Raw genomic sequence first — 227,634 nt, 5'->3', positions numbered from 1 at the left:
CGGCTACCTGCGGTCGTTGTCGCAGGTGAGCGTCCCGGCGTGGCCCTCGTAGGCAGTGCGCTGACCTCTGCTCGCACACCCTTTCACTAGTTATATAGTGAAAGGGTGTTAGCATCGTTCGCATGGGACGGTCGAGAGGAGCAGGTGGATGACGCACCAGCAGGCGCCGGTGCTGGCGGAGGGGCTGGGGAAGCGGTACTCGCGGGGCTGGGCGTTGCGGGACTGTTCGCTGGAGATTCCGCCGGGGCGGGTGGTGGCGCTCGTCGGGCCGAATGGCGCGGGCAAGAGCACGCTGATGGGCATGGTCACCGGACTGGTTCGACCGACCGCCGGCCGGATCGCGGTGTTCGGCGAGGTGCCGAGTGGGCGGGGCATGCACTCCTGCGTGGCCTTCCTGACCCAGCAGAAGCCGCTGTACCCGCAGTTCACCGTGGCCGAGACGCTGCGGCTGGGCAGGCACGCCAACCCCGGCTGGGACCAGGCCTACGCCGAGGAGCTGGTGGCGCGGGCCGCGGTGCCGCTGGCGGCCAAGGTGGGCACGCTCTCCGGTGGGCAGCGGACCAGGGTCGCGCTGGCCTTGGCGCTGGGGAAACGGCCGCGGTTGCTGATGCTCGACGAGCCGTTGGCCGATCTTGACCCACTCGCGCGGCAGGCCGTGTTGCAGACCTTGCTGGCGGAGTGCCGGGCGCAGGAGATCACCGTGTTGCTGTCCTCGCACGTGCTCGCGGAGCTGGAAGGGGTGTGCGACCACCTGGTGCTGCTGATCGCGGGCCAGGTCCGGGTCGCGGGGGATGTCGCCCAGCTGGTGCACGAGCACGCGTTGCTGGTCGGGCCGCCTGGGCAGCCCTGCCCGGTGCCGCAGGGGGCGATCATCGACAGTCAGGTGGTCAACGGGGTGCAGCTGGTGCTGGTGCCCGCGCACGCCGCGCGGCCTGCGCCGGGCTGGCAGCTGCACCGGCCGCGACTCGGTCAACTCGCGCTGTCCTACATGCGCGGCAGTGGTCTGGCGGTGGCGGCATGACCTGGATCGTGTGGCGTCAGCAGCGGCTCGCGCTGATCAGTCTCGCCGTCGCGCTGGTCCTCGGCGTGGCCGCGGTGTTGTTGCTACGGGCGGGAATGACCGCGGACCTGGCCGCCAAGGGCATCGCCGGGTGTGTGCCGGACGGGATCAAACCGGGCACGGCCTGCTCCAGCACGGCGGTCGCCGAGTTCCAGGACACCTGGTTCGATCGGATGAAGATCGCGCAGATGCTGGTGCTGGCGTTGCCCGCGCTGGTCGGGGTGTTCATCGGGGCTCCGCTGTTCGCGCGGGAGTTCGAGCAGGGCACGCACGTGCTCGCCTTCACCCAGTCGGTGAGCCGGATCCGCTGGATGGCGAGCAAGTTCCTGGTCACCGCGGTGCCCGCGCTGGTGGTGCTGCTCGCGTTGCAGTTCCTGGTCGGCGGCTGGCTGGCGGCCGCTGGCAACCTGGGGCCGTTGAAGACCGGGCCGTTCGCGGTCACCACCTTCGGCGCCAGCGGGGTTTCCCCGTTCGCCTACACGCTTTTCGCCTACACCCTTGGCATGTTCCTGGGCGCGTTGTCCCGGCGCACGCTGATGGCCATGACGCTCACCCTCGGGGTGTTCGTGGTCTTCCGGTACCTGCTCATCAGCCTGCGGCAGTTCCTGCTCGCGCCCAAGCGGATCGTCTCCGACGACCCGACCAGCTCGGCGGTGCCCACCGGTGACCGTTCGCTGGTGCTGGACAGCGGCCACCTGGACGCGGCCGGGAACGTGCTGCCCAACAGCTGGTCCCGGATCAGCTCCTGCGGCGCCCGCGGCAACGAGGTCATGCCGACCGACCTGATCACCTGCTACCGCGAGCACGGGCTGGTGAGGTCCTACGCGGACCTCATCCCGGTCGACGCGGCGACCTCGCTGCACCTGGTCGAGGCGTCGATCTTCGTCGGGCTCGCGGTGCTGTTCACGCTGGGCTCGATCTGGGCGGTCCGGCGGCAGGTGTGAGGTGAAGGTGCAGTGCCAGGGACCGGTGGACACCTATGCTGAACGGCGTGATCGAGTTTCGCATCGATCGGCACTCCGGGGTGGCCACCTACCTCCAGATCGCTGCGCAGGTCAAACAGGCGATGCGGATGGGACTGCTGGGACCTGGCGACCAGCTGCCGACGGCCAGGGAGGTGGTGGCGGCCACCACGGTCAACCCCAACACCGTGCTCAAGGCCTACCGCGAACTCGAACACGAGGGACTGGTGGCAGGCCGCCGCGGCATGGGCACCTTCGTCACCGCCTCCCTGGTCACCGACGCGGCCAGACTCGGCGCCCCGCTGCGCCAGGACCTCGAGCACTGGATGGGCCGGGCGGTCACCGAGGGGCTCGTGGTGGAAGAGGTCGACGCGATCTACACCGACGTGCGGGCCACGCACTATCCGGCCTGACCCGCTCGCTCGCCGGTCCTGATGAGGTTGGTGGACAATGCCGGGCATGAACGCCCCCGCGCTGCCGCGTCCGGACGCGAGCCCGGTCCGGGTGACGGGCGTGGCCAAGCAGTTCGGCCGCACGATGGCGTTGCGCGACTGCGACTTCGCGCTGCCGCCGGGCAGCGTGACCGCTCTGGTGGGGCCGAACGGCGCCGGCAAGAGCACGCTGCTGTCGCTGATCGCCGGACTGGCCAGGCCGAGCAGCGGGGAGATCCACGTGCACGGGGCGCCGGTGCGCGGCCGGATGCACCCGGACGTCTCGCTGCTGACCCAGCGCCGTCCGCTCTACGACGGTTTCACCGTGCGCGAGATGATGCGGGCGGGCGCGTCGCTGAACAGCCGCTGGTCGGCGCAGCGGGCCGAGGAGGTGCTCGACCTGCTGGCCGGGGTGGACCGGGAGGCGAAGGTGGGCACGCTGTCCGTCGGCGCGCGCACCCAGGTCGCGATCGCGCTGGCGCTGGGCCGGTTGCCCAGGGTGCTGCTGCTCGACGAGCCGCTCTCCGACCTGGACCCGCTGGCCCGGGACGAGACGTTGCGGATCGTGCTCACCGAGGTCGCCGAACGCGGCACCACGGTGCTGCTGTCCTCGCACCTGCTCACCGACCTGGGTGATGTCTGCGACCACCTGCTGCTGCTCGACGAGGGCCGGGTGCAGCTGGCCGGGGACATCGGCGACACCCTGGCCGAGCACCAGGTGCTGGTCGGACCGGCCGGGTCCGCCGCCGACATCACCGGCACCGTCATCGACTCCTCCGGCACCGAGCGGCAGCGGACCGTGCTGGTCCGCGGTGGCGCCGCGCCCGAGGGCTGGCTGGCCGAGCGGCCCGACCTGGAATCGCTGGTGATGGGCTACCTGCGGGCCTCGCGGACCCGCAGGCAGGCCGTCAGCTCGCCACGTCCAGGTCGCTGACCAGCGCCGACCTGCCGCCGAGACAGCGGGCCCGCAGTTTCCGCCTGGCCCGGAACAACCGGGTGCGCACCGTGCCCACCTGGGTCGAGGTGGCCTCGGCGATCTCGGTCGCGGTCAGGTCCGCCCAGGCCACCATCAGCAGCACCTCGCGTTCCTCGGGTCGCAGTCCGGCCAGCGTCCCGGCCAGGTCGGTGGCCAGCGACTGGGCGTCCACCACCGCCGCGGTGTGCTCGTCGACCTGCTCGGTCACCGACCGCCGCCCGTGCTCCCTGGCCCAGGCCCGCAGCCTGCGGCCCTCCGCGCGGGTGTGCCTGCGCAGCAGGTTGACCGCGATGCCGAACAGCCAGGCCCGCGCGCTCGCCCGTGCCGGCTCGAAGCTGTCCCTGCGTTCCCACGCGGTCAGGAAGGTCTCCGACACCAGGTCGTCGGCGACCTGGGAGTCCACCCGGCAGCACAGGTATCGGTGCAGCTCACGGGCGTGGCGGTGGTAGAGCCGGGCCCAGGTGTCCCGGTCAAGCGGGCTGGTCACTTCGGCTCCGCCGGGTGCCCGACCGGTTCGGGCGCCGTGACCGCCTTGGCCTCACGGCGGCGGCCCAGCGCGATCATCGGGCGCTCCACCCAGCGGTAGCAGAGGTCGGCGATGCCGATCGCGACCAGCGACACCGGCACCGCGAGCAGCAGGCCGGACGCGCCGGGCGCGAGTCCCACCACGATGCCGTGCGCGATCGACTGGACCAGGTAGATCGAGTACGAGCGCTCGCCGAGGTAGACCATCACCTTGGTGGAGAGCACGCGCTGCGGCAGGCCGGGGCCGAGCAGCGCCGGCATCAGCAACGCGGCGGCCAAGGCGTAGAAGGGCACCACCGCGACGAAGCCGGGGATGTCGAACACGGCCTTGTCCAGCAGGTCGGACAGGGTGGACACGGACAGGTGCGCGCCGACGAACAGCAGGCACACCGCGCCCGCGATCCAGGGCCTGGTCAGCGGCTTGACCATGGCGTAACCACGCGGGTTGTGCATGATCATCGCGAGCAGGCAGCCGATCAGCACGGTGAAGTAGTGCACCGACCAGCCCTTGGGGTCGGCGGCCACGGTGAACGGGATGACGGCCAGCGAGAGCGTCATCAGACCGGCGGTGACCAGCGGACGAGCCCGCGGCAGCAGGGTGAAGGCCAGCAGCGGCCAGAGCAGGTAGAACTTCTGCTCGATGCCCAGCGACCAGGAGTGCCCGTACGGTCCGCCGAGGCCGAACTCGTTGAAGAACACCAGGTAGAGCCCGAAGTCCCGGCCCAGCGGGTTCGAGCTGAACTGCCCGGCGATCAGCAGGCCGGCCGCGGTCAGGAACAGCACCACGAAGTACACCGGCAGGATCCGGAACGCGCGGCGGCGATAGAAGCTCGGCAGGTTGATCCGCCCGGTGCGGGAGTGCTCGCGCAGCAACAGGGTCGTGATCAGGAAGCCGGAGAGCACGAAGAACACCTGCACGCCGAGCCAGCCCTGCAACAGACCGGGGCCGTCGTTGTGGAAGAACACGACGAGCAGCGCGGCGATGGCGCGCACCCCGTCCAGGGCGGGGAACCGCTTCAGCGCGAGGAACTCCCCGTGGCTCATCGGCGCGTTACGAGTGGTGCTCATGGACACTAGTTGCCGATGGACCCCCCGACGTTCCTATGAGGACAGTCACACCGCCGGAGTGGGAACGCGGTCCCGGCCTGCGGCGAAGAGTGTCCATGCCGAACCTGAAGGCGCTGGTCAAACAGGCCGTCGCAGCCGGACCCCCGTCGCCGACCCAAGCCGCCACCGGTCTGACCCCCCGGTGGGAACTCGCCCGCCGCGTGGTGTGGGGACTGTGGTGGCTGATGCTGATCGGCCTGCCGCTGGCCTTCATGAGCCGGTATTTCCTGGACCTCGAGGTCTACCGCAACGGCGGACTCGCGTGGTGGCAAGGAATTCCGCTCTACATCGACTTCCCCGGCCCGCTGCCGGGACCGCGGCTGCCGTTCACCTATCCGCCGATCGCCGCGGTGCTGTTCAGCGTGTTCGCCGCGTTGCCGGGCTGGCTGATGAACACCCTGGTGCTCGCCACCAGCTTCCTGGCGATGACCGCGGTCTGCGTGCTGGTGGCCGGGAAACTGTTCCAGCGCAAGGAAATCGCCTGGACGGTCGGCGCGGGCGCCGCGGTGCTGGCGATCGGCATGGAGCCGGTGATCTCCACCCTCGCCTTCGGCCAGATCAACATCATGCTGATGGCACTGGTGGTCGTCGACTGCTTCGCCGTGCGCGATCCGCGCTGGCGCGGGGTGCTGGTGGGCCTGGCCGCCGCGATCAAACTGACCCCCGCGGTGTTCGTGCTGTACTTCCTGGTGCGCAAGGACTGGCGCGCCGCGGCGAACGCGGTCGGCGCCTTCGTGGTGCTCGCGATGATCGGATTCCTCGCCGCGCCAACGGATTCCACCGAGTACTGGTTCCGCGCGCTCATCGACCCGACCCGCATCGGCGGCCTGGCCTACGCCCCGAACCAGTCCCTGCGCGGCCTGCTGCACCGGCTCAACCCCGGCCCGGAGGCGATTTCCCTGCTGTGGCTGGGACTTGCCGCACTGGTGATGCTGCTCGCGGTCATCGTGGCGCTGCGGGCCAGGGACGAGGTGATCGCGTTGCTGGCCATCGCCGCCGGCGCGCTGCTCGCCTCCCCGGTGTCCTGGTCCCACCACTGGGTCTGGTGCGTGCCCGCCTTCCTGGTCGCCGCCGCCCGCGCCAGGGTCTGGCAGCACTGGGCGCTGCTGCTCAGCGTGCTCGCCCTGTACTGCGCGCAGTTGTTCGCCCTGGTGCCCAGCTCCGAGGACCGCGAACTGCGCTGGACGCTCTGGCAGCACCTCCCCGGCAACGCCTACGTCTGGATCACCCTGGTCGCACTGGTGGTGCTCGCGATCCGGCCTGCCCGGAGCCGTCTGGTCAGTCGATAGCAGGTGCCCGGCCCGCCGCCGGCAGGGTGGCGGGCCGGACACCCGGTGGGCTAACTGCCTGCCGCGTCGAAGATCGCGCTGACCAGTGAGGTCGCGCCGGTGGTGTCCTGGGACAGCTCCCAGTTCATGATGCCGCCGGCGTTGGTCTTGGCCCACTGGGTCTTGCGCTTGATGGTGGGGATGCCGTTGTAGCACTGCTGCGCGCCACTGGCCTGGATGCAGTCCTTCTGCGCGTTGGCCGCGTTCATGGCCACGATCTGGGCGTAGGTCAGGTAGTTCGGCCTGCTGTAGAAGGGCACGCCCAGCACGGCCTTGCTCGCGGGCAGGCCGCGGGCCTTCCAGCCGTTGAGCGAGTCGATCGACCACTGGTAGTTGGCGTGCGGGCTGCCGCCGTCGTAGGCCATGATGTTGAGGAAGTCGACCACGCCGAACACCGCGGGCTGCACGCCGTTGGCGGTGCTGCCGCCGGAGACCACGGCCGCGGTGAGCAGCTTGCCCTTGGGCTTGAGCGCGCCGCTGAGCTGCTGCATCAGCGCGGTGAAGTTGTTGCCGGAGGCACCGGGATCCGGGTACTCCCAGTCAATGTCGACCCCGTCCAGGTTGTACTGGTTGATCACGTTGACCACCGCGTTGACGAAGGCGGTCCTGGTGCCCGCGCTGCGCGCCAGCGCCTCGAAGGCCGAGTCGTTGCCGTTGTTCCAGCCGCCGATCGCCAGCGACACCTTGACGCCGTTGTTGTGCCCCTGGGTCACCAGCGAGCGCAGCTTGTTCGGGTCCGGGATGGCCTGCAGGGTCCCGTTCGCGTTGGGCAGCGCGAAGGCGTAGTTGATGTGGGTGAGCTTGCGGTACTGGATGGTGTTCACGTTGCCGGACCAGGACGGCATGTAGCCCACGCTGCGGAAACCGGGCGGCAGTGCCTGCACCGCGGTCGGTTCCACCGCTGCCTTCTCCACCGGGGCCGCGCTGCTCGGCGCGGCGAGTCCCATGGTGATCGCGGCCGCCGCCGTGACCAAGGCGATTCCCGTTGTGGCCCAACGAGAGCGAACCATACGCGAACGAATGGCAATCGATTGCATAGCGATATATCCCTTTCAGGGCAGGGGCTGAACGGGTGCTGCGGCGCGCGTACGAAGCCAGGCCGCGGCGGCAGGGGGCGGCAGCGACGTCGGACGCGTGACCGGAAACCGGTTTCCGCTACTGGGCGGAACCGGTGGTTATGGTGAGGTTGTATTGGCCAGAGCGCACACCAGTGACGGTGTCTTCACAGACACATCCCTCCTGGCAGCGGGCGAGGGTCAGCCTACTGCATGACTTGAATCAAGTCACGGCAAAAGCGCGATGGGTCCAGACCAAAGTGGTCTGGACCGGTGGGGCGGGTGGCGGCCCGCCCGCGCTCAGGTGGTGATCAGCTTGTCCGGATCGGCCACCGGGTACTCGAGCTGGAGGTTCTTGTACTCGTCCTCGATGCCGGAGTTGTGGATCTGGATCGCCAGCGGTCCGACCCTGGCCGCCTTCTTGTCCTTGAACGCCAGCACCTCGGTGGCCTTGCACCTGGTGGCCCCGTCCGGCAGCGGGCAGCAGGCCATCCGCGCGATCCCGGTGGCCTGGTTGCCCACGATCTCGCACTGGGTCCACTTCTTCACGTCCCACTTGGGGTGGGGGTACTTGGTGAAGAACTCCTTGCCGCTGTTGTTGTGCCCCGGCCGGTAGTCCCAGTGACCGCCGTTGGGCGGCTGGAACTGGATGGCGCCCAGTCCGTTGATCGGCTGGGTGACGCCCCAGATCAGCACCGAGGGCGCGTGGTTGCCCTTGACCTGGCGCAGGTGGAACAGCCAGCGGAAGGTGCCTGCCTGCTGCTTGTTGTAGTACAGCCAGCCCCTGGACTTGCCGGTGCTGTGGATCGCCCCGTCCTTGACCAGGTACTCACCCGGTTTGGATGCGGTCCAGCCGTCGAGGGTTTTCCCGTCGAACATGGGCTTGAGCACCGGGTCGGCTGCCGCCGGCGTGGCGAAAGCCGTGCCCAGCAACACGATCCCGGCCAGCAGTGTCCATAGTGGACGACGAAGCATGGTGACCATCCTTCCCGCAACGAAAACGTTTTCATTGGGGCGGTGGAACCGAGGCTACGAGCGTGCCGAGGACAGCGTCAACCCGCGTCATCCGTTCGGTCGCGGGCGATATGCCCGGCCGCGCGGGGCGACCGGGCATATCGGGCGAATCAGCTACCGCAGGCGGTGGTCAGCTTGGCGAGCTGGTCGGTCTTGGTCTTGAGCCAGGTGGCCAGCGCCTCCGGGCCGAAGTCCTTCAGCGTCACCGAGTTCATCGTCTTGGCCATGTCGTCGATGGCGGTCTTGAGCGTGGTGTCGCCGGCCTTGGCGGCCAGCGCCTCCAGCTCCTTGGCCTTCTTCTGGCTCTCTTCGAGGGCCTTCTGCGGGTCCGCGGCGTTCGGGGTGAAGCCGGCCAGCTTCAGCGCGTCGATGCACAGCGTGGCCTTGTTGGCCGCGTCGCCCACCTTGTTCGCGGTGTCGGTCGCCTGCTGGAGCGCGCCGCAGCCGGCAAGGCCGCCGAACAGGCCCAGGGTCAGCAGAACGGTGGCCACTGGACGAGCTGCGCGCATGCCGTATCTCCGATCATCGAGTGTCTGTTAAGTCCGACTCTACCGGTGCGCGGATCCCGGGGTCGGGGCTTGACTGAAGATCATCTGCCCAGTCCGCGCCAGAACTCCGCCTGGTGCCCGGCGGCCAGGTCGACCGGCCCGATGCCGTCACGACTCGGGGCCAGGGCCTGGACCAGGTCGGTTGCCGGGGTGGACGGTGCCCAGCGGGGGCGGCCGGGGCCGTTGGGATCGCCGGTGCGGGCGAACCGGGTCCAGTAGTCGATCATCGTGTTGGCCAGTTCCCGCTGATCAGGGCGGAGTCGGGTGCCGGTGAAGTACTCGGCGGCGAACAGGTAGTTAAGTTCGGCGGCGTGGAAGGCCCCGGTCCGGTAGCTCAGCGGGGCGACGGTGCTCACCCAGGGCGCCTCGGTGTCGGCGAACTCGTAGGCGTAGGTCGGCACGTGCCGGGCCAGCGCGCGGTGGGTGGTCGCGGCGGCGCGGGCCCAGTAGGCGTCGGTGAGCACCGCGGTCATCGCCTCGGACGGACTGCCGTAGCCGGTCAGCGGGTACTCGGCGGCGATCCTGGCCGCGTCCGACTGGCCGAAGATCGCGGTCAGTTCGGCTGGGTAACTCGCCGCGGACACCGGTGGCAGGCCGAGCAGTTCGCGGGCCAGGAAGGTGGCGTGCTCGTCCCGGGTGGTGCCGTGCATGACCGGGACCCGGTTGAACCGGCCTGCGGCCAGCGCCGCCACCGGATCCAGCGGCAGGATCGGATCGCCGGTGACCGGGCCGAGTTCGTGCCCGGCCTTGGCCAGCAGTTCCGCCGCGGGTTTGGCGTGCAGGCAGGTGGCGGCGGTGGCGGGCTCGGTGCAGCCGAGCCGGGTGGCGAAGGCGGTCGCGTCCGCCTCGGCCCTGGCCTTCGGGCGGGGCAGCCAGGTGCCGGAGGTGGGCCAGGAGGTCATCGCACACGGTCCACTTTGGACGATCGCGCGGTGGAACAACCCGGCCGAGCGGGGCGAGAACAGGTGCGCGCAGGCGCTCACCCCACCGGCGGACTCGCCGAAAACCGTGACGTTGCCGGGGTTCCCGCCGAACGCGGCGGCGTTGCGGCGCACCCAGTGCAGTGCGGCCTGCTGGTCCTGGATGCCCAGGTTGCCCGCGTCCAGCGCCGGATGGGCCAGGAAACCGAACACGCCGAGGCGGTAGTTGAGCGTCACCACCACCACGTCGGCGCGGGCGGCCAGCGCGGCCGGGTCGTACTTGCTGCCGGCCCCGTTGCGGAAACCGCCGCCGTGCAACCACACCAGCACCGGCAGCGGCCGGGTGCCGCGGACCTTCGGCGTGGTCACGTTGAGGTACAGGCAATCCTCGGCCGTCCTGGCCTGCTCGCCGAGGATGCCCCGGTTCTGCGCGCACTCCGGGCCGGGGCGGCGGGCGTCCCGGATCCCGCGCCAGCGCGGTGCCGGCCGCGGCGAGCCCCAGCGCAGCTCGCCGACCGGCGGCGTCGCGTACGGGATGCCCTGGAACGAACGGTGATCCGTGGCCACCGTCCCCAGCACCGGGCCGGTGTCGGTCAACGCCAACGCCGCCGGGCTCGCCGAAGCGACCCCCGTCAGCACACCGGCGCCGAGCACGGCCGCCAGCAGCACCCTGAGCACTCCTGATTTCCCTGTCACCGCGCCAACTCTGGCCCGGCCGGGCCGGGCGCACAGGGAACGCAGCACCCGGATCGGGGGTAGGGCCCGCCCTACCTGACCGGGAACAGGTCGCGGTAGAAGGAGTTCGACCGGAAGCCGTCGTCGTGGTGGGTGGAGGTCCAGGACAGCGGGAAGGTGCCGGTGCGGGCGCGCAGTTCGCCGTCCAGCCGGTAGTCCGGGTGCACGCCGTCGTTGCTGATGGTGGTGGTGAAGGTGATCGACAGCCGGTCGCCGCGGTGCACCGGCAGGCCGCCCGCCGAGAGCGGGGCGTAGACCGGGAGCCAGTTGCAGTGCTGGGACAGTGAGTCGATCGGCTTGTCCGCCGCGGCCACCCACAGCCGCACGCCGAGGGCGAACCCGTGCAGCGTGCCGCGCCGGGTGATCACCAGCTCGCGGTCCTGGGTGCCCTCCGGGGCCAGGTAACCGCCGTAGTCCAGCGGTTCCACCTCGGCCACCCCGGAAAGGTGCGCGCGGCGGCGCAGTTCCGGGATGCAGGCGCGCACGTCGAAGGGTCTGCCCACCGAGCTGAACACGTGTTCCAGGTAGGGTAGGGCCAGTTCGGCGAAGCCGGGGCTGCCGCCGGGCGCGGCGTGGTCGAGGTCCAGCGCGACGATCGTGGTGGTGCTGCGGTGCGGGATGAACACCCCGCCCGGCCGCACCAGCCGGATCCCGGCATCGCGCAGCACCGCGCCAGCGCCCTCCGCGCCACCCAGGTTGCCGATGATCTCCGAGACGCAGACGTCGGCGCGTTCGGGCAGGTCGATGGTGGTGGAAAGGCCCTCCAGCACGGTGACCCGGTCGGCGAACCCGGCTCGTGCCACCGCCTCGCGGGCCTGCCGGGCCGCCTCGGGCAGCACCTCGACCGCCCACACGTGCCTGGCGCCGGCCCTGGCCGCGGTCAGCGCCCAGACCGCCTCCTGACCGGTGCCGATGTCCAGCACGGTGCGGCCGGGCGCGTGCCTGCCGATGGCCGCGGTGTAGCAGTCGTTGCGCACCCGGTCGTTGAGCATGAAGTGGTAGAGCCGGTCGTCGTAGACCGGGTACTCGCCGAGGGAGGGCACCAGCAGCACGGGCGCCTGGCCGCCGGGTTCGCGGGTGCGCACCAGCACCCGGCGGTCCGGCGCGGCGACCTGGGCGATGAAAGAACCGGACAACGGAATTCCCTCCCGAGAGACGGCGGTCATCCCGCGGTGGTCCAGCGCAGCGGCAGGCTTTCCACGCTGAGCTGGACGAAGGCCCGTTCCCGCACCGGGAAACCGGCCGGGATGCGGTAGTCCGGAATGCGCCGGTGCCATTCCTCCAGCGCCACCTTCAGCTCCAGCCGGGCCAGGTGCGCGCCGACGCAGCGGTGAATTCCCCAGCCGAAGGTGAGGTGCCGGTTCGGACTGCGGTCCAGCAGCACCTCCTCGGCCCGGTCGAATTCCCGTGGATCCCGGTTGGCCGCGCCGGAGAGCAGCAGCACCAGATCGCCCGCGCGCATCGGGCAGCCGGCCAGTTCGACGTCCTCGGTCACCCGGCGGCCGTCCAGGATGATGTCGTAGTAGCGCAGCAGTTCCTCCACCGCGCTGGGGATGATCTCCGGCTCGCGCACCACGCGCTCCCGGTCGGCCGGGTTGGTCGCCAGGTGCCAGAACGCGTAGGACAGGTGCGCGGAGATGGTGTCCAGCCCGGCGATGAACAGCACGAACAGCAGGTTCGTCAGCTCCTCGCGCTTGGCCTCGCGACCGTCGATCCGCCAGGTCAGCATCCGGCTGACCAGATCATCGCCCGGCTCGGCCACCCGGCTGTCGACCAGCCGCCCGAAGTAGGCGCGCACCTGCTCGCGCACCTCGTCCAGGTCCTGCTCGGCCTCCTCAGGGCGCAGCACCGCCTCCTCCCAGGCCAGGAAGCGGTCCAGCTCGGTCTGCGGCAGGTCGAGCATGGTCAGGAACACCGCGACCGGCAGCCGCTGGGCGAACTCGGCGACGAAGTCGCAGGAGCCCTTGGCCAGCAGTCCGTCGATCAACTCGGTGACGTGGCCGCGTACCACCGGCTCCAGCGCGCGGGCCCTGGCCGGGGAGAACTCGCTCATCAGCGGTTTCCGCCAGGCGGTGTGCACCGGCGGGTCGAGCTGCATGGGGATGGCCGGATCGACCGGGTCCGGGTCGAGCAGGGACAGGCCGCTGTTGGCGAAGGCGGTGGGATTGCCGAACAGCTCGCGCAACGGTTCCATCCGGCTGACCACCCAGAAGCCGCCGTCCGCGGTGCTGCGGAAGCCGGGACACTCCTCGCGGACGGCGTCGTGCACCGCACGGTAGTGCCCGATGCGCCGCGTGCCCTGCAGATAGCGGAAGTGCTTCTCCGGAACCCCAGCCTCGCCCGGCATGGCTTTTCCTCTTCTCGCGTCGAATACCCCTCGTGCTGCTCAGGAATACCCGTACACATAACCGGAAACCTACGCCGGATAAACGATGGTGATGCACTGGAGGACAGCCTCCAGTGCCTGTTGTGGAATTCCTCTGGGTGCTGCTCGGAAATTCCGCGGCAATCGGAGCACTAAGCCCCGGCGATCTCCTCCGGCGGCACCGCCGAGAGCGTTTCCAGCGCCGCGAGGAACGCGGCCCGCTCCGCCGAGGGCAACCGGGCCAGCACCCGCTCCTCCTTGGCCTGGATCTCGGCCTGTGCCGCCCGTCGCAACGCGGTCCCCCGCTCGGTGATCGACACCAGCCGCACCCGCCGATCCGCCGGATCAGCCCGCCGCTCGATCAACCCCTGCTGCTGCAACCCATCTAGGACCCCGATGATCCGCGTCTTGTCCGCCCCGATGGCCTGCGCCAGCGCCGCCTGCGTCCGCACCGGCCCCTCATCCAGCGCGGTCAGCACCGAATAAGCCCACATTGACACCCCGTGCGCCCGCAACACCGGCAGCTCGGCCGCGACCAGCCCCCGCACCAGCGGCCCGATCATGGCCGCGAGATCGCGACGGCGCCCGGTCATGGGGGCAGCTTACTGACCTTGACGAGATCGTATGCGCGTGCACATCATATGCACATGCTTACGACTGACCTACGGCAACTGAACCGACGAGCGGTACTGGACAGCATCACCGCGGTAGACCGGATCAAACCCACCGACCTGGGCCGCCCAACCCCCTGCGCGGACTGGACGGTCGAGGACCTGCTGGCCCACATGACGGTGCAACACCACGGCTTCGCCGCCGCGGCCGAGGGTGACGGCGCCAACCCGGCGGTGTGGGAGGTGCGACCACTCGGCGCGGACCCGGTGGCGGAGTACCGGGAAGCGGCGGACCGGGTACTCGCGGCGTTCGCGGCGCCGGGGGCACTGGAGCGGGATTTCGCACTGGCCGAGTTCGGGGTGACGGTGCCGGGGTGGCGGGCGGTGGGGTTTCACCTGATCGATTACGTGGTGCACGGGTGGGATGTGGCTCGGGCGCTGGGGGATTCGTATCGGTTGGCGCCGGAGTTGGTGGAGGTCGCGTTGGGGATCGCGTTGGCGGTGCCGGATGACGAGAGCCGGGGGCAGCCGGGGGCGCCGTTCGGGCCGGGGGTGCCGGGGGAGGGGGTGGGGCTGGATCGGATTCTGCTGGCGCTGGGGCGTTCGCCGCACTGGCCGGCCTGATTTTTCTTGGGCAGACGATGGTGGGCTGGTAGCCTGCTTTGTTTGTGGAGGACTGGGACGAAATTCATGGGTTCGGGTCGCCGGGCGAGTACGCCCGATTCCTGCTGTGGATTGCCGAAGCAGTGGCGGAAGGTGCGCTTCGCGAGATCCCGGTGGGATCCAGGTATTCCGAATACTGTGAGGAGCGCTGGTATCGCGCTGTTTCCGGGCAGGCGTGGAGGGTTGTCGGCCCGGATTTTCCCTTTACCGGAGCATTCTTGAAGGTTGAGTAGCTGGTTGGTCAGGGGGCGGCGTGGGGAATCGGTTTCCGGTCGAGGTCGAGCGGTTGTTGCTGGTCGCGGGATGGAGTCCGGGTCGCGCGGTTGAGGCGGACCCATGTCTGGCGGCTTGGCGTTCGCTGGGGCTTGATGCCGAGGCTGGGCCGGTGGACTTCGTGCGTGAGTTCGATGGGCTGTTCGTGCGTCATCCGCCATATATCGATGCTGCTGGCGTGCGGCACTGGGATCACACGCGATTTGATGTTGCCGGATCGGTTCAGGGCATCTCACCGCTGATGCATCGCGAGTATTCTGGTCTGGCCGGTATGGATCTTTATCCGGTGGGGGAGAATCGATGGCACGCGACATTGCTGGCCGGTGCCGATGGCGGGCTGTTCTGTGGGGTCGACAACTATCTGCTCGGCTACTTCGGCAGGTTGGACGCGGTGGTGGCGGAGATTTGCCGCGGAGTGCGTCCAGTTCTGGTAGGAGAGTGGGAGCTGGGTTCGGACTGACGCGGTGTCAAGGTGCAACTCTGGTGGCGGTCAAAGTGGCAGGCGTTCAGGGTGAGACCAAGTGGAGACCTTGGCATTTCTGCTGAATTCTCGGATTCGGACATTCAAGAGGTGGCCGAGGGCTTCAGCCCGAAGCCCAGGACAGGTGAGGTTTCATGACGCTGGGCGAACTGGTGGAGTCCATCCGGGAATGCGACGAGGACTCCACCATCTTCGTGGCCGACGTCCCCGTGCTCGAGCCGTCAACCCCGGCCGTGCTGGTGCCCGAAGAGCGCGAGGACGAGGCGCCCGAGGGGATGCGGTACTTCCTGGAGGTGTTCATCGCCTGGGAGGTACTCGTGGTCTGGTCCGCCAATCGCGGTGGCGCTGAGCCGGACAGCGCACAGAAATTCGAGGCAGTGGTCTGGTACGCGGAGAATGACGCCTACCTGCCGGAGAACTGACGTAACCGACCCCGCTCAGGGTCGTTCCGGAAGGTTCTCGCGCTCGGATCTGGTCGCTGAAAGTGATTTTCCCGTTTGGACTGAGACTGCTGGATGAGGGTCCGATATTGCTAGGCGCCAGGGGCTTCAGCCTCAGTGGTCGAACCTGACTTCTGTTGGGGTACAACAGCTTTGGCGCCCCGTTGCCTCGGGCCGCCACGGACAGCCGGGCGAGAGCACCGGGGCGATCGCCTCCCGATGACAGGGACGGCCGCTGAATCACCGGTCCGAGCTGGTCAGACGGTCGGCCTGTCGTCGCGCTGCGTAGTTACCCTGTTCGGCCTATCGCAACTTCGCAAACCAGCTGCCTATAGTTCGCCCCGCGGTTTCTGGCCGCGCGTCTGGGGGGCGCTGCCACGTTCTGGTCTGTAAGGACCACGTGGTTCTTTAGGGGGAGTTGGTTTGAGGTTCGGCGCTGAGCGCTGCCTTGTGCAGCGCGTGATTCGTGCTGCCGTCATCACGACGGCGGCCGCGGTTGCACTGTCCACAGTGGTCATACCGGCCGTTGCCGCACCCGCGGCGCCTGCCAGGGAGACCGGGTCCGAATCCGCGGCACGTGCCGCGGCGAAACAGCAGAACAAGCCGGTCCCGGTCGCGTCCAAGACCACCGAGACCGGCCAGGTCGTGGCCAATCCGGATGGCAGCTTCACGCTCACCGAGCACGTCCAGCCGGTCCGGGTCCGCCGCGGCGACCAGTGGGCCCCGATCGACCTGACCCTGCGCAAGCGCGCCGACGGCCTGGTCGAACCGGCCGCGTCACCAGTGGATCTGCGGTTGTCCGGTGGGGGCGCGCAGAAGCTGGCGGTGCTGGGCCGGGACGGCCGGGAGGTCGGCCTCGGTTGGGAGGGTGCGCTGCCCACCCCGGTGCTCACGGGCGCGACCGCGACCTATGCCGAGGTCTACCCCGGCGCTGACCTGGTCGTAAGGGCCACGCTCACCGGGTTCAGCCAGTTGCTGGTGGTCAAGAACGCCGAAGCGGCGAAGAACCCCAAGGTGCGCAAGGTCGTCTTCGACTCACACACGAAGAACGTCACCCTCGGCCTGGTGCCGCCGCCAGCCGGTGGGCGCAGCGCCCCGGCCGTCGGCAACGGCACTGACCTGCAGGCCGTCGACGCCGAGGGCAAGGTCGTGTTCACCGGCGAGGCGTCCCGGATGTGGGACTCCACCGGCCCCGGCAGCCATGCCGACCGGTTGAACGGGCCTGGTGAGGGCGGCCGGGAGGCGGCCATGGGCGTGGAGCTGGCCGGGGCCAGGCTCGCCGTGGTGCCGGACGCCGCGTTCCTCACCGCCGCCGACACCAGGTATCCGGTCTACATCGACCCGGACTACCAGTGGACGGGCCGGAAGAACCACCACGCGGTCGTGCAAAGCGAGTGGCCGACCGAACGCAACTACGACAAGACCGGCGGCGACCTGAACGACCTCAAGGCCGGCTACGCCAGGGAGCGTGGCGTCTGGATGGTCTCCCGGTCGTTCGCGGAGCTGGACATCGTCCGCGTGCACGGCACCACCATCCACTGGGCCGAACTCAAGACCACGGTCGTGCATTCGGCCGCCTGCAACAACCTGCCGACCCAGGTGTGGGTGACCGGTGGCATCGATCCCGGCACGACCTGGAAGCACCAGCCCAACTGGAACCGGCGGCTGGGGGACATCAGGCAGCAGAACAACGCGACGTACTGCCGCACCGACGGTCAGGCCAAGGTCGATGCCGGTGACGTTGTGCGGCAAGGAGTCGCCGAAGGCTGGCGGAACGTGACCTTCGGGTTCCGCGCGGACAACGAGGGCAACAAGGACCACTGGCGGCGCTTCGACCTCAACCCCCGCCTGGAGATCGGCTACAACACCCCGCCGAACCCGCCGACCGAGCTGAGCATGGAGGTCGGGCAGATCCCCTGCGTCCGTGGGCCGAACCGGCCGATGGTGTTCACCAAGACCCCGCGGCTGCGGGCCCGGCTGTCCGACCCGGACTCCGGTGCGTTGCTGGACGCCGGTTTCCGCGTGCTGAAGGGCACTCCGGAGCAGCACACCTGGGACGGCAACGAGACCAGGGTCGACAAGATCCCCTCAGGTGAGTTCGCCGAGGTCAAGGTGCCCGAGGGCGTGATCACCGACGGGCAGGTCTACACCTGGCACCTCTGGGCAGGCGATTACGAGGCGTCGGCCTGGTCGGAGATGTGCGAGTTCACGGTCGACTTCCAGGACCCGGGCATCCCGGCGGTCTCCTCGACGGACTATCCGGCGGGCAAGGCATCCGGTGGCGCCGGGCAGACCGGCCGGTTCCAGATCATGGCCAACGGCACCAACGACGTAGAGCACTACCTGTACTCCTTCACTGACGAGGAGAGCGACGATCCGAAGAACCGGGTCAACGCCAACGGCATCGGCGGGGACGCGGTGGTGCACTGGACGCCCGCGCTGGAACGCCCGCAGACGATGTACGTCCGCTCGGTCGACCGCTCCAGCAGGCGCTCGCCGATCCACCGGTACCAGTTCATCGTCAAGCCGCACGACGTGGCCACCGCGGGGCTCCAGGCACACTGGAAACTGGACACCGACCTGAGCGACTCTTCCGGCAACAACCGTTCGCTCGCACCGGAAGGCGCTCCCGCGCAACGGGCCGAGGGCTATCGTGGCCGGGCCAGTCAGTTCGACGGCGTTGACGACCGGATGCTGCACCGGGGGCCGGTGCTGGACACCTCCAGGAGCTTCTCCGTCTCGGCCTGGGTCAAGCTGGACCGGGACAACAACTGGGCCACCGTGGTCAGTCAGGAGAGCACCGACCCCAGCCACAAGGTCAGCTCGTTCTTCCTGCAGTACGCCGACGGGCCGGACCGCTGGGCCTTCGCCATGCCCAACAAGAGCGATCCCTCCGGCGGCACCGCGCGAGCGCTGTCCACCGCACCGCCGAAACTGGGCATGTGGACCCACCTGGTCGGCGTGTACGACGCCGCAGGCGGGAAACTCTCCTTGTACGTCAACGGTATTCGCCAACAGGAGGCCGCGGTCACCGGCTGGTCCGGCGCGGGCGACCTGGTGATCGGCGCGGCCAGGTGGGACGGCGGGCTCGTCGACTACTTCCCCGGCACGGTGGACGACATCCGGGTCTACAACCGGGTGCTGGTGCCGGCCGAGGCCGCGTTCCTGACCAACCAGCCCATCTCCCGGGCGCACTACGTGCTCCAGGAGGGCAACGGCACCACCACACGGGACGCGGTGACCGGCCGGGACGCGCAGTTCCACGGCGGGGTCAGCTGGTCGGCGGAGGAGTACACCGCGGTCCGGCTCAACGGCGAGCCCGGTCCCAACGGCGGTCACCTGGTCGGGCCCCGGCCAGGCTTCCGGACCGACCAGTCCTTCACGGTCTCCGCCTGGGTCAGGGCGGAGTCCCTCGACAATCGGGCGCACACCGCGGTCAGCATCGGCGACCCCAAGTACTCGCCGTTCCTGTTGCAGTACCGGCCGGAGCAGGGCAAGTGGGGATTCCTGCTCTCCTGCTCGGACCGGGAGCCCTGCGGGCGGACGGTGCTGTCCAGTGAACCGGCCAGGGCCGGGGAGTGGGTGCACCTGACCGGTGTCTACGACGCGGTCGCCGGTGAGGCGCGGATCTACGTGGACGGCCTGTTCGCCGGCCGGGAGCAGAACGTCAGCGGCTGGAACAACTCCGGCGACCTGCTGATCGGCCGGGCGCAGTGGGGCGAGCAGGCCACGGACTACTTCAAGGGCGCGGTGGACGACGTGAAGGTCTTCGCCGGTGTGCCCAGCGACGCCGAGATCCTGCAACTGAAGAACCGTTCCTGATCATGGTGAATCGGCCTCAGGGCCGAGCTGAGGAGGGGGCAGTCATGAGGGTCCGAACATTCTGGCGCGCCGTGGCGCTGGTCGCGGGGGTGAGCCTGGCCGTGACACCGGCCTCGGCCATCGCCGCGCCGGCCGCCGCGGCGGTCACCAGACCTGAGCCGCAGAAGGAACGCTCGGTTCCGGGCGGGCCGGTGCCGGTCCAGCCTGCGCCGGTCAGCGAGACCGACACCAGGGCGATCAGTGCACCGCCACAGGTCTCCTGGCCTGCCAAGGGGACCGCGGACGTCGAGTTGCCCGCCGGGCGGGCAACGCCACAGGGGAATGCTCAACCGTCCACTGTGGACTATCGCAAGGCCGGGGACCTGCCGGTCGCGATCGGTGTCCTGCCCGCGCAGGCATCAGCCCGTTCGGCGCCCGCTGATCCGGGCAAGGTCCGGGTGGAGGTCCTCGACCGCGCGGAGGCGGTCAAGGCCGGTGTTCCCGGCGTGCTGCTGAAGGTCACCGACGCCGGTGGCACCGCGGGCCGCGACCTGTCGGTCCGGCTCGACTACCGCGGGTTCGCCGAGGCATACGGCGGCAACTACGGTTCCCGGCTGCGCCTGGTGCAGTACCCGGAATGCGTGCTGAGCACGCCGGAGCGGGCCGAGTGCCGGAGCGGGACCCCGCTCCGCGGCGACAACCACGCCAAGGACCGGTCGCTGACCGGCGCGGTCACCCTCGCCGAGCCCTCCTCGCCCGGCCGGGCCGCGGTCGGCACGAACGCCGTGCTGGCCGCCGAACCGGGTGCGGGCAGCAACGGAGGTTCTTACCAGGCAACGGATCTGGCCGCCTCGGCGAGCTGGCAGGCCGGCGGTTCCAGTGGTGACTTCAGCTACTCGATCCCGGTCAAGGTGCCGCCGTCGCTGGGCGGGCCCGCGCCGAGCGTCGGGCTGTCCTACTCCTCCGGCTCCGCGGACGGGCGGACCAGTGCCACCAACAACCAGGCGTCCATGGTCGGTGACGGCTGGGACCTCAGCGCGGGTGGCTATGTCGAGCGCAAGTACCGGTCCTGCACCGAGGACCAGTACAAGAACGGCGACAAGAACAAGAAGGGCAACCAGGGCGAGCGCCGGACCGGCGACCAGTGCTACGACACGGACAACGCGACCCTGATGCTCGGCGGCACCTCCTCAGAGCTGGTCTGGGACGCGCCCAACAGGCGCTGGCGCTCGAAGAAGGACGACGGCGCCTACATCGAGTTGCTCAAGGGCGCCGACAACGGTGACAACGACGGTGAGCACTGGAAGGTCACCTCGACCGACGGCACCCAGTACTTCCTGGGGCGCAACAAGCTTCCTGGCTGGGACGGCGCCAAGCGGCACCCCACGACCAACTCGGCGTGGACGGTGCCGGTCTTCGGTAACCACAGCGATGAGCCCTGTTACAAGCCCGAGTACGCCGCGGCCTGGTGCCAGCAGGCGTGGCGGTGGAACCTCGATCAGGTCATCGACCCCAAGGGCAACATCACCGTCTACTACTACAACTACGAGGAGAACCACTACGGCCGCAACGCCACGCCAGAGGCAGGCACGTTCTACGTGCGTGCCGGGCACATCGACCGCATCGAGTACGGCCTGCGCGAGGACAACGCCTACGCGGCGGCGCCGTCGAAGGTGCGGTTCGAGACGGCCGAGCGCTGCCTGCCCTCCGGCGCGATCACCTGCGCGCCGGGACAGCTGAACAAGGACACCGCGAAGTCCTGGCCGGACGTGCCGTTCGACCAGATCTGCGCGCCGAACACCAGGTGTGAGAGCCAGCTCTCCCCGGTCTTCTTCACCCGCAAGCGGTTGACCAAGGTGGTCACCGAGGTGCTGCGTGAGGTGCCGAACGCCCAGCCTCGGCACTTCGAGGTCGACTCCTGGAGTCTGCGGCACATCTTCCCCGACTCAGGCGATGCCCTCTCGCCCGTGCTGTGGCTGGCCGGCGCCACCCGCTCCGGGCACGTCGGCGGCACCGCGTCCCTGCCGGAGATCACCTTCGGCGGGACCTCCATGCCGAACCGGGTGGGCACCATCGACCGGCTCACCTCGGTCACCCGGTACCGGCTCACCGGAATCCGCGGTGAGGGCGGCGGGAACACCACGGTCAAGTACGCCGAGCCCGAGTGCAAGAAGGGCGATCCACTGCCCGCGCCCGAGGCGAACACGCTGCGCTGCTACCCGACGTGGTGGAGTCCGGAGGGCGCGCCGGAACCGCTGCTGGACTGGTTCCACAAGTACGTGGTGACCAGCGTGCACGAGGGCGACAACGTCGGCGGCTCCACCCTCCTGAGTACCGAGTACCAGTACCCGGACAAGGGCGGCGCCTGGCACTTCGACGACAACGACTTCGGCAAACCGGAGCACCGGACCTACTCCGCCTGGCGCGGGTACCAGAACGTCCGCGTGATCAAGGGGGCCGCCGGCACGGTCCAGTCGATGAACGACACCGTCTACCTGCGCGGGATGGACGAGGATCGCCTGCCAGGTGGCCGGAAACGGGACGTCTGGGTCACCCCGGGCAAGGGCAAGGCGGTCGAGGATCACGAGGCCCTGCAAGGGTTCGTGCTGGAGACGTTGGAGCACAACGGCGGCAAGGTCGTCTCGGCCTCGGTCAACCAGCCCTGGCTGAAAGGACCCACCGCGACCAGCGGTGACGACCGGTCCTTCCTGGTGCAGACCGCGGAGGTGCACGGCCGCGCCCTGATCGCCGGGGACAAGTGGCGGGAAACCCTGGTCCGCAAGACCTTCGACGAGGAGTTCGGCACCCCGCTGACCGTCGATGACGCGGGTGACCTCGCCGTCACCGGTGACGAGAAGTGCACGCAGAACACCTATCTGCGCAACCGGGACCGCTGGCTGCTGACCTACTCCGCGCGGGTCCTGACCGTGGCGCTGCCCTGTGCGGCGGCGCCGGGCAAGGACAGCGACCGGATCAGCGATGTCCGTTCCGCCTACGACTATCAGGAGGCGGGGAAGGCGCCTACCGGCCGTGGCGAGGTGACGAAGGTCGAGCGCTGGAACGGCACCGGCTACCAGACGGTGAGCGAGAGCAGGTTCGACCCGTACGGCCGCACCGTCGAGACCACCGACGTGGACAAGAAGAAGAGTTCCACCGCCTACAGCCCGGCGGGCGGCCTGCCGGTCCGGACGATCACCTCCACCAACCAGTTGCAGCACACCTCGGTCAAGACCCTGGAACCGGCGTGGGCGATCCCAGTGGCCGAGACCGGGCCGAACGGGGAACGCGCCGACCTGGCCTACGACCCACTCGGCCGGATGCTGAAGGTGTGGCCGCCGAGCAAGCCGAAGGTCAACGAGGCGACCCCGGCGAGTACCGAGTACAGCTACGAGTACCGCCCAGACAAGCCAACCGCGGTCACCACGAAGTCGTTGCAGGAGAAGGGCGGCCACACGATCTCGGTCGCGCTCTACGACGGCTTGCTGCGGCCACGGCAGACGCAGACGCCCAGCGCCAGCGGTGGCCGGGTGCTCAGCGACACCTGGTATGACTCCCGCGGTCTGGCCTGGAAGACCAACGGCGCCTACTACAACCAGGATTCGGGTCCGACCACCGAACTGCTCGGGGTGAAGGACACTGAGGTACCGAACCAGAGCGTCACCCACTACGACGGCATGGCCCGGCCGCTGGAGGTGATCCAGCTCAAGGGCACCCGGCAGGACCAGGTGGAGCAGCGGCGCACCAGCAGCCGCTACGAGGGCGACCGCACGCACGTGCTGCCGCCGACCGGCGACACGGTCACCTCGGTGATCAGCAACGCCCAGGGACAGGTAGTCGAGCGCCGCCAGTACCACGGCCAGATCCCGGACGGGCCCTTCGACGCCACGACCTACAGCTACACCAAGGCCGGTCAGCTGGAGACGGTCAAGGACCCGATGGGCAACACCTGGCGCTACGAGTACGACGCGCTGGGCCGCAAGTTCAAGGACCACGACCCGGACAAGGGCACGACCACCTACGCCTTCAACGACACCGACCAGCTGACCTCGACCACGGACTCCCGCGGCCGGACGGTGGCCTACTCCTACGACGTGCTCGGCCGCAAGGACGGCATGTACGAGGGGGCAGTCGGCGGGAAGAAGCTGGCTGAGTGGACCTTCGACACCCTGAAGAAGGGGCTGCCGACCGCGTCCACCCGGTTCGTCGACGGTCAGGCGTACACGTCCAAGGTGGACTGGTACGACGGCGCGAACCGGCCGACCAAGACCTCGGTGGTCGTCCCCGCGCGGGAGGGCGGTCTGGCGGGCACCTACACCTTCAGCGCGAAGTACTCGCCCAACACCGGTCAGCTCGAACAGAGTTCGATGCCCGCGGCGGGCGGCCTGCCCGCGGAGACGATCGCGCACGACTACAACACGCTCGGCATGCCGACCAAGACCTTCGGCATCGAGACCTATGCCGATGAGCACAAGTACTCGCCCTACGGCGAGACCATGGGGCTCACCTACGGCTCCGGCGGCAAACGGGTCTGGACAGACAATTTCTACGAGGAGGGCAGCCGGCGGGCCGAGCGGACGTCCATCACCAGCGGTTCGGCCGAGACCGCCAGGGTGGCCGACCGGAACTACCGCTACGACAAGGCCGGCAACATCACCCGCATCGCGGACACGCCCGAGGGCGGCCCGCAGGACGTGCAGTGCTTCCGGTACGACTACCTGCGCCGGATGACCACCGCGTTCACCCCGTCCACCGGCGACTGCCAGGTTCCGTTGGAGCAGAAGAACATCGGTGGTGCGGCTCCGTACTGGTACGACTTCACCTTCGACAAGATCGGCAACCGCAAGACCGAGGTGAAGCACGCTCCGCAGGGTGACACCACCCGCACCTACCATTACCCGGCGCCAGGAGCGGGCGCGAGCCAGCCGCACACCGTCCGCTCCGTGGAGCAGGCGGGGCCAGGCGGGACGCGCAAGGACGAGTTCGGCTACGACGCCACCGGCAACACCACCACCCGCAAGGTCGCGGGTTCCACCCAGACCCTGGACTGGGACGTCGAGGGCAAGCTGAGCACGGTCACCGAGGCCGACGGCAAGAAGTCGCAGTACGTCTACGACGCCAGCGGTGGCAGGTTGCTGCGGAAGGAGAACGGCCGCACCACGCTGTACCTGCCGGGTATGGAGCTGACCATGCCGGACGGCGGTCAGCCGACCGCCAAGCGGTACTACGCCCACGGCGGTGCGACCGTGGCCGTCCGAGGTTCGGTCTCCGGGCTGAACATGACCTTCGGCGATCACCAGGGCTCACCGACGACGTCCATCAACGCCGCGACCGGCGCGGTGGACCGCCGCTACCAGGACCCGTTCGGCCAGACCCGGGCACCACTGGCCGACTCCTGGCCGGATGACAAGGGCTTCGTCGGCGGCGTCAACGACAGCAGCGGCCTGACCCACATCGGCGCCCGCCAGTACGACGGCGCGACCGGCCGCTTCATCTCAGCCGACCCGATCATGGACCTGGCCGACCCCCAGCAGATCAACGGCTACTCCTATTCCAACGGCAACCCGATCACCTTCTCTGACTCGACCGGCTTGGCCATGGACTGCCGGCCGACCTGTCTCTACGAGGGCGAGAACTTCAACCGCGTGACCCCGCCTGGTTGGAGCCGCGAGCAGCGAGTGCGGGATGAGAACGCACGTATTGCTCGAGTGAAGGTCAAGACGGACGAGAAGAATGCCAAGAATGCTCGGCAGGAGAAGGCCAGGAACCAGGCTGGAGTCAGTCAGGAGGAATACGAGGAGGCCAAGCGTCTCGCCGCCAAGCGTGTCATCGACATTGTCCTGGATGCGGCCGGCGAGATCCTGAAGGACATCACCGGCCTGAACGACATGGAAGACTGTTTCGTCAAGGGCGACTTCTGGGGCTGTGCGTCCCTGGCGTCGAACCTGATCCCCGCGGCGAAACTGTTCACCGGTCTGGCGAAGCTCTATGACGGGATCAGACGGGCGATCAGCGCGGTCAGCACCTATTTCGAGAAGATCGGGCCGGCGAAGGCGTTGCTGGCCAAGGTCGACAAGGTCGCCGATGATCTGAAGACCGATGGCGGGTCGTGTCCGATCCGGAGTTTTGTGCCGGGGACGCGGGTGTTGCTGGCTGATGGGTCGAGCAAACCGATTGAAGAGATACGGATAGGCGATCGTGTGCAGGCGGCTGATCCGGAGACGGGTGAGTCGGGGGCTCGGGCGGTTGTCGGCACGGTGACCAATGAGAGTGTCAAGCGGTTGGTGACTGTCACTGTTGACACTGATGGTGATCGTGGTGAGGCGACCGGGTCGGTTGTGGCCACCGACAATCACCCGTTCTGGGTGGACAGCCAGCGACGCTGGGTTTATGCCCGTAATCTTGCAGCTGGCGATCAGGTGCTGGATGCTGCCGGGGCGCAGGTTTCCGTGGTGGCGACAAGTGAGCGCGTCGCGGTGCAGCGCGTATATAACCTGGCCATCGACGATATTCATACCTACTTCGTCTTGGCTGGTTCGACTGCAACTTTGACCCACAACTGTCCTGAGGGGGACAGTAGTGAGCCGAAAGAGTATGGCCCTTACAGTCGTGAAGAGTCCAGATCGCAACCTCCCGAGGTTGCTGACATGCAGGTTGACTCTGGAGAGCTTTGGGGGCGTCCGTACATGAATGGCGTGGGAAAGCCAGTCGTTCAAGCGTATAATCGCCCCTTGCCGGAGGGTGTGCGTGGAATTGAGTTCTACACTACGGTAAGGCCGAACTTTAAGGCCTCGCCCGCCCCTGAGGTTCGGTGGTATGCGGGAGATGAAGGTGTGATCTTTGATGATGATTTTGCTAAGATTCCAGCGCGAATTACTAAAAACACTCAGACGGGGCGAACGTAGGTGGCTATGCGAATAGTGCCGGGTGGGTCAGATTTGCCTGAGGTCGAGCTGTATCCGGTTGCTACTCTTTGTTGGGATCCGGATGAGTTGGTCAAGGTCTTGGGTATTGACCTTGTCTTTGTGGACGTGGATACGGGTCTGGATGATGCTAAGATGGCCTCCATTGTGCTGCCTTCTGGGACAGTGGTTGTCCTGCTTAAGCACGAGAGGAGTCGAGTTCGTGGTACCCAGCTGCATGCGGACTCGAAGATTTTGGCTCGGGTCGTGCTAGACGAGTTCCTTGCGGAATCCGGAATTGATCGACACAAGGTCACCTGGGTCCGTGAGGATGAGTGAATTTGCGTTGAGATAAGAGTTGGTCGCGATCGGTGTGGGACACGGACTGCCGTGTCCCACACCGATCAGCCGTTCAGAGCGTCTTCTCCAGGCGGGTGGCCAGGAGTTTGATGAAGCGGGATGGGTCGGGCAGGTCGCCGCCCTCGGCCAGCAGCGCCATGCTGTAGAGGAGTTCCGCGGTTTCCGGCAGGGACTCGTCTTCCGGGCGTTCGGTGTGTGCCGTGCGCAGGCCGGTGACCAGCGGGTGGTCCGGGTTCAGCTCCAGGATGCGCTTGATGGGCGGGAGGGGCTGGCCCATTGCCCGGTACATCTTTTCCAGGTTCGGCGTGAGGTCGTAGGTGTCGCCGACGATGCACGCGGGGCTGGTGGTGAGGCGGGTGCTGAGGCGGACTTCCTTGACGGTGGCTTCCAGGGTGGTGGTGAGCCAGGTCAGGAGGGGTTCGTAGTCTTTCTGCTGGATTTCCCTGGCGGCTTCGGTGGCCTTCTTCTCTTCCTCGGTGTCGAGGTCCACCTGGCCCTTGGCGATGGACTGGAACTGCTTCTCGTCGAAGTCGGTGACCGAGTCCACCCACATCTCGTCGATGGGGTCGGTGAGGATCAGGACCTCGTAGCCCTTGGCGGCCAGCGCTTCCATGTGCGGGGAGTTCTCGATGGCCTGGCGGGATTCGCCGGTCAGGTAGTAGATGTGCTGCTGGCCGTCCTTCATCCGGGCCACGTACTCGCGCAGGCTGGTCTGCTTGTCCGCGTCGTGGGTGGAGTCGAAGGCGCAGATCTCCAGGATGGCGTTGCGGTTGTCCGGGTCGGAGAGCAGGCCCTCCTTGACCGCCTTGCCGAATTCGGACCAGAAGGTGGTGTAGGACTCCGGCTTGTCCGACTGGAGGGACTTGACCGTCGCCAGGATCTTCTTGACCAGGCGCTTGCGGATCAGCTGGATCTGGCGGTCCTGCTGGAGGATTTCCCGGGAGACGTTGAGCGAGAGGTCGGCCGCGTCCACCACGCCCTTGATGAAGCGCAGGTATTCCGGGACCAGTTCCTCGCAGTCGTCCATGATGAACACGCGCTTGACGTAGAGCTGCACGCCGCGCTTGCGCTCGCGCATGAACAAATCCATCGGCGCGCGGGACGGGATGAACAGCAGCGCCTGGTACTCGAAGGTGCCCTCGGCGTTGAGCCGCACCGTCTCCAGCGGGCCGGACCAGTCGTGGCTGACGTGCTTGTAGAACTCGGCGTACTCCTCCTCGGTGACCTCGCTCTGGCTCCTGGCCCAGAGCGCCTTCATCGAGTTGACCGTTTCCAGCTCCGGCTTGGCCGCCGGTTCTGCCTCGGCTTCGCCCTCGGCCGCTTCGACGGGCTCGGGGGTGGACAGCGGGGCCATCCGGATCGGCCAGGTGAGGAAGTCGGAGTAGCGCTTGACGATCTCGCGGACCTTGGCCGGGCTGGTGTAGTCGAAGAGGTTGTCCTCGGCGTCCTCCGGCTTGAGGTGCAGGGTGACCGACGTGCCCTGGGGCGCGTCCTCGGCAGGGCCGATGGTGTAGGTGCCCTCGCCCGCTGACTCCCAGCGCACGCCCTCGGTCTCGCCTGCCTTCCTGGTGACCAGGGTGACCTGGTCGGCGACCATGAAGCTGGCGTAGAAGCCGACGCCGAACTGGCCGATCAGGTCCTGGGAGGCGGCCGCGTCCTGGCTCTCCTTGAGCTTGCGCAGGAACTCCGCGGTGCCGGACTTGGCGATGGTGCCGATGAGGGTGACGACCTCCTCCCGGCTCATGCCGATCCCGTTGTCCCGCACGGTCAGCGTGCGCGCCGCCGGGTCGGTCTCGATCTCGATGTGCAGATCGCCGGTGTCGGCGTCCAGGTCCTTGTCGCGATAGGTCGCCAGCCGCAGCTTGTCCAGTGCGTCTGAGGCGTTGGACACCAGTTCGCGCAGGAAGGTGTCCTTGTTCGAGTAGATCGAATGAATCATCAACTGCAGGAGCTGACGAGCCTCGGACTGGAACTCGAGCGTTTCGGTCGGGGTGGTCACGTGCTTCCTTCCGAGAATTCACTACCGGTTGCCGCGACCGTGAATTCTAGAGGCTGACCTGACCCGGGGTGGACGGGTTGCCCAGGAGCGCGTGGCACGGTGGCCGGGTGGCCACCGTGCCACGGCGGGCTAGGCGGTGCGGGACAGCTCGCGGTTGCGGCGCAGCCGGGTGCGCCTGGGCCGCTGGCGGAGCTGGGCTGGGGCCGCGGCGACCAGCTCGCGGTAGATCGACTCGAACCGGCCGATGGTGTTCCCGATGGCGTGTTTGGCGATCATGGACTGGCTGGCGTGACCCATGCTGGCCAGCATCTGCGGGTTGCTCAGCGTCTGCGTCAGCCGGGCGGCCAGCACGTGGGCGTTGCCGGGCGGGAACAGCCAGCCGTTGTGCCCAGGGGTGACCAGGTGCGGCAGCGCCATCGCGTCCGCGGCGATCACCGGCTTGCCCGCGGCCATCGCCTCCATGGTGACCAGGCTCTGCAACTCGGCGATGCCGGGCATGCAGAACAGGTCGCAGCGGGCGTAGGCGGCGAGCAGTTCGGCGTCGCTGAGGTGGCCGTGGAAGGTGACCCGGTCCCGCACGCCGAGGCGGTCGGCCAGCTCCTCAAGGCCGGTGCGGCAGCTGCCGTCGCCGACGATCTCCGCGCGCACGTCCAGCTCGGACGGCAGCTTGGCCAGGGCCTGGAGCAGTTCGTCGACCCGCTTCTCCTCGTCCAGCCTGCCGACGAAGAGCACGGTGCGGCCAGGGGACTTCGCGGACGTGGCGGCCGTGCGGTACTTCTCGATGTCGATGCCGCAGGAGATGGCCAGTGCCTCCCGGCCGAGTTTGTTGGCCTGCAACAACTCCACCGCGCGCGGGGTGGGCGCGGTGACCACCTGGGCCCGGCCGAACACCGACACCAGGTCCCGCCAGGCCAGCCGGGCGCTGGTCGAGCGCAGCCAGCCGGGCATCTTGACCAGCGCGAACAGGTTCTCCGGCATGAAGTGGTTGGTGGCGACCAGCGGGATGCCCAGCGCGGGCGCGGCCTTGGCCAGCGCGCGGCCGACCACGAAGTGCGCCTGCACGTGCACCACGTCCGGCTGCAGTTCGCGCAGCAGCTCGGTGGCGGTCCGGTTCGCCTGCCAGGGCACCGAGAAGCGGAACTTCTGGTAGAAGGGCCAGCGGTAGGAACGCACCTGGTGCACGGTGATCCCGTCCAGCGCGTGCGACCCGGCGAGCAGCTCCACCGAGGGGTCAGGGGCCGGGCAGAGCACGTGCACGTCGTGGCCCGCGGCGGCCAGTCCACTGGCCAGGCGGTGGGCGAAGTTGGCCGCGCCGTTGACATCCGGCGGGAAGGTGTCCGCGCCGATGACGATGCGGAGTGCGCGCTGACTGGTCATGGTGCCGTCCTGTTCTGGGCTGACCAGGCAGGCTTGCACTGGTCCATGGCGGGGAGGTGAAGATCCTGCGGCCGCTGGAAGGCGAGCAGGGTGACGCCGGCCAACGCGATGGCGGCGCAGGCGAGTTCGGCCACGGCCACCCACGGCGGGGTGCCCGCGGCCTCGCCGAGCAGGCCGACGCCCATCGCGACGGCGACCAGCGGATCAAGCACGGTCAGGCAGGCCACCACGTGGTGCGGGCGGCCGCTGGCGTAGGCCTGCTGCACGCACCAGCCGCCGCCGAGCAGCGCCAGGCCGATCCCGGCCACCGCGAGCAGCGAGATGCCCTGGCCTGCCTGGAACTGGTGCGCGGTCAGCCGGACCAGCACCGAGACCACCCCGTAGGCCACCCCGCCGCCGGCGCCGAGGGCGAGGCAGCGCAGGTTGCCGCGGCTGAGCGAGCCGAGGATGGCCAGCGCGGTCACCGCGAGCGTGCCGAGCAGCAGCACGTCGGTGAGCGCGCCGGGCGGTGGCGAGCCCGCCGCGCTGCCCGCGGCGAAGGCGACGAAGCCGCCCATGCCGAGGGTGGCGGTGAGCACCGGCGCGAGCAGCGTGCCGGTGACCCGGCGCCCGGTCTGCCGCGCGTCCAGCACCGCGGCCAGGACCAGGGCCAGCACGCCGACCGGCTGGACCACGATCAGCGGTCCGATGGCCACCGCGATGGCGTGCAGCACGGTCCCGGCGCCGAGCAGGGCCAGGCCGAACAGCCAGCGCGGATCCCGGACCAGCCGCCACAGCGTGGCCAGCCGCAGCCGCACACCGTCGCCGGTGGCGTGCACGGCGGCGTGCTGGACGCGGGCGGCCCCGGCGTAACAGCAGGCGCCGACCACCGCGAGCAGCACGGCCAGTCCGGTCAGATCGATCACTCCGCCAACACTGGTCGGCCGCACGGTCGCGACCATCCGGGAAAGCCCCCGGGACAACCCTTAGCTGTCCCCTAATCAAGTCAGGGACCTGCGGAAATCGGTCAGGATTGGGGGGTTACCACCCTTGTCGCGAGCACCGGGACCGAGCTGGGTTTGAGGAACGCGCGGGTGACCTCGCGGACCCGGGCGCCCGGCGCCAGGGCGAGGTCCCAGTGCCGGTACACCGCGGCCACCGTCAGCGCCATCTCGGTCCAGGCGAAGTTGTCGCCGACGCAGTGGTGCGCGCCGCCGCCGAAGGGGAAGAACCGGGTGCGCCGCCACAGTTTGGCGTCCGGGTGCAGCCAGCGGTCCGGGTCGAAGCGCAGTGGATCGGGGTAGAGCGCCGGATCCCGGTGCAGGGTGGGCGGGACCACCAGCACCTCGGTGCCGGCCGGCAGGTCGGCGCCACCGAGCCGGACCGGTTCCACACTGGTGCGCATGAGCAGCCAGACCGGGGTGTGCAGGCGCAGTGTCTCGGTGATCACTCTGTCTACATAGGACAGTTCGGGCAGGTCCCATGGTCCGGCCTGGCGGTCGCCGAGCACCCTGGTCAGCTCGGCGCGCACCCGGTCCGCGATCGCGGGGTGGGCGGCGAGTTCGTAGCCCAGCCAGGACAACGCGGTCGCGGTGGTCTCGGTGCCGGCCATCAGCAGGTTCAGCACCTGCGCGCGGATCTCCTCATCGGGCACGGGTTCGCCGGTGACCAGCATGGACAGCAGGTCGCCGTGGTCGATGCCGGAGGCCCGGTAGTCGTCGATGGCCTTGTCCACGATGGAGGTCAGCCGGAGCAGGGCCTCGTCGAAGCGGCGGTTGGCCGGGGTGGGCAGGTGCTCCAGGAACTCCGGCAGCAGCGCCCGGCTGGTCACCCCGTTGAGCACCGGGGCCAGCGAGCGGTGGATCTCGGCCACCGCGGCCTGGCTGAAATCGGTGTGGAACAACGACTTCGCGGTGACGTTGAGGGTCAGCTCGGCCATCTGCTCGTCCAGCCGGAACCGCCTGCCCTCGGGCCAGGCCGCGGTGATCCGCTCGATCTCGGCCCGCATGATGGCGGCGTAGCCGGTGATCCGGGCACGGTGGAAGGCAGGCTGCACGATCCGCCGCTGTTCGAGGTGCTCCGGGTTGTCCGCGGTGGCCAGGCCGTTGCCGAGCAACTGCCTGGCCTTGCGGAAGACCTTGCCGCGCTGGAACTTCGCCGCGTCGGTCACCAGCACCTGCCGGATCAGCTCCGGCGCGTTGACCAGGTAGACCGGGCGGGCGCCGAGGTGGAAGGCCACCAGCTCGCCCTGCCGTCGCAGGCTTTGCAGGAACTGCAACGGATCCCGGCTCATCGCCGGGAGGTGGCCCAGCACCGGGAGCCTGCCCGGTGCGATCGGGATGGACGGCAGGACGGCGCTCATGGTGGCCTCCACTGACGTGCCTAGGGCGTGTCTTCACAGCCACGCAAGCGATAGCCGCGCCGAGGCGGCCCCTGGTGGCACGGCCGGACCGCCCGAATACGCCCGGTATGAGGGCGGCCCGGCCGCGCCACCAGGAACCACCTCGATCACGACTCTCGCCCACGCGACTGTGAAGACGCGCCCTAGGGTTTGCGGGCCACCGCCGCGAGCAGTGAGGCGTGCGCCGGCAGGTCGGTGACCAGCCGCAACGGGGTGTTCGGGCGCCACTGCGAGGTGAAGACCAGGCCGGGGTCGACCAGGTCCAGCCCGTCGAACAGACCCGCGATCCAGTCCCGGGATCGGGCCGCCCCGGCGGCGGTGGTGGACCGGGACAGCTCGACCAGTTGACGGACCTCCGCCGAGCCCTCGGCGCCGTCGTCGGTGATGTGCGAGACGACCAGGTAGCTGCCGGAGGGGACCGCGTCCAGGTACTTGCGCACCAGGGCGGCGGCCTCGTCGGCGTCGAGCACGTAGTGCAGTGAGGAAGCCATGATCACGGCCACCGGCTCGGCGAAGTCGAGCAGGCCGCGGGTGACCGGGCTGGCCAGCACGTCCTCGGCGGCGCGCATGTCCGCGCCGAGGATGCCCGCGCCCGGCACCGTGGCCAGGATCAACTCGCTGTGCGCGACCGCGACCTGTTCCTGCTCCACGTAGACCACCCGGGACTCCGGATCGATCTCCACGGCCATCTCGTGCACGCTCTTGGAGGTCGGCATGCCCGAGCCGAGGTCGAGGAACTGGCTGACCCCGGCCTCGGCGCAGTACCGGACCGCGCGGCCGAGGAAGGTGCGGTTGTAGCGGGCGAGGTCCCGGACCCAGGGCATCCGCGCCACGGCCGCGTTGGCCATCTCGCGATCAGCCTGGAAGTTCCACGCCCCGCCGAGCAGGTAGTCGTAGACCCGGGCCGGGCTGGCGCGGTCCACGTCGATGTCAGGTGGTACCCAGCTGGTCTGGGTGCTCACAAGCACGCACATCCCATCGTGTGGTGACAGTGCGGCCCGGCCGGATGCGGGGCCGAAGCAGTCACTGTGCTGGCAGAGGAAGGGAAGACGGTAGGGGTATCGCCCGGAAAGCGGCCGGAGGTTAACCGGATCGGGTCATTAGGTAGCGGCTTGTTACGCAGAGGGTTGTAGTATGCACGCTCTGTTGACCGTCCCCTTCGGGAAGAGGAAACACCGTGCGACCCCTCCGGGTTCTTGGCACCGCACTGTTCACCGCCCTCACCCTGCTGACCAGCCCGTTGACCGCCGTTGCCGCGGACGCCCAGGTGCGTTGCGCCGAGGTCGAGGTGCCGGTCTCCTTCGGACTGGGCCTGCTGCGTGAGACCGTGCACGGCACACATTGCGCGCCGGTGGGCGCCACCCCCGATGCGGTGCAGTTGCTGGTGCACGGCGGCACCTACAACCGGCACTACTGGAACCTGCCCTTCGCCCAGGGCCGCTACTCCTACCAGCGGGACATGGCCCGCGCCGGGCACGCCACCTTCGCCATCGACGCGCTCGGCAGCGGGGACAGCTCGAAACCGTTGAGCGCCTTGATCACCGGCACCGCGCAGGCCGGGATCGTGCACCAGATCGTGGGCAAGCTGCGGGCCGGCGCGGTCGGCGGCGTCAAGTACCGGCGGGTGGTGCTGGTCGGGCACTCCATGGGCTCGGGCATCGTGCTGCTGGCCGCCGCGCTGCACCACAGCGGGGACGGCGTGGTGTTCACCGGCATGACGCACTCGATGGACCTGCTGGCGCTGGCCGGGGTCTTCGTCAAGGGCATCACACCCTCGGTGCTGGACCCGGTGCTCGGCGGCCGGGGCCTCGACCCCGGGTACCTCACCACCTGGCCGGGCACCCGCGGTGTCTTCCACGAGGGCGGCGCGGTGGAGCCGGGTGTGGTGGCCGCCGACGACGCCACCAAGGACCAGGTGGCCGCGACCGTGGTGGCCGACCTGCTGCCGTTCGGCTTCATCCTGCCGGTGTCCCAGGGCATCAAGGTGCCGGTGCTGATCGCCAACGGGGACAAGGACAACCTGTTCTGCGCCTTCTCCTGCAAGGACGAGCCGACCCTGCTGGCCAGCGAGCGGCCGTACTTCAGCCAGGAGGCGAAGCTGGCCGTGCACCTGGTGCCTGGGGCCGGGCACTCCGTGGCGCTTGGCAAGGGCGCTGCACTGCACCGGGATGCGATCCGCGGCTGGCTGCGGTCCACCTTCCCGGGCTGAGCGGGTCCCGGTGACCCTGCCCATGCCGGAGAGCGGGCGGCCCGTCGGGGCCGTGCCGCTCTCCCCGGCCGAGCGCGCCAAGGCGCGGGCCCGGCTGGCCCGCCGGTGGGCCGGGCAGATCAGCACCACCGAGTACGTGCCGCTGGAGCCGGAGGAGTTCCAGCGCAGCCTGGACGCCATGCTGGACGCGCTGGTCAGCGCGGCCCGCGCGGAGCCGTTCCAGGCCCAGCAGGCCGCCGCGCACGGCGCCGGGCTGGTCGAGGCGGGCTGCACCGGTCCGGCGGCGTTGCAGCACACCATGGACGTGCTGGGCAAGGGACTGCTGGAGCTGCCCGAGCTGGCCGGTTCGCCGCACAACCCGGCCAGGGTGGTGCAGTTGCTCGGCGCGCTGGCGGCCGGGTACAGCGAGGCGGTGCGGCTGCGCACGTTGTCCCAGCAGGACACCATGCTCAAGGCGCTGCGGGTGACCCTGCAGGACCGGAGCCGGGAGCTGACCCTGGCCAACGCCCGGTTCGAGCACCTGCTGGCCGGCACCAGCAGCGGGGTCGCGGTCACCGACGCCGACGGCCGCATCCTGGTGGTCAACGACGCGCTGGCCAAGATCCTGGGGCTGGCCGAGCACGAACTGCCGCCGGGGTCGCTGTTCGAGCTGAGCCACCCGGAGGACGTGGCCGCGCTGCGCAACGCCTACCGCTCGCTGCTGGAGGGCCGCAGCACCCGCACCCGCAACGAGCACCGGCTGGTGCGCGCCGACGGCGAGCGGATCTGGGCGGTGCTCTGCCTGGCCGCGGTGCGGCCGGGTGAGCCGGGCAGCCAGGTGGTCGCGGTGCTGGAGGACAGTTCGGAGCTGAAGTTGTTGCAGGGCCAGATGAATCGGCAGGCCTTGCACGACCGGCTGACCCAGCTGCCGAACCGGCAGTACTTCGGCAGCAACCTGGAACGGGTGCTGCGGCACGCCGACCCGGCGGCCGGGATCACCCTGTACCACCTGGACCTGGACGGGTTCTCGCTGATCACGCACGGGCTGGGCAGGCAGATCGGCGATCTGGTGCTGGACACGGTGGCCCGGCGGCTCAAGAACGTGGTGGCGCGGGAACAGGCGATGGTGGCCCGCTTCGGCGCGGACGAGTTCGCGGTGCTGGTGCAGAACGGGCCGGGCACCCCGGATGTGGTGCGGATGATCGAGCGGATCACCGCGGCACTGGCCGAACCGCTCTACGTCGGCGAGTCCGGGCTGGCCACCACGGCCTGCCTCGGTGTGGTGGACCGGCCCTCGCGGGACCTCTCCGCCGAGCAGCTGCTGGAGGCCGCCGAGTTGGCGCTGGCCAGGGCCAAGCGCAACGGCTGCGCGCAGTGGGCGCTGTTCGACCCGTTCCAGGACGCCAGGGACCGGGAGCGGGCCGGCCTGGCCGCCGCGCTGCCGGGGGCCTGGGAGACCGGTCAGCTGGCCGTCGCCTACCAGCCGCTGTCCACAATGGACGGATCAAGGGTGCTGGGCGTGGACGCGCTGCTGCACTGGGACCACCCGCGGCGCGGCCCGGTGCGGCACGAGCTGTGCGCGGACCTGGCCGAGCAGACCGGCCTGATCATGACCCTGGGCGTGGCGGTGCTGCGCCGGGCCTGCGCGCAGGTCCAGCAGTGGCGGGAACAGGGCCATGACGTGCCGCTGCACATCGCGCTGACCGCCAACCAGTCCGCCGACCCGGACCTGGTCCGCCACGTCCGGTCCATTGTGGACAGCACAGGGATGCCGCCGGACCAGCTCTGGCTGGGCATGCCCGCGCCCGCGCTGCTCAACCCGGCCACCGAGGCCGCGGAGAACCTGCGGCTGCTGGCCGCGGCGGGGGTGCGCACCGAGCTGCTGGAGTTCAGTGCCACCGCCGCCGACCTGACCTGCCTGGAGGACCTGCCGCTGAGCGCGGTCCGGGTGGCCAGGGCGCTGGTGGACCGGCAGGCGCACCGAACCGGCCCGGACTCGCTGGTGGCCAGGGGACTGCGCGAGTTGCTGCGGCTGGTCAGGGCGGCCGGGGTGACCGTGTTCGTCACCGGCGTCGAGCACGAGGCCCAGGCCGCCTGGTGGCAGTCGGTCGGGGTGGACGCGGCCCGCGGCGGGCATTTCGCGCCCGCGGGGCCGCCGGAGCGGATCCTGGACCTGCTGGACCCGCGGGGCTAGGCCCCGTCCGGATGAATCACCGGTCACCCTCCGCAGTGCTCAGGCGTGCAGATCACGCTCGGATTCCTGGATCTTCAGTCCGGGCGCGCGGAACGGCACACTGTCCGGCGTGGCACCGCATGAACTGACCGCGGCCGGCTGGCCCGCCCTGGACGTCCCCGCCGCCCGCCGGGTGGCCGAGGACGTGGCCGCGCGGCACGGCGTCGGCGTGCGGGAGGTCTTCCGCTACACCTACGCCGGGCGTGGCGCGCCGGTCGCCGTCTTCGACGTGGCGGGCCGGGACTTCGCGCTGGTCCCCGGCGGCCCGGTGCCACTGGGCTTCGACGAGCGCGGCTGGACGCCGAGCGAGGAGGAGATGGCCTCCTTCCTCGGCGATGAGGACGCGCTGTCCCCCGCCGCCGAACCAGTGCGCAGCACCCCGTACGAACCGGAGTTCGCCGACGCCGACCTCACCGAGATCCGCGCCCGCCTGGCCCGCCGCACCACCCGCCCGAGAGTGGTCGAGCTGCCACCCCTGCTGGTCGCGGTCGAGGCGGTCGCCGCCGGTTCCCGCGGCCACGCCGAGGTGGCGGCCGAACTCGCCGCCCTCGGCCAGCGCTTACCAGCCGCCGACGAGTGGGAACACGCCGCCGCCTGCGGCGCCCGCTCCCTGTTCCCCTGGGGCGACCGCTTCCCCAGCAGCGCCAACACCGTCGACCCCAGCGTGCCCAACCTCTTCGGCCTCCGCATAGCCCACCACCCCGACGAACCAGAACTGACCACCGACCCCACCCTCACCCTGGGCGCCTGCGCCCCAGGCGAAGGCCCCTGGTTCGAGGCCCGCCTGGCCCACGCCCCCGCCTTCCGAGGCGCCCCCGCAGGCAACCGCCCCCTCTTCATCCGAGCCGTCCTCCCCATCTAGCCCCCCAGCTCCGGCGTGTTGGCCGAACTTGTACGCCATGTTGGCCGGTTTGGTACGCCACGTTGGCCGTTGTGGGACGGTGTGTTGGCCGTTGCAGGCGGGGGAGGCGGTGGCCGTTGGGGTGGGTGGGCGGAGCCCGAAGCGGGGAGCGGGGATGGGGAACCGTAAGAGCACTGCTCGCTGCTCTTGATCTTCGCTCTTGTCCCACAACAGCCAACACGCCGTACAACAACGGCCAACACACCGTACGACAACGGCCAACACGCCGATCGGGGAGAGCTAGTCCAGGTCAGCCGCGTACTCGCTGAGGGCGATTCGGTTGGGCAGGCCGGTTTTGGTGATCAGGTTGGAGACGTGCCGTTCCACCGTGCGTGGCGACAGATGCAGCCGCTCCGCGATTTCTCGGTTGCCCAGGCGGCCGACCAGCAGTCGCAGTACCTCGAACTCGCGTACGGTCACCCCGACTGAGCGCAGGCCGGGTGGGATGCCGCCCGCACCCTCGCGGTGCTGGGAGACCCGCACGCCTGCCTTGCGCAACAACGCCCGGCAGGCACCGGCGACCGAGGACCCCTCCAGCCGGTGGAAGTAACTCTCCGCCGTACGCAGCCAGTCCACCGGCTCGCCCCAGCCCGCGCGCAACGCCTCCTCGCCGACCAGCCGCAGCCCCAGGTGCCTGCTCATCTCATACGGCTGCCCGACCCGCAGCGCCTCGAAGACCGCCTCGGCCGCCTCCTCCCCGCGACCCTCCCGGCCCAGCAGCACCGCCCTGGCGAAGCAGGCGAACTGGCGGTCCCAGCGCAGGCCGCCCGCCGGGTTGGCGGCGAGTTCCTCGTAGGCGGCGCGGCCGGTCTGGCCGCACAGCACGGTGAGCAGCAGGTGCAGGCCGTGCCTGCCGGAGAGGTGGAAGACCGAACTCTCGCCGTCCTCGCCGTCCAGGGCGCGGGCGAGTTCGACCAGCGCGCGCGGGCGATCCTCCTCCAGCAGCGCGCAGAAGCTGCCTGCCAGACCGTGGATGCGGGGGGCGTGCAGGGCCGGGTCGCCGTGCCAGGCGCGGAACTCGGCCAGGGCCTCGTCCAGTTCGCGGCGGCGGCCCTGGTGGCCGGCCAGCACCGCGCGCAGCAGCAGCACGTACTGGGTGGTTTCCAGGAGTTTCAGCCGGGTGGTGGCCGGCAGGACGCCGTCGATGAGGGTGCGGGCGGTGTCGAACTCGCCGCGCAGGATGGAGTGCAGCGCGATGCTCGCCTCGGCCTGGTAGCGGGCGGTGATCGCACCCGCGGCCGAGGCCAGTTCGCGGGTGTGTTCCAGGCGGTCCAGGGCACCCGTGCGCAGGGCGTCGTCGTTGCCGAGGCGGATCAGCGCGTGGATCTCCCAGATCGGCAGCTGATGCCGGACCGCGACCGAGCGGGCCCGTTCCAGGCAGGCGGTGGCCTCCTCCGGGTCGCGATGCCGGGTGATCGCGCCGAGTAGCTGCCAGGCCTGGCAGGCCACCACCGGCAGCGGCACCGTCTCGGCCACCTCGGCGGCCTGCCGGGCCAGGCGTTCGGCGGTGGCCAGCTGGCTGGGGCCGGGGATGTCCAGGGCCAGGTGCGCGGCGACCACGTCGATCGGCGCGGTGTCCTCGGCGGCCGGGTCCGGGCCGAGCAGCGCGCGGGCCGCCTCGACCTGCACGATCCCGTCCGCGGACCGGCCCGCCACCGCGGCGGCCCAGCCCAGCCGGGTGTGCAGGTGCGCGCGACGGCGCGGGTCCAGGCCGCCGACCTGGTCCAGGATGGCCACCGAGTCCAGCGCGCGTTCCACCTCGCCCGCCTCGGCCAAGGCGTGCACGAGCAGCTCCAGTGCGTTGGCCCGGCTGGCGGCCTCGTCGTGCCGGAGCAGTTCCCACGCCTGGTCCAGCAGGGCGACCGCGGAGCCTGCCGCGCCCTGGGCCAGCGCGCGCTTGCCGACCTCGGTGTAGAGCCGGCCGGCCGCGCCGTGCTGACCGGCCGCGCGGCGCAGGGTGGCGGCCACCTGGCACCAGGCGTCGGGCAGGCCGGGATGGACCTGCTCGACCGCGTCGGCCAGCGTGGCGGCCAGTTCGGCCCTGGCCGACTTGTCGATCTGGGCCAGCACCGCCTCCCGGCTGAGCTGGTGGTGGAAGGCGTACCAGTCCGCGGTGGTCTCATCCGGCGCGACCAGCTGGGCGGCCAGGTCGCCGTGCAGCAGGCTGAGCAGTTCCCGGTCGGACAGGCCGGTGACCCGCTGCACCACGGTGAGCGGGAAGCGCTGGCCGAGCACGGCGGCCACCGTGAGCAGGTCGCGGGCCTGCGGGCTGAGCGCCTCGACCCGCTGGGCCAGCGCCCTGGAGACGGTGGTGGGCAGGGTGGCTGGCAGTTCCTCGGCGATGCTGACCACGCCGCCGGTGGCGGTGATCAGGCCGCCCTCGGCCATGCTGGCCACCAGCTCCTCGATCATGAACGGGTTGCCGCCGCTGCCCGCCCACAGCAGGTCGGTGACGGCGGGCGGCACCGCGGCCACGTCCAGGCAGGAGGCGGCCAGCGCGGCGAGTCCGGCCCGGTCCAGCTGGTTCAGCTCGATCAGCACGCACTGACCGCGCTGGGCGGCGGCGCGGGCGATCCGCAGCGCCGCGCACGGCTCGTCCCTGATCGCGCCGAGCAGCAGGGTGGGCTGCAGGTCCAGGTTGTCGATCAGGTACTCCAGCACGGCGAGCGTCTCCGCGTCGGCGTGCTGCAGGTCGTCCAGGGCCAGCAGGCAACCGCGGTCCCGGCCGACCAGCCCGGTCAGCCGCAGCACCGCCTCGGCCAGGATGACCAGTGAATCGCCCTCCCGGCTGCCGCCGTCGCCCCAGCCGGGCAGCAGGCGGCCGAGCACCGGGCCGTACGGGCCCAGCGCGGCCGGTTGCACGTCCTCGGAGCGCAGCAGCGAGAGCAGCGCCTCGGTGAGCGGCCGGAACGGGGCCATCGGGTCGATCGCGCTGGCCCGTCCGCGCATCAGGCTCATCCCGGCGGAGTAGGCCGATTCGGCTATCGCGGCGGCCAGCCGGGACTTGCCCATGCCGCTCTCGCCCACCAGGAAGACAGCGCCGCCGCGTCCGGCGCGGGCCGCTGCAAGAACGGCCATCACGGCCTGTAGCTCGGTGTCCCGACCGATCAGGATCGACGAACGGTGCCGCACTCAGCGGACATTAGCCGCTGCCGAAAGGCCAGTCAGGTCCCGTGACCCGACTGGCCGTTCGGCTGCCCGCTTGGGCAGTGCTGGGATCAGAGGGTCACCGGCGGGCAGCAGGTGGTGATCCCGGCCGCGGTGCTCTCGTCCACCGGCGCGCCCGCGGCGCTGCCGAAGAAGCCGACGGCGAGCAGACCGACCGGCAGCGCGAGCCGGGTCAGCGCGACCGCGCGGGCGCCGAAGTTCAGTTCGGGCAGCAGCCGCAGGGCGCCGACCGGCTCGGTGAAGTCGTGCAGCTCGGGGGTCTGGATGTGCTTCGACAAGGGAGTTTCTCCTGTCATCGGGGTATCCACTGGGGGTCGGATCAGCTTTGGAGCAACAGGACCGATGGGACCTGTTCGGGGCAGGCGAGGCGGAGCAGGCCGTAGCCGATCCCGGCGAGCCCGTTGAACAGGCCGGGGGTGGGCACACCGGCTGGTGCGCCGCAGGTGGGACCGAGCCGGTGCAGGGCGTCGAGCAGCTGTCCGGCGCGGCGTCGGCGGGCGGCCTGGGGGCCGTCCAGCACGGTCAAGGTCTCCTGCACGCCCAGCTCGCCGTGGCAGAGGCTGAGATCGCGCAGGACGGGGTGGTCGGCGAGGTCGCCGAGGTCGCCGGTGGCCAGTGCGAGCCCGGCGGCGCCCGCGCACCAGCCGGGCCCCGCGGCCGAGGACCGGCGCGTGGCCTCGGCCGCGAGGTCAGGACGCCGGCCGTCCTGGGCGAGTGCCCAGGCCAGTCCGGCGAAACCGTTGGCGAACCCGCCGGGCAGCGCCAGGTCCTGGTCCAGGCAGTGCGCCAGGTGCGCGGCGCAGCCCTCGGCCAGGGCCCGCGCGGCGGGCAGTCCGGTGATCGTGTGCACGGCGCGCATCGCGGTCAGGCAGCCCGCGGTGCCGGTCGCCCAGCTCGGGTCGGCGCCCGCGGTGGCGGCGGCCCCGGCCAGTCCGACCGCGGTCTCCGCGCCGGCGCGCAGGGTGTCCTCGGCCAGCAGCACGGAGAGCCGGGCCAGGCCGTAGGCGATGCCGCCGAGGCCCTGGGTGCCGCCGCAGCCGACCGCGTCCCGCAGCCGGGGCGAGCGCTCCAGCGCGGCGAGCAGTCCGGGCACCCCGCGCAGGGCGCGGCGGGCGGTGTCGGCGTAGCGGGTCACGCCGGTGGCCTCGGCGAGCTGGGCCAGGAACAGCGCCACCCCGATGTGCCCGGTGGCCAGGCCGGCGCCCATGGGCAGCATCAGCCACTGCCGGTCGTCCACGAGTTCCAGGCCGAGCCAGTTGACCCGGTCGCCGCCGGGGATGCCGCGGGCCACGATCTGGTCGGCCACCGCGGAGGCGGCGGCGAGCAGCCGGTCCGGTTCGGCGGCGCTGCCGGTGCGCGGGCCGGGCAGCGGGGTCGCGTCCTGGTGATCACCGGCGGGCTGCCGGGTGGCCAGCGCGGCGGAGATGATCCACTCCTGGTCCTGCCGGTCCACCTCGCCGAAGCGGTCGATCGCGGCCAGCGCGGCGGCCAGTCCGGTCCGGCCCAGCGGCACGCCGAGCGGTTTGCCCGCCGCGGTGCGGATCTCGCCGCCGCCGGGGGCGCTGGTGAACAGCGGCACGTCCCCGGCCCACAGGTCGGTCAGCTCGTGCGGCAGCAGCTGGGCCAGCACCGGGTGCGACCGGCCGGACCACAGCACGGACAGCGCCCGGTCCCGGTCCAGGGCGTCGCGCAGCACGCCGGGATGGGTGGTCTCGTCCAGCAGGGTGGAGTAGGTCCAGGTGGGGCGGGTGACCACGCGCAGCGGCAGGTCGGCCGCGGACTCCGCCAGCGCGGCCAGCTCGTCCCCGTGCGCGCTGATCACGTCGTAGACCAGCCGGAACCCCTCCAGCAGCGCGGTCTCGTGCTCGCCGGGGTCGATCGCGCGACCGTCCAGCACCGGCCGGTTGCGGGCGCCGTCGAAGGTCTTGGCGGCCCGGATCAGGCGCATCGAGTCGGTGCCCGGTTCGGCCCAGTCCACCACGCTGCCAGGGGCGGTGCGGCCGCCGTCGCCGCCGAGCCCGGACATGTCCAGCGCGCCCTGTTCGCCGACCACGATCAGCGGCAGCAACGCGGTCCGGTGCACCGAGGCGGTGAGCGCGTCCGCGGCCGGGTCGCCGGTGCCGGGCGCGCCGGTGAGGTCGGGGTGGAACAGCGTCTCCAGGTCGACCAGCACCGGGGTGCCGCCGTCGGCGATCAGGTTCTCGCAGTGGATGTCGGTGGCCTGCACCGCGTGCAACAGGGCCAGCAGCGCGCCCTGCCTGCGGTAGAACTCGGCCGCCTCGGCCTGGCTGTGCACCGGCGCGCCGGGCAGGTAGGCGGACCAGCCGTAGCCGTCCTTGGCGATGGTGGGCACGGCACGCAGGCCAAGGCCGGGCAGGTGGCTCTCGGTCCAGTCCAGCAGGCGGCCGAGCAGCAGGTGCGCGCCCAGGTCCCTCGGCTTGTAGACCAGTTGCCGCCGGTCGGCGAAGCGCAGCAGGGTGGCCGAGCGCCCGCCGCGGTGCGGATCGCCCTTGCCCGCCTCGATCTCCACCAGCGGACCGGGGTCGGTGCCCTGGAAGAGGGTGGCGACCAGCTCGGCGTGGTCGGCGCTGAGCCGGGCGAGCAGCTCCACGGTGGCCTCGGCGGCGTTCGTACTGGTCTGGGCGAGCAGCCGGGCCAGCACCGGGTAGTCGGTGATCAGCTCGGCCAGGCCGGTGGCGTCGGTGAGCTGGTGGGCGAAATCGGTGAACCGGGCCCGGCCGTCCGCGCCGTGCAGCCGCCCGGCGGTGCGGCGGCGGTGCAGCTCGCCGACCAGGGTGCGGGCCGCGATGGCGAGCAGGCGGCGGGACAGCGTGCGGCTGAAGCTGTCCGCGATCCCGGTCAGGTCCAGGGCGCTGGTGGACAGCGTGGCGGCGCCGGCGGCCACCTGGTCCGCGGCGTCGAGCACGAACGGCCGCAGCGGCCGGGCCAGCGCGTCCCGCCAGTCCAGGCCCTCGGCCGAGGAGCCGGTGAGGGTGGCCGAGATCCGCACCGCGGTCTCGGCGGTCGCCGCCCAGTCCGGCTTGCGGATCCGCGCGGCCAGTTCGGCGGCGGGCTCGGTGCGCAGTGCCTGGGCCGCGTCCATGGTGAGGTTCAGTTCGGCCAGCCGGAGGGTGAACGCGGCATCGAGTCCGTCCTGGTCCCAGTGCCGCGGCCGGTTGCCGGGGCCCGCCGGCACGCCGTGCTCGGCCCGCTCGTGCAGGGCGAGGGCGGGCGCCCACCAGCTCGGGTCCAGGAGGACCTCGGGGCGGGTGTGGCGGGTGGCGTCGGGCACAGCGGACACGCTGCCACCCCATCACCACGTAGTCATGGGTAGGAAGCACGCACATTTCCGCCGACCTGGGTAGGTCAGGTACCTGACCAGCGCGATGTCACCTTCCTGCCGCCCGCACCCACCCCCGCCGGGCCGCCGCCACCCCCGCCTCGAACCGGCTGGCCGCCTCCAGCCGCGCCATCAACGCCGCCACCCGCCGCCGCAACTGCCGAACCGAGAACCCGACCACCCTGGCCGCCGCCTCATCGGTGATCCCGGAGGCCAGCAGTTCGAGGACTCGCCGGTCGACCTCGCTGAGCGGCTCGCCGGGCAGCACGTCGGCGGCGGTGGGCTGGTAGCGGGCGATGAGTTCGGGGAGTTCGGCCCGGGTGTCCCCGGCGCGGCGGTGCCGGCGGAGCAGGTCCTGTTCGACCCGGCCGATGAGTTCGGCCAGGGCGGTGGCGGGGTTGAGCGGGGTCAGGCCGCAGGGGGTGTCCGGGTCGGGGCGGAGGACGCCGAGGTCCAGCAGGGCGTCCAGGACCGGCCCGAGCGGGGTGTTGGCCAGCCAGGAGAGGTGGTCGGTGCTGGCGTCGGGGTTGTCCAGGAGGGCGCGGTAGACGGCTTCGGCCGCCGCGCTGAAACCGAGGTCCCGCAAGGGCATCGCGCTCACTCCGTCCGGGTGGGGGTGGATTGAGCGTGCGCGGTGGGGCGGGGGTGGCGCATGCGTGGCGGGCACGCATCTTCCCTGGTGCGCACACTGGCTGACGTGATCGACGTCGAGCGGACCAGGGACTGGCGGACCCTCGTGGTGAACGGCACTGAGCCGGGGCAGGGGGGCCGCACGGATTCGAGGACCATGCGGGCGGCGATCGGGGTGGTCTTCCGCGTGCTGCGCGAGCAGCCCGGTGACTGGGCGTGGACGGCCGAGCTGTTCTGAGCCCGGCCCACCAGTGTCCACAGTGGACACCCGGACGATTCCGGTTGCGGCGCGCAACGTTGTCCAAAATCGGTCACCGGCTCACACCTCCGATGACTCCGGAACTACGCGAGCGGGTGTCGGATACTCGCGCCTCATGGTGGTGACGCCGGGCTGCCACTACTTTGGTACCGGACTCACCGGCTGGAGGGGTGAATGAGCGGAAACGGCGTCGGGGCCGATGGCCGCTGGCTGGGCGTGGGCTCGGCCGCGGGGCCGGATGCCGCCATCGCGGCATTCCGGGCCGCCTCGGGTGCGCTCAACGGCGAGGATGCCCGGCTGTTGCTGGTCTTCGCCTCCGTGGCCTACGACCCGGCGCAGGTGGCCGAGGGGCTGGCCATGGCCGCTCCTGGGGTGCCGGTGATCGGGTGTTCGTCCAGGGGGGAGATCAGTCCCAGTGGCTCGCGGGGCGGGTCCATCGTGGCGATCGCCTTGGGTGGGCCGGGTTTCTCGGTGACCACCGCGGTCGCCGAGGGGGTGGCCGGGCGGCAGCGGGTGGCCGGGGCCGAGGTGGCCGCGGCGGCCGAGGATGCCTCGGGACTGCCCAACAAGGTGATGTTGCTGCTCACCGACAGCCTGGTGCGCGAGCAGGAGTCGATCCTGCGTGGTTGTTACGGCGTGCTCGGCGCCGGTGTGCCGATGGTCGGTGGCGCGGCGGCCGAGCAACGGGACACCCGCCGGGGACTCGTCGCCAGCACCTTCCTCTTCCACGACGGCAAGGTGCACACCGACGCGGTGGTGGCGGCCACCATCGCCTCGGCCGGGCCGTTGTCGGTCTCGGTCAAGCACGGCTGGCGCAAGTTCGGCGACCCGATGATCGTCACCAGCACCGGGGACGGCAGGGTGTACACGCTCGACGACCGCCCGGCCATGGACGTCTACCTGGACCGGCTGGGCGCACCACCGGAGGCCTACATCGACGCGACCGAGTTCACCCGGTTCGCGCTGCCCCGCCCGCTGGGTGTGCAGCGGCGCAGCGGGGTGCAGCCGCGCAACCTGGCCACCGGCTTCGACCTGGCCGGGCGGACCATCAGCGGTGGCAGCGCGATCGACCACGGCTGCCTGACCTGGGCGATGTGCGGGGACGAGCAGTCCATCCTGGCCGCGGCCGACGAGGCATGCGCGGAGGCCATCGACGGGCTGGGCGGCACGGAACCGTTGGGGCTGCTCACCTTCAGCTGCAGCGCCTTGCTGCCGGTGCTCGGTCAGGACGGCACCCGCCGGGAGAACGAGACCTTCGCCGGGCGCTGCGCGGGCAAGCCCTTCGGTGGGTTCCACACCTCGGGCGAGATCGCGCGGGTGCGCGGGATCGACGGGTTCCACAACCAGACTCTCGCGGTGCTGGCGCTCGGCTGATGGCGGATTCCCTCGAGGCCCTGCACGGCCAGCAGCTACTGGAACTGCTGGCCGTCGTCTCCGCCTACCCCGACGAGGACTCGGCGGTGCACGGCGCGGTGGAACGGGCCGCCCAGGCCCTGGAGGCCGAGGTGGCCGCGGTGGTCTTCGGCAGCGAGGTGACCGCCTGCATCGGCTTCCCGGCCGGGGCGGTGCCGGTGGCCGACCTGCTGGAGGTGACCAGGCAGGAGCGGGCGCACCTGGAGGTGCCTGGCCTCGGCCGCACGCACGCGGTGTCCACCGGCTGGGGTGGCAGTCACCCCGGGCACCTGGTGCTGGCCCGCTGGGCGGAGGAGTTCTCGGTCGAGGAACGCCACCTCATGCGCGGCATGGCCCGGCTGCTGGAACTGACCCTGACCATGCTGCGCACGCTGCAGGCCGAGCACGCCATGCGCGAGCGCAGCGAACGGCAGGCCGCGGAGAACGCCGAACTGGTGGCCACCCTGCGCCAGCGGCAACGGCTGATGGAGCACCTGTTCGAGGTGCAGCGGGCCATCTCCCGCCGTCGCCCGCTGCCGCAGATCCTGGACATGATCACCAACGCGGCCGCTGACCTGCTCGGCGCGGGCATTGTCGGGCTGTGGCTGCGGGATTCGGCCGAGCCGGACGAACTGCGGCTGGCCGCCAGTGTCGGCCTGCGCCCTGACCAGCAGGAACAGCGCTCCGGGGTGCGGCTGGTGGAGACCGGGGCGGCCGGCGAGGCGGTGCTGGTGGAGGACGTGGTGGTGCGGTACGGGCGGCTGCCGGAGGCCGCGCTGCTGCACCGGCTGACCAACGGGCGGCTGCGCGCGGCGATGGCCGCCCCGGTCTATGACAGCGGGGAGGTGGCCGGCAGCCTGCTGATCGGCTCCGGCCAGGCCACCCGCCGCTACGCCAGCGCCGACGTGCAGATGCTGCGCTCCTTCGCCGAGCACGTCAGCCTGGCTCTCACCGACGCCAACACGGTCGAGCAGATGCGCAGGGCCTTCCACGACTCGCTGACCGGACTGGCCAGCCGCGGCCTGTTCCTGGACCAGCTCTCCCAGCTGCTCACCCAGGCCACCCCGCTGACCGCCGGGCCGGACCGGGTGGCGGTGCTGTTCGTGGACCTGGACCGGTTCAAGGCGGTCAACGACACCCTGGGCCACGCGGCCGGCGACAACCTGTTGATCTGCACCGCGGACCGGCTCAAGGCCCAGCTGCGCAGCTCCGATGTGGCCGCCCGGCTGGGCGGGGACGAGTTCGCGGTGCTGCTCACCGGGGTGGAGAACACCGAGGACGCGGTGCTGGTGGCGCAACGGATCCTGCACGCGCTGGCCGAGCCGATGCTCATCGCCGGGCGGCAGCTGCGGGTCAACGCCAGCATCGGCATCGCGCTCAGCCCGCGCGGCACCGCCGATGCCGCCGACCTGATGCGGCGCGCGGATGTGGCCATGTACCAGGCGAAGCGGGCCGGGCGCGGCCGGTACGAGGTGTTCTCCGACGGCATGCTGATCACCGGTGCGGAGGATCTGCCCGATCGGACGGGCTGATCGGCGGTAGGGCTTTGCCCACCTTGAAATGCACGGCCTGACGCCATCGGATCCCGGCCGCGCGCTGCCTAACGTCTCCCTTGACCGAGTAGGCAAGGCATGGGGGAGACGATGACGGACATCCTGACGGCGCAACGGGAACCGGCCGGGACGCGGTGGTGGCGACGGCCATGGGTGGCCCCGCTGTTCCTGCTGGTGGCGGTGTTCCTGGCGTTCTCCCTGCCGCGCTACCTGACCTTCGACCCGGCCCAGTCCCGGGTGCCCGCGCCCGGTGGCGCGAGCTGGCACTACCCGCTGCTGGTGGCGCACGTGCTGCTCGCCTCGATCGCGATGATCACCGGCAGCCTGCAGGTGTGGCCGTGGTTCCGGCAGCGGTATCCGTTGGCGCACAAGTACCTTGGCCGGGTCTACGTCTTCGTCGGGGTGCTCCCGGCGGGCATCAGCGGCTTCATCGTCGGCGCGAACAGCCCGTTCGGGCCGATCAACCAGGTGAGCAACGTGATCCTGGCGGTGCTGTGGCTGGGCTTCACCGCCGCCGCGGTGCACGCGGCCCGGCAGCGCCGCTTCGGCGAGCACCGCAAGTGGATGATCCGCAGCTTCGCGCTGACCATGTCGATCATCACCAACCGGTTGTGGGGCATCCCGGTCGGGCTGTGGCTGGAACCGCAGCTGGAGACCACCTTCGGCGGCAGCGTGGTCGCGCTCAGCCAGGCGGTCTCCGGTCTGACCGCCTGGCTTGGCTGGACGGTGACCCTGCTGGCCGCCGAATGGTGGTTGCAGCGCAGGAAGAAGCGCTCAGTAGGGCCGCGGCAGGCCCCGGCTGTCGCAGTCGCCTAGCGACTCCAGCGGCCGCCGGGCGAGCAGCTCCCTGGCACTCGACCTGGCCGCGTTCCAGTCCCGCCAGCTCGGGTCGGCGGTCAGGTTGCGGCTGATCGGCCCGAGCACGCAGCTGCGCATGGGTTCGGGCAGCCGGTCCAGTACCGGCACCGCGTCGGCCGACATCTCCGCCAGGTACCACGCGTCCAGCCGGGACACCTTGGCCATGTTCCCTTCCGCCACAATGTGTTCCGGGTTCGCCACCGAGAGTCCGAAAAGGACGGTCAGCGCGGAGGTGACCATGATCCGGGGCACCCAGGACCCGCGCAGCCGGACCCCGGCGGCCAGCACCACCAGGTAGACGAAGCCGATCCACAGCTCGCAGGTCAGCACCAGCAGGCGCAGCACGGTGGCGCCGTAGACCTCCTGGTAGGTCAGGATCCGGCTGATCGAGGAGGCCACGATCACCAGGGTCAGCACGGACAGCGCGCCGAGCAGCACCCGCAGCCACAGCCGCTGTGCCACGGTGTCCTTCGGCGCCCACCGGGTGGCCAGGCCGATCACCGCGAGGGTGAGCACGCTGACCGCGCTGAGCTGCCAGAACCCGCCGCGGGCGTGCTCGGCGTAGGTCAGTCCGGCGGTCTGCCGCACGTACTGGTCGCCGCCGAACAACGCCGCCAGCTGCACCGTGACGAACCCGCCGAAGAGCAGTACCAGCACCCCCACCGGCAGTGCCCACTCCAGCAGCGCGATCGTGCGCGGCGAGCGCTCGGCCGCCTTGGGCGCGCCCTTGACCGCCACCAGGCAGGCCCCCGCGGTGCCGAACAGCAGCACCCAGAACACGAATCCGCCGCGCACGATGGCCGGACCGTCCACAGTGGGCAGTGCCACGGAGATCAGCGCGGCGAAGGAGGCGTCCGCCCCGGCGAACAACGCGCCGAAGACCAGCAGCAGCAGCACCGAGACGACCACCGACACCAGCATCCGCCCCCTGCTGCCGCGCACCCGCAGCGCGGCGGCCCCTCGGATCACCCAGTCCAGCCGCACCAGCGCGGTGATCGGCACCGAGAACGCCCCCGCGAACAGGCTGAAGAACGACTTCCCGCCGCCGGCCGCCAGTGACCCGGCCACCCCCGCGCCGAGCACGCACAACACGAACAGCCATGGCGCGTCCCGCACCGCCCCGATCGCCAGCAACCCGATCGCCAGCGACCCCCAGCCCACCCGCAATACCCGTTCCCCTGCCGACAGCTCGACCTCGCCGTCCCGCCGCGCGACCAGCCACACGGCCACCGCCAGCACCAGCCCGACCAGCCCCCAGCCGATCCCCGGCCGGTCCAACGGCAACGCGAACGCTCCGAACAGCCCCACCCCGACCGCCGCCAGCACCACCGCCCCCGGCGCGTACGGCCGCGGCGGCACCGCCGCGAACACCGGCGCCGCCGCGGCCACCACCCCCGTCGCGAGTGTTGGCCGTTCTGGTACACCGTCTTGGCCGTTGCCGGACGCCGACTCGGCCTCCGCGGGCTCAGCCGGGGCGTCCTCCTCGGCCGGGACGTCCGGATCCGTTGTGCCCGCGGCGGTTTCCGGTTCCGCAGTGGCTTCCGGTTCCTGGGCGCCCTTGGCGGCCTGGTCCCACCCGTCGTGTGCTTTCCCGTTCATCCCTCATCCTCAAGGCAGCAGCCATCGGCCCGACCACATCCGTGGCCCGGCAAGTGCGAAAACCCAGTCAGTCAGCCAAGTTCGGCAACGTCACCCGGATCCGGCAGCCCCCGGTCTCCGGTCCGGTCGCGGAAATCGTCCCGCCGTGCAGATCCACCACCCAGCGCGCGATGGCCAGGCCCAGCCCGGTCCCGCCACCGCCGGCCCGTTCCCCCCTGGTGAACCGCTCGAACACCCGGTCCCGCTCGGCAGGCGGGATACCCGGCCCCTCATCGCGGACCTCCAGCACCACCGATTCCGGCCCGGCGCTGGCACTGATCCACACCCGTCCGCCGGGCGGACCGTGCCGGGCCGCGTTGTCCAGCAGGTTCACCAGCACCTGGTGCAGCCTGCCCTGGTCGGCCAGCACCACGGCCGCCGGCGGGTCCACCGCCATGGTGAACCGCACCCCGCGCCCGGCCACCGCGGTCATCACCTCGGTCTCGGCCACCGCCTGGGCCAGCATCGGCGCCAGCGCGCAGTGCTCCTTGTCCAGGGTGAGCGCCCCCGCGTCGATCCGGGACAGGTCCAGCAGTTCGGTGACCAGCAGGCCGAGGCGTTCGGTCTGCGCCAGCGCGGTGTGCATGGTGGCCGAGTCGGGCTGGGTGACCCCGTCCACCACGTTCTCCAGCACCGCGCGCAACGCGGTGATCGGCGTGCGCAGCTCGTGCGAGACGTTCGCGATCAGGTCCCGGCGCTGCTGATCGGCGGCGCCCAGGTCCGCGGCCATCTGGTTGAACGCGGTGGCGAGCTGGCCCACCTCGTCCTTGGAGGTGGCCCGCACCCGCTTGCGGTAGTCCCCGGCGGCCATGCCGATCGCGGCCGAGGTCATGTCCCGCAACGGTTTGGTCATCCCGTGCGCGATCAGCTGGGAGGCCAGCAGCGCGCCGAGCAGCGCGGTGAAGGTGGTGCGCGGCGGGATCCAGCCGATCTGCCACCAGAAGAAGGCCATCGCCACCGTCACCGACCCGATGACCAGCAGGCCCAGCTTGAGCTTGATGGAGCGCACCGGGTCCAGTGGTCTGGGCAGCACGTCCCAGACCGCGTTCGCCCACCGCCGCAGCTTTCTCACGGCGTCTCCAGCGCGTAGCCGATACCGTGCACGGTGCGGATCACATCGCTGCCGAGCTTGCGCCGCAACGCTTTCACGTGACTGTCCACGGTGCGGGTGGCCGCCGGTCCGGCGAAGCCCCACACCTCGGCGAGCAGTTGCTCGCGGGGCAGCACCGCACGCGGCCGCTCGGCCAGCCTGGTCAGCAGCTCGAACTCGGTCGGGGTGAGGTGGACCTCGGTCCCGGCCCGGTGCACCCGCCGTTCCACCGGGTCGATCTCGAGGTCCCCCACCCGCAGCGTCACCCCGGCGGTGCGGGCCTGCGCGGCCCGTTCCACCCGCCGGAGCAGCGCGTGCACCCGGGCGGCCAGCTCCCGGATGGAGAACGGTTTGGTCAGGTAGTCATCCGCGCCGACGGCCAGCCCGACCAGCAGGTCGGTCTCGTCGTCCCGCGCGGTGAGCATCAGCACCGGCACCGCGCGCCTGGCCTGGATCCGCCTGCACACCTCCAGCCCGTCGAAGCCGGGCAGCATGATGTCCAGCACCACCAGGTCCGGGTCCAGCTCGGCGGCCTTGGCCACCGCGGCCGGCCCGTCGTGCGCCAGCTCCACCGCGAAGCCCTCGGCCCGCAGCCGGACCGCGATGGAGCTGGCGATGGTCAACTCGTCCTCGACCACCAGCACCCGGTGCGTTTCCCCTGCCATGGCGCTGACCCTAGGCGGCGGCCATGGAGAGGGGGCGGAGAGAGTGTGAAGATACTGTGCAGGCTACGATCGGTTGCGAGCCGGTCACTCCCCGCTGCCGTACGGGCGGGTGATGATCTCCAGCACGTGCCCGTCCGGCCCGAGGAAGTACACCCCGCGCCCGCCGTCGTTGGTGTTGATCTCATTCGGCCGGGTCTGCGTCGGGTCGGCCCAGTGGTCCAGGCCGCGCTCGGTGATCCGGCCGTAGATCTCGTCGAACTCGGTCTCGCTGATCATGAACGCGTAGTGGTTGGGAACAGGGGTGCCCTCGACGTCCAGGTAGTCGAGCGTGACCTGATTGGACAGTTCCACCGCCAGGAAAGGCCCGAACGGCACGGCGTCCGGCAGTCCGAGCAGCCCGGTGAGGAACTCCGCCGCGACCTTCTTGTCGGTGGCGTGGACGATGGTGTGGTTCAGTTCGATTGCCATACAACGAAGTTAGAATCTCCACCTAACTGGAGGTCAACGCCACATCCGCGATCGCCACCCGGACGGCGGAGACGAAGTCCCAGAAGACCTGCGTGGTGGTGTACCGGCGTTCCGGCCGGGTGTTGGTGCCGAACATGGCATCCCGCAGGCCGGTGGTGAGTTCGAGCTGGCCGCCGCCACCGCTGAGCGTGCGGTTGGCGATGTTCTCCGGATCCCGCCCGGACAGCGTCGGGTGGCCCACCCCGTCCACGGCCTGGAAACCGGCCGCCGCCAACCGGTTCAGCAGTGCCTGCCGGAGCGGGTCGTCCCGCCCGCCGACCAGCACCGCCCGCGCCCCGGCAGGCAGGCCGAGCTGGGCGGGGGAGCAGCCGTGCACGCCCAGCGCCCGCCGCGCGCCACCGGCCAGCGCCCGCGCCACCGGATCGTCGCAGTGCGCGGAGGTCACGTGCAGTTCGCTGTTGTCGGCGGGGCGGATGCCCTCGAACATCCACAGGTCATACCGCGGCCCGTCCGCCGGCGTGGGTTCCAGGGTGCCGGGGTGGTAGCCGCCGATGGCGTGGCACAGCTCGGAGGTGCCGCCCTCGATCCCGCCGCCGTGCGGGGCCAGGATCGCGGTGTCCGGGAACGGAAACCGCTGCCGCAGGTCGTCGTCGAAGCGTTCCGGCCTGCGGTACCGGCGGGCGTAGTCGATGCCCTCCACCAGATCAGGGTCGGCGTAGAGCGCGGTGTTGGACGGGTACTTGTCCGCCGCCGGCGCGGGCCGGGCGGCCAGGACCGGGATCGCGGTCGCGGCCGCCAGGCTGAGGAAGGTTCTCCTGCTCGCGGTGCTCATACCGGCCATTCTGCGTCAGCGAGCTAGGGTCGGCCGGGTGACGAACACGCCGCCGCCTGATGAGACCGACTCCGGGGTGCCCGAGTGGGCGAAGGTCATCCCCGGCCTCGACCCCGCCGTGGAGGGCGTGGTCGACCGGCTGCACCTGGCCAGCCGCTACCTGGAACGACTGGCCGCGGAATGCGCCGCGCCGCAGGGGCTCAGCTCGGCCGACTACGAGATCCTGGCCCGGCTGTACTGGGTCGGCCCGCCGCATCAGCTCACCCCGACCCAGCTCGCCGCCGGCACGCTCAGCCCGGCCACCACGATCACCAGCCGCCTGGAACGCCTGCAGAAGGCCGGGCTGATCATCCGCTCGGTCAGCGGAAACGACCGCCGCTCCACCCCGGCCGAGCTGACCGCGGAAGGCCAGCGGATCTTCCTTTCCGTGGTCACCGAACAGGCCCGACGGGAGCGGGAGGCGATCAGCCCGCTGGGCCCGACCGAACTGGCCGAGCTGGAGCACCTGCTGCGGAGGCTGATGTTCGTGCTGGAACAGAGCCTCGGCCCGGCGCCCCGCCGCGCGCGCCTGGCTGAGGAAGCTGCCCCGCGGCGGAAGTAGTCACTCGCACGAGTTGCGCCATTTGGCCGATACTACGAAATCGTAGTAACTCGTAGCGTTGCCCTCGTTCGCGGTGGCCACCGGCGAGCACGACGTCATACCCGTTGTCCCGCCGGACATTCCGCTTGTGAGGTGCCAGTCATGTCCCGAGTTCACGCTGTGCTGCGCCGGTTCACCGTCGCCCTGCTCGCCTTCGCCGCCGCCGGTTCGCTGGCCGTCGGCCTGGCCCCCTCGGCCGCCGCCGGACCGCACTACCCGTGGCAGGACCCTGGCCGGGCCAGGGCGTTCACCGAGGCCGCGGTCACCCAGCACGGGCTGTCCTACTGCTGGGGCGGCGGCAACGAGAACGGCCCCACCTTCGGCACCCCCGACTCCAGGTGCAACAACAGCACCGGCGCCGGTTTCGACTGCTCCGGCCTGGTGCACCACGCGCTGGCCAAGGCAGGCCGCAACCCGGGCGACCACAACGCCGACTTCTACGGCAAGAACCTCGGCACGATCGTCAACGACGGCAGCCGCAAGCCTGGTGACCTGCTCTTCTACGACTGGGGCAACGACGGCCAGTACGACCACGTGATGATCTACCTTGGCCTCAACCGGGACAACAACAAGATCGAGATCATCGAGGCCAACGGCGATCGCGGCCTGACCGCGGCCACCGGGCACCGGGTGCGCTTCTTCGGGCTGACCGCCCCGCACCGGGTCCGCCGGATCGCGTTCTGATCCGCGCCTGCTCCTGCCCCCGGCTCACACCGCCGGGGGCAGCGCCGGTTCGAACAGCCACTTGCGGAACAACCCGTCCAGCGGGTGCGCGCAGTGCCGCTGGGCCAGCGCGATGAAGTCCGCGGTGCGCACCGAGCCGTGCCGGTGGGTGGCGGTCCATTCCTTGAGCAGCTTGAAGAACGCCGGATCGCCGATGTGCCGCCGCAGCGTGTGCAGGGTCAGCGCGCCCCGGTCGTACACCTGGTCGTCGAACATCCGGGCCGGGCCGGGATCACCGATCACCAGGTCCTGTGGCAGTCCGGCCAGCTTGCGCATGAACCGTTGCGCCGGCACGGATGCGGGCACCCCGTCGGCGAACTCGAACCACAGCCATTCCGCGTAGCAGGCGAAACCCTCGTGCAGCCAGATGTCCCGCCAGTCGGCCAGGGTGAGGCTGTTGCCGAACCACTGGTGCGCCAGCTCGTGCGCCACCAGGCGTTCGTGCCCGCGTCGGCCGTCCAGATGGTTGCGGCCGAACACGGACAGGCCCTGCGCCTCGATCGGCACGTCCAGCTCGTCGTCGGCGACCACCACCGCGTATTCCTCGAACGGGTAAGGGCCGAACAGCTCCTGGAACACCCGCAGCATCTCCGGCTGACGCGCGAAGTCGTGCCGGAACAACGATTCCAGCGCCGCGGGCACCCCGGCGGGCTGGTGCACCGGCCCTGGCAGCTCCAGGATCTCGTACCGTCCGATTTGGACGGTGGCGAGGTAGCTGGGCATCGGCGCGGACTGGTGGTGCACCCAGGTGGCGCTGCCGCCGTGCTCCTTGACCGAGCGCAGCCTGCCGTTGGCGAAGACGGTGTACTCGCTGGGCGCGGTCACCGCGATCCGGTAGGTGGCCTTGGATCCGGGGCGGTCATCGCACGGGAACCAGCTCGGCGCGCCGGTGGGCTGGCTGGCCACGATGGCGCCGTCGGTGAGCTGGTCCCAGCCGATCTCGCCGAACGCGCTGCGCACCGGATGCGGCGGACCGGCGTAGCGGACCTCCACGGTGAACTCCGCGCCAGGGGCCAGCGGCCTGGCCGGGCGCAGCCGGAGCTTGCCGTTGGCGTGCGACCACTTGGCCGGCCGCTTGCCGTCCACGAGCACCCGGTCCACCCGGAACCGGCCGAAGTCCAGCACGATCGACGGCAGCGCCTGCTCGGCGACCGCGATCACGCTGGCCCGGCCGGTCAGCCGGTGCGAGTTGGGGCGGTAGTCCAGGTCCAGGTCGTAGTGCCGGACCCGGTACCCCTCGTTGCCGTGGTGGGGGAAGTAGGGCTGGTGGTTCACCCTCGGCGGGATCCTTCCGGCTGCCAGGCGGCGATCGGGTTGCCCAGCCAGCGGGTGTCGGCCGGGACGGTCTCGCCGCGCATCACCAGCGAGCCGGGTCCGACGGTGGCGCCCGCGCCGACGGTGGCCCCGGGCAGCACGATGCCGTGCGGGCCCATGGTCGAACCGGCGGCCAGGGTGACCACGTCCATCCGCATGATCCGGTCGTGGAACAGGTGTGTCTGCACCACGCAGCCGCGGTTCACACTGGCGCCGGCGCCCAGGCTGACCAGGTCGGCCTCGGGCAGCCAGTAGGTCTCGCACCAGACGCCCTTGCCCACGCTGGCGCCCAGCGAGCGCAGCCACAGGTTCATCAGCGGGGTGCCGCCGACCGCACCGGCCAGCCAGGGCACCGCGAGCACCTCGACGAAGGTGTCGGCCAGCTCGTTACGCCACACGAAGGAACTCCACAGCGGGTGCTCCACCGCGCGGAACCGCCCGACCAGCACCCACTTCGCGGCACTGGAGACCACACAGGCCAGCACCCCGGCCCCGAACAGCACCAGGCCGCTGACCAGCAGCGCCATCCCGAAGCCCGCCTGCGCGGCGACGACCTCGAAGGCGGCCAGGGTGAGCACGGCCAGCGCGACGGTGGCCATCACCGGGATCACCCGGCACAGCTCGACCAGCGCGCGGGCCAGCACCAGGCGGCGCGGCGGGGCGAAGGTACGGCCCTCATCGCGCTTCTCGGTGTTGCGCGGCAGTTTGATCGGCGGCATGCCCAGGTAGGAGCTGCCCGCCTTGGCCCGCTTCGGCGCCGCGGAGAGCACGCCGACCAGGCCGCGGTTGGGCACCGAACGGCCAGGCGCGGTCATCCCGGAGTTGCCGAGGAAGGCGCGTTTGCCGATGCGCACCTCGTCGATGCGCAGCCAGCCGCCGCCGAGTTCGTAGGAGCCGACCATGGTGTCATCGGCCAGGAACGCGCCATCGGCCACCGTGGTCAGCGAGGGCAGTGCGAGCACGGTGGACGCCTCCACACGGCGGCCCACCTTCATGCCCAGCATCCGCAGCCAGACCGGGGTGAACAGGCTGGCGTAGAAGGGGAACAACGCGGACCTGGAGTGGTTCATCAACCGCTCCACGGTCCAGGCCTGCCAGGCGATCCGGCCGTGCACCGGGTGGTATCCGGCGTGCAGCCCCAGGCTGAACAACCGCACCCCGACCAGCACGAACAACGCGGTGGTCGCCAGGTAGGCGATCGCGGCCAGCGGCGCGGCCAGCAACGCGCTGCCGATCGCCCCGGACAGCGTGGTGTCGTCAGCCACGAACCAGCCCAGCAGCGCGATCGCGGGCAGCACGGCCAGCACCGGCAGCAGGTCAAGGCCGAGCGAGGTGCTGCCGTAGAGGAAGGACCAGCGGCGGCTGCGCGCGGCGGTCTTGTTGGGCCGCTTGCTCTTGGGCTTGCTGGACCGGGTGGCCGGCACGCCGCCCCAGTGCTGACCCGCGGGCACCGAGCCACGCACCACCGAACCGGCGGCGATCTCGGCCCGCTTGCCGATCCGCGCGCCGGGGAAGACCGTGCTGCGCGAGCCGATCACCGCGCCTGCGCCGATCCGGATCCGGCCCACGTGCACCACGTCGCCGTCCAGCCAGTGCCCGGCCAAGTCGACCTCGGGCTCCACCGCACAACCCTTGCCCAGCTTGAGCATGCCGGTCACCGGGGGAGCGGCGTGCAGGTCCACGTCCGCGCCGATCCGCACGCCCAGCGCCTTGGCGTAGGTGGTGATCCAGCCGCCGGAGAGCTTGCCCGCGCCGCTGAGCACGGCCAGCCGGTCGGCGGCCCACAGCCGCAGGTGCACGCTGCCACCACGTGGGTAGCTGCCAGGACGCAGGCGGCGCAACAGGATCCGCGCACCACCGGCGGCGATGGCGATCCGTCCCGGCGGGCTGAACAGCAGCGCCGCGCCGGCGCCAACCCACCACCAGGAGATGGTGGGCGCCCAGGTGTAGGAGCCGAACAGGTTGAGCACGTTGTTCAGCGCGGCCAGCGCGACGATCCAGCGCAGGCCGACCAGGGTCAGCAGCGGCAGCAGCACCAGCAGCTGCACCAGCGAGGCCCGGCGCGGGGTCGACTTGACCACCCGCACGGTGGCTTCCTCGGCACCCAGCTCGTCCAGCCGGGCGGCCAGCTGGGCCAGGGTGGAGTGCTGGTAGAGGTCGCTCACCGAGCTGCCCGGGTAACTGCGCCGCACCAGCGAGATGAGTTGCGCGGCGGCCAGGCTGCCGCCGCCGCTGGCGAAGAAGTCGGCGTCGGCGGACTCCGGCGGCAGGCCGAGGATCTCGGTCCACTGCTCGGCCAGCCACGCCTGGGTGCCTGCCAGCTGCGGTGCGGCGCCGGGGAGTTCGTCGGTGGTCAGCGGCCAGGGCAGCGCGTCGCGGTCGACCTTGCCGGAGGTGCGGGTGGGCAGCGTGTCGACCACGGCCAGCAGCGGCACCAGCGCCGCGGGCAGCGCGGAACGCAGGCGCTCCAAGGCCGCGGCTTTGTCGAAGGGCTCCTCAGCCGAAGCGAGTGCGAGGTAGCCGACCAGGATCTGGTTGCCGCCCTTGGTGTTGCGTACCGCGGCGGCCGCACCGGCGATGCCGGGCAGGGCCTGCAGGGCCGCGTCCACCTCGCCCAGTTCGATCCGCCGTCCGCCGAGCTTGACCTGCTCGTCGGCCCGGCCGAGGAACAGCAGGCCCTCGGCCTCGGCGCGCACCAGGTCGCCACTGCGGTAGGCGCGGTCCCAGCCGAGCGCGGGCAGCGGCGCGTACTTTTCCGCGTCCTTGGCCGGGTCCAGGTACCTGGCCAGGCCGACCCCGCCGATCACCAGCTCGCCGGTCTCGCCCATCGCCACGACCTGTCCGGCCGCGTCCACCACGGCCAGCTCCCAGCCGTCCAGCGGCAGGCCGATCCGCACCGGCGGGGTGCCGGTCAGCGGGGCGGCGCAGGCGACCACGGTGGCCTCGGTCGGCCCGTAGGTGTTCCAGACCTCGCGGCCCTCGACCGCGACCCGCTCGGCCAACTCCGGCGGGCATGCCTCGCCGCCGAAGATGAGCAGCCGCACGTCGTCCAGGCATTCCGCTGGCCACAGCGCGGCCAGCGTGGGCACGGTGGAGACCACGGTGATCTCGTTGCGGACCAGCCACGGGCCCAGGTCCATGCCGGTGCGCACCAGCGAGCGCGGCGCGCTGACCAGGCAGGCCCCGTGCCGCCAGGCCAGCCACATCTCCTCGCAGGAGGCGTCGAAGGCCACCGACAGCCCGGCCAGCACCCGGTCGCCGGGCCCGATCGGCTCCTCGGTGAGGAACAGCCCGGCCTCGGCGTCGACGAAGGCGGCCGCACTGCGGTGGCTGACCGCGACGCCCTTTGGCTTGCCGGTGGAGCCGGAGGTGAAGATGATCCAGGCGTCGTCGTCCAGGGTCGGCGCGCCCACCGAGCCGCCGGGGGTGGCGTGCGGGGTCAGCGTGCCGTTCGCGCCGAGCACCGCGCAGACCACGGCCTCGCCGAAGACCAGTTCGGCCCGTTCGTCCGGATCCTCCGCGTCCACCGGCACGTAGGCCGCGCCCGCGGCGAGCACGCCGAGGATGCCCACGTACAACTCGTTCGTACCCGAAGGAATGCGCACGCCGACCCGGTCGCCGCGGCCGATGCCGTGTGCGGCAAGGCGTTGCCGCACCGACTCGACCTCGGCGAGCAGGGCGCGGTAGGTCAGGGTGGTGCTGCCGTCGTCCACCGCGGGGGCGGTGGGGTGCCGACGGGCCGTGGTGTTGAGGATGTCGAGCAGAGTCCGCTCAGCCGGGGTCGCACCAGCGCGGAAAACGGCTGGCACCAAAGGAATAGTCGTGGGGGCGAACAAGGACTCGTCGACTGCGGTCAACTCCGGCCCTTCCGGGAAGTAGGTGTCTCAACGCCGGACAGGCCAACGCCAAACGGACACCATACCCAGGAAAAGTGAACAACCGCACGGCAAACCACTCAGTCGTGGCTCAACTCACGGGTGCACGAGCACCTTCGTACCCACTCGCAGCAGCGCGAACGTCTCGTTGACACTCGGATCGGTCATCCGGATACAACCGTTGCTGGCAGGCCAGGTCTCCACCGGTTCCCCGCCGTGGAAGGCGATTCCCTGGTCGCTGCCACCCTGGCCGATGTAGGAGGGCCGCCACATCGGGCCGAGCCGGGCGTAGCGCCAGCCGTTGATCTGCCGGGTGACGGTGAACTCCCCGGTCGGGGTGTGCTTGCCCGGCTGGTCCCGGCCGGTGGAGGAGTCGTAGACGCGCTCGATCGCGCCGTTGCCGTCCAGGAAGTAGGTGACCTGCTTGGCCAGGTCCACCTCGACCCGGAAACCCTTGCGGGCCTGGGGAACCGGCCGCACCGGGTGCCGCAGCGCGGCCGCGGTGGCGGCCTCGATGATCCCGGTCCGCTCCAGCTCGTGCACCTTCTGGAAGGCGATCACCGCGTGCCGCGTCTCGGTGTCGAAGACGCCGTTCACCTCGCGCACCTGGTAGCCCTGATCGGCCAGCACCTTCTGCGCCGCGAGCACCTCGGGCCCGCGCGCGCCCTCGGCCAGCGGGGCGGCCGGCGGCGGCGCGACCTCGTTCACCGGCACCGGCGCGGCCTGCGGCTGCACGGTCACCGGCTGTTCCGCCACGGTCACCGGACCCTGCGGGGTCAGCACGGTGTAGGCGGCCACGCCCGTCCCGCCGACCGCCGCCGCCAGCAACGCACCGACCAGGTATCGCCCGCGTCCGCCCACAGTCCTCACGCCTTTCCGAAAGGTTCGTTCATCAGTGCTTGGCCGATGCGGTCGGCAGCGCAACATTCCCTGGGCAACCAACCGGGTGACTTCGGCGTATTCCGGTCGTGATGGCGGAGGACGAGGACCTGGTGCCGCGCATCGGCCACGACCGGGAAGCGCTGGCCGAGCTGTACCGTCGGCACGTGCGTGCCCTGCTCGGTTACGCCGGGCGCAGGCTCGGTAACCCGACCGACGCCGCCGACCTGGTGGCGGCGGTGTTCCTCGAGGTCATCCGCACCGCAGGCCGCTACGACCCGGCTCGCGGCACGCCGAGGGCCTGGCTGTTCGGTATCGCGGCCACCCTGATCGCCGCGCACGGCCGGTCCAGGGGCCGTGAGGCCAGGGCGTTGCAGCGGGTCTACGGCCGCCGCGAACTGAGCCCGGAGGACCACGGCGAACTGGCCGGGCGGATCGACGCCGCGCGCAGCGCCGAACTGCTGCAACACGCCGTCGACGCGCTCAGCCCGGCCGAACGCGAGCTGTTCCTGCTGGTCGCGATGGACGGACTGAGCGCGGCCGAGGCCGGATCGGTGCTCGGCATCGCCCCGGCCGCGGCCCGGATGCGCCTGGCCAGGGCCCGCCGCAAACTCCGCGCCGCGCTGCCCGATCCGGTGCTCGCGCTGGTGGGCTCACTATGAGCCAGGACCGGGAACCGTTGAGCCCGCTGGAACAGCGGATGCTGGACGGGCTGCTGCGGGTGGCCGACGAAGAAGCAGTCCACAGTGGACAGCCGAAACGGTCCCGGTTCGCCTGGCTGGCGGTGGCCGCGGTCACCGTGCTGGGCCTTGGCGCGGCCGCCACCGTGCCCGCGTTGCTGCAACCGTCCACTCCGGACACTCCGGTGCAGATATCGCCCGCGCCAGGGCATATCGGCTACCGCAGGGTGATCACCGGCCACCAGTACGTCAGCACCAGGCACCTGGGCGGCGACTTCGTGGACATCACCGCGGAGATCCGGGACACCGCCGAACTGTGGGCCGAACTCGGCGATCCGCGGTCGATCCGGGCCAAACTCGAACCACACCAGGTGCTCAGCTGTGCCCCGGTGGACAACCGCGGCCTGTGCGCGAACTGGCTGGCCGACAACACCGGCAAGAACCTCGGCCTGCGGCTGCGGCCGGAGGACCGCACCGTGCCGAACGTGAGCCGCCGCACCGATCCCGAGGCCAGCGGGCTGGACTACCAGACCATCAACCTGCTGCCCACCGACCAGGTCGGCGGCCGCCCGGTCACCGAGTTCGGCACCACCGCCGAGGAGCTGACCACCCAGTTCGACGAGCTGACCCAGCGGATCCGGCAGAACGGGCAGAAGCAGTTCGAGGGCACGGTGACCAGGTGGGAACGGCTCCGGTACGCCGTCGAGCTGCTGCTGGCCATCGGCGCCACCCCGCAACAGCGCGCCGCCGCCTGGACGGTGGCCACCAGGTCCGCCGAGGTCGCCGAGACCCCGGCCACCGACCGACTCGGCCGGGCAGGCCGCGCACTGGTCTACGGCAGCTCGCCGGACCTGCGCCGGGAGCTGGTCATCGACCCGGCCACGCACACCCTGCTCAGCCAGAGCGAGACCATCGCGCCGCCCAAGGACACCCAGCGGCAGACCTACCCGGTGGCCTCGGTCAACTACACGCTGTACCTGGCCGAGGGCGCGGTGCGCTCGCTGGCAGAGGTCCGCTGAGCGGATTTGCCACGAATTGGCCACGACCTGGCCAAGAGCTGGGTGTCAGCCGGGTGAAAAAGCCCTGTTCAGAGCGCAGGATCAGGCGCCGATCCCGACCTCCCCTGGAGCAGTGGCCATGCGTCCCACCACCCTCTCCCGTCTGCTCGCCCTGACGCTGCTGCTCTCCGCCGGTCTCCTAGGCTCGGCCGCCGCGCAGCCGACAGCGACCTCCGCCGGTGACCCGAGGGCCACCGCCTTCCCCGGCAACGCCACCACCTGCGCGCACGCCAACCTGCCCGGCCAGCTCATCACCGGGCAGCTCACGGTGAACATCGCCACCGGCAGCCACCTCACCATCACCGGCGTGCCGCTGGGCCTGACCGTCACCGGCATCGTGGTCAAGGGCGGCCCCGGCTACAACGTGTACCTGCCCGCCAACCTCGGCCTGCTGCCCTGGCCGGGCCTGCATTCCCCGCTGGTCGGCCAGAACGGCAACATCCCGGAGATCAGCCACTGGTTCGCCTGCGGCCAGACCCAGACCACCACCAAGCCGACCACCAGCACCACCACCAAGCCGTACTCGAGTTCGGCCACCACCAAACCGGGCAGCAGCACCGCGAGCACCACCGCCACGACGACCAGCGGCGGCGGCACGACCAGTACCTCCACCGCCGCGACCACACCGCGGACCACCGCGCCGACCAGCACGCCGGTCCCGGTCCCGGTGGCTGATGACGACGACCTGGCCAACACCGGCTTCGACGGCGGCTGGCTGATCGGGCTGGGCGCCGCACTGGTGTTCGCGGGCGGACTGGTGCTCGGGATGACCCGGCTGCGTACCCGGCGTAGTCGCTGAATCGGGTGGCAGCGTTGCGCGGTGCACACAACGAACGGCTAACGAGCAGGTAGCGAGTGCTGTTCCGGCGGCGATGGGACTGTTGGATTCAACCCTCACCGTCTTGAGCAGGAGCCCTCGCTGATGCACGCCCTCGCGCCCGCCCTCCGCCGCGCCGCCGCCCTGGCCGCCGTGGTCCTCACCACCTGGCTCGGGGCGGCGGGCGCCGCCGGCGCGGACCCGCAGATCCCCTGGTCCGGCGACGAACGCGCCACCCCGGCCGCCGGGGTGGCCACCGGGTGCGCGGCGACCGGGCTCAAGGGCGAGCAGGTCGACGTCACCGTCACCAGGGACTCCCGGTACCTCACCGTCACCGCGGTCGATCCGGGTGTCACCCTCACGGGGGTCGTGATCCAGGGCGGACCCGGCTACAACATCTATCCAGCCTCCGCGTTCACCGCACTGCCGTGGCCGCGGCTGCACGCGCCACTGGAATCGCCCGCCCAGCCGCAGAAACCCGCGCTGACCACGAACTGGTTCGCCTGCGGGAGCAAGACCCCGCCCACCAGCACGAGCACCACGACCACCAGCACGACGACGAGGACGACCACGAGCAGCACCACCACGCGCCCGACGACGACGAGCACCACCAGCACGTCGTCGAGCCCGAGCCAGACCCCGGTCAGCGCCACCCCGCCGCCGGTGACCAGCACCAGCAGCCCCGGCCTGGCCACCACCGGCTTCGACGGCGGCTGGCTGATCCCGCTGGCGGCCGGGCTGATCCTGCTCGGCGCGGCGGCGCTGTTCGTGCCACGCCTGCTCCGTCGCCGCGGCTGAGGCCGGGAAGGGACCGGGATGACCGGCAACGAGGACGAGACTTCGCCGGTCCGGGCGGGCTGGCGGCTGCCGCTGGTGATCTGCGTGCTGGGCCTGGTGCTGGCCTTCGTCGGCATCGGCGTGCTGGCCAACCGCTATGACCGGTTCCGGGTGGAGACCTCCTCGATGGAGAACACCCTGGCCACCGGCAAGCGGGCGATCACCAGGCCGGTGACCGACGGCGGCGCCTCGGTACAGCGCGGGGACGTGGTGGTCTTCGACCCGAACGAGAGTGGCTGGCCCGGCCGGGAACCCGGCGAGCAGCTGGTCAAACGGGTGGTCGGCATTGGCGGCGACAGCGTGATCTGCTGCGATCTGGACGGCCGGTTGCAGGTCAACGGTCGCACCATCACCGAGACCTACCTGCGCACCGACGATCCGGCCACCGGCGGCAAGCATCAGCCGCAGCGGTTCACCGTGCGGGTGCCGCAGGACCGGATGCTGCTGCTCGGCGACTACCGCGGCAACTCCCGTGATTCCCGCGCCTACCTGGACAACGAGTTCAAGGGCTCGGTGCCGCGCAGCGCGATCAAGGCCGTGGTGGTCGCGGTGGTCACCCCGGGCGAGGGCGTGCGGCAGGTCTCGCCGAGCCCGGTGTTCACCGACGCCGGACTGGCCGGGGCCGCGGCCACCGACTATGGCTACCGGTACGCGTTCTGGACCATCGTGACCGGGGCGCTGCTGGTGATCATCACCCTGCTGTGGCTGGCCGTCGTCGGCGCGCTGGCCTGGCGGCGCCGACGACGGCAGCCGGTGCTCAGCCCTTGAGCAGGCCGGTCATCTCCGCGATCTCCTTCTCCTGCGCGGAGATGACCTCCTCGGCCAGGTGCTTGGCCTCGGCCGACTGACCCTGGGCCAGCTCGGCCTTGGCCATCACGACCGCGCCGCGGTGGTGCTCGACCATCATGGTCAGCCAGCGCTTGTCGAAGTCGGCCTTGCTCGCGGCCTGCAGCTGGGTCATCTGCTCGGCCGACATCATCCCGTGCGCGCCGTGGTCAGCCCCGTGCTCGGGCTGGAGCGGGGCGTTCCAGGACTTCAGCCAGCCGGTCATCTTGTCGATCTCCGGCTGCTGCCCGTCCTGGATCCGCTTGGCCAGGTCGCGCACCTTGGCGTTGTCGGTGCGGCTGGGCACCAGCTTGCTCATGTCCAGGGCCTGCTGGTGGTGCGGGATCATGCCCTGGGCGAAGGTGATGTCGGCCGCGTTGTGCCCGGCGTTGGCCGCCGGGGCGCTGGTGGCCGGGTGACCGCCCGCGTGCCCGTCGTCGTGCCCGGCCGACGCCCCGCCGCCACAGGCCGAGAGCGTGATCGCGGTGAGCACACCCAGACCGGCCAGGACCAGCTTGTTCTCGCGCATGACAAATCTCCTCGAATGCCTACGAATATGACTGGATGGGGCAACCCGGTCCGGTCAGAGTCGGAGCACGCCGAGGGTGTCGAGGTCGAAGAGCTTGGGCGGTGGTCCGCGCGGGACCAGCCGGACCAGCCGCGCGGCCAGTCCGTCCAGGGCGGCCGCCGGATCGCGGCGCAGCCAGCCCAGCAGGGCCAGCGCGAGCAGCCCGGCCACCGTGACGATCAGGCCGAGGCAGAGGTGCAGCATCGAGTCGTGCCCACCGGGCACCGGGTGTTCCGCGGGCGCTGCCGCCGGGGCCGAGACGGTCACCAGGCCGGAGCCGTGGTGCTCGTGCGCGACCGTCCCCGGTTGGTGCGAGCCGTGACTCGGATGGGTGACCTGGTGCATCACCAGCACGCTGAAACTCACCGTGAACACGAGCAGAGCCAGGCCCAGTACCCGCATCGGGCGTGGTCGGAGCGCCGTGGTCACCCCACCAGCCTAACGTCACAACGCAACCTGCCAGCCCGACCGAGCCCTGGCGGGGCTCGCGGTCTACGATTCCCATGCGCGGTCTGCCTACGCATGCCCGCGGTCAGGCAAGTGCAGGTGATTACCAGGTCAACAGGCCAGTGCAGGAGGCACCGTGACGGCCGTAGCCCCTCAGCCGATCGCCACGCGTCCGTTCCCGACGCGTCAGACGGTCAAGGGTTCGTTCCTGCTGCGGATGCTCCGCACCACGGACCACAAGCAGATCGGCATTCTGTACCTCGTCACGTCCATGGCCTTCTTCATGGTCGGTGGCGTGATGGCCCTGCTGATCCGCACCGAACTCGCCCTGCCGGGGATGCAGATCCTCTCGCAGGAGCAGTACAACCAGATGTTCACCATGCACGGCACGATCATGCTGTTGCTCTACGCGACGCCGATCCTGTTCGGGTTCGCCAACTACATCCTGCCGTTGCAGATCGGCTCCCCGGATGTGGCGTTCCCCCGGTTGAACGCCTTCTCGTACTGGCTTTACCTCTTCGGCGGCCTCACCGTGGTGGCCGGCTTCATCACCCCCGGTGGCGCGGCCGACTTCGGCTGGTTCGCCTACACGCCGCTGTCCAACGCGATCCACTCGCCCGGCATCGGCGCCGACCTGTGGATCTCCGGTCTGGTGGTCTCCGGTCTGGGCACCATCCTCGGCGGCGTCAACATGATCACCACGGTGCTGTGCCTGCGCGCGCCCGGCATGACCATGTGGCGGATGCCGGTGTTCACCTGGAACATCCTGGTCACCAGCCTGCTCGTGCTGATGGCCTTCCCGATCCTGACCGCCGCGCTGCTCGGCCTGCTGGCCGACCGGCACCTGGGTGCGCACGTCTTCGACCCGGCCAACGGCGGCGTGATCCTCTGGCAGCACCTGTTCTGGTTCTTCGGCCACCCCGAGGTCTACATCGTCGCGCTGCCGTTCTTCGGCATCGTCTCGGAGATCTTCCCGGTGTTCAGCCGGAAGCCGATCTTCGGTTACAAGGCGCTGATCTGGGCCACCATCACCATCGCCGCGCTGTCGGTGACGGTGTGGGCGCACCACATGTACGCCACCGGCGCGGTGCTGCTGCCCTTCTTCGCCTTCACCACGTTCCTGATCGCGGTGCCCACCGGCATCAAGTTCTTCAACTGGATCGGCACCATGTGGCGCGGTCAGTTGACGTTCGAGACGCCGATGCTGTTCTCGGTGGGCTTCATCATCACCTTCCTCTTCGGTGGCCTCACCGGCGTGCTGCTGGCCGCGCCCGCGATCGACTTCCACGTGTCGGACACCTACTTCGTGGTGGCGCACTTCCACTACGTGCTCTACGGCACGATCGCCTTCGCGACCTTCGCCGGCATCTACTTCTGGTTCCCGAAGATGACCGGGCGCCTGCTGGATGAGAAGCTCGGCAAGCTGCACTTCTGGACGACCTTCATCGGTTTCCACCTGACCTTCCTGGTCCAGCACTGGCTGGGCAACGAGGGCATGCCGCGCCGCTACGCCGACTACCTGCCAAGCGACGGTTTCACCACGCTCAACTCGATCTCCACGATCGGCGCGTACCTGCTCGGCGCGTCCACGCTGCCGTTCATCTGGAACGTGTTCAAGAGCTACCGCTACGGCGAGGTCGTCAAGGTCGACGACCCGTGGGGCTACGGCAACTCGCTGGAGTGGGCGACCTCCTGCCCGCCGCCGCGGCACAACTTCACCGAGCTGCCCCGGATCCGCTCCGAGCGCCCGGCCTTCGAGCTGCACTACCCGCACATGGTGGAGCGGATGCGGGCCGAGGCCGAGGTCGGCAAGAAGCACCGGGAGAAGCACGGCGCCGTCGCGGTCAAGGAGGCTCCTGCCGCACCCTCGCAGGTCGCGGCCAACGCCACCCAGCCGCCGGAGCAGCACGGCGACGACCCGAAATCACGCTGAGCTGATCAACCCGGGTGAGCCCGGGTAGCAAGGCTCGACGAGGAGCCCCACAGCCACCGCACCGGCGGCTGTGGGGCTCGTCTCTTTTCCGGCCAGGGCATCGAGCAGGACGCCGTCGACTGAGGAGACTCGGTAACCGTGAGTACCCGCAAAGCCACCACCGTGCTGATCACCGTCACCGGCCCGGACAAGCCAGGGGTGACCTCCGTGCTCTTCGCCGCGCTGACCCGGCACGGGGTCGAGGTGCTCGACGTCGAGCAGGTGGTGATCCGCAGTCGCCTGGTGCTCGGCGTGCTGGTCTCCACCACGCACGACCCGGAGGGCCTGCAGGAGCTGACCGAACAGGCCATGGCCAGCGTGGGCATGCACGTGGACGTGGAGATCGGCGCCCGCGAGCGCTCCGCCGCCCAGCACGGCTCCAGCCACGTGCTGGTGGTGATGGGCCGCCCGGTCACCGCCCGCGGTTTCACCGAGGTGGCCCGCAGGCTGGCCGCGCTGGGCGCCAACATCGACTCGATCCGCCGGGTGGCCGACTACCCGGTCACCGGCCTGGAACTCGCGGTCTCGGCCGGGGACACCGACGAGGCCGACGCCGAACTGCGGGCCGCGATGGCCGAGGTCTCGGTGCGCGCCCAGGTCGACATCGCGGTGGAGCAGGCCGGGCTGACCCGCCGGGCCAAGCGGCTGGTCGTCTTCGACGTGGACTCCACCCTGATCCAGGGCGAGGTCATCGAGATGCTCGCCGCGCACGCCGGCTGCGAGGAGCAGGTCAGGGAGATCACCGAGGCCGCCATGCGCGGTGAACTCGACTTCACCCAGTCCCTGGAACGCCGGGTATCCCTGCTGGCCGGACTGCCCGCCGGTGTGCTGGCCGAGGTCGGCCGCTCGCTGGAGCTGACCCCCGGCGCCCGCACCACCATCCGCACCCTGCGCAGGCTCGGCTTCCGCTGCGGTGTGGTCAGCGGCGGGTTCACCCAGGTCATCGCGGGCCTGGCCGAGGAACTGCGGCTGGACTTCGTGGCCGCCAACGAGCTGGAGATCGTTGAGGGCAAGCTGACCGGCCGGGTCACCGGCGAGGTGGTGGACCGCGCGGGCAAGGCGGTCGCACTGCGCCGCTTCGCCGCCGAACACGACATCCCGCTGGCCCAGTGCGTGGCCGTGGGCGACGGCGCCAACGACATCGACATGCTCAGCACCGCGGGCCTGGGCGTGGCCTTCAACGCCAAACCCGCGCTGCGCGAGGTGGCCGACACCGCGCTCTCGCACCCGTTCCTGGACGCGGTGCTGTTCGTGCTGGGCGTCACCAGGGCCGAGGTCGAGGCCGCCGACGCCGCCGACGGCCTGGTCGAAGAGCGCATCGAGGTCGGCTGACATGCTCGAACCCCTGGCCGCCCGCTACGCCACCTGGCTAGGGCTACCAGCCCAGTCCACAGTGGACACCAGCGACGAGGACCCGGCGACGGTCCGAGCCATGCCGTTGGTCCTACGCATCGAACGCCAGGACCCCGCCCCGCGCACCGCATTGCTGGAAGCCGCCGCGACCGCGTCACTCGCCGTCTGCCTGGCCCCCGAGGCCGAGCCCGAGGGGGAATGGCACGAGGAGATCCGGCTGTGGCTGGACAACCGCATCCGCAAGGTCTCCCGCCGCGCCCGCGGCGCGCACTGGGACGCCGTCCAGGAACTCCCCGGCATCACCGTGTCCCACCAGGGCGCGCAGGTCCGCGCCCTGGTCCCCGGCCTGGTCGCGGAATCGCCGAAGGTGTTGTCCCGCCTGCAGATCTCCGGCAGCGAACTCCCCGACGACACCCCGGGCCCACCCCCGGACGACCGCCCCGTGCTGTGGCTCAACCCCGAGGTGGAGATGACCGTCGGCAAGGCCGCCGCCCAGGTCGGCCACGCCACCATGATCGGCGCCGCCCTGCTGCCCCCGGCGGACCTGGCCCGCTGGTCAGACCAGGGCTACGCCTGCGCCGTCCGCACCGCCACCCGCGCCGACTGGGCCAAACTGCACCCCGGCCCCAACCCGGCCACCGCCTGGCGGGAACGCCGGGTGGCCGCGGTCCGCGACGCCGGCTTCACCGAGGTCGCCCCCGGCACCGTCACGGTGCTGTTCAGCTGGCCGCACTGACCACCGCGTGCAGGTGCATGTCATGCCGCCCGTCGGCGTGCCGCGCCGCACTGCGCAACGTCCCTTCGAGGGCGAACCCGGCCCGCTCCGCCACCCGGCAGGAGCCCAGGTTCGCGGTGGAATGCCGCAACCCCAGCCGGGCCAGCCCCAGCTCGGCAAAACTCCACCCGACCACCGCCCTGGCCGCCCGCACCGCCACCCCACGCCCACGCGCCGAGGGCAGCACCCAGTAGGACACCTCCGCGGTCGCGTCCACCAGGTCCAGCCCCCGGAACCCGGCCTGCCCCAGCACCTCGTCAGCCGGCCCCACCACGGCCCAGCTGACGTCCCGATCCGCCAGCCAGCGCGGGCCCCAGCCCTCGATCCAGTCCAGGGCCTCGGCGGCGGTGTCGATCCGCCGCACGTGCCAGCGCTGGATCTCCGGACAGCCGAAGGCGGTCCGGACCGCCTCGGCGTCCCCGGCCTGCCAGGGGCGCAGGGTCAGTTCGTCGTCGATGGACAGCCGGGGCTGGGGCCGGTCGCGCAGGTGACCGGTGGGTAGCGCGGGTTCCACAAGAATCGGCACCCGCCGATCCTCGCCGACCGGACCGGCCGACCGCATACGTTCTTAGCCGAACCAGGTCAACGTGATCGGCTCCACCGGCGGCCCGTTCTCCAGTGCCCGCAACAGCTCCGCCAGTCCGATCGGCAGCACCTGCGCGGGAATCGACCCCAGTTCCGCCACCGGCCACCACCGGTGCCCGAGCAGGTGCGACAGCTCGCCTGCCTCCTGGGCCGTGGTGTCCACGGTGAAGGCGGGCACCCGCAGGTGGAAGTAGTACTCGGTGGCCAGGGTCGGGGTCCGGCTGTAGGTCCACCTGCCAGAGGTGGTCGCGACCACCGGGCCGACCTCGGCCGCGGTGACCCGCAGTCCGGTCTCCTCGCGGAGTTCCCGCGCCGCGGCCTCGGCCAGCGGCTCGCCGTCGTTGACCCCGCCGCCAGGGGTGGACCAGCAGGTTCGTTCGTTCGTCCGGCCGTAGCGGTTGTGGAACAACAGGATCCGGTCCTGCTCGTCGAGGACCAGGAGTCGTGCGCTCAGCCGGATGCGCGGTGGTGTGTCCCCCATGACCTCGACCCTAACCCGAAGAGTTCCCGATCACTATTTCTGTGAGGTGAAGAATTCACCGACGATCTTCTGATGTAGTCGGTGTCTGACGGGTGGTCATCCGGGCCGCCGATCTCGAAAGGACCTCGATGTCGAAGGTGCTCTCCCGCAACGGTTTTAGCCGCCTCGCCGGCACCGGCGCTGCCCTGCTCGCGCTGGGCGCCGTGCTCGCCCCGGCGGCCGCCGCGGCCACTCCCGGGGCGGTGGCCTGCACGCCGGTGGTGCTGAAGAAGGCCGTCACCTCGGCTGACAGCACCGGCGTCGGGGTCGCCTTCACCTACTCGGCCGCGGTCACCGACAAGAACATCACCTACCTCCCGGCCGGCGAGCGGCCCACCCAGGACGGCAGCGGCGACCCGATCGCCATCAAGGGCAACGCCTTCATCCGGGTCATCGTCTCCTGCTACAACTGGACCCAGGACACCTACCGCGGCCCCAAGCGCCTGCCCGGCGAGGGCGCGGTCAAGGAGGTCGTGCTCGGCGGCACCTTCGAGGGGCAGCAGACCTGGTACATCGGCGTGGACCGCAAGCGCGCCTACGAGGACCTGAGCCGCGGCGCGACCGTGTCGGTCAAGGTGAAGGTCTGATCCTGCGGACGAGCCGCGCTCAGGTGTCGATCCGCTTGAGCGCGGCCTTGACCACCTCGGGATCGGTGGTCATCCAGAACGGCGGCAGCGAGGCACGCAGGAAACCGCCGTACCGGGCCGTCACCAGCCGGGAGTCCAGTACCGCGATCACGCCCTTGTCGTCGTTGGACCGCAGCAACCGCCCCGCGCCCTGGGCCAGCAGCAGGGCCGCGTGCGTGCCTGCCACGGTCAGGAAGCCGTTGCCGCCCCTGGCCTGCACCGCGCGCTGCCGGGCCGAGGCCAGTGGGTCGTCCGGGCGGGGGAACGGGATCCGGTCCATCACCACCAGTTGCAGCGCGGGGCCCGGCACGTCCACCCCCTGCCACAGCGACAGCGTGCCGAACAAACACGTCTGCACGTCCTCGGCGAACTTCTTCACCAGCTGGCTGGTCGCGTCCTCGCCCTGGCACAGGATCGGGAACTTGACCCGCTCGCGCAGGGCCTCGCTGGCCTGTTTGGCCGCGCGCATCGAGGAGAACAGGCCGAGGGTCCGGCCACCCGCGGCCTCCACCAGGCCGGTCAGCTCGTCCAGGTAGGCCTCGGCCAGGCCGTCGCGGCCGGGGGAGGGCAGGTGCTTGGCCACGTAGAGGATGCCGCTGGAGCGGTGCTCGAAGGGCGAGCCCACGTCCATGCCTGTCCACTCTGGACTGTCTGAAGTGGACGGTGGGGCCTTGTCGGTGGCGGTGCCATCGGCCTTGCGGTCGGCGGGGGCGTCCGGGTCGGAGGCGGGTTTTCCGTTGCCGGACAGGCCCCATTGCCTGGCCAGGGTGTCGAAGCTGCCGCCGAGGGCCAGGGTGGCCGAGGTCAGGATGACCGTGCGCTGGGCGAAGAGGCGTTCGCGGAGCAGGCCGCCCACCCCCAGCGGGGCCACCCGCAGCGAGGGGGCCCGGTTGAACTCGCCGAAATCACCGGCCAGCCAGACCACGTCGTGCCGCTTGTCCGGCTCGGCCTCGAAGGCGGCCAGCAGCCGGACCGCGGTGTCGTGCACCTCGTCCAGCACCGAGAGCGCCAGCTTGCGTGCCGCGGTGCCCTCGATGTCCTCCTTGCGTTCCGGGCCCATCGCGCTGATGCAGGCGTGCGCGGCGTTGCGCACCGCGGCCAGCGCGCCGCCCAGCACCTGCGGCAACTGGTCGATCCGGCCCGGTTCCAGCTCCTGCAGGGTCAGCGACAGGTTGTCCGCGGCCTCCAGCAGCGCGTCGGCGATGTCCTGTTCCACCAGGCGGCCGCAGCGCCGGGCGGCCACCGCGATGGCGGTGCTGGTCAGCTCGGCGGTGGCCACCGAGGTGACCCGGTCGACCAGGTCGTGCGCCTCGTCCACGACCACCACGTCGTGTTCGGGCAGGACCTTGTAGCCCTCCAGCGCGTCGATGGCCAGCAGCGCGTGGTTGGTGACCACCACATCGGCCCGCCCGGCCTCGGCGCGGGCCCGCTCGGCGAAGCAGTCCTGGCCGATCGGGCACTTGGCCGCGCCAACGCACTCCTTCGCGGTCACCGACACCTGCCGCCACGCCTGGTCCGGCACGCCGGGCACCAGCTCGTCCCGGTCGCCGGTCTCGGTCTCCGATGACCACTCGTGCAACCGCTTGACGTGCCTGCCCAGCGCGGAGACCGCGAACGGGTCGAACAGCGCCTGCTCCTCGGGCTCATCCGGCGCGCCGGTGTGCACCCGCTGCATGCACAGGTAGTTCCGCCGCCCCTTGAGGATGGCGAAGGTGGGTTCCCGGCCCAGCAACGGCTTGAGCGTCTTGGCCAGCCTAGGCAGATCCCGGTCGACCAGCTGGCGCTGCAACGCGATGGTGGCGGTGGAGATCACCACGGTGGCCGCCTCGGCGACCGCGTGGTGCACCGAGGGCACCAGGTAGGCCAGGGACTTCCCGGTGCCGGTGCCCGCCTGCACGGCCAGGTGCTCGCCGGTGCGGATCGCCTTGGCCACCGCCTCGGCCATGTCCACCTGACCTGGCCGTTCGGTGCCGCCCACGCCGCCGACGGCCGCGGACAGCAGCGTGCGGACGTCCGGGACCGTGGTCAGGTTCTGCTGCAGGGTGAGGGCTTCGGGCACGCGAAGAACGCTACCGCGCGCCGCCGACAAGCCCGTCCTCCGGCGATACGGTGGTGTCGCAGCCAGTACAACGATGTCTGGAGGAGCCTGGATGAGCAGCGCCGACACAATCGAGGACCGGCTGAAGGCCCTGATCGGCGCACTCGACCTACCCGGCAAAATCCGCCTGCTCACCGGCGCCGACGCCTGGGGCCTGCCCGCCGAGCCCAGGATCGGCCTGCGTCGCCTGGTGATGACCGACGGCCCGGCAGGCGCCCGCGGCACCCACTTCGACGAGCGCGACCCCTCCGCGCACACCCCCAGCCCGACCGCGCTGGCCGCCACCTGGGACACCGCGCTGGTGCACCGGATCGGCCTGCTGCTGGCCGAGGAGACCAGGGCCAAGGGCGCCCAGGTGCTGCTCGCGCCCACCATCAACCTGCACCGCAGCCCGCTGGGCGGCCGTCACTTCGAGTGCTTCTCCGAGGATCCGCTGCTGGTCAGCGAGATCGGCCTGGCCTACGTGCGCGGGGTGCAGGCGGGCGGGGTCGCGGCCTGCGCCAAGCACTTCGTGGCCAACGACTCGGAGAACCAGCGCTTCACCCTCAGCGTGGACCTGGCCGAACGCGCGCTGCGCGAGCTGTACCTGGCCCCGTTCGAGGCGGTGGTGCGGGCAGGCGGGGTCAAGGTGGTGATGGCCGCCTACAACGCGGTGCGCGGCACCACGATGACCGAGAACCACCCGCTCCAGGTCGGCGTGCTCAAGGGCGAATGGGGCTTCCAGGGCCCGATCGTCTCGGACTGGACCGCCGCCCGCAGCACCGCCGACTCGGCAACCGGCGGCCTGGACCTGGTCATGCCGGGCCCGGACGGCCCGTGGGGCGAGCAGCTCGTCCAGGCCGTGCGCGCCGGCGAGGTACCCGAGTCCGAGATCGACGACAAGGTCTTGCGGTTGCTCAGGCTGGCCGCCGAGACCGGTGTGCTGGACGGCTTCCCGGTGCCCGAGGTGACCAGCCCCTACCCGGTCGGCTCGGCCGTGCAGACCGACCTGCTGCGCGAGGCCGCCACCCGCGGCATGGTGCTGCTGCGCAACGAGAACGCCCTGCTGCCACTGGCCGAGGGCACCCGGATCGCGCTGATCGGCCCGAACGCCGCGCACACCGCCACCCGCGGCGGCGGCAGCGCCGACCTGTCCCCGCGCCGGGTGGTCAGCTTCGCACAGGGCCTCGGCCTGGACCCGGTCGAGGGCGTCCGGCCCGGCGGTCGGCAACCGCTGATCAACCTGGCCGACTGCACCGACCCGGAGACCGGCGAACCCGGCTTCCGGGTCGAGTACCGCACCACGGACGGCGAGTTCCTGGGCAGCGAGCACCGGGAGACCGCCCGGCTGGCCTGGCTCGGCCTGCCCGAACAGCAATGGCGCCGGGCCGACCTCCAGGTGACCATGCGCGCGCACTACCGGCCGCGGGTCGCGGGCACGCACACCTTCGGCGTCACCGCGCTCGGCCCGACCAGCCTCACCGTGGCCGGGCAGCGGATCGTCGAACCGGTGCGCGCGGGCTGGGGCAGCCTGGTGGACAGCTTCGACAACATCACCGAGCAGCTCGGCGCCATCGAACTGTCCGATGTGGACACTCCGGTGGAACTGGTGGTGGCGCACCTGCCGATCGCCGCCCCACACGGCTACCTGCGTTGCGGCCTCACCCACCGCGCCCCCGGCCGGGACGCCGAGGCCGAGCTGGCCGAGGCGGTCCGGCAGGCCGCGGCGGCCGAGGTGGCGGTGGTCGTGGTCGGCACCAACGCCGACCTGGAGAGCGAGTCGCACGACCGCACCACCCTGGAACTCCCGCCAGGCCAGGACGAGCTGATCCGCCGGGTCGCCGCGGCCAACCCACGCACCGTGGTCGTGGTCAACGCGGGCTCACCGGTGCTGATGCCCTGGGCCGACGAGGTCGCCGCGATCCTCTACACCTGGTTCCCCGGCCAGGAAGCCGGTCACGCCCTGGCCGACGTGCTGCACGGCCGGGCCGAACCCGGCGGCCGCCTGCCCACCACCTTCCCGCGCACGGCCGAACAGGCCCCGGTCCTGGACACCACCCCCACCGAGGGCGTGCTGCACTACGCCGAGGGCCTGCTGATCGGCTACCGCGCCTACGACCAGCACCGCCTGGACCCGGCCTTCTGCTTCGGCCACGGCCTGGGCTACACCACCTGGGACTACGTGGCCGCGCAGGCCACCCCCGCGATCTCCGCCGCCACCCTGCACACCGGCGAGCCCGTCCCGGTCCGGGTCACCCTGACCAACACCGGCACCCGCCCCGGCCGCGAGATCGTCCAGGTCTACCTGGGCCGGCACGCCAGCCGCTACGACCGCCCACCCCGGGTGCTGGCCGGGTTCGCGGTGGCCGAGGCCGGCCCGGGGGAGACGGTGGAGGTGGAGATCGCCTTGGCGGCCAAGGCCTTCGCCGTCTACGACGAGCAGCGCGGCGACTGGGTCCGGGAACACGGCAGCTACCTGGCCGAGATCGGGCGCAGCAGCCGGGACCTGCCGCTGACCGCGGTGGTCACCGTGCACTGACCCCCGGAGTGTTGGCCGAACTCGTACGCCACGTTGGCCAAAGTGGTACGCAGGTTTGGGTCTACCGGTACGACAGGGCTGGCGTGCCTCGGATTCTCGCGTCCACAACGGCCAATCAGGCGTACGACATCGGCAAACACTCGGCGGCTGCGGGAGCTTCCCGAGGGCACACGCCCGGCTGAATCACCAGGGGCACAGGTCTGCCAACTCCGCCCGCACCGTGCTCAGTTCGGCACGGTCACTGTCGCTGGCCGCCACTTCGTGCGCGGCCAGCGCAATCGCGCGCCGGATCACCGTGCTGCGGTCGGTATGGCTGGCCCGCATCAGCTCGTGCGGTGCCACATGGGTCTCCGCGTCTGGCCGGAAGCTGATGATTGCGGGGTCGGCGATCACGCCTCCAGTGTGGCGGTAAGACGCCGAAGGCCCCCGGGTGGCGACCGGGGGCCTTTCACTCCAGGCGGAGATCAGGAGTCGCGACGACCCACCAGCGCCCAGGCGGCCGGCAGCAGCCCGGCGGCGAGGGCGGTCTTGACCAGGTCGCCGATCAGGAACGGCAGCAGGCCCTTGACCAGGGCCTCGGACACGGTGAAGTCGGCCGCGAGCATCAGCCAGGGCACGCCGACGGCGTAGATCACCGCGTTGCCCAGCAGCATGGTGCCCGCGGTGCGCAGTGGGGTGCGGTCGCCGCCGCGCTGGGCCAGCGCGCCGACCAGGGCGCCTGCCAGTACGAAGCCGACGATGTAGCCGATGGTGGCCGAGCCCGCGCTGGTGTGCCAGGGCACGCCTGCCAGGCCGGCCAGCAGGTAGACCAGCATGGACAGCGCGCCGCGCTGCCAGCCCAGGGTCGCGCCCACCAGCAGGGCGGCGAAGGTCTGGGCGGTCACCGGCACCGGGCTGCCCGGGATGGGCACCGCGATCTGCGCGGCCAGGCCGGTCAGCGCGGCGCCGCCGAGCACCAGCGCGATATCGCGGACCAGGGCGCCGGGCACCAGGTCGGCCAGGACCCGGCGCTGCGGTGAGACGGTGAGCACGGACACCCGTGACCTCCAGGAGACGTGGGATCTCTTGCCCGCTGACCCTAACTCGGCGCGGACCCGGGCGAAATTGTCGGAGACCTACAAAAATCAGGCGGCTTCGGCCGTTGTGACGTAGGTCGCTCCGGCGCGGGCCCTGACCTCGGCTACAACCGGCGAGTCGGCGAAGGCGGCCGAGACCTCGGTCAGCCAGGCCGTCTCGGCCTCGATGCTGGCCGTCGACGCGGCCGTGTCCACCGCCGGTTGCGGCCAGCGCTGGCCGGTCTCCCGCACGGCCAGCGCCGCGGCCAGTTCGGCCGCGGCCAGCACCGCGGGCACCGCGGCCACCCCGTGCCGCCGGGCCGCCGCGCGCACCCAGTCCGGCACCTCCGGCGGCACCTGCGCGCGCAGGGTCAGGAAGGCGTCCCTGATCTCGATCAGCCGCCGGTACAGCGCGAACTCGATCCGCACCGGCCAGCCCGGCGGCGAGGCCAGCACGATCCCCGGCAGCGCGCGCACCAGCACCGACCACAGCGGCGTCACCGCCCGGTAGCCGCGATAGGCCGCCAGCCACCGGCGCGGCCGCTCCAGCACGCCCTGCCAGGTGGTCAGCACCGCGCCCACCACCCACAGCAGCGCCACCACCAGCCCGAGCGCGCGGGCCAGCGGCATGAACAAACCCAGTTCGGTGCGGAAGAGCACCAGCCACACCGAGGGCAGTCCGGCCGCCAGCCCCCACACCACCGTGGTCACCCCGGCCAGCCCGATCATCCGCAGACCGGTGCGGAAGGTGCCGGGCGGGCACTGCCGGGCGTGCTTGATGATCACCCTGGTGAACATCACCAGGCAGGTCACCCCGTACCCGACCAGCACCGCCTGATAGCCGGCCACGCTCGGGTAGAAGGCCAGGTCCGTGCCGCCGTTGGCGATGTACTCCGGCAGCTTCTGGGTCAGGTGCAGCATCAGCCCGGTCATCGCCAGCCAGCACAGCAGCAGCGGCCACAACCTGGTCCGCGGCTCCGGGGTCTGGGTGGAGCGGGCCAGCCGGACCAGGAAGTGCACCGCCAGCATCTGGCAGGCGTTGGACACCAGCCGTCCGGTCAGCGGGAACGGCTCGATCGCCATGATCAGCGGGGTGGTCGGATCGGCCGCGATGACCAGGCCGGCGGCCAGGCTCAGGAAGAAGCCGATCAGGTAGCGCATGCCGGGGCTGGGCGGTCCGCCCCTGCTGGCCAGCAACTTGCCCACGCTGATCAGCACCAGCAGTCCGGCACTGATGTAACTGATCACCTCAGACCCCCGGTCCGAACGCCGAACGCAGCCGTTCCAGTTCGCCGCTGACCGGCGCCGGTCGCGCCCGCCGGGCCCGGTGCATGATCAGCGAGGCCACCAGTTCGGCCTCCTGCTCCTGCTCCTGCGCGTAGCCCGTCCGGCCCAGCACCCGGCGCACCAGCTCCACCGGCAGGTTCGGCATCAGCAGCTGGGCCACCGTCTCGTGCAGTTCGCCGTCACCCGCGTGGCCGCAGAGCAAATGGCCCAGCTCGTGCAACAGGATGTGCTCCTGGTGCAGTGGCGAGGTGTCCACGGAGTAGAAGACGTAGTCCGCCCGGTCGGTGGCGGCCAGCACCCCGCACGGCGTGTTCGGCCTGGCGGCCAACGGGATCAGCTCGATCGGCCGACCCCGTTTGGCCGCCAGCGACTCGACCAGCAGCGGCACGTCGAATGGCTCTGGAATGTCCACAGTGGACACCAGCTGAGCGCAGCGCCGCCACAGCGCGTTTCGCGAGTACCGCACGTCTCTCCCCTTGGCGTCAGCGAGCACCCTCGCTTTCGCCCCGTTGCGCCTCCCTGCGTGCAATAGCATCGATGATGTCGGTGATCGTGCCAAGGCCCTCCTCGGAGAGGTTCACCGCGCGCAGTGCCACATCGCGCACCGCGCTGTTGCGTAGCGCACCGAGTATCTCCAGCTCTTTGGCGATCGCGGCCCCCTGTTCGTCGTCGAAGAAATAAGCCGGTGGCACCTGGAAGAAACCGGCCAGGGCCTCCAGGTGCCGCTTGGTCGGGTTGTCCCTGCGGCCGGTGCGCAGTTGCCAGAGGTAGGTCGCGGAGAAGGTCTCACCGGTGCTGTCCCGGCAGGCCTTCGCTACCTCTTCATGGCTGTGCTGCTCGCCGTTGGGGCGACGGATCACCTGGAAAAGGTGGTCGATCCGTTCGGCGAGCGTGCCGGCTTCTGGCTGGCGGTCCTGCTCGTCGGTCATCTGCGCCTCTGTGGGTGTGGAAGTCCGGCGGGCATCAACTGAAGTGAACGAGTTGGAGGGAACTCATCCACGTCAGTTGACAGCCCGTGTCATGCGGGTCTAACTTGTGTCCAGGCAACGTTAGCTGAGATGAATGACCAAGGGGAAGTCAGTCGACCAAGGCTGACGAGCAGGGGGAGACATGCGGAAGCTCGCAGGAGTGCTCGTGGTGGCTGCCGCGCTGGGGTTCGCCCCGGCCGCACAGGCCGCCGAGGTCGGTGGGACCTCGGCGCTCGCGGCCAGCTTCGAGGGTCGCAGCCTGGCGCAACAGCGCGAGGAGGCCATCCAGAAGGCCCAGAACAACGCTTTCCGGGCGGCGGCGGCCGGCGGCTACACCGCCTCGCGCTGCCACCTGACCCAGTACAGCGCGCAGCCGCTGCTGCCCCCGTACTGGGAGGGCCACGCGGTCGTGGCATGCATCTGAGTTGACCAGACTCCTCACGCGTTGACCCGCGTGGCCGGCTACCACAGGGGGGATGCCGGTCCTGGTCGAAACCGTGAGGACACCGCCGCCGGGGCGTGCGCCCCCCAGTCGGACGCCCCGGCGGCCCTTTCACGAACGTCTGGCCCGGCGCTGGCCGCCGTCGATCGGTGGCGTTCACGCCCCCCAGCGAAACCTGTCGGTCGGGTGCCGCCCCGGCCAGGCGTTCAGCGGGATGGCCTCCCGTGTGTGCACCGGAGGCCATCCCGGCCCTTTCTCCGTCGGCCGGTGGGGTCGGCGGTCTTGAAGAAACGCAGGGGGAACAACCATGAAGAAGTTGCTGTGTGCCGCCGTGCTGGCCACCGGCGCCGTGCTGAGCGCCGCCGCGCCTGCACTCGCCGCCGACGCCGGGACGACGTCGGTGCGGGAGACCCGCATGTTCACCGCGACCGCGCAGAACACCACCCCGGGCGGCGCCGTCGCCAGTGCGGCGAACTTCGCCTTCAGCCAGGCGGTCTCGGCCGGTTTCCAGCGTTCGCAGTGCTACCTGCACAGCTCCAGCACCAGGCCGAGCAGCGTCATCGGCCTCTGGTTCGGCACCGCGAACGTCTTCTGCCAGCGATGAACAACGGTCGCGGACGGCCTTCGCTGGTCGCGGCCTTCATCGGGAACGGGTTCGGGGAGAACCGCCGTGAAGCGCTGGCCAGGGCGCGGCAGAACGCGTTGTTCCAGGCCAGGACCGCGGGTTTCCCGTCCGAGCGGTGCGAGGTCGTGCTGAGCGGTTGCGCGGAGCCCGTGAACCGGGTGGTCGCCGGATATGTCGTGCTCGGCTGTCGTCAGTCGAGGAACTCCTTCGCCCAGCTGGGCAGGAGTGCGTGAGTCCAGAACCAGAAAAGAGACAAGCAATGGGTTCCATGGTTCGACGGGGTGTGCTGGCCGCGACCTTCGCCGGTCTGGCGATGCTGGCCCCGGTGGCGGCGCAGGCCGCACCCGCCGCCCACTCCGCTCCGGTCGCCGCGAGCGAGGCCGGCGCGCTGGAGACGCAGATCTTCAGCGGTTCGGGTTCCGCGGGCGGCTCGCCCAAGCGGGCCCTGCGGCAGGCGATGGACTACGCCCTGCACGCCGCCGCGCTGCAGGGCTACGTGGAGAGCCAGTGCGTGACCACCTACAGCCGGACCCACTCGCACGGCGCGGGCTACTTCAGCGCCAACGTGGTCATCAGCTGTACCCGCTGACGTAGGCGCGACTACGTCGGTCCGGAACGAACAGGGGAGAGACAAGCAATGGGTTCCATGGTTCGACGAGGTGTGCTGGCCGCGACCTTCGCCGGTCTGGCGATGCTGGCCCCGGTCGCGGCGCAGGCCGCACCCGCCCTCAACGCCGCCCCGGTCGCCGCGAGCGAGGCCGGCACGCTGGAGACGCAGATCTTCAGCGGTTCGGGCTCGGCCATCGGCTCGGGCAAGAAGGCGCTCAAGCAGGCGATGGACTACGCCCTGCACTCCGCCGCGCTGCAGGGCTACGTGGAGAGCCAGTGCGTGACCACCTACAGCCGGATCAACCCGCACGGGGCCGGTTACTTCACCGCCAACGTGGTGATCAGCTGCACCCGCTGAGCCGGCGGTGAACTCCCTGGGCGGTGGCTCCGGTCCGCAGCGCCGGAGCCGCCGCCCAGGGGCATCAACTGAGGTGGACGCGATTGAGGGAGAGCGCGATGCACCTGACGAGAAGATCAAGACGACCCACCACGCTGGTGGCGGCCTTCGTGGGCAACGGGTTCGGGGAGAACCGCAGGGAGGCGCTGGCCAGGGCGCGGCAGCACGCGCTGTGGCTGGCCCGCGAGGCCGGGTTCCCGCCGATGGGCTGTCAGGTCGTGCTGAGCGGCTGTGTGGAGCCCACGCCCCGGGTGGTCAGGGGATATGTGGTGCTGGGCTGCCGTCGGTTGCGGGTGCCCACCGCGGTCACCAAGGCGAGCGCGTGAGGGGACCACGCCGTAGCCACTGACCTGCGACGTTGGCAACGCTGAGTGTCCACATCGGACCTTACTCCTCGGTCGGGTTATTTGACCTTCTCGAACGGGTGGCGGAGTCCGATGTGGCTACCAATCAACCACGCGCTGTCGATGAATGAACCGTGGGCGCGACCCAGGTGGCCGACACCCGGCCACCCGGGCTCACACGGGTACAGGAAAAGGGGTGACGGCATGCACGCGAGAAGTGCGTACCGGATCGGTGTTGTGGGCGCGGCCATCGCCATGGCACTCAGCGCGGGCCTCTCGCCCGCCTATGCCGCTGATCTCGGCGACCAGGGCACCGCCGAGCTGGGCTCGGTGAACGTGCAGGGCGCGAACCCGTCCAGCTCCGGGCCGATCATCGGCTGTGATGTGGACGGGCAGAGCACGGGCACCACGCCCGGCGTGACCTACCCCGGCGTGAGCTTCGGCGCGGGCACCACGGCCTGCAACAAGGAACCCAACGGCGACGCCAACATCCTGGTCAAGGGCAACAAGTTCGAGCTGAACCTGTTCAACACGACCGAATACGGCAGGCGGCTGATCCGGGTGAAGACCTTCGAGGCGACCTGCAAGTCCACCGAGAACGGCACCCAGGCCGGGTTCAAGCTCGGCGGCTACAGCGGGTTCAGCCTGCCCAACCCGGTGCCGTCCGGGCACGTGGTGATGGTGCCGGGCAAGAACTCCACCAAGCCGCCGGTGGCCAAGATCATCGTGAACAAGTCCGAGACCGACGGTCAGGGCGCGATCTCGTTGACCGCCATGCGGATCGTGCTCGACCCGCAGGACGGCTACGGCGACATCGGCGGCACGATCAACGTGGGCGTCACCGCCTGCAAGCCGACCTGGTAGTCCGGCGCAGGGCCGGGTGTGCCGTCCCGGGTGGGAGCGGGACGGCACACCCGAACCCTTATGCCACAGTCGGTTCGCCGACCAGCTCGACCCCGGCCGCACCCAGCTGGCTGAGCGCGATCTCCACGGTCGGCCTGGCCACGCCCGCGGTCAGCTCCAGCAGCACCCTGGTCGCCAGCCCGGCCTGCCGGGCGTCCAGCGCGGTGGCCCGCACGCAGTGGTCGGTGGCGATGCCCACCACGTCCACCCGGTCCACCCCGCGCGCCCGCAGCCAGTCGGCCAGTGATTCGCCGCCGGTGCCCGCACCCTCGAAACCGGAGTAGGCCGCGGCGTAGGCGCCCTTGGAGAACACCGCCCGCACCGGGGTGACGTCCAGCTCCGGGTGGAAGGACGCGCCGGCGGTGCCGGCCACGCAGTGCACCGGCCAGGAGTCCACGAAGTCCGGCGTCTCGCTGAAATGCGGCCCGGGATCGATGTGGTAGTCCCTGGTCGCCACCACGAAGTCGTACTCCTGCTCGCGGGCGTGCCGGGAGATCGCCGCGGCCACCGCGGCCCCACCGGCGACCGCGAGCGAACCGCCCTCGCAGAAGTCGTTCTGCACGTCCACGATGATCAGCGCGTTGGCCATGTCCAGTGCCTCCTACGGCAGGAACGAGGTGCGGATGGCCGATTCGCCCTGGGACAGCGCCAGGCCCTCCCACGGCACGCTGACCAACGCCTGACGCAGCCGTTCGCGGCCGTCCTCCAGGGTGGGCAGGTCCCCGGCCCGCTGTCCAGCGCGCACCAGGGGGATCTGCAGCTCGACATCGCCGTCCAGCCGCTCCGGCTGCTCGCCCGCCAGCCGGTAGACGACCTCCTCGGTCGCGGTGCCGGTCGGCTTGTGCCGCCGCAGCGCGGCCTTCTGCCCGCCCCTGGACTCCTTGTGCGAGCTGCGCTTGGCCACCGGGCGGCCCTCGACCTCGACCAGCTTGTAGACCATGCCGGCGGTCGGCGCGCCGGAGCCGGTGACCAGCGAGGTGCCCACCCCGTAGGCGTCCACCGGCTCGGCCCGCAGCGCGGCGATGGCGTACTCGTCCAGGTCGCCGGAGACCACGATCCGGGTGGCCGGCGCGCCCAGCTCGTCCAGCTGGGTGCGGGCCTGCCGGGCCAGCACGCCCAGGTCGCCGGAGTCGATCCGCACCGCGCCCAGTTCGCTGCCCGCGACCTCGACCGCGGTCTTGATGCCCTTGGTGATGTCGTAGGTGTCCACCAGCAGGGTGGTGTGCACGCCCAGCGCCTCGACCTGGGCGCGGAAGGCGTCCTCTTCGGAGTCGTGCAGCAGGGTGAAGGCGTGCGCGCAGGTCCCGGCGGTGGGGATGCCGTAGCGGCGACCGGCCTCCAGGTTGGAGGTGGCGGTGAACCCGGCCAGGTAGGCGCACCGGGCCGCGGCCACCGCGGCCTCCTCGTGCGTGCGCCGGGTGCCCATCTCGATCAGCCCGCGCCCGTTGGCCGCCGACACCATCCGCGCCGCGGCCGAGGCCACCGCGCAGTCGTGGTTGAGGATGGACAGCGCGAGCGTCTCCAGCAGCACGCCCTCACCGAAGCCGGATGTGACGGTGAGCACAGGGGAGCCGGGGAAGTACAGCTCGCCCTCGGGGTAGCCGAGGATGTCGCCGCCGAAGCGGTAGTCGGCCAGCCAGCCGAGGGTGTCCTCGTCCACCACGCCGGAGTCCCGTAACCGGTGGATCTCGGCGTCGTTGAAGCGGAACTTCTCGATCGCGTCGAGCAGCCGTCCGATGCCCGCCACCACGCCATACCGGCGCCCGTTGGGCAGTCGGCGGGCGAACAGCTCGAACACGCAGCGCCGTTCGGCGGTGCCGTTGCGCAGCGCTCCGGCGAGCATGGTGAGTTCGTAGTGGTCGGTGAGCAACGCGGTGCTCTCCGCACGGTCCGCGGCCGTCATGTGATCACCGTAGTCCGCGTCCTCCCCGAACGGGGCTCCTTCGCTGCGCCGCTCCAGTGGCTCATGACACCATGGAGTCATGTCCATGCCCCTGGAGCTGGAGAGGACAGAGGTCGAGCCCACCAGCGACGAAACCGTCGCCGCTGACCGGCCCTGGATGACCGTGGTCTGGAACGACCCGGTGAACCTGATGTCCTACGTGACCTATGTCCTCCAGAAACTGTTCGGTTTCAGTCGCGACAAGGCGACCAAGCTGATGCTCGACGTGCACCACAAGGGGAAGGCGATCGTGTCTTCAGGGGACAAGGAGAAGTGCGAGGCCGACGTGGCCAAACTGCATGCCGCCGGCCTGTGGGCGACCATGCAGCGTGACACGTGATCGGCTGGCGCCGCGACGGCGGCCAGCTCGTCGCCGAGCTGACCCAGCAGGAGGCCGCGGTGCTGCGCGGCATGGTCAGCCAGATCAAGGAGATGCTCGAGGAGCGCGCCGATGAGGCGCCCCAGGACGAGCTGGCCCTGATCACCGGCATCCGCACCGGTCCGTCCACCCCGCCGGACAACCGAATCGTCGCCCGGCTGCTGCCCGACTTCCACCGCGGTGACGAGGACGGCGACCTGCCGCCCGCCGACGCCGACTCGGCCGCCGCGCTGCGCTCGATCTACGAGCCGCAGTTGCTGGAGGCCAAGACCGGGGTGGCCGAGGTGGTGCTGACCACCTGCCCGCGTGATGGTGGCGTGGCCGCGCTGAGCGAGGAGCAGGCCGAGGCCTGGCTGTCCGCGATCAACGACGTCCGGCTGGCCCTGGGCACCGCGCTGGACATCAGCGAGGACACCCCTGAGGAGCCGCTGGAGGGCGAGACCGACGACACCCGGTCCGCGCACATGGGCGTCTACCAATGGCTGACCTGGGTGCAGGACACGCTGATCGCCACCCTCTCCGGCGACGACGAGGAATGATCGCCGGGGTGCGCAACGCGCTCACCGACGTGCCCGGCCTGCTGGTCGGGCAGCACCACCGCCTCGGCGCGGGCTGGGCCACCGGGACCACGGTGGTGCTGGCCCCCGACGGCGCGGTGGGCGCGGTGGACGTGCGCGGCGGCGGCCCCGGCACCAGGGAGACCGACCTGCTGGACCCCTCGCACCTGGTCCAGCGGGTCAACGCGATCTGCCTCTCCGGCGGCAGTGCCTACGGCCTGGCCGCCGCGGACGGCGTGATGCGACACCTGGCGGCCGCCCACCAGGGCTTCCCGGTCGGCCCCGGCCCGGAGCAGGTGGTGCCGATCGTCCCGGCCGCGGTGCTGTTCGACCTGTGGCACAACACCTGGGGCAACCGCCCGGACGCCGAGTTCGGCGCACTGGCCTGCGCCGCGGCCACCGACGGCCCGATCGAACAGGGCACCGTCGGCGCGGGCGCGGGAGCCCAGGCGGGCTGGCTCAAGGGCGGCCTTGGCACGGCCAGCGCGGTGCTGCCCGACGGCACCACCGTGGGCGCCCTGGTCGCAGCCAACCCGCACGGCGACGTGCTCGCCCCCACCGGCCTGCCCTGGGCCACCCAGCTCGGCCTGGCCGAGGAGTTCCGCCTGCGAGCCCCTGACCAGCGCGAACTCGCCGCGGTCAGCCCGGAGTTCCCGGCCAGCAAGCTCAACACCACCATCGGCGTCATCGCCACCGACGCCACCCTGAGCAAGGCCGAATGCCGCCGCCTGGCCGTGGTCGCGCACGACGGCCTGGCCCGCGCGGTCCGCCCGGCGCACTCGATGTTCGACGGCGACACCTTCTTCGCCCTGTCCACCGCCAAGCGCGAGCTGGTCGCCGCGGACGCGATCTTCGGCGACGCGGGCCGGGCCGGCGCGCTGGACGAGCTGTGCGGGGTGGCCGCGGACGTGGTCTCCCGGGCGATCACGCACGCCGTGCTGGCGGCCACCGGGATCCCGGGATTGCCCGCTTTCCGGGACGTGTTCCCCTCGGCGCTCCTATAGTCCGCGCATGTTCCCGGTAGTCCTGCACGACGACAAGGCCACCCAGATGAGCGTGGTCGCCTACGCGCTCGCCGAGGTGTGCCGGATCGCGCCGGAGGAAGCGGTGCGACTGATGCTGCTGGTGCACAACGAGGGCAAAGCCGAGGTCGCCTGCTACACCTCGGCGGACGAGGCCGAGCGCGTGGTGGCCCAGATGCACTTCCACGGGATCGACGCGACCGTGGCGGTGACCCAGTGATGTCCGTTCCCGCGCCCACTCACGAGTGCGTCACGGTCACCGCCGAGGGCGGGGCGGCCGTGCTGGTGCTGGACGAGCACGCCGTGGTCGAGCTGGGCATCGGCCTCAACCTGCTGCGCTGGCTGATCGAGTCCAGGGAGAAGCGCTGGACCACCGCGCACAGGCCGCTGGGCCGCCCGCGCCGGTCCCGGCTGCCCGCGCGCCGCGGTCTGCACGACCTGCTGCCGGACGGCTACGACCAGGAGCCGGCGGCCGGGCGGTTCCGCGAGCACCACGAGCCGTGGCTGCGCCGGGAGATCCTGCACGCCGCCGACCGGGTCGACACCGGACTGGTCGCGGGCGTGCCGGTGCGGTTGAGCGGTGAGGAGCTGAGCCGATGGATCGCGGTGCTGTCCCAGGTCCGGCTCTGCTACCTGGGGCACCGCCGCCGTTCGGCGGCCTCCGGCCGGAACGGGCAGATCGCCGCGTTCTGCGGCCATATGCAGCATCTGCTGGTCCGGGCCGCGTTCCCGGCCATCGACGCCGCCATCGAGGCCGCCGGTCACCCGGTCTGCCTCCCGGCTGATGGACCTGCTCCCAAATCCTGAGAAGGGGTTCCCACGGTCATTTAGGATGGTCGGCGTGCTGGTGATTCGACAGGACCTCGCGGACGCGATGGTCGAACACGCCCGCCGGGACCACCCGGACGAGGCGTGTGGGGTGATCGCCGGCCCAGCCGGGTCCGACCGGCCGGAACGCTTCATCGAGATGGTCAACGCCGAGCGTTCGCCCACCTTCTACCGGTTCGACTCCGGCGAGCAGCTGCGGGTGTGGCGGGCGATGGACGCCGCGGACGAGGAGCCGGTGGTCATCTACCACTCGCACACCGCGACCGAGGCATACCCCTCGCGCACCGACATCTCCTTCGCCTCCGAGCCGGACGCGCACTACGTGCTGGTCTCCACCCGCGACCCCGAGGTGCACGAGCTGCGCTCGTACCGGATCGTGGACGGTGTGGTGACCGAGGAGCCGGTCGAGGTCGTCGAGTCCTACATGTTCGCCAACACCGGCAAGGACGACGTGCCGGACTCGCGCTGAGCCGTCGGCTCGCGATCCCGTCTGTCTGTTTTGTGTCCACAGTGGACTAAAAGGAGTTGTCAGCAATGGCCGTCACCGTCTCGATTCCCACCATCCTGCGCACGCACACCGGTGGCGAGAAGTCCGTCGAGGCCCAGGGCGCGACCCTCGCGGAGATCATCGACCACCTCGATGGCAAGTTCGGCGGGTTCAAGACGCGGCTGGTGAAGGAAGGCGTCCTGCACCGGTTCGTCAACGTCTACGTCAACGACGAGGACGTGCGCTTCGCCGGTGGCCTGGAAGCCGCGGTCAAGGATGGCGACAACGTCACCATCCTGCCCGCCGTCGCCGGTGGCTAGGTACGACTCGCTGCTGGACGCCCTCGGCGACACCCCGCTGGTGGGGTTGCCGAGGCTGTCCCCGGCGGCGGATGTGCGCCTGTGGGCGAAGCTGGAGGACCGCAACCCGACCGGCTCGATCAAGGACCGGCCCGCGCTGGCCATGATCGAGGCGGCCGAGCGGGACGGCAGCCTCACCCCCGGCGCGACGATCCTGGAGCCGACCTCCGGCAACACCGGCATCTCGCTGGCCATGGCGGCCAAGCTCAAGGGCTACCGGCTGATCTGCGTGATGCCGGAGAACACCTCCACCGAACGGCGGCAGCTGCTGCACGCCTACGGTGCGCAGATCGTGTTCTCCCCGGCCGCTGGCGGATCCAACCAGGCGGTCGCGGTGGCCAAGGAACTGGCGCAGAAGAACCCGGACTGGGTGATGCTGTACCAGTACGGCAACCCGGCCAACGCGGACGCGCACTACAAGACCACCGCGCCCGAGGTGCTGCGCGACCTGCCCACGATCACCCACTTCGTGGCGGGCCTCGGCACCACCGGCACCCTGGTCGGCGCGGGCCGGTACTTCCGGGAGCACAAGCCGGACGTGCAGATCATCGCCGCCGAACCACGCTACGGCGAGCTGGTCTACGGCCTGCGCAACCTGGACGAGGGCTTCGTGCCCGAGCTGTACGACCCCTCGGTGCTCAGCGGCCGGTTCTCGGTCGGCTCCTACGACGCGCTGCGCCGCACCCGGCAGCTGCTGGAGACCGAGGGCATCTTCGCCGGCATCTCCACCGGCGCGATCCTGCACGCCGCACTGGCCGCCGCGGACAAGGCGGTGGCGGCCGGCACCCCGGCCGACATCGTGTTCGTGATCGCCGACGCGGGCTGGAAGTACCTCTCCACCGGCGCCTACAGCGGCACCCTGGAAGAGGCCGCCGAACGCATCGACGGCCACCTCTGGGCCTAGTTGTGCCGCGGGCTGCTCAGCCGGTGAACACCGCGCTGGGCAGCCCCGAGCCGACCCCGGGCAGCACGAACAACGCGCCCGCGTCCGGCTGCGCCGCGAGCTGCTGCTCGGACAGTCCGACCCGGGCCGAGGTCACGTACAGGTCCTCGAACCTGGGCCCGCCGAAGCAGGGCGCGGTCGGGTTGGCCACCGGCATCTCGTACTCGGCGTCCAGCCGCCCGTCCGGGGTGTAGCGGCGCACCGCCCAGCCGCCCCACAGCGCCACCCACACGCAGCCCGCCGCGTCCACGCACAGCCCGTCCGGCGAACCCCGGTCCACCTCGGCCACGGTGCGCCGGTTGGTGATCTCGCCGGAATCCCGGTCGTAGTCGAAGACGTCCAGCCGCCCGGTCGGGGTGTCCACGTAGTACATGAGCTTCTCGTCCGGGCTCCAGCCGAGCCCGTTGCTGATCGTCACCGAGTCCAGCACCACCTTGGCCGCGCCGTCCCCGTTGACCCTGGCCAGCCAGCCGCCGCCGGTGGCGGTGTCGTAGCGCATGGTGCCCGCCCACAGCCGCCCCATCGGGTCCACCGCCGCGTCGTTGCCGCGCACCCCCTCGCGCGCCCAGTAGACCAGCCAGTTCCGCCCGACCCCGTCCGCGTCCAGCAACGCGATGCCCTCGGCCAGGTTCAGCACCAGCCCGCCCTGGGACCGCGGCTTGGCCGCCCCCACGTGCTGCGGCACCTCCAGCGACTCGTTGCTCCCGGTCCTGGGGTCGTACCGGTGCACCCGCTGCCCCAGGATGTCCACCCACAGCAACGTCTCGGAGCCCGCGTCCCAGGTGGGGCCCTCGCCCAGCTCAGCGGGGCCCGCCACCGCGATCTCGGCGTGTCGATCAGCCATGACGGCACCATATCCGGGGAAACCCCGAGGTGAGCACCGTCTGTGGCCAGTAGCCTCGAAGACGTGCAGCCGCTACCCGTGCCCACGCCTCCGCGTGATGACTCCGGCCGGATCTTCCCGGCGCAGCCCAAGCAGGCTGCCATCGTCATCCTCGGCTTCGCCGCCCTGCTGTACCTGCTGGAGCTGATCGACGCCATCTTCGGGCACGCGCTGGACCTCGGCGGCATCGTGCCGCGCGAGTGGTCCGGGCTGGACGGCGTGCTGTGGGCCCCGCTGCTGCACCTGGGCTGGGACCACCTGGCCGCGAACACGGTGCCGTTGCTGGTGCTCGGTTTCCTCTGCTTCGCCGGTGGGCTGCGGCAGTTCGTCGCGGTCACCGCCACCGTCTGGATCGTGGGCGGGCTGGGCACCTGGCTGACCGGCGAGTCCGGCTCGATCCACCTCGGCGCGTCCGGGCTGATCTTCGGCTGGCTGACCTTCCTGCTGGTGCGCGGCATCTTCGTGCGCCGGGCGCTGCCGATCCTGCTGGCCGTGGTGCTGTTCTTCTTCTACGGCTACCTGCTCTGGGGCGTGCTGCCCGGCACGCCGGGGGTGTCCTGGCAGGGCCACCTCTTCGGCGCGGTGGCCGGGGTGGTCGCGGGCTGGCTGTCCGGCCGGGCGAGCCGACGGCCGGCCGGGAGCGGCCTGGCATGATCAGGGCGTGAGCACCGCGCCCATCGGGATCTTCGACTCCGGCGTCGGCGGGCTGACCGTGGCCCGCGCGATGCTGGACCAGCTTCCGGCCGAGCGGCTGCGTTACGTGGGCGACACCGGGAACGGGCCCTACGGCCCGCTGACCATCGCCCAGGTGCGCGACCATTCGCTGGCCATCACCGACTCGCTGGTGGAGAGCGGGGTGAAGCTGCTGGTCATCGCGTGCAACACGGCCACAGCGGCCTGTCTGCACGACGCCCGCGAGCGCTACGACATCCCGGTGATCGAGGTGCTGCGGCCCGCGGTGCGCCGTGCGGTGGCCACCACCCGCACCGGCCGGATCGGCGTGATCGGCACCAAGGCCACCATCACCTCCCGTGCCTACGAGGACGCCTTCGCCGCCGCCCCGGACATCAGCGTGACCAGCGTGGCCTGCCCCCGGTTCGTGGACTTCGTGGAGCGCGGCATCACCTCCGGCCGCCAGGTGCTCGGGCTGGCCCAGTCCTACCTGGAACCGTTGCAGCGCGCCGAGGTGGACACCCTGGTGCTCGGCTGCACGCACTACCCGCTGCTCACCGGCGTGATCCAGCTCGCCATGGGCGACGCGGTGACGCTGGTCTCCAGCGCGGAGGAGACCGCGAAGGACGTGGTCCGGGTGCTCACCGAGTCCGATCTGCTGCGCCAGGACGACGGCGCCGAGGTCGAGCACTCCTTCACCGCAACCGGTCCGGCCGAGCCGTTCGCCAGACTGGCCCGCCGCTTCCTCGGTCCGCAGCTCGGTACCGTCATGACGGGCGCTGTTCCGAGATCGTCTCCCATGCCAGGCTGATCCGGTGCTACTGACCGTTCTCGGCTGTTCCGGCAGCCTGCCCAGCGCTGACTCGCCTGCTTCCGGATACCTGGTGGAGGCCGACGGGTTCCGCCTGCTCCTGGATCTTGGCAACGGGGTGCTCGGGGCGCTCCAGCGGCATGGCGACCCGTTCGGCCTGGACGCGCTGGTGCTCTCCCACCTGCACCCGGACCACTGCGCGGACTTCTCCGCGCTCACCGTGCTGCGCCGGTACCACCCGGACCCGCCCTATGACACCAGGGCGAGGCGGCTGCCGGTGTACGCGCCGAGCGAGGCGGCCACCCGCCTGGCCGCGGCGTACGCGCCGAGTGAGGCCGAACGCGGCGAGACCGACCTCAGCGATGTCTACGAGTTCCACCGGCTCACCCCCGGGACTGTCCACATCGGACCGTTCGAGCTGACCGTGGAACAGGTCGCGCATCCCTGTGAGGCCTTCGGTTTCCGGCTCACCACCGACGGCCGCACGCTGGCCTACACCGGCGACTCCGGCCCGTGTGAGGCCCTGCGCAAGCTGGCCGAGTCGGCCGATCTGCTGCTGGCCGAGGCCTGCTGGCCGCACGAGCCCGAGGCCCACCCGCCCGACCTGCACCTGTCCGGACTGGAGGCCGGGCAGTTGGCGGCGGTGGCCGGGGTGCGCAGGCTGGTGGTCACGCACGTGCCACCGTGGGCGGACCGCCAGCAGATGGCCACCGAGGCCCGCTCGGCCTTCCCCGGCGAGGTCGACCTGGCCTTCCCCGGCGCGACCTACCAGGTCGGCTGAGCCTCAGCGGCTCGTCCCCACCCCGTTCCACACCGCGGTCGCGCCACTGTGCCCGATCCGCACCACCTGCACGGTGCTCGCGACCCCGGCCGCGGCGACCAGTACGGCGGCCGCCACCGCCACCCGCCGCCAGGTCGCGGGCGCCGTGCCGGCCTCGGCCTGCTGGTCGGCTTTCCGGCCTGCCACCAGGAACAGGACCATCAGCACGCCGAAGGCCAGCGCGTAGGGCAGCAGCTGGTTGCCCAGGTCGCTGTGCTGCTCGATCAGCGGGTTGCGCACGCCGATCGCGTGCTTCAGCTCGCGCCCGCTGAACTGGGCGACCGGGACCGAGGCCACCCCGGCCAGCGTGAGTCCGAGCACCGGCCAGCCGAACCGGCGCCGCCAGGCAGGCCGGATCGCGATCAGCAGGGCGCCCAGCGCGGCCAGTGGAAGCAGGACCACCACGGCATGCACTACCAAGGGGTGCAAGGGCACGCCGTCGACGGTGGTCAGGTCCATGTTCTCTCCATACGACGGCCGCTCCGGCGCGGTTCAGTGAAGTAGTTAGGCTAACCGCCGTGGTGCGCATCGATGGCAGAAACGACGAGACCCTGCGGGACATCAAGATCACCCGGGGTTACCAGGACTGGCCGGCGGGTTCGGTGCTGGTGGAGTTCGGCAAGACCCGGGTGCTCTGCGCGGCCAGCGTGTCCGAGGGGGTGCCGCGGTGGCGCTCCGGGTCCGGACTGGGCTGGGTGACCGCCGAGTACGCGATGCTGCCCTCGGCAACGCACAGCCGCAGCGACCGGGAGTCCATCAAGGGCAGGGTCGGCGGGCGCACGCACGAGATCAGCAGGCTGATCGGCCGCTCGCTGCGCACCTGCATCGACCTGTCCGCGCTTGGCGAGAACACCATCGTGATCGACTGCGATGTCATCCAGGCCGACGGCGGCACCCGCACCGCGGCGATCACCGGCGCCTACGTGGCACTGGCCGACGCGATCACCTGGCTGGGCGCGGCAGGCAAGCTGGCCGACCCGAAGCCGCTGTCCTGCCAGATCGCCGCGGTCAGCGTGGGTGTGGTGGACGGGCGGGTGCGGCTGGACCTGCCGTATGAGGAGGACTCCCGCGCCGAGGTCGACATGAACGTGGTGGCCACCGACGCGGGCACCCTGGTCGAGGTGCAGGGCACCGGCGAGGGCGCCACCTTCGCCCGCTCCACCCTGGACAAGATGCTCGACCTGGCCCTGGCCGGGGTGGCCGACCTGTGCCGCCTGCAGGCCGAGGCGCTGGAACTGCCATACCCGGGCACGCTGCCGGAGGGCAAGAAGGCATGAGGGTCCTGCTGGCCAGCCGCAACGCCAAGAAACTGGCCGAACTCCGCCGGATCGTGGCCGCCGAGCAGCTCGACGGCATCGAGATCATCGGCCTGGACGAGGTCCCTGACTTCCCGGAGGCCCCCGAGACCGGCGCGACCTTCGAGGACAACGCCGTGGCCAAGGCCGTGGACGCGGCAGCCGCGACCGGCCTGCCGTCCATCGCGGACGATTCGGGTATCGCGGTGGACGCGCTCAACGGCATGCCCGGCGTGCTCTCCGCCCGCTGGTCCGGCAAGCACGGCGACGACCAGGCCAACCTGGACCTGGTGCTGAACCAGCTCGGCGACACCCCGGACGAGCGCCGCGGCGCGGCCTTCGTCTGCGCACTGGCACTGGTCGTGCCCGGTGCGGAACCGGTGGTGCTGCGCGGGGAATGGCGGGGCACGCTGCTGCGCGCCCAGCACGGGACCAACGGCTTCGGCTACGACCCGATCTTCGTGCCCGAGGGCGAGACCCGGACCTCGGCGGAGCTGAGCCCCGCGGAGAAGGACGCCGACTCGCACCGCGGCCGCGCGATCCGCCTGCTGGTGCCGCACCTGCGCGCACTGGGCTGAGCAGTTGGGGTGGTGGGGGTGAGGCAGTCGCCCCGCCCCCACCACCTCGCCACGCCGCCCGCGGCGCCGCCCCCCACCGCGCGTCAGTGCGCGAGGCTGGTCGAGACCTGCACCACCAGCACCCCCGCCACGATCAGGCCGATCCCGGCCAGCGTGAGCCCGTTCACCGCGTCCGCGAACAGCACCTTCCCGGCCACCGCGACCAGCACGATCCCGCTGCCGGCCCAGATCGCGTAGGTGACCCCGACCGGCACGCCGAGCCGGATCACCTGCGCCTCCAGGTAGAAGGCCAGTGCGTAGCCGCAGACCAGGCCGACCGTGGGCCACAACCGGGTGAAGCCGTTGGAGTATTTGAGCATCAGAGTGGCGAAAACTTCGAAAACAATGGCAAGCGCGAGCAAAGCCCATTTGAGCATGACAATTCCCAGGTAGGGGTGAGGTGAAGGCGAATCCCCTGGTCAGGGGCGTGCCTGATCAACCACCGCGAGCTGGGAAATGAACCCTGACAACCCTCTGGTCGAAGCCGCCGAAGATGCCGACGCCGGGCGGCGTCAATGCGCCACGCACGGTATATCACCCTGTCAGTTGGTCCTGTGAATACCTCAAGGCTAGCAGAACCGGAAAAGTGGTCGATTCAGAACAGGCCACCCAGCTCAGCCGCGCCCGCGGTCAGCGACTTGGCCGCGCGCGAGTACCCGGTGCCCGGCGCGTGCGTGCTCAGCAGCACCACCACCCTGGACCGCTCGGCCAGCAGCCCGCTGGTGTGCAGGTCGACCCCGGCCCGGCCCTGCGCCCAGCCCTGCTTGATCGCCCACTGCACCTCGGGCAGTCCGTAGGGGATGCCGAAGTGCTGGTCGAACCCGTCCGCGGCCAGCTTCGGCGCCGCGGCCAGCGCGCCGACGATCACCTCCCGCTGGGTTTTGGGCAGCTCGGTGAGCACGTGCCGGTACACCTTGCCCATGTCCCGCGCGGTGACCTTGGTGTCGCCCCAGTGCATCGGGTCCAGCGGCGGCGCGGTCCTGCTCAGCCCGATCTTCCTGGCCTGCCGCTGCACCATGGCGTTGCCGCCGGTCTCCACCCAGAGCTGGTTGGCGATCCCGTCGTGGCTGGCCGCGAGCATGGTGCGCAGTTCGGAGTTGCTGGACACCCCGGACTGCATGGCGTCGATCGCGATCAGCAGCTTCACCAGCGAGGCCGACCGGAACTGCCGGTCCGCGTCGGCGGCGGCCAGCTCCCGCCAGTTGCCGGTGTCCAGCACCAGCACACCGACCCCGGAGGCACTGCCGCCCGCCCGCACCGCCCTGGCCACCGCGCTGCCCAGGTCGGCGGGGGGTCGCTTGTCGCCCTTGGGTTTGTCCGGGTCCGGGGCGACCACGGAGGTCGGCGCGGGCTCGTCGGCGGCACTGGGCGGCAGCCCGGCGCTGGTCACCTCGACCTGGGTGGTCGGCGACGGCGGACCGGCCTGACCGGGTCCGCTGAGCAGGTGGATGGAGAGCAGGCCGGCCGCGCACACCACGAACACGCTGGCCATCGCCACCACGGAGTTCCTCACGAGTGGTCTACGCCGTTGCCCCACAACGAAGTTGGCTCAGTGCTCAGGCAACTTTCGAGCTGGGTTCGGCGTAGGCCAGGCCGTGTGGATCAGGTTGCACCGCGGGGAAGATCTTCAGTTTTGGCTCAGACGCGCAGATCCTTGCGGAGCTTGGCCACGTGTCCGGTGGCGCGCACGTTGTACTGGGCGGTGGCGATCTTGCCGTCCGGGTCGACCACGAAGGTCGAGCGGATCACGCCCGTGACGGTCTTGCCGTACATCATCTTCTCGCCGAAGGCGCCCCAGGCGGCCAGCACCGAGCGGTCCGGATCGGACAGCAGCGGGAAGGTCAGCTCCTGCTCGTCCCTGACCTTGGCCAGCTTCGCGGGCTTGTCAGGGGAGATGCCGAGCACGGTGTAGCCGGCCTCGTTCAGTTCGGCCAGGTTGTCCCGGAAATCGCAGGACTGCTTGCTGCAGCCGGGGGTGCCGGCGGCCGGGTAGAAGTAGACGATCACGTGCTGTCCACGGAAGTCCGACAGTGACACGGGCTTCTCATCGGCGTCGGGCAGGGTGAACTCGGGGGCGGGGTCGCCGGGGGCGAGGCGGGGGGACTCGGTCATGCCGCCGACGCTAGAGGATCGCCCCGACAGCCCGATCAGGCGGCCGGAGCCGAGATCAACAACCCGACACCCAGTGTCACCACCCCCGCGGCCAGCGCCACCGCCCCCACCCAGACCAGCGATATCAACCGGTTGGGCCGAGTACGCCCCGCACCCATGGAGGAGAAGAAGAACCCCGCCGAAATCAAGATCGCCCCCACCGGCGTGCCCAACCGGGCCACCCACCCCAGCACCCCGGACAACCCAGTCGCCTCAGCGAACAACAACCCCAGCAACCCCAGGCTGACCAGCACCCCCGCATGCGCGTGCCCAGCCCTGGCGAACCCCCGCTGGAACTCCGTCATGGGCACTCGCCCGGTAACCACCCTGGTCAGAAACCACCCCCCGAACTCAATGGTGACGATGCTCAACAACATCACCCCACCGACGTACTGACCAGCCGCCGACAACTGCAACCCCTGCATCCCGCCACCCGTTCCATGACAGTGTTACATGACACCGTTATAAAACGACGCCACGTCCCCCCTGTCAACCCACCCCCGCGTGTTGGCCGTTCTCGTACGCCGTGTTGGCCGTTCTGGTACGCCGTGTTGGCCGTTCTGGTACGCCGTGTTGGCTGTTCTGGGACGGTGGGTTGGCTGGGGTGGGATGCCTGTGGGGGAGGGGCGGGAGCTGGAGTGGGCTGGCCTGCCGCTTGGTGCCCATCCGCCGGTGCGGCGCAGCGTGGTGCGGCGTGGTGCGGCGCGGCTTAGGACGGATCGGGGCGAGGCGGGTCGGAGCGTGGTTGGCCCGGCCCGGCCCGGCCCGGAGCTGGGCGGTGCGGTGCGGGGCGGCGGCGGAGGGCGAGGGTGACCCAGCCTGAGGCGCGGGAGTTGCCCACCCAGGTCCCGGATCGGCCAACGTGGCGTACGAGAACGGCCAACACACCGCCCAGTTCGGCCAACACACCGTCCCACAACGGCCAACACGCCGGGCGGCTTCTGGCTCGCCGTGCCCGGCCCCGGCTGGATAGCCGGGGCCGGGCAGTGCGGGGTCAGGTTTGGCCGGGGTGGCGGTGGACGTTTTTGGACTCGGACGGGCCTGGGGTCGCGTCGGCGATCCAGGCGCCGGGTAGGGAGGGGTCGAGGATGCCCTCCTCCAGCCAGGTGTGGTCGCCGGCGAGGATCTGGCGGGCCAGGCGGGAGTCGGAGTCGTCGGTGTTGGTCCACAGGCGGGTGAACAGCTCGTCGACCCGCACCCTGGCCTGGCGGCTGAAGGCGTCGGCCAGGTCGCGGGCGGCGGGGGTGTCCAGCCACTGGGCGCGCACACAGGTGGCGCTGATGGCGAACAGTTCCGCGCCGATGTCCACGATCCGGCCGAGGAAGACCTGCTTGCGCTCCATCTTCCCCTGCCAGCGGGACATCGCGTAGAAGGTCTGCCTGGCCAACTTCCGGCTGGCCCGTTCCACGAACCGCAGGTGCGTGGCCAGCGGGCCGAACTCGGTGAAGCCGCCGGGCAGCTGGCCCTTGCCCACGGTCAGCGTGGGCAGCCACTTCGCGTAGAACGCCCCGGCCCTGGCCGCGGCCTTGACCTTGCGGCCGGTGTCGGCGTCCGGGTCGATGATGTCGCCTGCCACCGACAGGTGCGCGTCCACCGCCTCGCGGGCGATCAGCAGGTGCATGATCTCGGTGGAGCCCTCGAAGATCCGGTTGATCCGCAGGTCGCGCAGGATCTGTTCGGCAGGCACGCCGCGTTCGCCGCGGGCGGCCAGCGACTCGGCCGTCTCGTAGCCGCGGCCGCCGCGGATCTGCACCAGCTCGTCCGCGACCAGCCAGGCCAGCTCCGACCCGTACAGCTTGGCCAGCGCGGCCTCGATCCGGATGTCGTTGCGTTCCTCATCGGCCATCTCGCTGGACAGGTCCAGCACCGCCTCCAGCGCGAACGCGGTGGCCGCGATGAAGGCGATCTTGCTCGACACCGCCTCGTGCTCGCCGACCGGACGGCCCCACTGCACCCGCTCCGCCGCCCACTCCCGAGCGATCTTCAGGCACCACTTGGCCGCGCCGGCGCACATCGCGGGCAGCGAGAGCCTGCCGGTGTTCAGCGTGGTCAGGGCGATCTTGAGACCCTGCCCCTCCTCGCCGATCCGATCCTCGGCAGGCACCTTGACCTGGTGGAACCGGGTGACCCCGTTCTCCAGCCCGCGCAACCCCATGAACGCGTTGCGCCGCTCAACGGTGACGCCCTCGGCGTTGCCCTCCACCACGAACGCGGTGATCCCGCCGCGCCGTCCCTCGGACTTGGGCACCCGGGCCATCACCACCAGCAGATCGGCGACAACACCGTTGGTGGTCCACAACTTCACGCCGTCGAGCAGGTAGCCGCCGTCCTCGGTCGGGGTGGCCGTGGTGGCCAGCCGGGCCGGGTCGCTGCCCACATCCGGTTCGGTGAGCAGGAAGGCGGTGATGTCGGTGCTCGCGCAGCGCGGCAGGTACTTGCGCTTCTGCTCCGGCGTGCCGAACTGCTTGAGCGGCTGCGGCACCCCGATCGACTGGTGCGCGGACAACAGCGCGCCGATGGCCGGGCTGACCGAGCCGACCAGCATCAGCGCCTTGTTGTAGTAGACCTGGGACAGCCCGAGCCCGCCGTACTCCGGGTCGATCTTCATGCCCAGCGCGCCGATCCGGCGCAGCCCGTCGAAGACCTCGTCCGGGATCTTCGCCTCGCGCTCGATCCGGGCGCCGTCGATCTCGCTGGCGCAGAAGGCCCGCAGCCGGGTGAGGAACTCCTCACCGCGGCGGCGGGTCAGCTCATCGCCCTGCGGATGCGGGTGGATCAGTTCCAGGCGTAGCCGCCCGAGGAACAGCTCCTTGCCGAAGCTGGGTTTGCGCCACTGCGTCTCGCGCGCCTGCTCCGCTACCTGACGGGCCTCGCGCTCGGTCGTGCGGGCTGGATCCACTGCGGTCATCGCTGACCCCCTGCCGTCGGATTACCCGACGGTACTACCGGCGGGTAATGCGCGCAGGTCGCCGCTCGGGTGGTCCTTGCCGAGCGGTCAGTTCGGCGGCAGTGGCTCCGCGTTGCGCTCGACCAGGCGCAGGTCCAGCACGTCCAGCTCGGAGTGCTGGGCCTTGAGGATGTTCTCCGCCAGGTTGCGCACCACCGCGAGCTTGGCGTTCTTGCGGCCGTAGTTGGCCATCTCCGCGCCGCCGATGTGGTGCCGCCGCATGAGCTGGAGGAAGTACACCTCGAACTCCACGCCGTTGAGCCTGCGCAGCTTGGACAGGTCCTCCTGGGTGGCCATGCCCGGCATGGTGTAGATCCCGGGCGACTGACCGGGCTGCACCGGCTTGTGCCCGTGCCCGGCAGGCGCGTCCTTCATCCACTCCATGTACTTGCCGCTGGGCGACTGCTCGGGGTGCCCCCACAGCGCCAGCCAGCCCTTCATCCGGCCGACCTGTTCGAGCTGGGTGCTCTCGATGTCGAAGGCCAGTTCCCTGATCAGCTTGTCCGAGCTGCGATCGCGCACCATCGCGGCCATCTCCACGGCCTGCAGGTGGTGCACTGCCATGTCCTGGGCGAAGCCGGTGTCCGGCGAGTCCAGCGCGGGCACCGAGCTGTCCGTGGTCTGGCTCGGCAGGTTGATCAACAGGCCACCGGCCGCGCCGAGCATCAGGATCGCCAGCACGGCCGCGGTGGCCACCAGGATCCGCATCGCGGGGGACGGAGCCCGGGGGGCGACCTCTTCGGTCTCCCCCGGGTCCGCCTCGTCCACGATCCGGGGCTCTGACTCAGCCACCGGGCGGCGGGTTCTGCTGCCCGCTGGGCTGCCCACCCGGCTGGCCCTGCTGACCACCGGGCTGGCCGCCAGGCTGTCCACCCGGCTGACCGCCAGGCTGCCCACCCGGCTGGCCGCCGGTCTTCTCGTCAGGAGCCTTGGTGCCACCGTCCATCGGCACCGCGTCCGGGCCCGGCTTCTCCGCGACGAACGGCGGCGCGTTGTCCGGGTCGAAGGCGTTGGTCGCGCAGGTCGCGCCGACCTCCGGGTAGGTGAACTGGTTACGCCGCAACGCCGAGATGAACTGGTCCACCCTCGGGTCGTCCACGCTGTCCAGCTTGAGCTGACGGCCCCAGGCCTGCAGCGAGATCGGCTTGTCCAGGCCCGGGTACGGGGACAGCATGGTGAACTGCTGGCCCTGCGCGCGCACCTTCAGCTTGTCCAGGTCGGCGCCCTTGATCTGGTCAGGGTGGTAGGCGATCCAGACCGCGCCGTGCTCCATCGAGTGGACCATGTTCTCGTTGCGCACCGGGTTCGGGTACACCACGCCGGTGCAGGTCGCCCACACCTCGTCGTGCGGTCCGCCGATGGGCGGGTAGTGGTCGTAGGCCACCCGCTGCGCGCCCGAGACGTGCTTGCCCGCCTCGTAGTTCTGCTTGACGACGCCCTGGATCTTCTCCGAGGGGTCCTTGTTCGTCTCCGACGGCGTGTACTCAGCCAGCGCCGCCCGCTTGTCCGCCTGCTCGGAGTTCTGCACGTAGGCGTAGCCGAACACACCACCCGCGAAGACCAGCACCGCGAGCACAGCCGCGATCGTGCCCCAAGGCTTGGGCTTGCTCATCGCGATCGGCACCCGGTTGCCCGCTCGCGCGTTCTTGCTGCTCTTACCGCTGACCATGTCTGCCCGGCCCCTGTCTGCATGCCGTACGGGTTACCGCGCGTCAGTGTAAGGATCGGCTGTCAGGTGCGAGTCAGCTCTTTGGGGGAAGCTTCAGGTGCTCGCTCGATCACAGAGCATTACTGCCGGAAACTCAACCGCTTCGATACAAGGTCGAACGGGTATCCGGGCGCGAATAGACTACCTCGCGTGACTCCTGCTGCCTTGGCTGACCTGGTTCGTTCCGTCGCCCTCGACGTGCTCACCACGCGCGGGCTGGACACCGCGGTGCTGCCCGCGGCGGTCACGGTCGAGCGACCCCGAAACCCCGAGCACGGCGACTACGCCACCAACCTGGCCCTGCAGATCGGCAAGAAGCTGGGTGTGGCCCCGCGTGAGCTGGCCGAGGACCTGGCCAAGGCGCTGGCCGCCCAGGAGGGCATCTCGGCCGCGGAGATCGCCGGCCCCGGTTTCGTGAACCTGCGCCTGGCCGCCGACGCGCAGGGGCAGCTGGTCAAGGAGGTCCTGGTCGCGGGCGAGGGCTACGGCCACGGCACCGCGCTGACCGGGCAGAAGATCAACCTGGAGTTCGTCTCGGCCAACCCGACCGGCCCGATGCACCTGGGTCACGCCCGCTGGGCCGCGGTCGGCGACGCGCTGGCCAGGGTGCTGCTGGCCGCCGGTGGCCAGGTCACCCGCGAGTTCTACATCAATGACGCCGGCGCCCAGATCGGCAGGCTGACCGCCTCGCTGGTGGCCGCGGCCAAGGGTGAGCCGACCCCGGAGAACGGCTACGCGGGCGAGTACATCACCGACGTCGCCGCGGAGATCCTCAAGCGCGAGCCCGAGGTGCTCGCGCTGCCCGAGGCCGAGCGGGAGGCCCGCTTCCGCGACCTGGGCGTCGAGCTGATGCTGGCCTCGATCCGGCAGACCCTGCACGAGTTCCACACCGAGTTCGACGTCTACTTCAGCGAGAAGTCGCTGCACGCCTCCGGCGAGGTGCAGACCACGCTGGACGCGCTCAAGGAGTCCGGCCACCTGTACAAGGAGGCCGGCGCCTGGTGGCTGCGCTCCACCGACTACGGCGACGACAAGGACCGCGTCGTCATGAAGGGCAACGGCGAGGCCGCCTACATCGCCGCGGACATCGCCTACCTGCGGAACAAGCGCTCCCGCGGCTTCGACCTGTGCATCTACCTGCTCGGCGCGGACCACCACGGCTACATCGGCCGGTTGCGCGCGGCCGCGGCCGCCTTCGGCGACGACCCGAACTGCGTCGAGGTGCTCATCGGCCAGATCGTCAACCTGCTCAAGGACGGCGTGCCGGTCCGGATGGCCAAGCGCGCGGGCAACGTGATCACCCTGGACGACCTGGTCGAGGCCATCGGCGTGGACTCGGCCCGGTACGCGCTGATCCGCTCCTCGGTGGACTCCACCCTGGACATCGACCTGGACCTGTGGACCAAGAGCACCAGCGAGAACCCGGTGTTCTACGTCCAGTACGCGCACGCCCGGCTGTCCTCGCTGCTGCGCAACGCCGCCGAGCTGGGCATCACGGTGCCCGCCGCGGCCGAGATCAGCTCCGAGCTGCTCGGGCTGCTCGAGCACGAGAAGGAAGGCAAGCTGATCCGCACCATCGGCGACTTCCCGAAGGTGCTCGCCTCAGCCGCTGAGCTGCGCGAACCGCACCGGGTGGCGCGCTACCTCGAGGAGCTGGCCGGGGCCTACCACAAGTTCTACGACAACTGCCGGGTGCTGCCGCAGGGCGATGAGGAGGCCGGTCCGCTCAACTCCGCCCGGCTGCTGCTGTGCGCGGCCACCCGCCAGGTGCTGGCCAACGGACTCGGTCTGCTCGGGGTGAGCGCACCCGAGCGGATGTGACCAGCGTCTATGCCGACGGACGGCCGCGCGGGCAGTGTGTGAGGATTAGCGACCGTGAGGGCACACCCCGCCGGTCCTCGGCACGCTGACGTCATTGTTCCCGCGACGGCCGGTCCCCGGCCGTCCACCGTGGCTGAACTCGGTGAGCTGCACGAGTCCGTGTGGCCCCGGGGCGCCGAACGCGGTCCCGACGGGGTCGTGCGGCTGGCCGGGGTCGACGTGCGCGAGCTGGCCGAGACCTATGGCACGCCGCTGTTCGTGATGGACGAGGCGGACTTCCGCGCGCGCTGCGCCGAGCACGCCGAGGCATTCGGCGACCCGACCCTGGTGCACTACGCGTCCAAGGCGTTCCTGTCCGTGGAGATCGCCCGCTGGGTGGCCCAGGAGGGGCTGAGCCTGGACATCTGCAGCGGCGGCGAACTGGCCGTGGCGCAGCGCGCGGACTTCCCCGGCGAGCGGATCACCTTCCACGGCAACAACAAGTCCGTTGCCGAGCTGCAGGCCGCGGTGGACGGCCGGGTCGGCACCGTGGTGGTCGACTCCTTCCACGAGATCGCCCGGCTGGACCAGATCGCCCGCGAGGCGGGCATCATCCAGTCGGTGCTGGTCCGGGTCACCGTGGGCGTCGAGGCGCACACGCACGAGTTCATCGCCACCGCGCACGAGGACCAGAAGTTCGGCTTCTCGCTGGCCGCGGGCGACGCCGCCGAGGCGGCCCGCCGGGTGCTGGCCGCCGAGGGCCTGCGCCTGGTCGGCCTGCACAGCCACATCGGCTCGCAGATCTTCGAGGCGGACGGCTTCGAGATCGCCGCGCACCGGGTGATCGGGCTGCTCGCCGAACTGCACAAGGAGCACGGCGCGGACGCGCTGGCCGCACTGTCCATTGTGGACCTCGGTGGTGGCCTGGGCATCGCCTACACACCGGAGGACAACCCGCCGCCGCCGTCGAAGCTGGCCGACCAGCTGCGCGCGATCGTGGCCAGGGAGTGCGAGCTGTCCGGGCTGCCGACGCCCAAGGTCGCGGTGGAGCCCGGCCGGGCCATCGTCGGGCCGGGCACGGTGACCCTCTACGAGGTCGGCACCATCAAGGACGTCGCGGTCACCGGGGGTTCCCGGCGCCGTTACGTCAGCGTGGACGGCGGGATGAGCGACAACATCCGCACCGCGCTCTACGACGCGGTCTACGACTGCCGCCTGGTCTCGCGGGAGACCGAGTCCGCCGCGCTGCTGTCCCGGTTGGTGGGAAAGCACTGCGAGTCCGGCGACGTGGTGGTGCGAGACTGCTGGCTGCCCGAGGACATCGCCCCGGGTGACCTGGTCGCGGTGGCCGCGACCGGGGCCTACTGCTACGTGATGGCCAGCAGCTACAACCGGCTGCCCCGGCCCGCGGTGGTCGCCGTGCGCGACGGCGAGCACCGGCTGGTGCTGCGCCGGGAGACCGAGGACGACCTGCTGCGCCTGGAGGTGCTGTGACCAACAGCGGAGAGCCGATCAAAGTCGCGCTGCTGGGCTGCGGCACCGTCGGCACGGAGGTCGTGCGGCTGCTGCGTGAGCAGGCCGACGACCTCACCGCGCGCATCGGCGCCCCGGTGGAGCTGGTGGGCATCGCGGTCCGCCGCCCGCACAAGCACACCGACGTGCCTGCGGAGCTGCTGACCACCGACGCCGCCGCCCTGGTGGCAGGCGAGGCCGATGTCATCGTCGAGGTCATCGGCGGCATCGACCCGGCCCGCGGCCTGCTCACCAGCGCGCTGCGCGAGGGCAAGGCGGTGGTCACCGCGAACAAGGCGCTGCTGGCCGAGCACGGCGGCGAGCTGTTCGCCGCCGCGGACGCCTCCGGCGCCGACCTCTACTTCGAGGCCGCGGTGGCCGGGGCCATCCCGCTGCTGCGCCCGCTGCGCGAATCCCTGGCCGGTGACCGGATCACCAGGGTGATGGGCATCGTCAACGGCACCACCAACTACATCCTCTCCGCGATGGACGCCACCGGCTCCGGCTACGGCGAAACGCTGGAGGAGGCCTCCCGGCTGGGCTACGCCGAGGCCGATCCGACCGCGGACGTGGACGGCTTCGACGCCGCGGCCAAGGCCGCGATCCTGGCCTCGCTGTCCTTCCACACCAGGGTCACCGCCTCGGATGTCTACCGCGAGGGCATCGCCTCGGTCACCGCCTCCGACATCGCCGCGGCCAGCCTGCTCGGCCGCACGGTCAAGCTGCTGGCCATCTGCGAGCGGGTGCTCGGCGAGGACGGCACCGAGTCGGTCTCGGTGCGGGTGCACCCGGCGATGATCCCGCGCACGCACCAGCTGGCCAGCGTCAACGGCGCGTTCAACGCGGTGTACGTGGAGGCCGAGGCAGCCGGTCAGCTCATGTTCTACGGGCCAGGCGCCGGTGGCGCGCCCACCGCGAGCGCGGTGCTCGGCGACCTGGTCGCGGTGGCCCGCAACAAGGTCCTCGGCGGGCGTGGACCGAGGGAGTCCGCCTACGCCGACCTGCCGGTGCGGCCGATGGGCGAGACGCTCACGGCCTACCACATCAGCCTGGACGTGGACGACCAGCCGGGTGTGCTCACCCAGGTGGCCGCGATGTTCGCCGAGCACGGCGTCAGCATCGCCGCGGTCCGCCAGGAGGGCCGCGAGGGCGAGAGCAAGGCCGCCAGCCTGGTCGTGGTCACGCACATGGCGCCGGACGAGGCGCTGCGCTCCACTGTGGACAAGATCGCCGGGCTGCCGATCGTGCGCGAGGTGGCGGCCGTGATGCGGGTGGAAGGTGAGCAACTGTGACCGCGCTCGTCACCGACGCCTCGGTGCGCCCCGGCTGGCCGGGGATCATCAACGCCTACCGGGACCGGATCGCCGTGCCGGAGGGCGCGGAGATCATCACCCTGCACGAGGGCGGCACCCCGCTGCTGCCCGCGGCGCACCTGTCCGAGCTGACCGGCTGCCAGGTCTACCTCAAGATCGAGGGCGTCAACCCGACCGGCTCGTTCAAGGACCGCGGCATGACCGTGGCCATGACCTACGCCAAGGCCGAGGGCAGCAAGGCGGTCATCTGCGCCTCCACCGGCAATACCTCGGCCTCGGCCGCGGCCTATGCCGCCAGGGCCGGGCTGACCAGCGCAGTGCTGGTGCCCAAGGGCAAGATCGCGCTGGGCAAGCTGGCCCAGGCGGTGGCCTACGGCGCGCGCATCCTGCAGGTCGACGGCAACTTCGACGACTGCCTCGAACTGGCCCGCAAGACCGCCTCCGCGCACCCGGTCTACCTGGTGAACTCGGTCAACCAGGTGCGCATCGAGGGCCAGAAGTCGGCCGCCTTCGAGGTGTGCGACGTGCTCGGCCGCGCCCCTGACGTGCACTGCCTGCCGGTGGGCAACGCGGGCAACATCACCGGGTACTGGAAGGGCTACCGGGAGTACGCCGCCGACGGCGTGGTGCCGGCGACCCCGCGCATGTTCGGCTTCCAGGCCGAGGGCGCGGCGCCGCTGGTGCTGGGTCACCCGGTGCCCAACCCGGAGACCATCGCCACCGCCATCCGGATCGGCAGCCCGGCCTCCTGGACCGGCGCGGTCACCGCGCGGGATGAGTCCGATGGCCTCTTCCACGCGCTGTCCGACGAGCAGATCCTGGCCGCCTACCGGCTGCTGGCCGCCCGCGAGGGCGTGTTCGTGGAACCCGCCTCGGCCTCCAGCGTGGCCGGCCTGCTGACCACGGCGGAGGACGGACGGCTGCCGAAGGGTTCGGTGGTGGTGTGCACGGTCACCGGCCACGGACTCAAGGACCCGGACACCGCGTTGCTGGGGATGACCGAGGTGGAAGCCCTCCCGGTGGACCCGGCCGCGGTGGCCACGGCGCTCGAACTCGGGTGAGCCGCGGGCTGCTGCGGTCCGGCTACTGGATCCTCAACGCGATCGCGCTGGGGTTGCTGGTGGCCTCGGCCGCGCCTGCCCCGGCGCGGGCCTACCTGTGGGCACTGGGCGCGCTGACCGCCGCGGTGCTCGCGGTGCTGCTGGTCCGCGCCAGCCTGCGCACCGGCTGGTTCGGCTGGGCGTGGTTCCCGTTACCCGCCTTGCTCGCCCTGCTGGCCGGCCTGTGGATGATCTACCTCTTCCACGGCCACCCGGCCTCCTTCGGCCGCTGACCCCGGCCTGGTGATCGGCCTAGACTGGGGCAGCAGCCGGATCAGCCGAGGCAAGGGGAGTGCGTGCGATGGCTCGACGCTGCTGGGCACTGGCCGCTGTCCTGCTGACGGCCCTGACCACCGCCTGCACTGCGCAGGCACCGGCGCCGCCGCCAGGACCGAGCACGGTGGTCAAGGAGTGGACCAAGGTCGGCAAACCCAAGTCGGTGGACATGGGCTTCCGCACCAAACCCTGCGAGGCGCTGACCGCGGCCGAACGCCGCACCGTCGGCCTGCCCTCGGCCCCGGTCCAGGCCACCGCCGAGGAACCGGCCGGCTGCACCTGGCGCGACCAGGGCACCGGCGCCGCGGTCCGGGTGGAACTGGACCAGCTCTCCCTCGCCCAGCGCTTCGACCACGAGCCGACCGGGACGGGCCTGAGTGTGGTGCAGATCGCGGGGTATCCGGCTGTCCGCGCCAAGGAGGGCACTGACCAGCGCGGCTGCACCCTGCGGATCGGCGTGTCGGCCACCGAGGCGCTCGCGGCGACGTTCAGCTCGCCGCGCACTGGTCCGGAGGCCGTGCCGGATGCCTGCGCCCTCGCCCAGCAGGTGGCCGAGCGGGTTATCGCAACGCTGCCCGAGGGCAGCTGAACGTCCGTATGCTGCGGGCGTGACGGTACGTCGTTGGGTTCTCGGGTCCATGTTGGTCTCGGTCGCGGTGCTGGTCACCGCCTGTGGGGGCGGCGCGGCGCCCACTCCGCCCGGCACGCAGGCCGCTACCTCCTCTGCCACGGCCGCCGGGGACTGGACGAAGGTGACCACCCAGCCCAAGACGGTCGAGGGCGGCTTCCGCACCGCCCCCTGCGAGGCCCTGACCCCGGCCCAGCTCACCGAGTTCAAGCTGCCTGACAAGCCCAAGGCCGCCACCGCGAGTTGCACCTGGACCAACTACGAGAACAGCAGGGCCTCGGTCGAGGTCGAGCTGTACAACTCCACCCTGCTGCAGAAGTTCGGGCCGGACGCGCCGAAGCCGGAGTCCGGCCTGGTTGTCGGCAAGGTCGCGGGCTACCCGGCGGTCCGCTCGCCGGAGGGCAAGGACCAGCGCGGCTGCATGGTCTTCGCGTCCATCTCGGCCAAGGAGACGCTGCGGGCGTATTTCAGCTCGTACCGGAGCATGCCCGAGGTCACCCAGGACGCCTGCGGCCTCGCGGAGAAGGTGCTCACGGCCGTGATCGAGAAGCTCCCCGCAGCAGCCTGACCCGCTATATTTGCGATTGTCATGTGAGCTGGCTCACTAGTCGGCAAAGCCGGGAACCGGCGTCATGCCTTGTGACATCCTAAGTCCTGTCTGGGAGGACGTTGCTGGAGGGAACCCATGGCGGACCGAGTGATGATCAAGCCGACCGAGGTGCCGGGCCTGATCGCCAAGCTGGAGGCCGAGCTGCTGGAGGCCAAGGATCTGCGGGAGTACACCTCCGCGATCGGCACCCAGGAAGCACCCGCCAAGGACCCCGCGAGCGTCGAGCTGGCCAAGCGCCTCGACGTGCCCGCCACTGGCCCCACCGGGCTCGTGGCCGCCGCTGACAAGCTCATCGCCTCACTGGAGGCCATGATCACCAACTTGAAGAACGGTCTCGCGGACTACGAGCGGCAGGAGCAGGCGAACCGCTCAACCATGAAGCGGGCCTGAGACCGCACGGGCACAACTGGGGTGAGGACATGACCAACTGGGACGCGTACAGCCACGAGCAGATCCACAAGATGATCAACGAAGGCCGCGGGCACTACGCCCTCAGCAGTCGTGATCTGCTCTGGGAGAAGCAGGCCGAGCGCTTGAGCCGGATCGGCGACAACGTCAAGAAGGCGTTCGAGGTGGCCTCCGGCGTCATGCAGGGCAAGTCCTTCGACCAGATGCAGGAGCGGGTCTCGCCCGCGCACCAGTGGGCCACGCAGGCTTCCACGATGGCCGGCACGATGCGCAGCACCTCGCAGACCAGCACCAATACTTTTGTGGACACCCAGAAGAAGATCGAGCCGCCCAAGGAGGTCACCTCCAGCGACAACGTGATCTCGCGCGGCTGGGCCTCGCTGACCGGTGGCATGACCGACAAGCAGCGTGAGCAGCAGGACAAGGACAACGCCGAGCGCAAGGCCCGCGAGACCATGCGCGGCTACGAGACCACGGTGCTCTCCTCGACCTCGAACCTGCCCACCTTCATCGCGCCCGACCCGATCGACGTCGGCGTCGGCACCGGCGGCGGTGGCACCACCGAGATCGGTGGCACCACCGGCACGCCCACCCGGCGTGGCAGCACCGGCAACAACGACCGCAACCGCGACCGCGGCGGGGTCGGCGACCGGGACGGCGACGGCATCCCGGACGACCGCGACCCGGTGGACGACCGCAACCCCGAGCGCAACCCCGGCCGGGACAAGGACGGCGACGGCATCCCCGATGACCGGGACCCGATCGACAACCGGTTCCCGATCGAGCTGCCCAACGACCAGGTCGACCCGAACCGGGTCACCCCCACCCCCGTGCTCAACCAGCCGCTGCCCAACAACCCGGTGCCGGTCGGCCCCGGCGGCGGCCCCGGCCCCTTCGGTGGCGGCGGGGTGCCGATGGGCGGGATGCCCGGCGGCTTCGGCGGCGCGAACGCGGCAGGCATGCGGCCCGGCTTCGGTCCCGGCGGCATGGGCGGGGTCGGCGCGGGTGGCCTCGGCGGTCCCGGTGGCGCTGGCGGCTTCGGCCCCGGTGGCCGGGGCGGCGCGGGCGGCATGGGCGGCCCCATGGGCGGCGGCGCGCGTGCCAATGGCGAAGAGGACAAGGAACACCAGCGTCCTGACTACCTCATCGAGACCGACGACATCTTCGGCGACGGCATGCTGGTCGCGCCGCCGGTAATTGGCGAGAATCCGGGCCTGTGACTGTTTCACTCGACCTCGAACTGAACGCACTGGAGTTCGAGGTCCTCTGGGAGCACCTGCAATTGGGCGACAAGCCCACCGAACTGAACACGCTGTCCCACGGCGTCACCGACGAGGAACGCGCGCATTTCCGCCGCCGGGCCTGGGATTCCCTGGAACAGCGTGGCCGCGCCGAGGACGGCCGGTTGGACGTGGAACTGGAGGACCTGCTGGTCCTGCTGGCCCGCCCCAACCGGTCCGTCGACATCCGCTTCTCCTGGCGGGTCGGCGAGCAGATCCTGCCCGAGATCAAGGCGATCTGCTCCGCCGTCGGTGACACCGGGGTACTGGCCGTGCACGACGGCGACCGGTACCGCTTCGGCTGGGTCCGCGGCACCGGCCTGGCCCCCGCAGCCGCCGGCCTGCTGCCCCAGCCCCCACCCGGCCGCATCGGCTCGGTCACCGTCGCCGCCGACGTGCTGGAGTCCGCCGTCAGCCAGGCAGCCGAAGCAGGCAAGGTCTTCGTCCAGATCCTGACCTCCCGCGGCGTCCGCCCCGAAGACGCCCAACTCCTCTGGGAGATCGGCGACGCCGACCGCACCCTGTACGCCCAGTTCGGTGCCAGTGCGCGGGACCAGTACGGGCGCAGCGTGCGCGCGAGCAGCGTGCTCAACGTCTTCGACACCCACGCCGGCCGCTGCGGCAGCCGGGAACGCAACGGGTGGATCAACTTCTTCGGCGTGGACAACCGCAAGGTGATCGAACAACTCGACAGCCTGCTGGGCGAGGTCGTCGAACACTGACCCGGCGGTGTTACCGGGTTCGGGTGCGGGGTGATCGCTGATCCTCTAGGTTCGGGTGTGGGCCGGGCTGGGGGAGGCGTCGGTCCGGACCGCAGGGGGAGAGGATGTCGCCGTCCGGCGATGGCCGGGTGACGGGGAACCCGAGTGGTTTCCCTGCCGGGCCGCAGCGGTGGTTGTTCGTGCCCGGAGTCACCCAGACCAGACGGCGGTGGCTGGCGACCGGCATCCTGCTGATCTGTCCGGCGCTGCTCTCCGCCGGGTTCCTGCTGATGATCATTATCCCTGCCGGGTTGACGGCTTTCGGCACATACGCCGTCATCACCGGCATCCAGGTGTCCACCACGCTGGCCCTTGGCTGGGCCGGGGTCTTCCTGTTGTGCGGGAGCGCGGCGTTCGTCCGTGACCACGTTGATCTGTGGGCGCTGAAGCGGTTGCGCCGGATCTCGATCGCTGGTTCCTGGACCGTCAGCGGGCTGTGCGTTCTGATCGTCGCGCTGGTGATCGTGGTCCCGTGGGCCGCTGGTGCCGAGGTCATCCATCCCCTGTTGTTCGTTCAGTTGCCCGCCATGCTCCTGCCCTGGGCAGTGGGCGGGATGCCCCGAGGAGCCATCGAGAAGGTGGAGGCCCGGATAGCGCAGGGGTTCCGGGTGGGTTGGGGGCCCGTGCCGCACACTGGTGGTGGCCGATGACCGAGTGGCGGTTCGCGCTCGCCGCCGACCGGACCCGCGGCACCGCCCTCGGCATGGCGATCGCCTCCGCCGCGCTGGCCCTGGTGCTGTGGTTCCTGCTCGGTGAGTTGGGCCCCAGCGACTACCCGCCCGGCAGCTGGCCAGCCAGGTTCGTCACTGCCCAGGCGCTGGTCACGGCAAGCCTGCTGCTGGTGGCGGGGCTGCTCGACCTGCTGCTGTGCCTGGCGGTCCGGAACGGCCACGTGCACCTGCCGCTGCCCGCCCGGTACCGCGTGATGTTCGCCTGGTTCGCCGGTGTCGCGCTGGTGTTGTGCCTGGCCGGTGTTGTCATCGGGCTGCTGGCGGCGGGGCAGGCGAGGCCGGGGACGGCTGAGGCGGTGGTGACCGTGCAGGTGAGTGCCGCGGTGATGGCGCTGTTGTGCCTGCCCATGCCCCACCTGCTCGCGACGACGCTGCACAGGCAGCTGGCACAGGCCGATCGGGCGCGGACCGAGCACGGCTGGCTGATGTGAGCCGAAGCCGGAGGCGCAGGTAGGGCCGGTTGTCCGGCCGGGTTGAGGGCCAGGACCGCTCATCTAGGGTGTGCTGGTGCGGATCGGTAGTGGTGTGCGGGTCACGGTGCCCGCGTCGACGGCGAACCTCGGTTCGGGGTTCGACTCGCTCGGGCTGGCGCTTGGCCTCTACGACGAGGTCGAGGTGCGGGTCGCGCCGGTGGGGGAGATCCGGGTGCGGGTCGAAGGCCAGGGTGCGGGGCGGGTGCCGACGGATGAGCGGCATCTGGTCGTGCGGGCGGTGCTGTCTGCTTTGTCCAGTTGTGGGGTCACCGGGCTGGGGCTGGACCTGGTGTGCCGGAACCGGATCCCGCACGCCAGGGGACTCGGGTCCTCCGCGGCGGCCGCGGTCGCGGGAGTGGCGGCCGGGTTCGCGCTGGCGGATCGGGAGCTGGATGACGGGGTGTTGCAGCTCGCCGCCGAGTTCGAGGGGCACGCCGACAACGCGGCGGCCAGTGTCTACGGCGGGATCGTGATCGCCTGGCAGGACGGCAAGGACTACCAGGCCATCCGGCTGGAGCCGCATGAGGAGCTGGCGCCGCTGGTGTTCGTGCCGGACACCGAATCCGAGACGAAGACCACACGCGGGTTGCTGCCCGAGCAGGTCCCGCTCAGCGACGCGGCCTTCGCCGCCGGCCGGTCCGCGCTGGCCGTCTACGCCCTGACCACCGATCCCTGGCTGCTGCTGCCCGGCACCGCGGACCGGTTGCACCAGGAATACCGCCGTCCCGCCTTCCCGGCCACGATGGCGCTGGTGGACTCGTTGCGGGGGGCCGGGATCCCGGCGATGGTCTCCGGAGCGGGACCCACCGTGATCGCCTTCCCGCGCGGGGGTCACCTGCCTGACGAGGCTGACCTGTCCGGGTTCACCCCGATGGCCCTGCCCATCGACCAGGGCGGGGTGGTGGTGGAACCGATCGGGGGGTCCGATGAACCCGTCTGAGGGAGTAAAGCCGAGGTAGCCAAGGCCCTTCCCGCCACGCCAGGACCCACCCGGTTGTTGCACCCCGTTGACCCGGGGTCTACCCTCAGAGGCAATCAGTCACCGCGCGCACGGTCGCCGGTGCCGTTCCCGGGCCTCGTTCCTGGGTCGCATCCCCGTTGAAGCTAGGTCTCGATCCCCTCCAGGACGGGATCCACGCTGACGGGTACACCGAGGCGGTGATTGACAGTCCCGTACCGAGTCTTCCCACCGGTACTGGACGACCTGCTGTCCCGCGTTCCGTCGGGCGGCAAGTCCGCTGGTCCACGTAGGAGGCGGGGACCGGTCAGGAAGGACATTCGTGAGCGAAACCGAACTACTGGGCGGCGACGCGGTCGAGACGACCGCTGCCAGCCCTTCGGCCAATGGCACGGCGACTCGACGTCGTGGCGGCCTTTCCGGGATGGTGCTCGCCGAGCTGCGTCAGCTCGCTGGTGAGCTGGGCATCGGCAACACCAGTGGGATGCGCAAGGGCGACTTGATCGCCGCCATCAAGGAGCGGCAAGGCGGCGGTTCGGCGCCACGCGCCGAGGCTGCCAAGCCGGCCAAGGCCGAGACCGGTCAGTTGGCGCTGGGTGCCGAAAGCACCCCCGCGCCAAAGGCCACCGCGGTGGAGAGCGCCCCGGCGCCCGCCGCAACCCCCGCCGCCGCGGACAACGCGGCTGGTGAGGGCGACGCCGGGGGCGACAATGCCCGGCGCAACCGCCGCCGTCGGGCGGCCACCCGTCCGGCCGGGAGCCCGGAGGGCGAGCAGCGGAACCCCCGCGAGCGCGCTCCGGAGCAGCCCCAGGCCGACAAGCCCGTCGAGCAGGTGGAGCAGCCTGTCGCTGTCGCCACCGAGCAGCGGGAGAAGCCGGCCGAGCAGCGCCAGGAGCGGGCCGAGCGTGGCGAGCGGCAGGAACGCGGTGAGCGGGGCGACCGTGGTGAGCGGGGAGACCGGGGCAACCGGAACGACCGCAACCGCAATCGCAACGACCGCAGCGACCGCAATGACCGCGGGGACCGGGGCGAACGTGCCGCGGCGGCCCAGAGTCAGCCGCAGGGCGTGGAGGACGACGAGGACGAGGACGGCAGGGGGCGGCGTGGCCGCCGCTTCCGGGACCGTCGGCGCAACCGTGGCCGGGATGGCGAGGGTGGCGGGACCGAGCGCGGTGACCGTGGAGATCGCGGTGACCGTGGCGAGCGGGGCGGTCGTGGCGGCGGCGGTGGCGACACCGAGGTCCGCGAGGACGACGTGCTGCTGCCGGTGGCCGGCATCCTCGACGTGCTGGACAACTACGCCTTCGTGCGCACCTCCGGTTACCTGGCGGGCCCGAACGACGTCTACGTCTCGCTGTCGCTGGTCCGCCGCTACGGCCTGCGCCGTGGTGACGCGCTCACCGGCGCCGTGCGCCAGCCCCGGGACGGGGAGGCGCAGCGGCAGAAGTTCAACCCGCTGGTGCGGGTGGACTCCATCAACGGCCTGGAGCCGGAGGCCGTGCGCGGCCGCCCGGAATTCACCAAGCTGACCCCGCTGTACCCGAACGAGCGACTGCGCCTCGAGACCGAGCCGCACATCCTCACCACGCGCGTCATCGATCTGGTGATGCCGATCGGCAAGGGACAGCGCGCGCTGATCGTCTCCCCGCCCAAGGCGGGCAAGACCTCGGTGCTGCAGGCGATCGCCAACGCGATCACCACGAACAACCCGGAGTGCCACCTCATGGTCGTCCTGGTGGACGAGCGCCCTGAGGAGGTCACCGACATGCAGCGTTCGGTGAAGGGCGAGGTCATCGCCTCGACCTTCGACCGGCCGCCGGGCGACCACACCACCGTGGCCGAACTCTCCATCGAGCGCGCCAAGCGCCTGGTGGAGATGGGACACGACGTGGTCGTGCTGCTGGACTCGATCACCCGGCTGGGCCGCGCCTACAACCTGGCCGCCCCCGCCTCGGGCCGGATCCTCTCCGGTGGTGTCGACTCCACCGCGCTCTACCCGCCCAAGCGCTTCCTCGGCGCCGCGCGCAACATCGAGGGTGGCGGTTCGCTGACCATCTTCGCCACCGCGCTGGTGGAGACCGGGTCCACCATGGACACGGTCATCTTCGAGGAGTTCAAGGGCACCGGTAACGCGGAGCTGAAGCTGGACCGCAAGATCGCCGACAAGCGCACCTTCCCGGCGGTCGACGTGGATGCCTCCGGCACCCGGAAGGAGGAGCTGCTGCTCTCTCCGGACGAGCTGGCGGTCACCATCAAGCTCCGTCGGGTGCTGGCGGCGCTGGACGACCAGCAGGCCATCGACCTGCTGCTGGACCGGCTCCGCAAGACCCGGACCAACATCGAGTTCCTGATGACGGTCTCGAAGAACACGCCAGGCAGCAACGACGACTGATACTCGTCGGTAAGTAAGCGGGCGCTTTCGGCCGATGGCCGGGGGCGCCCGCTTTTTGTCGCCAAAGGGACGTTCGGTTTGTGACCGGATCGCGCTGTTGCCCCAGAACGATCCTTTTGGGAGTCAAGAAATCCGCCAGGTTAGCCGATCGCCAACAGCGCTGTCCGGGAGTCAGCAGGTGACGCGATCGGTTGGCTCCGTGTGCAGTAGTCCGGTGGGCGCAATAGCCCTGACCGAAAGGCGGCAGCTGTCGTTGCGCAGACAATAAGGGCATTGGGCCGATTAGGTGACGGCTTCTGTCCTGGGTGGTTGAGCGGCGCGGATGCCAGGTATTTACCTACTGGGAGTGGTGGGCGGAACGGTGACACGGGCGTCTAGTGGGAGGCGGCTGTCGGTGTGGTCGCGTGGCGCGAGGCAAAGCACCCCTGACGTGCTGCTGGTCGGCGCGCTCGGGGCGCTGGACCTGCTCGCGCTGTTCCTGGTCCCCGCCGAACCCTGGCGGCTGGCCGCGGGCGCGCTGGCGGCCTACGGGGCGACCCTGCCGCTGCTGTTGCGCAGGCGCAGGCCGGTGGTGATCTTCCTGATCGTGGGCGCGATGGTGCTGGCCCGAGGGGTGCTCGGGGTGCCGGAGATGACCGGCGGGATCCCGCTGCTCATCGCCGCGCACGCGCTGGGCCGCTACGGCGCGCGCAGGCACCGGCCGTGGGTGGTCTGGGTGGTGGCGGGCTGGGGCGGGGCGCACGCGGTGATCGTCAGCCTGATGTATGAGAAGCACATCCAGCTGGCCGACTGGCTGGTGGTGGCGCTGGCGGTGGGCCTGGCCTACATGATCGGCAGCCATCAGCACCGCTTCGCCGCGCACGTGGGCTCGCTGCGCCGCAGCGTGCACCGGCAGCGCGAGCGGCGCAGCCGGGAGGTGCGCTCGGCGGTGGGCGCCGAACGCGAGCGGATCGCGCTGGACCTGCACGACGTGGTGGGCAACCACCTCAGCGCGCTGTCCGTGCAGACGCACGTCTTCGAGGAGCTGCTGGCCCGGCGGGATCCGCAGGCGGTGCTGGCGGCCAACCAGATCCGCGAGTCCAGCAGGCAGGCGATGACCGAGATGGTCCGGCTGCAGAACCTGCTGCGCGGCATCGCGGACTCCCCTGACGGCGCCGACTGCGGGCCGGAGGGGGTGACCCGGCTGGCCTCCGCGGTGCGCAACGCGGGCAACGATGTGGAGTTCTCGGTGGCCGAGCTGCCGCGCTCGATGCGCCCCGAGGTGGGCGCGGAGGGGTTCCTGGTGCTGCAGGAGGCGCTGACCAACGTGGTCAAGCACGCCTCGCCGACCAGGGTGAGCATCGAGGTCGGCGTGGACACCGCCACCGACGCGCTGCGGTTGCGGGTGGTCAACGAGCCGCCGAGGGCGGCCCGGCTGCCCTCGGTGCCCGGCAGTGGGCTGGGGCTGCTCAGCATGCAGGCCAGGGTGGCCAGGCTGGGTGGCGAGCTGAGTTCGGCCGCCGCGCCCGACGGCGGGTACGTGGTGGACGCGCGGATCCCGCTGCGGAGCGTCTCGTGAGCATTCGCCTGCTGCTCGTCGACGACGACGCGGTGGTGCGGGCGGGGTTGTCCACCCTGCTCTCGCTGCGCCCCGACCTGGAGGTGGTCGGCGAGGCCGCCACCGGGGTGGCCGCGCTGGCCAAGGCCGCCGAGCTGTGCCCGGACGTGGTGCTGATGGACGTGCGGATGCCCGAACTCGACGGCATCGGCGCCACCCGCAGGCTGGTCGGGGAGTGGACCGGCCCGGCGCCGCGGCCCAGGGTGCTGATGCTGACCACCTTCGACTCCGACTTCCACGTCTACTCCGCGCTGGCCGCCGGGGCCAGCGGGTTCCTGCGCAAGGACACCTCGCCGGAGGAGCTGGCGCACGCGGTCCGGGTGGTCTCCAGGGGCGATGCCATGTTGTCCCCCGCGGTGACCCTGCGCCTGATCGAGCACACCGTGCACCGGATGGTGCAGCCCGATCCGGCGGTGGCCAGGGGAATTGGTCTACTCGGTGAGCGGGAGATCGATGTGGTGAAGTTGGTGGCCACCGGCTGGTCCAATGCCGCCATTGCGGAAAAACTGGACAGCACCGAGTCCTCGGTCAAGAGCCGGGTGACCAGGGTGCTGGCCAAGCTGGGGCTGGATAACCGGGTTCAGCTGGCCATCTTCGCGTACCGGACCGGGCTGGTCTCGATTTCCCCGGAGTAGGCAACGGATTGCCCGCGACTAAAGTTGCGCGCCGATCCTTTCCTGCGACTTTCGTGGCGAAAAAGGTAGACCGCTTAGCGTATTGAGGAAATGCGTGGTGCGGGTAGGGTTCTAATTGCTCGACGGGGAAATCGCGGAAAAATCGAGGAGGTGGGCCGGCGTGATTGAAGTCGAATACGAGAAGTATTGTTTCGTCGATCGTTACTTCTACGACTCCCCGGCGCACCGGACCGCGGCGGTCGAGCGGTACCCGCTGGTCAGCGCCCCGCTGCCACCGCACTGGCGGCGCAGCAGGCAGCAATCCTGGGTGGTTTTCCACCCCCAGGGCGCGCCCACCCCGGAGCAGGGCTGGAAGATCCACGTCTCGGCCACTCCGGACGGGGCGGCCGAGGTGCTGGAGACCGTCGCCGCCGACTGCCTGCTGCACCGGGTGCCGTTCAAGTTCCTGGACAGCAGGGCCGCGGTGCTCGCGCACAACGCCAAGTACGCCGCCCGCGGCGCCAGCGGCAAGTTCATCACCCTCTACCCGGCCGACGAGACCCAGTTCGCCAGGGCACTGCACCGGCTCGACCCGCAGCTGGCCGGCCGCCCCGGTCCGTACATCCTCAACGACCTGCGCTGGGGCCAGGGCCCGCTCTACGTGCGCTACGGCGGTTTCGCCGAGCGGCGCTGCGTCACCGCCGACGGCGAGCTGGTGCCCGCACTGGCCGACCCCGAGGGCAACCTGGTGCCGGACGAGCGCGGCCCGAGGTTCAGCCCGCCGGCCTGGGTGGCGCTGCCCGAGGTGCTGCGGCCGCACCTGGACCGCCGCCGCGCGCGGGCCGGCCTGCCCTACCGGGTGCTGCGCCCGCTGCACTTCTCCAACGCCGGCGGGGTCTACCTGGCCGAGGAGCCGGACGGCTCGCGGCAGCTGGTGCTCAAGGAGGCCCGCCCGCACGCCGGGCTGGACGTGGACGGGCACGACGCGGTGCACCGGCTGGCCAACGAGCACGCCATGCTCGGCCTGCTGGCCGGACTGCCGGGGGTGCCCGAGGTGCTGGGCCGCTTCACCTGCTGGGAGCACGAGTTCCTCGCGCTCAGCCACGTCGAGGGCGTGCCGCTGGCCACCGAACTGGTCCGCCGCTACCCACTGGCTGGCGCCGGGGCCGACGACGCCGCGGTGGCCGGGTACACCCAGTGGGCGCTGGAGGTGGTGGCCAAGGTCACCGCGGCGGTGGCCGCACTGCACGAGCGCGGGGTGGTCTTCGGCGACCTGCACCCGATGAACATCATGGTCGGGCCGGACGGCCGGATCACCCTGCTGGACTTCGAGCTGGCCGCCCCGGTCTCGGCGGCCACCCGCGCCCCGCTGGGCGCGCCCGGCTACACCGCCCCGCCGGGGGTTGGCGGCTTCGACGTGGACCACTACGCGCTGGCCGCGCTCCGCCTCGCGCTGTTCCTGCCGCTGAACTCCTTGTGCGCCTTGGCACCCGGCAAGGTCCGCTCGCTCTGCGCCGCGGTGCTGGCCCGGTTCCCGCTGCCGCCGGAGTACGTGCGGCCGATCCTGGCGCGACTCTGTGCCGGCGCCGGGTCCCCGCCACCCAGCACCCGGGACCCGGTGCCGCCCGCCTTCGCCACCGGCCCCGCCGACCTGGCCCGGCTGCGCGAGCGGATCACCGCGGCGATCGTGGCCGCGGCCACCCCGCAGCGGAGTGACCGGCTCTTCCCCGGCGACATCGCCCAGTTCGCCGAGGACGGCCTCGGGCTGGCGCACGGTGCGGCCGGGGTGCTCTACGCCTTGCACACCAGCGGATCCGGCCGCTTCCCCGAGTACGAGGACTGGCTGCTGCGGGCACTGGCCCGGCGCGGCGCCGGCCGGCCGGGACTGTTCGCGGGCGGGCACGGCATCGCGCTGGTGCTGGCCGAGTTCGGACACACCGAGACCGCGCAGGAGCTGCTGCGGCGGGCGGCCGCGGCCACCGAGGCCTGCGCGGGTCTCGATCTGTACGAGGGCCTGGCAGGGATCGGGCTGACCCTGCTGCACCTGGGCCGGGTGATCGGCCGGAGCTGGCTCACCGAATGGGGCCTGGACCTGGCCGACCGGGTGGCCACCCGGCTGCTGGCCGGGGCCGAGGCGGTGCCCTTCGGACTGCCCGGACTCACCCGGGGCGGTGCGGGCGCGGCGCTGTTCCTCAGTCGTGCCCACGCCGAGGGCGGCCCGGAACGACTGCTGGACGCGGCCGGTCGAGCACTGCACCGGGACCTCCAGCAGGCCGAGCTGACCGCGGACGGGGCCCTGCGGGTCCGCGCCGGTCGCAGGCTGCTGCCCTACCTGGCCGCGGGCACCGCCGGGATCGGCCTGGCCATGGCCGAACTGCTGCGGCAGCGGCCGGACCCGGTGTTCACCGGGGCGCTGCCGGCTGTGCAGCGGGCACTGGAAGCAGAGTTCACCATTCACAGCGGACTATTCACCGGCCGGGCCGGACTGGTGTGCGCGCTCGCCGCGCTCCGCGGCCTGCCCGGGGTGGACGGTGACCGGGTGCAGGACACCCTGCGCGGTCACGTCAGCAGGCTGGCCTGGCACGCGGTGCCGCACGGGGGCGGGCTGGCCTTCCCCGGTGACGCGCTGCTGCGGCTGTCCCACGATCTCGCCACCGGTTCGGCAGGCGTGCTGCTCGCGCTGCACGCCGTGACCACCGGGGCGTTGCCACTGTTCGCCCGAGCGCACGAGGGGAGGTGACAACCCGGATGGACGTACTGGACCTGCAGGCGATCGAGCCTGCCGAGGTCGACGGCTCCGCCGAGTTCGGCGCGGGCCTGATCAGCACGCTGAGTCTGCTGATCTGCTGGTGACACACCGCACACCATGTGTGCCATCGGGGGATGCTCTCGCCGCGACCGGGAGCATCCCCCGACCCTATTCCCAGGGGTTCCGCCGGCCGCATCGACATCCTGTTCGCCCGGCCGTCCGCTTCGACCGGCTTGCGCGATGCCAGCCTGGCGGCCCGGCGACTCTCAGTTCGCTGATCCCGGAACGCGTTGCCGCTGGACTTCCTGGCCCGCACGTGCTGTGCCGGGGGTCACCCCGGCCCCGCTCCGCCTGCCCCGGCTTCGCCGCAGGTCGGACGCGTGAGACCGGTACCACATGGGCCGACCGTCCAGTCGGTCGTGGACCGAGGGGGGCGGGCTCCTGGTCGTCGGCACCTCTGTTGTTCTTCCAGAACGCGGTCGGTTATTCACCCTCGCACTTTGCGCTGGCTTGACGTCTTTTTCGCTGGATCAGGTTAATTCGGTCGACTGTTCGATAATAAGTTCACGTAGGTCGCGAGACTGAGGGAATGGTTTGCCGGAGTTGGCGCGCTCTGTGTCAACCGGCCCCTTTGCCCGCTCTCCCGGACGCGCGAACAGTCCGCGAACAGCCGTTCGGCGGTAGCTCGAATAGCCTGTTCGGCCTAGCTCCTGGGTGATCGGGACTAGGCGACGAGAGTCGGTCCAGGTGGCCCCGACCAGCCCGATCGGGCCGCCAGGTGGGTGGAAGTTCTCCTGATCGCGGCAGATCAGCCAGGGTGCGCCGGAACCGGCCAGGCATACTGGGGTTGTTGCGTAGATCGGGTGGTAGCTCGCGTGCCGCTTGAACGCAGCCCCCGGCCGGCCGCAGCGGGAGACCTGCTTCAGGAAGTTTTATCTAGCCGGAAGAACGTCAGAAAGTTCTCATTGTCGAAACATGACTACGCCCCGGTAATTTGAGTGGGTGTTCCGGCCATTGCGGAAATTGGTGGAACGGAACCGTGGCCGGTGGCGGGCCACGGGGCACAGGGGCGACTGACCCGGGTGTGAACCCACTGTCAGTGGTCCGACACACAACGTGAGCAAAAGTAGGGCATCTAAACCCCGGATGGCAATCGCGCGCGCTCGCCGCGAGCTGTGGGCAGGCCATCGGCGGGGTGAATCCGGGCGAGGGGTGGGAGACCAGCGGTGGAACCTGTGGCAGCCAGGTTGGTGACAGCGAACTCCGTGCGATCCACGGCCGAGGTCGAGCAGGACGCACTGCGGGTGGCGGCCGCACTGCGCGCTCGAGGGCTGTGTCCCGGGAACCGCGTGATCCTCAAGGCGGACAACTCGGCCGGATACGTCACCGTGCTTCTGGCCCTGGTGCATCTGGACATCTCGATCGTGCTGGTGGACCACCGGCAGACCCCCGAGGAGACGGCGCGGATCACCGCCTTCGCTCGGGCGGGCTGGGCGCTGGTGCGCCCGGAGGTCAGCCAGGACCTGACCGTGCTCGACGCCGACCGGGTGATCAGCCTGGACGGCCTGCTTGAGGACGCCACGGCCATCCCGGCCCTTGGCGGCTCACTGTCCTTCGTGGACTGGTTCACCCGCTCCGACGCGCTGATCGCCTGGTCCTCCGGCACCACCGGCGAACCCAAGGGCATCGTGCGCTCGGGCAAGTCCTTCCTCGGCAACATCGAGCGCACCCAGCAGCGGATGGCCTACACCGAGGCCGACGTGCTGATGCCGCTGCTGCCCTTCTCCCACCAGTACGGGCTCTCGCTCGTGCTGCTGTGGTGGATCGCGCGCTGCTCGCTGATCGTGGCGCCCTATGCCCGGCTGGACCACGCGGTGGACATGGCGGGCCGCTACCGGGCCACCGTGGTGGACGCGACTCCCGCGACCTACCACACCATGCTCAAGCTGGTGGAACGCCGGCCGGAGTCCGCGGCTGGCCTGCGTGACGTGCGGATGTGGTGCGTGGGCGGCGCGCCGCTGGACCGGGCGCTGGCGGAGAAGTTCGTGGTGGCCACCGGGCACCCGCTGCTGGACGGCTACGGCAGCACCGAGGTCGGCAACATCGCCCTCGCGGCTCCCGGCAACGCGATCGGCTGCGGCCAGCCCCTGGACGGGGTCATCGTGCGGATCCTGGACGAGGACGGCAACGCGGTCCCGCCGGGCGAGATCGGCGAGATCCTGGTCAGCTCGCCAGGTCAGCTCACCGGCTACCTGGCCGCGGACGGCTCGGTCACCGAGCGCGCCGAGGACGTCTACCGCACCAACGACATCGGCTACACCGACGAGGAGGGCAACCTCTACGTGGTCGGCCGCAAGTACGCGGTGCACCGGATGGGCCACACGCTCTACCCGGAAGCCTTGGCGCGCAAGGCCGAGGAGGCCGGTGCGGCGGTCAAGGTGGTCGCACTGGACGACGAGCGCCGGGGCAGCCAGCTGGTGTTCGTGGTGGCCGACCCCGACCTGCGCGAGGCCAGGTACTGGCGGGAGAAGATCTGCGCGCTGCTGCCCTCCTACGAGCAGCCCAACCAGGTGCTGGTGGTGACCGAGTTCCCGTTGAACAACAACGGGAAGCCCGATCTGACCCGGCTCACCGACCTGGCCGCGGTGCCGCACCCGCAGCGACTGGCCGCACTGCGCGCGGTGGCCGAGTACATCCGCAACGACCCGCAGCCGCTGATCGACGTGCTGACCGAGATCTCCAACCACAAGGCCGTGCTCGACGAGGTCGAGGCCGGGCTGAGCGCGCTGGAAGGCGCCCTGGAGGAGGTCTCGGCCTACCGGCCCGGCCGGGTGCCTAAGATGGCCGTGTTCATGTCCTCCAACGTGTTGTTCTACTCCTACGTGCTCTACACGCTGATCCCGTCGCTCTACACCGACGAGATCATCTTCCGGCCGTCCAGCCAGGTCACCGGCACCACCAGGCGGCTGCACGACCTGCTCGCGCCGGTGCACAAGCTGGAGACCATCGAGCTGACCACGTTGAGCCAGCGGCAGTTCGTCGAGGTCCCGGTGGCCGAGGCGGACGTGCTGGTGTTCACCGGCGCCTACCAGAACGCCGAACTGGTCCGGGCCCAGCTGCGCGATGACCAGATGCTGCTGTTCTTCGGCCAGGGCGTGAACCCGTTCGTGGTGGCCGAGGGCGCGGACATCGACCTCGCGGTCACCGACGCGGTGCGGATCCGGATGCTCAACTCCGGCCAGGACTGCTTCGCCCCCGACGTCTTCCTGGTGCACGCCGGTGAGGCCGAGGCGTTCGTGGACCAGCTCACCAAGCGGGTCGGCGAACTGCGCTACGGCAGCTACACCGACCCGGCCGCGGACTACGGCCCGCTGTACTACGAGACCGCGATCGAGGCGGCAGCGGACTACCTGCGCCTCAACCGCGAGCACATCGTGGCCGGCGGGCGGCTGGACTTCCGCTCCCGGCACCTGGAGCCCGCGGTGCTGGTGCGCCCCTACAACAAGAAGATGCCCATCGAGGAGACGTTCGCGCCGATCTTCAACGTGGTCGTCTACCAGAACACCCAGCAACTGCGGGCCTTCGCCAACCACCCCACGGTGAACGAGCGGGCGATGGGCGCGATGGTCTACGGCGACGCGCCGGATGTCGTCTCCACGCTGGGCAAGCGGCACTACGTGTCGGTCAACCTCACCGTGCTGGACACCGACGACGGCAACAAGCCGTTCGGTGGGTACGGCGTGGCCGCCAACTACGTGGCCTACCAGGGACAGCGGGTGGCCGAGCCGCTGCTGATCTCCAAGGTCGTCGCCGAACACCTGCCCGCGGCCCGCAAGAACCGCATGGCCAACGCCTGACCGGTCGGACATACGAGGTGGAGAAAAGCCAATGTCGGTAGCAGAGTTCCGGAAGCACCGGCCGCGGGTGGTCGTCACCGGCTGGGGCGCGATCAGCCCGGTCGGCCTGACCGCGGAGGACACCTGGTCCGCGTTCATGGCCGGGCGCAGCGGGATCGCCCGGATCGCCACCTTCGACGCCGAGCCCTTCCCGTCCCAGATCGCGGGCGAGGTCAAGGGATTCGTGGCCGAGGACCACATGCCGCGCAAGCTCAGCAGGCGGATGGACCTCTTCGCCCAGTACGGGGTGGCCGCCTCGATCCAGGCGGTCGAAGCGGCCAAGCTGACCATCGACAGCGAGCTGGCCCCGCGCTGCGGCGTGCTCATCGGCACCGGCTACGGCGCGATGAAGTACATGCAGGACTCGGTCAAGCTGCTCACCGAGAAGGGCGGTCGCGCGGTCGGGGCCTACCAGGCCATCACCGGCGCGCACGATTCGGCCACCGGCGAGGTCAGCCTGATGTTCGGCGCGGCCGGCCCGACCCTGGCGCTCAACTCGGCCTGTGCCACCGGCACCGACGCGATCGGCACCGCCACCCGCTGGATCCAGTACGGCGAGGCCGACGTGGTCATCGCCGGTGGCGCGGAGATGAGCGTCACCCCGCTGGACATCGCCTCCAGCTCCAACGCCAGGGCGCTGTCCCGGCGCAACGACGACCCGGAGCGGGCCAGCAGGCCCTTCGACGCGGACCGGGACGGCTTCGTGATGGCCGCCGGTTCCGGCGTGGTCATCCTGGAGTCGCTGGATCACGCGCTGCGCAGGGGTGCGCCGATCCTGGCCGAGATCGTGGGTTACGCCTCGACCTCCGACGCGCACCACTGGACCGCCCCGCACCCGGAGGGCGCGGGCGCGCGGCGGGCGATGACCAGGGCGCTGGCCGACGCCGGGGTGGTTCCCGAGCAGATCGACTACATCAACGCGCACGGCACCAGCACCGAGCTGAACGACAAGACCGAGACCCTGGCCATCCGCAACGTGCTTGGCGAGCACGCCACCAAGATCCCGGTCAGCTCCACCAAGTCGATGACCGGGCACATGATCGGCGCCGCGGGTGCGATCGAGCTGATCGCCTGCGGGTTCGCCATGCGCACCGGCGTGGTGCCGCCCACGATCAACCTGCACAACCCGTTGGATGCGGAAATGAACTTCGTGCCCAACGCGCCGCAGGAGCACCAGGTGCGGTACGCGATGAGCAACTCCTTCGGCTTCGGCGGGCACAACGCGGTGCTGGTCGCCAAGAGCTGGGAGAGCTGAGCCCTCAGCCACACCGAAAACGGCGCGTCCCCGGGCCTGCGGGGGACGCGCCGTTTCCGTTTCAGCAGGGGAGCGGGCTCATCAGGTGCTGATCAGATCCCTGGTCTCGGCACAGCCGCCGTCGGCGTCCAGGGTGGGCAACTTGCGCAGGGTGCGCACGAGCAGCAGCAGGCAGGGCACGCCGAGGGTGACCGCGAGCCAGGAGGGCAGCTCCTGCCCGTCGAGGGCGACCCCGGCGGCCACCAGTGCCAGCAGGTAGGGCCAGCGCAGGCCGTGCCGCTGCCAGCCGGCCTGCCAGACCACGTTGCGGCTGGTGACCAGGCCGAGCGCGGCGGCGACGCCGAAGGTCGCGCTGTAGAGCTGGGTGGGGGAGCCGAAGGCCAGCAGGCCGAGACCACCGATGCCGACCATCGATCCGATGACCAGCAGCGGGATTCCCAGCCAGGTCAGCATGGGTACTCGCCAGCTCGCCGCACACAGCACGTGATGATTTTGCTGCGGCCCGTGACCGATAACAGCAGTCTGCGCTGGCAATGCGCCCGATGGTCCGGCCATTGCGCCCGGAGGTCGGATTCTGGAGGTGAGCGGTACCACGGCGAGAGCACTGCCGAAGACCTGGCATACTCAGGGGTCGGAATAAGGCTCCGGTTCACCCCGTTGTACGGCTCGTGGGGACCCGGCGGCCCCTGAGAAAGGAACAAGACGGTGAGAAGCGGTATCCACCCCGACTACGTGGTCACCCAGGTGAACTGCGGCTGTGGCAACTCCTTCCAGACCCACAGCACCAAGAAGACCGGCCAGATCACGGTCGAGGTCTGCTCCAACTGCCACCCCTTCTACACGGGCAAGCAGAAGATCCTCGACACCGGCGGCCGCGTGGCGCGCTTCGAGGCCCGCTACGGCAAGCGCAACAAGTAGCCGACTTCACGGCGCCCATCCCGCTGGGGTGGGCGCCGTTGTCGTGTCGGCCTGAAGGTCTTACCGGGAAGAGGACGCCGTGGACACCGCCTCGCTGGACACCCTGCTCGTGGAGTACACCGAGCTGGAGGGTCGGCTGGCCGATCCCGCGGTGCACGCCGACCAGGCGATGGCACGCAAGCTGGGCCGTCGCTACGCCGAGCTGACCCCGGTCGTGCGCACCCTGCGCGAGCTGGACACGGCCCGCTCCGACCGGGAGGCCGCGCTGGAGCTGGCCAGTGAGGACGCGGCCTTCGCCGCCGAGGCCGCCGCGCTGGCCGAGACCATTCCGGCGCTGGAGCAGAAGCTGACCGAGTTGCTGCTGCCCAGGGACCCGCACGACGCCGCGGACGTGGTCATGGAGATCAAGTCCGGCGAGGGCGGCGAGGAGTCGGCGCTGTTCGCCGGGGACCTGCTGCGGATGTACCTGCGCTTCGCCGAGCGGCAGGGCTGGAAGACCGAGGTGCTCGACTCGGTGGAGTCCGACCTGGGCGGGTTCAAGGACGTCACCGTGGTGGTCAAGAGCAAGGGCGGCGCCGAGCTGGACGGGGTGTGGGCCCGGCTGAAGTACGAGGCTGGCGTGCACCGGGTGCAGCGGGTGCCGGTGACCGAGTCCCAGGGCCGCGTGCACACCTCCGCGGCCGGGGTGCTGGTCTACCCCGAGCAGGAGGACGTCGAGGTCGAGATCGACGAGAAGGACCTGCGGGTGGACGTCTTCCGCTCCTCCGGCCACGGCGGGCAGAGCGTGAACACCACCGACTCCGCGGTGCGCATCACCCACCTGCCCACCGGCATCGTGGTCTCCTGCCAGAACGAGCGCAGCCAGCTGCAGAACAAGGCCCGCGCGATGGCCGTGCTGCAGAACCGGCTGGTCGCGCTGGCCGAGGAGGAGGCCGCCCGCAAGGCCTCGGCCGACCGGCGCAGCCAGGTCCGCACGGTGGACCGCTCCGAGCGGGTGCGCACCTACAACTTCCCGGAGAACCGGATCTCCGACCACCGGGTCAACTACAAGGCCTACAACCTGGACCAGGTGCTCGACGGCGAGCTGACCGCACTGCTGGACGCGCTCTCGACCGCGGACAAGGCGGAACGCCTCGCCGCGGCCGGAGCGACTGCCTAGCGCCTACCCGTCAGGGCGTCCAGCGCACCGCGTGGTCCTGCCGCCACTGCGGGCTGTTGGTGCCGGTGACCTGGCCACGCTCGTTGATCGCCTTGGCGTGCCCAGGCAGCTGATCGCTCAGCTTGGGCAGCTCGGTGGCCACCCCCGCGGCGTCCCAGCGGACCGCGCGCCCACTGGAGGCGCCGACCGACACGCCCGAGTCGTTGATCGAGTAGGCGCCGCTGTGGTCGGCGCCGGGCAGGTTCGGCAGCACGGTGACCCGGCCGCGTTCCCAGCGCACCGCGCCGCCGCCACCACCGGGCAGGTCGTAGGAGCCGACGATCACCCCGTGCCGGTTGATCGCGTGCGCCGTGCTGCTGGCCCAGCCGGCCAGCTGGGGCAGCTTGTGCACGTTCCCGGCGGCGTCCCAGAACACCGCGTCGTCATCGGACTTGCCGACCACGACCGAGTTCTCCCCGACCGCGCCCGCGGAGCCGACCTCGCTCTCCTGGTGGCCGGGCAGCGGTGGCAGCACCTTGGGCGCCCGGCCAGAGGTCCAGCGCAGGGCCCTGGTCTGGAAGGTCTCCGGGTGATCGCCGTTGCCCGCGATCACGCCCTTGTTGCTGATCGATTTCGCGAAGGTCTTGGTGTAGACCGCCGGGCTGGGCAGCACGACCGGCGCGGCGCCGGGATGGGCCCAGCGGACCGCCTTGTCGCCGGAGGTGCCGACGATGACCCGGCTGTTGTTGATCGCCTCGGCGACCGCCCAGCCCGCCGCGGTGGGCTGCAGCTTGACCGTGACGCCGTCGTTGGGCCAGAAGACCCCCTGGACCTGGCCGGGCGTGCTGGAGGCCCCGACCACGCCGTCAGGGCCGATGTCGTTGGCCCAGGACAGGTGGTACCCGGGCAGCGCGCCCAGGTCGGTGATGACGGGCGCGGCCTGGGCGGGTGAACCACCCAGCAGCAGGGCCCCGGTGATCGTGATGAGCGCGAGTGAATTACGCACGTTCGATGTCCCCTCCCCGGAACGAATGAACTCGGTGCTGAAGCTAGTGAGCGGGCCTCCGGGGGGCTGACTGCTGATCGGCGCAACGCGTCGATCAATCGAGTGATACCGGGTAGTCGGTAACCTCGCGCGTTGTGAACCGACAGCCGTTGCGTCTCGCGGTCATGGACGCCGAGCGGATCCTGACCGAGGCCGGGGTGGCCAGCCCCAGGGTGGACGCCGAACTGCTCGCCGCGCACGTGCTCGGCGTGGAGCGGATGAGGCTGGGCCTCATCCCACTGGTGGACCCGCCGGTGATCGAGGCGTTCCACCGGCTGGTGCGGCGGCGGGCCAGCCGGGTGCCGTTGCAGCACCTGCTCGGCAAGGCCTGGCTGGGGCCGCTGGAGCTGGCGGTGGGGCCCGGCGTGTTCACCCCGCGGCCGGAGACCGAACTGCTGCTGGAGTGGGGCCTGAAGGCACTCGACGGCGTGCGACGACCCCTGGTGGTGGACCTGTGCACCGGTTCGGGCGCGCTGGCGCTGGCCGTGGCGCACCAGCGGCCGGACGCGCTGGTGCACGCGGTGGAACGCGATCCGGCCGCGCTGACCTGGGCCCGGCGCAACGCCGACGCCCAGGCCGACCGGGGCGACACCCCGGTCCGGCTGCACGCGGGCGATGTGGCCGATCCCGGGCTGCTGGCCGAGCTGGACGGGGCGGTGGACCTGGTGCTGTGCAACCCGCCGTACGTGCCGGAGGGCACCCCGGTGCCGCCGGAGGTGGCCGAGCACGACCCGCACGCGGCGGTCTTCGCCGAGGACGAGGGGCTGGCGGTGATCCGGCACGTGGTGCGCTGCGCGGCCCGGCTGCTCAAGCCCGGCGGCGCGCTGGTCGTGGAGCACGACGACACGCAGGGTGAGTCCGCGGTCGCGCTACTGGCCGCGCGCCGGGTGCTGGCCGGGGTCACCGGTCACCTGGACCTGACCGGTCGACCACGTTTTGTCACCGCACGACGGACACTTTGAGGCTGTATTCCGCCAAATGGACTAGCTTGACCCGCGCAAGTAGTCGTGATCGTCGTCACTTTTCGGCGTTTTTTGCAACTACATAGCCCGTTCGGGCAACTTGCTCTCCGAACGCACCACAGTCGGGAGCAAGCTGAATGAAGTCACTAACGCACGCTGGGTACATGGCCATGCGCCGGTTCGACGGCCTCGACGGACTGCGCGCCATCGCCGCGGTCATGGTCGTGGTCTTCCACTACGGCGGTCCGGACCGGCTCCAGGGCTGGATCGGTGTGCAGGTCTTCTTCGTGCTCTCCGGGTATCTGATCACCACGCTCATGCTGCGTGAGGAGGCCCGCACCGGCCGGGTCGCGCTCAAGGCGTTCTATCTGCGCCGGGTCTTCCGCATCCTGCCGGTCTACTTCGTGGTGCTGGCCTTCCTCGCCGCGGCCACCGCGATCCTGGGCATCTACCAGAGCAGCCACCTCGGCGAGGCGATGCCGCTGTACCTGAGCTTCTTCAACGAGTTCGCCGGCTCCAACCCGTTCGGCCAGTCCTGGTCGCTGGGCATCGAGCAGAAGTTCTACCTGGTCTGGCCGCTGGTGGCGTTCGCGTTCGGCGTGCTGCCGCTGCGCCGCCGCCTGGGCATCACCGGGCTGCTGATCGTCGGCGCGCTGGTGGCCACCCCGTTCACCTTCGGCCCGCACGCCTCCGGCTGGCCGGTGCACTACGTCTCGATCCTGCTCGGCTGCGTGCTGGCGATGCTGATGCACAACCCGCGCACCTACCGGCTGATCCAGCCGCTGACCCACCCGGCGGTCGGGGTGGGCATGGCCGTCGCGGTGATCGTGCTGCACAGCTTCCTCAAGCCGATCGGCGACGCGCTCAACCAGGTCGCCGGCGTGCCGGGGTTCATCTGGCTGATGGCCTTCTACCCGATCGCCGTCACCCTGCTGCTGCCCGCGGTGATCGCGCCCGGCCCGGTGGCCAAGGTGCTCTCGGTCCGCCCGATGGCCTACGTCGGCGAACGTTCGTATTCGCTCTACCTGGTGCAGTCCATCGCCGCGGCCCCGCTGCACTTCCTCTTCCCGAGCCTGGGCGGCTGGCCGCTCGCGCTCAGCGTGGTGGCCCTGGCCCTGGTACTGGCCAGCGTGCTCTACCGCACCGTCGAGGTGCCGATGATCAACGTCGGCCGCAAGGTGCTCAAGCCGCGCCAGCCGGTCAAGACGGACGTGGCCGCGGCGGCCGAGCCCGCCAAGGTGGAGGAGCCGCGTCAGGTGCTGACGCCGGTCTCGTAGGCTGCACGGTGTGAGCACCGTCTACGACTGCGGCCAGCCGGAGTCCCGGGTGGCCGGACTGGCCGCGGCGGCCGGCGCGTTGCGCGCCGGCCAGCTCGTGGTCCTGCCGACCGACACCCTCTACGGCATCGGCTGCGACGCCTTCGACGCCAACGCCGTGCAGGGTCTGCTGGACGCCAAGGGCCGGGGCCGGGACATGCCGGTCCCGGTGCTGGTCGGCAGCTGGTCCACCATCGACGGCCTGGTGCTCTCGGTGCCGCACCAGGCCCGCTCGCTGATCGAGGCGTTCTGGCCGGGTGGCCTGTCCATCGTGCTGCCGCACGCCTCCTCGCTGGCCTGGGACCTCGGCGACACCAGGGGCACGGTGATGCTGCGGATGCCGCTGCACCCGGTGGCCATCGAGCTGCTGCGCGAGGTCGGCCCGATGGCCGTCTCCAGCGCCAACCGGTCCGGGCACCCGCCAGCCACCACCGCCGCGCAGGCCAGGGACCAGCTCGGCGAGCTGGTGCCGATCTACCTCGACGGCGGCCCGTGCGAGCACGCGGTGCCCTCCACCATCGTCGACCTGACCGGCTCGGACCCGCTGGTGCTGCGCGAGGGCGCGGTCAAGCTGGCCGAGATCACCGAGGTGCTGGGCTTCGACGTCCAGCTCGCCCAGTGATCGTCGATCTCAGCCACCGGATCACCGACGGCTTGCTGACCTATCCGGGGATGGCCCCGCCGCGGATCAGCACCGAGGTCAGCTTCGCCGAGACCGCGGCCAGGATGGCTCCAGGCGTCAGCTTCGCCATCGGCCGGATCGAGCTGGTCGGCAACACCGGCACCTATCTCGACACCCCGGCGCACTTCTACCCGGACGGCTACGACCTGGCCGACCTGCCGCTGGAACGCGTGGTCGACGTGCCAGCGGTGGTGCTCGACGCCACCGGCGGCATCGGCCCAGACCTGCTCGACGGCGCTGGCGAGCTGCGTGGCTGTGCGGTGCTCATCCACACCGGCCACTCCCGGCACTGGGGGAGCGATGCCTACTTCACGGGGCACCCGTTCCTGACCGCCGACCTGGTCGCCACGCTCATCGCGGCCGAGCCCGCGCTGGTCGGCATCGACTCGCTCAACATCGACGACAACACCGATCCGGCCCGCCCGGCCCACCACGGCCTGCTCGGCGCCGGCATCCCGATCGTGGAGCACCTCACCGGCCTGGCCGCGCTGCCCGCCCGCGGCGCCCGGTTCACCGCGCTGCCCGCCCCGGTGGCCGGGATGGCCACCCTGCCGGTGCGCGCGGTGGCGGTCCTGCCGGACTGAGCGGACCCCGGCCGAAGCCGACCCGTAACCTCGGCGTTGTTGGGCATACCCGCCCTGACGTGGCACGATCCGCTGGTGACCAGCGGTTCCACCGACGCGCAGCGGCTGCGCGACCTCAGGCTGCTGCGCCGCGTCCGGGATCGGATCGACCGGGACTACGCGCAGCCACTGGACGTCGCGGCCCTGGCCCGCGGCGTGCACATGTCCGCAGGGCACCTCAGCCGGGAGTTCCGCCGGGCCTACGGCGAATCGCCGTACAGCTACCTGATGACCCGCCGGATCGAGCGCGCCATGACCCTGCTGCGCCGCGGCGACCTGAGCGTCACCGAGGTCTGCTTCGCGGTCGGCTGCTCCTCGCTCGGCACCTTCAGCACCCGCTTCACCGAGCTGGTCGGCATGCCACCCAGCGCCTACCGCCGCGAGGCCACCGGCGCCACCGCCGGCATCCCGTCCTGCGTGGCCAAGCAGGTCACCCGACCGGTCAGGAATCAAGAAGCGCGGCCGGTGAACCGCACCTAACGTGGCCGCCATGGACATCAGCATTCACGCGAGCTTCCTGCCCCAGGACGATCCGGAGGCCGCGATCGCCTTCTACCGGGACACCCTCGGCTTCGAGATCCGCAACGACGTCGGCTACGACGGCATGCGCTGGATCACCGTCGGCCCGCCCGGCCAGCCCGGCACCTCCATCGTGCTGCACCCGCCCGGCGCCGACCCCGGCATCACCGAGGAGGAGCGCCGCACCATCACCGAGATGATGGCCAAGGGCACCTACGGCGGCATCGTGTTGTCCACCAAGGACATCGACGGCCTCTTCGAGCGGCTGCAGGCCGGTGACGCGGACGTCATCCAGGAGCCGACCGACCAGCCCTACGGCGTGCGTGACGCCGCCCTGCGCGACCCCGCGGGGAACATGATCCGCATCCAGCAAGCCCGCTGAACCGCCGGTGACCGATGGAGACACGATGAGCAAGGCCAAGAGGACCAGTGCGCCAGAGCCGCACGAGGCGGACAGCCACGACCTGATCCGGGTGCACGGCGCGCGGGAGAACAACCTCAAGGACGTCAGCGTCGAGATCCCCAAACGCAGGCTGACGGTGTTCACCGGTGTCTCCGGCTCGGGCAAGTCCTCGCTGGTGTTCAGCACCATCGCGGCCGAGTCGCAGCGGATGATCAACGAGACCTACAGCGCCTTCGTGCAGGGCTTCATGCCCACGCTGGCCAGGCCGGAGGTCGACGTGCTGGACGGGCTGACCACCGCGATCATCGTGGACCAGCAGCGGATGGGCTCGGACCCGCGCTCCACCGTCGGCACCGCCACCGACGCCAACGCCATGCTGCGCATCCTGTTCAGCAGGCTGGGCAAACCGCACATCGGCTCACCGCAGGCCTTCTCCTTCAACGTGGCCTCGATCAGCGGCGCGGGCGCGGTCACCATCGAACGCGGCGGCCAGACCGTGAAGGAACGGCGCAGCTTCAGCGTCACCGGCGGCATGTGCCCGCGCTGCGAGGGCCGGGGCAAGGTCAACGACATCGACCTGACCCAGCTCTACGACGACTCCAAGTCGCTGGCCGAGGGCGCCTTCACCATCCCGGGCTGGAAGTCCGACAGCCACTGGACGGTGCGGATCTACGCCGAGTCCGGCTTCGTCGACCCGGACAAGCCGATCCGCAAGTACACCAAGCGGGAGATGCAGGACTTCCTGTACAAGGAAGCCACCAAGATCAAGATCGACGGGGGCAACTTCACCTACGAGGGCCTGATCCCCAAGATCCAGAAGTCCTTCCTGTCCAAGGACAAGGAGGCGATGCAGCCGCACATCAGGGCGTTCGTGGAACGGGCGGTCACCTTCACCGTCTGTCCGGAGTGCGAGGGCACCCGGCTCAGCGAGGGCGCCAGGTCCTCCAAGATCAAGAAGATCAACATCGCCCAGGCGTGCGCGATGCAGATCAGCGATCTGGCCGACTGGGTGCGCGGGCTGTCCGAGCCCTCGGTGGCCCCGCTGCTCGGCGCGCTGCGGCACACCCTGGACTCCTTCGTGGAGATCGGGCTGGGCTACCTCTCGCTGGACCGGCCCTCGGGCACGCTCTCCGGCGGCGAGGCGCAGCGGGTCAAGATGATCCGGCACCTCGGCTCCTCGCTCACCGATGTCACCTACGTCTTCGACGAGCCCACCATCGGCCTGCACCCGCACGACATCGCGCGGATGAACACCCTGCTGCTGCGGCTGCGCAACAAGGGCAACACGGTGCTGGTGGTCGAGCACAAGCCGGAGACCATCGTGATCGCCGACCACGTGGTCGACCTCGGCCCCGGCGCGGGCACCGCGGGCGGCACGGTGTGCTTCGAGGGCACCGTGGACGGGCTGCGGGCCAGCGGCACGGTCACCGGCCGCCACTTCGACGACCGGGCCGCGCTGAAGTCCTCGGTGCGCACACCCACCGGCAAGCTGGAGATCCGCGGCGCGACAAAGCACAACCTGCGCAAGGTCGACGTGGACATCCCGCTCGGCGTGCTGGTGGTGATCACCGGTGTCGCGGGCTCCGGCAAGAGTTCACTGGTGCACGGCTCGATGCCGACCGAGGAGGGCGTGGTCTCGGTGGACCAGAGCCCGATCCGCGGCTCCCGGCGCAGCAACCCGGCCACCTACACCGGACTGCTGGAACCGATCCGCAAGGCCTTCGCCAAGGCCAACGGCGTGAAACCGGCCCTGTTCAGCGCCAACTCCGAGGGCGCCTGCCCCAACTGCAACGGCGCGGGCGTGGTCTACACCGACCTGGGGATCATGGCCAGCATGGCCACCACCTGCGAGGAGTGCGAGGGCAAGCGATTCCAGGCCGCGGTGCTGGACTACCACCTTGGCGGCAAGAACATCAGCGAGGTACTGGCCATGTCGGTCACCCAGGCCACCGAGTTCTTCAGCACGGGTGAGGCGGCCACCCCGGCCGCGCACGCGATCCTGGACCGGCTGGCCGACGTCGGCCTGGGCTACCTCAGCCTCGGCCAGCCGCTGACCTCGCTCTCCGGCGGCGAGCGGCAACGGCTGAAACTGGCCACCCACATGGGCGACAAGGGCGGCGTCGGTTCGCCGGCTGCGCCGACTCCAACACACTCAATCGGCTCGGGAACACGAGCAAGCTCGCGTTCCTCTCGCCTCAATCGCGTGTTCATCCTGGACGAGCCCACCACCGGCCTGCACCTGGCCGACGTCGAACACCTGCTCGGCCTGCTGGACCGGCTGGTCGAGGCGGGCAAGTCGGTGATCGTGGTGGAACACCACCAGGCGGTGATGGCGCACGCGGACTGGATCATCGACCTGGGCCCCGGCGCAGGGCACGACGGCGGTCAGATCGTCTTCGAGGGCACCCCGGCCGACCTGGTGGCCGCCAGGACGACCCTCACCGGCGAACACCTGGCGGCCTACGTCGGCGGCTAGCCGTCCGCCCGGGAGGTGCCGAACAGCTCGTCCAGCGTGACCGGTCGCAACCCACGCTGGTTGATCAGCGCCTGGATCCGGTCGAACTCGTGGATCGCGGTCGGGAAGTTGGCGTGCGCCAGGATGATCGAGCCTGGCCGCAGCCACTTCTCGACCTCCGCGTAGAGCACGTCCGGCGCCAGCTTCCCGGAGTCCCCGAACGACCCGTTCCACAGCACCATCCGGGTGTAGCCGTGCTTGGCCGCGATCCGGTCCACCCGCGCGTCCCGGTTGCCGAAGGGCGGCCGCAGCCAGGGCCGCGCGGTCACCCCGAAGGTCTTCTGGATCCACGCCTCGTTGCGCTCGATCTCCTTGCCGATCTCCTCATCGGAGAGTTTCAGCAGGTTGGGATGGCTGTAGGTGTGGTTGCAGAGCTGGATGACCCCGGCCGCCTCCAGCTTGCGGATCCGCTCGGCGAAGGGCTCCCAGTTGGCGTGGTACTGCCCGTTGGGACAGAAGGTCAGGTGCAGCCCCTTCTCCGCCAGCGCCACGTACCCGCCAACGCACTCCTTGCAGGTCCCGTCGTCGATGGTGAGCGCGAACCGGTTCCCGGCCTCGGCGGGCCCCTTGCGGACGACCTGGGGGTCGCCGGGCCTGGGCGGCGGGATCGGCGGCAGCGGGCGACCGGCCGGATCGGGGGCGTCCGAGGTCGCCGACGGGGGTGGTTGTTCCACCCGATCCGGAGAACCACAGGCGACCAACGCGGCAGCGGCGATACCCAGAGCGACCAAAGTCATCCATCGTGCGTCCCTCACATGGGTTCAGACGCGCGCCGGGATGATCGGTTGTTAGCCGGAACGTGTTCCCCGCCACGTCCGGCTGAGCTGATCGGTCATCAGGGCCGAACCCGGGCACCCCCGCCCAGCTGCCCCGCCCAGCCCCCGAACCCACGCCACCCATCCCGCCCGTGCAACCCCACCCACCCTTCGGGCGTCCCCTCTTCAGACGCCAACCACGCCTGCCCCTACGCTTGGCCTCGCTCCGGCCGCCGCATCTCAGGCGAGTAACGTTGGAGCACAGCCAGCCACCCTGCACACCCCCGTCGCACGGCTGGGAAGATCATCTCCCCGAAGGTCCTCCCCATCCGCGCCCCCGATCCGCGAGGTTTGTCTCCGAAGTGGGCCCGATGCCTGCCATCGCAGCCGGACTCCCCATCCGGGAGTACCTGCTCGTCTGCCTGGTCACCGCCGCGGTGACCTTCCTGCTCACCGGGCTCGTCCGGCTGCTGGCCCGCAAGGTCGGCGCGGTGGCCTACCCGAGGCAACGCGACGTGCACGCCAAACCCATGCCCCGGATGGGCGGGGTGGCGATGTACGGCGGGGTGCTCGCCGGGATGGTGCTCGCCTTCCACCTGCCGGCGCTGCGCCGGGCCTTCGACTACTCCTCCGACATCGTCGCGGTGGTGGTCGCCGGCGGGGTGATCGTCCTGGTCGGCGCGCTGGACGACCGGTTCGAGCTGGACTCGCTGACCAAACTGGCCGGCCAGATCACCGCCTCCGGCCTGCTGGTGCTCTTCGGCGTCTCCTGGTTCTACTTCTGGGTGCCGTGGGAGGCCAACGGCGGCGGGGTGCTCTCGCTCGGCCCGGACCAGGGCGCGCTGCTGACCGTGTTCCTGTCCGTGACCATGATCAACGCGATGAACTTCGTCGACGGCCTGGACGGCCTGGCCGCCGGGATCGGCCTGATCGCGGCCGCGGCCACCTGCGCCTTCTCCATCGGACTGCTGGTCGAGCGCAACGGCGACGTGCAGGTCTACTCGCCGGCGCTGATCGGCGCCGTGCTGGCCGGTGCCTGCATGGGCTTCCTGCCGCACAACTTCAACCCGTCCCGGATCTTCATGGGCGACTCCGGCTCCATGCTGATCGGCCTGATGCTGGCCGCGGCCAGCACCACCGCCTCCGGCAAGATGGACTACAGCGCCTACAAGGCCTCCGACCTGATCGCGATGCTGTCCCCGCTGGTCGTGGTGGCCGCGGTGCTCTTCGTCCCACTGCTGGACCTGGTGATGGCCGTGATCCGCCGGACCAGGGCAGGCCGCAGCCCGTTCTCCGCGGACAAGATGCACCTGCACCACCGCCTGCTGGAGATCGGTCACTCCCACCGCCGCGCGGTGCTGTTGATCTACTTGTGGGCCGCCGTACTGGCCTTCGGCGCGGTCTCGCTGAGCCTGTTCGAGATCACCACGGTGGTCTGGGGGGTGGGCATCGGGCTGCTGCTCGCACTGCTTGCCTCGGCCGTCCCCCGGCTGCGGGACACCCGTCGCGCGCGGTGATCGACTGCTGGCTTGATTCATTCGGAAGAGTGCTCAGTCTGGCCGCGGAAATCACTGTCCGACACCCCGGTTTCCGTTATTCCGCGTCCGAGGACGGGGTGTGAGCCGCCTATTGCGCGGATCCGGCCGACCGCCGGGCGGTGCCGTCCCCCGGCGGACGTCCGCCGGGCCGGCCCGGCCGGGACCCGTGGTCTGACCGGCTTGTCTGGCGCGGGCCGCCGGACAACCCGGCGGGGAATTCACCGATGAATTCCATTGGGTGATTTTTCCAGGACCCTCGGGGAAATGCGCGACGGCCTTTTGTGGCAAGGCTCGGTGGGGTCAAATGTCCGGTACGCCGGAAATTGCGGAGAAATTCGTCCGGAAGCCGCGCGCGGACCGTCCGCGGGGGCCAGTCAAGATCGTCTAGATACGCCTGTTCCGGCCCTGGGTCAACCCCCCTGTTAGGGCGGCTTAACGTAGCTGACACACTGGTGCCCGTGAGCGAAGAGGTCCAGGTCAACTGGGTGGAACCGAAGACGAGGCCGACGATCCTCGTCGTCGGGGGCCTTGCCGTGGCGGTCGCCGTGGTGGGCTGGTTCGTGGTCGGTCCGCTGGGCGCGCTGTCCTCGCTGACCGGCGCCTTGATCACGGTCCTGTTCTTCTTCACCGGCGCCTGGGTGGTCTCCCGGGTCGCCCGGCACATGCCCGAGATGGTCCTCGCGGTCGGTCTCGCCTCTTACATCTTCCGGCTGCTCGCGGTGCTCGGGACGCTGTTCCTGCTGCGTGCGGTCGGTCTGACACCCACGTGGATCGCTGTTGGCGTGGTTGCCGCCGTACTCGGCTGGGTCGTCTCGATGACGGTCACCGTGGTGCGGATGCGACCGGGTCTCGGCGGCGTTCGACCTGGCTCCGGTAAGTAATGAACAACACGGAAAACCCCCGTCCGGGCGGCACGCAATCGCCTGATATGGTGCCTTCGACCGATGAGGGAAGATCAGCCTCCTCGGATCAAGCAGGAGTCGGCCAGGCTTGGTCGGTGCTCTCTGTCCTGTTCGCCGGCCTCATCATCTGGGGCGGCATCGGGATGGGGCTCGACAAGCTGCTGGACACCCGGTTCCTCACCCCGATCGGAGCGCTAATCGGCTTCGGCGGATCGATCTACCTGATCATCGTGAAGTACGGCCGCCCGGGCGACCTTACTGGTTCCCCCAAGGCTGACGTGCCGCCTAGTAGGACCGACGACACGGAGGACAAAGGGTGAGCCAGATGCTGCTGGCCGCGACCGGCGAGGGCGACGGCTTCAAGCCGCCGACCGTCGAACACACCTTCTTCTTCGACAAGGTGGGCGACGGGACGATCATCGCCTCGGTCAAGGCGATGACTCTGCTGGGCCTCGGGGCGGTCATCGTCATCGCCCTCATGCTCTGGACCTCGCGCAACGCGAAGGTCATCCCCAGCAAGCTGCAGTTCCTCGGTGAGAGCATCTACGGCTTCGTCCGGAACTCGATCGCCGTGGACATGATGGGCAAGCGGGACGGGCTGCGTTACGCGCCCTTCCTGGCCTCGCTGTTCATCTTCATCCTGGTGCTGAACCTCTTCGGCATCGTGCCGCTGGCGCAGTACCCGGTGACCAGCCACCTGGCCATTCCCGCGGTGCTGTCCATCCTCGTCTACATCATCTACAACGTGGTGGGCATCAAGAAGCACGGCTTCCTCGGCTACTTCAAGCTGATGACCATCCCGCCCGGTGTGCCGGTCGCGGTGCTGCCGCTGGTCGCGCTGATCGAGTTCGCCTCGAACTTCCTGATCCGGCCGTTCACCCTGGCCGTCCGGTTGTTCGCGAACGCCTTCGCCGGCCACCTGATCCTGACGATCTTCGGCACCGCCACTCTGTACATGATCAGCTCGGGCAGCCTGGTCACCGTGGTCGCCCCGCTGTCCGCGGGCATGTTGATCATCATGACCTTCTTCGAGCTGCTGGTGGCCGCTCTGCAGGCGTACGTGTTCACCGTACTGGCCGCCTTCTACATCCAGAGTGCTCTCGCCGACGAGCACTGAGTCGCCCAGCAAGGATCTTCCGCACCCAGTGCGGCAAGTAAAGAACCGAAAGGACACCGATCCAGATGATCGACGTCGTTGCCAACCTGGCCGAGGTCACCGGCAATATCAACACCATCGGTTACGGCCTTGGCGCGATCGGCCCGGGCATCGGCGTGGGCCTCGTGTTCGCCGCCTACCTGCAGGCCAACGCCCGCCAGCCCGAGGTCGCCGGCCTCAACCGCACCTGGCTGATCCTGGGTATGGCCCTCGTCGAGGCACTGGCCCTGCTGGGCTTCGTGCTCGCGTTCGCGGCCTGACCTCGTCCCACTGACGGCTAGGAGTCGCGATGAGTGAGGTATCGGCAGCCGTCGTGCTGGCCGCGGGGGACACCGTCTTCCCGCTTGGCCTGCCCATCGGCGAGATCATCCTCGGCCTGATCGCCTTCGGTGTTGTCTTCTTCGTGCTGAAGAAGTACGCCTTCCCGCAGTTCGAGAAGGCGTACGAAGCTCGCACCGAGGCGATCGAGGGCGGTATCGCCAGGGCCGAGCAGGCCCAGGCGCAGGCGCAGGAAGCGCTTCAGCAGTACAAGGCGCAGCTCGCTGACGCGCGGGCCGAGGCGGCTCGCATCCGGGACGACGCGCGGGCCGAGGGCCAGCAGATCGTCATCGAGCTGCGGGAGCAGGCACAGGCCGAGTCCGAGCGCATCGTGGCTCAGGGCCAGGCCGCGCTGGCCGCGCAGCGGGCGCAGATCGTCGCGGAACTTCGCGGCGACCTGGGTCGGATCGCGGTCGACCTGGCCGGTCGTGTGGTGGGCGAGTCCCTTGAGGACGAGGCCCGCAGGCGCGGCACCGTCGACCGCTTCCTCGACGAGCTGGACGCCACGTCGGCGCCGGCCGGGAAGTGAGCGGAACGATGACTGCGACGCAGCACGCCGCGAGCCGAGAGGCCTTCGCCGCCGCGGAAACGCGGTTGTCCCAGGTCACCTCCGACGCCAGCGGCGACACGCTGGGCACGCTCGCCGACGAGCTGTTCGCCGTCGTCAGCCTGCTCGGCAAGGAGCCCGCGCTGCGGCGGACGGTGGCCGATCCGGCCACCGACCCGGCAGCCAGGGAGCAGCTGGCCCGCCAGCTGCTCGGCGGCAAGGTGGCCGCGGAGACCATGAACGTGCTCTCCGCGGTGGTCACCGCGCGCTGGTCCAGCCCGCGTGAGCTGGTGGACGGCATCGAGACGCTCGGCCGCACCGCCCTGCTCACGCAGGCCGAGCGGGCCGAGCGGCTGGACGCGGTCGAGGACGAGCTGTTCCGGCTCGGCCGCATCGTGGCCGCGGACGGTCAGCTCGACCGGCTGCTCTCCGATGCGACCGGCGATGTGCAGGGCAAGCGCGCGCTGCTGCGCGGGCTGCTCGGCAGCAAGGTCGAGAAGGTCACCCTCGCACTGGTCGAGCAGCTCGCCACGAGCCTGCGCGGCCGTGGCGTGGTGACCGGCCTTGAGGAGCTGGCCGACGCGGCAGCCAAGCGCCGGGAGCGCTCGGTCGCCCACGTCCGCACCGCCTTCGAGCTGACCGAGGCGCAGCAGGATCGGCTCACCGCCACCCTGACGCGCATCTACTCGCGGCCGATCGCGTTGCACGTCGAGCTGGACCCGTCGGTGTCCGGTGGTCTGGTGATCAAGGTCGGTGACGAGGTCATCGACGGAAGCGCGGCAGGCCGCCTGGAGGCGCTGCGCCGAACCCTGGCCGGCTGACGCCAGGGCAGGGGGGTCCGGGACCCGGATCCCCCACGACGAAGCACCCCCCTTCTTTGAAGATCGAAGCGAGAGCAGGAACGACAATGGCGGAGCTGACGATCTCGTCGGACGAGATCCGCAGTGCGATCGAGAACTACGTCTCCAGCTACTCCCCGGAGGTCAGCCGGGAAGAGGTCGGGGTCGTCGCCACCACCGGTGACGGCATCGCCACTGTCGAGGGCCTGCCCTCGGCGATGACCAACGAGCTGCTGGAGTTCTCCGGCGGTGTGCTTGGCGTCGCGCTGAACATGGACGTCCGCGAGATCGGTGCGGCCATCCTCGGCAACTACGAGGGTCTGGAAGAGGGCCAGGAGGTCAAGCGGACCGGCCAGGTGCTCTCCGTGCCGGTCGGCGACGGCTTCCTCGGCCGCGTGGTGAACCCGCTGGGTGACCCCATCGACGGCCTCGGCGAGATCGTCTCGGAGACCCGGCGCGCGCTGGAACTCCAGGCGGCCACCGTGGTGCAGCGGCAGAGCGTGAAGGAACCGCTCCAGACCGGCATCAAGGCGATCGACTCGCAGACCCCGATCGGCCGTGGCCAGCGCCAGCTGATCATCGGTGACCGCAAGACCGGCAAGACCGCGGTCTGCGTGGACACCATCCTGAACCAGAAGGCCAACTGGGAGACCGGCGACCCGAAGCAGCAGGTCCGCTGCATCTACGTCGCGATCGGCCAGAAGGGCTCCACCATCGCCGCGGTGAAGAAGGCGCTGGAGGACCGCGGTGCGATGGAGTACACCACCATCGTCGCGGCCCCCGCCTCCGACGCGGCAGGCTTCAAGTGGCTGGCGCCGTACACCGGCTCGGCCATCGGTCAGCACTGGATGTACCAGGGCAAGCACGTCCTGATCGTCTTCGACGACCTGACCAAGCAGGCCGAGGCCTACCGCGCCATCTCGCTGCTGCTGCGCCGCCCGCCGGGCCGCGAGGCGTACCCGGGTGACGTCTTCTACCTGCACTCCCGTCTGCTGGAGCGCTGCGCGAAGCTCTCCGACGAGCTGGGCGCGGGTTCGATGACCGGTCTGCCGATCATCGAGACCAAGGCCAACGACGTGTCGGCCTACATCCCGACCAACGTCATCTCCATCACCGACGGCCAGTGCTTCCTGGAGTCGGACCTGTTCAACCAGGGTGTCCGCCCCGCGGTCAACACCGGTATCTCGGTCTCCCGGGTCGGTGGCTCCGCGCAGGTGAAGGCGATGCGCAAGGTCGCGGGTTCGCTCCGGCTGGAGCTGTCCCAGTACCGCGAGCTGGAGGCCTTCGCGGCCTTCGCCTCCGACCTGGACGCGGTCTCCAAGGCCCAGCTGGCCCGTGGTTCGCGGCTGGTGGAGCTGCTCAAGCAGTCCCAGTACAGCCCGTTCCCGGTCGAGGAGCAGGTCGTCTCGATCTTCGCCGGTAGCCGCGGCCACCTCGACTCGGTGCCGGTGGGCGATGTCCGCCGCTTCGAGTCCGAGCTGCTGGACTCGATCCGCCGCAACCACAAGGGCATCCTGGACGAGATCCGCGACACCAAGGACTTCTCCAAGGAGAACGAGGAGCGCCTGGTCGAGGCGATCACCAAGTTCAAGCAGGAGTTCACCGCCTCCGACGGCTCCAGGGTCGTCAACGAGGCGGCGGCTGGTGCGATCGACGCCGACAAGCTGGGCGCCGAGTCGGTCAAGGTGAACCGTCCCGACCCCGCGAAGAAGTGACGTGACCCATGGCTGCTGAACTTCGTGTCCTCAAGCAGAGGATCAGGGCGACCCAGTCGACCAAGAAGATCACGCGTGCGATGGAGCTGATCGCCACCTCCCGCATCGGCAAGGCGAAGGCGAAGGTGGCGGAGTCCCGCCCCTACGCCGAGGAGATCACCACCGTCCTCACCGCCCTCGCCGACGCGACCACCCTGGACCACCCGTTGCTGGTGGAGCGGCCGCAGCCCAAGCGGGCAGCGGTGCTCGTGGTCACCAGTGACAAGGGCATGTGCGGCGGCTTCAACTCCTCGGTCATCAAGGCCGCGGAGGAGCTCCAGACCCTGCTCAAGCAGCAGGGCAAGGAGCCGGTGCTGTACGTGATCGGTCGCAAGGGTCAGGCGTTCTACCGGTTCCGCCAGCGCGCGGTCGCCAACTCGTGGGTCGGATTCACCGAATCCCCCGTCTACCGCAACGCGGTCGAGATCGGCGACGAGCTGGTGCCCGCCTTCCTGGCAGGCGCCGACGACACCGTGGACGGCCCCGGCCCCGACGGTGAGCGTGGCTTCGACGAACTGCACGTGGTCTACACCGAGTTCCGCTCGATGCTCTCCCAGACGCCGATCGCCAAGCGGGTCGCCCCGCTGGAGGTCGAGTTCACGGAGAAGTCCGAGACGCCGAGCGCGGTCTACGACTTCGAGCCGGACGCCGAGACGCTGCTCGACGCACTGCTCCCCAAGTACATCAAGACCCGGTTGTTCGCGGCTCTGCTGGAGTCCGCGGCCTCGGAGTCGGCGGCCCGCCAGCGGGCCATGAAGGCGGCCACGGACAACGCCACCGAGCTGATCCGTGTCCTCACCCGTGAGGCCAACCAGGCCCGCCAGGCCCAGATCACCCAGGAGATCAGCGAGATCGTCGGCGGCGTCGACGCTCTGGCTGGCGCCGCAGGAAGTGATGAGTGAGATGACGACTGCTACCGCTGCCGGCACCGGCCGGATCGTCCGGGTCAACGGCCCGGTCGTGGACGTTGAGTTCCCGCGGGACTCGGTGCCCGAGCTGTTCAACGCCCTGAAGGTGGAGATCACCTACGAGGCGATGGCCAAGACGCTGACCCTGGAGGTCGCCAAGCACCTCGGCGACAACCTGGTCCGCACGATCTCCATGCAGCCGCCGGACGGTCTGGTCCGCGGCGCGACGGTGACCGACACCGGCAAGCCGATCTCGGTGCCCGTCGGTGACGCGGTCAAGGGTCACGTGTTCAACGCGCTCGGCGAGTGCATGGACACCCCCGGCTACGCCAAGGACGTCGAGCACTGGGGCATTCACCGCAAGCCCCCGGCCTTCGACCAGCTCGAGCCGCGCACCGAGGTGCTGGAGACCGGCCTCAAGGTCGTCGACCTGCTGACCCCGTACGTCAAGGGCGGCAAGATCGGCCTGTTCGGCGGTGCCGGCGTCGGCAAGACGGTGCTCATCCAGGAGATGATCACCCGTATCGCCCGGAACTTCGGTGGCACCTCGGTGTTCGCCGGTGTTGGTGAGCGCACCCGTGAGGGCAACGACCTCATCGCCGAGCTGACCGAGTCCAACGTGCTCAAGGACACCGCGCTCGTCTTCGGTCAGATGGACGAGCCGCCGGGCACCCGGCTCCGGGTCGCGCTGTCCGCGCTGACCATGGCGGAGTACTTCCGCGATGTGCAGAACCAGGACGTGCTGCTGTTCATCGACAACATCTTCCGGTTCACCCAGGCGGGTTCCGAGGTCTCCACGCTGCTGGGCCGCATGCCCTCGGCCGTGGGTTACCAGCCCACCCTGGCCGATGAGATGGGCGAGCTGCAGGAGCGCATCACCTCCACCCGGGGTCGCTCGATCACCTCGATGCAGGCGATCTACGTGCCCGCCGACGACTACACCGACCCGGCGCCGGCCACCACCTTCGCCCACCTGGACGCCACCACCGAGCTTTCTCGTGCGGTGTTCTCCAAGGGCATCTTCCCGGCGGTGGACCCGCTGGCCTCCAGCTCGACGATCCTGCACCCCGCGATCGTCGGCGACGAGCACTACCGCGTCGCCCAGGAGGTCATCCGGATCCTGCAGAAGTACAAGGACCTGCAGGACATCATCGCCATCCTCGGCATGGACGAACTGTCCGAAGAGGACAAGGTGCTGGTGAACCGGGCCCGCCGGATCGAGCGGTTCCTGTCCCAGAACATGTACGCGGCCGAGCAGTTCACCGGCCAGGCCGGTTCGACCGTGCCGGTCAAGGAGACCGTCGAGGCCTTCGACAAGCTGGCCAAGGGCGACTTCGACCACATGCCGGAGCAGGCCTTCTACATGTGCGGTGGCCTTGAGGACCTCGAGGCGAACTACCAGAAGCTCAAGGGCTGACCGGTAGCACCCTGAACACCACGAAGACCGGGCTTCCCCCCAAGGAGGCCCGGTCTTCGCGTTTCCCCGACTAGCCGAGCCGGAACTCGGCGGTCTTCCCGTTGCCGACCGCGCGCACCTCGGTGGCGGTGGCCGGCAGCAGCGCGGCGTCCTGGCCCGCCTCCTGCCAGTCCGCCGACGGCCCGGTGCGCCAGCTCAGCCGCACGTCCTGCCCCGCGACCACCCAGCCGTCCTGACCGGGCAGCCGGACCCGCACCGGCAGCGCGGAGGGCTCACCGGGGCCGCCGTAGATCACCTGCTCGGTCTTGTTCCGCGCGCCCGTCATCAGCACGCCGTAGAGCCGGGTCGGGCCGCCCTCGTCGACCTCGCTGAGGTAGAGCGAGCGGTCGCCGGGCAGTCCGGCCAGCAGTTCCCAGGCATTCCGCTTCTTCGGCAGGAACCTGTCCAGGTAGTCGGTGTGCATCAGCGAGACCACACCCGCCGTGCTGATCTCATCCGGTGGCCGGAGGGTGGGCGCCGCGATGAACCTGCGCGGCCGGGCCCCGTCCGGACGGATGCCGGTGCCGGTGCCTGGAACCACCTCGTCCTCCCGGCCGGCGGATCCGAGCAGACCGGCCAGCTCGCGGGGATGCGCCGAGGCGAGCCGGGGACGCAGCGAGACGAGCTGGTCCGCCTGCCCCACGGTGGTGACCACCGCGGCGCCAGGGTGCAGTTCCGGCGGAACCTGGGCCAGTGCGACCCCGTCGACAAGGTCCAGTCGCTGGAAGTCCCGGCTCACCTTGCCGTCCGCCGCCACCCGGAGGCCCGGCGACCAGCGCACCTCGTTCTGCTGGGCCAGGGCGAGCAGGGTCCGGTCCCCCTGACCGAACAGGAACGCGCCCGACGGCGCGCCAGCCTTGGCAGGCAGGTCCACCGCGAGCAGTCGCAGCGCCGTCTCGCCAGGCGCCCGGCCGACCAGCACGGGCATGGTGGTCTCCCCGCTGCTCCGGCCGACCCGTTGCAGCAGCACCACGGCCGGTCCGGCCGCGGTCTCGCCCGCCCAGTAGACGTGCGGCTGGCCGTGCAGGATCAGCACCGGCCCGGTCTGCGGCAGGCTGCGGGCCCAGTCCCTGGCGAAGACGGCCAGCGCCTCCTTGCGCAGCGGGTCGTCCCCGGCCCTCGGGCCCAGCGCGTTCTGGCCGAAGCGGGCGTCGGCGGTGAGCTGCTCAGGGCGGAACTGGTTCAGGAAGGTCCACGCCAGACCGCCGAAGCCGATGGCCCCCACCATGCTCAGCGCGGTGGCCAGCACCAGCAGTCTGCGCCGTTTGCGCCGACGCCCGCCGAGGACCACCCGCTCGGTGAACCCGGGCAGGGTGTCCACAGTGGACGCCACTTTGGTGAGTGCTTCCTTCAGCTCGTCGGTGCGCATCGGCTACCCCGGTCTTGATCGGCGGTGGTGTCGGCCCCCACGGGGTCGAGCAGGTCTCGGAGTCGGGCGAGACCGCGGGAGGTCTGGCTCTTGATGGTGCCGACGCCGCAGCCGAGCGCGTGCGCGGCCTGGGCCTCGGTCAGATCGTCGAAATAGCGCAGCACCACCGCGGCCCGCATCTTCTGCGGCAGCTCGGCCAGTGCCCGCAGCAGCGCGTCGCGGTCGGCCACCCGCTCCTCGTGACCCGGCTCACTCGGCGGGATCACCTCCTCCAGCGGCGCCTCCCTGACCCGGCGGGAGCGGTGCCGCCAGCGGTTGGCCGCCGCGTTGGCCAGTGCGGCGCGCACGTAGGCCTCCGGTGCGGAGTCGATCTTGCGCCACTTCCCGTAGGTGCGTTCGAGCACGTCCTGCAACAGGTCCTCGGCCGCTCCCCGGTCACCGGCGCACAACAGGTACGCCGTTCTCAGCAAGGCGGTCGAACGGGTTTCGACGAACACGTCGAAGCCCTCCTCGGCCTGCCCCATGAGCCCCCCTCCCCAGTTCTTTCGTCTCCTCAGTACTTCTGACACCGGCCCGCCCCACCAAGTTGCGAGGGCACCGACTAAACTGGCCTCCAACGAGCACGCGAAGGAGATGCCCGTGGCTGAGATGTCCGTCCAGTTGGTCGCTGTCGAGCGCCGCCTGTGGTCCGGGACCGCGAAAATGGTGGTCGCGCAGACGACCGAGGGCGAGATCGGCATCCTGCCCAGCCACGAGCCGGTGCTGGGTCAGTTGGTCGAGGGTGGTGTGGTGCGAGTCACCACCACCGATGGTGAAGTCGTCACCGCCGCCGTTCACGGTGGTTTCCTTTCCGTCACCGGTGACACGGTGAGCATTCTGGCCGAGAGCGCCGAGCTGGGTCACGAGATTGACGTGGATCAGGCCCGCGAGGACCTCGGCCACTCCGATGAGCAGGCGAGGGCACGGGCAGCGACCCGCCTCAAGGCCGCCGGCCAGCCGGTCTGACGCGCGAACGGACGGGTGGACGCAGCCGTGGACATCGCCGAAATCATCGGACTGGTCCTGGCTGCGGTGGCCATCGCCATCGCGTTGCTCGCCTGGCGGCGACTGCGGTTGCTGCGCCAGGGCGGCATCGACGTGGCCCTGCGCGACCAGCTGGGTGAGAAAGAACGTGGCTGGCACCTGGGCATCGGCAAGTACCGCGGCGACGAGTTCACCTGGTACCGGGTGCTCAGCCTGCGGTCGGGTCCGGACAAGGTGATCAGCCGGGCCGGACTGGAGATCGACACCCGGCGCGAGCCGACCGGGTCGGAGACCTACGTGGTCCCGGCCGGGTCCACCGTGCTGCGCTGCCGGGGCGAGGACCTCGAGCTGGAGCTGGCCATGCCAGCCGACGCGCTCACCGGTTTCCTGTCCTGGCTGGAGTCCGCGCCACCGGGAAGATCCATTCCCTGGGCGTCCTGAAGACGTGATCCGTGGCCCGTCGGCGAACCTGCCGGCGGGCCACGGTCGTCTCAGCCGTTCTTGCCCGGCTCCCACAGCACGTCGCCGTCCGGGTTGGCCACCCTGGCCAGGATGAACAGCAGGTCGGAGAGCCGGTTCAGGTACTTGGCGGCCAGCTTGTTGGTGCGCTCCGCGTCGACCTCCAGCAGCGCCCAGGTGCTGCGCTCGGCCCGGCGGGAGATGGTCCGCGCCTGGTGCAGCAGGGCCGCGCCGGGGGTGCCGCCGTTGAGGATGAACGAGTTCAGCTTGCCCAGCCTGCCGTTGAACTCATCGCACCAGCCCTCCAGCCGGTCCACGTACGCCTGGGTGATGCGCAGCGGGGGATACGGCGGGTCGGGCACGATCGGCGCGCACAGGTCCGCTCCGACGTCGAAGAGGTCGTTCTGGATGGCCTTCAGGACCGGCGCCACGTCCTCGGCCAGGTTGCCGAGGGCCAGGGCCACGCCGAGCGAGGCGTTGGTCTCGTCGACATCGGCGTAGGCGGCCAGCCGGGGGTCCGTCTTGGGAACCCTGGCGCCGTCGCCGAGCGCGGTGGTGCCGTCATCGCCGACACGGGTGTAGATACGCGTGAGGTGCACCGACATGTCCTGCACAGTACGGGTTTCGGTCACTCTCCGGGTTGCCCATACGATGGGTCATCGTGGGTGAGCATTTCCGGGTGACGGGTGGCGCACGACTGGTCGGCGAGGTCGACGTCGTAGGCGCGAAGAACAGCGTGTTGAAGCTCATGGCGGCCGCGTTGCTGGCCGAGGGCACAACCACGATCACGAACTGCCCGGAGATCCTGGACGTCCCCCTGATGGGCGATGTGCTGCGGGGCCTCGGCTGCGAGGTGGAGATCGTGGGCGACGTGGCCACCATCACCACCCCCGCGGAGCTGAACCACCGCGCGGACTTCGCCTCGATGAGCAAGCTGCGTGCCTCGGTGTGCGTGCTGGGCCCGCTGGTGGCCCGCTGCCGCAAGGCGGTCGTGGCGCTGCCCGGCGGGGACGCGATCGGCTCCCGGCCGCTGGACATGCACCAGGCCGGTCTGCGCAAGCTGGGCGCCACCAGCGGCATCGAGCACGGCTGTGTGGTGGCCGAGGCGGAGAACCTGCACGGCGCGCAGATCTGGCTGGACTTCCCCAGCGTGGGCGCCACCGAGAACATCCTGATGGCCGCGGTGCTGGCCGAGGGCACCACGCTGATCGACAACGCCGCGCGCGAGCCGGAGATCGTCGACCTGTGCGTGATGCTGCAGCAGATGGGCGCCAAGATCGAGGGCGCGGGCACCTCCACGCTCACCGTGCACGGGGTCTCGAAGCTGGAGCCAACCGAGCACCGGGTCATCGGCGACCGCATCGTCGGCGCCACCTGGGCACTCGCCGCCGTGGCCACCCGCGGTGACCTGCACATCAAGGGTGTTGACCCGCACCACCTGGACCTGGTGCTGGAGAAGCTGCGCGCCGCCGGCGCCGAGGTCACCCTGACCGAGCAGGGCTTCCGGGTGGTGCAGGAGGGCCGTCCGCAGGCGGTCGACTTCGTCACCCTGCCCTACCCGGGCTTCGCCACCGACAACCAGCCCTTCGCCGTGGTGCTGGCCGCGGTCTGCGAGGGCACCTCGATGATCACCGAGAACGTGTTCGAGGCCCGCTTCCGCTTCATCGAGGAGATGATGCGGCTGGGCGCGGACGCGCGCACCGACGGCCACCACGCGGTGGTCCGCGGCGTGGAGAAGCTCTCCAGCGCGCCGGTGTGGGCCTCCGACATCCGCGCGGGCGCCGGACTGGTCATCGCCGGACTGGTCGCCGAGGGCGTCACCGAGGTCTGGGACGTCTTCCACATCGACCGCGGCTACCCCCGGTTCGTGGAGAACATGCAGCGGCTGGGCGCCGACGTCCAGCGGGTCAGCGCCGACCCGGAACGCTGACCGGGGAAACCCCGGAGAATTCGCCGGAATAGGTTTCGCCGACTCACCCGCTGTGAGGAATTGCACGTCGCAGCGTGGTTACCGGCCAGTACGCTAACTCGCACACACAGTCGTGAGCGAGGTGGCGAAATGCCGTACCCGACCGATCGCGAACGCGACCGTCCGTGGGTGATGCGCACGTACGCGGGCCATTCCTCGGCGGCGGCGTCCAACGCGCTCTACCGGCGGAACCTGGAGAAGGGCCAGACCGGGCTCTCGGTCGCCTTCGACCTGCCGACCCAGACCGGGTACGACCCGGACCACGAGCTGACCAAGGGCGAGGTCGGCAAGGTCGGTGTGCCGGTCAGTCACCTCGGCGACATGCGGCAGCTCTTCGACGGCATCCCGCTGGACACCGCGAACACCTCGATGACCATCAACTCCACCGCGATGTGGTTGCTGGCCATGTACGTCACGGTCGCCCAGGAGCAGGCGGTCGAGGCTGGCGAGGACCCGGAGGCGGTGCTGGGCAAGCTGTCCGGCACCACGCAGAACGACATCATCAAGGAATATCTCTCCCGCGGCACCTACGTCTTCCCGCCGGGGCCGAGCCTGCGCCTGATCACCGACATGGTGGCCTGGACGGTGCAGCACGTGCCGAAGTGGAATCCGATCAACATCTGCTCGTACCACCTGCAGGAGGTCGGCGCGACGCCGGTGCAGGAGGTCGCCTACTCGATGTGCACGGCGATCTCGGTGCTGGACGCGGTGCGTGATTCCGGGCAGGTGCCGCCGGAGCGGTTCGGCGCGGTGGTCGCGCGGATCTCCTTCTTCGTCAACGCCGGCGTGCGTTTTGTCGAGGAGATGTGCAAGATGCGCGCCTTCGGTCAGCTCTGGGAGGAGATCACCGAGCAGCGCTACGGCATCACCGATCCCAAGCAGCGGCGGTTCCGTTACGGCGTGCAGGTCAACTCGCTCGGGCTGACCGAGGCGCAGCCGGAGAACAACGTGCAGCGGATCGTGCTGGAGATGCTCGCGGTGAGCCTGTCCCGCAATGCCCGCGCCCGCGCCATCCAGCTGCCTGCCTGGAACGAGGCGCTCGGCCTGCCGCGGCCATGGGACCAGCAGTGGGCACTGCGCATGCAGCAGGTGCTGGCCTACGAGACCGACCTGCTGGAGTACGAGGACCTCTTCGACGGCTCGCCGGTGGTGGCGGCCAAGGTCGAGGAGATCGTCAGCGGCGCGCGCGCGGAGATCGACCGGGTGCAGGCCATGGGCGGCGCGGTGACCGCGGTGGAGAGCGGCTACATGAAGTCCGCGCTGGTCAGTTCGCTGGTGGAACGGCGGCGGAAGGTCGAGTCCGGCGAGGACGTGGTGGTCGGGGTGAACAAGTTCGCCACCACCGAGCCGAGCCCGCTGCAGGCCGAGGGCGCCAAGGCGATCGAGTCCATCGACCCGGCGGTGGAGCGGCACGCGGCCGAGGCGGTCGGGGTGTGGCGGAGCAACCGCGATCAGTCCACTGTGGACAGAGCGCTTGGCGAACTGCGGGACGCGGCCAAGACCGAGACCAACCTGGTGGCGGCGACCATCGCCTGCGTGCAGGCCGGGGCGACCACCGGCGAGTGGGCCGGCGCGCTGCGCGAGGTCTTCGGCGAGTACCGGGCGCCCACCGGGGTGGCGGCGGCCTCGGCCGCGGGCCCGGCGGGCGCGGCACTGGCCAAGGTGCGCGAGCGGGTGCTGGCCGCGGGTGAGGACATCGGGTCCCGGCTGCGCATCCTGGTCGGCAAGCCCGGTCTGGACGGGCACTCCAACGGCGCCGAGCAGGTCGCGGTGCGGGCGCGGGACGTCGGTTTCGAGGTGGTGTACCAGGGGATCCGGCTGACCCCGGCGCAGATCGTGGCCGCCGCGGTGCAGGAGGGCGTGCACGTGGTCGGGCTCTCCGTGCTCTCCGGCTCGCACCTGGAGGTGGTGCCGGCGGTGGTCGAGGGCCTGCGCGCGGCAGGCGCCGACGACGTGCCGGTGATCCTGGGCGGCATCATCCCGCCCGCGGACGCCGAGATCCTGTTGGCCAAGGGCGTGGCCAGGGTGTTCACCCCCAAGGACTACGAGCTGACCGACATCATGGACGAGATCGTCTCGGTGGTCCGGGAAGCGCACGGATTGCCTGCCAGATAAGGACTCCGGTGGCCTCGCCGGGCTCGAAGACCGACGAGGCCACCGGTCCCATCACAGGCTCGCCAGCACCGCCGCGGTCGTGGTGACCTCGCCGAAGTGGCCGTGGATGTTGGTCGCGGTGGCCCGGCTCAACTCGTCCGCGGTGATCGCCGAACCGTCCGGCGCGGTGTCGTCGAAGGTGAAGGTCGCGTCCAGCGCGTAGCGCAGCCGGTAACCCAGGTCGCCAGCCACCCGGCTGGTGGTCTCCACGCACCGGTTGGTCTGCACGCCGGTGGTCACCACCTCCTGGATCCCGTTGTCCTGCAACCACTTGTGCAGGTCCACATCGCCGTGGAAGGACGAGTGCACGCTCTTGCGCACGGTCAGCGCGGGCACGATGCCGTCCAGTTCGGACTTGAGCGCGTTGCCGGGGGTGCCGGGTGCCAGCGGTGAGCCCGGCGTGCCGGAATCGTGGTGCACCACCACGATCGGCAGTCCGGCCTGCTGCCAGGCGGTGGCCAGTGCGCGGATGTTGGCCTCGGCGGCGGGGTTGTTCCGGCGGCCCCAGTAGGCGGTGTCGTCGAAGCCGCGTTGCACGTCGATCACGATGAGTGCGGTGGTCATGGCACCGAGTCTGCGCTGCCGGGGTTGCCGAGGGGGAGTGGCAGAACTGGCACGATGCGCTACTTTTCTGCCATGTACACCGTCGGCCTGCTCGTGCTGCCCGGCACCCGGACCTTCGACGTCGCGGTGCCTGCCGAGGTGTGGGGCGTGGACCGCACGGACGGCTCGATCGGCCCCTTCGCGCTGCGCACCTGCACCCCTGGCCGCCGGCCGGTGACCATGCACCCGGTCGGCGAGATCCGGGCCACGCATGGGCTTTCCGGCCTGCTGGACTGCGATCTGGTGCTCGTGCCCGGCCGGGCCGACCCGCACGCGCCGGTGCCCGACAGCGCGATCCGGGTGCTGCGGCAGGCGCACGCGGCCGGGATCCCGCTGGCCTCGTTGTGTTCCGGCGCGTTCACCCTGGCCGCGGCCGGATTGTTGGACGGCCGCCCGGCCACCACGCACTGGCGGTACCTGGCCGCGCTGGCCGAACACGCGCCCGCGGCCGAGTTGCGCCCGGAGGTGCTCTTCACCGACGACGGCGACGTGCTCACCTCGGCCGGTGTGGTCGGCGGGGTCGACCTGTGCCTGCACCTGGTCCGGCGGGTGCAGGGCGCGGCGATGGCCGCCCGGCTGGCCAAGCGGATGGTGATGCCCGCGGCGCGCTCCGGCGGGCAGCGACAGTTCGTGGACACCCCGCTGCCACACCGCCCTGAGGGCCCGGACATCGCGTCCACTGTGGACTGGGCGCGGCTGCGGCTGGCCGAACCCCTTGGCGTGCCGGAACTCGCCGGGCGGGCCGGGATGAGCGAGCGCACCTTCCACCGTGCCTTCGTCGCCGCCACCGGCACCACGCCGGGCCGCTGGCTGCTGGCCGAGCGGTTGCGCTTCGCCCGGCAGCTGCTGGAGACCACCGGGCTGCCGGTGGCCAGGGTGGCGCAGCGGGCCGGGCTGGGCACCGCGGCCAACCTGCGCCGCCGCCTGCACGCCGAACTGGGTGTGGGCCCGGCCGCCTACCGCCGCAACTACCAGGTGTGCTGACCCAGCCCTGATTCCAGCAGGTCGAATGCCTTGTCGATGTGCGCGCGCCGCCGGGCGACGGTCTTGGCCGGGGTGCCGTCCAGGATCGCGCGGGCGTTGGCGTAGAACACCGAGCGCACGGTGGCCAGCAGCATGCCCGCGACCTGCCAGGCCCGCGGATCCCGTTGCCCGCCAAGCAGATCCACCAGCGCCTCCTCGGTGTTGCGCAGGTGTTCCAGCAGTCGGAGCTGGAGCGCGGGACTGGCGTTGATCACGCCCCAGAACACGCCGAAGCCGTCCACCGCGCCGGAGAGCGCGTGGTTGGCCGCGGTCAGCTGATGGCACATCCGGCGTACCGCGGCGGTGACCGACAGCTCGCCGCGGCCGGTGATGGCCGTGCTGAGCACCTCGATGATCTCCTCGTGCCGGTCGAGGTAGAGGTCTTCCTTGCGCGGGAAGTAGTTGAACACGGTCATCTTGGACACCTCGGCCGCCTCGGCGACCTCGGCCACGGTCACCGCGTCGAAGCCACGCGCGATGAACAACTCGGTCGCGACGGTGGAGATCCGCTCCCGGGTCTCGCGCTTCTTCCGCTCCCGCAGTCCCATGTCCATGTCGGAAATGTACCAAACATATAATTTGACTCGGTAAAAGTTTCGCTGGACTCTGGGGAGCATGACCGAACCGGTGATCGTGGTCGGCGCTGGCCCGACCGGACTGATGCTCGCCTGCGAGCTGCGCACGCACGGCGCCGAGGTGCTTGTCCTGGAACGCCTTGCCGCGCCGAGCCAGGTGATCAAGGCGGGCGCGATCAACACCCGCACCGCGGACACCCTGGCCAGGCACGGCCTGCTGACCGAGGTGCGCAGGGCGATCTCGGGCAACCTGGCCAAGTTCATCGAGCTGCTGCGCTCGCGGGATCCGGAGCTGCCCGAGGACTACCGCCCGCCTGCCTTCGGCGGCCACTTCGCCGGGCTGACCGGGCTGGACCTGGCCCGGCTGGACCTCACCGATCCCGACCTCAGCCCGCGCTCGGCCGAGGGGGTGTACCCGATGACCCAGCAGGAGGTCGAGGCCATCCTCGGCGGCTGGGCGGCCCGGCTGGGCGTGCCGGTGCGCCGGGGCGTTGAGCTGGCCGGGTTCGGCCAGGACGCCGACGGGGTGACCGTCACGCTGACCTCCGGCGAGCGCCTGCGCGGCAGCCATCTCGTCGGCTGCGACGGCGGCCGGAGCCTGGTGCGCAAGCAGGGCGGCTTCGCCTTCCCCGGCACCCTGGCGACCATCACCGCCTACCAGGCCATGGTCGAACTGGACGATCCGACGGCGCTTCCCCTTGGCTGGCAACACCTTCCAGGCGGGGTGATGGTCTGGGGGCCGACGCCGGGCCGGTTGCTCACGGTGGAACTGGACGGCCCGCCGGCCGACCGGGACGCGCCGATCACCGCCGCCGAGCTGACCAGGGCACTGCGCCGGGTCAGCGGCACCGAGGTCACCGTCACCGCGATCAAGACCGCCACCCGGTTCACCGACAACGCCCGTCAGGTCCCGGACTACCGCGACCGCCGGGTGCTGCTGGCAGGCGATGCCGCGCACGTGCACGCGCCCTTCGGCGGCCAGGGCCTCAACCTGGGCCTGCAGGACGCGGCCAACCTGGGCTGGAAACTGGCCGCGGTGGCCACCGGCGACGCCCCGGAGGCGCTGCTGGACACCTACACCGCCGAGCGCCACCCGGCCGCCGCCTTCGTACTGCGGATGACCAGGGCGCAGGTCGCGGCCATGCGGCCGACCCCGCAGGCGGGCGCGCTGCGCGAGGTGATCACCGACCTGATGGCCACCGCGGACGGCAACCAGTACCTGACCAAGTTCATCGCGGGCCAGCACACCCGCTACGACCTGGGCGGCGGCCACGAGCTGACCGGCCGGTTCGCCCCGCCGCTGGACCTGCCGATCCACCCTGGCTGGGTGCTGGCCGACCTGACCGGCGACGCGGCGCTGGCCGAGCTGGCCGGCCGGGAGATCCGGGTGTTCCCGGCCCGCGATCCGCTCCGGCCGGAACTGGCCGCGGTGCTGATCCGCCCGGACGGTTACGTGGCCTGGGCGGCCGATCGGGACCGGCCGGACCGGGAGGGGCTGCTGGCCGCGCTGGACACCTGGTTCGGCGCCACGCTGACCGCGGCGGGCTGAGCCGCTACCGTCGGCGGCATGGCCGACTACCGCAACCTGCTGGTCTCGCTGGACGGGAACATCGCGCGGATCACCATGAACCGGCCGGACCGGCGCAACGCGCTCTCCGGCGAGCACCTGGCCGAGCTACAGCACGCCTTTGTCACGGTCGCGGACACCGCGGCGACCGGGATCGTGTTGGCAGGCAACGGTCCGGTGTTCTCCGCGGGCCACGACTTCGCCGACCTGGTGGACCGGGATCTGCTGGGTGTGCGGGAGATGCTGCGGCTGTGCACCAAGTTGATGCACACCATGCAGTCCATCCCGCAGGTGGTGATCGCCAGCGTGCACGGCCTGGCCACCGCCGCGGGCTGCCAGCTGGTGGCCTCCTGCGATCTCGCGGTGGCCGCCGAATCGGCCGGATTCGCCCTGCCCGGCGGCAAAGGCGGCTGGTTCTGCCACACCCCCGCGGTGCCGGTGGCCCGCGCGGTCGGCCGCAAACGCCTGATGGAACTGGCCCTCACCGGCGATGCCATCGACGCCCGCACCGCCGAGTCCTGGGGCCTGGTGAACCGGGTGGTGCCCGACGCCGAGCTGGACGGGGCAGTGCTCGACCTGCTTTCCCGTGCCACCAGGGGAAGTCTGGCCAGCAAGGCGCTGGGCAAGCAGACCCTCTACGCCCAGCTGGACCGGCCGGAGGCGGACGCCTACGCGATCGCGCTGGAGGTGATGGCGGCCGCCTCGCAGACCGAGGGCGCCAAGGAGGGCATGACCGCGTTCCTGGCCAAGCGCAAGCCGGTCTGGCCGGACTAGGTCCTAGCGCCGGACATGAAGTCGTGACCTGTTGCGGCCAGGTCCGCTTTGCCGACTCGGTTGGGTATCGTCGCTGGTAACAGCGAGTTTCGCCTGCTTCGCTGGATCGTATGGCCGCAACTGTGAGCGTCAACAAGTACCAGCGGGCCGTCATCGCCGACGGTGTCATCGCCAGCGTCGCCGACGGACATCTGCTGGTGTCCGACGCCGGTGGCGCGGTGGTGGCGATCTACGCGCCGGGGCACTGGACCTCGGTCAGCCTCACCGAGGTCGAGGAGATCGCGCTGGAGGAACCGATCAGCGTGTACTAACCGCGGTGCTCGTGCAGCAGCAGCAAGGTGTACGCGGCGATCGACTGCGCGTCGGTCACCTGACCCGAGGCGATCATCTCCTCGAACTCGGCCCGCGCGAACCAGGCCGTGCGCATGTCCTGCTCCTCCAGCTCACGCGCGGGCTCGCCCGCGGTCAGCTCGGTGGCCAGGAACACCCGGCCACGCTGGCTGGACATGCCCGGCGCCACGTCCAGCAGGCCGAGGTCGACCATCCGCCCGGCCCGCAGCCCGGTCTCCTCGCGCAGCTCCCTGGCGGCCAGCTCGGCGGTGTCCAGCTCGGCCCGGTCCGGCGCGGTGCCCTGCGGGAACTCCCAGCGGCGCAGGCCAAGCGGGTAGCGGTACTGCTCGACCAGGTGCAGCCGCTCGCCGTCCATGGGGATGACCAGGGCGTAGTCGGGCTTGTCCACCACGCCGTAGATGCCGAGGGAGCCGTCGGCGCGGCGGATGCCGTCCTCGCGCACCGTCATCCAGGCGTTCGCGTAGACCTCGCGGGTGTCGACCTTGTCCACGCCGCCCAGCCTAGGCGTCCTGGTTGAGCCGCGAGCGCCGCCTGCCGTAGCCGAAGTAGACCACCAGGCCGACCGCGGTCCAGATCAGGAACGCGATCCAGGTCTTGGCGCCGAGGCCGACGATGAGGATCACGCACAGCACCAGGCCGAGCAGCGGCACCACCGGCATCAGCGGGGTGCGGAAGGAGCGCGGCAGGTCCGGCTTGGTCCGGCGCAGCACCAGCACACCCACGTTGACCAGTCCGAAGGCGACCAGGGTGCCGATGCTGGTGGCGTTGGTCAGCTCGCCGAGCGGGACCAGCGCGGCCAGCACCGCGACCAGCACGCCGACCACCAGGATGTTGGTGGTGGGCACCGCGCGGGCGCCGACCTTGGCGAAGACCGGCGGCATCAGGCCGTCCCGGGACATCGAGACCAGCACCCGGGTCTGGCCGTAGAGCACGGTCAGCACCACCGAGGCGATCGCGATCACCGCGCCCACCGCGAGCACGGTGGAGGCCCAGCTGGACCCGGTCACCTCGGCCATCACCGTGGACAGCGAGGCGCCCTTGGCACTGAGCCGGTCCACCCCGATCGCGCCGATCGCGGTGAGCGCGACCGCCACGTAGACGAAGGTCACGATGCCCAGCGAGATCATGATCGCCCGCGGCAGGTCGCGCTGCGGGTTGCGCGCTTCCTCGCCGGCGGTAGAGGCCGCGTCGAAGCCGATGAAGGAGAAGAACACCGCCGAGGCGCCACCGGCGATGCCCACCAGGCCCTCCGGTGCGAACGGGGTCATGTTGCCGGAGTCGAACGCGGTGGCCGCCACCGCGACGAAGAAGATCAGCACCGCGACCTTGATCATCGTGGTGACCGTGGTGGCCCGCGCGCTCTCCCTGACCCCGGCGATGAGCACCGCGGTGGCCAGCAGCACCACCACGGCCGCCGGGATGTTCACCACGCCACCGGCGCCGGGCGGCGCGGCCAGCTCCTCCGGGATCCGCACCCCGACGGTGGCCTCCAGGAACACGTTCAGGTAGCCGCCCCAGCCCACCGCGACCGCGGCCACCGACACGCCGTACTCCAGCAGCAGGCACCAGCCGCACACCCAGGCGATGAGTTCGCCCAGGGTGGCGTAGGTGTAGGAGTAGGCGGAACCGGACACCGGCACCGCGCCGGCCAGTTCGGCGTAGGAGAGCGCGGAGAACAACGCGGCCAGTGCCGCCAGCGCGAAGGAGACCACCACCGCGGGCCCGGCCTTGGGCGCGGCCTCGCCGAGCACCACGAAGATCCCGGTGCCAAGGGTGGCCCCCACCGACAGCGAGACCAGCGAGATCAGGCCCATGCTGCGGCGCAGGCCGCTGTGCGCGCCCTCGCTGGTGAGCTGTTCGACCGGCTTGGTGCGCAACAGGCTGCGCTGACTGTTTGGCGGCACGAGGCGCGAACCTACCGGTGAGTCACCGGTGCGCTCCAGTGCGGTGTGACATGTCGAATACGGCCCGCGGCCGGCCGCAGCGGAGCGCCGGTGAAACGGCTGTGCCCGGCAGTCACTAACCTGTCGCGGTGCGCCTTGTGATCGCCCGCTGCCAGGTCAACTACGTCGGACGGCTGACCGCCCACCTGCCCATGGCCAATCGGCTGTTGCTGATCAAGGCCGACGGTTCGGTGTCGATCCACTCCGACGACCGCGCGTACAAGCCGCTGAACTGGATGAGCCCGCCCTGCTGGCTGATCCAGGACCCCGGCGTGTGGACCGTGCAGAACAAGGCGGGGGAGAAGCTGGTGATCACCCTCGAGGAGGTCATGCACGACTCCGCGCACGAGCTGGGCCCCGAGCCCGGCCTGGTCAAGGACGGCGTCGAGGCGCACCTGCAGGAGCTGCTGGCCGAGCACATCGTGACCCTGGGCGATGGCTACACGCTGGTCCGCCGCGAGTTCCCGACCGCGATCGGGCCGGTGGACATCATGGCCCGCGACGGCAAGGGCGGCGCGGTGGCCGTGGAGATCAAGCGCCGCGGCGAGATCGACGGCGTCGAACAGCTGACCAGGTACCTGGAGCTGCTCAACCGGGACCCGCTGCTGTCCCCGGTCAAGGGCGTGTTCGCGGCCCAGATCATCAAGCCGCAGGCCCGCACGCTGGCCGAGGACCGCGGCATCCGCTGCGTCACGCTGGACTACGACGCGCTGCGCGGCATCGAGCCGGACGAGTTCCGCCTGTTCTGAGCGACTCCGCCGGGGCGCGCTCGCGTTCCCCGGCGGAGCTGACGACTCAGCGTTCGGCCAGTCCGCGCCGGACCCAGTCGGCCACCGCCCGCACCGACTCGGCCAGGCTGATGTCGGTGGTGTCCAGCAGTTCCATCGGCGGCTCCATGGTGGCCGCGGTGGCCCGGACCCACTCGTTGAACTCCAGCATCTCGCTGATCCGGTCCTCGTCGTCCCACTCCCGCCAGGCCGGTCGCACCCGCAACCGCTTGGCCAGCAGGTCCGGCGCGCAGGTCAGCGCCAGGTAGTGGATGTCGCCGAGGAAGGCGCGTTCGGGCAGCCGCTCGAACTGCACCGGCACCACGGTGCCGCACAGCACCACCGGGCGACCGCTCTGGTTGACCATGGCCACCATGCGCAGCCAGGTCGCGCGGAAGACCCGGTAGTCATCTGCCGGGTCCTGCAACCCGGCCGACCACAGCACGTCCTGTTCCATCACCACGACCGCGTCACCGAGTTCGGCGGTCAGCATCTTGCCCACGGTGGACTTGCCGGTGCCACTGGGTCCGGTGAGCGCGAACATCGGCAGCCGCAGGAACGGCTGCCGATGTCCGCAACGCACGCAGAGTAGGACCGGGTCGCCCGGCAGGACCACCGGGACCTCGGCCTTGTCGCCGCAGTTGACGCAGATCTTGAGGTCCACGGGGTTGGGGCCGGGAATCAGTCGAACAGCCCTTCCAGGAAGCTCTTCTTCCGCTTGTGGCCGTAGCCGTGGCCGCCGTAGGGGGGCGGCGAATCGCGGTAACCCGGCCGGTGTCCGCCGTAGGGCGGGGGCGAGTCGCGGTGGCCGTGACTACCGCGGTGGCCATACGGCGGCGGCGAGTCGTGCCGGTAGCCCGGCATCGGCGGGGGCGGCGGCGGGACCGGTGCGGCGGCGTAGTAGTTGCGCTCGGCGCCGGCGATCTGCTCGAGCTCGCCGCGGTCGAGGAAGATCCCCCGACAGCCCTGGCACTGCTCGATGTGCACCCCACCGCGGTCCACGGTCTGCATCACGTTCTGGCACTTCGGACAAATCACATATGCAAGATTACGCAGCTTTGTCCGGCATGTGGTGGAGGCAGCCACAGGTCAAAAATTTGAAAGCGCTCTCACCTGCATCGATGGAGATGCCTCTGACCTCTGTGTCGCTGCTTTGTCAAGGAGGTATTACGGTACCGCCGTCATGTCGGATGACGACCGTGCTGACCTTGGAGGTGGAGCCCGGGTGGAAGCGCTCGCCGCTTCGAGCCTGCGTCTAGACGCAAGCCTGCTCGACTACGCGTTGCTCGCGGTGTACTTCGTACTGGTGCTGGGCATCGGGTATATGGCCCGGCGTTCGGTGTCGACCAGCCTCGACTTCCTGCTCTCCGGCCGATCGCTGCCCGCCTGGGTGACCGGCCTGGCCTTCATCTCGGCCAACCTGGGCGCCCTGGAACTGATGGGCATGACGGCCAACGGCGCCCAGTACGGCCTGGCCACGGTGCACTACTACTGGATCGGCGCCATCCCGGCCATGGTCTTCCTGGGCCTGGTCATGATGCCGTTCTACTACGGCTCCAAGGTCCGTAGCGTTCCCGAGTTCATGCGGCGCCGCTTCGGCAGGCCCGCGCACCTGGTCAACGCGCTGAGCTTCGCGGTGGCCCAGGTGCTCATCGCGGGCATCAACCTGTTCGCCCTCTCGGTGATCATCAACGTGCTGCTCGGCTGGCCGATCTGGCTGTCCATCGTGATCGCCGCGGTGGTCGTGCTCGCCTACACCACGATGGGCGGGCTGTCCGCGGCCATCTACAACGAGGTGCTGCAGTTCTTCGTCATCGTCGCCGCGCTGGCACCGATCACGATCATCGCGCTGCACAAGATCGGCGGCTGGGAGGGCCTGGTCGCCAAGGTCACCGCCAGCACCGGCGGCGCGAACAACCTGTCCACCTGGCCTGCCAGCGACCTGACCGGTATCGCCAACGGCACGCTCAGCGTGATCGGCCTGGTCTTCGGCCTCGGTTTCGTGCTGTCCTTCGGTTACTGGACCACGAACTTCGCCGAGGTCCAGCGCGCGATGTCGGCCAAGAGCATGTCGGCCGCCCGGCGCACCCCGATCATCGGCGCCTACCCCAAGGCGCTCATCCCGGCGATCATCATCATCCCCGGCATCATCGGCGCGGTGCTGGTGCCCGACATCGCCGCGATCAAGGCAGGCGACCACAGCTCGGGCGCGGAGTACAACCAGGTGCTGCTGTACCTGATGCGCGACCTGCTGCCCAACGGCGTGCTGGGCGTGGCGATCGCGGGTCTGCTGGCCTCGTTCATGGCGGGCGTGGCGGCCAACGTCAGCTCGTTCAACACGGTCTTCACCTATGACCTGTGGCAGGACTACGTCCGCAAGGACCGGCCGGACGAGTACTACCTGCGGGTCGGTCGGCTGGCCACCGTGGCCGCGTGCGTGATCGCGATCGGCACCGCCTTCATCGCGGCCAACCTGGGCGGGTCCAACATCATGGACTACATCCAGGCGCTGTTCTCCTTCTTCAACGCACCGCTGTTCGCCACGTTCATCCTGGGCATGTTCTGGAAGCGGATGACCCCGACCGCGGGCTGGGTCGGCCTGGTCGCCGGCACCCTGGCCGCGATCACGGTGTGGCTGCTGGCCGAGCCGAAGCTGGGCATCCAGGTCCTCGACCTGCCCGGCCAGGGCGCGAGCTTCATCGGCGCCGGCGCGGCGTTCGTGGTGGACATCCTGGTCAGCGTGGCGGTCTCACTGGTCACCAAGCCCAAGCCGGACTCCGAGTTGACCGGCCTGGTCTACAGCCTGACGCCGAAGGAGACCCGCACCCACTCCAAGACCGGCGACGACGCCGGCTGGTACCGCTCGCCCGCGCTGCTGGGTGGCGGGGTGCTGGTGCTGACCATCCTGCTCAACATCTTCGTCGGCTGAGGGAGGGACCATGGCTGAACAAGCGACCGAGACCAAGCGCGCCACCGGGATGGCGGGTCTTTTCGACCTGCGCCTGATCATCGCGCTGTTGTTCGGGATCTACGGGGTGGTGCTCACCGTCGTGGGCCTGTTCGACACCACAGCCGCCGACCTGGCCAAGACCGGCGGGATCAACATCAACCTGTGGACCGGCCTGTCCATGCTCGCGGTCACCGCGTTCTTCGTGATCTGGACCGTCGCGCGCCCGCTGCGGGTGCCGGCGGAGGCGGAAGCCGCCGACGACGCCACTGGCGCCGGCGGGCACTAGCCGCTAGCTCAACAGCTCAACGGTTGGTCCGGCGGTGCGGATAAACCGGGTTGAACGCCTCCAGCGTCCAGGCGTCCACCCACCGCACCGCCCGGCCCAGCCTGGCCCGCACCGGCCGGCCCCGAGTCGCGGCGTTCCTGGTGTCGCGGTCGCTCATCGCTCTCCTTCTCGAATTCCTCTGTGTCGAGCGGCCAATCCGCTCACCTAGTTAATCGCTCCAGGCTTCTGGATCGTTCCCGAAACGGTCCGTGATCTGGCGCACGGGTTATGAGCTGGGATTTTTACCCGGTTGTTGACTTGCGGTAACCGGATCGCGAAGTTGCCCGCTAGCACAGGGCACCGACAAGAACGCCGCCCCGGCCCCGGAAACGGGCGAGTTGTCCACATCCGACGGGTTGTCCACAGGGCGGGGCGAGGTCGCTGTCGGCGGGGCGGGTGGTCTGGCAGCGTCGTTGCCGTGGCGCCGAAAGCCACGGACTCCCAGCCCCTGCCAGCGGAGGAGAACCCCATGTCGGCATTGCTCGCCCAGACCGGACCGCACCCCCACCCGACGCCCTCAGTCCGCCTCGCCCCACCACCCGCCGCCACAACTCACCCCGCCACACGCTCCGCGCCACCGGGCCGCGGCCAACCGCCTGCCCCCATAGCGGCTCGCGCCGTGCCGCCGAGCCCTGTCCCGCCACTGAATTCCGCCGCGGCTTACCCTGTCTCGCGTTCCGCGCCGCTGGGCCGCGTCTCGCCGCCTGCCTCCATGGCGGCCCATGCCGTGCCGCCGGGCCCGGTCCTGTTCTGGGTCTCCGCCACGCATGCCGCTCCGCCCAGTTCCGTCCAGCCCTCGGTCTCCGCCGCACCGCGCCCGACCACGCCTGCGACTCCGACCGCTCCCGCCCTGCGTCTCGCCCCACCATCCGCCGCCGCACCCTGCCCCGCCGCGCCGCCCGCCAGGCCCCGCCCCATCGCCCACCCGGCACCCGCACCCCGCCCGATCACCCCGCCACCCCACCCGTCGGCGAGCGCCCCACCCGCCCCCCGCCACCAGCCCAATCCCTGCCGCCCGCCCCCGCCCACCCCGCCACTCCACCCCTGATCGGCGGGTTCGGCACACGGGCCTGGCGTGGGCTCGCTACCGTGCACCTCGTGTTCCGCCTGAAGCCCGTGCCCTCCCTGCTCACCGCGTTCGCCCTGCTGGCGAGCGTGGCCGCCTGTGGCGCCGACGTCGACCTGGCCAAGACGAACTTCTCGCGGTCGACCATCCCGGCCGCCGACGCCTCCGGGAGCAGTGGTGGTTCCGGGGTGCCGGAGGGCAAACCGGTGGATCCGGCGTTCGCGCCGGACCGGTTGCGCAAGGTGGATCCGTGCGGGGTCATCGACGCTGAGTCGGTGGCCGAGCTGGGGGAGGCCGGTGCGCCGACGGCCAGTGGGTACGACGAGTGCTCGGTGACCTTGCGCAAGGACGGGAAGACCTCGTCGATCAAGGTCGAACTCGGTATCAACATGCTGCTGGAGAGCAAGCGGCTGACCAAGGACGTGGGTGGGCTCAAGGCGGACCAGAGCGTCAACCAGACCTTCTGCGACCACAAGATCATGGTTCAGGAGGGCACGTACTCGCTGGGGGTCGGCGTCTCGTTGCGCACCGAGGCGGCCAATCGCTGCGACCTGAGCAACAAGGCGGGCGCGGCCGTGATCAACCGGATCAAGAGCAATCCGCCGCAGCGGAACGCCGAATCCGGGGTGCTGGCCCAGGTCGACACCTGCACCGTGCTCGACCAGATCGCGTTGGCCGATGTGCTGACCAACGTGCCCTCGATCTTCCCGTGGCGGCTGCACCAGTGCAGCTGGCGCCGGACCGACGGGCTCTCGCTCAAGATCACCCTGAGCGTGGAGACCAATCCCAAGAACGCCAAGGGCTCGCTCGCACCAGAGGAGGTGAAGGTCGACGACAGCCTCACCGTCTACAAGAAGTACTCCGACACCAGTCACCCCCGGTGTGAGATCTCCTGGCCGTACCGCACCACCGAGGGCACCAAGGCCGAAGTGGTGCAGGTCGAGGTGACCAACGTGCCCAACACGGCGGGCTACGACGCCTGCGGCAAGGCCATCGGCGTGGTCAAGGCGCTCAAGGCGAAGTTCCCCAAGACCTGAGGTTCCCGCGGTCCGGGGCAGGCGGTCCGGGGCAGGCGGTCCGGGACTGTGACGTTCCCGGATTCCGGCCCGGTGGCCCCGAGGGCGGGCTGACAGCAACCCGCACGGACGACTACTGTGCGGTAACAAGGTCCGTGCGACGTTGAGCTGGTTGAGCTGTCGGAGGCGCCGATGACCGGGGCGGTACGCGAACAGGCCGAGTCCTTCACCTCGCTGGACCCTCGGACCTCCGAGGTGGTCGGCGAGTACCCGGTGCACTCCGCCTTGCAGGTGCGCGCCGCGGTGGAGCGGGCGCGGGAAGCGCAGCTGTGGTGGGGCGGGCTGGGGTTCGCCGAGCGCAAGCGGCGGCTGGACGCCTGGCGGCAGCTGCTGCTGAAGCGGCTGGACGAGCTGGCCGGGGTGATGTGCGCCGAGACCGGCAAACCGCTGGACGACGCGCGGCTGGAACTGGTGCTCGTGGTCGACCACCTGCAGTGGGCGGCCAAGAACGCGGAGAAGGTGCTCAAGCGCCGCAAGGTCTCCTCCGGCGTGCTGATGTCCAACCAGGCTTCCACGGTGGAGTACCTGCCGCTGGGCGTGGTCGGGGTGATCGGGCCGTGGAACTACCCGGCGCACACGCCGATGGGGTCCATCTCCTACGCGCTCGCGGCCGGCAACGCGGTGGTGTTCAAGCCGAGTGAGCTGACCCCCGGGGTCGGCGCCTGGCTGGTGAGCACCTTCGCCGAGGTGGTGCCGGAGTGGCCGGTGTTCTCCTTGGTCACCGGGTTCGGCGCCACCGGTGCCGCGCTGTGCAAGTCCGGGGTGGACAAGCTCGCCTTCACCGGGTCCACCGCCACCGGCAAGCGGGTGATGGCCGCCTGCGCGGAGACGCTGACGCCGGTGCTGGTGGAGTGCGGTGGCAAGGACGCGCTGATCGTGGACGCCGACGCCGACCTGGAGGCCGCGGCCCAGGCCGCGGTGTGGGGCGGGATGGCCAACGCCGGGCAGACCTGTGTCGGCGTGGAGCGGGTCTATGTGGTCGATTCGGTGGCGCAGGAGTTCATCGAGCGGGTCACCCGGATCGCCGGCAGGCTCAAGCCGGGCGCCGAGCCGACCGCGGACCTGGGGCCGATCACCATGCCGAGCCAGGTGTCGATCATCCAGTCGCATATCGAGGACGCGCTGAGCAAGGGCGCGATGGCCGTGGTCGGTGGCAAGGAATCGGTGCGGGAGCCCTACGTCGAACCGGTGGTCCTGGTGGACGTGCCGGAGGACTCGCTGGCGATCACCGAGGAGACCTTCGGGCCGACCCTGACCATCAACCGGGTGGCCGATGTGGACGAGGCGATCCGGCTGGCCAACGGGGTGCGCTACGGACTCGGCGGCGCGATCTTCTCCAGGGCCCGCGGCATGGAACTGGCGCGCGAACTGCGGGCGGGCATGGTCGCGGTCAACTCGGTGGTCTCCTTCGCCGCGGTGCCCGCGCTGCCCTTCGGCGGGATCGGCGACTCCGGATTCGGGCGGATCCACGGCGCGGACGGGTTGCGCGAGTTCGCCAGGACGCAGGCGGTGACCCGGCAGAAGTTCAAGGCGCCGTTGCAGCCGATGTCCTTCGCGCGCGGCTCGCGGACCGTGCGGCGGCTGCTGCGGATCCTGCGACTGGTGCACCGGCGCTGAGCTGAGGATCGCGGCGCGGCCGGAACGGCGCGCCGGAGAGCGTGAAGGGGGCGGCCGATGGCGCGCCCCCTTCGCTTACCGCGGTGCCCAGTCGGACCGGGCGCTCAGCCGAGCAGGCGTTCCAGGTCGCCGAGGATGGACTCCGCGGAGAGCACGCCGAGGCCCAGGTACCAGGTCTCGTCGTTGACGGGGTGGGACTTTCCTGCCTTGACCGCGCTGAGCTGCTGCCAGAGCGGGGAGCCCTGGACGTCCTTCTGGGCGGTCTTGGCCGGGTCGCCGTAGGTGCCGATGAAGATCACGTCGCCGTCGGCCTTGGCCAGGTTCTCCGCGCTGACCTCCACCGCGAGGTCGTCGACCTTCTGCGGTTCGGGGCGGGGGAGCTTGGCGTCCTTGAGCACGGTGCCGATCAGTGACTTGTCCGCGTACAGCCGGATCTTGCCGGGCATGAACCGGACCATCGAGACCGTGGGGCGCTTGCCCTGCTTGGCCTCGACCTTGTTCCCGGTGGCGATGGCGTGCGTCTCGAAGTCCTTGATCATCTTGTCCGCGTCGGCCGAGCGGTCCAGCGCGGCGGCGTTGAGCCGGAAGTTCTCCTTCCAGGTGTACCCGGGACGGAGGCTGAACACGGTGGGCGCGATGGCGGAGAGGACCTTGTACTGGGCCTCGGCGCGCAGCTTGGAGCCCAGGATCAGGTCCGGCGCCAGCTTCTTGATCGCTTCCAGCTTCAGCGAGTTGGTGCTGCCCACGTTCTCCGGCGTACCGGCCTTGCCTGCCAGGTAGGCAGGCATCTCGGGGCTGCCCTCGGTGAAGGCCACGCCGACCGGCTTGAGGCCAAGGGACACCACGTTGTCCAGCTCGCCGGTGTCCAGCACGATCACCCGCTCCGGGCGCTTGGGCAGGGTGGTCTCGCCCATCCCGTGCTTGATCACCCGGGGGAACACCCCTGGCGCGGCGGTGGTGCCGAACTGGGCCGACTGCTCGCCTGCCTTGCCGAAGTCGGCGCCGCCGACGGCCACCGCTGGCACGTCGGTGGGCTTGGCCCCGCCACAGCCGGCGAGCAGGACGAGCAGCCCGCCCATCGTGGCCGCCGCGAGCCGTCTGGTCCCGTTTGTCACCGGTTTCTCCTGCCTTCCTGAGGTTAGGCTCACCATAACTGCGGGAAAGTGCTCGTCAGGCACATCGTGGATGTGCCCTTTGGCACTGAGGCGAAGGCGGTGTAGTAAAGACGATCAGTCCCCCAACGGCGAGGAGACCGACGTGAAGAAGATCATCAATGATCCGGCTGACGTGGTGTCCGAGGCGCTGCGCGGGATGGCGCTGGCCCATGCCGACCTGCTGACCGTGCGCCAGGACCCGGCCGTCATCCACCGCGACGACGCCCCGGTCCAGGGCAAGGTCGCCCTGGTCTCCGGTGGTGGCTCCGGCCACGAACCGCTGCACGGCGGCTTCGTCGGGCCCGGCATGCTCGACGCCGCGGTGCCCGGTCCGGTGTTCACCTCGCCCACCCCGGACGGGGTGCAGGCCGCGATCGAGGCGGTGCACGGCGGCGCCGGGGTGCTGCTGATCGTGAAGAACTACACCGGCGATGTGCTCAACTTCGAGACCGCGGCCGAGTTCGCCGCGATCGAAGGCACCGAGGTTCGCACCGTGGTGGTGGACGACGACGTGGCGGTCAAGGACTCGCTCTACACCGCGGGCCGGCGGGGTGTGGCGGGCACCGTGCTGGTGGAGAAGATCGTCGGCGCGGCCGCGCAGCGCGGGGACGACCTGGATGCCTGCGAGGCGTTGGCGCGCAAGGTGGTCGGGGGCACCCGCACCCTGGGCGTCGCGCTGGCCGCTGGCACCGTGCCGCACGCCGGGCAGCCCGGGTTCACCCTGGCCGAGGACGAGCTGGAGCTGGGCATCGGCATCCACGGCGAGCCCGGCCGGGCCAGGTTGCCGATGGAACCCGCCGACGCGCTGGTGCGCAGGCTGGTGGACGCGGTGACCGAGGACCTGCCTTACACAGCGGGCGATGAGGTGCTGCTGCTGACCAACGGCATGGGCGGCACCCCGCAGATCGAGCTGTACCTGGCGCACGGCATCGCGGCGGAACTGTTGGCCGCACGCGGGATCACCGTGCGGCGCCACCTGGTGGGGTCCTATGTGACCAGTCTGGAGATGCAGGGGATGAGCCTGACCTTGCTCAAGCTGGATGACGAACTGGTTGATCTTTGGGACGCGCCGGTGCGGACCGCGGCGCTGCGCTGGGGGATGTGATGGGCTGTTCCACGGAAGACCTGGTCGCCGCGTTGCGAGCCGCGGCGGAGGTGGTGATCGATCACCGGGACGAGCTGGTCGAGCTGGACCGGCTCATCGGCGACGCCGACCACGGGGAGAACCTGCGCAGGGGCTTCACCGCTGTGGTGTCCACAATGGACGGAGGAGGATGGTCGGGGCCTGCCTCGGTGCTCAAGGCGGTGGCGAAGACGTTGATCTCCACGGTGGGTGGGGCGGCGGGCCCGTTGTACGGCACCGCGTTCCTGCGCGCGGGCGCCGCGCTGGACGGGCGCGCCGAACTGGATGCCCCTGCCGTGGCCACGGCCCTGCGCGCCGCGCTGGACGGAGTGCTGGCCAGGGGCAAGGCCGAACCTGGCGACAAGACGATGGTGGACGCGCTGACCCCGGCCGTGCAAGCCGCCGAGGCCGCCGCGGCCCAGGGTGCGGATGTCGTGGCGACCTTGTCGGCGGCCGCAGGCGCGGCGGCGGACGGCGCGGCGGCGACGGTGCCCCTCGTCGCCCGCAAGGGCCGCGCCTCCTACCTTGGCGAGCGCAGCGCGGGGCATCTCGACCCGGGTGCGCGCTCGACCTCCCTGCTGCTGACCGCGCTGGCCACGCACGCAGGCGGCGCGCGATGAACCGCCGGGTGGGACTGGTGATCGTCTCGCACAGCGCGAAGCTGGCCGAGGGCGTGGTGGAACTGGCCCAGCAGATGGCGCCGGAGGTGCGCATCCTGGCCGCCGGCGGCCTGCCGGAGAACGGCGGCCTCGGCACCGACCTGGACACCGTCTCGGCCGCGCTGGAACGCGCGGACGACGGCGAGGGCGTGGTGCTGCTCTACGACCTCGGCAGCGCGCAGATGATCGCCGAACTGGCCGTGGAGGTGCTGGGCGACCCTGGCCGCGCGGTGGTGGTGGACGCCCCGCTGGCCGAGGGGGCGGTGGCCGCCGCGGTCTCCGCCCAGGGCGGGTCCACGCTGGACGAGGTGGCCGACGCCGCGGCGACCGCGACCGCCTTCGCCATCGGCGAGACCGTGGACGAGCTGTTCCTCGGCGCGAACGGCCACGACCACGGGCATGGCCACGACCACGGGCAGCCCAGCTCCAGCGGGCTGGTCGAGCTGGACATCGAACTGCGCAACGAGATCGGCCTGCACGCCCGGCCGGCCGCGCTGCTGGCCCGCGCCGTGGCCGAGCTGGACGTGGAGGCATCGGTGCGCTTCGGCGACCAGGAGGTCAGCGCGGCCAGCGTGCTCGCGCTGATGGGCCTTGGCGCCCGCGGCGGGGACACCATCACGCTGCGCGCGGTCGGTCCGGACGCTCAGGAGGCACTCACTCGGGTGGCAGCGCTCGCCGAACGCGGTTTCGACGAGTGAGCCCGCGCATCCGCGCCTACGCTGCGGATCATGGCTGCCAGAGCGGTTCTGGCCTGCGTGGTCCTGGTGACCGTGCTGGTCGGCTGTGGCACGCCGCAGGCCGGTCCGGGCGCGGCCGCCCCCGCGCCCGACTGGCCGAGGCTGGACCCGTGCAGCCTGCTCGCCCCGGACGCGCTGAGCCGCTTCGGCGGCCAGTCCGCCGGTCCTGAGCTGAACTTCGACGACTGTCGCCTGGCCCTGCGCAACGGGGTGGCCGAGCTGACCGTGACGCTGGGTTCCGGCGGCAGGCTGGCCGAGGCGCACGGGGCCGAGCAGCTCGGCTTCGAGCTGGTCGAGCGGGACGGGGTGCGGGTCGGCCGGGCCAAGGCGGTCGCCGACTCCTGCGGGTCGGTGGTGGTGCTGCCCGACCTGCGCTACGTCACGGTGGACGTCAGCGGCGAGGACGCCCAGCTGTGCGCGGTGGCCGAGGCCGCGGCCGAATCGGTGCGCACCGTGCTGCGCACCGGCGGCACCCGCAGCCGCGCCTACCCGCGCAACTCACTGGCCGCGCTGGACCCCTGTCCGCTGGTGCCGGCCGCGCTGGCCGCCAGGGTGCCCGGCATCGACACCCCGATGCCGCACGGCGACGGCAACCGGCACGTCTGCCAGTGGGGTGGCAGGCGCGGCGACTCGCCCTCGCTGCTGGTCAGCTTCAGCGTGGTCGACCCCGATCCGGCCGCGCCGGCGGCGATCGAGCGGATCGGCGGCCGCGAGTCACTGGTCCGCGCCCAGCCCGCGGGTGGCGGCCTGCTGCCCTCCTGCCGGGTGGACACCAGGCATATCGCCTTCGGTCAGGGCTACCGGGAGAACGCCAGGGTGTCGATCTACAGCGCGCTGCCCGCGGAGGAGAACTGCCCGCTCGCGCGTGAGGTGGCCACCGCGGTCTGGCCGCGCCTACCCGCTCTCTAGGCTTGCCCCCGTGGCGAACCTCACCGGGGAAAACAACACGCAGCGTGGCACTATCACCACAAGTTACTGGCCCGTAGCACCCGTCAGCGGGTCCCCCGATGTCGTGGGAGGCAGAGTCGTGACGCGTGAGTTCACCACCGTCGGAGTCGTCGGTCTTGGCACCATGGGCGCCGGTATCGCGGAGGTGTTCGCGCGCACCGGGCTGAAGGTCATCGCGGTCGAGGTGACCGAGGACGCGCTGGCCCGCGGGCGTGGCCACGTGGAGCACTCCACCGACCGCGCGCTGCGCCGCGGCAAGCTGGACGAGGCTGGCAAGGACGCGCTGTTCGCCCAGATCGAGTTCACCACCTCGATGCAGGCGCTGGCAGCTGCCGACCTGGTGATCGAGGCGGTGCCGGAGCGGATGGAGCTGAAGGCCCAGGTCTTCGGCGAACTGGACCGGATCTGCCCGCCGGAGACGATCCTGGCCTCCAACACCTCCTCGCTGTCGGTCACCGAGCTGTCCGTGCACACCTCCCGGCCGGGCAAGGTCGTCGGGATGCACTTCTTCAACCCGGCGCCGGTGCTCAAGCTGGTCGAGGTGATCCGCACCGTGGTCACCGAGCCAGGGGTGGTCGAGGACGTCACCGCGCTGGCCGAGCGGCTGGGCAAGGTGCCGGTGGTCATCGGCGACCGCGCGGGCTTCATCGCCAACGCGCTGCTGTTCGGCTACCTCAACCACGCCGTGCGCATGTTCGAGGGCCGCTACGCCACCCGTGAGGACCTGGACGCGGCCATGAAGCTGGGCTGCGGCTACCCGATGGGCCCGCTGGCGCTGCTCGACCTGATCGGGCTGGACACCGCCTACGAGATCCTCGACACCATGTACCACCAGTCCCGCAACCGGCTGCACGCTCCCGCGCCGCTGCTCAAGCAGATGATCACCGCGGGCCTGCTGGGCCGGAAGACCGGACGTGGTTTCTACACCTACGACGCCCCGGACTCGCCCACCGTGGTGGACGCGGTCAGCGCCGAGGGCGCCTCGACCGAGCAGGTCCGCGAGGTGCAGCGGGTCGGCGTGGTCGGCACCGGGACCATGGCCACCGGCATCGTGGAGGTCTTCGCCAAGTCCGGCCACGACGTGATCGTGCGGGCCCGCAGCGAGGGCAAGGGCAAGACCGCGCTGGAGGCGCTGCGCCGCTCGCTGGACAAGGGCGTGCTGCGCGGCAAGCTGTCGGAGGAGGACCGGGACGCCGCGCTGGCGCGGGTCCAGGTGACCACCGACCTGGGTGATCTGGCCGACGCCGACCTGGTGGTCGAGGCGGTCGCCGAGGAGCTGTCGGTCAAGAAGGCCGTCTTCGCCACCCTGGACGAGGTCTGCAAGCCGGGTGCGGTGCTGGCCACCACCACCTCCTCGCTGCCGGTGATCGAGCTGGCCGCGGTGACCAGCCGCCCCGGCGACGTGGTCGGCCTGCACTTCTTCAACCCCGCGCCGGTGATGAAGCTGGTCGAGGTGGTGCACACCATCTCCACCGCGCCCGAGGTGGTGCTGACCGCCCAGGCGGTCTGCCGCAAGCTCGGCAAGCACCCGGTGACCTGCGGCGACCGCGCCGGGTTCATCGTCAACGCGCTGTTGTTCCCCTACCTCAACGACGCGGTGAAGATGCTGGAGGCGCACTACGCCTCCGCCGATGACATCGACAACGCGATGAAGGTCGGCTGTGGCCTGCCGATGGGCCCGTTCGCGTTGCTGGACGTGGTCGGCCTGGACGTGGCCCTGGCCATCCAGCGCGAGCTGTACCTGGAGTTCCGCGAGGCCGGGTTCGCGCCGGCTCCGCTGCTGGAACACCTGGTCACCGCAGGTCGGCTGGGTCGCAAGACCGGCAAGGGCTTCCGCGACTACACCGGCTGAGCGGGCTGGGTAGCCTGAGGGATCGTGGAGGCCACGATCGACGAGCTGATCAGCAGGCTGCGCACCGCCAAGCGCTGCGACGAGGAACTGGACCTCGTGCGGGGCTGGGCCGATGCGGGCCGGATCGACGAGCTGCTGCACCTGGGCGAGGCGCTGCTGGCGGCGCAGGGCCGGGCGGCGGAGCAGGTGCTGTGGGGTGTCATCGCCGCACTGGCCGCCCGTCCCGGCGCGTTCAGCGTGGTGGCCGCGCTCCAGCTGGCCGGGGACGACCGGGTGCCGCTCGGCCAGAAGCGCAGGGCCGCGGCGCTGCTCGCCGAGGGGCAGCCGCTGGAGAACCTGGACGCCTTCTTCGCCGACGCCGGGCCGACGGATGAGGTGCTGGCCTGCCTGCTGCACGAGACGGTGCTGCGGCACGGCGACCTGACCGGGGTGCCGGAGGCGGTGGCCTACGCCGAGCAGTTGCACGGCGCGCACCCGCTGGGCGAACTGCCGCTGAAGCTGGCCGAGTTCGAGCTGGGCGAGGAGAGCGGCGACCTCTATCGTGCCCTGCCGCTGTGGCCGGACCAGGGCGGGACCGAGCCGAGCACCGAGGTCGAGCGCCTGCCCTGGGACGCGGCCGAGGTCGAGGCGGGCTTCCAGCACTGGGTCGGCCCGGCGGGCGGCCACGTGGAGAGCGGCCTGTTCCGGCTCAGCGCGCCCTGGCAGCCGGACCTGCTGACCAGCCTGCCGCTGGACTGCCTGGCCGGGGCCGAGCAGGTGCGGGTCAGCCGGATGACGCTGACCGAGGCGTACTGGGTCCTCTTCAGCCGGATGCGCTTCGACGGCGCCTACAGCTCCGACACCAGCCGCGCCTACGCCCGGCTGCACGCCCGCCGGGCCATCGCCGGCCTGGCCGGGGTGGACCGGCCGGGCGAGGCGCGTTGTGAATGGCTGGAGTTCGACGTGACCGGGCCGTGGTTCTACCAGGTGGCCTGGGACCTCGGCGTGCTGGCTGCGCGGCCGGACGGCACGGTGGCCGTCCTGGCCGCGAGCGACACCGACTGAGGTCAGTTCTGCGTGCGGGTGCGCAGTTCCGCGCCCGTGGTGGTGGAGCTGCCGGTCACCGACTGGCCGCTGCTCTTCTGGAAGGTCACGTCGTAGGGCCCGGTGCTGCGTTCGACCTTGACGCCGTTGATGGTGACGCCGGTGGTGTCGTTGGTCAGGAACGCGGGCCGCCCGTCGTTCTTCTCGAACTCGAAGGTGCTGCCGACGAACTTGATGTCCTTGGCGTGCCGGATCCAGAAGCCGAAGGAGGGCCGCACGCCGAAGATCCGCGGCGGGTACTCGGTGCTGTTCTCCGGCGGCACCCGGTTGGCGTCGGAGGCCGGGTGGTTGCCTGGCACGTTGAGCTTGACGTTGGTGAAGGTGACGTCCTCGATCATCGAGTCGGTGCGGCCGCTGATCGTGCTGGTGTGCTCGGGGCCGCCCGGCACGGTGGTCGGCGAGGTCAGGCTGGTGCCGGTGATGTCGGTGAAGTGGATGTCGCGGATCTTGCCGGCAGGCGGCTTGCCTGGGCAGCGCGAGCGCTTGCCGACGTGCAGGAAGATCGGCGTGGTGGTGCGGGTCAGGGTGATGTTGTTGTAGTGGATGTCCTCGATCACCGAGCCGTCCATGGACACGATGCCCAGCCCGGCCTTGCCCGCGCCGGTGACCTTGAGGTTGCTGAACCGGATGTTGCGGAAGTTCCCGCAGGTCTCCGAGCCGAACTGGAGCGCGTTGTTCTCGGTGGACTTGATGGTGGAATCGCGCACCACGTTGTTCTGGCTGACGAAGGTCTTGCCGAGGGCGTAGTCGCTCTTGAAGACCACCGCGTCGTCACTGGCCTCCACGATGGAGTCGGCGACCTCCACGTTCGAGCTGTTGATGATGTTGATCCCGTCCCGGTCCTCGGAGGTGAGGATCTTGACGTTGCTGAACTTCATCCCGTCGCACCCGTTGGCCAGCACCGCGAAGTGCCCGCCCTGGCGCATGGTGATGCCGGTCAGCGTCACGTTCTTGCAGAACTTCAGCGAGATCGCCTTGTCCGCGATGCCGGAACCCGGGTTGTTGCTGGTGTCCAGCTTGTTGTCACCGTCGATGGTGCCGGTCCCGGTGAAGTGGATGTTGGAGACGTTCTCGCCCCAGAGCAGGGCGTTGCGGAAGTGGCTGTGCCCGAAGTCCTGGTAGTCGTCGAACTCGTTGGGCTCCGGCTTGTCCATGCCACTGCCGGCCGCGATGATCTTCGACCCGGCGGCCAGGTTGATGGTGATGTTGCTCTTGAGGTGGATGGACCGGGACAGGTAGGTGCCCGAGGGCACCTCGACCACACCGCCACCGGCGGCACTGGCCGCGGTGATCGCCTTGTCGATGGCGGGCGAGTCGATGGCCTTGCCATCCCCCTTGGCGCCGTAGTCCCTGATGTTGAAGGTGGCCTCCGGCGCGGCCAGGGCGGGGGTCGCCATGGCCAGCACGGTGGCGCCCGCGGTGCCCAGGACGAGCAGGCGGGATCGCCAGGATCGGTTCATGAGCGGGGTCCTCCTCGGTGCGGTTCCACTGACCCGCGTGGCGGCGCAGGGGCTGCTGCGAAGAGGCGGCGGTCAAAATGTAAGCGTTTGCAACGCTAGGAGCAGGGCGAGCGCGGCGCAAGGGGCCAGCCGGAGGAGACCGTCAGGAGGACAGTGTCAGCGCAGCTCGCAGGCGGTCATCGCCCACAGCTGCGGGCCGTACTCGGCGCGGAAGACCCGGTAGCAGTCCAGGAAGGTGACCGCGGCGCAGGCCAGGTCGGCGAGCAGGATGCCTGCGTCGGCCTCGCTCATCGCGTAGGACACGCACTCCTCGGCGTCGGCGTGCGCGGTGGCCGCCGGTCCGGCCAGGGTGGCGCCGACGATCGCCGAGGTGAGAACGAGGGCCAGTGGCCTGAGCATGTGTTTCCTCCGAGCTGCCGGGCGTGCCCTCCTGGTTAGCCGGTCCGGGGCCTGCTGGGTAGCGCGGTCGCCGGTTCGGGTGGGCGGTGCCACCCGGTCAGGGCAGCCGGGCCGCGTGCTCGGGGCAGCCGGCGGTCAGGCGGTGCTCAGCCGCAGCAGCCGCCACCGCAGCAACCCCCGCCACCGCCACCACCGGCCGGCGCGGGCGCGCTGCCGCCGCGGCCGGTCATGCCGAGGGTGGTCAGCAGCTTCACCGTGTCGGTGTGGCCGCCGGGGCAGGTCGCCGGGTCGCTGGAGGCGCTCATCGGGCGGGACAGCTCGAAGGTGTCGCCGCACTCGCGGCAGCGGAACTCATAACGCGGCATGCCGCCATTGTGCGGCATCGGCGGTTACCGTCGGGCTGTGCCGAGGACAACCGAGTGCGCCTGCCTGATCTGCGAGCCGCCGGACGCCCGCCAGGACCAGCGGTGGCGACGGGAGATCGGCACCGTGCGCAGGCACCGGTGGGGTGTGGTCGGCATCGTGGACGAGCCGGGCTGGGCGTTCAGCTACGGGTTGTGGCACTCCTTCCGGCAGCCGGAGATCGCCATGTTCGGGCTGCGCGGACCGGACATGATGACCTGGCTCAACGAACTCGCCGACCGGATCCCCGGTGGCGGCGTGCTGTGCGACGGCGACGAGCTGACCGATGTGCTGGCCGACCAGCCGGTGTTGCTGCGGGCGGCCGACGCGAGCTGGAACGACGGGCTCTTCGGCACCGCGGTCGGCTTCTACCGGCAGCGGACCCCGCCGTTCCTGCAGGTGATCTGGCCGGATCGGCACGGGCACTGGCCGTGGCACCCGGAGGCGGGGGACCGGTGCCGGGACTGGCAGCCCAACCTGTGGCTGCCGCTGGCCGAGCACCCCGGCGAGCTGTGGCCGCGGATCGCCACCGAGGTCTGACCGCGCCCCGCGGATCCGTCCGGGTTACCGTGTTTTCTCGTGCCTCGCCGTAACCGAACCCATGACGCCGACGGTCATCGACCGCTCGGCGGCGGACTGGGTGATGCCCGCACCGAGTCCGGTCCCGACGGCGACTGGATCGTCCGCTCGGTTCCCGGCGCGCAGACCACGAAGATGTACCGCTGTCCCGGCTGCGACCACGAGATCCGGCCAGGGGTGGCGCACGTGGTGGCCTGGCCCGCGGACGATCTTGGCTCGGCCACGGACCGGCGGCACTGGCACAACGGGTGCTGGGGCGCGCGGTCGCGCCGCGGACCGACCCGGCGGTGGTCTTGACCGGGGCGGACGGCGTCGAGATCCGGGCGAACACCGTGCTGCCCGCGATGCGCGAACCGCTCACCCTGCGTACCGCCGACGGCCTGGCCCTGGTCGGCGAACTCGCGCTGCCGGTGGACCGCCCGCCGCGGGCGACCCTGGTCTGCCTGCACCCGCTGCCAACGCACGGCGGCATGATGGACTCGCACCTGCTGCGCAAGGCCGCCTGGCGACTGCCCGCGCTGGCCGGGTTCGCCGTGCTGCGGTTCAACACCAGGGGCACCGCGAGCGAGGCCGGATGCAGCGAGGGCGTCTTCGAGCGGTGCGACGGCGAAGGCCGGGATCTGACCGCGGCGCTGGAGTTCACCCAGGCCAGGGGACTGCCCGAGGTGTGGCTGCTGGGCTGGTCCTTCGGCACCGATCTGGCGCTGCGGCACGGGTTGCACCCGGCGGTGCGCGGGGCGGTGCTGGTCGCGCCGCCGTTGCGGTGGAGCGCGGCGGCGGAGCTGGACCGGTGGCGGGCCTCGGGATTGCCGGTGACCTGCCTGGTGCCCGAGCACGACGACAACCTGCGGCCCGAGCAGGCCCGGACCCGGTTCGCGCCGCTGACCCAGGCGCGGGTGGTGGCCGTGCCGGGGGCCAAGCACCTGCTGGTGGGCTACGCGGACGTGGTGCTGGACGAGGTGGTCCGGGCGGTCGCGCCGGAGCTGGCCACGCCGTTGCCGCGGCGGGTCAGCCTTCCGGCGTCCTGACGGCCGGGTCGCGGTAGAGCGCCGAGACGCCCTGGCCGCCGTACTCGGTGCTGCCGACCAGCACGAAGCCGAGCTTCTCGGCGACCCGGATGGACGCGGTGTTGTCGAAGTGGGTGACCACGCTGACCGGCAGCTCCGGCCGGGCCCGCCGCGCCCAGTCCACCGCGGCCCTGGCCATTTCCGGCGCGTAGCCCTTGCCCCAGGCCGACGGGCGGAAGCGGTAGGCCAGGTTCAGCGACGGCCTGCCGTCCACGATGGCGTGCCGCAGGCCGCCGTAGCCGAGCAGCTCACCGGTGTCGGCCAGCCGGACCGCCCAGTAGCTGATGCCGTCCCGGACCCAGTCCTCGACGATCCGCCCGAGCAACTCGGCCACCGCCTCCGGAGTGGCCGGTTTGCGGCTGAAGCGGTTGGTCTCCGGGTCGGACTGGATCTCGGCGAAACCGGCCAGGTCGTCGGCGCCGAGCCGGTGCAGCCACAGCCGTTCGGTGTGCAGTTCCTCGGGCTCGGGCAGCGGTTTCCGGTACAGGGCAAGGCCTTTGATCGCGTACTCGTCGGTGCGGCCGACCCTGGCCATGCCGAGTTTGGCCGCCACCCTGATCGCGTTGTCGTTCGCGGTCGCGGTGGCCACGTGCACCGGCCGGTCCGGCAGTGCCGTGGCCGCCCACTCGATGGCCGCGGTGGCCATTTCCGGCGCGTAGCCGCGGCCCCAGGCGCTGGGCCGGAACCGGTAGTACAGGTTGAGCACCGGCTGCCCGCGCAGCACGTGCGGCTCCAGCCCGCCGATGCCGACCACCTCGCCGGTCTCGGCCAGGATGACCAGCCAGTAGCCGATGCCGTGCTCGGCCCAGCTCTCCAGCCATTCGGTCAGCTGCCCGGCCACCTGCGCCGAACTGGGTGGCGCGACCTTGTACTGGTTGGTCGCCGGATCGCCCTGGATCTCCCGTACCACCGGCAGATCCGCCCGCCGCACCCGGCGCAGCCACAGCCGTTGGGTGTGCAGTTCGTCCGGGGCCGGGCGCGGCCTGCGGAACAACGCCATGATCGGCTCGCCCTTGTGCACGTACTCGTCGGTGACCCCGATCGGCGCCATGCCGAGTTTGGCCGCGACCCGCCTGGCCGCGGTGTTCTCCGGCACGGTGACCACGAACACCGGCCGGTCCGGCGCCGCGCGGTCCGCCCAGGCCATCGCCGCCCTGGCCATCTCGGTGGCGTAGCCCTGCCCCCAGGCGCCGGGCCGGAAGCGGTAGTACAGGTTGAACCCGTCCTCGCCCGCCATCCGCCGCACGGACAGCCCGCCGAGGCCGATGGTCTCGCCGGTGTCGGCGCGCACGATCGCCCAGTAGCCGATGCCGTGTTCGGCCCATTCACCCAGCCACCCGGCGAGCAGGTCCGCCGCCTGCGCCGGGGTGGGCAGCGTGGCGTTGAACTCGTTGGCGGCCGGATCGCACTGGATCTGCACCACCGCGGGCAGATCCGCTTCCTGGACCCGGCGCAGCAGCAGCCGTTCGGTCCGGATCAGCGCGGGCGGATCGGACAGCAGGCTCTCCGGCAGCCGGTCCAGGATCTCGCGCACCGTCTCGGCCGGGGTCTGGCCCGAACTGTCCAGCCACAGGCCCAGCCGCGGGGTGTCCGCGCGGAACATGCGGTCCAGCACCTCCACCGTCCACTCGCCGCCGTAGCCGGTCTTGTCCCTGGCACTCTCCCGCGCGTCCACCGCGCCGGTCGCCGGGGCGAGCACCACCAGGTGCACCAGCGGGGACCGCACCGCGGCCAGGAAGGCGCGCAGCCCGTCGCCGATGATCACGTCCTCGACCACCGCGGTGAACCCGGCCTCGACGAAGGAGTCGGCCAGCGCCGCGGCCTGCCGGTAGCGCAGGTGCAGCTGGTCTAGGGCCTGCTCGCCGGGCTCGGGGGTCATGTCGACCCGGCCGGTGCGGACCATCTCCCGCACCTGGTCGCCCTCGACGAACGCGCCGCGCTCGAAGGACCCGGCGAGCAGCCTGCCCACGGTGGTCTTGCCCGCGGCGGAGATCCCGGTCAGCACGATCAGGCGTGGCGGAGTCACAGCAGGCAGGATATGAACTCGTGCCCGTCAACGACACTGGATTAGGCGTTCCGCTGGTGCTGCTGCACGCGTTCCCGCTGGATTCCCGCATGTGGGACCCGGTGCGCGAGACGCTGGCCGAGCAGGTCCGGGTGATCACCCCTGACCAGCGTGGACTCGGCCGCACCCCGCTCGGCGCGGAACCCCCGGCACTGGAGGTCATCGCGCGCGATGTGCTCGGCCTGCTCGACGGGCTTGGGCTGGAGCGGGTGGTGCTGGGTGGCTGCTCGATGGGCGGCTACGTGGCCATGGCACTGCTGCGGCTCGCGCCGGAACGGGTGTCCGGGCTGGTGCTGGTGGACACCAAGGCGGTCGCGGACACCCCGGAGCAGCGGGCGAACCGGCTGGCGATGGCCGCCCGGATCGAGGCCGAGGGCGTGGACTGGCTGCCGGACACGGTGATCGAGGGCCTGCTCGGCCAGTACACCCATTCCGAGCGGCCCAAGGTGGTCGCGGCGGTGCGCAGGCTGATCGCGAGCCAGTCCGCCGAGGGCGTGGCCTGGGCGCAACGGGCGATGGCCGCCCGGCCGGACTCGACCGCGACGCTGGCCGCGGTGACCGTGCCGACGCTGGTGCTCACCGGCCGGGAGGACGCGCTGATCCCGCCCGCGCTGGCCAGTGCCATGGCCGGGGTGGTGCCCTCGGCCCAGCTGATCCAGCTGCCACGCAGCGGGCACCTGCCCCCGCTGGAGACCCCGGCCGAGTTCAGCGCGGCGGTGCTGGCGTTCCTGCGCGTGACCGGCTGAGTGCGGCGCCGGTCTCGTACAGGCAGATCAGCAGTGGCCGCAACGCCAGTCCGGCCGCGGTGAGCCGGTAGCCGACCCGCGGCGGGAAGGCGTTGACCTGCTCGCGGTGCGCCAGGCCGCGGGCGGTCAGCTCGTGCAGGCGTTCGGTGAGGATCTTGGCGCTGAGCGTCGGCAGGGCGGCGCGGAGTTCGGAGAAGGTGCGTTCGCCGTGCATCAGCTCGCGCAGCACCAGCGTGGTCCAGCGCCCGGAGATCGCGGCCAGGGCCACCTCGACCGGGCAGTCCGGCTCTGGCCTGGCGGTGCGGCCGCGCTCGTCGGGGACCAGCTCGGCGTCCCAGCCGTGGGTTTCCGTTTGGTGACCCGCGGCGCGGGGATCTTGGCTGTCGGCATGGACCACAGCACCAGTGTGCGGCTGACCACGGATCCCGGCCAGCACCCGCACGTCTTCGCCGCCGCCTTCAACTCCGGCGACCCGGCCGCGGTGGAGGCATGTTACGAACCCGGCGGCCTGCTCGCGCCCAGGCCGGGACAGCCGGTGACCGGTGAGCAGCGGGCCGCCGCCAACGCGCGCCTGATGTCCCTCGGCCTGCCGATCGAGGTCCGGCCGAGGCAGGTCTACGTGGTCGGCGAACTGGCGTTGCTGATCGTCGACTGGGAGATCCGCGGTGACGGTCCGGACGGTCCGGTGCACATCAGCGGCACCGCGACCGACGTGGCCCGGCGCGGGCCGGACGGGTTGTGGCGATACGTGATCGACAACCCGAACGGCTGCGCCTAGCCGGTCAGCGGCGGGGCGGGTTCTGCGGCCCGGCGGGCGGGGCCGGCTTGCGGAGCTGCTTGGTCGGACCGTCCAGATCGGTCTGCGGCTGCTGGACCGGGGGCTTCTTCATCGCCGTGGTGGGCGGGTCCATGTTCGGCCGCGGGGCCGCGGGCTGGCGCTGCGGGTGCGGCGACTGCGGCCGCTGCCCACGCACCGGCTGCGGCGGCTGGGAGGCCGGGTTCTGCGCCTGGACGTTGGGGGTGCGCTTGGCCGGGTTGGCCTTGGGGGCCTGCATCGCGGTGGTGCGGGCCGGGTCCGGCTGGACACCCTGCGGCGGCTGGCCGGGCTGGCGCTGGTTGCCCGGCACCGGCGGCCGTCCGCCCTGCGGGACACCCGCGGGGGAGACCGGCGGCTGACCACCGGCGACCGGCTGGGGCGCGGCCTGCTGCTGGTTGCCGGGGCCCTGCGGCTGGACCGGCTTGCCGGGCTGCGGCTGGGCGCCCTGCTGGGCCTGCTGCGGCGCCGGGGCCGCGGGCTGTGCCGGGGCCGCCTGCGGCTGCTGGGCCTGCTGCGGCGCGGGCTGGGGCTGGGCGGGCTGCTGCGACTGCGCGGGCTGGGGCTGCGCGTTCTGCGGCTGGGCCGGGGCGGCTGCCTTGGCCTCGGCCGCGGGCTCGGCGGGCTTGGCCTCGGCCTTCGGCTCCGGCTTGGGCTCGGGTTCCGGCAGCACCGGCTGGTCCAGGATCAGGTTCTCGTCGTCGCCCTCGGCCAGCAGCGGGGTGGCGTCCACGAACAGGCCGTGGATGGCCTCCATCTCCGAGTGCATGGCCTTCAGCTCGGACTGCATGGTGCCGAGCTGCCCGGTCACCCGGCCGCGCAGCGCGCGCAGCAGCTCGACCCGCTTGGTCGCGTACTCGACCCGCTTGGTGGACTCCCTGGTCGCCTCGGACAGTCGCTTGTCCGCCGCCTCGGTCGAGTCCTTGGTCAGCTTCTCCGCCTTCGCGGTGGCCTCGGCGACCATGGTGGTCGACTGCTCCAGCGCGTCCGAGCGGCGCTTCTCCGCTTCCGCGGTGGCCTCGCGGACCATCGTGGTGGACTGCTCCAGCGCCTCGGCGCGGCGGTTCTCCGCCTCCTCGGTGGCGTCCTTGACCAGCTTCTCCGCCTCGGCCTTGGCCTCCGCGCGGCGCTTGGCCGCCTCCTCGGTGGCCTCCCGCACCATGGTGGTGGACTGCTCAAGGGCGTCCGCCCGGCGCTTGTCCGCCTCCGCGGTGGCCTCGGTGACCCGCTTGTTGGCCTCCTCGGTGGCCTCGCGGACCAGGCGCTCGGCCTCGGTCGTGGCGTCGGCACGCCGCTTGGCGGCTTCCTCGGTGGCCTCGCGGACCATGGTGGTGGACTGCTCCAGCGCGTCGGCGCGGCGCTTCTCCGCCTCGGCGGTGGCCTCGCGGACCATCGTGGTGGACTGCTCCAGCGCGTCCGCCCGGCGCTTCTCCGCCTCCGCGGTGGCCTCGCCGACCATGGTGGTCGACTCGGCGATGGCGTCGTTGCGGCGCTTGGTGGCTTCCTCGGTCGCCTCGAACAACCGGCGGTTGGCCTCCGCGGTCGCCTCGGTGAGCCGCTTGGTGGCCTCCTCGGTGGCCTCCCGCACCCGGCGCTCGGCCTCGGCCTTGCTCTTGGCCTCCTGCTCGGCCAGCCCGCGCATGGACTCGGTGCGGCGGGAGGACATCGCGATCTCGAAGTCCTCCTCCACCTTGGTGCGCACCGCGTGTGAGTCCGCGTCCAGCTTGGCCGCCGTTGCGGTGGCCTCGCCGACGATCCGCTCGGCCTCGGTGCGCGCGTCGGCCAGCACCTTCTGGTGCTCGGCCTCCATCTGCACCCGGCGCGCGTCGAGTTCGGCGATGAGCTGCTCGTACCGGCGGCGCAGCCCGGCCGCGGCCTTCTCGGCGTCGGCCTGGGTCTTGGCCGACTCCTCCTCGGCGCGGGCGCGGGTCTCGTGCGCCTCGTCCTGGGCGAGCTTGAGCATCCGCTGCAGCCGCTCGCTCAGGCCCTCCAGCGTGGTCGGCGGCTTGGACAGCCGGTCGACCGAGCCCTTGAGGTCCTCGACCTCCATCCGCTTGGACTCCAGCTGCCTGGCCAGATCCCCGGCCTGGGACACCGCGGCGTCCCGATCGGCCGCCAGGATGCGAAGATCGGCGTCCAACCGCTCCAGGTGCTCTTCCACCTGGCTGCGGTCATAACCGCGCCGCACCGTGTCGAAGCCGGAACCGAGTGGCACAAGCTCACCGCTGCCAAGACCCATGGCCTCACGCTACCCGCACCGCGCGCCGGGCTGTGCTCGCGCCACCCGCTACCGGGTAGGCCATCCGTAGGAAAAAGCGAGAAAACCCTCACACACCACGGAATCGGTTGATCGCATCCTCATGCGCCGCACGGAATTCAGGATCGCGCACACCCAGACCGGCCTCCGGTGCGAGACACAACACACCAACCTTTCCCTGGTGTGCGTTCTGGTGGACGTCGTAGGCGGCCTGACCGGTGTTCTCCAGCGAGTACACATTGGACAGTGTCGGGTGGATCTTGCCCTTGGCGATCAAGCGGTTGGCCTCCCAGGCCTCCCGGTAGTTGGCGAAGTGCGAGCCGACGATCCGCTTGAGGTTCATCCACAGGTAGCGGTTGTCGTAGCTGTGCATGAATCCGCTGGTGGACGCGCAGGTGACGATGGTGCCGCCCTTGCGCGCGACGAACACGCTGGCGCCGAAGGTCTCCTTGCCAGGGTGCTCGAAGACGATGTCCGGATCGTCCCCGCCGGTCAGTTCGCGGATCTTGGCGCCGAACCGCTTCCACTCCGACGGGTCCTGCTCGTGCTCGTCCTTCCAGAACTTGTAGCCCTCGGCCGAGCGATCGATGATCAGCTCGGCGCCCATCTTGCGGCAGATGTCGGCCTTCTCCGGACTGGAGACCACGCACACCGGGGTCGCGCCGCCGTTGAGCGCGAACTGGGTGGCGTAGGAGCCTAGGCCGCCGGAGGCGCCCCAGATCAGCACCGTGTCGCCCTGCTTCATGCCGGCGCCGTTGGTGGAGACCAGCTGCCGGTACGCGGTGGAGTTGACCAGTCCGGGACTGGCCGCCTCCTCCCAGCTCAGGTGCTTGGGCTTGGGCATCAGCTGGTTGGTCTTGACCAGGGCCAGCTCGGCCAGGCCGCCGAAGTTGGTCTCGAAGCCCCAGATCCGCTGCTCCGGGTCCATCATCGTGTCGTTGTGCCCGTCCGGGCTCTCCAGCTCCACGCTCAGACAGTGCGCGACCACCTCGTCGCCCGGCTTCCAGTTGTTCACCCCGGCCCCGGTACGCAGCACCACACCGGCCAGGTCGGAGCCGACCACGTGGTAGGGCAGGTCGTGCCGGGAGGCCAGCGGCGAGGTGCGGCCGTAGCGGCGCAGGAAGCCGAAGGTGGACACCGGCTCGAAGATCGAGGTCCACACGGTGTTGTAGTTGATCGCGCTGGCCATCACCGCGACCAGTGCCTCACCGGGGCCCAGCTCGGGCGTGGGCACGTCGTCGAGGTGCAGCGAGCGCCGCGGGTCCTTCTCCTTGTGCGGGACGCCCTCGAACATGCCTGCTTCGTCGGCATGCACGGTTACCCCTCGGTAGGACTCCGGCACCGCGAGTTCGGCGAGTGCCTCGTTCTCACCGGCCAGGATCGCGTCGAGGATCTTCTGCACGGGGGACCTCCGTGGGTGTCGTATGCCATCGGCGCAGTTCGGGGGAGGTTACTCACGAGTAAACGATCCAGAAGCCGAGTTGTGAGCCACTGCACGGCGAGGTTCGTCCGATCGTGACCCTGGGAACGCGCGGAATTCTTGACCGGGCGGCCAATCAAGGAGGAGTCTGGGAGTCAGGAAGACCCTTTTCGGCCGTCTACGGAGGGCTGCTCGTCAGGCCCGACCGTGACATTGGAGGTGGTCGTGATGGAGAAGGCCTGGAGTCGCTGGCAGGACTGGGCCGCGGTGGTCATGGGCGTGGTCGTGCTGCTGAGCCCGATGGTCATGGACAGTTCGCCGCGGTCGATGTGGACCATGGTGCTGCTGGGCGGGCTGCTCGGGATCTCGGCGCTGTGGTCGCTGGCCCAGCCGGGTTCGGTGGCCAGCGAGTACGTGCACATGGGCCTGGGCGTGCTGCTGTTCCTGGCGCCCTGGGTGATGGGCTACAGCACCGAACTGATGGCCGCGGCCTGGGTTTCCTGGGTCGTCGGCGTGCTGGCCGTGCTGGCCGGCGCCTCGGCCCTGCCCGCGGCCAACGCCGCACACGGGCTGGCCGGATCGCACTGACCCACCTGTCCGACGCGGGCCGGTCGTCCCTGGAGGCGGCCGGCCTCCTTCTGTGCCAAGGAGAACCCACCCTGTCCGCCAAAGACCGGATCCTGGCCGCGGCCGAGACCCTCTTCGCCGAGTCCGGCTTCGACGCCACCCCCACCTCCAGGATCGCCGAGGCGGCCGGGGTGCCCAAGGCGTTGGTGCACTACTACTTCCGCCGCAAACCGGACCTGCTGGCCGCGCTGGTGGACAGGCTGCCCGAACACCCGGTGGACCTGGAAACCGTTGTGGTGCCTGGAGATGTCGCGGCCAGCCTGCGTGCGCTGGTGGCCGAGCTGGACGCGCACCACGACGATTCGACCCTGCTCAGCCACCTGCTGTGGCGGGAAGCCGACACCCACCCCGCGGTACGCGACGCCCTGCACGCCCGGTTCGAGCGGACCGTGGGCCACGCCCAGGAGGTGATCGCCGCGGCCCGGCCGGAGGTGCCCGCCGCCTCGGTGACCGCGGCGGCCACCCTGCTCGCGCTGGCCGTCGGCTACCGGCACTCGGTGGCCCGGCACCACCCGGACTGGCCCGCCGCCCAGGCGGATCGCCTGGAAGCCGAGGTGGAGCTGATCGCGCGCGCGATCGGGACCGTTGATCCACCTGTCAAGTAGGGCTTAATAACGCCGATACTTCCTGGTTTGCCCCGGGGTCTCCAGATATCAAGGACACGTGTCCTTCCGTCACCCGATCAGGTGATAACAAGACACGAACTGGGGCTGAGTTCAGCATGACACGCACAGCACGATTCTTCTTGCGAGGAAAGCGAAAGGGGGCGTTGCTGCTGGCCGGTGTGCTGGCGACCGGTGTGATCGCACCGAGCGCCCTCGCCGAACCAGCGGGCCGCAGCACCACCACCGTCCAGGTCGCCGGGCTCACCGCGCCGGTGCGCATGGTCCTGGACAAGTGGGGCGTGCCGCACATCTACGCCACCAACACCGCCGATGTGTACCTGGGGCAGGGCTTCAACGCCGCCAGGGACCGGCTCTTCCAGCTCGACCTGTGGCACCGCCGCGGGCTGGGCACGCTCTCGGAGGTGCTCGGCGCCGGTTATGCCGAGCTGGACAAGGGCGCCCGCTCGGTGCTCTACCGCGGTGACCTGGCCAAGGAGTGGGCGGCCTACCCGCCGCAGGCCAAGGAGGTCGCGACCAAGTTCGTCGCCGGGATCAACGGCTACCTGGAGTGGCTGGCCAGGAACCCGAACGCGTTGCCGGAGGAGTTCCGCACCCTCGGCTACCGCCCGGCGAAGTGGCAGCCCGAGGACGTGGTGCGCATCCGGCACCACGCCCTGGTCACCAACGGCTACTACGAGGCACTGCGCGCGCTGACCAGTTGCCTGGCCGGCACGCCGGAGGCCGACGTGATCCGGCAGAACCTGGAGCCCAAGCACGCCGCCGCGGTCCCCCAGGGCCTCGACGTCTGCGCGGTGGCCCAGGTGGCCGAGCCGCTGCTCAACGCCTACGGGGCAGCGGTGCTGCCGGTGACCTTCGACGCGGGTACGAGCAAGATCAGCGTCACCAAGGCGCCGCCGGCGCAGGGCAGCAACAACTGGGCCATCTCCGCGGCGAAGTCGGCGACCGGGCGACCGGTGCTGGCCGATGACCCGCACCGACTGATGAGCCTGCCGTCCTCGCGGTACCTGGCGCACCTGTCCGCGCCGGGGCTGGACATCATCGGCGCTGGTGAGCCGATGATTCCCGGGCTGCACATCGGGCACAACGGGACCTCGGCGTTCGGGGTCACGCAGTTCCCGGCCGACCAGGAGGACCTCTACGTCTACCAGCTCGATCCGGCCGACCACAGCCGGTACAAGTACGGCGACGGGTATGAGTCCTTCCGCACGGTGACCGAGAAACTGCCGGTCAAGGGCGAGCAGAGCCGCGATCTGGCGCTCTCCTTCAGCCGGCACGGACCGGTGCTGTACGTCGACGCGCAGCGGCACCTCGCCTACGGGCTGCGCTCGGTGTGGATGGAGCCGGGCACCTCGCCCTACTTCGCCGCGCTGGGTTTCCAGACCGCGCAGACGGCACAGCAGTTCGGCGAGGCGCTCAAGCGGTGGGGCGCGCCCGGCGCGAACCACGTCTACGCCAACACGGCGGGCCAGATCGGCTGGCTGCCCGGCGCGCTGGTGCCAAGGCGGCCCAACCACGACGGTCTGCTGCCGGTGCCCGGCGACGGGCGCTACGAGTGGAACGGCTTCTACTCCGGCGACGACCTGCCGCGCACCATCAACCCGGCCAGCGGCTGGGTGGCCACGGCCAACGAGATGAACGTCCCGGCCTCGCACCAGAAGCTGGGGCTTGGCTATGACGCCTGGGCGGACCCGTACCGGGCACAGCGGATCGCGGAGGTCCTCAACGGGAAGCCGAAGCTGACCTTCGAGGACTCGCTGAAGCTGCAGAACGACTTCCTGTCCATCCCGGCCCGCAAGATCACCGCCGTGCTGGGCTCGCTCACCAGCGCGGATCCCAAGACCAAGGCTTCGCTGGAGCTGCTCAAGGGCTGGAACCACGTGGCAGGCCCGGAATCCGGTCCGGCCGCGCTGTACGAGACCTGGTTCACCAAGCACCTCGGCCCGCAGTTCATCCGGACCGTGCTGCCCGGCGTGGACTTCTTCACCAAGCCGGACACCCAGGTGCTGATCGACGCGCTGGAGCACCCGGAGAACCACTTCGGCGCGGACGCCAGGGCCAAGCGGGACAAGCTGCTGCTGGACTCGCTGGTCAGTGCCAGGGCCGAGGTCGAGCAGAAGCTCGGCGCGGACCAGAACACCTGGCAGTGGGGCAAGCTGCAGCACACCCGGTTCGAGAACCCGATCTCGCCGCTGGTCGACGAGGCCGCCCGCAAGCGGCTCAACGTCGGCCCGTTCCCGCGGGGTGGGGCCTCGGACACGGTGAACAACTCCGAGTACGAGTCGGCCGACTTCCGGCACATCGGCGGCGCCTCGCTGCGGGTGGTCATCGACGTCGGCAACTGGGACGGCTCGAAGGCGGTCAACGCGCCCGGTCAGTCCGGCAACCCGGCCGATCCGCACTACAAGGACCTGGCCGAGAGCTGGCGCAAGGGCGAGTACTTCCCGCTGCTGTACAGCAAGGCCGCGGTGGAGCGCAACGCCGAGCGGTACCTGATCCTGGTGCCGAAGTCCTCCTGATCGACTGAGCACCGAGTGCGGGGTCCCCGGTTCGCGCCGGGGACCCCGCGTCCGGGTCAGTGGCCGTTCTTGGCCGGTTCCACCAGCTCGACCAGCACGCCGCCGGCGTCCTTGGGGTGGATGAAGTTGATCCGGCTGTCCGAGGTGCCGCGCTTGGGCTCGGCGAAGAGCAGCCGCAGGCCCTTGGCCTTGATCGCCGCGCAGGCCGCCTCGATGTCGGTCACCCGGTAGGCCAGCTGCTGCAGGCCGGGGCCGCTGCGGCCGATGAACTTGGCGATGGTCGAGTCCGGCCGGGACGGCGCGAGCAGCTGGATCTGGGTCGCGCCGGTGACATCGCCAGGGGCGCGCAGCATGGCCTCCCGCACGCCCTGCTCCTCGTTGGTCTCCTGGTGCGCCACCTCCAGCCCGAAGGTCTCGCGGTGGAAGGCGATCGCCTCGTCCAGGTCGGGCACGGCGATGCCCACGTGATCGATCGCGGTGACGAATTTCCCGAGTTCCGGCTGCATAGGGGCAGACTAGTAACCGACCTACCCGGTTACGCGTACTTTCTGTGGGCGTCCTCACAAGGCGACGTCTCGCGTACCGGCGGTATGGTCCGACGAAGACCTGCTTGCCAGGGTCGAGCATGTTTCAGTATTCCCAACAGACCAATTCCCACCCGCAGTGTCGCTGGAGGCAGCCGTGTCTGGTTCGGTCATCGTCGCCGGAGCCCGTACCCCGATGGGTCGGCTGCTCGGCTCGCTCAAGGACTTCTCCGGCGCCCAGCTGGGCGGGGTGGCCATCAAGGCCGCGCTGGAGCGGGCCGGGGTCGCGCCGGAGGCCGTGCAGTACGTGATCATGGGTCAGGTGCTGACCGCGGGCGCCGGGCAGATGCCGGCGCGGCAGGCCGCGGTGGCCGCGGGCATCCCGATGAGCGTGCCCTCGCTGAGCATCAACAAGGTGTGCCTGTCCGGCCTGGACGCGATCGCGCTGGCCGACCAGCTCATCCGCGCCGGTGAGTTCGACATCGTGGTGGCCGGTGGCCAGGAGTCGATGACCCAGGCCCCGCACCTGCTGCCGAAGTCCCGCTCCGGGTTCAAGTACGGCGATGTGACCCTGCAGGACCACATGGCGCACGACGGCCTGTTCTGCGCCTTCGACCAGGTCGCGATGGGTGCCTCCACCGAGAAGTACAACCAGCGCTACGGCCTGACCCGCGCCGAGCAGGACGCCTTCGCCGCCCGCTCGCACCAGCGCGCCGCCGCGGCCACGGCCAACGGGATCTTCGAGCAGGAGATCGCGCCGGTGGCCATCCCGCAGCGCAAGGGCGACCCGGTCCTGTTCAGCACGGACGAGGGCGTGCGCGCGGACACCACCGTGGACACCCTGGGCAAGCTGCGCCCGGCCTTCGCCTCCGACGGCACCATCACCGCGGGCTCGGCCTCGCAGATCTCCGACGGCGCGGCCGCGGTCGTGGTGATGAGCAAGGCCAAGGCGGAGGAGCTGGGCCTGACCTGGCTGGCCGAGATCGGCGCGCACGGCGTGGTGGCCGGGCCCGACGCCAGCCTGCACGAGCAGCCCTCGAACGCGATCAAGGCCGCCTGCGCCAAGGACGGCATCGACCCGGCCGAGCTGGACCTGATCGAGATCAACGAGGCATTCGCCGCGGTCGGCGTGGTCGCCGCCCGTCAGCTCGGCCTGGACGAGGCCGCCGCGGACGCCAAGGTCAACGTCAACGGCGGCGCGATCGCGCTGGGCCACCCGATCGGCATGTCCGGCGCCCGCGTCGTGCTGCACCTGGCGCTGGAGCTGCAGCGGCGTGGTGGCGGCGTCGGCGCGGCCGCGTTGTGCGGTGGCGGCGGCCAGGGTGACGCGCTGGTGATCCGGGTACCGTCTGCCTGATATGGGCAGAGTCGTCGACGTCCCCGAGCTGGTCGAACAGGCCCGGGAGGGTCAGCCGCGCGCGGTCGCGCGGCTGATCTCCCTGGTCGAGGACGCCAGCCCGCACCTGCGCGCGGTCGCCGCGGCACTGGCCCCGCACACCGGCCGCGCGCAGGTCATCGGTCTCACCGGATCCCCTGGCGTCGGCAAGTCCACCTCGACCTCCGCGCTGGTCACGGCGTTCCGGCAGGCGGGCAAACGGGTCGGCGTGCTCGCGGTGGACCCGTCCTCCCCGTTCTCCGGCGGCGCCCTGCTCGGCGACCGGATCCGGATGCAGGACCACGCCACCGACCCCGGCGTGTTCATCCGCTCCATGGCCACCCGCGGCCACCTGGGCGGACTGTCCTGGGCCACCCCGCAGGCCCTGCGGGTGCTGGACGCGGCAGGCTGCGACGTGGTGCTGATCGAGACCGTCGGCGTTGGCCAGTCCGAGGTCGAGGTGGTCGCGCTGGCCGACACCACGGTGGTGCTGCTGGCCCCCGGCATGGGTGACGGCATCCAGGCGGCCAAGGCCGGGATCCTGGAGATCGCCGACGTGTTCGTGGTGAACAAGGCCGACCGGGACGGCGCGGACGCCACGGTGCGCGATCTGAAGTACATGATCTCGTTGGGGCGCAAGGAGATCCGCGGCGCGATGTGGCGGCAGCCGATCGTCAAGACGGTGGCCAGCCGGGCCGAGGGCGTGCCCGAGGTGGTCACCGCGCTGCTGGACCACCGGGTGTGGATGACCGAGCACGGCGAGCTGGACCAGCGCCGTCAGCGCCGGGCCGAGGCCGAGATCGAGGCCATCGCACTGGCCGAGCTGCGCAGCCGGCTCGGCGACCTGCGCGGCGGCACCGCACTCACCGACCTGGGCAAACGAGTGGCCGAGGGCGAGCTGGACCCCTACACCGCCGCGGACGAACTGGTGGCGGGACTGCGCGGGTGAGCCGCCGCGCGCTGGTCATGCCGCCGCGCGTGCGCGCCACCAGCGGCGGGCTGGTCGCCGCGGCGGAGGCCCGTGGCCTGCCGGTCCTGCGCCCTGACCAGGCTGAGCCCGGCCACTGCCACTACTACGGCGGCCCGCTCGTCGCCGACACCCTGGCCCTGGACCTGGCCCTGCTCGAACCCCCGGACGACTGGCTGCCCGGCCTGCCGACCGAGTTCACCGCCCGCCGGATCACCGCAGGCACCCTCGGCACGACCAGCCTGACCGGCCCGACCTTCGTGAAACCACCCAGCGCCAAGCACCTGCCACCGCGGGTCTACCGGGACCAGGCCGACCTGACCGCCGCCGCCACCGGCCTGCCCGCGGACACCCCGCTGCTGCTCAGCGAGGTGACCGCGTTCGCGGCCGAGTACCGCCTCTACGTGCTCGACGGCGAGATCCACACCGGCTCCCGCTACCTGACCTGGGGCAACCTCGACCCGGCCGCCCTGGCCGCCGATCCGGAGTCCGCACGCGTGCTGGACTTCGCCCGCACCCTGCTGGCCACCCACGCCGAGACCCTGCCCAGCGCGGTGGTCCTGGACATCGGCCTGACCGGGCCGCCGACGGATCCCCGGCGGCGGCCCGCGGTGGTCGAGGCGAACCTGGCCTGGTTCACCGAGCCCTACCAGTCCGATGTGGACCGGGCCCTGGAGGTCATCCTGCGGGCGGCTGGTCCGCGGTCCGGGCTGTCGCCGCGGGACTCGCGGTTCGTCCGCGGCTGACCACGTTCACCGCCACCAGCACCGCCAGCAGGCCCGCGGTCACGTGGATCGGCGCGCCGGAGTAGGTCGAGCCCAGCACCAGCACCGCGGTGACCGGGAACCCGAAGGACAGCACGCCGCCACTGCGCGGACCGATGTGCAGCAGCCACACGCTGAGCAGGAACACCGCCACCGGCACCGTGGTCGCGAAGCCCGCGGCCGCCGTGGACAGGTGCGCGCGGTGCAGGTCGTAGTCCACCGCCACGGACAGGCCCGCGCCGACCGCGGCCGCCGAGGCGAAGATCAGGTAGTGGCCGTAGCCCCAGCTCAGGGTCTTGCCCAGGCTGTTCAGCGCGGGTGCGGGCTGGTCGAAGTACAGCCACCACAGCGAGAACAGGATCACCAGCCCGGCCACGGCCACCGAGACCAGGATCGGGATGTGCTGCTGGGCGGACAGGCCGGCGCGGATCGCGGTGGTCGCGGCCAGCACCGACTCACCCAGCACGATCAGCGTGAACAGGCCGTAGCGCTCGGCGATGTGGTGCGGGTGCCACGGGGTCGGGCCGCGCCGCTCGGCCCAGACCGGCACCAGCATCTCCAGCACCGCGAGCAGCAGGAACCCGGGCAGGAACAGTGACTCGGGCAGGAACAGCCTGCCGATCCAGCCCAGCTGCACCAGCGCGATACCCAGCGCGAACCGGTGCGCGCAGGCCCGGCGCGGCGGATCGGCCCTGGCCGCGCGCAGCCACTGGACGATCATGGCCACCCGCATCACCAGGTAACCGATGGTGATCACGGTGAAGTTCTGCTCGTAGGCCAGCGAGACCCCGGCCGCCATCACCAGGCCACCGGCGATCTGGATCAACACAGTCAGCCGGTAGGGCACGTCATCGGTGTCGTAGCTGGAGGCGAACCAGGTGAAGTTGATCCAGGCCCACCAGATCGCGAAGAACACCAGCACGTAGCCGAGTACGCCGGAGCCGAGGTGGTTCTCGCTCAGGCCGTGGTGCAGTCCGGCTGCCGCGGCGGCCACCGCGACCACGAAACACAGGTCGAACAACAGTTCCAGCGGGGTGGCCGCGCGGTGCGCTTCGGTGGCGTCGCGGGCGGCCATCGGCCGGTACCAGGGTCGCATGCGCTGATTCTGCGGCAGTTTCCCGCCATTGTCCTCTGTGGACACCAGGAAGGAGGAACCGACGAAAGTCGGGTGCGAAAGCCACCAGCATCACCCCCGAGCACTCCCCGGACGGGCCTATGCTGGAGGGGTGAGTGGGCAACAGCGGGTATCGCAGGCAAGCAACGTGACCATCAGACTACCCAAGCCGCCCCGCCAGAACCCTTATCCCGCAACGAATTCCGGGCCTCGCCCAGCCGTGCACACGCACTCCGGCAACCCGCTGGGCCCGCGCGTGCCCACCGCCTCCACCGGCGTGCTGCTCGACCTCAGCTCCAAGGCCCGGCGCAAGGTTTTCGTCGGCGCCATCGTGGCCGGCGTGCTCGGCCTGGTCGTGATGCTGCTGGCGATCTTCGGCGTGATCGGCGCGGGCGGCGTGCTCCGGGTGACCACCGGCGCGCTCGGCGCGGGCTTCCTCGGCCTGTCCCTGATCGCGGTCATGTGCTGGCGGGTGATCTCCCGTGACCGGCGGCTGCGCATCTCCCCGCACGGCCTGCGCTGGGATGAGGACCACGGCTCGCCGTTCACCCTGCGCTGGGCCGAACTCGGCGCGGTCGAACTGACCCGCGGCGACCGCGGCACGATCAGCCTGGACCTCTACCCCGGCGACTCCAACTTCCGCCAGCGCCACCCGGAGATGGAACACCTCTACGGCCGCCACGGCATCGACAACGGCTACCGCATCCCGCTCGGCGACTCCGTGCAGCTGCTGCCCCCGGTCGAGCTGGCCCTGCGCCGCTACTGCCTCAACCTGTACCGCGGCGTCCGCTAGTACTGACCGTGCGCGACAACCCGATCACGCAGGTGCGAGCGTCGCTGTGACCTGTGGATGAAGGCACTGACCAGGGGCTCGGCCGAGGTATCTTGAGGGTTCGAAGACCACTCGATCCGAGCAGGAGTCAACAACGATGAGCGCTGTGTGGTGGGTGCTGCTCGCCCTTCCGGTGGGTGTCGCACTGGCCGTACTGGTGCTGCGACTCTGGCCGGGCGAACGCACCGGACCGGGACAGGTCTCGGTGGAGGACCTCCGGGAGCGTGAGGACGTCGACTCCCTGCCGTACTACCCGACCGGCACCTTCCCGATCCCGAAGCTGGACGCGGAGACGCTGAAGCAGCAGATGAACGAGCGCGAGCCCGAGCGGGGCTGACCGCCCCCACCCGGGCTCGCGAGCGCACCAATGTGTCAGCAGCTGGTGCGGTAGAAGTACTCCTTCTTGCTGTCCATGTCGTCCTTGGTGATCGCGACCAGGTTGGTCTCGATCTCCTTGGTCGTGGGCTTGCCGTCCAGCGCGTTGACCACCTGCTGCACGCCCTGGCGGCCGATGCCCGCCGGGTCCTGCGCGATCAATGCCTGCACGTCGCCGTTGCGCAGGCCGTCGACCTGCTTCGGGCTGGCGTCGAAGCCGACCAGCTTGACCTCGCCGCGCTTGTTCGCGTTGCGCAGGCCCGCCGCGGCGCCCTCACCGGAGTTCAGGTTGGTGGCGAAGACACCGGCCAGGTCCGGGGTGGCGGCGATCTGGGCGGAGACGATGTTGGCGGCCTGGGAGGGCTCGTTGTCGCTGTACTTCTGGCCGACGTACTTGATGTTCGGGTACTTCTTGATCTCCTCCTCGAAGCCCGCGGCGCGGGCGTCCGTGGTGGAGGTGCCGGCCTTGGTGTTGATCACCAGGACCGAGCCCTTCTCGCCGATCAGCTTGGCCAGGGTCTGCGCGGCCAGCTGACCGCCCTGCTTGTTGTTGGAGGAGATCGCCGAGGTCGCCACCGTGCGGTCCTTCAGCTTGGTGTCCACCTCGACGACCTTGATCCCGGCGCTGGTCAGCTGCTTCATCGGGGTGCCGAGCGCGGTGTCGTCGGTCGGCGCGATCAGCACACCGGAGGGCTTGGCGGCCAGCACGCTGTTCACGATCGGCACCTGCAGCGCGGCCTCGAACTTCTCCGGGGCCTGCACGCTCAGCTCGTAGCCGAGCTTGCCTGCCTCCTCCTTGGCGCCGCACTCCATCGAGATGTAGAACGGCTCGCCCTTCACCCCTGGCAGCAGCGCCAGCTTCTTGTTGTTGGCCTGCGGAGTCCCGCCGGGGGTCTCCCCGATCTTGCCGCCGCCGCAGGCCGCGAGCGCGAGCACGGTAGCCAGCGCGGCCCCCATCGTCAGCGCGGTCCGTGATGCGTTCATCTTTGCCACCTTCACACTTCGTTGTGCTCCGAGAATCGCCCTACCTGCTGTTTCGCGCCCGGCGGCGGAGCTGGTCGAACCAGACCGCCGCGACGAGCACCGCGCCGATCGCCACCGGCTGCCAGAACTGCGGGACGTCGATGATCAGGAAGCCCTTCTTGAGCACGGTCGGGATGAACACCCCGATCACCGTGCCGATCACCGAACCGACCCCGCCGAACAGGGAGGTGCCGCCCAGCACCACCGCGGCGATCGCGTTGAGGTTCTCCGTGGTGTGCCCGCTGATCGTGGTCGTGCCGTAGTAGGCCAGCGACATGAAGCCGGCCAGCCCGGCCAGCGCGCCCACGTAGGTGTAGATCAGCACCAGGTGCCGGTCCACCTTGATCCCGGAGCGGCGGGCCGCCTCCGGGTTGGAGCCGATCGCCAGGGTGTACCGGCCGAACCGGGTGGTGGCCAGCAGCCAGGCGCCGACCGCGGTGACCAGCACCGCGACGATCACCAGGTTCGGCACGATGCCGGTGGCGCCGAAGCCCAGCCAGTCCCGCAGCAGGGTCGGCACGGTGCGCACGTCCACCCCGTCGGTGAGCAGCTGGGCCGCGCCCAGTGCCGCGCCGAAGGAGCCCAGCGTGACGATCAGCGCCGGGATCTTGGCCTTGGCGATCAGCAACCCGTTGAGCAGGCCCCAGGCCGCGCCGCCGACGATGGTGATCAGGAAGCCGACCAGGATGACCTCGACGCCCGCGTTGGTGGCATCGCCACCAGGGCTCATCGCCTCCATCACCTGCGCGCCGACCACACCGGCGAAGACCAGCACCGACCCGACGGACAGGTCGATCCCGGCGGTGATGATCACGTAGGTCATGCCGACCGCGAGCACCAGCAGCACCGATGCCTCGATGAACAGCTGCTGGAAGTTGAACAGGGTGAGGAAGCTGTCCGGCCGCAGCGCGCTGAAGACCACCAGCAGCACCAGCAGGACCAGCCCGATCCACAGGGTGTTGGCACTGGCCAGCCGCCTGGCCAGCGGCCGGGTGCCCTCGTTGATGAACTGACCGCTGTCCGCGGGGGTCTTGGCGGTGTCGTTGGTCATGCCGCGTCCTCCTGGGTCAGCGCGCCGGTCATGGCGCCGACCAGTTCCTCCAGCGTGGTCCGCGCCGCGTCGAACCGGGCCACCCGGCGACCCAGCCGCAGCACCTCGATGCGATCAGAGACCTTGAGCACCTCGGGCATGTTGTGGCTGATCAGCACCACCGCGATGCCGTTGTCCCGAACCCGGCGGATCACGTCGAGCACCCGTTCCCGCTGCACCACGCCGAGCGCGGCGGTGGGCTCGTCCATGAACACCAGCTTGCTGGCCCAGGCCACCGAGCGGGCCACCGCGACGCTCTGCCGCTGCCCGCCGGAGAGCGAGCCGATCGGCACGTCCAGGCTCTGCAGGGACACCCCGAGCTGGGTGAAGTGGGTGGCCGCCTGGCGGCGCATCTCCTTCTTGTCCAGCATGCCGAGCTTGCCGAGCAGTCCGCCGCGGCGCAGCTCCCGGCCGAGGAACAAATTGGCCGCCGGATCCAGGTCCGGTGCGACCGCGAGGTCCTGGTACACGGTCTCGATGCCCAGCTCGCGCGCGGTGGTCGGCCGGTCAAGGCTGACCTCCTTGCCGTCGAGCAGGATCTGCCCCGAGTCCGGCTGCTCCGCCCCGGAGAGGCATTTGACCAGCGTGGACTTGCCGGCGCCGTTGTCACCGATGAGCGAGACGACCTCACCGGCCCGCAGCTCGAAGGAGGCGCCGCGCAGGGCCTCCACCGAGCCGTAGTGCTTGACCAGGTCACGCGCTTCCAGCAGCGCGGTCATGACGTTGAACCTCCCACGATCGGCGGACGGCAGCGCACCAGCACCAGGTCGCCGTCCACTCGGCACGATCCGGCGGCGTGCGGCAGGACCACGGTGTTGCCGCGGACCAGCTCCAGCGAGCCACCGGTTTGCGTTGACAGGCCGCCGGAACCCTCCAGCGCGACCAGCACGGCGAAACCGGGGTCGAACTCCACCGGCGACTCGGTGTGCACGCGGTCCGCGCGGAAGAACTCCAGCGACTGCTCGCCCAGCAGGTCCACCGAGGGACCACGCTGGTCAGCGGTGTGCCGCACCAGTCCGTCCAGGCGCTTGGCAGCCCAGCCGGACCGGTCGACACAGCCGAGAGCGGCCTCGAAACCGAGGCCGAGGTGCACCGAGGAGTCACCCTCCTCGGCGAATCCGGTCCACTCCAGCAGGACCGAGAAGTCGGTGGGCTGTTGCAGCTCCACGATGAAGACCCCGGCGCCGATCGCGTGCGGCAGCCCGGCCGGCACGAACACGGTGTCCCCGGCCTTGACCGGCACCTCGTTCAGCGCGTGCAGCATGGTCGAGGTGTCCTGGCTGGCCACCCAGGCCGCCACCGTCGCCTCGTCCACACCCTCCCGGAAACCCACGTACACCACGGGATCCGCCCCGGTGGTGCCCACCACCACCCACGCCTCGGTCTTGCCGAAGCGGCAGTCCAGGTGACTGGCCGCGAAGGAGTCGGAGGGGTGGCAGTGCACCGGCAGCCGCTGCCCCGCGTCCAGCAGCTTGACCAGCAGCGCCGGGTTCGCACCGAACTCGGCCACGTGCTCGGCGCCCAGCCAGGCCTCCGGCGCTGCCTCGATCGCGGACCGCAGCAGCTCGCCACCGGGCAGGGCGGCCAGCCCCGCGGTGTGCTGACCGAACAGCGTGGTGGTGGAGGCGACCCAGTCCTCCGGCCCCCACTCCGCGGCGTTCACGGCCCCGCGCAGCTCGGCGATGGCCGCGCCGCCGCGGTAGAACCGTTCGGGCTGGTTTGCCTCCAGCAGGACGGGCTTCACGTTTTGCGCCCAACCTCTCCTGATCCACGTGCGACTAACCGCGCCGGGAGAACCACCCGGCGTGGAGGTGAGTTGTCCCCGTCGAGCCTGGCGAACAGCAGTTCGGCCGCGGCCCTTCCGAGCAGCGCGACATCGTGCGCCACCACCGTCACCGGCGGGGAGAGCAGGTCGGCCAGCTCGAAGTCGTCGAAGCCCACCAGGGCTGGGCGGTCCGGGCGCTGGGCGAAGGCACGCAGCAGCAGCACGGTGATCCGGTTGTTGCCGGAGACGATCGCGGTGGCCGGGTTGCGGCCGTCCAGCAACCGGCGCAGCACACCGGCCACGCTGTGCTCGTCGTGCGGGCCCATCGCGACCAGGTCCTCCGGGTACTGCAACCCGGCCCGCGCGCAGCCCTCCCGGAACCCGCGCAGCCGCTCGGCCGCGGTGAAGATGTCCGGGGCGTCGCCGAGGAAGGCGATCCGGCGGTGGCCTTGCTCGGCCAGGTGCCGCACGGCCTCGGCCGCGCCGCCGATGTTGTCCACCAGCACCGTGTCCGCCACGACATCGCCGGCAGGCCGGTCCAGGAACACCACCGGCATGCCGGCCCGCATCTCCGGCACCAGGTAGCCGTGCTGCATCCCGGCGGGCACCACCAGCAGGCCGTCCACCCGGCGGGCGCAGAACTCCAGCGCCAGCTCGCGTTCCCGGCCGGGGTCCTCATCGGAGGAGCCGGTCAGCACCTGGCGGCCGTGTGACCGCGCGACCTCCTCCACCGCCCGGGTGAGCTGGGAGTAGAAGGGGTTGGCGACGTCTTCCAGGATCAGCCCGAGGGTGCCGGTTGACGAGCCGCGGCGCAGGTTGCGCGCGGACAGGTTGCGCCGGAAACCGAGCTGGTCGATCGCGGCGAGCACGCGCTCGGCGGTCGCCGGATGAACTCCCGGCTCGTCGTTGACGACCCGGGACACCGTTTTGATGCTCACGCCCGCGAGCCGCGCCACATCGCTCATGGTGGCGCGTCGCACGCGGCGGGCTCCTTCGGACAACGTTGTCATTTGACGCCGGATTGGACACGCTCGCGCCCGGGGTTGTCAACGGTTCCGGCCCGACTCGTTACGCCGATCGGGATCTCAATCGGTTCCGTTGGCTGCGTGGACGCCGATAACCACCCATCGGCGCTTGACGTTGATCTCGGCGGATCAGCAGGGTGTCGATCAGGGTCGAGCCATCCGACAAGGTTGTCAGGTGGGCCTGGCGACGTGGCCGTGCCCTCAGGAGGCGATCACGAGATGACCGCACGAAGTCGGCGCCTGCGCACAGCCTGCGCGGCCCTGCTCGGCGTGGCCGTGATGGTGGCGGGGGCTGGCCTACCGGCCGGTGCCGCGCCCGCGAAACGCGCGGCAGAGGACCTCGCGCAGTGGGTGAACCCGTTCGTCGGCACCAAGCCGGGCGGGCCGGACCACGGCACCGGAGGCGGGGCAGGCAACAACTTCCCCGGCGCGGTCGCGCCCTTCGGCATGATGCAGTGGAGCCCGGACACCGTGACCCACCAGCACGGCGGCTACTACTACGACGACAACCGGATCAAGGGCTTCAGCCTGACCCACCTCTCCGGCGCCGGCTGCTCCACCTACCAGGACATCCCGATCATGCCCTTCGTCGGCGAGGTCACCACCTCCCCGGCCACCGACCCCGGCCGCTACGTCTCGACCTTCTCCCACAGCAACGAGAAGGCCAGTCCCGGCGCGTACTCGGTCGGCCTGGACTCCGGCGCCAAGGTCGAACTGACCGCCACCCAGCGCACCGGCCTCGGCAAGGTCACCTTCCCCGAGGGCCGCCCGTCCACCATCCTGGTCAACTCCTCGGGTTCGATCGCCGGGGCCGACGACGCCGAGACGATCATCGGCAAGGACTCGGTGAGCGGCTGGGCCAGCAGCGGCCGGTTCTGCGGTCAGCAGCAGAACAAGTACCGGGTCTACTACCACGTCCAGTTCGACCGCCCGTTCGCCTCGGTCGGGACCTGGAAGAACGGCTCGGTCAACACCGGCCAGACCCGCGAACGCGGCGGCTCGCAGCCCAAGGTCGACCTGGCCGCGGTGAACGCGCCCAAGGCCACCGCGGACAAGGGCAAGCGCTCCGCGCCGCAGGCCATGGGCACCCAGGACACCGTGGTCTCCGGACCGGGCAGCGGCGGCTTCGTCAGCTTCGACCCCTTCGACGGCGACACCGTGCAGCTGCGGGTCGGCCTGTCCTTCGTCTCGCTGGACGGGGCGAAGAACAACCTGCTCGCGGAGAACATCGGCAAGTCCTTCGAGAACGTCATCGCCGAGACCAGGGCCGCCTGGAACGAGCGGCTCAACACCATCCGGGTCAGCGGCGGCACCGACGCCCAGCGCACCACCTTCTACACCGCGCTGTTCCACTCCCTGGTGCAGCCCAACGTCTTCTCCGACGCCGACGGCAGATACATCGGCTTCGACGGGCGATTGCACTCGGCCGAACCAGGGCATGCCGTCTACACCAACCTCTCCGGCTGGGACGTCTACCGCTCGGAGATCCAGCTGCTGTCGGTGATCGCGCCGGCGGAGGCATCCGACATCTCCCGGTCCATGATCGCCTTCGCCGAACAGGGCGGCTCCTGGGACCGGTGGACGGTGGCCAACAGCTACACCGGGGTGATGGTCGGCGACCCGTACCACATCATGGTCGCCAGCTCGTATGCCTTTGGCGCCAAGGACTTCGACGCGCGCAAGGCACTGCTGCTGATGCTGCGCGGCGCCACCCAGAAGACCCAGGGCTATGAGGAGCGCCCCGGTCTGGAGGACTACCAGAAGCTCGGCTACATCCCGCTGGGCGCGCCCAACACCTGGGGCCCGCCCGCGACCACGCTGGAGTACGCCAGCGCCGACTTCGCCATCGCCGACCTGGCCAGGCGACTCGGTGACGGGGCCACCTGGAGCACCTTCAGCAAGCGGTCCCAGCACTGGCAGAACCTGTTCAACCCCGGCACCGGCTACATCCAGGCCCGCAACCGGGACGGCTCCTTCCTGGAACCCTTCAACCCCGGCGAGTCCAACAACTGGGTGGAGGGCAACGCGGCCCAGTACACCTGGATGGTGCCGCACAACGCGCAGGGCCTGATCACCGCGATGGGCGGCAACGAGGCCACGGTGAAACGGCTGGACCACTTCTTCACCAAGCTCAACGCCGGACCCAATGAGCCCTACGCCTTCCTGGGCAACGAGCCGATCATGCACGCGCCCTGGCTGTACAACTTCGCCGGCGCCCCGCACCGCACCCAGGAGGTCACCCGGCGCGCGGTGAACGACCTGTTCGGTCCAGGCGCCAACGGGTTGATGGGCAACGACGACCTCGGCCAGATGTCCTCCTGGTACGTCTGGGCGGCCATGGGCATGTACCCGGTCATCCCCGGCCGGGCCGAACTGGTGCTCAACAGCCCGCTGTTCCCGGAGATCACCGTGCAGCGGCCGGGCGGGTCCACCTGGACCATCAAGGCGCCCGGTGCGGCGGCGAAGAACCAGTACGTCAGCGGGGTCAGGGTGAACGGCCGGGCGATCAACAACACCTGGCTGCCCGAGTCCTTCGCCGAACGCGGCGGCACGGTGGAATTCGCCCTGCAGGACACGCCGAACCTGAGCTGGGGCAGCAAACCGGAGAACGCGCCACCGTCCTTCCGGGAGGGTGAGACCGGCGCCCGCGGCTCGGTCGAACCCGGCAGGCTGGTGCTGCCCGCCGGTGGTTCCGGCGCGGCGGTGATCGGCGCGCAGGACTTCTCCGGCAAGGGAACCAAGGTCCGCTGGGCCACCCAGGCCCCGGCCGGACTGACCGTCACCCCCGCCAGCGGCGAGCTGACCGTGCCACCCGGCGGCAAGGCGGGCGCGACCGTCACCGTGTCCGTCGCGGCGGGCACACCCGAAGGGGCGCAACGCATCCCGGTCACCTTCACCGGAGCAGGCGGGATGAACCTGTCACCCGGCGCGTTGCAGGTCCTCATCGCCGAACCGAACAGCCTGCGCGCGGCCTACAACAACGCGGGCACCTCACCTGACGACGATCCCGCCTCGGCCAACTACGACGGCGGCGGCTGGAGCTACTCCCGCAACGCCCTCGCCGGTGCGGGCGTCCGTCCAGGTGGAACGGTCACAGTGGACGGTCTGGCGCACCAGTGGCCGGACATCCCCAAGGCAGAGGCGGACAACGCCACCATGGCCGGTCAGACGGTGAAGATCACCGCACCGGCCGGGGCGACCAAGCTGGCGGTATTGGGTAGTGCCACCAACGGAAAGTCCACCGGCACGCTCTCGCTCAACTACGCCGACGGGACCACGGAGCGGGCGGACATCTCCTTCAACGACTGGGCGGTGAACGCCTCCGCGATCGAGTTCGGCAACCGCATCGCGGCCACCATGTCCTACCGCAACAAGAACGACGGCCCGCAACAGCTGACCGTGCACCTGTTCGCCACCGCGCCGATCCCACTGGCGGCCGGGAAACAACTGGTGAGCGTCACCCTGCCGAACTCCGCGCAGGGCGGTCTGCTGCACGTTTTCACTGTCACCGCCGGGTAATTCGCAAGGTGAACTAAGGATGAACCGCAGGCATCAGGGGGCTGGAACTGAGTCCGCCCAGCCCCCTGATGTCAACCTACGAAGAGCCCTAACAAGACATGAATCTGTTGACTAGTTTCTTCCCTGTACCTGCTGCGGAGGCGCGGCCAGGGGCATAGACGCCCGTAGCAGCCACAAGCTGCGGGCCGGGCCGGTCAACTATGGCGGCGGGATCGGCCCGGCCCGCAGGTCTAACTGGCACATTGGCGCGCTCCGCGCGCGGGATTCCTGCGTGCGGAGCACGCCAACGTCTACTGCGCTCTAAGTCGCCCCGCCGTGTATCCGCCGCACGCGAAGCAAGCTTCGGATGCGTCGGACACACGGCAAGGCAACGCGAAAAATCAACCGCACTGAGGGTTAAGAGCCCGCCGTGTCGCTGCGCGCCACGCCTCTTTCGCAACAAGTTCACGAACAACCCTTGCCCAGTGTTGGGCCTTCTCTAGTTGCCCCGCAACATTCTCTAGCCGCAGAGCACCAGCAGCGGCGTCACCACGGTGCAGGTCCTCGACGCCGAGTTGTTGGCCGGGTTGGGGTCGGCGGGCGTGGAGGAGTGCAGGGTGGCCGTGACCTTCTTGCCGATTCCGATGGTGAGCAGGCTCAGCGGGACCCGGAAGGTGATCTGGTCCGAGGCGCCGGCGGCCAGGTTGCCGCCGCCACAGGTGACCACGGTGCCTGCCACCGAACACTCCGGGGACGGGGCGATCGCGGTGGTGCCGGCGGGCAGCTGAGCCTTGATCACGACGCCGGTGGCGGTGCCGGGGCCGAGGTTGCTGGCCTTGACGGTGTACTCGATGGCCGGGATGAGGACGCCCAGGATCGGGTTCGTCGACAGCTCGACCTTGATGTCCGGGCCTGCGGTGGGGGCGGCCGCAGCTGCGGGGGCGAACACCGCGGCGAGCGCCATCGCGCAGCCGACAGCCTTGGCGGGCAAGGAAAAACGCATGACATCCCTTGGGTTCGATGGTGGGTGACCGCGCCGGACCGCGGCGAGCGTTGATAACGCTCGGTGGTTGGACGTGTTCACTCTGCTTGCAGGTGCGGCCGGTCACAAGCGTCCATCCGGTGGTCGTGCGGTGCTGCGCGCGGACCTGGCCTGCTAGCCCGCCAACAGCTCCGTGACCCACCTGACCTCGGCGGATGCCTCGCATTCGCGAAGTACCCCAATGGCCTCTTGCCAGCATTCGGCCGCAGCGACGGTCCCACCCTGCTCGGTCAGCACCAGCCCGCGCACGGCCAGCGCGGTGCCCAGGAACAGCAGCTGGCCGGTCTGCCTGGCCAGTTCGACCGCGGCGGTGGCCAGACCGGCCGCGGCGGTCGGCTCGCCGAGGCCGAGCTTGATGTGCGCCAGCTCGGTCAGCACCGGGGGCTCCATGAACACCAGCCCACCCGCGCGCACCTCGGTCAGCGCGTCCTCGGCCTGGGCCAGTGCCTCGGTGTGCCTGCCCTCCTCGCGGGCGATGCCTGCCAGGTTGGTCACCGCGTGCACCCGGCCCGCCCGGAAACCCATCTCCTCGGCGATCCGGATGGCCAGCTGGAAGTAGCCGGTGGCCACCGCGAGGGTGCCGCGCCTGCGGTGCATGGCGGCCAGGATGTTCAGCCCGTTGGCCTCGATCCGGCGGTCGCCCAGTTCCCTGGCCAGTGCCACCGCGGCCGCGGCCACCTGTTCGCACTCGGCCAGTTCGTCCCGGTCCCGGTGCACCGCGGCCACACAGCTGAGCACCGCGGCCTCGCCCACCCGGTTCCCGCTCTCCTGGTACCCGGCCAGTGCCAGCTCCAGCTCGGTCCGCGCCACCGCGGTCCGGCCGACGGAGAACAGCCCGACACCCAGGTACAGCCTGCCGTCGGCATTGCCCAGGGCCACCGCCTGCCGGTGGAACTCGATCGCCTCGGCGAAGCGGCCGAGCTGCTGGTGCACCGCGCCCAGGTTGTTCAACGCGCTCGACTCGCCGGTCCGGTTCTCGGCTTCCCGGTACAGGGCAAGGGATTTCGCGTGGTGTTCGGCCGCGGTCTGCGGCTGGCCGAGTCGCCCGTAGGCCATGCCCAGCCCGTCCAGCGCGACCGCCTGGCCCAGCGGATCACCCAGCGAGCGGTACAGCTCCACCGCCCGCTGCTGGTGCACCGCGGCCTCGCGCAGACTGCCCAGCCTGGTCTGGAACTGCCCGAGCAGCGCGTGCATCCTGGCCTGCGCGGGCCGGTCGTGCACCGCCATCGCCGCGGCCAGCCCGGCCTCCGCGGTGGCCACCGCCTCCGCGCCACCGCCGCGCGCGCCGAAGTAGCCGTGCAGCGCGTCCGCGATCCGCCAGGCGTAGTCGGGCAGTCCGCGCTCGGCCGCGGTGCTCGCCGCGGCCACCAGGGACGGCCGCTCACCGTCCACAATGGAGGGTTCGGCGGAGGCGGCGGTGCGGGTGAGGAACTCATAGGCCCGGCGCAGCGCGGCGTGCAGTTGCGCCGGTGACTCGGTGTCCTCGGCGCGGGCGCAGGCGTACTCGCGCAACAGGTCGTGGCACTGGAACCGGCCGGAACCCGGTTCCTGCACCAGGTTCGCCGCGATCAGCCGCTCCAGCAGGGTGCTCGTCTCCGCCTCGGTCAGATCGGCCACCGCGGCGGCCAGCGGCAGGCCGAAGTCCGGGCCGGGCAGCAGGCCGAGCAGCCGGAACAGCCGCTGCGCCAACGGGTCCAGCATGGCGTAGGACAGGTCGAAGGCGGCGTGCACGGCCGCCTCGCTGTCCCCGTCCACCGACAGCGCGTCCAGGCGGTTGCCCGCACGCAGGTCGGTGACGTACCGGGTGAGGTCGCGGTGCGGCCTGCCGGCGAAGTTGGCCCCGGCGATGCGCAGCGCCAGTGGCAGCCGGGCGCACAGCGCGGCCAGTTCCAGCGCGGCGCCGGGTTCCTTGTGCACCAGGTCCGCGCCGAGCACGTCACCGAGCAGCGCCACCGCGTCCGCGGCGGGCAGCACGTCCACGGTCAGCGTGGGCGCCTCCAGCGCGCGCAGGCTGTCCCTGCTGGTGATCAGCGCCGCGCTGCCAGGGGTGTCCGGCAGCAGTGGCCGCACCTCGCCCGCGCCCGCGGTGTTGTCCAGCACCACCAGCACCCGCTTGCCGGACAACGCCTTGCGGTACAACGCGATCTGCTCGGCCAGTGCCGCCGGCACGTGGTCCGGCCGCACACCCAGCGCACGCAGCAGCCGGGCCAGCGCCTCGGTCGGCGGCATCGGCGGACTGGTCGCGTAGCCACGCAGGTTCACATACAGCTGCCCGTCCGGGAACCGGCCGCGCGCGCCGTGCGCCCACTGCACCGCCACCGTGGTCTTGCCCACCCCCGGCGGCCCGGCCAGCGCCGCCACCACCGGGCGCGGGCCCGGGACGAGCAGGGTGTCCAGCCGGGACAGCAGCTCCGCCCGGCCGACAAAACCGTTGGCGCCCGGTGGCAACTGGCACACCCCGGCCGGTCGCGGGGTGTCGATGACCTGCTCCGGCTGGGCCGGGGTGCCGCTGAGGATCGAGTGGTGCAGCGCGCGCAGCTCGGCGTCCAGGCCGGCCCGGAACAGCACGTGCGCGGCCCGGTAGGTCTCCAGCGCCTCGGCCTGCCGCCCGGCCCGGTAGAGCGCGAGCATCAGCTGGTACCAGAACCGCGGCCGGGTCGGGTGGTCCTTGGTCAGCGAGGTCAGCTCGCCGACGAGTTCGTGGTGCGCGCCCAGCCGCAGGTCCAGTTCCAGCCGCTGTTCCAGCGCGTCCAGCAGCTCGCGCTCCAGCAGCGGCGCCAGGTCCTGGCGCACCCAGTCGAAGCGCAGGTCGGCCAGTGGCGCGCCGCGCCAGAGGGTCAGCGCGTCGTGCAGCAGCGCGGCGGCCTGCTCGTCGGTCTGCCCGGCCCGCCCGGCCTCGGCCACCAGGGCGCGGAAGCGGTGCAGGTCCACCGCCTGCGGGTCGACCACGAGCTGGTAGCCGGTCGGCCTGGTGACCAGTTCGACCCCTGGTTCCCCGGCCAGCAGCTTGCGCAGTGCGGCGATCAGCCCGTGCACCGCGTTGCGGGCCGAGGCCGGTGGCGCGTTGTCCCACAGCGCCCGGACCAGCCGATCCACCGGCACCACCCGGCCTGCCTCGACCAGCAGTATGCCGAGCAGGGCACGACGCCGGGGCGGACCGGGCGGCAACGCCGTCCCGTCCCGCCATGCCTCCACCGAGCCGAGCACGCCGAACCGCACCGGGTCAATGTTTCATCCCGCCCCGGCACACGCCACGTTCGGCTAGCTTCTGCACGGTGGCCGCCGAGATCGTCATCGAGGACCTTGCCCTGGGCCGGGCGCTCCTCGGCGTCTCCCTGACCCTCGCCCTCGGCGAACGCTTCGCCGTCCACGGCAGCTCGGGACGGGTGCTGACCGAGTTGCTCACCGGTGGCCGCGAGCCTGATCGCGGGGTGCTCCGGATCGAGCGTGGCGCGGCCCTGGTGGCCGCCGAGCCCGCCCTGTTCGACCGGCTGACCTGCCGGGAGCAGCTCGCCGCCTTCGCCGCCCTGCACCGCCGCCCACCAGCGGATCTGCTGGCCGCGGTGGGCCTGACCGAGTGCGCGAATATTCGTGAGGACCGGCTGAGCACGGTCCAGCGCCGCCGCCTCGGCCTGGCCTGCGCGCTGGTGCCCGACCCCGGACTGCTGGTCCTGGACGCCGACCCGGCCGAGCTGTGGCCGGTGCTGGACCCGCTGCCGCAGACCGTGCTGTTCAGCACGCAGGACCCGGCCGCGGCCGCCCGCGCGGACCGGGTCGCGCTGCTCGGGCACGGCCGCCTGCTCGCGGTGGACCGGCCGGCCACCCTGATCGAGGCCCTGGACGCCGAACGCCGCCTGCTCGCCCCGGAGGCTCCCGGCGCCACCCTGGCCGACGTGCTGCGGCACCTGGGCGGCCGGGAGGCGGCGCCGTGAGCACCTCGCTCGGCCCGCTGGTGCTGGCCGCCGCCCGCGATCTGCTGCGCAACCGGGTGCTGCTGTTCTTCACCTTCTTCGGCCCGCTGGCCTACCTGACCGCCTTCGCCCTGCTGTTCAGCTCGGCCGGACCCGGTCCGCTGCGGGCCAGCGCGCCCGGCCTGCTCGGCTGGACCATCGCCTGCTCCGGCTCGCTCGGCGTGGCCGTGTCACTGGCCAGCTGGCGCCGCTCCGGCCTGCTTGGGCAGATCCGGCGCAGTCCGGCGGGCTGGCGGCCGGTGCTGCTGGCCCGGCTGCTCGCGCTGTGCGGGCACACCGCCTGGCAGGTGGCCGCGCACCTGGCCGCGGCGGTCGCCCTGGGCCTGAGACCGGTGCGCTGGTGGCCGCTGCCGCTCTACCTGCTGGCGGGCACGCTGGCCTTCGCCGCGCTGGGCCTGCTGGTGGGTGCGCTGACCGCCTCGGCCGATCGCGCGGCCGCGGTCACCATGCTGATCCTGATCCCGATGGGCGCGGCCAGCGGCGCCTTCATCACCGAGGCCCCGCCCTGGGTGCACGCCATGGCCGGGTTGCTGCCCATGCGCCAGCAGCGCAACGGCCTGCTCGCCGCGTTGTCCGACACCGACCCGGCCGGCCTGTGGTGGCCGCTGCTCGCCCTGCTCGGTGTCGCCGCCGTGCTCGGCACCGCCGGACTGTGGCTGTGCGCGCGCCGGGAGCGGGTGCTCAGCCCTTGACCGCGCCGCCGGAGAGCCCCTCCACGATGTAGCGCTGGGCGAAGGCGAACAGGATCATCGAGGGCACCAGCGAGACCACGGTGGCCGCCGACATCGAACCCCAGTCGATGTCGTACTGGGTGATGAAGGAGTTCATCGCCACCGGGATGGTCTTGGCCTCCTCGTCGTCGATGAACATGATCGCCAGGAACAACTCGTTCCAGCACTGGATGAAGGCGAAGACGAAGGTGGCCGCGATGCCCGGCAGCATCACCGGCACCACCACCCGGAACAACGCCTGCAACCGTCCGCAGCCGTCGATCATGGCCGCTTCCTCGATGGCCACCGGGATCCGCTCGAAGAACCCGCGCAACATGATGGTGCAGAACGGGATCAGCATCGCCACGTACACCAGGACCAGGCCGGGCAACCGGTTGAGCAGGTCCAGGGAGTTCAGCAGCAGGTAGAGCGGGCCGAGCGCGATGAACAGCGGGATCATCTGGGTCACCAGGAAAGCCAGCATCACCTGGCCGCGGCCGCGGAAGGAGAACCGGGCCAGCACGTACCCGGCGAGCAGCCCGATCAGCAGCACCACCGCCGCGGCGGCCAGCGACACCAGCAGGCTGTTGCCGATGTAGGTGCCGAAGCTGGCGAAGCCGAACAGCCGCTCGTAGTTGGCCAGGGTCGGCGAGCCCGGCAGGTACTCCAGCGGCAGCCGGAAGATGTCGCCCTGCGGTTTCAGCGAGGTGACCACGATCCAGTACAGCGGGAACACGGTCACGACCAGCCACAGGCCGAGCACGGCGAAGCGGACGAAGGCGGCTGCGCGCATCAGAAGTCCCTGCTCTTTTCCAGCCTGGTCGCGGCCAGGTAGAAGACCGTGAACGCGAACAGCAGCACCAGCACGATCAGCCCGACCGCGGACGCCTGCCCGTAGTCCTGGGCGCCGATGATCTTGTTGATCATGTAGGTGGTGATGATGTGCGTCTTGCCTGCCGGGCCGCCGTCGGTCATCGCGTAGATGATGTCCGGGAAGTTCAGGATCCAGATCACCCGCAGCAGCACCACCAGCACCAGGGTGGGCCGGATGAACGGGATCACCACCCGCCACAGCGCCTGTGCGTAGCTGGCCCCGTCCAGCCGGGCCGCCTCGTGCAGCTCCTGCGGCACCGACTGCAGCGCGGCCAGGATCATGATCGAGAAGAACGTGACGCCGTACCAGACGTTGGCGATGATCTGCCCGGTCTGCGCCCATTCCGGACTGGCCAGGAAGGCGATCGGCGCGTCCACGATCCCCATCCGCAGCAGCAGATCGTTGACCACGCCGAACTCGGCGTTGAACATCCACCGCCAGATCAGCCCGATCAGGAACCCGGACATCGCCCACGGGAAGAACACCAGCGCCTGGTAGAGCCCGCGACCGCGGAAAGCCTTCTGCAGCAACAACGCCAGCCCGAACCCGAGCACGAACTGACCGGTCAGGGAGAAGAGCACCCAGATGCCGGTGTTGGCCAGCGCGGTCCAGAACCCTGGCTCGGCAAGGACTTTCTCGAAGTTGCCCCAGCCGATGAAGCCGGTGTCACTGAGGTCGAACAGGGTGTAGTTCTGGAAGGAGATGACCCCGCCGCGGATCATCGGGTAGTAGGTGAACACCCCGACCAGCAGCAGTGCGGGCGCCAGGCAGGCGGTGATGAACAGCCCCCGGTTGCGGCGCAACACGAACGTCGGACGGGGCGCGGTGTCCGTGCTCATGCGCCACCGGCCTTCTTCTGCTCGGCCCAGAATTTGTCCCAGGACCCGAGTACCTCGGCCACGGTCTTCTCCCCGACCAGCAAGGACTGCACGTCGATATCGGCCTGCTTCTGCCAGCGCCCCCAGCCCGGGTACTGGATCGGCCGCTCCACCACGACCTGCGCCGGGTCATTGGCCATGTCCAGATACGCCTTGAACGCGCCGGTGGAGAACTGCGGATCCTGGGCCGCCGCGGTGTGCACCGGGATCAGCGAGTGCTCCTTGGCCCAGCGCAGCCCCTGTTCGGCCGAGCTGAGGAAGGCCAGCAACTTCACCGCCGCGTCCCGGTTGCGGCTGAACGAGGTCACCCCCCAGCCCGCGTACCCGGTGGGCTGCAGGGCGAGTCCGGTGGGGCCCTTGGGAATCGGCAGCGTGGTCCAGGATCCCTTGGGCAGCCCGGTGGCCCGCTCGGTCGTCTTGATCACCTCGGGGTCCTGGATGAGCAGCGAGGTCACCCCGGAGGTGAAGCCCTGCACCATTTCCGGGTAGCTCCAGGCCAGCGATCCCGGCGGCGACCCGGTCTTGAACAGTCGCAGGAACGTCTCCATCGCGGTCACCGCCTCGGGGGAGGCGAAGATCGTGCTGCCGTCCTTGCGCCAGAACCCCTGCGCCGGATCCACCTGCGGCCCGGCATAGGCGGAGATGATCGAGACCGCGTAGTGGAAGGTGCCCGCGCCGCCGCGGAAGGAGTACCCGAACCGGTTCTTGCCCGGTTCGGTCAGCTTCACCGCCGCCTCGATCAGCTCCGGCCAGGTCGTCGGCGGCTTGATACCGGCCTCGCTGAGCCGGTCGGTCCGGGCGAACAGGGTGTTCTGGAAGAACCCGTACGGCACCAGGTAGGGCTTGCCGCCGACCGAGGCCGCCTTCTGCCGCGCCAGCGGGGTCAGCTCCTGCCAGCCCGGCCAGTTCGCCACGTAGGGGGAGAGGTCGAGCAGGCTCTGGTTGTTGACGAACTGCTTGACCGTGTAGTCCCGCACCTCCACCAGGTCCACGTCGTTCTTGGCACTGAGCACCTGCGCGATCTTCTGGTCCGCGCTCTGCAACGGCGGCGAGATCAGCCGCACGTCGATCTCCGGATTGGCCGCCTCGAACGCGGTGATCATGTCCCGCAGCAACGCGGTCCGCTCCGGACTGGTCAGACTCTGGATCACCCGCAAGGTGATCCCGCCGCCCGTGCCGCACCCGGTGAGCACCGAGGTCAACAGGGTCAGGGCCACCAGCCCGAACACGGCGGATCGTGGTCTGCGCATGCCACCCCCGAGACGTGTCAACGTTGTCAACACTGGCTGAGTCCGGCGAACGTAGCCGAGCCCCCAAGCCCGTGTCCAGGGCCTTCAGTCGTTGGCTCGGGCCGGTCCCGGTCCGGGTGGAGACCCGCCGGAAACCCCTGCCTGGCTACCAAGTCCACATGAGACGTCCGCTGCTGGTCCTGCTCGCCGCCGTCACCGCCGTCCTCGGCCTGCCCGCACCCCCGGCCGGCGCGATCGGCCAGGGCGCGAACGTGCGATCCCCCGCGCCGTGGGCGGCCTCGCTGCAACTGGACGGCGCGCACGTCTGCGGCGGCACGCTGGTCGCCGTGCAATGGGTGCTGACCGCCGCGCACTGCGTGGCCGAGCCCGGCAGCGTCGACCGGATCCGGCTCGGCAGCCTGGACAACACCCGCGGCGGCATCCTGGTCAAGCCGGTCCAGGTGGTCAAACACCGTGGCCCGGACCTGGCCCTGGTCAAGCTGGATCGCCGGGTGCCGTTGCGGCCCATGGACCTGACCACCGGCGCACCGGGTGCGGGCACCCCGCTGAAGCTGCTCGGCTGGGGGCTCACCTGTGCGGACTGCGCCGGGTCGGACCGGTTGCGGCAGATCGAGCTGCCGGTGGCCCCCGATGCCGGTTGCGGCAAGGGCCGGGAGCGCCCGTGGCGGCTGTGCCTGCCGTCCCGGCGTGGTCAGGGCGCCTGTGCCGGTGACTCGGGCGGCCCCGCGCTGGTCCGGAGCGGGCGGGGCTGGCGGCTGGCCGGCGTGCTCTCGGGCGGTGGACCGATCGAGGTGACCCCGGCGGTGGACTGGATCAAGGCCACCCTTCGCTGACCCAGCGGACGGAGAGCCTCTGGAAACCCCTTTCCGGCTACCAAGTCCCCATGAGACAACGACTCCTGCTCCTGCTCGCCACCGTCACCGCCCTGGTCGGTCTCACCGCACTGCCCGCGGGCGCGATCACCAACGGCGACAACGCCACCAGCCCGACACCCTGGATGGCCTCGCTACAGGTCGGCGGCAAGCACGTCTGCGGTGGCACGCTGGTCGCCGCGCAGTGGGTGCTGACCGCCTTCCACTGCGCGATCACGCCGGAAGAGATCGAGCAGATCCGCATCGGCAGCCACCAGCACACCAGCGGCGGCGTGCTGGCCAAGCCGATCGCGGTGGTCAAGCACCCCAAGGCGGTCTTCACCCCGCCCAACCTGATCAGCGGCGTCGACCTGACCCTGATCAAGCTGGACCGCCCGGTGCCGTTCCGGCCGATGGAACTCACCGGCGGCTCGCCAGGGGCCGGCACCAAGCTGGACCTGCTCGGCTGGGGCCTGCGCTGTTCCTCGCCCAGGCCGGAGTGCGCCAGCCCGGTGCACCTCAAGCAGATCCAGCTCCAGGTGGCCCCCGACTCCACCTGCTTCAAGAACGAGGACCGGCCGTGGGCGCTGTGCCTGCCCTCCCAGCGCGGTCAGGGCGCCTGCTCCGGTGACTCCGGCGGCCCGGCGCTGGTCAAGAGCCGGGGCGGCTGGCGGCTGGCCGGGGTGACCTCCAGCGGCGGGCCGAAGGACCCGGCCAAGCCGTTCCAGTGCGGCAGCGACAACCACGTCAACATCTACACCGAGGTCGCCCCGGCGGCGGACTGGATCAAGGCCACCATCGGCTAGCCGAGTGCCTCGAACGCGGCGGCGAGATCAGCCACCAGGGTCTCGCCGTCCTCCAGGCCCACCGACAGCCGCACCAGGCCGACCGGGATGCCCATGGTCGCCCGCACCGACTCCTCCACGGTCACCGCAGGCGCGTTCACCAGGCTCTCGTAACCGCCCCAGGACACACCGATCCTGAAGTGCCGCAACGAGTCCACGAACTTCTCCACCAGCGAGACGTCCTCGGTGTCCAGCTCGAAGGCGAACAGCCCGGAGAACCCGCTGAGCTGCCGCCTGGCCAGCTCGTGGTCCGGATGCCCCGGCAGCCCGGGGTAGCGCACCGAGCGCACCCGCGGATGCGCGTCCAGGAACTCGGCCACCCGCAGTGCCCGCTCACCGTGCGCGGCCATCCGCACCCCGAGCGTGCGCAACCCCTTGACCACCTTGGCCGCGTCGTGCGGGGACATCGCCGCGCCGTAGAGCTGGTACTCCACCAGCGAGAGCGGCCGCACCAGCGCCGCCGACCCGCACACCACGCCGCCGACCAGGTCGCTGTGCCCGCCGATGTACTTCGACAGCGAGTGCACCACCAGGTCCACGCCCAGCGTGATCGGCTTCTGGAACAGCGGGGTGGCCCAGGTGTTGTCCATCACCGTCACCGCGCCGTGCGCCCTGGCCAGCTCGACCACCGCGGCGATCTCCAGCACCCGGAAGGCCATGAAGGTCGGCGACTCGAAGTAGACCAGCCTGGTCTCCGGCCGGATCAGCTCCCGCGCCTGGTCCAGGTCGGCGGCGTGGGTGTGCGTGACGCCGAACTTGGTCAGGTAGCGCAGGAAACTGGTGGTCGGCCCGTAGATCGCGCCGACGGCCAGCACGTGATCGCCCGCGGCCACCTGGGATGAGATGGTCGCCGAGATGGCGCCCATGCCCGAGCCGAAGCACTTGGCCCGCTCGGCCCGCTCCAGCGCGGCCAGCTTGTCCTGCACCAGCGCGACCGTCGGGTTGGTGCCGCGCCAGTAGACGAAGTTCTCGTCCTCGGCCCGCAGCGCCTTCCCGAGCGCGGCCGTGTCCGGGAAGGTGAACAGGGAGTTCTCGTAGACCGGTGGGTGCACCGCGCCGAGGAAATGCTCGGCGTCCTCACCCAGGCGGGTGCAGATCCAGTCGTCGCTGTACACGTCGGACACGAGCGCGAAGGCTACCCGGGGGAGGGATGCGCATGACGGTGGAGTTCCGCCTGCTCGGCGTGGTCGAGGCCGGCAGCGAGGGCAGGCCGCTGGACCTGGGGCACGCGCGACAGCGCAGCGTGCTCGCGGTGTTGCTGACCGAGGTCAACCGCCCGGTCCCGGTCGCGGTGCTGCTGGACCGGGTCTGGGGCGAACACCTGCCGGACACCGCGCGGGACACCCTGGGCAGCTACCTGTCCCGGCTGCGCCGCACCCTCGCGCCGGCCGGGATCACGCTGGTCAGGGGCAACGGCGGCTACACGCTGGCCGCACCCGAGGCCGCCGTCGACCTGCACCGCTTCCGCGCGCTGTGCGCCAAGGCCCGCACCGCCGCGGAACCGCTGCCGCTGCTGGAGGCCGCACTGGCGCTGTGGCGCGGCGAGCCCTTCGCCGACCTGGCCGCTCCCGGCCTGGACCCGCTGCGCACCGCGCTGACCCAGGAACGGCACACCGCCGAACTCGACCGGGACGACCTGCTGCTGGCCAAGGGCAGGCACGCCAAACTGCTGCCCGAGCTGACCACCGCGGTCGCGGCCACCCCGCTGGACGAGCGCCGGACCGGCCAGCTCATGCTCGCGCTGTGCCGCCTCGGTAGGCAGGCCGACGCGCTGGCCCACTACACCGACCTGCGCACCCGGCTGGCCGAGGAACTCGGCATCGACCCCGGTCCGCGGCTGCGTGAGCTGCACCAGCGCATCCTCACCGCCGATCCGGCACTCACCCCGCCCGCTCGCGGCATCCCGGCCCAGCTGCCCGCGCCGCCCCGGCTGTTCACCGGCCGGGAGGCCGAGCTGGCCGCGCTGACCGTTGGCGAGACCAGCGTGGTCAGCGGTATCGGCGGCATCGGCAAGACCTCGCTGGTGCTGCACTGGGCCCAGGCCAGCCTGCCGGCCTTCCCGGACGGCCAGCTCTACGTCGACCTGCGCGGATTCGACCCGGCCAGCCCGCCGATGCCGCCAGCGGTGGCGCTGCGCGGGTTCCTGGACGCCCTCGGCGTGCTGCCCTCGGCGGTGCCGGTGGACGAGCACGCCCAGGCCGCGCGCTACCGCGGCCTGGTCACCGGCCGCCGCCTGCTGATCGTGCTGGACAACGCCCGCGACTCCGAACAGGTGCTGCCCCTGCTGCCCGGCGGCGCCACCTGCACCGTGGTGGTGACCAGCAGGCACCGCCTGGACGGCCTGCTCGCCACCCACCGCGCCCGCCCGGTGCCGGTCCCCGGCCTAGCCGGGTCCGACGCCCGCCAGCTGCTCGCCCGCTACCTGGGCGAGGCCCGGCTGGCCGCCGAACCCGCCGCGGTCGACGCGCTGCTGACCCGCTGCGCCCGGCTGCCCCTGGCGCTGGGCATCGTGGCCGCCCGCGCCGCCACCCACCCCGATTTCCCACTGGCCGCGCTGGCCGAGGAACTCCGCGAGGACACCACCCGGCTGGACGCCCTGGACTCCGGCGAGCTGACCGCCAGCCTGCGCGCGGTCTTCAGCACCACCTACCACGCACTCAGCCCGGCCGCGGCCGCCCTGGCCGGCCTGCTCGCGCACGCCCCCGGCCCCGACCTGGGCCTGACCGCGCTGCCCGCCCTGACCGACGAGCCACTGCCACGCACCCGCCCCCACCTGCGCGAACTCACCGCGCTGCACCTGGTCCAGGAGCACACCCCCGGCCGCTACCGGATGCACGACCTGGTCCGCCTCTTCGCCGCCGACCAGGCCAAACCCGACGACACCGCGCAACGCAGACTCATCGAGCACCAGCTCCAGTCCATCGCCGAGGACCCGGACCGGCTCGCCCTGGAGTGGCCGAACCTGCTCGCCGCCGCCGAACTCGCCGCCCGCCGCGACTGGCTGCCCGAACTCACCGCGCTGGCCGCCACCCTGCCGCACTACCTGGACCGGACCGGCCGCTACGACGACACCATCGTCCTGAACACCCTGTTGCTGGACACCGGGCACCGGGAACTCACCGGCCAGGCCATGGTCGGCCTCGGCCTCACGCACTGGCGGCGCGGCGAGTTCGACACCGCGATCCAGCGGTTCCACCGGGCGCTGGCGCACGGCAGACAGACCGGCGACGAGCTGATCATCGGCCGGTCGCTCAACGGCCTCGGCCTGTCCCACCTGCGCCGCGGCGAGTGCGTGGAGGCGCTGTCCTGGCACCGCGCCGCGCTGACCATCGGCCGCTCCGCCGGGATCGTCGACGTCGAGGGCTACGCGCTGGTCGGGATCGGCTTCGCCGAGCAGACCGCGGGCGACTACGAGTCGGCGCTGAGCCACCACCGGATGGCGGTCACGGTGGCGGAGTCGGCCGGTGACGTGGACCTGGAATGCCACGCCCGCAACGGGATCGGCGTTGCCTGCGTGGCACTGGGCCGTGCCGGTGAGGCGGTGCCGCAACACGAACAGGTGCTCGCGGTGGCCCGGCAGCGGGACAACCGGTACCTGCAAGGGCACGCGCTGGTGTGCCTCGGCCTGGCCCTGCACTGCACCGGCGCTCTCGACGCCGCCCTGCCGCCGCTGCACCAGGGGCTGGCACTGGCGGAGGCGATCGGTGAGCAGTACCAGCAGGCCCGCGCCCACCAGATCCTCACCGGCCTGCACCAGGACCGGGGCGAGCCCGCCCAGGCGGCCCACCACGAACGACTCCTGCTCCAACTGCGCACCGCACTGGGCCTTCCCGAGTTCAGGGCGCTGTTCCCACCCCGAGGCTGACGATCCGGGCCCTGCCGCCGCGCAGAGCCCGGATCCCGGTCGGCGAACGCCCCTCCCGATGCCCCTCCGCATCCGTGCGCCGCTGGTCACCACCGTGCCCGCGCGCCCCTGCGGAAACCCTGCGCGTTCCTGGAACTCCCAGCTCACCGGCCCTAACCCCCGCCCGGCGTCCGGGTGACCGCGATCACCAATCACACTGGAGAGCGGACATTTCACCCGAGGGAGGGAGCGGCGTGTTCGCTACGCCCACAGCGCGTTTCCGTGCGGTAGCCATCGCCGAGGCGTTTTCCTGGGCCGGCCTGCTGGTCGGCATGTTCTTCAAGTACGTCATGGTCGGCAACGACCTGGGGGTCAAGATCTTCGGCCCGGTGCACGGCGTGATCTTCGTGCTCTACCTGTTCGTGGTGCTCATGGTGCGTGAGCCGCTCAACTGGGACGGTCGCACCACCACCTGGGCGCTGATCGCGAGCGTGCCGCCGTTCGGCACCATCGTGTTCGAGCGCTGGGTGAACAAGCGGACTCAGGCGGCCGCGGTCACTCCGTGAAGTCGCCGGTGGCGTGCCGGACCTTGGCCAGCAGGGCGGTGAGCTGGACCGTCTCCGGTCCACTCAGCCCCTGCAGGCCGAATCCGGCCTCCACCACCGCCTCGGTGGCGACCTTCATCCGGTCCCGTCCGGCGTCGGTGATGGCCACCAGCGTGGTGCGGCGATCGGTCGGGTGCGGCTCGCGCTGCACCAGGCCGTCGCTCTCCAGCCGGTCCACGATGTTGGTGACGCTGGTCGGGTGCAGTTGCAGCCGCTCGCCCATCACCCGCATCGGCAGGCTGCCCCGCCGGGAAAAGGTAAGCAGAACAAGGGCTTCGTACCTGGCGAAGGTCAGTCGGTGCGGTTTGAGCGCACCGTCCACTGCGGACTGCACGATCTGCTGAACCCGCATCACACTGGTGACCGCCGCCATCGTCTCCGAAGGCCCGATGCGCTGGGTCCAGGATTCGGCGGCCCGCGCGATCGGGTCGAAGGGGAGCGGATGGCCGGTCACAACCACCGAAACTAGCAGTGCGTACTGAGCAGTAGCAGCCCGAGATGGATCTTTTTTCACACCGTGGAACCAGGGAGGCCCCCGCGATGCTCGTCGCGTTCAGCGTCAGTCCGGCCGGCGGTGAGACCGGCGGAGTCAGCGAGGCGGTCGCCGCCGCGGTGAAGGTGGTCCGGGAATCCGGGCTGCCCAACGAGACCAGCGCCATGTTCACCACCATCGAAGGTGACTGGGACGAGGTGATGGCGGTGGTGAAGCAGGCCGTGGACGCGGTGGCCGCCTTCGGCCCCCGGGTGTCGCTGGTGCTCAAGGCGGACATCCGCCCCGGTTTCACCGGCCAGCTCACCGCGAAGGTCGAACGCCTCGAAGCCCACCTCGCCGAGGACTGAAGCCCACCGAAGGCCACCCGCCCCGCCCACCGAGCGCCACCCCGCCCACCGAAGGCCACCCGCCCCGCCCACCGAGCGCCACCCCGCCCACCGAACGCCCCCGGCCCGCACCGGTGCCACCCCTGCCGTCCTGCCGCTGGCTCCCCAGTAGCCCTGCCGGTGGCTCCCTGCCCACCAATGCGGCGGGCGGCGCGGCGCGGCATACCCGGGTCGTGTCAGGATGGAAACCGTGACAAGGCCCGATCCTCGTAAGACCGCCGCAATGTCCGCCGCGCTCGCGGGAGCGGTGGACCTGTCCGCGCTCAAGGCCAGGGCCGACGCGGCGGCCCGCCAGCCGTCCCGGCCCGCCGCGGCCGAGCCCGGCGCGCCCACCTCCGCCGGCGACGCCGGGGGCAGCGAGTGGGTCATCGACGTCACCGAGGCCGACTTCCAGGCCAAGGTCGTCGAACGCTCGCTGGAGATCCCGGTCGTGATCGACCTGTGGGCCACCTGGTGCGAGCCGTGCAAGCAGCTGTCCCCGGTGCTGGAGCGCCTGGCCAAGGCCGCCAACGGCACCTGGCTGCTGGCCAAGGTCGACGTGGACACCAACCCCCGCATCGCCCAGCTCTTCGGCGTCCAGTCGGTGCCCACCGTGGTCGCCATCGCCGGCGGCCAGCCGGTGGACGCCTTCGCAGGCGCCCTGCCCGAGCCGCAGATCCGCGAGTGGCTGACCACCCTGATCGAAGCCCTGCGCGACCGCCTCCCCGGCATCGCCGCCGCCGAGGCCAACCAGGGCGCCCCCGAGGCCGAGGCCGAGGAAGAGCCGGAAGACCCCAGGTTCGTCGCCGCCGAGGAAGCCTTCGAACGCGGTGACTACACCGCAGCCGAAGCCGCCTACCAGGACATCCTCAACGCCGAGCCCGCCAACGAACTGGCCAAGGCAGCCATCGCCCAGGTCCGCTTCGCCGCCAGGGCCGAAGCAGCCGACCCCGCCGCCATCGCCAAGGCCAACGCCACCCCCGACGACCTGGACGCCCAACTGGCCGCCGCCGACGCCGAGTTGGCCGACCAGCAGGTGGACCAGGCCTTCACCCGCCTGATCGACTCAGTCCGCCGTACCGCCGGCGAAGACCGAGACCGAGCCCGCAAACACCTGGTCGACCTGTTCGAGCTGTTCGACCCAGCCGACGAACGAGTGATGAAGGCCCGCCGAAACCTGGCCAGCGCCCTGTTCTGAGCCAGCCCCGAGGCCAGCCCCGATCAGTCCCGGAATCCCCTCAGGAGTCACCCCGCGAGGCCAAGCCCCGCACCACAACCCGACTCCTGAGGGATTCCCTCGCCAGTCGCAGCGGATCTCACTCGCCAGCCTCAGCCGACCCCGCTCGTGGGCCTCGACCGACCCCGCTCGCCAACCTCAGCTGGTCCCGCTCATAGGTCTCGGCTGTTCCTGCGCGGGTGCCGCGGCTGTTCCCGTTCGCGGTCTCAGCCGTTCCCGCTCGTGGGTCTTGGCTGTTCCCGCTCGGGTGCCGCGGCTGTTCCCGTTCGCGGTCTCAGCCGTCCCCGCTCGTGGGCCTCAACCGTTCCCGCTCGGACGCCGCAGTCGATCTCGCTCGCATCCGCAGCCGACCCCGCTCGTGGGCCTCAGCCGATCCCGCTCGGGTGCCGCAGCTGATCCCCCGCTCGGGCGCGTCAATCGATCCTGCTCAGGCCACGCAGGCGAACCCGCTACTCAGGCCCGCGGCCAACCCTGCTGCCCAGGTCCCCTTGCCCGAAACCCGCTCGGATCCTGAAGCCCTGCCCACAGGTCCCGAAGCCGCCCCGCAGGTGAGCCCTTTCCCAGGCCCTGCGGTTCTCCGCCCCTGCCCCAGCCGAACCCACTCAGACCCTGAAGCTTTCTCCCGGGCCCTGAAGTTCTCCCCGCTCAGGCCCCGAAATCCTCAACACAGGGCGCACTGCCCTCCATGAACCCGATCCGGAACGCCTCGATCCGCGCGAACCCGGACGGCACGTGTTTCCCGTTCACATCCGCCGCGATCAAGCTCTTCCCGGACAGCAGCTCGGCCACTGCCTCATCCAGGTCCCCAGCCGAGATCCGGATGCTGCCCACCGGATTGCGCCCGCCACTCGGCCGCTCCAGCAACGCCCCGCCCCAGGACCCGACCAGGCAGGCAGTCCGCAGCCCCGCGTTGGTGTCGTCCAACGGGAACCCGGTCGCCTTCTGCACGGACAGCACGTACCGCGAAGCCACCTCGGCCAGCGCCGCGAAGTCCCCGATCGCCGTGCCCTTCTTCGCCCCGCGTTGTGGCGGGGCCCCGATCTCGGCGAGCTGCGCCACTTCCAGGCTGATCGTGTTGTTCGCCGGGCAGTAGGAGGCGGGCTGGGTCACCTTGCCGTTGGGACAGGCGACCGAACCGTTGAGCACCTCCGGCGGCGCGGCCCCGGAGTCCTTGAAGACCTGCTTCAGGTTCTCCACGATCTGCAGGATGTTCTCCGCCGTGATCGGCAGGTTCCCGCGGTTGCCGTCCGTGGCCTTGAACGGCAGTTCGGTGATCCGCCGCTGGATCTCCACCAGATCGATCTGCGCACACCGAACCGGCCCCTGGCTGAACCCGAACTGGAAGGCCGACACCCGGTCAAAGGCGTTGCCATGCGCGTTCCGGCTGGTGAACGACGATCCGACCTGGTCCCGCAAGGAGAACATGGTCTGCAGCACGCTGTTCAGACCCTCGCCCGTGGACACCACGAAATGCGGCGCCCGCCCCTCAGCCACATGCTTGAAGAACGCCCCGGTGAAGCAGTCGGCCTGCTGTTCGCTGACGATGGTCTGCGTCCCCGGCTTCGCCAGCCCGGCCCGCTGCGACACGGCGTGGCCGATCTCGTGCGCCAGCACGGTGACCACGGCCAGATCCCCGAACTTCTCGGCGAGCTGCGGCAGGAGCTGTCCCCGGTCCCACGCGATGGTGTCCTCTGACGGACAGAAGAACGCGTTCACCAGATCTTTGGTGTTGGTGCGGCACAGCTGGAGGTTCGCCCCACCGGAGTCATAGGAGACAAACCGCGACACCCCTTGGTAGGGCTTGCCGAAGTCCTTCGGGAACCGCTCGGTCCAGTACTCCTGGACATCGGCGACCGCATTGCGCGCCAAGATGTCCATCGGACCGTCATCCCCGTTCTGCACGGGAACATCAGCCGGCTTGGCCCCACTCCGAGGCCCACTGGCCCCCTCCGTGACATCCAGCCCAGCCACCTTGCCGGGATCAATCACCGCTCCAGCGCGCTTGGCCTCCCCGGGGACCTTGACGGCACAGCCGCCAACCAGAGCAACCAGCGCCAACGCGCTCACCGCACACGAGAACGTAACCCGAACCGAGGGCCTGACCACCCTGACGCTCCTTCGCACCGACTCCGCAGACCGTACCGCGAACGCCCCTCACCTTCGGTCACTGTCCGGACAATCCACCCACTACGCCACACCCATCAGACCCACCCGCCGAACGCGACAACGACAAGCCTGCCGCGGCGCTACTGGGCCACCCACGATCGGCCTACCCTCACTGACGAGCGTCAGCCCGGTCCGGTTCACCCCGCCCGCCGCCCGCTGCCCGTCGCCCGCTGCCCGTCGCCGCGGTGGCGCGGTGGGGCGGTGGGGCAGCGCGGTGGGGCGGCGCGGGGTGGGCCGGTTGGTGGCTCAGGGCACGCCGCAGGCGCTGGTGCCTTGAAGCGTGCCGGTGCGGAACACACCGACCCGCTCAAACCCGGTCGCCAGGCCGTGGCCGCCGGTGTCGCGGGCCGCGTAGTCGAAGCCCAGCAGCACCTGCACGGCCTCGTCCAGGTCGCCCGGTGACAGGCCGAAGGAACTCTCGGTCGGTCGCAGCACCGAGCCGGTGTACGCGCCAGCCAGGCACAGCGCCTGCTGCCCGGCCCGTTGCTCACCGACCGGGCGGCCCAGGGCCGCCAGCGCGGCCAGGCCGTAGCGGGTCGCCAGCAGGGTGCCGGTGGCGTAGTCGCCGATCTCGGTGTGCAGGGCGGTGGCCCGGTCCACGTCGATCGAGACCGACCCGTCCTGGCAGTAGGCGATCGGCCCCTGCGTTCCCGGCGAGCACTCGCCGTTCACCGTGCCCCGCCGCACCAGTGGCGCCTGCCACGTGCGCCCGGCCTTGGTGACCAGTTCGCCGAAGTAGGCGGACAGGTTCGGGGTGACCGCGTCGAGCATGTCCTTGAACGGCAGGTTGCCGCCGCGCGCCCGGTCCACGAAGTCGGTGAAGGCCCGCTGGGTGAACTGGCGGTTCTGCACCGTCATCCGCCCGCACAACGCCGCTCCCTCCCGGTAGCCGTCCTGGAAGGCCGACACCCGGTCGAAGGCGTTGCCGTGCGCCGCGTCATCGCTTTCCGAGGTGCCCACGGGATCCCGGAAGGTGATCAGCGCGCGAAGCGCGGCATCCAGCTGGTCGGGGGTGACCCGCAGGTGCGGCGCCTTGCCGTCGGACACCCATCGGACGAACGTTCCGGCGTAGCAATCGGCCATGGCCTCCATCAGGATCGTCGGATACTGCTCGGGTTGCTTGCGTTGTTCCTCCGCGCCCACCCCAGCCCGGTGGTGCACCGCGTGCCCGACCTCGTGGGCGAGTACGAGCACAACGGCGGCGTCGCCGTACTTGTCCCGCAACACCGGCAACAGCGCCGAGCGATCCCAGGCGATCGCGTCCACCGAGGCGCAGTAGAAGGCGTTGCCCTCCACCTCCATGGCCTGCGCCGCACACGGTGGCGGCTTGGCGGACCGGTCGGTCGTGTCGACCGAGTAGTAGCCGCCTGCCAGCTCCTGCCACTGCTTGCCGAAAGTGGCGGGATAGGCCTGTCGCCAGTACTCGCCGATGTCGGTCACCGCGGTCGCGGCGAGCCGGTCGACCAGCCCACCGTCAGTGCCCCGGACGAATCCGGGATCCACCGCGACCGAGTCGGTGGCGGCGACCGGGCTGCCCGCCACCGCCACACTGCACCCGGCGACCAGCGCCGTGGTCAGGGCGAGCACAGCGAGACTGGGCCGCAACGATCGTCGCCGGAGTGGTGGCCGCACCGGACCATTGTGCCGAGAACGGCGGCTGTTGTGGCCGATGCGGTGGCCATCAACATTCGCCGCGTCCGGCTTTCGGTCGCGACGGCTTGCTCGTTCAGGTGGTTTCCGCCGGTGGTGCGGACTGCCGACGGGAATCGGCGGAAGCCTGGCCGGGCAAGGCTGGCGGTGCGTCGCGACTGACGAACGTGGTGGGTTTCGTGATCCTCAGTCGCGCGGTTGTCTGCTGGCGGGTTGGTCAGGCACTTGGCTGGCACATCGCGAACGGGGTGTCGGGTGCGGTGGTCACCTCCTCTCGGGCGAGGATGCGGCGCAGAGTGGTGGTCAGCGTCGCGGTCGGGTCGGAGCTGGTCGGGCTGGAACTGGTGGTGTCGGAGCCGGTGGTGCCCGAGTTCGTGGTGTCAGGGTTTGTGGTGCCGGAGTTTGTGCTGTGTGAGCGCCAGGCGACGAAGCCGTCCGGGCGGATGAGCAGCGCGCCGTCCTGAGGGAGACCGGTCGTGGCGAGCCACCTTCCTTTCTCGTCGAGTACGGGACCGTGGTGCGGGTGGAGCAGGTGCGCCGTCACCGGTATGCCGAGGGACTCGGCCGCCGCGTCGGCCGCCGCGCACCAGGCCTGACCTGCCGGACCGGTCAGCACGGTGAACCGGGACGCCACCAGGTCGAGGGTGGAGACCTGTACTTCGTTGTGGCTCACCCACACGTGCGGCGCTCTGGTGCCGGGCGAGCCGTCGAGCATCACCTCGGTGAGCGAGGGCAGGCTGGTGCGGGGCGAGATCACCGCGCCGGCGGCGTAGTGGTGTCCCACATGGGCCACCAGGATCTCGGCGATACCGAGTTCACTGCGTTCGGCGATCTTGCTGAGGTCCCAGTGCAGCCGCCGGTTGACGCTGCGTAAGAGGACCTGCTCCATGGTGAACAGCGCCAATGGCCTGCGTTCGGCGTCGTAGCTGTCCAGCAGTGCGGGCCCGGCCTGACCGCGGTGCACCATCGCCAGTTTCCAGGCCAGGTTCTCCGCGTCGGCGATCCCCGTGTTCAGGCCGAAGCCGCCGGTCGGTGGCACCACGTGTGCGGCGTCGCCGACCAGGAAGACCTGTCCGGTGGAGAACCGATCGGCCACCAGCGCGGTGGACTGCCAGGGCAGCACGCTGAGGACCTCAGCGGCGAGATCTGTCCGGCCGATCGCCGCCTCGACCAGCTCCTGGCAGCGCTCGAGTGAGAAGTCGGCCGGACTCTGGCCTGCTGCCGGGTCGTAGGCGATGTGCAGGGCGTAGCGGTCCTGGCCGTCGACGCAGAACAGGGGCCCGGAGACCCGCGGATTCCTGATCTCGTAGATCCCGCCGGGCCGGTTGGCCAGCAGCGCGCTCAGCTTGGCGCGGAACAGGATATTGATCATGTGTCCGCCCAGCGGCCCTGGCCCGGTGGTAGTGATCCCGGTCCAGGCGCGGACGCGGCTGTGCGCGCCGTCCGCGGCCACCAGGTAGCGGGCGCGGATCACGCCGCGTTCGCCGGTGGCGTGGTCGAGCACGATCGCGGTCACGCCGTCCTCGTCCGGCTCGATCGCGCACAGTTCGACGCCGAATCGCACGGTGGCGCCGTGGCTGACGGCGGCCTCGAAGAGCACCGGGTCCAGCTGGTCCTGTGCCCGGTCGCCACCGGTGACCGGGCTGATCTCCCCGGCGGCTGCCATCAGTTCGCGGAAGCCGGACTCCGCTGCCGTGGGTGGCTCCAGCGCGGGCACCTCGGCGAGCGAGGTGACGGTGACCCGGCCGGTCGGGGAAGGGCGGGACCGGGTCGTGTGAATCGCCGGTTCGAGGCCGGCGGCGCGCAGGGGTTCGAGCCCGCGCAGGCTCACGCCGAGTGCGCGCGGATGGTTGGACAGACCGCCGCGCCGTTCGACGATCAGGGGCTGGATTCCCTGTCTGGCAAGGAAAACGGCCATTGACAGTCCGACTGTGCCCGCGCCGGCCACCAGCACGTCTACTTCTTCGTAGGTCATGTCCCATCCTTTCGCTGGGAACGGTGTTCCCGACTTGGCAACACTGTG

General features: G+C 70.7%; 217 protein-coding genes (1 of these 217 only partly in view). 132 read left to right on the top strand and 85 right to left on the bottom strand.

The annotated features are described in order from the left end of the window. From HNR67_RS43080 to HNR67_RS43060, 5 genes are all read left to right on the top strand, one after another. Positions 1-52, top strand: partial view of an FAD-binding protein gene (locus tag HNR67_RS43080; RefSeq protein WP_221490249.1) — the 3' portion only. 1,415 nt of this gene lie to the left of the window's left edge; the window shows 52 of its 1,467 coding nt (coding positions 1,416-1,467); the start codon falls outside the window, past its left edge; its stop codon occupies positions 50-52. Positions 53-148: 96 nt separating this feature from the next. Continuing rightward, positions 149-1,021 carry an ABC transporter ATP-binding protein gene (locus HNR67_RS43075; RefSeq protein WP_185009781.1) on the top strand — a complete coding sequence of 291 codons (873 nt, stop codon included), beginning with the start codon at positions 149-151 and terminating at the stop codon, positions 1,019-1,021. Next, entirely contained in the window at positions 1,018-2,004 is a 987-nt protein-coding gene (locus HNR67_RS43070; RefSeq protein WP_185009779.1) for an ABC transporter permease, read from the top strand. The genes HNR67_RS43075 and HNR67_RS43070 overlap by 4 nt, the downstream gene beginning before the upstream one ends. Before the next feature lie 47 nt (positions 2,005-2,051). Continuing rightward, entirely contained in the window at positions 2,052-2,435 is a 384-nt protein-coding gene (locus HNR67_RS43065) for a GntR family transcriptional regulator (protein WP_185009777.1), read from the top strand. Positions 2,436-2,481: 46 nt separating this feature from the next. Next, entirely contained in the window at positions 2,482-3,387 is a 906-nt protein-coding gene (locus HNR67_RS43060) for an ABC transporter ATP-binding protein (RefSeq protein ID WP_185009775.1), read from the top strand. On the opposite strand, the gene HNR67_RS43055 is transcribed toward HNR67_RS43060, so the two are convergent. Both HNR67_RS43055 and HNR67_RS43050 read right to left on the bottom strand, forming a co-directional pair. Then, complete coding sequence (locus HNR67_RS43055; protein WP_185009773.1) at positions 3,362-3,916, bottom strand: RNA polymerase sigma factor; 555 nt, start codon at positions 3,914-3,916, stop codon at positions 3,362-3,364. The genes HNR67_RS43060 and HNR67_RS43055 overlap by 26 nt on opposite strands. Next, a complete protein-coding gene (locus HNR67_RS43050; RefSeq protein ID WP_185009771.1) occupies positions 3,913-5,022 on the bottom strand; it encodes an acyltransferase family protein in 1,110 nt (369 codons plus the stop codon). The genes HNR67_RS43055 and HNR67_RS43050 overlap by 4 nt, the downstream gene beginning before the upstream one ends. Before the next feature lie 95 nt (positions 5,023-5,117). Here HNR67_RS43050 and HNR67_RS43045 point away from each other — a divergent pair, with 95 nt between their 5' ends. Beyond that, a complete protein-coding gene (locus HNR67_RS43045; protein ID WP_185009769.1) occupies positions 5,118-6,350 on the top strand; it encodes a glycosyltransferase 87 family protein in 1,233 nt (410 codons plus the stop codon). A 50-nt stretch (positions 6,351-6,400) separates the two neighbouring features. On the opposite strand, the gene HNR67_RS43040 is transcribed toward HNR67_RS43045, so the two are convergent. From HNR67_RS43040 to HNR67_RS43010, 7 genes are all read right to left on the bottom strand, one after another. Further along, entirely contained in the window at positions 6,401-7,363 is a 963-nt protein-coding gene (locus tag HNR67_RS43040; RefSeq protein ID WP_221490247.1) for a glycosyl hydrolase family 18 protein, read from the bottom strand. A gap of 381 nt (positions 7,364-7,744) precedes the next feature. Then, positions 7,745-8,419 carry a family 16 glycoside hydrolase gene (locus HNR67_RS43035; RefSeq protein WP_185009765.1) on the bottom strand — a complete coding sequence of 225 codons (675 nt, stop codon included), beginning with the start codon at positions 8,417-8,419 and terminating at the stop codon, positions 7,745-7,747. Between the two features lie 149 nt (positions 8,420-8,568). Then, positions 8,569-8,967, bottom strand: a complete 399-nt coding sequence (locus HNR67_RS43030; RefSeq protein ID WP_185009763.1) for a bacteriophage spanin2 family protein — start codon at positions 8,965-8,967, stop codon at positions 8,569-8,571. A gap of 80 nt (positions 8,968-9,047) precedes the next feature. Further along, complete coding sequence (locus HNR67_RS43025) at positions 9,048-10,622, bottom strand: carboxylesterase/lipase family protein (protein ID WP_312989435.1); 1,575 nt, start codon at positions 10,620-10,622, stop codon at positions 9,048-9,050. Between the two features lie 71 nt (positions 10,623-10,693). Further along, positions 10,694-11,797, bottom strand: coding sequence for a 50S ribosomal protein L11 methyltransferase (locus HNR67_RS43020; RefSeq protein ID WP_185009761.1), 1,104 nt, complete (start codon positions 11,795-11,797; stop codon positions 10,694-10,696). A 26-nt stretch (positions 11,798-11,823) separates the two neighbouring features. Continuing rightward, on the bottom strand, positions 11,824-13,008 hold the full coding sequence (locus tag HNR67_RS43015; protein WP_185009760.1) for a cytochrome P450: 1,185 nt from the start codon (positions 13,006-13,008) through the stop codon (positions 11,824-11,826). 170 nt (positions 13,009-13,178) lie between these two features. Then, positions 13,179-13,619 carry a MarR family winged helix-turn-helix transcriptional regulator gene (locus tag HNR67_RS43010; protein WP_185009758.1) on the bottom strand — a complete coding sequence of 147 codons (441 nt, stop codon included), beginning with the start codon at positions 13,617-13,619 and terminating at the stop codon, positions 13,179-13,181. A 54-nt stretch (positions 13,620-13,673) separates the two neighbouring features. On the opposite strand from HNR67_RS43010, the gene HNR67_RS43005 reads away from it, so the two are divergent. The 7 genes from HNR67_RS43005 (at position 13,674) to HNR67_RS42975 (ending at position 26,533) form a co-directional block, all read left to right on the top strand. After that, complete coding sequence (locus HNR67_RS43005; protein WP_246492724.1) at positions 13,674-14,261, top strand: TIGR03086 family metal-binding protein; 588 nt, start codon at positions 13,674-13,676, stop codon at positions 14,259-14,261. Between the two features lie 44 nt (positions 14,262-14,305). Continuing rightward, positions 14,306-14,533, top strand: a complete 228-nt coding sequence (locus HNR67_RS43000; protein WP_185009754.1) for a hypothetical protein — start codon at positions 14,306-14,308, stop codon at positions 14,531-14,533. 20 nt (positions 14,534-14,553) lie between these two features. Next, a complete protein-coding gene (locus HNR67_RS42995; RefSeq protein WP_185009752.1) occupies positions 14,554-15,033 on the top strand; it encodes an SUKH-3 domain-containing protein in 480 nt (159 codons plus the stop codon). A 155-nt stretch (positions 15,034-15,188) separates the two neighbouring features. Beyond that, positions 15,189-15,476: a hypothetical protein gene (locus tag HNR67_RS42990; RefSeq protein ID WP_185009750.1), complete on the top strand. Its 288-nt coding sequence runs from the start codon at positions 15,189-15,191 to the stop codon at positions 15,474-15,476. Between the two features lie 528 nt (positions 15,477-16,004). Then, positions 16,005-19,316 carry a LamG domain-containing protein gene (locus HNR67_RS46580; RefSeq protein WP_185009748.1) on the top strand — a complete coding sequence of 1,104 codons (3,312 nt, stop codon included), beginning with the start codon at positions 16,005-16,007 and terminating at the stop codon, positions 19,314-19,316. A gap of 44 nt (positions 19,317-19,360) precedes the next feature. Next, positions 19,361-26,197, top strand: coding sequence for a polymorphic toxin-type HINT domain-containing protein (locus HNR67_RS42980; protein WP_185009746.1), 6,837 nt, complete (start codon positions 19,361-19,363; stop codon positions 26,195-26,197). Between the two features lie 33 nt (positions 26,198-26,230). Further along, positions 26,231-26,533, top strand: coding sequence for a hypothetical protein (locus tag HNR67_RS42975; protein ID WP_185009744.1), 303 nt, complete (start codon positions 26,231-26,233; stop codon positions 26,531-26,533). Between the two features lie 73 nt (positions 26,534-26,606). Here HNR67_RS42975 and htpG read toward each other — a convergent pair whose 3' ends face one another. From htpG to HNR67_RS42950, 5 genes are all read right to left on the bottom strand, one after another. After that, positions 26,607-28,553 carry a molecular chaperone HtpG gene (htpG, locus tag HNR67_RS42970; RefSeq protein ID WP_185009742.1) on the bottom strand — a complete coding sequence of 649 codons (1,947 nt, stop codon included), beginning with the start codon at positions 28,551-28,553 and terminating at the stop codon, positions 26,607-26,609. 129 nt (positions 28,554-28,682) lie between these two features. Beyond that, positions 28,683-29,930, bottom strand: a complete 1,248-nt coding sequence (locus HNR67_RS45480; protein ID WP_185009741.1) for a glycosyltransferase — start codon at positions 29,928-29,930, stop codon at positions 28,683-28,685. Further along, a complete protein-coding gene (locus tag HNR67_RS45475) occupies positions 29,927-30,835 on the bottom strand; it encodes a hypothetical protein (protein WP_185009739.1) in 909 nt (302 codons plus the stop codon). The genes HNR67_RS45480 and HNR67_RS45475 overlap by 4 nt, the downstream gene beginning before the upstream one ends. Before the next feature lie 101 nt (positions 30,836-30,936). Beyond that, the gene (locus HNR67_RS42955; RefSeq protein ID WP_185009737.1) at positions 30,937-32,271 is read right to left on the bottom strand and encodes a cytochrome P450; all 1,335 of its coding nucleotides are present in this window, start codon (positions 32,269-32,271) and stop codon (positions 30,937-30,939) included. Between the two features lie 182 nt (positions 32,272-32,453). Next, on the bottom strand, positions 32,454-33,272 hold the full coding sequence (locus HNR67_RS42950) for an SAM-dependent methyltransferase (protein ID WP_312989430.1): 819 nt from the start codon (positions 33,270-33,272) through the stop codon (positions 32,454-32,456). Between the two features lie 215 nt (positions 33,273-33,487). Between HNR67_RS42950 and HNR67_RS42945 the strand changes: the two genes are divergently transcribed. From HNR67_RS42945 to HNR67_RS42935, 3 genes are all read left to right on the top strand, one after another. Beyond that, entirely contained in the window at positions 33,488-34,519 is a 1,032-nt protein-coding gene (locus tag HNR67_RS42945) for an alpha/beta hydrolase (RefSeq protein WP_185009733.1), read from the top strand. Between the two features lie 10 nt (positions 34,520-34,529). Next, complete coding sequence (locus HNR67_RS42940; protein ID WP_185009731.1) at positions 34,530-36,692, top strand: putative bifunctional diguanylate cyclase/phosphodiesterase; 2,163 nt, start codon at positions 34,530-34,532, stop codon at positions 36,690-36,692. Positions 36,693-36,801: 109 nt separating this feature from the next. Next, positions 36,802-37,593 (top strand): hypothetical protein, encoded by a 792-nt coding sequence (locus tag HNR67_RS42935; RefSeq protein ID WP_185009729.1) that lies wholly within the window; start codon positions 36,802-36,804, stop codon positions 37,591-37,593. A 279-nt stretch (positions 37,594-37,872) separates the two neighbouring features. On the opposite strand, the gene HNR67_RS42930 is transcribed toward HNR67_RS42935, so the two are convergent. The 4 genes from HNR67_RS42930 to HNR67_RS42915 all read right to left on the bottom strand — a co-directional run bounded on the left by HNR67_RS42930 (position 37,873) and on the right by HNR67_RS42915 (position 44,732). Continuing rightward, complete coding sequence (locus tag HNR67_RS42930; protein WP_185009727.1) at positions 37,873-40,764, bottom strand: helix-turn-helix transcriptional regulator; 2,892 nt, start codon at positions 40,762-40,764, stop codon at positions 37,873-37,875. Positions 40,765-40,850: 86 nt separating this feature from the next. Then, positions 40,851-41,078: a hypothetical protein gene (locus HNR67_RS42925; protein ID WP_185009726.1), complete on the bottom strand. Its 228-nt coding sequence runs from the start codon at positions 41,076-41,078 to the stop codon at positions 40,851-40,853. A 41-nt stretch (positions 41,079-41,119) separates the two neighbouring features. Next, positions 41,120-44,101 (bottom strand): type 2 lanthipeptide synthetase LanM family protein, encoded by a 2,982-nt coding sequence (locus HNR67_RS42920; protein WP_221490246.1) that lies wholly within the window; start codon positions 44,099-44,101, stop codon positions 41,120-41,122. Between the two features lie 88 nt (positions 44,102-44,189). After that, positions 44,190-44,732, bottom strand: a complete 543-nt coding sequence (locus HNR67_RS42915) for a helix-turn-helix domain-containing protein (RefSeq protein ID WP_185009724.1) — start codon at positions 44,730-44,732, stop codon at positions 44,190-44,192. A gap of 105 nt (positions 44,733-44,837) precedes the next feature. On the opposite strand from HNR67_RS42915, the gene HNR67_RS42910 reads away from it, so the two are divergent. The 4 genes from HNR67_RS42910 (at position 44,838) to HNR67_RS42895 (ending at position 48,790) form a co-directional block, all read left to right on the top strand. After that, positions 44,838-45,008 (top strand): hypothetical protein, encoded by a 171-nt coding sequence (locus tag HNR67_RS42910; protein ID WP_185009722.1) that lies wholly within the window; start codon positions 44,838-44,840, stop codon positions 45,006-45,008. A 195-nt stretch (positions 45,009-45,203) separates the two neighbouring features. Then, entirely contained in the window at positions 45,204-46,403 is a 1,200-nt protein-coding gene (locus tag HNR67_RS42905) for an FIST signal transduction protein (RefSeq protein WP_185009720.1), read from the top strand. Then, on the top strand, positions 46,403-47,953 hold the full coding sequence (locus HNR67_RS42900) for a sensor domain-containing diguanylate cyclase (protein WP_185009718.1): 1,551 nt from the start codon (positions 46,403-46,405) through the stop codon (positions 47,951-47,953). The genes HNR67_RS42905 and HNR67_RS42900 overlap by 1 nt, the downstream gene beginning before the upstream one ends. 111 nt (positions 47,954-48,064) lie before the next feature. Next, positions 48,065-48,790, top strand: a complete 726-nt coding sequence (locus tag HNR67_RS42895; protein WP_185009716.1) for a DUF2306 domain-containing protein — start codon at positions 48,065-48,067, stop codon at positions 48,788-48,790. Here HNR67_RS42895 and HNR67_RS42890 read toward each other — a convergent pair. The 5 genes from HNR67_RS42890 to HNR67_RS42870 form a co-directional block, all read right to left on the bottom strand. Next, complete coding sequence (locus HNR67_RS42890) at positions 48,749-50,431, bottom strand: DUF4153 domain-containing protein (RefSeq protein ID WP_185009715.1); 1,683 nt, start codon at positions 50,429-50,431, stop codon at positions 48,749-48,751. The genes HNR67_RS42895 and HNR67_RS42890 overlap by 42 nt on opposite strands. Positions 50,432-50,498: 67 nt before the next feature. Beyond that, the gene (locus HNR67_RS42885) at positions 50,499-51,542 is read right to left on the bottom strand and encodes a HAMP domain-containing sensor histidine kinase (protein ID WP_312989421.1); all 1,044 of its coding nucleotides are present in this window, start codon (positions 51,540-51,542) and stop codon (positions 50,499-50,501) included. Continuing rightward, complete coding sequence (locus HNR67_RS42880) at positions 51,539-52,225, bottom strand: response regulator transcription factor (protein WP_185009713.1); 687 nt, start codon at positions 52,223-52,225, stop codon at positions 51,539-51,541. The genes HNR67_RS42885 and HNR67_RS42880 overlap by 4 nt, the downstream gene beginning before the upstream one ends. Positions 52,226-52,309: 84 nt before the next feature. Further along, complete coding sequence (locus HNR67_RS42875; RefSeq protein ID WP_185009711.1) at positions 52,310-52,693, bottom strand: VOC family protein; 384 nt, start codon at positions 52,691-52,693, stop codon at positions 52,310-52,312. A gap of 22 nt (positions 52,694-52,715) precedes the next feature. Beyond that, positions 52,716-53,525 carry a poly-gamma-glutamate hydrolase family protein gene (locus tag HNR67_RS42870; RefSeq protein ID WP_221490245.1) on the bottom strand — a complete coding sequence of 270 codons (810 nt, stop codon included), beginning with the start codon at positions 53,523-53,525 and terminating at the stop codon, positions 52,716-52,718. A gap of 37 nt (positions 53,526-53,562) precedes the next feature. Here HNR67_RS42870 and HNR67_RS42865 point away from each other — a divergent pair, with 37 nt between their 5' ends. Together HNR67_RS42865 and HNR67_RS42860 are read left to right on the top strand one after the other, a co-directional pair. Beyond that, on the top strand, positions 53,563-54,126 hold the full coding sequence (locus HNR67_RS42865; protein ID WP_185009707.1) for a MarR family winged helix-turn-helix transcriptional regulator: 564 nt from the start codon (positions 53,563-53,565) through the stop codon (positions 54,124-54,126). A gap of 141 nt (positions 54,127-54,267) precedes the next feature. Next, entirely contained in the window at positions 54,268-54,849 is a 582-nt protein-coding gene (locus HNR67_RS42860; RefSeq protein ID WP_185009705.1) for a C40 family peptidase, read from the top strand. A gap of 24 nt (positions 54,850-54,873) precedes the next feature. On the opposite strand, the gene HNR67_RS42855 is transcribed toward HNR67_RS42860, so the two are convergent. The 3 genes from HNR67_RS42855 to HNR67_RS42845 all read right to left on the bottom strand — a co-directional run bounded on the left by HNR67_RS42855 (position 54,874) and on the right by HNR67_RS42845 (position 60,938). Continuing rightward, complete coding sequence (locus HNR67_RS42855; RefSeq protein WP_312989416.1) at positions 54,874-56,163, bottom strand: M1 family metallopeptidase; 1,290 nt, start codon at positions 56,161-56,163, stop codon at positions 54,874-54,876. Beyond that, positions 56,160-60,059 carry a Pls/PosA family non-ribosomal peptide synthetase gene (locus tag HNR67_RS42850; RefSeq protein ID WP_185009703.1) on the bottom strand — a complete coding sequence of 1,300 codons (3,900 nt, stop codon included), beginning with the start codon at positions 60,057-60,059 and terminating at the stop codon, positions 56,160-56,162. Before HNR67_RS42850 ends, HNR67_RS42855 begins: the two co-directional genes overlap by 4 nt. A gap of 114 nt (positions 60,060-60,173) precedes the next feature. Then, positions 60,174-60,938 carry a L,D-transpeptidase family protein gene (locus HNR67_RS42845; protein WP_185009701.1) on the bottom strand — a complete coding sequence of 255 codons (765 nt, stop codon included), beginning with the start codon at positions 60,936-60,938 and terminating at the stop codon, positions 60,174-60,176. Between the two features lie 110 nt (positions 60,939-61,048). Between HNR67_RS42845 and HNR67_RS42840 the strand changes: the two genes are divergently transcribed. The 5 genes from HNR67_RS42840 (at position 61,049) to lepB (ending at position 65,116) form a co-directional block, all read left to right on the top strand. Then, positions 61,049-61,618 (top strand): RNA polymerase sigma factor, encoded by a 570-nt coding sequence (locus tag HNR67_RS42840; RefSeq protein WP_185009699.1) that lies wholly within the window; start codon positions 61,049-61,051, stop codon positions 61,616-61,618. After that, positions 61,615-62,655: a hypothetical protein gene (locus HNR67_RS42835; RefSeq protein ID WP_185009697.1), complete on the top strand. Its 1,041-nt coding sequence runs from the start codon at positions 61,615-61,617 to the stop codon at positions 62,653-62,655. Before HNR67_RS42840 ends, HNR67_RS42835 begins: the two co-directional genes overlap by 4 nt. A gap of 118 nt (positions 62,656-62,773) precedes the next feature. After that, entirely contained in the window at positions 62,774-63,493 is a 720-nt protein-coding gene (locus HNR67_RS42830; RefSeq protein WP_185009695.1) for a hypothetical protein, read from the top strand. A gap of 123 nt (positions 63,494-63,616) precedes the next feature. Beyond that, positions 63,617-64,309, top strand: a complete 693-nt coding sequence (locus HNR67_RS42825; RefSeq protein WP_185009693.1) for a hypothetical protein — start codon at positions 63,617-63,619, stop codon at positions 64,307-64,309. Positions 64,310-64,327: 18 nt separating this feature from the next. Beyond that, the gene (gene lepB, locus HNR67_RS42820) at positions 64,328-65,116 is read left to right on the top strand and encodes a signal peptidase I (protein ID WP_185009692.1); all 789 of its coding nucleotides are present in this window, start codon (positions 64,328-64,330) and stop codon (positions 65,114-65,116) included. Here lepB and HNR67_RS42815 read toward each other — a convergent pair. Then, positions 65,106-65,702 (bottom strand): DUF305 domain-containing protein, encoded by a 597-nt coding sequence (locus tag HNR67_RS42815; protein ID WP_185009690.1) that lies wholly within the window; start codon positions 65,700-65,702, stop codon positions 65,106-65,108. The two genes, lepB and HNR67_RS42815, sit on opposite strands and share 11 nt — an antisense overlap. A 54-nt stretch (positions 65,703-65,756) precedes the next feature. Further along, on the bottom strand, positions 65,757-66,170 hold the full coding sequence (locus HNR67_RS42810; RefSeq protein WP_185009688.1) for a hypothetical protein: 414 nt from the start codon (positions 66,168-66,170) through the stop codon (positions 65,757-65,759). A gap of 154 nt (positions 66,171-66,324) precedes the next feature. Here HNR67_RS42810 and ctaD point away from each other — a divergent pair, with 154 nt between their 5' ends. From ctaD to HNR67_RS42795, 3 genes are all read left to right on the top strand, one after another. Beyond that, a complete protein-coding gene (gene ctaD, locus HNR67_RS42805; protein WP_185009686.1) occupies positions 66,325-68,121 on the top strand; it encodes an aa3-type cytochrome oxidase subunit I in 1,797 nt (598 codons plus the stop codon). 138 nt (positions 68,122-68,259) lie between these two features. Beyond that, entirely contained in the window at positions 68,260-69,492 is a 1,233-nt protein-coding gene (gene serB / locus HNR67_RS42800) for a phosphoserine phosphatase SerB (RefSeq protein WP_185009685.1), read from the top strand. Position 69,493: 1 nt separating this feature from the next. After that, positions 69,494-70,249 (top strand): aminoacyl-tRNA hydrolase, encoded by a 756-nt coding sequence (locus HNR67_RS42795; RefSeq protein WP_185009683.1) that lies wholly within the window; start codon positions 69,494-69,496, stop codon positions 70,247-70,249. Here HNR67_RS42795 and HNR67_RS42790 read toward each other — a convergent pair. Both HNR67_RS42790 and HNR67_RS42785 read right to left on the bottom strand, forming a co-directional pair. After that, positions 70,233-70,814, bottom strand: coding sequence for a GNAT family N-acetyltransferase (locus tag HNR67_RS42790; protein WP_185009681.1), 582 nt, complete (start codon positions 70,812-70,814; stop codon positions 70,233-70,235). The genes HNR67_RS42795 and HNR67_RS42790 overlap by 17 nt on opposite strands. Before the next feature lie 42 nt (positions 70,815-70,856). Beyond that, positions 70,857-71,354, bottom strand: a complete 498-nt coding sequence (locus tag HNR67_RS42785; protein WP_185009679.1) for an NUDIX hydrolase — start codon at positions 71,352-71,354, stop codon at positions 70,857-70,859. 128 nt (positions 71,355-71,482) lie between these two features. Between HNR67_RS42785 and HNR67_RS42780 the strand changes: the two genes are divergently transcribed. Next, complete coding sequence (locus tag HNR67_RS42780; protein WP_185009677.1) at positions 71,483-71,980, top strand: AMIN-like domain-containing (lipo)protein; 498 nt, start codon at positions 71,483-71,485, stop codon at positions 71,978-71,980. A 19-nt stretch (positions 71,981-71,999) separates the two neighbouring features. Here the strand turns inward: HNR67_RS42780 and HNR67_RS42775 are convergent, their stop codons facing one another. Next, positions 72,000-73,964: an ATP-dependent DNA helicase gene (locus tag HNR67_RS42775; protein WP_281403597.1), complete on the bottom strand. Its 1,965-nt coding sequence runs from the start codon at positions 73,962-73,964 to the stop codon at positions 72,000-72,002. A 205-nt stretch (positions 73,965-74,169) separates the two neighbouring features. Here HNR67_RS42775 and HNR67_RS42770 point away from each other — a divergent pair, with 205 nt between their 5' ends. Then, entirely contained in the window at positions 74,170-76,635 is a 2,466-nt protein-coding gene (locus tag HNR67_RS42770) for a glycoside hydrolase family 3 C-terminal domain-containing protein (protein ID WP_185009675.1), read from the top strand. Between the two features lie 183 nt (positions 76,636-76,818). On the opposite strand, the gene HNR67_RS42765 is transcribed toward HNR67_RS42770, so the two are convergent. The 5 genes from HNR67_RS42765 to HNR67_RS42745 form a co-directional block, all read right to left on the bottom strand. Beyond that, the gene (locus HNR67_RS42765; RefSeq protein WP_185009673.1) at positions 76,819-77,028 is read right to left on the bottom strand and encodes a hypothetical protein; all 210 of its coding nucleotides are present in this window, start codon (positions 77,026-77,028) and stop codon (positions 76,819-76,821) included. A 71-nt stretch (positions 77,029-77,099) separates the two neighbouring features. Continuing rightward, positions 77,100-77,672, bottom strand: a complete 573-nt coding sequence (locus tag HNR67_RS42760) for a biotin transporter BioY (protein ID WP_185009671.1) — start codon at positions 77,670-77,672, stop codon at positions 77,100-77,102. A gap of 87 nt (positions 77,673-77,759) precedes the next feature. Next, positions 77,760-78,938, bottom strand: a complete 1,179-nt coding sequence (locus HNR67_RS42755) for an MAB_1171c family putative transporter (RefSeq protein WP_185009669.1) — start codon at positions 78,936-78,938, stop codon at positions 77,760-77,762. A gap of 1 nt (position 78,939) precedes the next feature. Further along, positions 78,940-79,443, bottom strand: a complete 504-nt coding sequence (locus HNR67_RS42750; protein ID WP_185009667.1) for an ImmA/IrrE family metallo-endopeptidase — start codon at positions 79,441-79,443, stop codon at positions 78,940-78,942. A gap of 16 nt (positions 79,444-79,459) precedes the next feature. Further along, positions 79,460-79,906 carry an XRE family transcriptional regulator gene (locus HNR67_RS42745; RefSeq protein WP_185009665.1) on the bottom strand — a complete coding sequence of 149 codons (447 nt, stop codon included), beginning with the start codon at positions 79,904-79,906 and terminating at the stop codon, positions 79,460-79,462. 181 nt (positions 79,907-80,087) lie between these two features. Between HNR67_RS42745 and HNR67_RS42740 the strand changes: the two genes are divergently transcribed. The 7 genes from HNR67_RS42740 (at position 80,088) to HNR67_RS42710 (ending at position 83,226) form a co-directional block, all read left to right on the top strand. Beyond that, entirely contained in the window at positions 80,088-80,369 is a 282-nt protein-coding gene (locus HNR67_RS42740; protein ID WP_185009663.1) for a hypothetical protein, read from the top strand. A gap of 325 nt (positions 80,370-80,694) precedes the next feature. After that, on the top strand, positions 80,695-80,991 hold the full coding sequence (locus tag HNR67_RS42735) for a hypothetical protein (RefSeq protein WP_185009661.1): 297 nt from the start codon (positions 80,695-80,697) through the stop codon (positions 80,989-80,991). After that, complete coding sequence (locus tag HNR67_RS42730; protein WP_185009659.1) at positions 80,988-81,245, top strand: hypothetical protein; 258 nt, start codon at positions 80,988-80,990, stop codon at positions 81,243-81,245. The genes HNR67_RS42735 and HNR67_RS42730 overlap by 4 nt, the downstream gene beginning before the upstream one ends. A gap of 35 nt (positions 81,246-81,280) precedes the next feature. After that, positions 81,281-81,601, top strand: a complete 321-nt coding sequence (locus tag HNR67_RS42725) for a hypothetical protein (protein ID WP_185009657.1) — start codon at positions 81,281-81,283, stop codon at positions 81,599-81,601. A gap of 57 nt (positions 81,602-81,658) precedes the next feature. After that, entirely contained in the window at positions 81,659-81,979 is a 321-nt protein-coding gene (locus HNR67_RS42720; protein ID WP_185009655.1) for a hypothetical protein, read from the top strand. A gap of 98 nt (positions 81,980-82,077) precedes the next feature. Further along, positions 82,078-82,344, top strand: coding sequence for a hypothetical protein (locus HNR67_RS42715; RefSeq protein WP_185009653.1), 267 nt, complete (start codon positions 82,078-82,080; stop codon positions 82,342-82,344). 222 nt (positions 82,345-82,566) lie between these two features. Continuing rightward, positions 82,567-83,226 carry a hypothetical protein gene (locus HNR67_RS42710; RefSeq protein ID WP_185009652.1) on the top strand — a complete coding sequence of 220 codons (660 nt, stop codon included), beginning with the start codon at positions 82,567-82,569 and terminating at the stop codon, positions 83,224-83,226. A 58-nt stretch (positions 83,227-83,284) separates the two neighbouring features. Here the strand turns inward: HNR67_RS42710 and HNR67_RS42705 are convergent, their stop codons facing one another. Then, positions 83,285-83,854, bottom strand: coding sequence for an isochorismatase family protein (locus HNR67_RS42705; RefSeq protein WP_185009650.1), 570 nt, complete (start codon positions 83,852-83,854; stop codon positions 83,285-83,287). Between the two features lie 12 nt (positions 83,855-83,866). Next, positions 83,867-85,168, bottom strand: a complete 1,302-nt coding sequence (locus tag HNR67_RS42700) for a nicotinate phosphoribosyltransferase (RefSeq protein WP_185009648.1) — start codon at positions 85,166-85,168, stop codon at positions 83,867-83,869. 79 nt (positions 85,169-85,247) lie between these two features. On the opposite strand from HNR67_RS42700, the gene clpS reads away from it, so the two are divergent. The 8 genes from clpS to HNR67_RS42660 all read left to right on the top strand — a co-directional run bounded on the left by clpS (position 85,248) and on the right by HNR67_RS42660 (position 89,743). Next, positions 85,248-85,547, top strand: coding sequence for an ATP-dependent Clp protease adapter ClpS (gene clpS, locus HNR67_RS42695; protein ID WP_185009646.1), 300 nt, complete (start codon positions 85,248-85,250; stop codon positions 85,545-85,547). Continuing rightward, the gene (locus HNR67_RS42690; RefSeq protein ID WP_185009644.1) at positions 85,544-86,125 is read left to right on the top strand and encodes a DUF2017 domain-containing protein; all 582 of its coding nucleotides are present in this window, start codon (positions 85,544-85,546) and stop codon (positions 86,123-86,125) included. The genes clpS and HNR67_RS42690 overlap by 4 nt, the downstream gene beginning before the upstream one ends. Next, positions 86,122-87,147, top strand: coding sequence for a P1 family peptidase (locus tag HNR67_RS42685; RefSeq protein ID WP_185009642.1), 1,026 nt, complete (start codon positions 86,122-86,124; stop codon positions 87,145-87,147). Before HNR67_RS42690 ends, HNR67_RS42685 begins: the two co-directional genes overlap by 4 nt. A 7-nt stretch (positions 87,148-87,154) precedes the next feature. Continuing rightward, a complete protein-coding gene (locus HNR67_RS42680; protein WP_185009640.1) occupies positions 87,155-87,385 on the top strand; it encodes an ATP-dependent Clp protease adaptor ClpS in 231 nt (76 codons plus the stop codon). Continuing rightward, complete coding sequence (locus tag HNR67_RS42675; protein ID WP_185009637.1) at positions 87,385-87,972, top strand: DUF2017 family protein; 588 nt, start codon at positions 87,385-87,387, stop codon at positions 87,970-87,972. The genes HNR67_RS42680 and HNR67_RS42675 overlap by 1 nt, the downstream gene beginning before the upstream one ends. Before the next feature lie 34 nt (positions 87,973-88,006). Next, positions 88,007-88,462, top strand: coding sequence for a M67 family metallopeptidase (locus HNR67_RS42670; RefSeq protein ID WP_312989404.1), 456 nt, complete (start codon positions 88,007-88,009; stop codon positions 88,460-88,462). Positions 88,463-88,527: 65 nt separating this feature from the next. Continuing rightward, the gene (locus HNR67_RS42665; protein ID WP_185009633.1) at positions 88,528-88,800 is read left to right on the top strand and encodes a MoaD family protein; all 273 of its coding nucleotides are present in this window, start codon (positions 88,528-88,530) and stop codon (positions 88,798-88,800) included. Further along, a complete protein-coding gene (locus HNR67_RS42660; RefSeq protein ID WP_185009631.1) occupies positions 88,793-89,743 on the top strand; it encodes a PLP-dependent cysteine synthase family protein in 951 nt (316 codons plus the stop codon). The genes HNR67_RS42665 and HNR67_RS42660 overlap by 8 nt, the downstream gene beginning before the upstream one ends. A gap of 16 nt (positions 89,744-89,759) precedes the next feature. On the opposite strand, the gene HNR67_RS42655 is transcribed toward HNR67_RS42660, so the two are convergent. Next, positions 89,760-90,626: an SMP-30/gluconolactonase/LRE family protein gene (locus tag HNR67_RS42655; RefSeq protein WP_185009629.1), complete on the bottom strand. Its 867-nt coding sequence runs from the start codon at positions 90,624-90,626 to the stop codon at positions 89,760-89,762. A 63-nt stretch (positions 90,627-90,689) separates the two neighbouring features. Between HNR67_RS42655 and HNR67_RS42650 the strand changes: the two genes are divergently transcribed. The 3 genes from HNR67_RS42650 to HNR67_RS42640 are packed head-to-tail and all read left to right on the top strand — an operon-like array spanning position 90,690 to position 92,929. Continuing rightward, positions 90,690-91,319 carry a rhomboid family intramembrane serine protease gene (locus tag HNR67_RS42650; RefSeq protein ID WP_312989401.1) on the top strand — a complete coding sequence of 210 codons (630 nt, stop codon included), beginning with the start codon at positions 90,690-90,692 and terminating at the stop codon, positions 91,317-91,319. 7 nt (positions 91,320-91,326) lie between these two features. Then, on the top strand, positions 91,327-92,148 hold the full coding sequence (gene murI, locus HNR67_RS42645; RefSeq protein WP_185009627.1) for a glutamate racemase: 822 nt from the start codon (positions 91,327-91,329) through the stop codon (positions 92,146-92,148). Between the two features lie 4 nt (positions 92,149-92,152). After that, positions 92,153-92,929 (top strand): MBL fold metallo-hydrolase, encoded by a 777-nt coding sequence (locus HNR67_RS42640; protein WP_185009625.1) that lies wholly within the window; start codon positions 92,153-92,155, stop codon positions 92,927-92,929. Positions 92,930-92,932: 3 nt separating this feature from the next. On the opposite strand, the gene HNR67_RS42635 is transcribed toward HNR67_RS42640, so the two are convergent. Then, positions 92,933-93,427 carry a DUF2231 domain-containing protein gene (locus HNR67_RS42635; RefSeq protein WP_185009623.1) on the bottom strand — a complete coding sequence of 165 codons (495 nt, stop codon included), beginning with the start codon at positions 93,425-93,427 and terminating at the stop codon, positions 92,933-92,935. Between the two features lie 59 nt (positions 93,428-93,486). Here HNR67_RS42635 and rph point away from each other — a divergent pair, with 59 nt between their 5' ends. Both rph and rdgB read left to right on the top strand, forming a co-directional pair. Continuing rightward, positions 93,487-94,245, top strand: a complete 759-nt coding sequence (gene rph / locus HNR67_RS42630; RefSeq protein WP_185009621.1) for a ribonuclease PH — start codon at positions 93,487-93,489, stop codon at positions 94,243-94,245. Further along, entirely contained in the window at positions 94,242-94,841 is a 600-nt protein-coding gene (gene rdgB, locus HNR67_RS42625; RefSeq protein ID WP_185009619.1) for an RdgB/HAM1 family non-canonical purine NTP pyrophosphatase, read from the top strand. Before rph ends, rdgB begins: the two co-directional genes overlap by 4 nt. 83 nt (positions 94,842-94,924) lie before the next feature. On the opposite strand, the gene HNR67_RS42620 is transcribed toward rdgB, so the two are convergent. The 7 genes from HNR67_RS42620 to HNR67_RS42590 all read right to left on the bottom strand — a co-directional run bounded on the left by HNR67_RS42620 (position 94,925) and on the right by HNR67_RS42590 (position 101,647). After that, a complete protein-coding gene (locus HNR67_RS42620; RefSeq protein ID WP_185009617.1) occupies positions 94,925-95,257 on the bottom strand; it encodes a DMT family transporter in 333 nt (110 codons plus the stop codon). A gap of 218 nt (positions 95,258-95,475) precedes the next feature. Continuing rightward, a complete protein-coding gene (locus tag HNR67_RS42615; protein ID WP_185009615.1) occupies positions 95,476-96,393 on the bottom strand; it encodes a hypothetical protein in 918 nt (305 codons plus the stop codon). A gap of 125 nt (positions 96,394-96,518) precedes the next feature. After that, entirely contained in the window at positions 96,519-96,992 is a 474-nt protein-coding gene (bcp, locus tag HNR67_RS42610) for a thioredoxin-dependent thiol peroxidase (protein ID WP_185009613.1), read from the bottom strand. Positions 96,993-97,027: 35 nt separating this feature from the next. Next, positions 97,028-97,456 carry a hypothetical protein gene (locus tag HNR67_RS42605; protein WP_185009611.1) on the bottom strand — a complete coding sequence of 143 codons (429 nt, stop codon included), beginning with the start codon at positions 97,454-97,456 and terminating at the stop codon, positions 97,028-97,030. 569 nt (positions 97,457-98,025) lie between these two features. Continuing rightward, complete coding sequence (locus HNR67_RS42600) at positions 98,026-99,939, bottom strand: acyl-CoA dehydrogenase family protein (RefSeq protein WP_185009609.1); 1,914 nt, start codon at positions 99,937-99,939, stop codon at positions 98,026-98,028. Positions 99,940-100,026: 87 nt separating this feature from the next. Beyond that, positions 100,027-100,770, bottom strand: a complete 744-nt coding sequence (locus tag HNR67_RS42595) for a DUF305 domain-containing protein (RefSeq protein WP_312989396.1) — start codon at positions 100,768-100,770, stop codon at positions 100,027-100,029. Then, the gene (locus HNR67_RS42590) at positions 100,763-101,647 is read right to left on the bottom strand and encodes a DUF3105 domain-containing protein (protein ID WP_185009607.1); all 885 of its coding nucleotides are present in this window, start codon (positions 101,645-101,647) and stop codon (positions 100,763-100,765) included. Before HNR67_RS42590 ends, HNR67_RS42595 begins: the two co-directional genes overlap by 8 nt. Before the next feature lie 189 nt (positions 101,648-101,836). Here HNR67_RS42590 and argS point away from each other — a divergent pair, with 189 nt between their 5' ends. The 20 genes from argS (at position 101,837) to fabF (ending at position 126,039) form a co-directional block, all read left to right on the top strand. After that, the gene (gene argS / locus HNR67_RS42585) at positions 101,837-103,507 is read left to right on the top strand and encodes an arginine--tRNA ligase (protein WP_185009605.1); all 1,671 of its coding nucleotides are present in this window, start codon (positions 101,837-101,839) and stop codon (positions 103,505-103,507) included. A 54-nt stretch (positions 103,508-103,561) separates the two neighbouring features. Beyond that, a complete protein-coding gene (gene lysA / locus HNR67_RS42580) occupies positions 103,562-104,980 on the top strand; it encodes a diaminopimelate decarboxylase (RefSeq protein ID WP_185009603.1) in 1,419 nt (472 codons plus the stop codon). Then, positions 104,977-106,290 carry a homoserine dehydrogenase gene (locus HNR67_RS42575; protein ID WP_185009601.1) on the top strand — a complete coding sequence of 438 codons (1,314 nt, stop codon included), beginning with the start codon at positions 104,977-104,979 and terminating at the stop codon, positions 106,288-106,290. The genes lysA and HNR67_RS42575 overlap by 4 nt, the downstream gene beginning before the upstream one ends. After that, positions 106,287-107,372 (top strand): threonine synthase, encoded by a 1,086-nt coding sequence (thrC, locus tag HNR67_RS42570; protein WP_185009598.1) that lies wholly within the window; start codon positions 106,287-106,289, stop codon positions 107,370-107,372. Before HNR67_RS42575 ends, thrC begins: the two co-directional genes overlap by 4 nt. Then, positions 107,369-107,644, top strand: coding sequence for a hypothetical protein (locus tag HNR67_RS42565; RefSeq protein ID WP_185009596.1), 276 nt, complete (start codon positions 107,369-107,371; stop codon positions 107,642-107,644). Before thrC ends, HNR67_RS42565 begins: the two co-directional genes overlap by 4 nt. Positions 107,645-107,712: 68 nt before the next feature. Beyond that, positions 107,713-108,276 carry a DUF3558 domain-containing protein gene (locus HNR67_RS42560; protein WP_185009594.1) on the top strand — a complete coding sequence of 188 codons (564 nt, stop codon included), beginning with the start codon at positions 107,713-107,715 and terminating at the stop codon, positions 108,274-108,276. A gap of 19 nt (positions 108,277-108,295) precedes the next feature. Next, positions 108,296-108,883 (top strand): DUF3558 family protein, encoded by a 588-nt coding sequence (locus HNR67_RS42555; RefSeq protein ID WP_185009592.1) that lies wholly within the window; start codon positions 108,296-108,298, stop codon positions 108,881-108,883. 117 nt (positions 108,884-109,000) lie between these two features. Then, positions 109,001-109,315, top strand: a complete 315-nt coding sequence (locus HNR67_RS42550; RefSeq protein WP_185009590.1) for a hypothetical protein — start codon at positions 109,001-109,003, stop codon at positions 109,313-109,315. A 29-nt stretch (positions 109,316-109,344) separates the two neighbouring features. Beyond that, positions 109,345-110,553 (top strand): PPE domain-containing protein, encoded by a 1,209-nt coding sequence (locus tag HNR67_RS42545; RefSeq protein WP_185009588.1) that lies wholly within the window; start codon positions 109,345-109,347, stop codon positions 110,551-110,553. Then, the gene (locus HNR67_RS42540) at positions 110,550-111,335 is read left to right on the top strand and encodes an ESX secretion-associated protein EspG (protein WP_185009586.1); all 786 of its coding nucleotides are present in this window, start codon (positions 110,550-110,552) and stop codon (positions 111,333-111,335) included. Before HNR67_RS42545 ends, HNR67_RS42540 begins: the two co-directional genes overlap by 4 nt. Positions 111,336-111,514: 179 nt before the next feature. Continuing rightward, positions 111,515-112,024, top strand: a complete 510-nt coding sequence (locus HNR67_RS42535; protein WP_185009584.1) for a hypothetical protein — start codon at positions 111,515-111,517, stop codon at positions 112,022-112,024. Beyond that, entirely contained in the window at positions 112,021-112,536 is a 516-nt protein-coding gene (locus HNR67_RS42530; protein WP_185009581.1) for a hypothetical protein, read from the top strand. Before HNR67_RS42535 ends, HNR67_RS42530 begins: the two co-directional genes overlap by 4 nt. A gap of 70 nt (positions 112,537-112,606) precedes the next feature. After that, positions 112,607-113,518: a homoserine kinase gene (thrB, locus tag HNR67_RS42525; RefSeq protein ID WP_185009579.1), complete on the top strand. Its 912-nt coding sequence runs from the start codon at positions 112,607-112,609 to the stop codon at positions 113,516-113,518. A 340-nt stretch (positions 113,519-113,858) separates the two neighbouring features. Further along, complete coding sequence (gene rho, locus HNR67_RS42520) at positions 113,859-115,928, top strand: transcription termination factor Rho (RefSeq protein ID WP_185009577.1); 2,070 nt, start codon at positions 113,859-113,861, stop codon at positions 115,926-115,928. Positions 115,929-116,358: 430 nt separating this feature from the next. Further along, positions 116,359-117,486, top strand: a complete 1,128-nt coding sequence (locus HNR67_RS42515) for a sensor histidine kinase (protein ID WP_185009575.1) — start codon at positions 116,359-116,361, stop codon at positions 117,484-117,486. Continuing rightward, positions 117,483-118,160 carry a response regulator gene (locus tag HNR67_RS42510; protein ID WP_185009573.1) on the top strand — a complete coding sequence of 226 codons (678 nt, stop codon included), beginning with the start codon at positions 117,483-117,485 and terminating at the stop codon, positions 118,158-118,160. The genes HNR67_RS42515 and HNR67_RS42510 overlap by 4 nt, the downstream gene beginning before the upstream one ends. Before the next feature lie 160 nt (positions 118,161-118,320). Beyond that, positions 118,321-120,879, top strand: coding sequence for a class III lanthionine synthetase LanKC (gene lanKC, locus HNR67_RS42505; protein WP_185009571.1), 2,559 nt, complete (start codon positions 118,321-118,323; stop codon positions 120,877-120,879). Positions 120,880-120,887: 8 nt separating this feature from the next. Next, positions 120,888-120,992, top strand: a complete 105-nt coding sequence (locus HNR67_RS42500; protein WP_185009569.1) for a SapB/AmfS family lanthipeptide — start codon at positions 120,888-120,890, stop codon at positions 120,990-120,992. A 1,161-nt stretch (positions 120,993-122,153) separates the two neighbouring features. Then, a complete protein-coding gene (locus HNR67_RS42495) occupies positions 122,154-124,745 on the top strand; it encodes an aldehyde dehydrogenase family protein (RefSeq protein ID WP_312989385.1) in 2,592 nt (863 codons plus the stop codon). 31 nt (positions 124,746-124,776) lie between these two features. Beyond that, entirely contained in the window at positions 124,777-126,039 is a 1,263-nt protein-coding gene (gene fabF, locus HNR67_RS42490) for a beta-ketoacyl-ACP synthase II (protein ID WP_185009566.1), read from the top strand. A gap of 81 nt (positions 126,040-126,120) precedes the next feature. Here fabF and HNR67_RS42485 read toward each other — a convergent pair whose 3' ends face one another. After that, entirely contained in the window at positions 126,121-126,492 is a 372-nt protein-coding gene (locus tag HNR67_RS42485) for a hypothetical protein (RefSeq protein WP_185009563.1), read from the bottom strand. Between the two features lie 252 nt (positions 126,493-126,744). Between HNR67_RS42485 and rpmE the strand changes: the two genes are divergently transcribed. Both rpmE and prfA read left to right on the top strand, forming a co-directional pair. Continuing rightward, positions 126,745-126,957 (top strand): 50S ribosomal protein L31, encoded by a 213-nt coding sequence (gene rpmE, locus HNR67_RS42480; RefSeq protein WP_185009561.1) that lies wholly within the window; start codon positions 126,745-126,747, stop codon positions 126,955-126,957. Positions 126,958-127,036: 79 nt separating this feature from the next. After that, positions 127,037-128,116 (top strand): peptide chain release factor 1, encoded by a 1,080-nt coding sequence (prfA, locus tag HNR67_RS42475; RefSeq protein ID WP_185009559.1) that lies wholly within the window; start codon positions 127,037-127,039, stop codon positions 128,114-128,116. A 10-nt stretch (positions 128,117-128,126) separates the two neighbouring features. Here prfA and HNR67_RS42470 read toward each other — a convergent pair whose 3' ends face one another. Beyond that, positions 128,127-129,101 (bottom strand): hypothetical protein, encoded by a 975-nt coding sequence (locus HNR67_RS42470; RefSeq protein ID WP_185009557.1) that lies wholly within the window; start codon positions 129,099-129,101, stop codon positions 128,127-128,129. A gap of 134 nt (positions 129,102-129,235) precedes the next feature. Between HNR67_RS42470 and prmC the strand changes: the two genes are divergently transcribed. The 7 genes from prmC to HNR67_RS42435 all read left to right on the top strand — a co-directional run bounded on the left by prmC (position 129,236) and on the right by HNR67_RS42435 (position 136,121). Next, on the top strand, positions 129,236-130,102 hold the full coding sequence (gene prmC / locus HNR67_RS42465) for a peptide chain release factor N(5)-glutamine methyltransferase (RefSeq protein WP_185009555.1): 867 nt from the start codon (positions 129,236-129,238) through the stop codon (positions 130,100-130,102). Between the two features lie 164 nt (positions 130,103-130,266). Beyond that, positions 130,267-131,379 carry an acyltransferase family protein gene (locus HNR67_RS42460; protein ID WP_246492719.1) on the top strand — a complete coding sequence of 371 codons (1,113 nt, stop codon included), beginning with the start codon at positions 130,267-130,269 and terminating at the stop codon, positions 131,377-131,379. Between the two features lie 10 nt (positions 131,380-131,389). Next, positions 131,390-132,040, top strand: coding sequence for an L-threonylcarbamoyladenylate synthase (locus HNR67_RS42455; protein ID WP_185009551.1), 651 nt, complete (start codon positions 131,390-131,392; stop codon positions 132,038-132,040). Next, positions 132,037-132,684 carry a cyclase family protein gene (locus HNR67_RS42450; RefSeq protein WP_185009549.1) on the top strand — a complete coding sequence of 216 codons (648 nt, stop codon included), beginning with the start codon at positions 132,037-132,039 and terminating at the stop codon, positions 132,682-132,684. The genes HNR67_RS42455 and HNR67_RS42450 overlap by 4 nt, the downstream gene beginning before the upstream one ends. A gap of 75 nt (positions 132,685-132,759) precedes the next feature. Next, the gene (locus tag HNR67_RS42445) at positions 132,760-133,203 is read left to right on the top strand and encodes a helix-turn-helix transcriptional regulator (protein WP_185009547.1); all 444 of its coding nucleotides are present in this window, start codon (positions 132,760-132,762) and stop codon (positions 133,201-133,203) included. Positions 133,204-133,213: 10 nt separating this feature from the next. Beyond that, positions 133,214-133,624, top strand: a complete 411-nt coding sequence (locus HNR67_RS42440) for a VOC family protein (RefSeq protein ID WP_185009545.1) — start codon at positions 133,214-133,216, stop codon at positions 133,622-133,624. Between the two features lie 25 nt (positions 133,625-133,649). Continuing rightward, positions 133,650-136,121, top strand: a complete 2,472-nt coding sequence (locus tag HNR67_RS42435) for an ATP-binding cassette domain-containing protein (RefSeq protein ID WP_185009543.1) — start codon at positions 133,650-133,652, stop codon at positions 136,119-136,121. Here HNR67_RS42435 and HNR67_RS42430 read toward each other — a convergent pair. Next, positions 136,118-136,897 carry a polysaccharide deacetylase family protein gene (locus tag HNR67_RS42430; RefSeq protein ID WP_185009540.1) on the bottom strand — a complete coding sequence of 260 codons (780 nt, stop codon included), beginning with the start codon at positions 136,895-136,897 and terminating at the stop codon, positions 136,118-136,120. The genes HNR67_RS42435 and HNR67_RS42430 overlap by 4 nt on opposite strands. A 389-nt stretch (positions 136,898-137,286) precedes the next feature. Here HNR67_RS42430 and HNR67_RS42425 point away from each other — a divergent pair, with 389 nt between their 5' ends. From HNR67_RS42425 to atpD, 10 genes are all read left to right on the top strand, one after another. Then, on the top strand, positions 137,287-138,432 hold the full coding sequence (locus HNR67_RS42425) for a glycosyltransferase family 4 protein (protein ID WP_185009538.1): 1,146 nt from the start codon (positions 137,287-137,289) through the stop codon (positions 138,430-138,432). A 479-nt stretch (positions 138,433-138,911) separates the two neighbouring features. Then, the gene (locus tag HNR67_RS42420; protein WP_185009536.1) at positions 138,912-139,334 is read left to right on the top strand and encodes a hypothetical protein; all 423 of its coding nucleotides are present in this window, start codon (positions 138,912-138,914) and stop codon (positions 139,332-139,334) included. Positions 139,335-139,450: 116 nt separating this feature from the next. Then, positions 139,451-139,675, top strand: a complete 225-nt coding sequence (locus tag HNR67_RS42415) for a hypothetical protein (RefSeq protein ID WP_185009534.1) — start codon at positions 139,451-139,453, stop codon at positions 139,673-139,675. Positions 139,676-139,680: 5 nt separating this feature from the next. After that, positions 139,681-140,472: a F0F1 ATP synthase subunit A gene (gene atpB / locus HNR67_RS42410; protein WP_246494049.1), complete on the top strand. Its 792-nt coding sequence runs from the start codon at positions 139,681-139,683 to the stop codon at positions 140,470-140,472. A 65-nt stretch (positions 140,473-140,537) separates the two neighbouring features. Further along, positions 140,538-140,771: an ATP synthase F0 subunit C gene (gene atpE, locus HNR67_RS42405; protein WP_221490240.1), complete on the top strand. Its 234-nt coding sequence runs from the start codon at positions 140,538-140,540 to the stop codon at positions 140,769-140,771. Positions 140,772-140,800: 29 nt separating this feature from the next. Continuing rightward, a complete protein-coding gene (locus HNR67_RS42400) occupies positions 140,801-141,358 on the top strand; it encodes a F0F1 ATP synthase subunit B (RefSeq protein WP_185009530.1) in 558 nt (185 codons plus the stop codon). A gap of 8 nt (positions 141,359-141,366) precedes the next feature. Continuing rightward, positions 141,367-142,197: a F0F1 ATP synthase subunit delta gene (locus HNR67_RS42395; RefSeq protein ID WP_185009528.1), complete on the top strand. Its 831-nt coding sequence runs from the start codon at positions 141,367-141,369 to the stop codon at positions 142,195-142,197. An 86-nt stretch (positions 142,198-142,283) separates the two neighbouring features. Continuing rightward, a complete protein-coding gene (atpA, locus tag HNR67_RS42390; RefSeq protein WP_185009526.1) occupies positions 142,284-143,930 on the top strand; it encodes a F0F1 ATP synthase subunit alpha in 1,647 nt (548 codons plus the stop codon). A gap of 8 nt (positions 143,931-143,938) precedes the next feature. Further along, positions 143,939-144,871 carry a F0F1 ATP synthase subunit gamma gene (locus tag HNR67_RS42385; RefSeq protein WP_185009524.1) on the top strand — a complete coding sequence of 311 codons (933 nt, stop codon included), beginning with the start codon at positions 143,939-143,941 and terminating at the stop codon, positions 144,869-144,871. Further along, positions 144,864-146,294: a F0F1 ATP synthase subunit beta gene (gene atpD / locus HNR67_RS42380; protein ID WP_407645170.1), complete on the top strand. Its 1,431-nt coding sequence runs from the start codon at positions 144,864-144,866 to the stop codon at positions 146,292-146,294. The genes HNR67_RS42385 and atpD overlap by 8 nt, the downstream gene beginning before the upstream one ends. 70 nt (positions 146,295-146,364) lie before the next feature. Here atpD and HNR67_RS42375 read toward each other — a convergent pair whose 3' ends face one another. Continuing rightward, entirely contained in the window at positions 146,365-147,702 is a 1,338-nt protein-coding gene (locus HNR67_RS42375; RefSeq protein ID WP_185009520.1) for a ubiquinol-cytochrome c reductase iron-sulfur subunit N-terminal domain-containing protein, read from the bottom strand. Continuing rightward, positions 147,684-148,226: a SigE family RNA polymerase sigma factor gene (locus HNR67_RS42370; RefSeq protein WP_185009518.1), complete on the bottom strand. Its 543-nt coding sequence runs from the start codon at positions 148,224-148,226 to the stop codon at positions 147,684-147,686. Before HNR67_RS42370 ends, HNR67_RS42375 begins: the two co-directional genes overlap by 19 nt. A 115-nt stretch (positions 148,227-148,341) precedes the next feature. Here HNR67_RS42370 and HNR67_RS42365 point away from each other — a divergent pair, with 115 nt between their 5' ends. Both HNR67_RS42365 and HNR67_RS42360 read left to right on the top strand, forming a co-directional pair. Next, on the top strand, positions 148,342-148,707 hold the full coding sequence (locus HNR67_RS42365) for a F0F1 ATP synthase subunit epsilon (protein WP_185009516.1): 366 nt from the start codon (positions 148,342-148,344) through the stop codon (positions 148,705-148,707). Positions 148,708-148,734: 27 nt separating this feature from the next. Continuing rightward, a complete protein-coding gene (locus tag HNR67_RS42360; protein ID WP_185009515.1) occupies positions 148,735-149,166 on the top strand; it encodes a DUF2550 domain-containing protein in 432 nt (143 codons plus the stop codon). Between the two features lie 50 nt (positions 149,167-149,216). On the opposite strand, the gene HNR67_RS42355 is transcribed toward HNR67_RS42360, so the two are convergent. Next, positions 149,217-149,789, bottom strand: coding sequence for a cob(I)yrinic acid a,c-diamide adenosyltransferase (locus HNR67_RS42355; protein WP_185009513.1), 573 nt, complete (start codon positions 149,787-149,789; stop codon positions 149,217-149,219). Positions 149,790-149,845: 56 nt separating this feature from the next. On the opposite strand from HNR67_RS42355, the gene murA reads away from it, so the two are divergent. After that, positions 149,846-151,114, top strand: coding sequence for a UDP-N-acetylglucosamine 1-carboxyvinyltransferase (gene murA, locus HNR67_RS42350; RefSeq protein WP_185009511.1), 1,269 nt, complete (start codon positions 149,846-149,848; stop codon positions 151,112-151,114). Between the two features lie 60 nt (positions 151,115-151,174). Next, positions 151,175-153,268, top strand: a complete 2,094-nt coding sequence (locus tag HNR67_RS42345) for a protein meaA (RefSeq protein WP_281403282.1) — start codon at positions 151,175-151,177, stop codon at positions 153,266-153,268. Between the two features lie 51 nt (positions 153,269-153,319). Here the strand turns inward: HNR67_RS42345 and HNR67_RS42340 are convergent, their stop codons facing one another. Further along, positions 153,320-153,871, bottom strand: a complete 552-nt coding sequence (locus HNR67_RS42340; protein WP_185009507.1) for an isochorismatase family protein — start codon at positions 153,869-153,871, stop codon at positions 153,320-153,322. A gap of 72 nt (positions 153,872-153,943) precedes the next feature. On the opposite strand from HNR67_RS42340, the gene HNR67_RS42335 reads away from it, so the two are divergent. After that, positions 153,944-154,894, top strand: a complete 951-nt coding sequence (locus HNR67_RS42335) for a GlxA family transcriptional regulator (protein WP_185009505.1) — start codon at positions 153,944-153,946, stop codon at positions 154,892-154,894. Here HNR67_RS42335 and HNR67_RS42330 read toward each other — a convergent pair. Beyond that, entirely contained in the window at positions 154,879-155,487 is a 609-nt protein-coding gene (locus HNR67_RS42330) for a TetR/AcrR family transcriptional regulator (RefSeq protein ID WP_185009503.1), read from the bottom strand. The two genes, HNR67_RS42335 and HNR67_RS42330, sit on opposite strands and share 16 nt — an antisense overlap. 61 nt (positions 155,488-155,548) lie before the next feature. Between HNR67_RS42330 and HNR67_RS42325 the strand changes: the two genes are divergently transcribed. The 3 genes from HNR67_RS42325 to HNR67_RS42315 all read left to right on the top strand — a co-directional run bounded on the left by HNR67_RS42325 (position 155,549) and on the right by HNR67_RS42315 (position 158,160). Further along, complete coding sequence (locus HNR67_RS42325; protein ID WP_185009501.1) at positions 155,549-157,057, top strand: FAD-dependent monooxygenase; 1,509 nt, start codon at positions 155,549-155,551, stop codon at positions 157,055-157,057. A gap of 18 nt (positions 157,058-157,075) precedes the next feature. Continuing rightward, positions 157,076-157,849 (top strand): enoyl-CoA hydratase-related protein, encoded by a 774-nt coding sequence (locus HNR67_RS42320; RefSeq protein ID WP_185009499.1) that lies wholly within the window; start codon positions 157,076-157,078, stop codon positions 157,847-157,849. A gap of 110 nt (positions 157,850-157,959) precedes the next feature. Beyond that, the gene (locus tag HNR67_RS42315; RefSeq protein WP_185009497.1) at positions 157,960-158,160 is read left to right on the top strand and encodes a hypothetical protein; all 201 of its coding nucleotides are present in this window, start codon (positions 157,960-157,962) and stop codon (positions 158,158-158,160) included. Here the strand turns inward: HNR67_RS42315 and HNR67_RS42310 are convergent. Both HNR67_RS42310 and HNR67_RS42305 read right to left on the bottom strand, forming a co-directional pair. Further along, positions 158,157-158,648 (bottom strand): NUDIX domain-containing protein, encoded by a 492-nt coding sequence (locus tag HNR67_RS42310; RefSeq protein WP_185011765.1) that lies wholly within the window; start codon positions 158,646-158,648, stop codon positions 158,157-158,159. The two genes, HNR67_RS42315 and HNR67_RS42310, sit on opposite strands and share 4 nt — an antisense overlap. Before the next feature lie 52 nt (positions 158,649-158,700). Continuing rightward, the gene (locus HNR67_RS42305; protein ID WP_312989373.1) at positions 158,701-160,104 is read right to left on the bottom strand and encodes an amino acid permease; all 1,404 of its coding nucleotides are present in this window, start codon (positions 160,102-160,104) and stop codon (positions 158,701-158,703) included. Positions 160,105-160,232: 128 nt separating this feature from the next. On the opposite strand from HNR67_RS42305, the gene nucS reads away from it, so the two are divergent. Then, positions 160,233-160,892 carry an endonuclease NucS gene (gene nucS, locus HNR67_RS42300; protein WP_185009495.1) on the top strand — a complete coding sequence of 220 codons (660 nt, stop codon included), beginning with the start codon at positions 160,233-160,235 and terminating at the stop codon, positions 160,890-160,892. A 46-nt stretch (positions 160,893-160,938) separates the two neighbouring features. On the opposite strand, the gene HNR67_RS42295 is transcribed toward nucS, so the two are convergent. Next, entirely contained in the window at positions 160,939-161,574 is a 636-nt protein-coding gene (locus tag HNR67_RS42295; RefSeq protein ID WP_185009493.1) for an AAA family ATPase, read from the bottom strand. Between the two features lie 17 nt (positions 161,575-161,591). Next, positions 161,592-161,948 carry a TFIIB-type zinc ribbon-containing protein gene (locus tag HNR67_RS42290; RefSeq protein ID WP_185009491.1) on the bottom strand — a complete coding sequence of 119 codons (357 nt, stop codon included), beginning with the start codon at positions 161,946-161,948 and terminating at the stop codon, positions 161,592-161,594. Positions 161,949-162,093: 145 nt separating this feature from the next. Between HNR67_RS42290 and HNR67_RS42285 the strand changes: the two genes are divergently transcribed. After that, on the top strand, positions 162,094-163,839 hold the full coding sequence (locus HNR67_RS42285; RefSeq protein WP_221490238.1) for a sodium:solute symporter family protein: 1,746 nt from the start codon (positions 162,094-162,096) through the stop codon (positions 163,837-163,839). A 10-nt stretch (positions 163,840-163,849) separates the two neighbouring features. Further along, entirely contained in the window at positions 163,850-164,146 is a 297-nt protein-coding gene (locus HNR67_RS42280) for a hypothetical protein (protein WP_185009486.1), read from the top strand. 16 nt (positions 164,147-164,162) lie between these two features. Here the strand turns inward: HNR67_RS42280 and HNR67_RS42275 are convergent, their stop codons facing one another. Beyond that, positions 164,163-164,303: a hypothetical protein gene (locus HNR67_RS42275; RefSeq protein WP_185009484.1), complete on the bottom strand. Its 141-nt coding sequence runs from the start codon at positions 164,301-164,303 to the stop codon at positions 164,163-164,165. Between the two features lie 980 nt (positions 164,304-165,283). On the opposite strand from HNR67_RS42275, the gene HNR67_RS42270 reads away from it, so the two are divergent. Both HNR67_RS42270 and HNR67_RS42265 read left to right on the top strand, forming a co-directional pair. Next, on the top strand, positions 165,284-166,288 hold the full coding sequence (locus HNR67_RS42270) for a hypothetical protein (RefSeq protein ID WP_185009482.1): 1,005 nt from the start codon (positions 165,284-165,286) through the stop codon (positions 166,286-166,288). Between the two features lie 171 nt (positions 166,289-166,459). Continuing rightward, on the top strand, positions 166,460-167,944 hold the full coding sequence (locus HNR67_RS42265) for an aldehyde dehydrogenase family protein (RefSeq protein ID WP_185009480.1): 1,485 nt from the start codon (positions 166,460-166,462) through the stop codon (positions 167,942-167,944). A 104-nt stretch (positions 167,945-168,048) separates the two neighbouring features. Here the strand turns inward: HNR67_RS42265 and HNR67_RS42260 are convergent, their stop codons facing one another. Continuing rightward, positions 168,049-169,059 carry an ABC transporter substrate-binding protein gene (locus tag HNR67_RS42260; protein ID WP_221490237.1) on the bottom strand — a complete coding sequence of 337 codons (1,011 nt, stop codon included), beginning with the start codon at positions 169,057-169,059 and terminating at the stop codon, positions 168,049-168,051. A 142-nt stretch (positions 169,060-169,201) separates the two neighbouring features. Between HNR67_RS42260 and dhaK the strand changes: the two genes are divergently transcribed. The 6 genes from dhaK (at position 169,202) to HNR67_RS42230 (ending at position 175,461) form a co-directional block, all read left to right on the top strand. Next, positions 169,202-170,203: a dihydroxyacetone kinase subunit DhaK gene (dhaK, locus tag HNR67_RS42255; protein ID WP_185009478.1), complete on the top strand. Its 1,002-nt coding sequence runs from the start codon at positions 169,202-169,204 to the stop codon at positions 170,201-170,203. Continuing rightward, positions 170,203-170,841: a dihydroxyacetone kinase subunit DhaL gene (gene dhaL / locus HNR67_RS42250; protein WP_185009476.1), complete on the top strand. Its 639-nt coding sequence runs from the start codon at positions 170,203-170,205 to the stop codon at positions 170,839-170,841. The genes dhaK and dhaL overlap by 1 nt, the downstream gene beginning before the upstream one ends. Beyond that, positions 170,838-171,578, top strand: coding sequence for a dihydroxyacetone kinase phosphoryl donor subunit DhaM (dhaM, locus tag HNR67_RS42245; RefSeq protein WP_185009474.1), 741 nt, complete (start codon positions 170,838-170,840; stop codon positions 171,576-171,578). The genes dhaL and dhaM overlap by 4 nt, the downstream gene beginning before the upstream one ends. 30 nt (positions 171,579-171,608) lie before the next feature. Beyond that, positions 171,609-172,526 carry a DUF3558 domain-containing protein gene (locus tag HNR67_RS42240; RefSeq protein ID WP_185009472.1) on the top strand — a complete coding sequence of 306 codons (918 nt, stop codon included), beginning with the start codon at positions 171,609-171,611 and terminating at the stop codon, positions 172,524-172,526. A 118-nt stretch (positions 172,527-172,644) separates the two neighbouring features. Next, on the top strand, positions 172,645-174,417 hold the full coding sequence (locus HNR67_RS42235) for a 3-hydroxyacyl-CoA dehydrogenase family protein (RefSeq protein ID WP_185009470.1): 1,773 nt from the start codon (positions 172,645-172,647) through the stop codon (positions 174,415-174,417). Between the two features lie 24 nt (positions 174,418-174,441). Beyond that, a complete protein-coding gene (locus HNR67_RS42230) occupies positions 174,442-175,461 on the top strand; it encodes a DUF6183 family protein (protein WP_185009467.1) in 1,020 nt (339 codons plus the stop codon). A gap of 2 nt (positions 175,462-175,463) precedes the next feature. On the opposite strand, the gene HNR67_RS42225 is transcribed toward HNR67_RS42230, so the two are convergent. The 3 genes from HNR67_RS42225 to HNR67_RS42215 all read right to left on the bottom strand — a co-directional run bounded on the left by HNR67_RS42225 (position 175,464) and on the right by HNR67_RS42215 (position 177,724). Continuing rightward, a complete protein-coding gene (locus HNR67_RS42225) occupies positions 175,464-176,960 on the bottom strand; it encodes a glycoside hydrolase family 28 protein (RefSeq protein ID WP_185009465.1) in 1,497 nt (498 codons plus the stop codon). Positions 176,961-177,116: 156 nt separating this feature from the next. Next, a complete protein-coding gene (locus HNR67_RS42220; RefSeq protein ID WP_185009463.1) occupies positions 177,117-177,359 on the bottom strand; it encodes a hypothetical protein in 243 nt (80 codons plus the stop codon). Positions 177,360-177,505: 146 nt separating this feature from the next. After that, complete coding sequence (locus HNR67_RS42215) at positions 177,506-177,724, bottom strand: FmdB family zinc ribbon protein (protein ID WP_185009461.1); 219 nt, start codon at positions 177,722-177,724, stop codon at positions 177,506-177,508. Between the two features lie 37 nt (positions 177,725-177,761). On the opposite strand from HNR67_RS42215, the gene HNR67_RS42210 reads away from it, so the two are divergent. The 3 genes from HNR67_RS42210 to HNR67_RS42200 are packed head-to-tail and all read left to right on the top strand — an operon-like array spanning position 177,762 to position 179,368. After that, positions 177,762-178,301, top strand: a complete 540-nt coding sequence (locus HNR67_RS42210) for a DUF4262 domain-containing protein (protein WP_185009459.1) — start codon at positions 177,762-177,764, stop codon at positions 178,299-178,301. A 39-nt stretch (positions 178,302-178,340) separates the two neighbouring features. Further along, positions 178,341-178,637, top strand: a complete 297-nt coding sequence (locus tag HNR67_RS42205) for a hypothetical protein (RefSeq protein WP_185009457.1) — start codon at positions 178,341-178,343, stop codon at positions 178,635-178,637. Continuing rightward, the gene (locus tag HNR67_RS42200) at positions 178,628-179,368 is read left to right on the top strand and encodes an alpha/beta hydrolase (RefSeq protein ID WP_312989361.1); all 741 of its coding nucleotides are present in this window, start codon (positions 178,628-178,630) and stop codon (positions 179,366-179,368) included. Before HNR67_RS42205 ends, HNR67_RS42200 begins: the two co-directional genes overlap by 10 nt. Here the strand turns inward: HNR67_RS42200 and HNR67_RS45470 are convergent. Next, entirely contained in the window at positions 179,349-181,433 is a 2,085-nt protein-coding gene (locus HNR67_RS45470) for a GNAT family N-acetyltransferase (protein ID WP_312989359.1), read from the bottom strand. The genes HNR67_RS42200 and HNR67_RS45470 overlap by 20 nt on opposite strands. Positions 181,434-181,453: 20 nt before the next feature. Here HNR67_RS45470 and HNR67_RS42185 point away from each other — a divergent pair, with 20 nt between their 5' ends. Next, the gene (locus HNR67_RS42185) at positions 181,454-182,218 is read left to right on the top strand and encodes an alpha/beta fold hydrolase (protein WP_185009455.1); all 765 of its coding nucleotides are present in this window, start codon (positions 181,454-181,456) and stop codon (positions 182,216-182,218) included. Here HNR67_RS42185 and HNR67_RS42180 read toward each other — a convergent pair. After that, a complete protein-coding gene (locus HNR67_RS42180; protein WP_185009453.1) occupies positions 182,178-182,615 on the bottom strand; it encodes a winged helix-turn-helix transcriptional regulator in 438 nt (145 codons plus the stop codon). The genes HNR67_RS42185 and HNR67_RS42180 overlap by 41 nt on opposite strands. Between HNR67_RS42180 and HNR67_RS42175 the strand changes: the two genes are divergently transcribed. Further along, a complete protein-coding gene (locus HNR67_RS42175; protein ID WP_185009451.1) occupies positions 182,607-182,996 on the top strand; it encodes a YybH family protein in 390 nt (129 codons plus the stop codon). The genes HNR67_RS42180 and HNR67_RS42175 overlap by 9 nt on opposite strands. A gap of 4 nt (positions 182,997-183,000) precedes the next feature. On the opposite strand, the gene HNR67_RS46575 is transcribed toward HNR67_RS42175, so the two are convergent. Both HNR67_RS46575 and ccrA read right to left on the bottom strand, forming a co-directional pair. Next, positions 183,001-185,271, bottom strand: a complete 2,271-nt coding sequence (locus HNR67_RS46575; protein ID WP_185009449.1) for a M protein — start codon at positions 185,269-185,271, stop codon at positions 183,001-183,003. Between the two features lie 88 nt (positions 185,272-185,359). Continuing rightward, positions 185,360-186,691, bottom strand: a complete 1,332-nt coding sequence (ccrA, locus tag HNR67_RS42165; protein WP_185009448.1) for a crotonyl-CoA carboxylase/reductase — start codon at positions 186,689-186,691, stop codon at positions 185,360-185,362. Between the two features lie 246 nt (positions 186,692-186,937). Between ccrA and HNR67_RS42160 the strand changes: the two genes are divergently transcribed. The 3 genes from HNR67_RS42160 to HNR67_RS42150 all read left to right on the top strand — a co-directional run bounded on the left by HNR67_RS42160 (position 186,938) and on the right by HNR67_RS42150 (position 190,478). Beyond that, on the top strand, positions 186,938-187,297 hold the full coding sequence (locus HNR67_RS42160) for an SPW repeat domain-containing protein (RefSeq protein WP_185009446.1): 360 nt from the start codon (positions 186,938-186,940) through the stop codon (positions 187,295-187,297). Positions 187,298-187,347: 50 nt separating this feature from the next. Next, complete coding sequence (locus HNR67_RS42155) at positions 187,348-187,941, top strand: TetR/AcrR family transcriptional regulator (RefSeq protein ID WP_185011755.1); 594 nt, start codon at positions 187,348-187,350, stop codon at positions 187,939-187,941. 140 nt (positions 187,942-188,081) lie between these two features. Next, positions 188,082-190,478: a penicillin acylase family protein gene (locus tag HNR67_RS42150; protein ID WP_246492716.1), complete on the top strand. Its 2,397-nt coding sequence runs from the start codon at positions 188,082-188,084 to the stop codon at positions 190,476-190,478. Between the two features lie 56 nt (positions 190,479-190,534). Here the strand turns inward: HNR67_RS42150 and mce are convergent, their stop codons facing one another. After that, on the bottom strand, positions 190,535-190,984 hold the full coding sequence (gene mce, locus HNR67_RS42145; protein WP_185009442.1) for a methylmalonyl-CoA epimerase: 450 nt from the start codon (positions 190,982-190,984) through the stop codon (positions 190,535-190,537). Between the two features lie 175 nt (positions 190,985-191,159). On the opposite strand from mce, the gene HNR67_RS42140 reads away from it, so the two are divergent. Genes HNR67_RS42140 through HNR67_RS42130 form a run of 3 tightly spaced genes read left to right on the top strand, consistent with a single transcriptional unit; the run spans position 191,160 to position 194,090 of the window. Continuing rightward, a complete protein-coding gene (locus tag HNR67_RS42140; protein WP_185009440.1) occupies positions 191,160-192,359 on the top strand; it encodes an acetyl-CoA C-acetyltransferase in 1,200 nt (399 codons plus the stop codon). Position 192,360: 1 nt separating this feature from the next. Continuing rightward, entirely contained in the window at positions 192,361-193,326 is a 966-nt protein-coding gene (meaB, locus tag HNR67_RS42135; RefSeq protein WP_185009438.1) for a methylmalonyl Co-A mutase-associated GTPase MeaB, read from the top strand. Then, positions 193,323-194,090, top strand: coding sequence for an ATP-grasp domain-containing protein (locus HNR67_RS42130; protein ID WP_185009436.1), 768 nt, complete (start codon positions 193,323-193,325; stop codon positions 194,088-194,090). Before meaB ends, HNR67_RS42130 begins: the two co-directional genes overlap by 4 nt. Here HNR67_RS42130 and HNR67_RS42125 read toward each other — a convergent pair. Then, positions 194,023-195,204 carry a low temperature requirement protein A gene (locus HNR67_RS42125; RefSeq protein ID WP_185009434.1) on the bottom strand — a complete coding sequence of 394 codons (1,182 nt, stop codon included), beginning with the start codon at positions 195,202-195,204 and terminating at the stop codon, positions 194,023-194,025. The two genes, HNR67_RS42130 and HNR67_RS42125, sit on opposite strands and share 68 nt — an antisense overlap. Positions 195,205-195,442: 238 nt before the next feature. Between HNR67_RS42125 and HNR67_RS42120 the strand changes: the two genes are divergently transcribed. Together HNR67_RS42120 and HNR67_RS42115 are read left to right on the top strand one after the other, a co-directional pair. Continuing rightward, positions 195,443-196,015: a hypothetical protein gene (locus tag HNR67_RS42120; RefSeq protein ID WP_185009432.1), complete on the top strand. Its 573-nt coding sequence runs from the start codon at positions 195,443-195,445 to the stop codon at positions 196,013-196,015. Positions 196,016-196,151: 136 nt separating this feature from the next. Continuing rightward, on the top strand, positions 196,152-196,391 hold the full coding sequence (locus HNR67_RS42115) for a hypothetical protein (protein ID WP_185009430.1): 240 nt from the start codon (positions 196,152-196,154) through the stop codon (positions 196,389-196,391). 35 nt (positions 196,392-196,426) lie between these two features. On the opposite strand, the gene HNR67_RS42110 is transcribed toward HNR67_RS42115, so the two are convergent. The 5 genes from HNR67_RS42110 to HNR67_RS42090 are packed head-to-tail and all read right to left on the bottom strand — an operon-like array spanning position 196,427 to position 201,272. After that, complete coding sequence (locus HNR67_RS42110) at positions 196,427-197,413, bottom strand: ABC transporter substrate-binding protein (RefSeq protein WP_185009428.1); 987 nt, start codon at positions 197,411-197,413, stop codon at positions 196,427-196,429. Between the two features lie 40 nt (positions 197,414-197,453). Further along, positions 197,454-198,503 (bottom strand): ABC transporter permease, encoded by a 1,050-nt coding sequence (locus HNR67_RS42105; RefSeq protein ID WP_185009426.1) that lies wholly within the window; start codon positions 198,501-198,503, stop codon positions 197,454-197,456. Next, positions 198,500-199,261, bottom strand: coding sequence for an ATP-binding cassette domain-containing protein (locus tag HNR67_RS42100; protein ID WP_185009424.1), 762 nt, complete (start codon positions 199,259-199,261; stop codon positions 198,500-198,502). Before HNR67_RS42100 ends, HNR67_RS42105 begins: the two co-directional genes overlap by 4 nt. Continuing rightward, a complete protein-coding gene (locus tag HNR67_RS42095) occupies positions 199,258-200,286 on the bottom strand; it encodes a class I mannose-6-phosphate isomerase (RefSeq protein WP_185009422.1) in 1,029 nt (342 codons plus the stop codon). The genes HNR67_RS42100 and HNR67_RS42095 overlap by 4 nt, the downstream gene beginning before the upstream one ends. Further along, positions 200,283-201,272, bottom strand: a complete 990-nt coding sequence (locus HNR67_RS42090; RefSeq protein WP_185011753.1) for a LacI family DNA-binding transcriptional regulator — start codon at positions 201,270-201,272, stop codon at positions 200,283-200,285. The genes HNR67_RS42095 and HNR67_RS42090 overlap by 4 nt, the downstream gene beginning before the upstream one ends. A gap of 279 nt (positions 201,273-201,551) precedes the next feature. Here HNR67_RS42090 and HNR67_RS42085 point away from each other — a divergent pair, with 279 nt between their 5' ends. Continuing rightward, the gene (locus HNR67_RS42085) at positions 201,552-204,851 is read left to right on the top strand and encodes a GH92 family glycosyl hydrolase (RefSeq protein ID WP_185009420.1); all 3,300 of its coding nucleotides are present in this window, start codon (positions 201,552-201,554) and stop codon (positions 204,849-204,851) included. Positions 204,852-205,350: 499 nt separating this feature from the next. Here the strand turns inward: HNR67_RS42085 and HNR67_RS42080 are convergent, their stop codons facing one another. Together HNR67_RS42080 and HNR67_RS42075 are read right to left on the bottom strand one after the other, a co-directional pair. Next, on the bottom strand, positions 205,351-205,833 hold the full coding sequence (locus HNR67_RS42080; protein WP_185009417.1) for a DUF11 domain-containing protein: 483 nt from the start codon (positions 205,831-205,833) through the stop codon (positions 205,351-205,353). A gap of 153 nt (positions 205,834-205,986) precedes the next feature. After that, complete coding sequence (locus tag HNR67_RS42075; RefSeq protein WP_185009415.1) at positions 205,987-209,091, bottom strand: AfsR/SARP family transcriptional regulator; 3,105 nt, start codon at positions 209,089-209,091, stop codon at positions 205,987-205,989. Between the two features lie 56 nt (positions 209,092-209,147). Between HNR67_RS42075 and HNR67_RS42070 the strand changes: the two genes are divergently transcribed. Both HNR67_RS42070 and HNR67_RS42065 read left to right on the top strand, forming a co-directional pair. Next, on the top strand, positions 209,148-209,804 hold the full coding sequence (locus tag HNR67_RS42070; RefSeq protein WP_185009413.1) for an ATP-binding cassette domain-containing protein: 657 nt from the start codon (positions 209,148-209,150) through the stop codon (positions 209,802-209,804). Continuing rightward, on the top strand, positions 209,801-210,535 hold the full coding sequence (locus tag HNR67_RS42065; protein WP_185009411.1) for an ABC transporter permease: 735 nt from the start codon (positions 209,801-209,803) through the stop codon (positions 210,533-210,535). The genes HNR67_RS42070 and HNR67_RS42065 overlap by 4 nt, the downstream gene beginning before the upstream one ends. Here HNR67_RS42065 and HNR67_RS42060 read toward each other — a convergent pair. Genes HNR67_RS42060 through HNR67_RS42050 form a run of 3 tightly spaced genes read right to left on the bottom strand, consistent with a single transcriptional unit; the run spans position 210,525 to position 213,555 of the window. Then, the gene (locus HNR67_RS42060) at positions 210,525-211,346 is read right to left on the bottom strand and encodes a carbohydrate ABC transporter permease (protein ID WP_185009409.1); all 822 of its coding nucleotides are present in this window, start codon (positions 211,344-211,346) and stop codon (positions 210,525-210,527) included. The genes HNR67_RS42065 and HNR67_RS42060 overlap by 11 nt on opposite strands. Beyond that, positions 211,346-212,266, bottom strand: coding sequence for a carbohydrate ABC transporter permease (locus tag HNR67_RS42055; RefSeq protein ID WP_185009407.1), 921 nt, complete (start codon positions 212,264-212,266; stop codon positions 211,346-211,348). Before HNR67_RS42055 ends, HNR67_RS42060 begins: the two co-directional genes overlap by 1 nt. Then, the gene (locus HNR67_RS42050; protein WP_185009405.1) at positions 212,263-213,555 is read right to left on the bottom strand and encodes an ABC transporter substrate-binding protein; all 1,293 of its coding nucleotides are present in this window, start codon (positions 213,553-213,555) and stop codon (positions 212,263-212,265) included. The genes HNR67_RS42055 and HNR67_RS42050 overlap by 4 nt, the downstream gene beginning before the upstream one ends. A gap of 158 nt (positions 213,556-213,713) precedes the next feature. On the opposite strand from HNR67_RS42050, the gene HNR67_RS42045 reads away from it, so the two are divergent. Both HNR67_RS42045 and HNR67_RS42040 read left to right on the top strand, forming a co-directional pair. Beyond that, positions 213,714-214,388, top strand: a complete 675-nt coding sequence (locus HNR67_RS42045) for a S1 family peptidase (RefSeq protein WP_185009402.1) — start codon at positions 213,714-213,716, stop codon at positions 214,386-214,388. A 50-nt stretch (positions 214,389-214,438) separates the two neighbouring features. Continuing rightward, the gene (locus HNR67_RS42040) at positions 214,439-215,212 is read left to right on the top strand and encodes a S1 family peptidase (RefSeq protein WP_185009400.1); all 774 of its coding nucleotides are present in this window, start codon (positions 214,439-214,441) and stop codon (positions 215,210-215,212) included. On the opposite strand, the gene HNR67_RS42035 is transcribed toward HNR67_RS42040, so the two are convergent. After that, on the bottom strand, positions 215,209-216,375 hold the full coding sequence (locus tag HNR67_RS42035) for a trans-sulfuration enzyme family protein (RefSeq protein ID WP_221490235.1): 1,167 nt from the start codon (positions 216,373-216,375) through the stop codon (positions 215,209-215,211). The genes HNR67_RS42040 and HNR67_RS42035 overlap by 4 nt on opposite strands. A gap of 32 nt (positions 216,376-216,407) precedes the next feature. Between HNR67_RS42035 and HNR67_RS42030 the strand changes: the two genes are divergently transcribed. Both HNR67_RS42030 and HNR67_RS42025 read left to right on the top strand, forming a co-directional pair. Further along, entirely contained in the window at positions 216,408-219,116 is a 2,709-nt protein-coding gene (locus HNR67_RS42030; RefSeq protein WP_185009398.1) for an AfsR/SARP family transcriptional regulator, read from the top strand. A gap of 233 nt (positions 219,117-219,349) precedes the next feature. Next, the gene (locus tag HNR67_RS42025; RefSeq protein WP_185009396.1) at positions 219,350-219,661 is read left to right on the top strand and encodes a DUF3817 domain-containing protein; all 312 of its coding nucleotides are present in this window, start codon (positions 219,350-219,352) and stop codon (positions 219,659-219,661) included. Here the strand turns inward: HNR67_RS42025 and HNR67_RS42020 are convergent. Beyond that, positions 219,651-220,154: a MarR family winged helix-turn-helix transcriptional regulator gene (locus tag HNR67_RS42020; protein ID WP_185009394.1), complete on the bottom strand. Its 504-nt coding sequence runs from the start codon at positions 220,152-220,154 to the stop codon at positions 219,651-219,653. The genes HNR67_RS42025 and HNR67_RS42020 overlap by 11 nt on opposite strands. 86 nt (positions 220,155-220,240) lie before the next feature. On the opposite strand from HNR67_RS42020, the gene HNR67_RS42015 reads away from it, so the two are divergent. After that, entirely contained in the window at positions 220,241-220,540 is a 300-nt protein-coding gene (locus HNR67_RS42015) for an MTH1187 family thiamine-binding protein (protein ID WP_185009392.1), read from the top strand. A 262-nt stretch (positions 220,541-220,802) separates the two neighbouring features. Next, the gene (locus HNR67_RS42010) at positions 220,803-221,756 is read left to right on the top strand and encodes a tetratricopeptide repeat protein (RefSeq protein ID WP_185009390.1); all 954 of its coding nucleotides are present in this window, start codon (positions 220,803-220,805) and stop codon (positions 221,754-221,756) included. 684 nt (positions 221,757-222,440) lie between these two features. Here the strand turns inward: HNR67_RS42010 and HNR67_RS42005 are convergent. The 3 genes from HNR67_RS42005 to HNR67_RS41995 form a co-directional block, all read right to left on the bottom strand. Further along, entirely contained in the window at positions 222,441-223,673 is a 1,233-nt protein-coding gene (locus tag HNR67_RS42005) for a neutral zinc metallopeptidase (protein ID WP_246492714.1), read from the bottom strand. A gap of 534 nt (positions 223,674-224,207) precedes the next feature. Continuing rightward, positions 224,208-225,593: a neutral zinc metallopeptidase gene (locus HNR67_RS42000; protein ID WP_312989346.1), complete on the bottom strand. Its 1,386-nt coding sequence runs from the start codon at positions 225,591-225,593 to the stop codon at positions 224,208-224,210. Between the two features lie 235 nt (positions 225,594-225,828). Next, the gene (locus HNR67_RS41995; protein WP_185009386.1) at positions 225,829-227,586 is read right to left on the bottom strand and encodes an FAD-dependent oxidoreductase; all 1,758 of its coding nucleotides are present in this window, start codon (positions 227,584-227,586) and stop codon (positions 225,829-225,831) included. Between the last annotated feature and the right edge of the window lie 48 nt (positions 227,587-227,634).

The sequence above is a fragment of the Crossiella cryophila genome (assembly GCF_014204915.1).
Taxonomy (GTDB): Bacteria; Actinomycetota; Actinomycetes; order Mycobacteriales; family Pseudonocardiaceae; genus Crossiella; species Crossiella cryophila.
Note: the sequence above shows the minus strand (reverse complement) of the source record. Positions and strands in the feature narration are given on the sequence as shown.

What these genes read in the sequence shown, in the direction of transcription:
- HNR67_RS43015 (WP_185009760.1), bottom strand. Translation starts at nt 13,008, where the DNA reads ATGCCGGGCGAGGCTGGGGTTCCGGAGAAGCACTTCCGCTATCTGCAG.
- HNR67_RS42435 (WP_185009543.1), top strand. Translation starts at nt 133,650, where the DNA reads ATGAGCAAGGCCAAGAGGACCAGTGCGCCAGAGCCGCACGAGGCGGAC.
- HNR67_RS42085 (WP_185009420.1), top strand. Translation starts at nt 201,552, where the DNA reads ATGACCGCACGAAGTCGGCGCCTGCGCACAGCCTGCGCGGCCCTGCTC.
- HNR67_RS42105 (WP_185009426.1), bottom strand. Translation starts at nt 198,503, where the DNA reads ATGACCAACGACACCGCCAAGACCCCCGCGGACAGCGGTCAGTTCATC.
- HNR67_RS42735 (WP_185009661.1), top strand. Translation starts at nt 80,695, where the DNA reads ATGAAGAAGTTGCTGTGTGCCGCCGTGCTGGCCACCGGCGCCGTGCTG.
- HNR67_RS42500 (WP_185009569.1), top strand. Translation starts at nt 120,888, where the DNA reads ATGGACGTACTGGACCTGCAGGCGATCGAGCCTGCCGAGGTCGACGGC.
- dhaM (WP_185009474.1), top strand. Translation starts at nt 170,838, where the DNA reads ATGAACCGCCGGGTGGGACTGGTGATCGTCTCGCACAGCGCGAAGCTG.
- HNR67_RS42115 (WP_185009430.1), top strand. Translation starts at nt 196,152, where the DNA reads ATGAGCGCTGTGTGGTGGGTGCTGCTCGCCCTTCCGGTGGGTGTCGCA.
- HNR67_RS42460 (WP_246492719.1), top strand. Translation starts at nt 130,267, where the DNA reads ATGGCCATGCGCCGGTTCGACGGCCTCGACGGACTGCGCGCCATCGCC.
- HNR67_RS42375 (WP_185009520.1), bottom strand. Translation starts at nt 147,702, where the DNA reads ATGCGCACCGACGAGCTGAAGGAAGCACTCACCAAAGTGGCGTCCACT.
- HNR67_RS42280 (WP_185009486.1), top strand. Translation starts at nt 163,850, where the DNA reads ATGGCTGAACAAGCGACCGAGACCAAGCGCGCCACCGGGATGGCGGGT.
- HNR67_RS42720 (WP_185009655.1), top strand. Translation starts at nt 81,659, where the DNA reads ATGGTTCGACGAGGTGTGCTGGCCGCGACCTTCGCCGGTCTGGCGATG.
- HNR67_RS42780 (WP_185009677.1), top strand. Translation starts at nt 71,483, where the DNA reads ATGTCGAAGGTGCTCTCCCGCAACGGTTTTAGCCGCCTCGCCGGCACC.
- lepB (WP_185009692.1), top strand. Translation starts at nt 64,328, where the DNA reads ATGACCGGCAACGAGGACGAGACTTCGCCGGTCCGGGCGGGCTGGCGG.
- HNR67_RS42425 (WP_185009538.1), top strand. Translation starts at nt 137,287, where the DNA reads ATGCCTGCCATCGCAGCCGGACTCCCCATCCGGGAGTACCTGCTCGTC.
- HNR67_RS42675 (WP_185009637.1), top strand. Translation starts at nt 87,385, where the DNA reads ATGTCCGTTCCCGCGCCCACTCACGAGTGCGTCACGGTCACCGCCGAG.
- HNR67_RS42715 (WP_185009653.1), top strand. Translation starts at nt 82,078, where the DNA reads ATGCACCTGACGAGAAGATCAAGACGACCCACCACGCTGGTGGCGGCC.
- HNR67_RS43045 (WP_185009769.1), top strand. Translation starts at nt 5,118, where the DNA reads ATGCCGAACCTGAAGGCGCTGGTCAAACAGGCCGTCGCAGCCGGACCC.
- HNR67_RS42830 (WP_185009695.1), top strand. Translation starts at nt 62,774, where the DNA reads ATGCGTCCCACCACCCTCTCCCGTCTGCTCGCCCTGACGCTGCTGCTC.
- HNR67_RS42840 (WP_185009699.1), top strand. Translation starts at nt 61,049, where the DNA reads ATGGCGGAGGACGAGGACCTGGTGCCGCGCATCGGCCACGACCGGGAA.
- HNR67_RS42315 (WP_185009497.1), top strand. Translation starts at nt 157,960, where the DNA reads ATGGCCGCAACTGTGAGCGTCAACAAGTACCAGCGGGCCGTCATCGCC.
- HNR67_RS42110 (WP_185009428.1), bottom strand. Translation starts at nt 197,413, where the DNA reads ATGAACGCATCACGGACCGCGCTGACGATGGGGGCCGCGCTGGCTACC.
- HNR67_RS42730 (WP_185009659.1), top strand. Translation starts at nt 80,988, where the DNA reads ATGAACAACGGTCGCGGACGGCCTTCGCTGGTCGCGGCCTTCATCGGG.
- HNR67_RS42320 (WP_185009499.1), top strand. Translation starts at nt 157,076, where the DNA reads ATGGCCGACTACCGCAACCTGCTGGTCTCGCTGGACGGGAACATCGCG.
- HNR67_RS42060 (WP_185009409.1), bottom strand. Translation starts at nt 211,346, where the DNA reads ATGCGCGCAGCCGCCTTCGTCCGCTTCGCCGTGCTCGGCCTGTGGCTG.
- dhaL (WP_185009476.1), top strand. Translation starts at nt 170,203, where the DNA reads ATGGGCTGTTCCACGGAAGACCTGGTCGCCGCGTTGCGAGCCGCGGCG.
- HNR67_RS42990 (WP_185009750.1), top strand. Translation starts at nt 15,189, where the DNA reads ATGACGCTGGGCGAACTGGTGGAGTCCATCCGGGAATGCGACGAGGAC.
- fabF (WP_185009566.1), top strand. Translation starts at nt 124,777, where the DNA reads ATGTCGGTAGCAGAGTTCCGGAAGCACCGGCCGCGGGTGGTCGTCACC.
- HNR67_RS42385 (WP_185009524.1), top strand. Translation starts at nt 143,939, where the DNA reads ATGGCTGCTGAACTTCGTGTCCTCAAGCAGAGGATCAGGGCGACCCAG.
- HNR67_RS42620 (WP_185009617.1), bottom strand. Translation starts at nt 95,257, where the DNA reads ATGCTCAAATGGGCTTTGCTCGCGCTTGCCATTGTTTTCGAAGTTTTC.
- HNR67_RS45480 (WP_185009741.1), bottom strand. Translation starts at nt 29,930, where the DNA reads ATGACCAGTCAGCGCGCACTCCGCATCGTCATCGGCGCGGACACCTTC.
- HNR67_RS42955 (WP_185009737.1), bottom strand. Translation starts at nt 32,271, where the DNA reads ATGAGCGCCGTCCTGCCGTCCATCCCGATCGCACCGGGCAGGCTCCCG.
- HNR67_RS42770 (WP_185009675.1), top strand. Translation starts at nt 74,170, where the DNA reads ATGAGCAGCGCCGACACAATCGAGGACCGGCTGAAGGCCCTGATCGGC.
- HNR67_RS42395 (WP_185009528.1), top strand. Translation starts at nt 141,367, where the DNA reads ATGACTGCGACGCAGCACGCCGCGAGCCGAGAGGCCTTCGCCGCCGCG.
- HNR67_RS42725 (WP_185009657.1), top strand. Translation starts at nt 81,281, where the DNA reads ATGGTTCGACGGGGTGTGCTGGCCGCGACCTTCGCCGGTCTGGCGATG.
- atpD (WP_407645170.1), top strand. Translation starts at nt 144,864, where the DNA reads ATGAGTGAGATGACGACTGCTACCGCTGCCGGCACCGGCCGGATCGTC.
- HNR67_RS42265 (WP_185009480.1), top strand. Translation starts at nt 166,460, where the DNA reads ATGACCGGGGCGGTACGCGAACAGGCCGAGTCCTTCACCTCGCTGGAC.
- HNR67_RS42745 (WP_185009665.1), bottom strand. Translation starts at nt 79,906, where the DNA reads ATGACCGACGAGCAGGACCGCCAGCCAGAAGCCGGCACGCTCGCCGAA.
- HNR67_RS43050 (WP_185009771.1), bottom strand. Translation starts at nt 5,022, where the DNA reads ATGAGCACCACTCGTAACGCGCCGATGAGCCACGGGGAGTTCCTCGCG.
- HNR67_RS42400 (WP_185009530.1), top strand. Translation starts at nt 140,801, where the DNA reads ATGAGTGAGGTATCGGCAGCCGTCGTGCTGGCCGCGGGGGACACCGTC.
- HNR67_RS42340 (WP_185009507.1), bottom strand. Translation starts at nt 153,871, where the DNA reads ATGACCACCGCACTCATCGTGATCGACGTGCAACGCGGCTTCGACGAC.
- HNR67_RS42905 (WP_185009720.1), top strand. Translation starts at nt 45,204, where the DNA reads ATGAGCGGAAACGGCGTCGGGGCCGATGGCCGCTGGCTGGGCGTGGGC.
- HNR67_RS42710 (WP_185009652.1), top strand. Translation starts at nt 82,567, where the DNA reads ATGCACGCGAGAAGTGCGTACCGGATCGGTGTTGTGGGCGCGGCCATC.
- HNR67_RS41995 (WP_185009386.1), bottom strand. Translation starts at nt 227,586, where the DNA reads ATGACCTACGAAGAAGTAGACGTGCTGGTGGCCGGCGCGGGCACAGTC.
- HNR67_RS42545 (WP_185009588.1), top strand. Translation starts at nt 109,345, where the DNA reads ATGACCAACTGGGACGCGTACAGCCACGAGCAGATCCACAAGATGATC.
- HNR67_RS42050 (WP_185009405.1), bottom strand. Translation starts at nt 213,555, where the DNA reads ATGCGCAGACCACGATCCGCCGTGTTCGGGCTGGTGGCCCTGACCCTG.
- HNR67_RS42895 (WP_185009716.1), top strand. Translation starts at nt 48,065, where the DNA reads ATGACGGACATCCTGACGGCGCAACGGGAACCGGCCGGGACGCGGTGG.
- HNR67_RS42870 (WP_221490245.1), bottom strand. Translation starts at nt 53,525, where the DNA reads ATGAGCACCGCGAGCAGGAGAACCTTCCTCAGCCTGGCGGCCGCGACC.
- HNR67_RS42785 (WP_185009679.1), bottom strand. Translation starts at nt 71,354, where the DNA reads ATGGGGGACACACCACCGCGCATCCGGCTGAGCGCACGACTCCTGGTC.
- HNR67_RS42030 (WP_185009398.1), top strand. Translation starts at nt 216,408, where the DNA reads ATGACGGTGGAGTTCCGCCTGCTCGGCGTGGTCGAGGCCGGCAGCGAG.
- HNR67_RS42080 (WP_185009417.1), bottom strand. Translation starts at nt 205,833, where the DNA reads ATGCGTTTTTCCTTGCCCGCCAAGGCTGTCGGCTGCGCGATGGCGCTC.
- HNR67_RS42815 (WP_185009690.1), bottom strand. Translation starts at nt 65,702, where the DNA reads ATGCGCGAGAACAAGCTGGTCCTGGCCGGTCTGGGTGTGCTCACCGCG.
- rdgB (WP_185009619.1), top strand. Translation starts at nt 94,242, where the DNA reads ATGAGGGTCCTGCTGGCCAGCCGCAACGCCAAGAAACTGGCCGAACTC.
- HNR67_RS43035 (WP_185009765.1), bottom strand. Translation starts at nt 8,419, where the DNA reads ATGCTTCGTCGTCCACTATGGACACTGCTGGCCGGGATCGTGTTGCTG.
- HNR67_RS42875 (WP_185009711.1), bottom strand. Translation starts at nt 52,693, where the DNA reads ATGGCAATCGAACTGAACCACACCATCGTCCACGCCACCGACAAGAAG.
- HNR67_RS42900 (WP_185009718.1), top strand. Translation starts at nt 46,403, where the DNA reads ATGGCGGATTCCCTCGAGGCCCTGCACGGCCAGCAGCTACTGGAACTG.
- HNR67_RS42325 (WP_185009501.1), top strand. Translation starts at nt 155,549, where the DNA reads ATGACCGAACCGGTGATCGTGGTCGGCGCTGGCCCGACCGGACTGATG.
- HNR67_RS42335 (WP_185009505.1), top strand. Translation starts at nt 153,944, where the DNA reads ATGTACACCGTCGGCCTGCTCGTGCTGCCCGGCACCCGGACCTTCGAC.
- HNR67_RS42655 (WP_185009629.1), bottom strand. Translation starts at nt 90,626, where the DNA reads ATGGCTGATCGACACGCCGAGATCGCGGTGGCGGGCCCCGCTGAGCTG.
- HNR67_RS42795 (WP_185009683.1), top strand. Translation starts at nt 69,494, where the DNA reads ATGCTCGAACCCCTGGCCGCCCGCTACGCCACCTGGCTAGGGCTACCA.
- HNR67_RS42355 (WP_185009513.1), bottom strand. Translation starts at nt 149,789, where the DNA reads ATGTCGGTGCACCTCACGCGTATCTACACCCGTGTCGGCGATGACGGC.
- HNR67_RS42285 (WP_221490238.1), top strand. Translation starts at nt 162,094, where the DNA reads ATGTCGGATGACGACCGTGCTGACCTTGGAGGTGGAGCCCGGGTGGAA.
- HNR67_RS42530 (WP_185009581.1), top strand. Translation starts at nt 112,021, where the DNA reads ATGACCGAGTGGCGGTTCGCGCTCGCCGCCGACCGGACCCGCGGCACC.
- HNR67_RS42010 (WP_185009390.1), top strand. Translation starts at nt 220,803, where the DNA reads ATGTCCGCCGCGCTCGCGGGAGCGGTGGACCTGTCCGCGCTCAAGGCC.
- HNR67_RS43030 (WP_185009763.1), bottom strand. Translation starts at nt 8,967, where the DNA reads ATGCGCGCAGCTCGTCCAGTGGCCACCGTTCTGCTGACCCTGGGCCTG.
- HNR67_RS42225 (WP_185009465.1), bottom strand. Translation starts at nt 176,960, where the DNA reads ATGAACCGATCCTGGCGATCCCGCCTGCTCGTCCTGGGCACCGCGGGC.
- HNR67_RS46575 (WP_185009449.1), bottom strand. Translation starts at nt 185,271, where the DNA reads ATGGGTCTTGGCAGCGGTGAGCTTGTGCCACTCGGTTCCGGCTTCGAC.
- HNR67_RS42835 (WP_185009697.1), top strand. Translation starts at nt 61,615, where the DNA reads ATGAGCCAGGACCGGGAACCGTTGAGCCCGCTGGAACAGCGGATGCTG.
- HNR67_RS42430 (WP_185009540.1), bottom strand. Translation starts at nt 136,897, where the DNA reads ATGACTTTGGTCGCTCTGGGTATCGCCGCTGCCGCGTTGGTCGCCTGT.
- HNR67_RS42090 (WP_185011753.1), bottom strand. Translation starts at nt 201,272, where the DNA reads ATGAGCGATGTGGCGCGGCTCGCGGGCGTGAGCATCAAAACGGTGTCC.
- HNR67_RS42015 (WP_185009392.1), top strand. Translation starts at nt 220,241, where the DNA reads ATGCTCGTCGCGTTCAGCGTCAGTCCGGCCGGCGGTGAGACCGGCGGA.
- HNR67_RS43005 (WP_246492724.1), top strand. Translation starts at nt 13,674, where the DNA reads ATGCTTACGACTGACCTACGGCAACTGAACCGACGAGCGGTACTGGAC.
- HNR67_RS43010 (WP_185009758.1), bottom strand. Translation starts at nt 13,619, where the DNA reads ATGACCGGGCGCCGTCGCGATCTCGCGGCCATGATCGGGCCGCTGGTG.
- HNR67_RS42160 (WP_185009446.1), top strand. Translation starts at nt 186,938, where the DNA reads ATGGAGAAGGCCTGGAGTCGCTGGCAGGACTGGGCCGCGGTGGTCATG.
- HNR67_RS42635 (WP_185009623.1), bottom strand. Translation starts at nt 93,427, where the DNA reads ATGGACCTGACCACCGTCGACGGCGTGCCCTTGCACCCCTTGGTAGTG.
- HNR67_RS42600 (WP_185009609.1), bottom strand. Translation starts at nt 99,939, where the DNA reads ATGACCGCAGTGGATCCAGCCCGCACGACCGAGCGCGAGGCCCGTCAG.
- HNR67_RS42005 (WP_246492714.1), bottom strand. Translation starts at nt 223,673, where the DNA reads ATGGACATCTTGGCGCGCAATGCGGTCGCCGATGTCCAGGAGTACTGG.
- HNR67_RS42890 (WP_185009715.1), bottom strand. Translation starts at nt 50,431, where the DNA reads ATGAACGGGAAAGCACACGACGGGTGGGACCAGGCCGCCAAGGGCGCC.
- HNR67_RS42700 (WP_185009648.1), bottom strand. Translation starts at nt 85,168, where the DNA reads ATGACGGCCGCGGACCGTGCGGAGAGCACCGCGTTGCTCACCGACCAC.
- mce (WP_185009442.1), bottom strand. Translation starts at nt 190,984, where the DNA reads ATGCAGCCGGAACTCGGGAAATTCGTCACCGCGATCGATCACGTGGGC.
- HNR67_RS42055 (WP_185009407.1), bottom strand. Translation starts at nt 212,266, where the DNA reads ATGAGCACGGACACCGCGCCCCGTCCGACGTTCGTGTTGCGCCGCAAC.
- HNR67_RS43070 (WP_185009779.1), top strand. Translation starts at nt 1,018, where the DNA reads ATGACCTGGATCGTGTGGCGTCAGCAGCGGCTCGCGCTGATCAGTCTC.
- HNR67_RS42860 (WP_185009705.1), top strand. Translation starts at nt 54,268, where the DNA reads ATGTCCCGAGTTCACGCTGTGCTGCGCCGGTTCACCGTCGCCCTGCTC.
- HNR67_RS42680 (WP_185009640.1), top strand. Translation starts at nt 87,155, where the DNA reads ATGTTCCCGGTAGTCCTGCACGACGACAAGGCCACCCAGATGAGCGTG.
- atpB (WP_246494049.1), top strand. Translation starts at nt 139,681, where the DNA reads ATGCTGCTGGCCGCGACCGGCGAGGGCGACGGCTTCAAGCCGCCGACC.
- HNR67_RS42705 (WP_185009650.1), bottom strand. Translation starts at nt 83,854, where the DNA reads ATGGCCAACGCGCTGATCATCGTGGACGTGCAGAACGACTTCTGCGAG.
- HNR67_RS42605 (WP_185009611.1), bottom strand. Translation starts at nt 97,456, where the DNA reads ATGCAGGGGTTGCAGTTGTCGGCGGCTGGTCAGTACGTCGGTGGGGTG.
- HNR67_RS42485 (WP_185009563.1), bottom strand. Translation starts at nt 126,492, where the DNA reads ATGCTGACCTGGCTGGGAATCCCGCTGCTGGTCATCGGATCGATGGTC.
- HNR67_RS42125 (WP_185009434.1), bottom strand. Translation starts at nt 195,204, where the DNA reads ATGCGACCCTGGTACCGGCCGATGGCCGCCCGCGACGCCACCGAAGCG.
- HNR67_RS42825 (WP_185009693.1), top strand. Translation starts at nt 63,617, where the DNA reads ATGCACGCCCTCGCGCCCGCCCTCCGCCGCGCCGCCGCCCTGGCCGCC.
- HNR67_RS42330 (WP_185009503.1), bottom strand. Translation starts at nt 155,487, where the DNA reads ATGGACATGGGACTGCGGGAGCGGAAGAAGCGCGAGACCCGGGAGCGG.
- HNR67_RS42550 (WP_185009590.1), top strand. Translation starts at nt 109,001, where the DNA reads ATGGCGGACCGAGTGATGATCAAGCCGACCGAGGTGCCGGGCCTGATC.
- HNR67_RS42880 (WP_185009713.1), bottom strand. Translation starts at nt 52,225, where the DNA reads ATGGCAGGGGAAACGCACCGGGTGCTGGTGGTCGAGGACGAGTTGACC.
- HNR67_RS42370 (WP_185009518.1), bottom strand. Translation starts at nt 148,226, where the DNA reads ATGGGGCAGGCCGAGGAGGGCTTCGACGTGTTCGTCGAAACCCGTTCG.
- HNR67_RS42100 (WP_185009424.1), bottom strand. Translation starts at nt 199,261, where the DNA reads ATGACCGCGCTGCTGGAAGCGCGTGACCTGGTCAAGCACTACGGCTCG.
- HNR67_RS42915 (WP_185009724.1), bottom strand. Translation starts at nt 44,732, where the DNA reads ATGCCCTTGCGGGACCTCGGTTTCAGCGCGGCGGCCGAAGCCGTCTAC.
- HNR67_RS42685 (WP_185009642.1), top strand. Translation starts at nt 86,122, where the DNA reads ATGATCGCCGGGGTGCGCAACGCGCTCACCGACGTGCCCGGCCTGCTG.
- meaB (WP_185009438.1), top strand. Translation starts at nt 192,361, where the DNA reads ATGGGCAGAGTCGTCGACGTCCCCGAGCTGGTCGAACAGGCCCGGGAG.
- HNR67_RS42220 (WP_185009463.1), bottom strand. Translation starts at nt 177,359, where the DNA reads ATGCTCAGGCCACTGGCCCTCGTTCTCACCTCGGCGATCGTCGGCGCC.
- atpE (WP_221490240.1), top strand. Translation starts at nt 140,538, where the DNA reads ATGATCGACGTCGTTGCCAACCTGGCCGAGGTCACCGGCAATATCAAC.
- HNR67_RS42665 (WP_185009633.1), top strand. Translation starts at nt 88,528, where the DNA reads ATGGCCGTCACCGTCTCGATTCCCACCATCCTGCGCACGCACACCGGT.
- HNR67_RS42740 (WP_185009663.1), top strand. Translation starts at nt 80,088, where the DNA reads ATGCGGAAGCTCGCAGGAGTGCTCGTGGTGGCTGCCGCGCTGGGGTTC.
- HNR67_RS42040 (WP_185009400.1), top strand. Translation starts at nt 214,439, where the DNA reads ATGAGACAACGACTCCTGCTCCTGCTCGCCACCGTCACCGCCCTGGTC.
- HNR67_RS42310 (WP_185011765.1), bottom strand. Translation starts at nt 158,648, where the DNA reads ATGACGGTGCGCGAGGACGGCATCCGCCGCGCCGACGGCTCCCTCGGC.
- HNR67_RS42275 (WP_185009484.1), bottom strand. Translation starts at nt 164,303, where the DNA reads ATGAGCGACCGCGACACCAGGAACGCCGCGACTCGGGGCCGGCCGGTG.
- HNR67_RS42590 (WP_185009607.1), bottom strand. Translation starts at nt 101,647, where the DNA reads ATGGTCAGCGGTAAGAGCAGCAAGAACGCGCGAGCGGGCAACCGGGTG.
- HNR67_RS42980 (WP_185009746.1), top strand. Translation starts at nt 19,361, where the DNA reads ATGAGGGTCCGAACATTCTGGCGCGCCGTGGCGCTGGTCGCGGGGGTG.
- HNR67_RS42440 (WP_185009545.1), top strand. Translation starts at nt 133,214, where the DNA reads ATGGACATCAGCATTCACGCGAGCTTCCTGCCCCAGGACGATCCGGAG.
- HNR67_RS43060 (WP_185009775.1), top strand. Translation starts at nt 2,482, where the DNA reads ATGAACGCCCCCGCGCTGCCGCGTCCGGACGCGAGCCCGGTCCGGGTG.
- HNR67_RS42045 (WP_185009402.1), top strand. Translation starts at nt 213,714, where the DNA reads ATGAGACGTCCGCTGCTGGTCCTGCTCGCCGCCGTCACCGCCGTCCTC.
- bcp (WP_185009613.1), bottom strand. Translation starts at nt 96,992, where the DNA reads ATGACCGAGTCCCCCCGCCTCGCCCCCGGCGACCCCGCCCCCGAGTTC.
- HNR67_RS42175 (WP_185009451.1), top strand. Translation starts at nt 182,607, where the DNA reads ATGGACCACAGCACCAGTGTGCGGCTGACCACGGATCCCGGCCAGCAC.
- HNR67_RS42775 (WP_281403597.1), bottom strand. Translation starts at nt 73,964, where the DNA reads ATGGCCGAGGCGGTGGCCAAGGCGATCCGCACCGGCGAGCACCTGGCC.
- HNR67_RS42560 (WP_185009594.1), top strand. Translation starts at nt 107,713, where the DNA reads ATGGCTCGACGCTGCTGGGCACTGGCCGCTGTCCTGCTGACGGCCCTG.
- HNR67_RS42215 (WP_185009461.1), bottom strand. Translation starts at nt 177,724, where the DNA reads ATGCCGCGTTATGAGTTCCGCTGCCGCGAGTGCGGCGACACCTTCGAG.
- atpA (WP_185009526.1), top strand. Translation starts at nt 142,284, where the DNA reads ATGGCGGAGCTGACGATCTCGTCGGACGAGATCCGCAGTGCGATCGAG.
- clpS (WP_185009646.1), top strand. Translation starts at nt 85,248, where the DNA reads ATGTCCATGCCCCTGGAGCTGGAGAGGACAGAGGTCGAGCCCACCAGC.
- HNR67_RS43075 (WP_185009781.1), top strand. Translation starts at nt 149, where the DNA reads ATGACGCACCAGCAGGCGCCGGTGCTGGCGGAGGGGCTGGGGAAGCGG.
- HNR67_RS42240 (WP_185009472.1), top strand. Translation starts at nt 171,609, where the DNA reads ATGGCTGCCAGAGCGGTTCTGGCCTGCGTGGTCCTGGTGACCGTGCTG.